The 198,729-nt window shown below is 53.6% G+C and carries 191 protein-coding genes and 2 tRNA genes; 26 read left to right on the top strand and 167 right to left on the bottom strand.

Annotated elements, in window-relative coordinates:
• Positions 1-154 precede the first annotated feature (154 nt).
• Complete coding sequence (locus B5F80_RS01240) at positions 155-532, top strand: PH domain-containing protein (RefSeq protein WP_087477000.1); 378 nt, start codon at positions 155-157, stop codon at positions 530-532.
• 57 nt (positions 533-589) lie between these two features.
• Here the strand turns inward: B5F80_RS01240 and amrS are convergent, their stop codons facing one another.
• The 18 genes from amrS to B5F80_RS01330 all read right to left on the bottom strand — a co-directional run bounded on the left by amrS (position 590) and on the right by B5F80_RS01330 (position 19,481).
• Positions 590-1,456, bottom strand: a complete 867-nt coding sequence (amrS, locus tag B5F80_RS01245; protein ID WP_087477001.1) for an AmmeMemoRadiSam system radical SAM enzyme — start codon at positions 1,454-1,456, stop codon at positions 590-592.
• Positions 1,456-2,841, bottom strand: coding sequence for an AmmeMemoRadiSam system protein A (gene amrA, locus B5F80_RS01250; protein WP_087477002.1), 1,386 nt, complete (start codon positions 2,839-2,841; stop codon positions 1,456-1,458). The genes amrS and amrA overlap by 1 nt, the downstream gene beginning before the upstream one ends.
• 173 nt (positions 2,842-3,014) lie before the next feature.
• Positions 3,015-3,284 carry a hypothetical protein gene (locus tag B5F80_RS01255; protein ID WP_087477003.1) on the bottom strand — a complete coding sequence of 90 codons (270 nt, stop codon included), beginning with the start codon at positions 3,282-3,284 and terminating at the stop codon, positions 3,015-3,017.
• Complete coding sequence (locus B5F80_RS01260) at positions 3,268-3,738, bottom strand: DUF1653 domain-containing protein (RefSeq protein ID WP_087477004.1); 471 nt, start codon at positions 3,736-3,738, stop codon at positions 3,268-3,270. Before B5F80_RS01260 ends, B5F80_RS01255 begins: the two co-directional genes overlap by 17 nt.
• Entirely contained in the window at positions 3,725-4,333 is a 609-nt protein-coding gene (locus B5F80_RS01265) for a methyltransferase domain-containing protein (RefSeq protein WP_087477005.1), read from the bottom strand. Before B5F80_RS01265 ends, B5F80_RS01260 begins: the two co-directional genes overlap by 14 nt.
• A gap of 2 nt (positions 4,334-4,335) precedes the next feature.
• Positions 4,336-4,746: a peptide deformylase gene (locus B5F80_RS01270; RefSeq protein WP_087477006.1), complete on the bottom strand. Its 411-nt coding sequence runs from the start codon at positions 4,744-4,746 to the stop codon at positions 4,336-4,338.
• A 228-nt stretch (positions 4,747-4,974) separates the two neighbouring features.
• A complete protein-coding gene (locus tag B5F80_RS01275) occupies positions 4,975-5,418 on the bottom strand; it encodes a hypothetical protein (protein ID WP_087477007.1) in 444 nt (147 codons plus the stop codon).
• Positions 5,419-5,643: 225 nt separating this feature from the next.
• A complete protein-coding gene (gene ligA, locus B5F80_RS01280) occupies positions 5,644-7,644 on the bottom strand; it encodes an NAD-dependent DNA ligase LigA (RefSeq protein WP_087477008.1) in 2,001 nt (666 codons plus the stop codon).
• A 27-nt stretch (positions 7,645-7,671) separates the two neighbouring features.
• A complete protein-coding gene (locus B5F80_RS01285; RefSeq protein WP_087477009.1) occupies positions 7,672-9,072 on the bottom strand; it encodes a threonine/serine exporter family protein in 1,401 nt (466 codons plus the stop codon).
• 21 nt (positions 9,073-9,093) lie between these two features.
• The gene (gene pcrA / locus B5F80_RS01290; RefSeq protein ID WP_087477010.1) at positions 9,094-11,295 is read right to left on the bottom strand and encodes a DNA helicase PcrA; all 2,202 of its coding nucleotides are present in this window, start codon (positions 11,293-11,295) and stop codon (positions 9,094-9,096) included.
• A gap of 75 nt (positions 11,296-11,370) precedes the next feature.
• Complete coding sequence (locus tag B5F80_RS01295) at positions 11,371-12,642, bottom strand: manganese-dependent inorganic pyrophosphatase (protein WP_087477011.1); 1,272 nt, start codon at positions 12,640-12,642, stop codon at positions 11,371-11,373.
• A 140-nt stretch (positions 12,643-12,782) separates the two neighbouring features.
• Positions 12,783-13,124: a 50S ribosomal protein L19 gene (rplS, locus tag B5F80_RS01300; protein ID WP_087477012.1), complete on the bottom strand. Its 342-nt coding sequence runs from the start codon at positions 13,122-13,124 to the stop codon at positions 12,783-12,785.
• A 145-nt stretch (positions 13,125-13,269) separates the two neighbouring features.
• Positions 13,270-14,196 (bottom strand): DMT family transporter, encoded by a 927-nt coding sequence (locus B5F80_RS01305; RefSeq protein WP_087477013.1) that lies wholly within the window; start codon positions 14,194-14,196, stop codon positions 13,270-13,272.
• Positions 14,197-14,308: 112 nt separating this feature from the next.
• Positions 14,309-14,872 carry a hypothetical protein gene (locus B5F80_RS01310; RefSeq protein ID WP_087477014.1) on the bottom strand — a complete coding sequence of 188 codons (564 nt, stop codon included), beginning with the start codon at positions 14,870-14,872 and terminating at the stop codon, positions 14,309-14,311.
• A gap of 155 nt (positions 14,873-15,027) precedes the next feature.
• Entirely contained in the window at positions 15,028-17,076 is a 2,049-nt protein-coding gene (gene glyS, locus B5F80_RS01315) for a glycine--tRNA ligase subunit beta (RefSeq protein WP_087477015.1), read from the bottom strand.
• Positions 17,077-17,955, bottom strand: a complete 879-nt coding sequence (glyQ, locus tag B5F80_RS01320) for a glycine--tRNA ligase subunit alpha (RefSeq protein ID WP_087477016.1) — start codon at positions 17,953-17,955, stop codon at positions 17,077-17,079.
• 312 nt (positions 17,956-18,267) lie between these two features.
• The gene (locus tag B5F80_RS01325; RefSeq protein ID WP_087477017.1) at positions 18,268-18,855 is read right to left on the bottom strand and encodes a hypothetical protein; all 588 of its coding nucleotides are present in this window, start codon (positions 18,853-18,855) and stop codon (positions 18,268-18,270) included.
• 197 nt (positions 18,856-19,052) lie between these two features.
• Positions 19,053-19,481, bottom strand: coding sequence for an Rrf2 family transcriptional regulator (locus B5F80_RS01330; protein ID WP_087477018.1), 429 nt, complete (start codon positions 19,479-19,481; stop codon positions 19,053-19,055).
• A gap of 310 nt (positions 19,482-19,791) precedes the next feature.
• On the opposite strand from B5F80_RS01330, the gene B5F80_RS01335 reads away from it, so the two are divergent.
• Positions 19,792-21,402, top strand: a complete 1,611-nt coding sequence (locus tag B5F80_RS01335) for a peptide chain release factor 3 (RefSeq protein ID WP_087477019.1) — start codon at positions 19,792-19,794, stop codon at positions 21,400-21,402.
• A gap of 73 nt (positions 21,403-21,475) precedes the next feature.
• Here B5F80_RS01335 and B5F80_RS01340 read toward each other — a convergent pair whose 3' ends face one another.
• The 4 genes from B5F80_RS01340 to trkA are packed head-to-tail and all read right to left on the bottom strand — an operon-like array spanning position 21,476 to position 27,237.
• Positions 21,476-22,927 carry a TrkH family potassium uptake protein gene (locus B5F80_RS01340; RefSeq protein ID WP_087477020.1) on the bottom strand — a complete coding sequence of 484 codons (1,452 nt, stop codon included), beginning with the start codon at positions 22,925-22,927 and terminating at the stop codon, positions 21,476-21,478.
• 46 nt (positions 22,928-22,973) lie between these two features.
• The gene (locus B5F80_RS01345; protein ID WP_087477021.1) at positions 22,974-24,425 is read right to left on the bottom strand and encodes a TrkH family potassium uptake protein; all 1,452 of its coding nucleotides are present in this window, start codon (positions 24,423-24,425) and stop codon (positions 22,974-22,976) included.
• A 15-nt stretch (positions 24,426-24,440) separates the two neighbouring features.
• Positions 24,441-25,889 carry a potassium transporter TrkG gene (locus B5F80_RS01350; RefSeq protein ID WP_087477022.1) on the bottom strand — a complete coding sequence of 483 codons (1,449 nt, stop codon included), beginning with the start codon at positions 25,887-25,889 and terminating at the stop codon, positions 24,441-24,443.
• A gap of 1 nt (position 25,890) precedes the next feature.
• Positions 25,891-27,237, bottom strand: coding sequence for a Trk system potassium transporter TrkA (gene trkA, locus B5F80_RS01355; RefSeq protein ID WP_087477023.1), 1,347 nt, complete (start codon positions 27,235-27,237; stop codon positions 25,891-25,893).
• A 266-nt stretch (positions 27,238-27,503) separates the two neighbouring features.
• On the opposite strand from trkA, the gene B5F80_RS01360 reads away from it, so the two are divergent.
• Positions 27,504-29,054 carry a polysaccharide biosynthesis protein gene (locus B5F80_RS01360; protein ID WP_087477024.1) on the top strand — a complete coding sequence of 517 codons (1,551 nt, stop codon included), beginning with the start codon at positions 27,504-27,506 and terminating at the stop codon, positions 29,052-29,054.
• A gap of 742 nt (positions 29,055-29,796) precedes the next feature.
• On the opposite strand, the gene B5F80_RS01370 is transcribed toward B5F80_RS01360, so the two are convergent.
• The 3 genes from B5F80_RS01370 to dnaG all read right to left on the bottom strand — a co-directional run bounded on the left by B5F80_RS01370 (position 29,797) and on the right by dnaG (position 33,020).
• Positions 29,797-29,871 (bottom strand) — tRNA-Ile (locus B5F80_RS01370).
• Positions 29,872-29,937: 66 nt separating this feature from the next.
• On the bottom strand, positions 29,938-31,086 hold the full coding sequence (rpoD, locus tag B5F80_RS01375) for an RNA polymerase sigma factor RpoD (RefSeq protein ID WP_198643488.1): 1,149 nt from the start codon (positions 31,084-31,086) through the stop codon (positions 29,938-29,940).
• Positions 31,087-31,226: 140 nt separating this feature from the next.
• Entirely contained in the window at positions 31,227-33,020 is a 1,794-nt protein-coding gene (gene dnaG, locus B5F80_RS01380) for a DNA primase (RefSeq protein ID WP_087477026.1), read from the bottom strand.
• A gap of 278 nt (positions 33,021-33,298) precedes the next feature.
• Between dnaG and B5F80_RS01385 the strand changes: the two genes are divergently transcribed.
• The 5 genes from B5F80_RS01385 to B5F80_RS01405 all read left to right on the top strand — a co-directional run bounded on the left by B5F80_RS01385 (position 33,299) and on the right by B5F80_RS01405 (position 38,185).
• Positions 33,299-34,192: an RluA family pseudouridine synthase gene (locus tag B5F80_RS01385; RefSeq protein WP_204246313.1), complete on the top strand. Its 894-nt coding sequence runs from the start codon at positions 33,299-33,301 to the stop codon at positions 34,190-34,192.
• Positions 34,193-34,220: 28 nt separating this feature from the next.
• Positions 34,221-35,186, top strand: coding sequence for a class II fructose-1,6-bisphosphate aldolase (gene fba, locus B5F80_RS01390; protein ID WP_087477027.1), 966 nt, complete (start codon positions 34,221-34,223; stop codon positions 35,184-35,186).
• Between the two features lie 85 nt (positions 35,187-35,271).
• On the top strand, positions 35,272-35,538 hold the full coding sequence (gene rpsT, locus B5F80_RS01395) for a 30S ribosomal protein S20 (protein WP_087477028.1): 267 nt from the start codon (positions 35,272-35,274) through the stop codon (positions 35,536-35,538).
• A gap of 64 nt (positions 35,539-35,602) precedes the next feature.
• Complete coding sequence (locus B5F80_RS01400) at positions 35,603-36,940, top strand: MATE family efflux transporter (RefSeq protein WP_087477029.1); 1,338 nt, start codon at positions 35,603-35,605, stop codon at positions 36,938-36,940.
• 12 nt (positions 36,941-36,952) lie between these two features.
• The gene (locus tag B5F80_RS01405) at positions 36,953-38,185 is read left to right on the top strand and encodes an aminopeptidase (protein ID WP_087477030.1); all 1,233 of its coding nucleotides are present in this window, start codon (positions 36,953-36,955) and stop codon (positions 38,183-38,185) included.
• Between the two features lie 164 nt (positions 38,186-38,349).
• On the opposite strand, the gene B5F80_RS01410 is transcribed toward B5F80_RS01405, so the two are convergent.
• From B5F80_RS01410 to topA, 13 genes are all read right to left on the bottom strand, one after another.
• Positions 38,350-39,246, bottom strand: a complete 897-nt coding sequence (locus B5F80_RS01410) for a hypothetical protein (protein WP_087477031.1) — start codon at positions 39,244-39,246, stop codon at positions 38,350-38,352.
• Positions 39,247-39,266: 20 nt separating this feature from the next.
• Positions 39,267-40,739, bottom strand: coding sequence for a hypothetical protein (locus B5F80_RS01415; protein WP_087477032.1), 1,473 nt, complete (start codon positions 40,737-40,739; stop codon positions 39,267-39,269).
• Positions 40,740-40,960: 221 nt separating this feature from the next.
• A complete protein-coding gene (locus tag B5F80_RS01420; protein ID WP_087477033.1) occupies positions 40,961-42,319 on the bottom strand; it encodes an FAD-dependent oxidoreductase in 1,359 nt (452 codons plus the stop codon).
• A 155-nt stretch (positions 42,320-42,474) separates the two neighbouring features.
• A complete protein-coding gene (locus tag B5F80_RS01425) occupies positions 42,475-43,434 on the bottom strand; it encodes a 3-hydroxyacyl-CoA dehydrogenase family protein (RefSeq protein WP_087477034.1) in 960 nt (319 codons plus the stop codon).
• 80 nt (positions 43,435-43,514) lie between these two features.
• A complete protein-coding gene (locus tag B5F80_RS01430; RefSeq protein ID WP_232818785.1) occupies positions 43,515-44,885 on the bottom strand; it encodes a TIGR00366 family protein in 1,371 nt (456 codons plus the stop codon).
• A gap of 552 nt (positions 44,886-45,437) precedes the next feature.
• On the bottom strand, positions 45,438-46,166 hold the full coding sequence (locus B5F80_RS01435) for a VTT domain-containing protein (protein ID WP_087477036.1): 729 nt from the start codon (positions 46,164-46,166) through the stop codon (positions 45,438-45,440).
• Between the two features lie 4 nt (positions 46,167-46,170).
• Positions 46,171-47,058, bottom strand: a complete 888-nt coding sequence (locus tag B5F80_RS01440; RefSeq protein WP_087477037.1) for a DMT family transporter — start codon at positions 47,056-47,058, stop codon at positions 46,171-46,173.
• A 35-nt stretch (positions 47,059-47,093) separates the two neighbouring features.
• On the bottom strand, positions 47,094-48,596 hold the full coding sequence (thrC, locus tag B5F80_RS01445) for a threonine synthase (RefSeq protein WP_087477038.1): 1,503 nt from the start codon (positions 48,594-48,596) through the stop codon (positions 47,094-47,096).
• 62 nt (positions 48,597-48,658) lie between these two features.
• Complete coding sequence (locus B5F80_RS01450; protein ID WP_158099943.1) at positions 48,659-49,882, bottom strand: class I SAM-dependent rRNA methyltransferase; 1,224 nt, start codon at positions 49,880-49,882, stop codon at positions 48,659-48,661.
• Positions 49,883-49,893: 11 nt separating this feature from the next.
• Positions 49,894-51,297: an ATP-dependent protease ATPase subunit HslU gene (hslU, locus tag B5F80_RS01455; protein ID WP_087477040.1), complete on the bottom strand. Its 1,404-nt coding sequence runs from the start codon at positions 51,295-51,297 to the stop codon at positions 49,894-49,896.
• A 22-nt stretch (positions 51,298-51,319) separates the two neighbouring features.
• Positions 51,320-51,859, bottom strand: coding sequence for an ATP-dependent protease subunit HslV (gene hslV, locus B5F80_RS01460; RefSeq protein WP_198643487.1), 540 nt, complete (start codon positions 51,857-51,859; stop codon positions 51,320-51,322).
• A gap of 4 nt (positions 51,860-51,863) precedes the next feature.
• The gene (trmFO, locus tag B5F80_RS01465) at positions 51,864-53,186 is read right to left on the bottom strand and encodes a methylenetetrahydrofolate--tRNA-(uracil(54)-C(5))-methyltransferase (FADH(2)-oxidizing) TrmFO (protein ID WP_087477042.1); all 1,323 of its coding nucleotides are present in this window, start codon (positions 53,184-53,186) and stop codon (positions 51,864-51,866) included.
• The gene (gene topA, locus B5F80_RS01470; RefSeq protein ID WP_087477043.1) at positions 53,176-55,449 is read right to left on the bottom strand and encodes a type I DNA topoisomerase; all 2,274 of its coding nucleotides are present in this window, start codon (positions 55,447-55,449) and stop codon (positions 53,176-53,178) included. The genes trmFO and topA overlap by 11 nt, the downstream gene beginning before the upstream one ends.
• Before the next feature lie 267 nt (positions 55,450-55,716).
• Between topA and B5F80_RS01475 the strand changes: the two genes are divergently transcribed.
• Positions 55,717-57,228 carry an FAD-dependent oxidoreductase gene (locus tag B5F80_RS01475; RefSeq protein ID WP_087477044.1) on the top strand — a complete coding sequence of 504 codons (1,512 nt, stop codon included), beginning with the start codon at positions 55,717-55,719 and terminating at the stop codon, positions 57,226-57,228.
• 81 nt (positions 57,229-57,309) lie between these two features.
• Here the strand turns inward: B5F80_RS01475 and fumC are convergent, their stop codons facing one another.
• The 16 genes from fumC to B5F80_RS01555 all read right to left on the bottom strand — a co-directional run bounded on the left by fumC (position 57,310) and on the right by B5F80_RS01555 (position 71,000).
• Positions 57,310-58,698 (bottom strand): class II fumarate hydratase, encoded by a 1,389-nt coding sequence (gene fumC / locus B5F80_RS01480; protein ID WP_087477045.1) that lies wholly within the window; start codon positions 58,696-58,698, stop codon positions 57,310-57,312.
• A 126-nt stretch (positions 58,699-58,824) separates the two neighbouring features.
• Positions 58,825-60,096 carry a phosphoribosylamine--glycine ligase gene (gene purD, locus B5F80_RS01485; RefSeq protein WP_087477046.1) on the bottom strand — a complete coding sequence of 424 codons (1,272 nt, stop codon included), beginning with the start codon at positions 60,094-60,096 and terminating at the stop codon, positions 58,825-58,827.
• Positions 60,096-60,701, bottom strand: coding sequence for an IMP cyclohydrolase (locus B5F80_RS01490; RefSeq protein WP_087477047.1), 606 nt, complete (start codon positions 60,699-60,701; stop codon positions 60,096-60,098). The genes purD and B5F80_RS01490 overlap by 1 nt, the downstream gene beginning before the upstream one ends.
• A gap of 12 nt (positions 60,702-60,713) precedes the next feature.
• Entirely contained in the window at positions 60,714-61,328 is a 615-nt protein-coding gene (gene purN / locus B5F80_RS01495) for a phosphoribosylglycinamide formyltransferase (RefSeq protein ID WP_087477048.1), read from the bottom strand.
• Positions 61,321-62,385, bottom strand: a complete 1,065-nt coding sequence (purM, locus tag B5F80_RS01500; RefSeq protein ID WP_087477049.1) for a phosphoribosylformylglycinamidine cyclo-ligase — start codon at positions 62,383-62,385, stop codon at positions 61,321-61,323. The genes purN and purM overlap by 8 nt, the downstream gene beginning before the upstream one ends.
• A complete protein-coding gene (gene purF, locus B5F80_RS01505; protein ID WP_087477050.1) occupies positions 62,366-63,793 on the bottom strand; it encodes an amidophosphoribosyltransferase in 1,428 nt (475 codons plus the stop codon). The genes purM and purF overlap by 20 nt, the downstream gene beginning before the upstream one ends.
• Before the next feature lie 36 nt (positions 63,794-63,829).
• The gene (purE, locus tag B5F80_RS01510) at positions 63,830-64,324 is read right to left on the bottom strand and encodes a 5-(carboxyamino)imidazole ribonucleotide mutase (protein ID WP_087477051.1); all 495 of its coding nucleotides are present in this window, start codon (positions 64,322-64,324) and stop codon (positions 63,830-63,832) included.
• Positions 64,325-64,522: 198 nt separating this feature from the next.
• A complete protein-coding gene (locus B5F80_RS01515; RefSeq protein WP_087477052.1) occupies positions 64,523-65,437 on the bottom strand; it encodes a dihydroorotate dehydrogenase in 915 nt (304 codons plus the stop codon).
• Positions 65,437-66,198: a dihydroorotate dehydrogenase electron transfer subunit gene (locus B5F80_RS01520; protein ID WP_087477053.1), complete on the bottom strand. Its 762-nt coding sequence runs from the start codon at positions 66,196-66,198 to the stop codon at positions 65,437-65,439. Before B5F80_RS01520 ends, B5F80_RS01515 begins: the two co-directional genes overlap by 1 nt.
• Before the next feature lie 148 nt (positions 66,199-66,346).
• Positions 66,347-67,891: a HAMP domain-containing sensor histidine kinase gene (locus B5F80_RS01525; RefSeq protein WP_087477054.1), complete on the bottom strand. Its 1,545-nt coding sequence runs from the start codon at positions 67,889-67,891 to the stop codon at positions 66,347-66,349.
• The gene (locus B5F80_RS01530; protein WP_087477055.1) at positions 67,888-68,553 is read right to left on the bottom strand and encodes a response regulator transcription factor; all 666 of its coding nucleotides are present in this window, start codon (positions 68,551-68,553) and stop codon (positions 67,888-67,890) included. Before B5F80_RS01530 ends, B5F80_RS01525 begins: the two co-directional genes overlap by 4 nt.
• 16 nt (positions 68,554-68,569) lie before the next feature.
• Entirely contained in the window at positions 68,570-69,049 is a 480-nt protein-coding gene (gene folK / locus B5F80_RS01535) for a 2-amino-4-hydroxy-6-hydroxymethyldihydropteridine diphosphokinase (protein WP_087477056.1), read from the bottom strand.
• Complete coding sequence (folB, locus tag B5F80_RS01540) at positions 69,042-69,404, bottom strand: dihydroneopterin aldolase (protein ID WP_087477057.1); 363 nt, start codon at positions 69,402-69,404, stop codon at positions 69,042-69,044. Before folB ends, folK begins: the two co-directional genes overlap by 8 nt.
• A complete protein-coding gene (gene folE, locus B5F80_RS01545) occupies positions 69,392-70,024 on the bottom strand; it encodes a GTP cyclohydrolase I (protein WP_087477058.1) in 633 nt (210 codons plus the stop codon). Before folE ends, folB begins: the two co-directional genes overlap by 13 nt.
• 27 nt (positions 70,025-70,051) lie before the next feature.
• Positions 70,052-70,450: a DUF3592 domain-containing protein gene (locus tag B5F80_RS01550; RefSeq protein ID WP_087477059.1), complete on the bottom strand. Its 399-nt coding sequence runs from the start codon at positions 70,448-70,450 to the stop codon at positions 70,052-70,054.
• A gap of 28 nt (positions 70,451-70,478) precedes the next feature.
• On the bottom strand, positions 70,479-71,000 hold the full coding sequence (locus B5F80_RS01555; RefSeq protein ID WP_087477060.1) for an ECF transporter S component: 522 nt from the start codon (positions 70,998-71,000) through the stop codon (positions 70,479-70,481).
• A gap of 97 nt (positions 71,001-71,097) precedes the next feature.
• Between B5F80_RS01555 and B5F80_RS01560 the strand changes: the two genes are divergently transcribed.
• On the top strand, positions 71,098-72,204 hold the full coding sequence (locus B5F80_RS01560; RefSeq protein WP_087477061.1) for an acyltransferase: 1,107 nt from the start codon (positions 71,098-71,100) through the stop codon (positions 72,202-72,204).
• A gap of 99 nt (positions 72,205-72,303) precedes the next feature.
• Here B5F80_RS01560 and B5F80_RS01565 read toward each other — a convergent pair whose 3' ends face one another.
• The 10 genes from B5F80_RS01565 to B5F80_RS01610 all read right to left on the bottom strand — a co-directional run bounded on the left by B5F80_RS01565 (position 72,304) and on the right by B5F80_RS01610 (position 88,278).
• Positions 72,304-72,690, bottom strand: a complete 387-nt coding sequence (locus B5F80_RS01565) for a hypothetical protein (protein ID WP_087477062.1) — start codon at positions 72,688-72,690, stop codon at positions 72,304-72,306.
• Positions 72,691-72,775: 85 nt separating this feature from the next.
• Positions 72,776-73,270, bottom strand: coding sequence for a preQ(1) synthase (gene queF / locus B5F80_RS01570; protein WP_087477063.1), 495 nt, complete (start codon positions 73,268-73,270; stop codon positions 72,776-72,778).
• Complete coding sequence (locus tag B5F80_RS01575) at positions 73,267-73,761, bottom strand: QueT transporter family protein (RefSeq protein WP_087477064.1); 495 nt, start codon at positions 73,759-73,761, stop codon at positions 73,267-73,269. The genes queF and B5F80_RS01575 overlap by 4 nt, the downstream gene beginning before the upstream one ends.
• A 155-nt stretch (positions 73,762-73,916) precedes the next feature.
• On the bottom strand, positions 73,917-74,477 hold the full coding sequence (gene lepB, locus B5F80_RS01580) for a signal peptidase I (RefSeq protein ID WP_087477065.1): 561 nt from the start codon (positions 74,475-74,477) through the stop codon (positions 73,917-73,919).
• Between the two features lie 129 nt (positions 74,478-74,606).
• Positions 74,607-75,719 carry an MBL fold metallo-hydrolase gene (locus B5F80_RS01585; RefSeq protein ID WP_087477066.1) on the bottom strand — a complete coding sequence of 371 codons (1,113 nt, stop codon included), beginning with the start codon at positions 75,717-75,719 and terminating at the stop codon, positions 74,607-74,609.
• Between the two features lie 320 nt (positions 75,720-76,039).
• On the bottom strand, positions 76,040-84,031 hold the full coding sequence (locus B5F80_RS01590) for a filamentous hemagglutinin N-terminal domain-containing protein (RefSeq protein ID WP_087477067.1): 7,992 nt from the start codon (positions 84,029-84,031) through the stop codon (positions 76,040-76,042).
• A 47-nt stretch (positions 84,032-84,078) separates the two neighbouring features.
• Positions 84,079-85,716 carry a ShlB/FhaC/HecB family hemolysin secretion/activation protein gene (locus B5F80_RS01595; protein WP_087477068.1) on the bottom strand — a complete coding sequence of 546 codons (1,638 nt, stop codon included), beginning with the start codon at positions 85,714-85,716 and terminating at the stop codon, positions 84,079-84,081.
• A 381-nt stretch (positions 85,717-86,097) separates the two neighbouring features.
• Positions 86,098-86,529: a C-GCAxxG-C-C family (seleno)protein gene (locus tag B5F80_RS01600; RefSeq protein WP_087477069.1), complete on the bottom strand. Its 432-nt coding sequence runs from the start codon at positions 86,527-86,529 to the stop codon at positions 86,098-86,100.
• Positions 86,530-86,581: 52 nt separating this feature from the next.
• Complete coding sequence (locus tag B5F80_RS01605) at positions 86,582-87,727, bottom strand: aldo/keto reductase (RefSeq protein ID WP_087477070.1); 1,146 nt, start codon at positions 87,725-87,727, stop codon at positions 86,582-86,584.
• A gap of 74 nt (positions 87,728-87,801) precedes the next feature.
• Positions 87,802-88,278, bottom strand: coding sequence for a GNAT family N-acetyltransferase (locus B5F80_RS01610; RefSeq protein WP_087477071.1), 477 nt, complete (start codon positions 88,276-88,278; stop codon positions 87,802-87,804).
• Between the two features lie 306 nt (positions 88,279-88,584).
• Between B5F80_RS01610 and B5F80_RS01615 the strand changes: the two genes are divergently transcribed.
• Entirely contained in the window at positions 88,585-89,073 is a 489-nt protein-coding gene (locus tag B5F80_RS01615) for a transposase (protein ID WP_087477072.1), read from the top strand.
• 107 nt (positions 89,074-89,180) lie between these two features.
• Here B5F80_RS01615 and B5F80_RS01620 read toward each other — a convergent pair whose 3' ends face one another.
• The 15 genes from B5F80_RS01620 to B5F80_RS01690 form a co-directional block, all read right to left on the bottom strand.
• Complete coding sequence (locus B5F80_RS01620; protein WP_087477073.1) at positions 89,181-89,603, bottom strand: F0F1 ATP synthase subunit epsilon; 423 nt, start codon at positions 89,601-89,603, stop codon at positions 89,181-89,183.
• 3 nt (positions 89,604-89,606) lie between these two features.
• Positions 89,607-91,025 carry a F0F1 ATP synthase subunit beta gene (gene atpD, locus B5F80_RS01625; RefSeq protein ID WP_087477074.1) on the bottom strand — a complete coding sequence of 473 codons (1,419 nt, stop codon included), beginning with the start codon at positions 91,023-91,025 and terminating at the stop codon, positions 89,607-89,609.
• A gap of 38 nt (positions 91,026-91,063) precedes the next feature.
• Positions 91,064-91,927: an ATP synthase F1 subunit gamma gene (gene atpG, locus B5F80_RS01630; protein WP_087477075.1), complete on the bottom strand. Its 864-nt coding sequence runs from the start codon at positions 91,925-91,927 to the stop codon at positions 91,064-91,066.
• 3 nt (positions 91,928-91,930) lie between these two features.
• Positions 91,931-93,466, bottom strand: coding sequence for a F0F1 ATP synthase subunit alpha (gene atpA, locus B5F80_RS01635; RefSeq protein WP_087477076.1), 1,536 nt, complete (start codon positions 93,464-93,466; stop codon positions 91,931-91,933).
• Positions 93,466-94,032 carry an ATP synthase F1 subunit delta gene (gene atpH / locus B5F80_RS01640; protein WP_087477077.1) on the bottom strand — a complete coding sequence of 189 codons (567 nt, stop codon included), beginning with the start codon at positions 94,030-94,032 and terminating at the stop codon, positions 93,466-93,468. The genes atpA and atpH overlap by 1 nt, the downstream gene beginning before the upstream one ends.
• A gap of 4 nt (positions 94,033-94,036) precedes the next feature.
• Positions 94,037-94,537: a F0F1 ATP synthase subunit B gene (atpF, locus tag B5F80_RS01645; protein ID WP_087477078.1), complete on the bottom strand. Its 501-nt coding sequence runs from the start codon at positions 94,535-94,537 to the stop codon at positions 94,037-94,039.
• Positions 94,538-94,579: 42 nt separating this feature from the next.
• Positions 94,580-94,828, bottom strand: coding sequence for a F0F1 ATP synthase subunit C (gene atpE, locus B5F80_RS01650; protein ID WP_087477079.1), 249 nt, complete (start codon positions 94,826-94,828; stop codon positions 94,580-94,582).
• 36 nt (positions 94,829-94,864) lie between these two features.
• Complete coding sequence (gene atpB / locus B5F80_RS01655; protein WP_087477080.1) at positions 94,865-95,539, bottom strand: F0F1 ATP synthase subunit A; 675 nt, start codon at positions 95,537-95,539, stop codon at positions 94,865-94,867.
• A gap of 18 nt (positions 95,540-95,557) precedes the next feature.
• Entirely contained in the window at positions 95,558-95,929 is a 372-nt protein-coding gene (locus B5F80_RS01660) for an ATP synthase subunit I (protein ID WP_087477176.1), read from the bottom strand.
• A gap of 11 nt (positions 95,930-95,940) precedes the next feature.
• The gene (locus tag B5F80_RS01665; RefSeq protein ID WP_087477081.1) at positions 95,941-96,216 is read right to left on the bottom strand and encodes an AtpZ/AtpI family protein; all 276 of its coding nucleotides are present in this window, start codon (positions 96,214-96,216) and stop codon (positions 95,941-95,943) included.
• 201 nt (positions 96,217-96,417) lie between these two features.
• On the bottom strand, positions 96,418-97,566 hold the full coding sequence (gene wecB, locus B5F80_RS01670) for a UDP-N-acetylglucosamine 2-epimerase (non-hydrolyzing) (RefSeq protein WP_087477082.1): 1,149 nt from the start codon (positions 97,564-97,566) through the stop codon (positions 96,418-96,420).
• Positions 97,567-97,601: 35 nt separating this feature from the next.
• On the bottom strand, positions 97,602-98,639 hold the full coding sequence (locus tag B5F80_RS01675) for an MraY family glycosyltransferase (RefSeq protein WP_087477083.1): 1,038 nt from the start codon (positions 98,637-98,639) through the stop codon (positions 97,602-97,604).
• 27 nt (positions 98,640-98,666) lie between these two features.
• Positions 98,667-100,025 carry a PFL family protein gene (locus tag B5F80_RS01680; protein ID WP_087477084.1) on the bottom strand — a complete coding sequence of 453 codons (1,359 nt, stop codon included), beginning with the start codon at positions 100,023-100,025 and terminating at the stop codon, positions 98,667-98,669.
• 12 nt (positions 100,026-100,037) lie between these two features.
• Positions 100,038-100,310 carry an ACT domain-containing protein gene (locus tag B5F80_RS01685; RefSeq protein ID WP_087477085.1) on the bottom strand — a complete coding sequence of 91 codons (273 nt, stop codon included), beginning with the start codon at positions 100,308-100,310 and terminating at the stop codon, positions 100,038-100,040.
• A gap of 202 nt (positions 100,311-100,512) precedes the next feature.
• Positions 100,513-102,150, bottom strand: a complete 1,638-nt coding sequence (locus B5F80_RS01690; RefSeq protein ID WP_087477086.1) for a phosphoglucomutase — start codon at positions 102,148-102,150, stop codon at positions 100,513-100,515.
• A gap of 179 nt (positions 102,151-102,329) precedes the next feature.
• On the opposite strand from B5F80_RS01690, the gene B5F80_RS01695 reads away from it, so the two are divergent.
• Entirely contained in the window at positions 102,330-103,082 is a 753-nt protein-coding gene (locus tag B5F80_RS01695) for an exodeoxyribonuclease III (protein ID WP_087477087.1), read from the top strand.
• Between the two features lie 73 nt (positions 103,083-103,155).
• Here B5F80_RS01695 and B5F80_RS01700 read toward each other — a convergent pair whose 3' ends face one another.
• The 7 genes from B5F80_RS01700 to B5F80_RS01730 form a co-directional block, all read right to left on the bottom strand.
• The gene (locus B5F80_RS01700) at positions 103,156-105,057 is read right to left on the bottom strand and encodes a glutamine synthetase (RefSeq protein ID WP_087477088.1); all 1,902 of its coding nucleotides are present in this window, start codon (positions 105,055-105,057) and stop codon (positions 103,156-103,158) included.
• 162 nt (positions 105,058-105,219) lie between these two features.
• Positions 105,220-105,666: a GatB/YqeY domain-containing protein gene (locus B5F80_RS01705; RefSeq protein ID WP_087477089.1), complete on the bottom strand. Its 447-nt coding sequence runs from the start codon at positions 105,664-105,666 to the stop codon at positions 105,220-105,222.
• A 26-nt stretch (positions 105,667-105,692) separates the two neighbouring features.
• Entirely contained in the window at positions 105,693-105,872 is a 180-nt protein-coding gene (gene rpsU / locus B5F80_RS01710) for a 30S ribosomal protein S21 (protein ID WP_087477090.1), read from the bottom strand.
• Positions 105,873-106,124: 252 nt separating this feature from the next.
• A complete protein-coding gene (gene hemW / locus B5F80_RS01715) occupies positions 106,125-107,246 on the bottom strand; it encodes a radical SAM family heme chaperone HemW (RefSeq protein WP_087477091.1) in 1,122 nt (373 codons plus the stop codon).
• Entirely contained in the window at positions 107,243-109,045 is a 1,803-nt protein-coding gene (gene lepA, locus B5F80_RS01720) for a translation elongation factor 4 (RefSeq protein WP_087477092.1), read from the bottom strand. The genes hemW and lepA overlap by 4 nt, the downstream gene beginning before the upstream one ends.
• A 28-nt stretch (positions 109,046-109,073) precedes the next feature.
• On the bottom strand, positions 109,074-110,126 hold the full coding sequence (mnmA, locus tag B5F80_RS01725) for a tRNA 2-thiouridine(34) synthase MnmA (protein WP_087477093.1): 1,053 nt from the start codon (positions 110,124-110,126) through the stop codon (positions 109,074-109,076).
• Between the two features lie 233 nt (positions 110,127-110,359).
• Positions 110,360-110,983 (bottom strand): ECF transporter S component, encoded by a 624-nt coding sequence (locus B5F80_RS01730; protein ID WP_239386279.1) that lies wholly within the window; start codon positions 110,981-110,983, stop codon positions 110,360-110,362.
• A gap of 253 nt (positions 110,984-111,236) precedes the next feature.
• Between B5F80_RS01730 and B5F80_RS01735 the strand changes: the two genes are divergently transcribed.
• Positions 111,237-111,320 (top strand) — tRNA-Leu (locus tag B5F80_RS01735).
• A 326-nt stretch (positions 111,321-111,646) separates the two neighbouring features.
• The gene (locus B5F80_RS01740; RefSeq protein ID WP_087477094.1) at positions 111,647-111,913 is read left to right on the top strand and encodes a hypothetical protein; all 267 of its coding nucleotides are present in this window, start codon (positions 111,647-111,649) and stop codon (positions 111,911-111,913) included.
• A 58-nt stretch (positions 111,914-111,971) separates the two neighbouring features.
• Here B5F80_RS01740 and B5F80_RS01745 read toward each other — a convergent pair whose 3' ends face one another.
• The gene (locus B5F80_RS01745; RefSeq protein ID WP_087477095.1) at positions 111,972-112,868 is read right to left on the bottom strand and encodes a LysR family transcriptional regulator; all 897 of its coding nucleotides are present in this window, start codon (positions 112,866-112,868) and stop codon (positions 111,972-111,974) included.
• Between the two features lie 179 nt (positions 112,869-113,047).
• On the opposite strand from B5F80_RS01745, the gene B5F80_RS01750 reads away from it, so the two are divergent.
• From B5F80_RS01750 to B5F80_RS01765, 4 genes are all read left to right on the top strand, one after another.
• Positions 113,048-113,302: a hypothetical protein gene (locus B5F80_RS01750; protein WP_087477096.1), complete on the top strand. Its 255-nt coding sequence runs from the start codon at positions 113,048-113,050 to the stop codon at positions 113,300-113,302.
• Positions 113,303-113,312: 10 nt separating this feature from the next.
• The gene (locus B5F80_RS01755; RefSeq protein WP_239386280.1) at positions 113,313-114,455 is read left to right on the top strand and encodes an alpha/beta hydrolase; all 1,143 of its coding nucleotides are present in this window, start codon (positions 113,313-113,315) and stop codon (positions 114,453-114,455) included.
• Positions 114,456-114,506: 51 nt separating this feature from the next.
• Complete coding sequence (locus tag B5F80_RS01760; RefSeq protein ID WP_204246314.1) at positions 114,507-115,325, top strand: aldo/keto reductase; 819 nt, start codon at positions 114,507-114,509, stop codon at positions 115,323-115,325.
• A 141-nt stretch (positions 115,326-115,466) separates the two neighbouring features.
• Entirely contained in the window at positions 115,467-115,751 is a 285-nt protein-coding gene (locus B5F80_RS01765; protein ID WP_087477097.1) for a DUF6506 family protein, read from the top strand.
• A 109-nt stretch (positions 115,752-115,860) separates the two neighbouring features.
• Here B5F80_RS01765 and B5F80_RS01770 read toward each other — a convergent pair whose 3' ends face one another.
• The 32 genes from B5F80_RS01770 to B5F80_RS01925 form a co-directional block, all read right to left on the bottom strand.
• Entirely contained in the window at positions 115,861-116,856 is a 996-nt protein-coding gene (locus tag B5F80_RS01770; protein WP_087477098.1) for an electron transfer flavoprotein subunit alpha/FixB family protein, read from the bottom strand.
• Positions 116,857-116,869: 13 nt separating this feature from the next.
• The gene (locus B5F80_RS01775) at positions 116,870-117,655 is read right to left on the bottom strand and encodes an electron transfer flavoprotein subunit beta/FixA family protein (protein WP_087477099.1); all 786 of its coding nucleotides are present in this window, start codon (positions 117,653-117,655) and stop codon (positions 116,870-116,872) included.
• A gap of 209 nt (positions 117,656-117,864) precedes the next feature.
• Positions 117,865-118,050 (bottom strand): FeoB-associated Cys-rich membrane protein, encoded by a 186-nt coding sequence (locus B5F80_RS01780; RefSeq protein ID WP_087477100.1) that lies wholly within the window; start codon positions 118,048-118,050, stop codon positions 117,865-117,867.
• An 89-nt stretch (positions 118,051-118,139) separates the two neighbouring features.
• A complete protein-coding gene (gene feoB / locus B5F80_RS01785; RefSeq protein WP_087477101.1) occupies positions 118,140-120,512 on the bottom strand; it encodes a ferrous iron transport protein B in 2,373 nt (790 codons plus the stop codon).
• 5 nt (positions 120,513-120,517) lie between these two features.
• The gene (locus B5F80_RS01790; RefSeq protein ID WP_087477102.1) at positions 120,518-120,760 is read right to left on the bottom strand and encodes a FeoA family protein; all 243 of its coding nucleotides are present in this window, start codon (positions 120,758-120,760) and stop codon (positions 120,518-120,520) included.
• Positions 120,761-120,789: 29 nt separating this feature from the next.
• Positions 120,790-121,086 (bottom strand): DUF2325 domain-containing protein, encoded by a 297-nt coding sequence (locus B5F80_RS01795; RefSeq protein ID WP_087477103.1) that lies wholly within the window; start codon positions 121,084-121,086, stop codon positions 120,790-120,792.
• A gap of 303 nt (positions 121,087-121,389) precedes the next feature.
• Entirely contained in the window at positions 121,390-123,102 is a 1,713-nt protein-coding gene (locus tag B5F80_RS01800; RefSeq protein WP_087477104.1) for an ABC transporter ATP-binding protein, read from the bottom strand.
• Positions 123,103-123,206: 104 nt separating this feature from the next.
• Positions 123,207-124,148 (bottom strand): ChaN family lipoprotein, encoded by a 942-nt coding sequence (locus B5F80_RS01805; protein ID WP_087477105.1) that lies wholly within the window; start codon positions 124,146-124,148, stop codon positions 123,207-123,209.
• Positions 124,149-124,172: 24 nt separating this feature from the next.
• A complete protein-coding gene (locus tag B5F80_RS01810) occupies positions 124,173-126,257 on the bottom strand; it encodes a TonB-dependent receptor (protein ID WP_087477106.1) in 2,085 nt (694 codons plus the stop codon).
• A 127-nt stretch (positions 126,258-126,384) separates the two neighbouring features.
• A complete protein-coding gene (locus B5F80_RS01815; protein ID WP_087477107.1) occupies positions 126,385-127,173 on the bottom strand; it encodes an ABC transporter ATP-binding protein in 789 nt (262 codons plus the stop codon).
• Positions 127,170-128,180: an iron ABC transporter permease gene (locus B5F80_RS01820; RefSeq protein WP_087477108.1), complete on the bottom strand. Its 1,011-nt coding sequence runs from the start codon at positions 128,178-128,180 to the stop codon at positions 127,170-127,172. The genes B5F80_RS01815 and B5F80_RS01820 overlap by 4 nt, the downstream gene beginning before the upstream one ends.
• Positions 128,180-129,118, bottom strand: a complete 939-nt coding sequence (locus B5F80_RS01825) for an ABC transporter substrate-binding protein (protein WP_239386283.1) — start codon at positions 129,116-129,118, stop codon at positions 128,180-128,182. Before B5F80_RS01825 ends, B5F80_RS01820 begins: the two co-directional genes overlap by 1 nt.
• Positions 129,119-129,297: 179 nt before the next feature.
• Positions 129,298-130,077: a ZIP family metal transporter gene (locus tag B5F80_RS01830; protein WP_087477110.1), complete on the bottom strand. Its 780-nt coding sequence runs from the start codon at positions 130,075-130,077 to the stop codon at positions 129,298-129,300.
• Positions 130,078-130,127: 50 nt separating this feature from the next.
• Positions 130,128-131,060 (bottom strand): helix-turn-helix domain-containing protein, encoded by a 933-nt coding sequence (locus B5F80_RS01835; RefSeq protein ID WP_087477111.1) that lies wholly within the window; start codon positions 131,058-131,060, stop codon positions 130,128-130,130.
• A 43-nt stretch (positions 131,061-131,103) separates the two neighbouring features.
• Entirely contained in the window at positions 131,104-131,928 is an 825-nt protein-coding gene (locus B5F80_RS01840) for a pyridoxamine 5'-phosphate oxidase family protein (protein ID WP_087477112.1), read from the bottom strand.
• A gap of 185 nt (positions 131,929-132,113) precedes the next feature.
• Positions 132,114-133,667, bottom strand: coding sequence for a heme anaerobic degradation radical SAM methyltransferase ChuW/HutW (hutW, locus tag B5F80_RS01845; RefSeq protein WP_087477113.1), 1,554 nt, complete (start codon positions 133,665-133,667; stop codon positions 132,114-132,116).
• 13 nt (positions 133,668-133,680) lie between these two features.
• Entirely contained in the window at positions 133,681-134,202 is a 522-nt protein-coding gene (locus tag B5F80_RS01850; protein ID WP_087477114.1) for a flavodoxin family protein, read from the bottom strand.
• Positions 134,203-134,308: 106 nt separating this feature from the next.
• Positions 134,309-135,082, bottom strand: coding sequence for an energy transducer TonB (locus tag B5F80_RS01855; RefSeq protein ID WP_087477115.1), 774 nt, complete (start codon positions 135,080-135,082; stop codon positions 134,309-134,311).
• Positions 135,083-135,087: 5 nt separating this feature from the next.
• The gene (locus B5F80_RS01860; protein ID WP_087477116.1) at positions 135,088-135,492 is read right to left on the bottom strand and encodes a biopolymer transporter ExbD; all 405 of its coding nucleotides are present in this window, start codon (positions 135,490-135,492) and stop codon (positions 135,088-135,090) included.
• Between the two features lie 12 nt (positions 135,493-135,504).
• Positions 135,505-136,116, bottom strand: coding sequence for a MotA/TolQ/ExbB proton channel family protein (locus B5F80_RS01865; RefSeq protein ID WP_087477117.1), 612 nt, complete (start codon positions 136,114-136,116; stop codon positions 135,505-135,507).
• Positions 136,117-136,531: 415 nt separating this feature from the next.
• Complete coding sequence (locus B5F80_RS01870; RefSeq protein ID WP_087477118.1) at positions 136,532-136,975, bottom strand: hypothetical protein; 444 nt, start codon at positions 136,973-136,975, stop codon at positions 136,532-136,534.
• Entirely contained in the window at positions 136,941-137,489 is a 549-nt protein-coding gene (locus B5F80_RS01875) for a hypothetical protein (RefSeq protein ID WP_087477119.1), read from the bottom strand. Before B5F80_RS01875 ends, B5F80_RS01870 begins: the two co-directional genes overlap by 35 nt.
• Before the next feature lie 9 nt (positions 137,490-137,498).
• A complete protein-coding gene (locus tag B5F80_RS01880) occupies positions 137,499-138,269 on the bottom strand; it encodes a hypothetical protein (protein ID WP_087477120.1) in 771 nt (256 codons plus the stop codon).
• Between the two features lie 13 nt (positions 138,270-138,282).
• Positions 138,283-138,720, bottom strand: coding sequence for a hypothetical protein (locus tag B5F80_RS01885; protein WP_087477121.1), 438 nt, complete (start codon positions 138,718-138,720; stop codon positions 138,283-138,285).
• Positions 138,717-139,259 (bottom strand): hypothetical protein, encoded by a 543-nt coding sequence (locus B5F80_RS01890; RefSeq protein ID WP_143747151.1) that lies wholly within the window; start codon positions 139,257-139,259, stop codon positions 138,717-138,719. The genes B5F80_RS01885 and B5F80_RS01890 overlap by 4 nt, the downstream gene beginning before the upstream one ends.
• Positions 139,210-139,605 (bottom strand): hypothetical protein, encoded by a 396-nt coding sequence (locus B5F80_RS01895; protein WP_095629835.1) that lies wholly within the window; start codon positions 139,603-139,605, stop codon positions 139,210-139,212. Before B5F80_RS01895 ends, B5F80_RS01890 begins: the two co-directional genes overlap by 50 nt.
• Positions 139,553-139,909: a hypothetical protein gene (locus B5F80_RS01900; protein ID WP_158099944.1), complete on the bottom strand. Its 357-nt coding sequence runs from the start codon at positions 139,907-139,909 to the stop codon at positions 139,553-139,555. The genes B5F80_RS01895 and B5F80_RS01900 overlap by 53 nt, the downstream gene beginning before the upstream one ends.
• A 94-nt stretch (positions 139,910-140,003) precedes the next feature.
• Complete coding sequence (locus B5F80_RS01905) at positions 140,004-140,474, bottom strand: prepilin peptidase (protein WP_087477125.1); 471 nt, start codon at positions 140,472-140,474, stop codon at positions 140,004-140,006.
• A 10-nt stretch (positions 140,475-140,484) separates the two neighbouring features.
• Positions 140,485-140,895 (bottom strand): prepilin-type N-terminal cleavage/methylation domain-containing protein, encoded by a 411-nt coding sequence (locus B5F80_RS01910; protein WP_087477126.1) that lies wholly within the window; start codon positions 140,893-140,895, stop codon positions 140,485-140,487.
• A 23-nt stretch (positions 140,896-140,918) separates the two neighbouring features.
• Positions 140,919-142,121 (bottom strand): type II secretion system F family protein, encoded by a 1,203-nt coding sequence (locus tag B5F80_RS01915; protein WP_087477127.1) that lies wholly within the window; start codon positions 142,119-142,121, stop codon positions 140,919-140,921.
• A complete protein-coding gene (locus tag B5F80_RS01920) occupies positions 142,118-143,083 on the bottom strand; it encodes an ATPase, T2SS/T4P/T4SS family (RefSeq protein WP_087477128.1) in 966 nt (321 codons plus the stop codon). Before B5F80_RS01920 ends, B5F80_RS01915 begins: the two co-directional genes overlap by 4 nt.
• Positions 143,074-144,240, bottom strand: coding sequence for a GspE/PulE family protein (locus tag B5F80_RS01925; RefSeq protein WP_087477129.1), 1,167 nt, complete (start codon positions 144,238-144,240; stop codon positions 143,074-143,076). The genes B5F80_RS01920 and B5F80_RS01925 overlap by 10 nt, the downstream gene beginning before the upstream one ends.
• 255 nt (positions 144,241-144,495) lie before the next feature.
• Between B5F80_RS01925 and B5F80_RS01930 the strand changes: the two genes are divergently transcribed.
• Entirely contained in the window at positions 144,496-147,147 is a 2,652-nt protein-coding gene (locus B5F80_RS01930; protein WP_087477130.1) for a 3'-5' exonuclease, read from the top strand.
• Here B5F80_RS01930 and B5F80_RS01935 read toward each other — a convergent pair.
• Entirely contained in the window at positions 147,121-147,687 is a 567-nt protein-coding gene (locus tag B5F80_RS01935; protein WP_087477131.1) for a chromate transporter, read from the bottom strand. The two genes, B5F80_RS01930 and B5F80_RS01935, sit on opposite strands and share 27 nt — an antisense overlap.
• 11 nt (positions 147,688-147,698) lie before the next feature.
• Complete coding sequence (locus B5F80_RS01940) at positions 147,699-148,283, bottom strand: chromate transporter (protein WP_232818781.1); 585 nt, start codon at positions 148,281-148,283, stop codon at positions 147,699-147,701.
• Between the two features lie 120 nt (positions 148,284-148,403).
• Between B5F80_RS01940 and B5F80_RS01945 the strand changes: the two genes are divergently transcribed.
• Positions 148,404-149,267: a LysR family transcriptional regulator gene (locus tag B5F80_RS01945; protein ID WP_087477133.1), complete on the top strand. Its 864-nt coding sequence runs from the start codon at positions 148,404-148,406 to the stop codon at positions 149,265-149,267.
• A 56-nt stretch (positions 149,268-149,323) separates the two neighbouring features.
• On the opposite strand, the gene B5F80_RS01950 is transcribed toward B5F80_RS01945, so the two are convergent.
• From B5F80_RS01950 to B5F80_RS02025, 16 genes are all read right to left on the bottom strand, one after another.
• Entirely contained in the window at positions 149,324-149,839 is a 516-nt protein-coding gene (locus B5F80_RS01950) for a methylated-DNA--[protein]-cysteine S-methyltransferase (RefSeq protein WP_087477134.1), read from the bottom strand.
• A gap of 14 nt (positions 149,840-149,853) precedes the next feature.
• Entirely contained in the window at positions 149,854-150,105 is a 252-nt protein-coding gene (locus B5F80_RS01955; protein WP_087477135.1) for a twin-arginine translocase TatA/TatE family subunit, read from the bottom strand.
• An 82-nt stretch (positions 150,106-150,187) separates the two neighbouring features.
• Entirely contained in the window at positions 150,188-150,685 is a 498-nt protein-coding gene (locus B5F80_RS01960) for a cyclophilin-like fold protein (protein WP_087477136.1), read from the bottom strand.
• Between the two features lie 32 nt (positions 150,686-150,717).
• Entirely contained in the window at positions 150,718-151,329 is a 612-nt protein-coding gene (locus tag B5F80_RS01965) for a flavodoxin (RefSeq protein ID WP_087477137.1), read from the bottom strand.
• Between the two features lie 12 nt (positions 151,330-151,341).
• Complete coding sequence (locus tag B5F80_RS01970) at positions 151,342-151,863, bottom strand: cupin domain-containing protein (RefSeq protein WP_232818780.1); 522 nt, start codon at positions 151,861-151,863, stop codon at positions 151,342-151,344.
• A gap of 26 nt (positions 151,864-151,889) precedes the next feature.
• Positions 151,890-152,294, bottom strand: coding sequence for a cupin domain-containing protein (locus B5F80_RS01975; protein WP_087477138.1), 405 nt, complete (start codon positions 152,292-152,294; stop codon positions 151,890-151,892).
• Positions 152,295-152,332: 38 nt separating this feature from the next.
• Complete coding sequence (locus B5F80_RS01980) at positions 152,333-153,358, bottom strand: DUF362 domain-containing protein (RefSeq protein ID WP_087477139.1); 1,026 nt, start codon at positions 153,356-153,358, stop codon at positions 152,333-152,335.
• A 132-nt stretch (positions 153,359-153,490) separates the two neighbouring features.
• Entirely contained in the window at positions 153,491-153,934 is a 444-nt protein-coding gene (locus B5F80_RS01985) for a carboxymuconolactone decarboxylase family protein (RefSeq protein WP_239386281.1), read from the bottom strand.
• 43 nt (positions 153,935-153,977) lie between these two features.
• Entirely contained in the window at positions 153,978-154,631 is a 654-nt protein-coding gene (locus tag B5F80_RS01990; protein ID WP_087477140.1) for an NAD(P)H-dependent oxidoreductase, read from the bottom strand.
• A gap of 14 nt (positions 154,632-154,645) precedes the next feature.
• A complete protein-coding gene (locus tag B5F80_RS01995; protein WP_087477141.1) occupies positions 154,646-155,656 on the bottom strand; it encodes an aldo/keto reductase in 1,011 nt (336 codons plus the stop codon).
• A 15-nt stretch (positions 155,657-155,671) separates the two neighbouring features.
• On the bottom strand, positions 155,672-156,172 hold the full coding sequence (locus B5F80_RS11235) for a cyclophilin-like fold protein (protein WP_204246315.1): 501 nt from the start codon (positions 156,170-156,172) through the stop codon (positions 155,672-155,674).
• A gap of 17 nt (positions 156,173-156,189) precedes the next feature.
• A complete protein-coding gene (locus tag B5F80_RS02005) occupies positions 156,190-156,549 on the bottom strand; it encodes a MerR family transcriptional regulator (RefSeq protein ID WP_087477142.1) in 360 nt (119 codons plus the stop codon).
• Positions 156,550-156,740: 191 nt separating this feature from the next.
• A complete protein-coding gene (locus B5F80_RS02010; RefSeq protein ID WP_087477143.1) occupies positions 156,741-157,376 on the bottom strand; it encodes a flavodoxin family protein in 636 nt (211 codons plus the stop codon).
• A gap of 19 nt (positions 157,377-157,395) precedes the next feature.
• A complete protein-coding gene (locus B5F80_RS02015) occupies positions 157,396-158,109 on the bottom strand; it encodes a carboxymuconolactone decarboxylase family protein (protein ID WP_087477144.1) in 714 nt (237 codons plus the stop codon).
• 24 nt (positions 158,110-158,133) lie between these two features.
• Entirely contained in the window at positions 158,134-158,826 is a 693-nt protein-coding gene (locus tag B5F80_RS02020; RefSeq protein WP_087477145.1) for a flavodoxin, read from the bottom strand.
• Positions 158,827-158,962: 136 nt separating this feature from the next.
• Positions 158,963-160,147 (bottom strand): alpha/beta hydrolase, encoded by a 1,185-nt coding sequence (locus tag B5F80_RS02025; protein WP_204246316.1) that lies wholly within the window; start codon positions 160,145-160,147, stop codon positions 158,963-158,965.
• Positions 160,148-160,314: 167 nt separating this feature from the next.
• On the opposite strand from B5F80_RS02025, the gene B5F80_RS02030 reads away from it, so the two are divergent.
• Entirely contained in the window at positions 160,315-160,743 is a 429-nt protein-coding gene (locus B5F80_RS02030; protein WP_087477146.1) for a MerR family transcriptional regulator, read from the top strand.
• A 54-nt stretch (positions 160,744-160,797) separates the two neighbouring features.
• On the opposite strand, the gene B5F80_RS02035 is transcribed toward B5F80_RS02030, so the two are convergent.
• The 3 genes from B5F80_RS02035 to B5F80_RS02040 are packed head-to-tail and all read right to left on the bottom strand — an operon-like array spanning position 160,798 to position 162,747.
• Positions 160,798-161,658, bottom strand: a complete 861-nt coding sequence (locus B5F80_RS02035; RefSeq protein WP_087477147.1) for an aldo/keto reductase — start codon at positions 161,656-161,658, stop codon at positions 160,798-160,800.
• 26 nt (positions 161,659-161,684) lie between these two features.
• Entirely contained in the window at positions 161,685-162,026 is a 342-nt protein-coding gene (locus B5F80_RS11325) for a hypothetical protein (protein WP_204246317.1), read from the bottom strand.
• Between the two features lie 7 nt (positions 162,027-162,033).
• On the bottom strand, positions 162,034-162,747 hold the full coding sequence (locus tag B5F80_RS02040) for an alpha/beta fold hydrolase (RefSeq protein ID WP_204246318.1): 714 nt from the start codon (positions 162,745-162,747) through the stop codon (positions 162,034-162,036).
• Positions 162,748-162,851: 104 nt separating this feature from the next.
• Here B5F80_RS02040 and B5F80_RS02045 point away from each other — a divergent pair.
• A protein-coding gene (locus B5F80_RS02045) for an IS3 family transposase (protein ID WP_087477148.1) occupies positions 162,852-164,272 on the top strand; the annotation gives its coding sequence in 2 pieces (ribosomal slippage) (positions 162,852-163,419 and positions 163,419-164,272; 1,422 coding nt in all).
• A gap of 138 nt (positions 164,273-164,410) precedes the next feature.
• Here B5F80_RS02045 and B5F80_RS02050 read toward each other — a convergent pair.
• A complete protein-coding gene (locus B5F80_RS02050; RefSeq protein WP_087477149.1) occupies positions 164,411-164,860 on the bottom strand; it encodes a DUF523 domain-containing protein in 450 nt (149 codons plus the stop codon).
• Positions 164,861-165,075: 215 nt separating this feature from the next.
• On the opposite strand from B5F80_RS02050, the gene B5F80_RS02055 reads away from it, so the two are divergent.
• Positions 165,076-166,734 (top strand): acetolactate synthase large subunit, encoded by a 1,659-nt coding sequence (locus B5F80_RS02055; RefSeq protein ID WP_087477150.1) that lies wholly within the window; start codon positions 165,076-165,078, stop codon positions 166,732-166,734.
• Positions 166,735-166,898: 164 nt separating this feature from the next.
• Entirely contained in the window at positions 166,899-168,410 is a 1,512-nt protein-coding gene (locus B5F80_RS02060; RefSeq protein WP_204246319.1) for a DASS family sodium-coupled anion symporter, read from the top strand.
• An 80-nt stretch (positions 168,411-168,490) separates the two neighbouring features.
• Here the strand turns inward: B5F80_RS02060 and B5F80_RS02065 are convergent, their stop codons facing one another.
• Together B5F80_RS02065 and B5F80_RS02070 are read right to left on the bottom strand one after the other, a co-directional pair.
• A complete protein-coding gene (locus B5F80_RS02065; RefSeq protein ID WP_087477151.1) occupies positions 168,491-169,528 on the bottom strand; it encodes an aminotransferase class V-fold PLP-dependent enzyme in 1,038 nt (345 codons plus the stop codon).
• A 16-nt stretch (positions 169,529-169,544) separates the two neighbouring features.
• Positions 169,545-170,222: a hypothetical protein gene (locus tag B5F80_RS02070; protein ID WP_239386282.1), complete on the bottom strand. Its 678-nt coding sequence runs from the start codon at positions 170,220-170,222 to the stop codon at positions 169,545-169,547.
• Positions 170,223-170,377: 155 nt separating this feature from the next.
• On the opposite strand from B5F80_RS02070, the gene B5F80_RS02075 reads away from it, so the two are divergent.
• The gene (locus B5F80_RS02075) at positions 170,378-170,782 is read left to right on the top strand and encodes a thioesterase family protein (RefSeq protein ID WP_087477152.1); all 405 of its coding nucleotides are present in this window, start codon (positions 170,378-170,380) and stop codon (positions 170,780-170,782) included.
• Between the two features lie 162 nt (positions 170,783-170,944).
• Here B5F80_RS02075 and B5F80_RS02080 read toward each other — a convergent pair whose 3' ends face one another.
• From B5F80_RS02080 to B5F80_RS02090, 3 genes are read right to left on the bottom strand one after another with little or no spacing between them, the layout of a single operon-like run.
• Positions 170,945-171,370: a biotin/lipoyl-containing protein gene (locus tag B5F80_RS02080; RefSeq protein WP_087477153.1), complete on the bottom strand. Its 426-nt coding sequence runs from the start codon at positions 171,368-171,370 to the stop codon at positions 170,945-170,947.
• Positions 171,371-171,402: 32 nt separating this feature from the next.
• Positions 171,403-171,909, bottom strand: coding sequence for a hypothetical protein (locus B5F80_RS11390; RefSeq protein ID WP_233127897.1), 507 nt, complete (start codon positions 171,907-171,909; stop codon positions 171,403-171,405).
• A gap of 14 nt (positions 171,910-171,923) precedes the next feature.
• Positions 171,924-173,453 carry a carboxyl transferase domain-containing protein gene (locus tag B5F80_RS02090; protein ID WP_087477154.1) on the bottom strand — a complete coding sequence of 510 codons (1,530 nt, stop codon included), beginning with the start codon at positions 173,451-173,453 and terminating at the stop codon, positions 171,924-171,926.
• A 338-nt stretch (positions 173,454-173,791) separates the two neighbouring features.
• On the opposite strand from B5F80_RS02090, the gene B5F80_RS02095 reads away from it, so the two are divergent.
• Positions 173,792-174,661: a viroplasmin family protein gene (locus tag B5F80_RS02095; RefSeq protein ID WP_087477155.1), complete on the top strand. Its 870-nt coding sequence runs from the start codon at positions 173,792-173,794 to the stop codon at positions 174,659-174,661.
• 79 nt (positions 174,662-174,740) lie between these two features.
• Here B5F80_RS02095 and raiA read toward each other — a convergent pair whose 3' ends face one another.
• The 21 genes from raiA to B5F80_RS02200 all read right to left on the bottom strand — a co-directional run bounded on the left by raiA (position 174,741) and on the right by B5F80_RS02200 (position 198,227).
• On the bottom strand, positions 174,741-175,265 hold the full coding sequence (gene raiA / locus B5F80_RS02100) for a ribosome-associated translation inhibitor RaiA (RefSeq protein WP_087477156.1): 525 nt from the start codon (positions 175,263-175,265) through the stop codon (positions 174,741-174,743).
• Positions 175,266-175,445: 180 nt separating this feature from the next.
• Positions 175,446-176,861 carry an aldehyde dehydrogenase family protein gene (locus tag B5F80_RS02105; RefSeq protein WP_087477157.1) on the bottom strand — a complete coding sequence of 472 codons (1,416 nt, stop codon included), beginning with the start codon at positions 176,859-176,861 and terminating at the stop codon, positions 175,446-175,448.
• Positions 176,862-176,995: 134 nt separating this feature from the next.
• A complete protein-coding gene (locus B5F80_RS02110; protein ID WP_087477158.1) occupies positions 176,996-177,370 on the bottom strand; it encodes a desulfoferrodoxin family protein in 375 nt (124 codons plus the stop codon).
• Between the two features lie 423 nt (positions 177,371-177,793).
• Positions 177,794-178,999 carry an MFS transporter gene (locus B5F80_RS02115; RefSeq protein WP_087477159.1) on the bottom strand — a complete coding sequence of 402 codons (1,206 nt, stop codon included), beginning with the start codon at positions 178,997-178,999 and terminating at the stop codon, positions 177,794-177,796.
• 105 nt (positions 179,000-179,104) lie between these two features.
• Entirely contained in the window at positions 179,105-180,001 is an 897-nt protein-coding gene (locus B5F80_RS02120; protein WP_087477160.1) for a LysR family transcriptional regulator, read from the bottom strand.
• Positions 180,002-180,074: 73 nt separating this feature from the next.
• On the bottom strand, positions 180,075-180,344 hold the full coding sequence (locus B5F80_RS02125) for a DUF1292 domain-containing protein (protein ID WP_087477161.1): 270 nt from the start codon (positions 180,342-180,344) through the stop codon (positions 180,075-180,077).
• Position 180,345: 1 nt separating this feature from the next.
• Positions 180,346-180,762 (bottom strand): Holliday junction resolvase RuvX, encoded by a 417-nt coding sequence (gene ruvX, locus B5F80_RS02130; RefSeq protein WP_087477162.1) that lies wholly within the window; start codon positions 180,760-180,762, stop codon positions 180,346-180,348.
• Between the two features lie 7 nt (positions 180,763-180,769).
• Positions 180,770-181,030 (bottom strand): IreB family regulatory phosphoprotein, encoded by a 261-nt coding sequence (locus B5F80_RS02135; protein ID WP_087477163.1) that lies wholly within the window; start codon positions 181,028-181,030, stop codon positions 180,770-180,772.
• Positions 181,031-181,070: 40 nt separating this feature from the next.
• The gene (alaS, locus tag B5F80_RS02140) at positions 181,071-183,671 is read right to left on the bottom strand and encodes an alanine--tRNA ligase (RefSeq protein ID WP_204246324.1); all 2,601 of its coding nucleotides are present in this window, start codon (positions 183,669-183,671) and stop codon (positions 181,071-181,073) included.
• A gap of 192 nt (positions 183,672-183,863) precedes the next feature.
• The gene (locus B5F80_RS02145) at positions 183,864-184,652 is read right to left on the bottom strand and encodes an NlpC/P60 family protein (protein ID WP_087477165.1); all 789 of its coding nucleotides are present in this window, start codon (positions 184,650-184,652) and stop codon (positions 183,864-183,866) included.
• A 61-nt stretch (positions 184,653-184,713) separates the two neighbouring features.
• The gene (locus B5F80_RS02150) at positions 184,714-185,688 is read right to left on the bottom strand and encodes a glycosyltransferase family 2 protein (RefSeq protein ID WP_204246320.1); all 975 of its coding nucleotides are present in this window, start codon (positions 185,686-185,688) and stop codon (positions 184,714-184,716) included.
• A 282-nt stretch (positions 185,689-185,970) separates the two neighbouring features.
• Positions 185,971-186,612, bottom strand: a complete 642-nt coding sequence (yihA, locus tag B5F80_RS02155; RefSeq protein ID WP_087477166.1) for a ribosome biogenesis GTP-binding protein YihA/YsxC — start codon at positions 186,610-186,612, stop codon at positions 185,971-185,973.
• Positions 186,612-188,927: an endopeptidase La gene (lon, locus tag B5F80_RS02160; RefSeq protein ID WP_087477167.1), complete on the bottom strand. Its 2,316-nt coding sequence runs from the start codon at positions 188,925-188,927 to the stop codon at positions 186,612-186,614. The genes yihA and lon overlap by 1 nt, the downstream gene beginning before the upstream one ends.
• A gap of 75 nt (positions 188,928-189,002) precedes the next feature.
• Positions 189,003-190,235 carry an ATP-dependent Clp protease ATP-binding subunit ClpX gene (gene clpX / locus B5F80_RS02165; protein WP_087477168.1) on the bottom strand — a complete coding sequence of 411 codons (1,233 nt, stop codon included), beginning with the start codon at positions 190,233-190,235 and terminating at the stop codon, positions 189,003-189,005.
• 24 nt (positions 190,236-190,259) lie between these two features.
• Entirely contained in the window at positions 190,260-190,859 is a 600-nt protein-coding gene (gene clpP, locus B5F80_RS02170; protein WP_087477169.1) for an ATP-dependent Clp endopeptidase proteolytic subunit ClpP, read from the bottom strand.
• Between the two features lie 17 nt (positions 190,860-190,876).
• Positions 190,877-192,235, bottom strand: coding sequence for a trigger factor (gene tig / locus B5F80_RS02175; RefSeq protein WP_087477170.1), 1,359 nt, complete (start codon positions 192,233-192,235; stop codon positions 190,877-190,879).
• Between the two features lie 188 nt (positions 192,236-192,423).
• Positions 192,424-194,850 carry a phenylalanine--tRNA ligase subunit beta gene (pheT, locus tag B5F80_RS02180; RefSeq protein ID WP_087477171.1) on the bottom strand — a complete coding sequence of 809 codons (2,427 nt, stop codon included), beginning with the start codon at positions 194,848-194,850 and terminating at the stop codon, positions 192,424-192,426.
• Between the two features lie 14 nt (positions 194,851-194,864).
• Entirely contained in the window at positions 194,865-195,890 is a 1,026-nt protein-coding gene (gene pheS, locus B5F80_RS02185) for a phenylalanine--tRNA ligase subunit alpha (protein WP_087477186.1), read from the bottom strand.
• Positions 195,891-196,177: 287 nt separating this feature from the next.
• Positions 196,178-197,317 carry an acyl-CoA dehydrogenase family protein gene (locus B5F80_RS02190; RefSeq protein ID WP_087477172.1) on the bottom strand — a complete coding sequence of 380 codons (1,140 nt, stop codon included), beginning with the start codon at positions 197,315-197,317 and terminating at the stop codon, positions 196,178-196,180.
• 33 nt (positions 197,318-197,350) lie between these two features.
• Complete coding sequence (locus tag B5F80_RS02195) at positions 197,351-197,800, bottom strand: PaaI family thioesterase (protein WP_162860283.1); 450 nt, start codon at positions 197,798-197,800, stop codon at positions 197,351-197,353.
• Positions 197,790-198,227: a PaaI family thioesterase gene (locus tag B5F80_RS02200; protein WP_087477173.1), complete on the bottom strand. Its 438-nt coding sequence runs from the start codon at positions 198,225-198,227 to the stop codon at positions 197,790-197,792. The genes B5F80_RS02195 and B5F80_RS02200 overlap by 11 nt, the downstream gene beginning before the upstream one ends.
• Positions 198,228-198,729: the final 502 nt, after the last annotated feature.

The raw sequence follows: 198,729 nt of genomic DNA on the forward strand, positions 1-198,729 counted from the left end.
GTGATTGCTCCTTTGTTGATGATTTCTCGCAAAACCATTTTAACATGAAGCTTCACTATGGATTTTTGTTTTTTTGATTACCTGTTCAAATTCATTTTACAATTAACCATAAGCATATACTGTTTCGTTTTGTCATGCCAAAGGAGGATGTATCATGGGATTTTTTAGTGAAATGCTGGGCAATGCGTCGGAAATAAACATTGATGAAATCCGCGAGGACTATGCCAAGTTTTTGGCGCCGGGCGAGCGCATTGAGCACGCCTACCGGCTGATTCGCGATTTGTTTATCTTTACGGATAAGCGGCTCATTCTCGTCGACGTGCAGGGATTGACCGGGAAAAAGACGGAATACCTCTCGATTCCCTATAAAAGTATTACCCATTTCAGCATCGAGACCGCCGGCCACTTCGATTTAGACGCCGAGCTGAAAATCTGGATTTCCGGCATGGGCACGGAGCCGTTGTGCAAGCGGTTCAACAAGAGCCTGAACATCTATGCGCTGCAACAACTGCTGGCGCAATACATTTTTTAATCTGATACGTGCAAAGAGGCCTGCTTGTAGCAGGCCTCTGTTTTATATGAGCGCATTTCAGCAATTTCCCGTATACACATGGGACAAATACGTTCCGGCAATATCCCTCAGGCGATATACTGTTTCTACCTTCGTCGGCCCCCGGTCGGTCAGGCGGTACTGCGGGAAAAAGCGGGTAACGTGAAGGGGGATGTCTGCGTCCAGCGACGCAATCCATTTCGCTTCGGCTTCCATTTCGTCTTCGCCGTCGTTTTCACCGGGAACGATCAGCGTCGTCAGCTCGACGTGGCAGTCCCGGGCTGCTCTGGCGATAAACGCCTTAACCGTTTCCAGATTTCCGCCCAGCTTCTGGTAATACTCGTCGGAAAATCCCTTCAAGTCGATATTCATCGCGTCTATATAGGGCAGCAGCTCTTCCAATACGGGCAGTTCGGCAAAACCATTAGTCACCATGACGTTCTTCATGCCCCGCTCATGAACCAGCCGCGCCGTGTTGCGGACAAATTCATAGCCTACGAGAGGCTCGTTGTACGTAAAGGCGATACCCATATTTCCGTGGCTTCGGTACGCCTCGGCCAAGGCCGCCAGCTGTACCGGCGTAATCTCCCGCCAGGGAACGTCGGCCTGGCCGGCCATGGAGATTTCGTGGTTTTGGCAAAACGGGCAGGCTAAATTGCAGCCGAAGGTGCCGATGGAAAGGATCATGCTGCCGGGATAAAACCGGCGCAAGGGCTTCTTCTCGATGGGATCCAGCATAAGAGACGTAATCTTGCCGTAATTGACGCTGACAATACGGTTTTGTTCTCTCTTCCGGGCCCGGCAGCGGCCGTACTGGCCTTCAGCCAACGTGCAGTGATGGGGACAGACGGGACAGTGAAGCAGGCCTTCTCCCCGCGCTCTTTGGGACAGCGTAGTGTTCGTCATCAATAGTGTCTCACCACCTCAAACCGTTCCAGCTGTACGTCCTCGTCGGCGGAGATGCCGGCTTTGCGCTTGGCAATGGCCACCTGTGCCTGTACCGTATCAACGCCCTCCAGATTGGGCAGGAGCAGCCCTCTCCGGCTGCCTTTGGTCACGATGACGCCGTACCGCCGTACGTCCAGTTCTTCTTCTGATGCGATGATTTCAGCTGGGCTAAGCACGTCGACGCTGTATTCCAGCCGCTCTAATTCATCTTCCCTTACAGCATGAAACCGCGGGTCCTTCGTCGACGCGCTGACGGCATTTTCGATGATTTCCTCAGCGATGCTGTTTCGTACCGGCCCAATCGTGCCGATACAGCCCCGCAGAGCCCCTTCTTCTTTTAGGGAAACGAATACGCCAGCCCGGTTGGCATACATTTCGTCAGGAAGTCCGTCAGGCACGCTGATTTTTTTGCCCGTCCGTATGTACGTTTCTATGGTCTGCCGTGCCAGGCGCACGTACGCGTCTTCCGCCTCTTTCCGCCGGGCAGCCTGAGCGCAGACTCGTTCTTCATACTGACGCAGGAAATCGCGCTGCGGCGCAGCCCCTTCCGTTTCATACACGCAGACGCCGTATCCCACGCCGAAAGGCCCTTCATAAGACAGTCTTTCGGCTTTGACAGCCAGGCTGTCTAATGCCCCAGACATGATGACGAAGGAGCGCTGACCGCATTCCGCCGCCTTGGCGCAAAAATCTTCGGACAAATCGAAAAGACGGCCAAAGTCGCCCCTTCCCATGATGTCCATGATTTCCGAGTCGTATACAGGCCCTTCGGCCTGAAAACCGTACGGGCCGTCGTCTTTGAGCTTATGGGATAAATCGCCGCTGGCGATGACCGCAATGCGCCGCTCTAATAGCTCCGCCGTTTTTTGAATGCACTGGCCCAGCTTATAGTGCTGGGAAAAGGGCAGGCCCGACAGGCCGATGCGCACCGTTCGGTATCCTTCGTAATACTGATTCAGAAACCAAAGGGGAATCATCGTCCCGTGATCCAGACTGCTGTCCCGTTCGCCCAGGGTACCGGCCGAAACACCGCAGCCCGCCGCCTTGCGGGACAGCATATCGACGAATTCTGTATCATACTGCACCTTGATTTCTACTTGGGGAGCCCGGAAGGCCCCGAAATTCCCCTGCGCCCCGCGGCCCGGCGAAATATGAAAATAATCGGCATACATGACCGAATGAGGCGACAAGACGACGACCATATCGGGCTTCCACGCCGCCAGCCTCTTGGCCGCTTCATGATATGCCTGTATCGTCGCCTGAATCCCCCGTTCCTGTCCTCGCCCGACCTCCGGAATAATGAGGGGCGGATGGGGAACCATGATTGCACCTAACATTGCCATACTACATCCCTCCCTGCAACATGTACTCGTCACCACGTCTTGCCGTATACAATCGACATATACAGCAGGACTTTTTTATTTTATTATAATCCACAACACGGCCAGTCTACAACTGCTGTCCGACTGCGACGCAAAAAAGAGCCTGCGTTTCCACAAGCTCTCTGTCGATTTCCTTATAAACCGTTCGTATACACATCGTTGATAACTGCCTGCGCCCGTTCCGTTTCCTTCTTCCGAATCAGACGGTCCCTGTCGCTGACAATAGCCAGCATCTCGTCGACGACCATTTCCAGACTCGGCTCGCTGACCCGATATAAATAACCAATCATCCGCATCGCCGTAAAATCCGTGTTCAGCGTATGATAGGCAATTTCCTGACAAAAGGGCTGGGGATATCCCTTGCTCAGCAGGAGCTCGTATAATTCATCAGTCTTCGTCGCCATGAGCCGCCTCCACTTTCTCAAAACGGTATTTCTGCGACGCCGCGGGATACTTGTCATGATCTACTTCGCTCATGAACATGGCGTACGGCCGGGCGCATATCTTAAAGGGCGCGTATAAGGCCTGATACACAACAAGGCGCTCGCCCGACTCCGTATGTTGGGCAAAGGCCAGCACCTTATACAAATATTCTGATGTGTCAGCTGACACCCATTCCCGCTTAAAATGGCGCACGATGTCGCCAGCGCAGATATCCCGTACGGGCACATCCTCTTTCGGCGGCTCCGGCTCTGTCGCAACCTCTATGTAGTCGCCGCGGCGCAGGGAAACGGTTTTGCCTGAAGCAGTGACAATCGTCACGCCTTCGTCCCCCGCAGCGGCAACGTCAAAGACATCGCCAAAGGCATAGCCGGCGTCATCCTCTATGTATCTCTGTATAATTTTAATCTTCCCCATAATCCATTCCTTTCAATGCAAATATAACAATCCGCTCCCGCTCGTTGTTTCCTTCCAAGTCGCGGCAATCGATTTCATCAAACACCGTCAGCCCGTCAGTAGCCAGCAAATAAGCCATATACTCATCGGAGGGGTAATAGAAAAACAGCAGTATGTCCCGCGGCGCGGCATAATACGATGCCAGAATACGGCTCATGGCCTTCTGCAGGATTTGCAGGGAAAAAGGATTGAAAAAGTAAATGCGGTCTACTTCCTCCGGCACGGCAAAGTGCTCGGCATTAGCCAGCAAGAAGGATACTCGTCTCGAAGCAGTTCCTGACGTTAGGTTCTCTATCGCCTTTTCGTAAATCCGCTCGTCGTACTCGACGCCAATAGAATGACAACGCGTCTGCCAAGACAGGAAGAAATCGACCCGTCCCTTGCCGCATCCGTAATCGAGAAGAGTATTCCCCTTGCGGATATAACCGGCATTAGCCAGCCGCTCCAGCACCGAATAGGGCGTCGGCTCATAAGGGTAGCGGTACACGTCGGCGTGGGTATCGTCCCGCCCCGTCGTCTTAATCTGCAACAGTTTATCCCATTCGCTATCGGTCATCGTCAAATCAATATCCCTTCCAAGTGGTCCAGCTCGTGCTGGCAAATCTGAGCCGGCAGGCCGCGCAGTTTCTGCCGCCGCTTCTTCCAGCTCATATCGTAAAATTCCACTTCGATATACTCATACCGCGTCGTCTTGCGGACGCCGTCCAACGACAGACACCCTTCTTCCGCCTCATAGGGTCCTTCCTTCTTCAGCACGACGGGATTAAACATGACAACATCGGCCGCGCCCATATGAACGACAATGACAGCCTTCCGCACACCGATCATATTCGCCGCCATGCCTACGCACCGATCGCAATTCGCCTGCAGCGTATCCAATAAATCCCGGCCAACAGCCATATCGGCTTTAACAGCCCGTTCAGCCTTTTGTCCTAAAAAGAATATATCTCTTACGATTGGTTTAATCATAGTCAAGTTCCTCTAATTCTTTTAATTTTTTATTATCATGGGCCGCTGATTACAAATTTTACAGCTTGCGGCTCAGCATTTCGTACCTCTGTCAAAGCTTTATAAAAGGCCAGATAAAAATCTGTAATAATCCCAATATGTTGGATCAAAAACTCACATTGAATATCATAACTGCTTTTATATAATTTATCAAATAAAATGCCCCTATTATCCGATATGTCATATAATTCAATTACCCGCAATTGGTTCAGAATAGTATCTTCGTACGTATTTTTCAGGATGACATATCAGATTTTTATATACTTCATACACATTTCTCAAGAAATCATCCATAACGGCAACTGGATAGATATTCTCTCCCCAATGTTCAAACTCACCCTGGCGGCTTGCTGTATCATATGCTTCATTTTCATTTTTCACATTGAATGTACCAAATATCCATTCAAGTAAAGCCTCAGAACAATCTTCTTCGACGCTAATTGCGCAATTTGGTTTTCTGTACCAATACTCCCACGGCCTACGGTATTGACCTTCTATGTTTTCATCAATACAAATTCCATATTGTGTGTTCCCACCGCCCATCGTTCCTTGCTTTATAAACAAGCGCGTAAATTTATCCTGTATGTTGTAAATATTTTCATTATATACATAACGTAAGAATTCATGTCCCATGAAGGCTTCACCCCTTACTGATATATATTATTTATATCATATACATTGATAAACAAGTGCTTATGCTTTATTTATAATTCAATAAACTTCTTCATATGATTAATATACCATTAGTTATATTTTAGTCAATCACGATTTACTAAACCATAAACTACTTAACATTTCACAGCGCACAAAGAAAACAGCCCCCATACTATAGGGGCTGCGTTCTTTTACTGATATATTCTATTCTCTAAACAGCCAGTCCTGGAATTCTTCTTCGGTGATGATATGGGTTCCTAATTGACGGGCTTTTTCGTATTTACTGCCGGGATCGGCGCCGATGACGACGAGGGTCGTCTTTTTCGTAACCGACGAGGTACATTTGCCGCCGCGGGATTCTACGGCTTGTTCCGCTTCCTTCCGGGTCATGGTCTGGAGCTTGCCGGTCAGGACGACGATTTCTCCGTCGAAGGATGTGTTGATGAGCTGGCGTTTTTCCGCGGTCATGTCAACGCCGTACGACGCAAGCTTGCCTACGAGGCTGCGGTTCTTTTCATCACCAAAATAAGCGACGACGCTTTCGGCAATGCGCGGGCCGATTTCATCGATAGCCGTCAAGTCGTCTGCCGACGCGGCCATGAGGGCCTCGATAGAGCCGAAGCATTCGGCCAGAATACGGCCAGCTTTGGCGCCGACGAAGCGGATGCCTAGGGCGAAGAGGATGCGGGCCAAGCCGACGGATTTGCTGGCTTCAACAGCTTTAAGCAGGTTGTCCGCCGATTTTTCACCGAAGCCTTCAAGCTCGACGAGGTCTTCTTTTTTCAGCGTGTAGATGTCGGACACGTCGTGAATCAAGTGGTTCTGCAGCAGCTGCTGCACGATGGCGTCGCCTAAGCCGTCGATGTTCATGGCGTTGCGCGACACAAAGTGGGCGATTTTCTCACCGACGACAGCCGGGCAATCGGGATTAATGCAGCGCGTCGCCGCTTCCCCCTCCTTGCGCACGACGGGACCGCCGCAGCTCGGACAGGTGCTGGGCATGACGAATTCCCGTTCGGAGCCGTCCCGTTCCGATACGACGGCCCGTACGACTTCGGGAATGATTTCGCCGGCCTTCTGGATAATGACCGTATCGCCGATGCGGATGTCCTTTTCCTTAATATAGTCTTCGTTATGCAGCGTCGCCCTCTTGACCGTCGTGCCGGCTAAATGAACGGGCTTAAGATCTGCCGCCGGCGTCAGGACGCCCGTCCGGCCGAGGGAAACGGAAATTCCCAGCACCTTGGTCTTCGCCTGTTCCGGCGGGAATTTATAGGCGATGGCCCAGCGGGGAATCTTGACGGTGTTTCCCAGCCGTTCCTGCTGGGCGAAGGAGTTGACCTTGACGACCATGCCGTCCGTCGCGTAGGGCAAGGTATCGCGCTTTTCATCCCAGCTGTGGATATAGGCGATGACTTCTTCCATAGTCCTGCATTTGCAGTATTCCGGATTGACCTGGAAGCGAAAGGCCTTTAGGTCTGCAAGCAGTTCTTCCTGGCTGCGGATTTCCACGCCGACGTTGCCGCCCAAGGCATAAGCGAAAAACGCCAGCTTGCGCTGAGCCGTAATGCGCGGATCGAGCTGGCGCAGCGAGCCGGCCGCGGCGTTGCGGGGATTGGCAAAGGGCTCCAGCTCGTCGTCGCGGCGCTGGGCGTTGAGCTGGGCAAAGGACTCGATAGGCATGTACACTTCGCCTCGGATTTCAATATGAGGCGAATCGTTGTCGATGCGCAGCGGAATCGTCCGGATGGTACGGACGTTGTTCGTAATGTCTTCGCCGACCCGTCCGTCGCCGCGGGTAACGCCGCGGACGAATTGGCCGTGCTCGTAAATGAGGTTGACTGCCAGCCCGTCGATTTTCAGCTCGACGACGTATTCCAGCTCTTCGCCGCCTAAATCATTGCGGACGCGCTGGTCAAATTCCATGAGCTCGGCGTCGTTGAACACGTCGCCTAAGCTGAGCATGGGCTGGTCGTGCGTATATTTTTCAAAGCCGCCGGAAATCTTCGATCCGACGCGCTGTGTCGGCGAATCGGGCGTCACCCATTCGGGATGGGCCTTTTCAATCGTTTCCAATTCGCGGTACATCATGTCGTACTCGTAGTCTGTTACAGTCGGTTTATCCAAGGTATAATACTGATAGCTCAGTTCATCAATTATGTGACGCAGCTCTAAGAGACGTGCTTTTTGCTTTACATCATCCATACGTGCCTCCTGTAAAAATATGCGCAGCTATTTCAAGTTGCTGGCCTGGTCTATATCCGTTTCGATTTCAAAGGCGCTGTCCTCGCCGGAACGGGCAACGGCCAGCAGATGGCAGAGACGCTGGTGCTTCGACCGCTCGATAAACTGGTGGGCGATCATGTCGGGAATCGTCGCGCCCAAGGCGATGGCCAGGATAATCATAAAGGCCTGAACGCCGCTTTGTATGGCCGTGAGCAGCCCCTGCGGGTCCAGGGAGGGAATATAAAAAATGCCGATGAGCAGGCGGTACATGAAGACGCCCGGAATCATGGGAATGACGGCCGGGACGGTTACGACGGACCTGGGGGTGCGAAGGCGGCCGGCAAGCTTGAAACCGACGATGCTGATGAGGGCTGCCCCCCAAAATGAGGCCCAGGCCATGGGAACATCAAAGCCGATTGCCAGGATATTCCGCGTGCCGACGGCCATGACGGCGCCGATGCCGGCGACGGGCAGCAGGCGCGGCGGGATATTGAAGATGACGGAAAACCCCATGGCCGCCAGTGCTGCGGCGATGGCCTGAGAACCGTAGATGCTGTCAGGCACGATGTCGTACGTCGAATAGGCCGGAATCTGGCACAGGCTGATGGCCCCGACGATACCGAAGGTCATAGCCAGGACGACGAGCATCGTGTTCATGGCCCGGGTCATGCCTGATACGATGTAGTTGTTCATGAGGTCGTCAAAGGAGTTGATGAGCGGCACGCCCGGCACGAGAAACAGCATGCAGGCAATCATGGGAAACCATGGCGTTGCCGATCCCGGCAGTACCTGCGTCCAATAGGCCGCAGCCGTCGCGATGCACGCCGACGCGGCAATGCTGATGTAGGGGTTGACGCCGAAGCGGTTGCAGCCGTGGCGCACCCAGAAGCCGATGCAGGCAGCCAGCGCCGTATAGACAAAGGCAACCCAGTCGCAGCCGAATAATTTGCAGAACCCGCCGCAGGCAATGCCCGCTGCCAGCGACGTCGCCCACTGGGGATAATGGCGGCGCGTACTTTTTTCCTTCATGGCTTCCAAGTCGGCCTTGAAGGTTCCCGTTTCATATTTCTGTTCCAAGGCTCGCCAGGACAGCTGGCTGACGTCGGCAATCGTCGTCATGTTGATGCCGTGAATGCGGCATTTCCGAAACACTGTATAGGATTTCTTCTCGCTGTCGTAATTGGCCATAATCGTCGTATAGGTCATGTGGAAGTTCAAATGCTTCCAATGCAGCCCTAAATAGGCCGCCGCCCGCAGCATATCCCTGACGATGCTCTTCGAATCGCCGCCGCTCTCCATGAGCAGCTGGCCGATATCCAGCACCATTTCCATTTTATCCTTAATCGTAGCTTGTCTGGCCGAACAAATGTCGATAGACGACATGGCCGTTTCCAAGCCCTTGGTCATAGTCTGTCTCCTCGCTTCCTGCTAAGCCTTTTCCAGCGGTGCGTACTTGACGACGACCTGCCGGACGCCTTTCGTCGGAAATTGTATCTTCATCTGCATGTTCTGCCCTTCGCCGATGACCTCCAGGACGGTGCCTATGCCCCAAATCTTATGGCGAACCTTATCTCCGGCGGCAAAGGACGTGTCGACGGCATGCTTTTTCGGCAGCGTCGTCGCCACGGGCTTGGACAGAATCGATACGCGCTGCCGCCCCGGCACGGACGCCGGCTGCTGAGGCATAGCCGTCTTGCGGCGGAATTCTTCTATGAGCTCCGCTGGGATTTCGTTTAAGAAACGGCTCGGCAAATACGCCGATATGCGGCCGTACATCGTCCGCGTCGAAGCGTTGGTCACGTACAGCTGCCGCTCGGCCCGCGTAATACCGACGTAGGCCAGGCGGCGTTCTTCTTCTATCTGAGACGAATCCATGAGGGTGCGGCTGTGTGGGAACAAGCCTTCGTCGAGGCCGACGAGGAAGACGACGGGAAATTCCAACCCTTTCGCGGCGTGCAGCGTCATAAGCGTCACCTTGGAATCGCTGCCCTCAAATTCGTCAACGTCGCTGACCAGGGCGATATTTTCCAGAAAATCCTGCAGATTCCCTTGGGGATTGGAGTCCATGTAATCCTTGGCAACGGAAAGGAACTCGCCGACATTTTCTTTGCGGCTTTCACCCTGCACGTCGTGTTCAGCGTCTTTATCAAGCATGGCCCCGTAGCCGGACTGCTTGATGGTCTCTTCGATAAGGGTCTGTACGTCCCATTCGTCGACGTGATTGAGCAGCTCGAAGATCATGACGGAAAACTCTTCCAGCGACGTTCTGGCCCGTTTCGTAATGGCCGGGATATCGTCTGTCGACGACAAGGCTTCAAAGAGGGAAATGCCGTTCTGCTCGGCGTAGTCGGCCAGATGTTCTATCGTCGTCGCGCCGATATTTCGCTTCGGCACGTTGATAACCCGCATGAGGCTCAGGCTGTCTTCGGGGTTGTACAGCAGGCGTAGGTAAGCGATGACGTCTTTAATTTCCTTGCGGTCGTAGAACTTCGTCCCGCCGACCATCGTGTAAGGAATGGCGTAGCGCATGAGCTTTTCTTCCAGCACGCGGGACTGGGAGTTGGTACGGAATAAAATCGCCATGTCGCCGTAGGGCTCATTTCCGATTTCGTGGCGGTTGTAAATGACGCCGGCGACGTAATCAGCTTCGTCATGCTCCGTCTGGGCATGGTAATGGATGATTTTATTGCCTGCCGGATTTTCCGTCCACAGCACCTTCTTCGGCCGGCTTTCGTTGTTGTCGATGACGGCGTTGGCGGCATTCAAAATGGTCTTCGTCGAGCGGTAGTTCTGTTCCAGCTTGATAGACGCCGCGTCGGGATAGTCCCGCGTAAAGTCGATGATATTGCGGATGTCCGCGCCGCGCCATGCGTAAATGCTCTGATCCGCGTCGCCGACGACGCAGATGTTTCGCCATTTCTGGGACAGCAGCTTCGTCAGCGTGTATTGGGCGTGGTTCGTATCCTGGTATTCGTCGACGAGGATATACTGAAAGCGGTTCTGGTATTTTTCCCGCACGTCTTCGTGCTCCTGCAGCAGGCGCACGGCCAGGCGCAGCAGGTCATCGAAGTCCATAGCGTTGTTTTCCTTCAGCTTCTTTTCATACAGCGTATATACCTCGGCGACTTTCTGGGCATAGAAATCGCCGGCCCGGCCGGTAAATTCATAGGCGTCCATCAGGGCGTTCTTCGCCGACGAAATCGTCCCCAGGACGGACCGGGGCGGAAACTGCTTGTCATCCAGATTGACCTGCTTCAGGCAATCCTTAATAAGGGTCATCTGGTCTGTCGTATCGTAAATCGTAAAATTTCGGGTATAGCCGAAGCGGCCGTCGATTTCAAAGCGCAGCAATTTGGCGCAGAACGAATGGAAGGTGCTGATCCACATGCTTTCAGCCCGCGGGCCGACCAGCTTTTCCACTCGTTCCCGCATTTCCTTGGCCGCCTTATTGGTGAAGGTAATCGCCAGGATGGCATAAGGCGACACGCCCTTCTCCAGCAGGTAGGCAATGCGGCAGGTCAGTACCTTCGTCTTCCCCGACCCGGCGCCGGCCGTGATGAGCAGCGGCCCTTCGGTCAGCTGCACCGCTTCGAGCTGCCGGTCGTTCAATGTATCTAAAATAGGATTCATACAAACTCCTTTGCCATAATCAGTAAAAAAGCCTCACCGGGAAGATGAGGCTTTGGTTCATATACGGGTAAAGGCTTATTTCAGAGCTGCCAAAATCTGCGGGACGATCTGCTTCTTACGGCTCATAACACCGGGCAGGTATACTTCCTTGTCGAGAACGTCCTTGGCAAAGGCCTTGCCTACGACGGCGTCCATGTTGCCGGCGAAAATGAGGTTCGTCGATTCGTCGATAATGCTCGTAATCATGAGGAACGAAGCGGCGTAGTTTTTAGCCGAACGCATTTTTTCCAACGCGTTGAGAAGGACCTGCTTCTGTTCGAGCAAATCCGTCGTGTCCATGACCTGTACCTGGGAAATCGTAAAGGTTACGCTGCCGTCGGAGAATTCCTTCATGTCGTTCTGGGCAATCTGGTCCGGCGTCAAATCGGATACGTTGGCGCCGGCTTTCAGCATGTCCATGCCGTAAGCCTGCAGGTCTACGCCGGCAATGGCGGCCAGCTTTTCAGCCGTTTCCCGATCCTGCTGGGTGCAGGTCGGCGAGCGGAACAATACGGTGTCGGAAATAACGGCCGACAGGAGCAGGCCTGCGATTTCCTTCGGAATAGCGATGTTTGCCTGTTCGTACAGGGACGTTACGATCGTAGCCGTGCAGCCGACGGGCTGGAACAAAATGAAAATCGGGCCTTCCGTCGCCAAGGTGCCGCCGATGCGGTGATGGTCTACAACGCTGATGATTTCAGCTTCGTCGATGCCGTCGATGATCTGCTTCTTTTCGTTGTGGTCGACGAGCATGACTTTTCTCTTTTCTACGGCGGCTACGCAGTCTGCGCAGACCATGCCGACGTACTTGCCGTCGTCGACGACGACGTAGCGGCCTTCAGCCGGAACGTCATGGCCGTTGTCCGACGTGCTGAATATCGTAGCGGCGTCCTGCACCAGGCGCTTTACCGTGCTCAGTTCTTCGCCCAATACAGTCTTGACGAATTCGCCGGCTAAGCTGGACTTATACAATACGCCGACAAAATTGCCGTTTTCCGCAACAGGCGCTACGTCGCTGTCGTGATCGGCAAACCATTTCGCCGCGTCCTTCAGGCTGGCGCTGTACGGCAGAGCTTCGACGTCCTTGCGGACCGCTTCGCCGACCTTTACGTAAAAATCTTTGACCAGGGGCTGCGCTTCTACGTGGAAGTAATCCAGGGCGTAAGCCGTTTCTTTATTGATGTCACCGGCGCGGACAGCGACTGCGTCGACGCCTTTTAATTGCTGTAATTTTGCAAATGCAATGGAAGAACAAATCGAATCCGTATCCGGATTTTTATGTCCTGTAACAAAAATCTGTTTTGCCACAATACATCACCTCATTCATAATTATGACTTTCATTAGATTGGCACTCAATATATTATATCATATGCCGGACGCGGTATCTAGTAAAAAAACAAGGACTGGAATATATCCAATCCTTGTTTTATGTGTTCTTGCTTGGGAATTACCGACGTTCGCGAATACGGGCAGCTTTGCCTGTCAGACCGCGGAGGTAGTTCAGTTTTGCACGGCGAACGATACCGCGGCGAACGACTTCGATTTTAGCCAGACGCGGGGAATGTACCAGGAAAGTACGTTCTACGCCTACGCCATAGGAAATGCGGCGAACGGTGAAGGTTTCGCGGACACCGCCGTTCTGACGGCCGATGACGACGCCTTCAAAAATCTGGATACGTTCGCGGTTACCTTCGACAACCTTTACATGAACCTTGACGGTGTCGCCAGGGCGGAATGCAGGAATGTCGCTGCGAAGCTGTTCTTGTTCAAGTACGCTGATAATATTCATCTTTTTTTCCTCCTATAAGACATTCGTGTTCCCCGTTGCCGCCCAACACACGACAATCGTAAAACGAACAGAGGACTGCCTAAATTAACGAAAATAATTATAGCATGTTACACAGGGCATTTCAAGAAAGGCCTTCGCTTTTCTGTTATTCTGATTTCGCATGTACATGTTCTATTTTATCATGGGCCGCCCGGCCTAATTTCCCCTCCGACAAGGCCAGCCCCAGCAAGGTCAATGCCGTGCCGGCGACGGTCATCGTCGTAACCGGTTCCCGGAGGACGACAGCCGACGTGGCCACCGTGACGACGGGCAGCAAATAAATGTAGACGCTGGTCTTCACAGCCCCCAGGATCGCCACGGCGCTGCTCCAGGTAACGAAGCACAAGGCCGACGCCCCCAGCCCCAAGAACAGGAGGTTGAAGATGACGATCCCGTCGGCAAAGCGGGCCGGCGCCCATTGAAAGTCAAAGAGATATAAGGCCGGAATCATCCACAATATGCCGTAGAAAAAGGTCCGCCGCGTCGTCAAGAGGACGGGATAGTCAAAACGGCTGATCTTCTTAATTAAAATGGAATAGCAGGCCCATACGACGGCGGCCAGCACGGCCAGCATGTCGCCCAGCGGGTTGAGCTCCATCGCCGAGCCGTTGAAGCTGATCAGGCAGATACCGGCGATGGCCAGAAAAAATCCAATGAAAAACTGCGGCGTCAGGGGCTTCTCCGATTTGATGAATACAGCCGCCAGCATGGCCGTAAAAAAGGGCGATACGGAACAAATGACGCCGACGTTCGACGCCATCGTATAGGTCAGGGCGATGTTTTCCAATAAATAATACAAACAGATTCCCGTAAATCCCGCGGCGGCAAAGGTCGCCTCTTCCCGCCATCCCGACATGTGAAACCACCGGGGACAGCAGCACCACAGCACGGTATAGGCCATGACAAAGCGGAAGAATAAAATTTCTACAGGCTGAAAATCAGCCAGCAGGACCTTCGTCGATATAAAGGTAGTCCCCCAAATAAATACGGTCAGCAGCGCCGCTATATGGCCTTTTGTCGCAGAATGTGCCACGTCCAGTCTCCTCTCTTCTTCCCTTGCAAGCGCGCAAAAAAGTGCAGGCGCACAAAAAAGGGCACGCCCTCTTCTGTTTCAGGCATGCCCGTTTACGCGCTTCCGCGCCCTGTTACATCTTTACGCCGTTCGGCACAAAGCTGCGCGTCATGTGGGAAATGATCTTGTCGTATTTATCTTTCTTTTCTGTCGGATATACGACGGAAAAGGCCGTGTAGGTCTGATTCTTTTCGTTTAAGAACAATTCATGATAATACGATTTCGCGCCGTCCGTCCAGGCGATGGCATAGCTGTTTTTTGTGCGCACGTTCATGGTCAGCTCAGGCGAGCCGTTGACGCCGATATCCATGTTGCATAATTCGTCGATGGAGAAATTCAGGGCATTTTTCGCCGCGTAAGTCATAAACAAGGCGTCGTCCTTCGGATCCTGGAAATAGCAGCCGTCGCCGCCTTCGTTCATATCGGCCTGGGTAGCCGATTTCGGGATATCGACGACGTAGCCGTACATGCTGTTGTAATATTGATAGTAGTCGCCGTCTTTGGCTTTATATACTAATACTTCCGCATAGCTGTCTCTATTTGAGCTCTTAATCGTCATGGTGTCGGCGGCAAACGACGTCGAACCGGCCACGCATGCGATACCCGCCAGTACTAAGGTGATTTTTTTCATATTCATAAGCAGTCACTCCTTTACGCCAAGCTTATTTTCATAAGGCAATAGCAGATGCGGGAATAGACCGCACCTGCTATGTATTATATCACATATAAATTTTAAAACACAAGGAAGGACGCTCGTCCATGCCTAATTGTAAAGAAGCTGTGACAATAGCCTTACGACAGCTTCTTGATGTCGCCGATGGGGCTGATGAGGCTGTACGTCAAGGTCAGCAGGTGGATGCGGTTTTCCTTTACGGCCGCATTTTCATGCATGACGAGGACGTTGTCGAGGAAATCGTTGATAGCGCCGATGCCTTCGGACAGGATATCAGCCGCAGCGGCGTAATCGTAAACGGCGTACGCCTGGGCCAATCCCGATTCCATAGCCTGGCAGGCGGCGTACAGCGCCTTTTCTTCGTCCGTTTCAAACAAGGAAGCGTCGACAGTCGTGTCTTCCGCATCCTTGATCATGTTGCCTACGCGGGTAAAGGCCTGGAGCAGTTCCGTCTTGCCCATGAGGTCGGCGTCGATGAGGGCCTGGGCGCGGCGGGCGGCCTTGGCAGCGTTGAGCGTATCGTCGCTGAGGACACAGTCGATGATATGGTAATCCACACCCTTGTCCTGGAAGATGTTTTTCAGGCGCAGGACGAAGTAATCGTTGAGCTGGCCCATGACTTCCATCTGTTTGTCCTTATCCACCTGGAGAAGGTCGAGGACGAAGGCGAATACTTCATGGCAGTTCAGGTTCCAGCCGGCATCCATGAGGATGTTCAGGACGCCGATAGTCTGACGGCGCAGCGCGAAGGGGTCCTGGGAGCCCGTCGGGATGAAGCCCCGGCTGAACATGCCCGTAATGGTGTCGAATTTATCAGCCAGGCCGAGGACCTTGCCCATATCAGTCTGCGGCAGTTCGTCGCCGGCAAAGCGCGGCTGATACTGTTCCGTAAGGGCTTCGGCGACGTCTTCTCCTTCGCCGTCGATCATGGCGTATTCCTTGCCCATGACGCCCTGCAATTCCGTAAATTCCATGACCATCTGCGTAGCCAGGTCGGCCTTAGCCAGCAGGGACGCCCGCTTCAAGGCTTCGTCGGACAAGCCGAGATCTAATTTCTGATTGAGGAACACCGTGATCTGTTCCAGGCGCAGGGCCTTATCGTACAGCGTGCCGAGGCCGTCCTGGAAGACGATTTTCTTCAATTTTTCTACGTAATCGACGAGCTTATGCTTCTTGTCTTCTTCAAAGAAGAACTTGGCGTCGTCAAGGCGGGCCCGGAGTACCCGTTCGTTGCCGTGCTGCACCGTTTCCAGATGGTAGTCGTCGCCGTTGCGAACCGTCAGGAACAGGTTCATGAGCTTGCCATCCTTGTCGCGCATGGGGAAATACCGCTGGTGGTCCTTCATCGGCGTGATGATCGCCGCTTCGGGCAGCTTCAGGTAGTCTTCGTCAAATTCGCCGCACAAGGCCGTCGGGTATTCGACGAGGAAAATGACTTCTTCCAGCAGGTCGTCGTCCATGATGATCGTGCCGCCTTTTTCATCGGCCAGCTTCTGCAGCCCTGCTAAGATCAGTTCTTTTCGTTCTTCCGGGTCGACGATGATGAAATGTTCCTTCGCCGTGCGTTCATAGGCGGCCATAGAAGGAATTTCGAAATCGCCTGTGCCGAGGAAGCGGTGGCCGCGGCTTATCCGGCCGGATTTGACGCCGGCTAATTCAAAGGGAACGACGTCGTCGCCGAAGAGGGCCACAATCCAGCGGATCGGGCGGACAAAATGGAAATCCAGAGAGCCCCAGTGCATGCTCTTGGGGAAGCCCAATCCCGTAATAATGCCGGTCAAAATATCAGGCAAGAGGCCCGCCGTTTCCGCGCCGATGCTGGTGACGTTGGCGTAGACGTAGCCGTCTTCTACGACCAGGTCTTCTACGGCGATTTTCTGGCCCCGGGCAAAGCCCATGGCAGCCTTCGTCGGATTGCCGTCGCCGTCGTAAGCGATTTTGACGGACGGCCCTTTATTCTTCGACGAAATATCGGCCTGCTTTTCCGCGACGCTCTTGACGAGGAGGGCTACGCGGCGCGGCGTTCCGACGGCGCGGATAGCTTCATAGGCGATGTTCGCTTTATTCAATTTATCAGCAGCCAGCTGCTGTACCTGCGAGAGGACGCTCGGCATATAATGAGCCGGGATTTCTTCGGTGCCGATTTCAAGTAATACGTCTTTGCTCATTTAGTTTTCCTCCTTTTTCAACATGGGGAAGCCCAGTTTTTCCCGCTGTTCCAAATAGGCCTTGGCGCAGGCCCGGGCCATGTTGCGGACCCGGCCGATGAAGGCGGCCCGTTCGCTGACGCTGATAGCGCCGCGGGCGTCGAGCAGGTTAAACGTATGGGAACATTTCAGCACGTAGTCGTAAGCCGGAATGACGAAGCCGGCTTTAATGACCCGCATAGCTTCTTTTTCATACTGGTCAAAGAGGTGGAACAGCAAATCGGAGTCGCTCAATTCAAAGGAATACGTCGACTGTTCCACTTCGTTCTGATGGAAAATATCGCCGTACGTCACGTCGTCGTTCCATTTCAAGTCGTAGACGTTTTCTACGCCCTGAATGTACATGGCCAGACGTTCCATGCCGTATGTAATTTCCGACGAAACGGGAGCGACGTCGATGCCGCCTACCTGCTGGAAGTACGTAAACTGCGTGATTTCCATGCCGTCGAGCCAGACTTCCCAGCCGAGGCCCCAGGCGCCTAAGGTCGGCGATTCCCAGTTGTCTTCGACAAAGCGGATATCGTGTTCCTTCGGGTTGATGCCCAAGGTTTCCAGGCTCTTTAAATACAGCTCCTGAATGTTATCCGGCGAAGGCTTGCAGATGACCTGGAACTGATGATGCTGGTACAAGCGGTTCGGGTTGTCGCCGTAGCGGCCGTCGGCAGGACGGCGGGACGGTTCTACGTAGGCGACGTGCCACGGTTCGGGACCGAGCGTCCGCAGAAACGTAGCCGGATTCATGGTGCCTGCCCCTTTTTCTACATCATAGGGTTCGTAAATGATGCAGCCTTGGGAGGACCAAAATTCTTTCAAAGCAGAAATCATATCCTGAAAATTCATTCGTTTTCCCTCCTAATAATACAAAAAGTCCCTGTAACATCGTGAAATGTTACAGGGACGAGTATCCATTACCCGCGGTTCCACCCTGGTTGGTCGAAAGACCCGCTTCATTTGCCGGCCATACGCATCACCTAGCGGTGACTTCCTGCCGCGGCCTTCGGAGCGCCTTCAGCACCAAACGATAAGCTCACACCGTCCTTATCTCGCTGGCATCGTGCTTACTTCCTCTCCTGCATCGCCGTACTTCATGCCAATTATCATAGCATAAAAGTACAAAAAGGGCAAGCAGAAATCCATGCCTGGCAGTCCCACTTACCGGCGGCGGTCCTCCTTGTCATCATCAATGGGCTTTACGTCGATGGTCATGCCCTTATGGCGGAATCGTTCTTCCCGCATGGCCGCTTCATAGCCGCGGCGGTAGGCGTCGTCATCGGAGGTATTCTTTTTGCCTCTAAACTTGCGCCACAAGTGAGAAATAAGGGATACGATAACCAGCAGCAGGATGATATTGAACATAACGCCGAGGATGTCGGCCATAAAGCCCATATTCCCCCAGCCGAACAAGCTGCTCAGCATACTGCCTAAAAACATGCCGCCGGCCAGCAAGCCGATATTGCGCATGGCACTGCCCCAGCCGGACGATTGATTCGTCCGATTCTGCGCGTTCGCCCGGGCATTATCCTGGGTGTTTTGGCGGGCCTGCTGATTCGTCTGATTATTCGTCGTCGTTCTATTCGTCGTATTGTTGCGCACAGTACCCTTTGATCCCGACGGAAGGGCCTTAGGAGCCGACATGCGCACGCCGCCGCGCGCAGCAAAGGCAGGCGTCGAAACGACAGGCGCGGCCGCAGCAATAACCAGTCCGGCCAAACATACGACAGCAATTTTCTTAAAATTCATAGTACACTCTCCATTTCGATATCTAGGTATTACAATTATATTCTATATCTATATATTATATTACACTAAAAACGTAAAAAAGAGCAAGGCAAAAACCTGCTCCCCTATGTAAAATCCATATACAGCAGGCCCCAAAACACCGTATTTGGATTGTATTAATCAAATTAAACCGGGAAAATAAACCGACAATTGCCGGTTTATTTCAATTTTTGATTTTGACACGTTCCGCTGACAAGGTCATACAAATTGACGCCGGAAAAATACGCTGTCAGCTGTTCCTGAAGCTGTCCAAAAGACGTATGAAGGCCGCAGTCGCCGCCGTTGCGTTCACGGTACGGACACACAAACCCCTCGTCCAGGCAGTTGCTGAGCATATTTTCCCTGTCCATGACCTGAATCAAATCCATCAACGTAATATCATGCAGATTCTTTACCAGCCGGCAGCCGCCCTGGGCTCCGCGGATAATTTCGATGTATCCGGCCCGTTCCATTTTCTTGGAAATTTTATATGCAAACTGCCGCGGTATGAGCTGTTCATCGCTGATTTCCCGGATGTTTTTCAGCCGCAGGTTAATTAAAGAACGTAAAATTCTTACAGCATAATCAGTTTCTCTTGTAATGATCACGTTGAATCCCCTTTTACTTTGATGTAATTCTTGTCTTACGGTTTACCTGTTTTAGTACAGCGCAGATTCGCCTTCTTCCCTTACAATCCACTCCAATAGTACTTTATATAGTTACTATTATACTAAATTCTTCATTATTTTTCATCATTTTTTTACAAAATAATTGCCCTTTTAGCGCCTGTTTCATATGCCTCCCCCTCCCGTATCAGCCGGCGGCCGCAAACGAAAGCCGCCTCTTGCACCGCCGGTAAAAAACTTATATAATTATTACCAGTTGTATGTTAGGTTTATTGTATAAATGAGGTGGAATATGTCTTTAGTTGATGAAGTAAATAATCGCCGTACCTTTGCCATCATCTCCCATCCTGACGCTGGCAAGACGACGCTTACGGAAAAACTTTTACTGTACGGAGGCGCAATTCATTTAGCCGGGTCGGTCAAAGCAAGAAAAACGGCTAAACACGCCGTGTCCGACTGGATGGAAATCGAAAAGCAGCGCGGCATTTCCGTTACCAGCTCGGTTCTGCAGTTTGATTACGAAGGTCATCATATCAACATACTCGACACGCCGGGCCATCAGGACTTCAGCGAAGACACGTACCGCACCCTTATGGCAGCCGACAGCGCCGTCATGCTCATCGACGTGGCAAAGGGCGTCGAAGCGCAGACGAAAAAGCTGTTCCGCGTCTGTAAGGACAGAGGCATCCCTATTTTTACCTTTGTCAATAAAATCGACCATTTCGGACGAAATCCCTTCGACCTGATGGACGAAATCGAAAACATCCTCGGCATCCACGCCTACCCCATGAACTGGCCTATCGGCATCAACGGCAACTACGAAGGCATTTACGATCGGGAATCGGCCTCCATCGAGCTGTTTGAAAAGGACACGTCTCACGGTCAGCGCAAACTGGCTTCGACGAAAGGGTCCGCCGACGACCCCATTTTCAAGGACCTGCTCGACGAAGAAATTCACCAGTCCCTGATAGACGACATCGAGCTCCTCGACGCGGCCGGCGACAGCTTCGACATGGAAAAAGTAAAAAATGGCCAGCTGACGCCTATGTTCTTCGGCTCAGCTATGACCAACTTCGGCGTCAAGCCCTTCCTGGAAAAATTTCTGGAAATGGCACCCAAGCCTCAGCCTCGAAAATGTCTGGAAGGCGTAGTGGATCCCGAGTCGGATCAGTTCACATCCTTTGTCTTCAAAATTCAAGCCAACATGAATCCCCAGCATCATGACCGGGTCGTATTCATGCGCATCTGCTCCGGCAAGTTCGAAAAAGGCATGTCCGTCACCCATCGCCAGTCAGGCAAGACGCTGCGTTTAATGCAGCCTCAGCAGTTCCTGGCGACGGAGCGAACGATCATCGACGACGCCTACCCCGGCGACATCATCGGCGTATTCGACAACGGCACCATGGGCGTCGGCGACACCCTCTATGCCGGAAAGAAAAAGGTCACCTTCAAGGATTTCCCGACCTTCCCGCCGGAACTGTTCGCCCGCATCCGGGCCAAGGACTCGATGAAACGCAAGCAGTTTCTCAAGGGCATGACCCAGCTGGCCCAGGAAGGGGCCGTCCAAATTTATGAAAACCTCGGCTCTATGGAAAGCTACATCGTCGGTGCCGTCGGGAAACTGCAGTTTGAAGTACTGGAATACCGCCTTAAGCACGAATACGGCGTAGACTTGGAAATGAACATGCTTCCCTTCACGGTCGCCCGCTGGCTCCAGCTGAACGGCCACGAATACAGGGAACTGAAAAACGTCGACAGCGCCATGCTGGTCAAGGACCACAAGCAGCGATTGGTACTGCTCATCGCCAACGAATGGCAGACCAACTGGATTTGCGAGCGCAATCCGGACATTACGTTCTGCACGACGCCGGATGAGCTGGCCCTCGATGACGACGAAGAATAATAAATAATATCTGCATAATAAAAACACCTTCTCATGCTGACCACAGCACCGAGAAGGTGTTTGTTTTTATATGTTACCACATGCCCTTGGATTTCCAGAAGCTGCGCCGGCACATGACCAGCAAGGTCAGGATTTCCAGCCGGCCCAGCAGCATGGACAAGCACAGAATGCTTTTTGCAAAATCAGACAAATTCGCATACGTACACGTCGCGCCGGTAATCCCAAAGGCCGGGCCGATGCAGCCCATGGTGCTGACGCTGATGCCGACGGCATCGAAAATGTTCACGCCGTCCCACGTAAGCAGCAGCGCCCATAATACGATAAAGGCCATGTACAAAAAGAAAAACTGGCTCACGCGGACGACTGTATCGTCGCCGACGTAATGGCCGTTGATTTCTACGCGGCGCACCATGTTGGGATGAACCTTTTGAAAGGCCGTAATCCACAGGGCCTTGACCAAGATGACGACGCGGGATACCTTGAGGCCCGCCGCCGTCGAACCGGCACAGCCGCCGCAGATCATGAGAAAGAGCAGCAGCAGCTTGGAAAAGGCCGGCCACGTGTCATAATCTGCCGATACGAAGCCCGTCGTCGCAATGGATGCAACCTGGAACGAGGCGTATCGGAAGGCCGTCGTCCACTCGCCGCCGAAGGCATAGGCCAAATTCAGCATGATGAGGAGCGTCACAACGCCTAATATGAGCAAATAGGCCTTAAATTCCGTGTTCCGCCGCAAGACGCCGGGCCCCTTTTGATACACCTGATAGTACAAGCCGAAGTTTCCGCCGGCCAGTATCATGAAAAAGGTAATCCACCCTTCTACAACAAAATCGTCGAAATGGGCCACGCTGGCATTAAAGGTTGAAAACCCGCCGGCCGAAATAGTCGACAAGGCGTGGTTCAGGGCATTGATAAAATCCATGCCGCACAGGAGGAAAATAACCAGGGCGATGAGGGTAAAGCCGGAATACATGCGGAATAAGACATTCGTCATATCGTGAAGGCGGGGCAGCACGCGCTCCCGCGTCGGCCCGGCCACCTCGGCGTTGTACATGGACATAGTCGACTGTCCCGCTTCAGGCAGCAGGGCGATAAAGATGACGACGATGCCCAGCCCGCCGAGCCAATGGGTCATGCTGCGCCAAAAGAGGATGCTGTTCGGCAGCACCTCCAGGTCTTCAATGACCGTCGCCCCCGTGCCGGTAAACCCGGAAATACTTTCAAAGAGCCCGTCGAGGATTCCCAAGTACCCGCCCAATACATAGGGCAGCATGCCCAGGCCCGTCGCCAGCAGCCAGCCCAGGCCGGTAATGGCAATGCCTTCGCGTATCGTCAGGGCCTTCGTCCGGACGTGTCCCCGGCGCTGGCACAGAAAGGACACGGCCACGGCCGCGCCAATCGTCAGGATAAAGGGCACGGCGCTCTCTTCGCCGCACCAGAAAGCGATGCCCAGCGGGATGAGCATAGTCAGTCCCTGGATAAATGAAATTTTTCCTAAAAACCGGCATACGACATGTAAATCCATAGGCATCCTTTCGTTGAAATTCTCTGCTGGCCGCACGGCGGCAAACCTACCAGACGCGGCGCTTCCAAAACGACGGCATCAACAGGGCCAGGACGGGAAAAATTTCCAGCCTTCCCATGAGCATGGACAGGCACACGACGGCCTTGCTGAACGAGGGCATATCCGCATAGGTGCACGTCGCCCCAAACAGGCCGAAGCTCGGCCCGCAGCTGCCCATCGTCGTGATAGCTACGCCCAGGGCGTCAAAAATGGGAATGCCGTCGAAGACCAGCAGCACGGTCCACAATATGTCCAGCATGACATATACGAAGAAAAACCGGGCTACGCCGTACAGTACGTCTTCGGAAAAGTCCTCCCCGTTGGAGCGGACATGCAGGACGAGGTGCGGGTGCATCTTCTGCCGTATGCGCAGGACGATCGTCTTGGCCAGCAGCATGAGGCGCGTCACCTTCAGCCCGCCGGCCGTCGAGCCGGCGCAGCCGCCGACAAAGATGAGAAAGACCAGGATAAACTGGGAAAAGGCCGGCCATTTGTCGAAATCGCTGGAAATGAACCCCGTCGACGACGACAAGGACGCAGCCTGGAAAAAGGACTGGCGGAACGCTTCGCTCCACGCCCAGCCCTGCGCAGAGGCCAAATTGGCCGCCATCAGCACCGTCGCCGCGGCGACGAGGCCGACATAGGTGCGAAATTCCGTATCGTGCAGGATGACCTTGGGTCCCCGCTTCCATGCCGCCACGTACATGCCGAAGTTGGCGCTGGAAATCATCATGAAAAAGGCCAGCACCCCTTCGATCAGCGGGCTGTCGAAATAGGCCACGCTGGTGTTATACGGGGAAAAACCGCCCGTCGCAATCGTCGAGCAGGCATGGTTCAGCGCTATGAGGAACGACATGCCGCAGGCCATGCAGGCCAGCGCAGCCGCCGTCGTAAATACGACGTACACGCAGAACAGGGCCTTGGCCATTTCCTTTACGCGCGGTACGTTCCGGTCCGACGTCGGCCCCGTGCTTTCGGCGTTGAACATATGAACCGTCCCCCGCCCCAACTGAGGAAATAAGGCGATAAAGATGACGATGATGCCGAGGCCGCCGAACCAATGGGTCAGGGACCGCCACAGCAAAATGCCCTGCGGCATGATTTCCAAATCGGGAATGACCGTCGCCCCCGTGCCGGACAAGCCGGAAATGCACTCGAATACGCCGTCCAGCACAGACAAATAGCCGCCGGTAGCATAGGGCACCATGCCCAAAAACATGACCATAATCCATCCTAAGGCCGTAATCGCAATGCCCTCGCGGTTCGTAACCTCACCGGCAGGCGCCGTTCCGTACGCCGTCAGGCCCTTGCCCAAGGCCAGGCACACGCTGATGGCGGCGGCAAAGGCGAATACGCTGCTTTCACTATACCACAGGGACACGGCCAGGGGAAGGACCATGCCGCAGCCGTAGGCCCAGGACAGCCGGCCTAATACATACCATACTATTTTCAAATCCATTTGACACGACGCCTCCTACCAACGGCGCTTAAAGGCCTGGGCTGCCGTCTGCAGCACGATGAGAAAGGAAAAGATTTCCAATCGTCCCAGAATCATCAAAAAGGCGCAGTATGCCTTCAGCCAGGCTGGTTCCGCGGAAAATTCGACGACGCCGAACAAGTGGGCCGTCGCGCCGGCGCTAGTCAGGCAGCCCGCCGCGACCCCCATGGACTGCAGGGGCGTCATGCCGGACAACGAGATGATAATCGTCGATACGAAAAATACAGCCATAAATAAGAAAAAATAGCTGAGAACCCGGCTGATGATCTTCATATCGACAGGAACGCCGCTGACCTTTAAGCTGATGACCATGCGCGGATGCAGGAGATGGCGCATTTCCTGAGCCGCTATCTTGAACAGCACGATAAACCGCATGACCCGCAGGCCGCCCGTCGCCGAGCCGATACAGCCGCCGACGAAGACGATGAGCAATAAGATAAATTTATCAAAATCAGGCCAGGCCGAAACGTCGGCCGTAATAAAACCGCTCGTACTATAAAAGGAAAGGACGTGGAAAAATCCCAGTCGCAGGCTGTCTGCCCCGTCGTACACGCCCATCTTCCACAAGTGAAAGGACACGAGAAAGGCCGTCCCCAGCAATACACCTAAAAATACGCGGAGTTCCGTATCCTGAAAGGCCGACTTGAGATCCCGCCGCTCAAAGCTTTTCCAATACAGCAGGAAATTGCCGCAGGCCAACAGCATGGAAAAAGCGCAGGCCCATTCCAGGGCCGGATTGCCGCCGGACATGAAAGAAAATGGCGCGTCGCCGCTCGTCGATATGCTGCGAAAAGCGCTTGTGCAGGCGTCGAACAAAGACAGACCGGCCAGTAAATAAGCCAGGATAGACAGGACCGTAATGGCCGCGTATATCTTCCCTACCTGGCGGGCCGCAATATCCATGCGCCCCAGCATGGGGCTGAAGCTGATGCTCTGATGAACGGACAAGGTCAGGCCGAAGCAGCCGCTGACCTGAGGAATAATCGTCACCATCAGCAGGATGAAGTTCAAGCCGCCCAGCCATTCCATCAGGCCGTGCCACAAGACCAGCGAACGGGGCACATCGCCGGCCGGCCCGACGGCGCAGGACAGGCCGACAGTCGTATAGGCCGAAATGCTTTCAAAAAACGCGTCGGCGACAGGTAAAGCACCGGAAAATAGATACGGCAGCATGCCGACGCCTCCCAGCATGACCCATACGAGAACCATGTACCAGGCGCCGCCGGCAACGCCCAGCTGCTTGCTGTGCCGGCGGCCGAATCCCATCATCAGCCCGCCCAAGACCAGCGTGACTGCCATGGAAGGGCCGAAATACAAATACGCCGGCTCTCCCCAGGAAAAGGCGCACAGCAGGGGAATCAAAAAGGCCAGGCCGTTCAGGATTGCCATCCTTCCCAGGAGGAAGAAAAACAAATACATGTGCATCTCAATCCCTGCCTTTGAAATATTTCATGACTTCCTTGGAATGCGTCGTCTGGATAAATAAGATAACCCGATCGCCGGCCATCAGCGCCGACTGGCCGTTTGGAATAAAGGCGTCTTCGCCGCGCACGTAAGCGCATACCAGGCATTCCCTGGGCAGCCGGACGTCCATCAGGCGCTTGCCCGCTACGGGCGCGCCGTCCTGCACGATGACTTCAACGGCTTCGGCCTTGGCCCCTTCGAGCAGCGATACGGACACGACGCCGCCGCGGCGGACGAAAGCCAATACTTCGCTGGCCGACAAGAGGCGCGTAGACAATACGATGTCGACGCCGACCTTTTCCATCAGATCCGTATATTCAGCCCGCGACACGCGGACGATGGTCTTCTTCGCGCCGAAATGCTTGGCAATCAGAGCTAGCATGAGGTTCAGCCGGTCGTCGTCGGTAATGCACACGACGACGTCTGCTTCAGCGATGCCTTCCTGCTCCAGCAGGTTCAGGTCCGTGCCGTCGCCGCAGATAGCGATGCCGTTGTCCATTTTTTCCGCCGCCAGCAGGCACCGTTCCCTGTTTTTGTCGAAAATTTTAACCTGCACGCCCTGCTTGTCCAGCATGGGGGCCAGAAAGCGCCCCGTCCGGCCGGCGCCGATGATGATGGCCCGCTCTACCCGCTTCGTGTCGCTCTGGACGAAATTGACGCTGAATTTCTCAATCGCCTTGGGATCGCCGATAAAGTAGGCGTTGTCATGAGGCAGGAGCTGGTCGTCGCCGTGGGGGATGATCATGCGGTGGTCCCGGAAAATCATGCCGACCAGTATGGACGGCGGAATTTCCAAATCCTTAAAGGGAATATTGACTAAAGGCGAATGGCGGCGCACCTTCGTTTCAAACAGGCGCACCTTGCCGTTGGCGAAATCTTCTACGTTCAGCGCCGCCGGCGTCATGATGATGCGGTTGATTTCCTGGGCCGTAATCAGCTCCGGGTTCAGCATCAAATCGATATCGAAATTTTCTTTTAAGTAATCCTTTGCTTCCGATAAAAACTGCATGTCCCGAATGCGGGCCGCTGTATAGGTAATGCCGTGCTTCTTGGCCAGAATGCAGGCCACCATATTGACCTCGTCGATAGCTGTCGCCGCGACGAGGACGTCCGAGCCTTGTATATCGGGATTGTTCATCGTAATCGGGCTGGCGCCGTTGGCATGGACGGTCAGGACGTCTAAGGTATTTTTGACGACTTCCAGCCGCTCCTCATCGTGGTCTACGACGACGACGTCGAACTGCTCGTTTGACAACAGCTCGGCAATACTGTATCCCAGCTTGCCGGCGCCAACAACTACTATGCGCATATGCTCACCTCTGTGCTATACGTAGATATCGTGAAATAATCGCGCCGCTTTGATTATAGCAGCACATTAGGCAGTGTATGGTATACTATTACTGTACCCACTGTCTACGCTACTATATCATAAAAGAAGTGCCGTGGCTAGGAGAGAACAGATAATCGCCGGAAAATTTACATGGATAGGCCCGTATCTCTAGCAACGGCAAGTTAAATATGATAAAATTAATTGTTTGTTATAGCATGTAAAAATTATGAAACAAGAGGAGTATCATGGCTAATAAGTTCGTATCGGGGACCTTGATTCTGACGCTTTCCGGCTTTGTCGTCAAAGCCATCGGCAGCATCAACTGGATTATCTTATCCCGTATTCTCGGCGGCGAAGGCATCGGCATTTACCAAATGGCCTTCCCTATTTATCTGCTGGCACTGGACGTATCCAGCGCCGGCCTCCCTATCGCCATTTCCATCATTACGGCGGAAAAGGTAGCGAAGCAGGACTATCTCGGGGCGCAGCGCATCTTCCGCGTATCCTTGTCCATGCTGTGCACGACGGCGTTATTTCTCAGCATTCTCATGTTCTTCGGTGCGGAATTCCTCATCGACGAACAGATCATCCGTGAAAGCCGGGCCTATTATTCGCTCATCGCCTTAGCGCCGGCCATCTTCTTCACGACGGTCATCGCCGGCTACCGCGGGTATTTGCAGGGCTGGCAGCAAATGACACCGACGGCCCTATCTCAAATCGTAGAGCAGCTGGTCCGCGTCGTCGTCATGCTCGGCTTTGCGGCCCTGCTCCTGCCTTACGGCCTCGACTACGCCGCAGGCGGCGCCAGCTTGGGCGCGGGCGCAGGCGGTCTGGCAGCCTGGCTCGTCTTAATTTATTACTATTATAAGCTGAAGCGCTCCCTGCCCTCAGACGGCCCCGTATATCCGAAGGAAGACATCAGGCATATTTTAAAGCGCCTCGTCGTCCTGGCCGTGCCCATTTCCTTATCGAGCATCATGCTTCCCGTCGTGTCGAACCTGGATTTGCTCATCGTCCCCCGCCGTCTGGAAGTCGCCGGATACGCTACGGCCCAGGCAACGGAATTGTTCGGCTATCTGACAGGCATGTCCGTGCCGCTCATCAACTTGGCGACGATCTTGACGGCGGCCATGGCCATGAGTCTCGTGCCGGCCATCAGCCACAGCTTTACGCTGAAAAATTTCGACGAAATATACGAACGCACGGCCAGCGCTATGCGTATCTCCTTCCTCGTGACGATTCCCTTCAGCGTCATGCTCTACGTCATGGCCGAGCCCGTCGTCACCTTTATTTACAATGCGCCGGCTGCGACAGACGCGACGAGAGCCGTTGCCATCGCCATTTGCTTTCTCGGCCTGCATCAAATCACGACGGCTATCCTCCAGGGCTTAAAGAAGCCTAAAATCCCGGTCATCAACATGGCCGTAGCCTGCGTGGCCAAGGTGGCCTGCAACTGGTTCTTAGTCGCTATTCCGGCCTTCGGCATCACCGGCGCATCCTATGCGACTGTAGCCGACATCGGCGTCGCTGCCGCCCTGAACCTGTTTTTCATCTACCGCCATACGGGCTATATCATTCACGCCAATATCATCGTAAAGAACGTCGTTTCTGCCGCCATTATGGGCGTCATCATGTATTTCGTCTACGATTTCCTCTATCTGCACATCGGCCTGTTCCTCAGCCTCTTCCTGACCTGCCTGTTAGGCTCGGCAATCTACATTGGCCTCATGGCCCTGACCGGCGGCGTAACCAGAGAAGACGCCGCAAAGATGCCCTTTATCGGCCGGTTCTTTTAAACAGTATATCTCATCAATCAAACCCATCAGTAGATGATACGTCCCCTCTTTACTGGACACCCCAGTAAGGAGGGGACTTTTTATGCGTTATCCCTATAAATTTAAGAGAACCTGTGTAAACTTATATTGAAAAGGAGGCTGGCCCCCGCACCGAAGAACTAAACACCCGGCAAATTTATAAAACGATCCGGGAATAGTTCCGCATGGAAAAAGCACGATATCTCGAATTGATTTGCTTGGGATTCTAATGGCGCCGCCCTGAATGCGGCCGGTGTTCTGCACAACCCCTGCCTGAATTTGGACCGTCTTTCCCTGCAGTACGCCGCTGTTTTCCACAGCTTCCTTCGTATCCATTCCGAGATTCTTGGCGCATCCTCTGAAACAAGGTCGGCATTTTCAGCAATATTGTCCATAAGAAATCCTAACTGCAATCCAGCATTCACTTTGCTGCCGACAGTTTTAGAAAGTACACTCACTTGGCTGTTGTAGAAATACTCTTCTCAACCGTGATTTGTGTCAATTTTTCACTAGCCTTAGCAGCTGCCAAGGCAGCTACTTTTTTAACATTTCCCATATACCACTGAAAAGTTCTCGCCTGATCCGTGCGGATAATGATTCGGTAACTTTAACTATACATTTCTATCATATACGCAAAACACGGAGGCAGCAAGTTTTCTGCACTTGCTGCCTCCGTGTTTTATATTCAGATGCCGAACCTTCTATCCTGCATCTATGATTCAGTTGGTGGGCCCACCTGGATTTGAACCAGGGACCAACCGGTTATGAGCCGGGGGCTCTACCGCTGAGCTATAGGCCCTAAAGGTAAGGTAAAACCCTTACCAAATAATTATACGATAAGAAAATAGACTCGTCAAGTTAAGGATTAAAGAAAATCTTTAATCTTTTCCCGCTTGCCCCAATTGCGCAGCTTGCTGAGAGCCTTGCCTTCAATCTGGCGGATTCGTTCGCGCGTGACGTTGAAATGCTGGCCTACTTCTTCCAGCGTTCTGGGGCGGCCGTCCTTCAAGCCGAAGCGCAGGTACAGTACCTTGCGTTCTCTGTCTGTTAGGCAGGAGAACACGTCTTCAATCTGCTCTTTCAGCAAAATAAAGGACGCAGCGTCGTCCGGGGCAATCGCTTCGGAGTCTTCGATAAAGTCTCCCAAATGGGAGTCTTCTTCTTCGCCAATAGGCGTTTCCAGCGATACCGGTTCCTGGGCAATCTTCATGATTTCCCGAACGCGTTCTACGGGAATATCCATCTTTTCGGCAATTTCTTCCGGCAGGGGCTCTCTGCCTTTATCCTGCAGGAGCTGACGGGAAATGCGGATGAGCTTATTAATCGTTTCGACCATGTGGACGGGAATACGTATCGTCCGGGCTTGATCGGCAATAGCCCGGGTAATGGCCTGGCGAATCCACCATGTTGCATAGGTACTGAATTTATAGCCCTTGCTGTAATCGAATTTGTCGACGGCTTTCAAGAGGCCCAGATTGCCTTCCTGAATGAGATCGAGGAACAGCATGCCTCGTCCTACGTACCGCTTGGCAATGCTGACGACGAGGCGCAGGTTCGCATCGGTCAGTTTTTTCTTGGCCATAGCTCCGGCCTTTAATTCTTCTTCCGTCGCATCGGGCGAATTGCCTCGCTCGATAGCCTGGGCCAACGCGATTTCTTCCGTCGCCGACAGGAGGGGTACCCGGCCGATTTCCTTCAGATACATGCGGACAGGGTCGTCGATATTAATGCCCTCGGGAACGCTTAAATCGACGTTGTGCAGATCGGGAACGGGTTCGCCGTCGTCGTCGACGTTGAGGTCGTCGTTGTCGTTCAGGGAATCGTCTTCGCCGATGATGTCGATGCCCTTATCAGCAAACAGCTCGTACATCTTGTCGATTTGTTCCGGCGACAGGTCGTCCTCTTCCATGACGTTCATGATTTCCGTATACGTGAGACAGCCTTTTTTCTGGCCCGTTTGGAGAAGCTGCTTAATGTGCTGCAGGACGATTTCACGGCGTTCTTGTTCGCTCATCTGCTTTGCCGGTTCTTTTTTCTTACTTGTTTTGCGTTTCGGCGCTTTCTTCGCTGTACTTTTCTTCGCGCCGGCTTTCTTTTCTATTGTATTTTCAACTGCATCTGTCGTTTTTACCATGACGTACAAGCTCCTTTCTCCTAAGACCACTTCTTGATTTCTTCGTTTATTCGCTTGCATGCTGCTAATTCTTCTATAACCCGCTGGTCGTTATTGCGGCTGTACGCAGTCGCTTTTTGGCTGTGCTCGATATACTGCTTCTGCAGCTCGGCTAAGCGGAACCGCCTGACATAATCCATCAGCACGGCTTCGTCCATAGGGACGTCCTGCAAAATCATAATCCGCGCTACTTCTTCCGCCTCTTCCGGCGTCAGGCGCTGCTGAATATCCGCTTTGGCATAGGCCCCCTGCGAGGCGTAGACGTCTAAAATAGTTTGATATATGCGGCGCCGGCGTTCATCCATAAAAAAGGCGATATCGATTTTCTGCCGGATGCGTTCGCATGCCGACGGTTTTTCCAACAAGAAGCGCAGAATATTTTCTTCCGCCACAGCCATGGAGCCTTGTCCACGGGCCGCCGCGTTTTCATGAAACACTGTCGGCGATATGACGACTTGCTGCTGGCCTAATTCCGGATGCTTAGCCACGTATTTATTAAATTCGCTGCGGACAGCTGTTTCATCAATTTGTATTTGTCTGGCCATTTTCTTTAAAAAGCCGTCTAACACGACCCGGTTGTCTACGGTCGCCACGACGGGAAGAACCATGGCCGTAATGGAAGATTTTCCTTCCAGCGTCGTGCCGTCGTATTGGCGCAGCGCCGTCTGGAGCATGTAGTCCAAGGCATTGGGAGCGTTGGCTACGGCTTCTTTAAATTTTTCCGGCCCGGCTGAATTAATATATTCGTCGGGATCCTTTCCCTGGGGCAGCGACACGACGCGTATCCGCATGCCCATGCCGCGGACGATTTCCATCGCCCGCAGCGTCGCCTGCCGGCCGGCGCCGTCCATGTCGTAGGACAGTACCAGCTCGTCGGCCTGCCGCTGCAGCAAACGGGCCTGCTCCGGCGTAAACGACGTGCCCAGAGAGGCTACGACGTTGCGTATGCCCTTGTCGTGAGCTGCTACGACGTCCATGTAGCCTTCGACGAGGACCGCCTTTCCCTCTTCATAAATGGCTTTGTGAGCCAGATCCATGGCAAATAATAAGCGGCGTTTATTAAATATAGGCGTTTCGGGAGAATTCAGGTATTTCGGCCGGCTGTCGTCCAGCACGCGGCCGCCGAATCCGACAATGCGGCTGCGGCCGTCCCGTATGGGAAAGATAACCCGATTGCGGAAGGCATCGTAAAAACGGCCGTTCTTTTCCTTCGCCAGTCCCAACAGCACCAAATCCTTTCCCGACACGCCTTTTTTCATAAAGGCGTCGGTCAGCTTGTTCCAGCTGTCCGGCGCGAAACCGAGCTTAAATTCCCGGATCGTCCCGTCGGATACGCGGCGCTTGTGAAAGTAGGCCAGTCCCGGTTCTCCGTAATGAGTTTTCGTCAGACAATTATGAAAAAAATTCCCGGCCATTTCATTGATTTGATACAAGCGGCCTGCCAGCCGTTCCCGTTCGATTTCCTCAGCCGACTTCTGGATTTCCGGCAGGGGGATATGAGCCCGCTCGGCCAGCATCGTCACGGCATCGGAAAAGGAAACGTGCTCCTGCATCATAATGAATTTAAATACGTCGCCCGAGGCATGACAGCCGAAACAATAAAAAAAACCTTTGTCAGCGGCGACGCTGAAAGACGCTGTTTTTTCACTGTGAAAAGGACAGCAGGCCCAGAAATTCCGTCCCTGGCGCTTCAGGGACACATACCCTGATATGACGCCGACGATGTCGTTGGCTTGCCGCACCTGTTCAATGAATTCACTGGAAAATCTCCTCACGCCAATCACCTGTACCTTTAATTATTCCGACGATAATATATTCTCTATGGCCCGGCCAAAATCCTTCTTTTATTTCCAAACCGCGAAAAAAACAGGAGACCTGCAAAAAATCCGCAACGCTCCTATCATAATACATTCCCTGCCCATCGGTCAACGTTCTTTTCCATTTAATTTTATTTGCAAATTGACGGGGGGAACCTAGAAATATATAGATTTATTTTTTACCATTTTGTATAATATAGATGAATAATCTTAGATTTGCATTAAAGGATGGTATAATGATTCATTTTACAGTAGGCCCGCTATCCAGGCCCACGAGCCTTCTCGGAGCGCTGCGCCATTTCGGCGTATCGTCGACGCTGCGCCGCCGCATCAAACGCAACGGCGTCTGCACTGTCAACGGCCAGATTGCTTCGACAACGCAGTTTGTCTATGAGGGCGACGTAGTCCGCGTCGACCTGCCTCAGGTCAATTCGTTTTCGCCCGAGCCCATCCCTTTGTCTATCGCCTACGAGGACGACTACCTCCTCGTCGTCGACAAGCCCGCAGGCCTGCTCATGCATCCGACGGCAGCCGTGCGGCAGGGTACGCTGGCCAACGCCGTGGCGTACTACTACGAGCAAAGCCGTCAGCACTGCTCGTATCACCCGATGCATCGCCTGGACAAGAATACGTCGGGTTTGTGCATGATTGCCAAGGAGCCGCAGGTACAGTCCCAATTCGATAAAAAAGAAACGGCCTATAAACGGCTGTACATGGCGTTGACGGAAGGCCGCTTTCCCAGCCCCTTCGCCACTGTCCGCAGCCCTATCGGCCGTTGCCCGGACAGCATCATTACCCGTCAGGTCATGGCCGGAGGAAAACCGGCCCATACGGATTTCACCTGCCTGGCCGCCGGCGACGCCTACAGCCTGGTCAGCGTCTGCCTGCACACGGGCCGGACCCACCAGATTCGCGTACACAGCGCCTACCTCGGGTATCCCTTGGTCGGCGACGACTTGTACGGCGGTTCACGGGCCCTCATGACGCGGCAGGCGCTGCACGCCTACGCCATGCAGTTCGTCCATCCCATGACGGGACAGCTTATTTCGGTCAATTCCCCCCTCCCTGCTGATATGGCGCGCCTTGTCAGCCAGGCCGGCTGGAATTACATATACGCAAGGCTTCATTAATTTCATTTATTTTTAGGAGGTATGCCAAATGCCATTAGTCGGAACCACAGAAATGTTTAAGAAAGCCTATGAAGGACACTACGCCATCGGAGCGTTCAACATCAACAACATGGAAATCGTTCAGGGCGTTACGGAAGCAGCTGCCGAACTGAAATCCCCTATTATTCTTCAGGCTTCGGCCGGCGCCAGAAAATATGCTAAACCGGCATATTTGAAACACCTCGTAGAAGCGGCTCTGGAAACGAACGACCTGCCCATCGCCCTTCACCTCGACCACGGCGCAGACTTTGAAACGTGCAAGGACTGCATCGACGGCGGCTTTACGTCGGTCATGATTGACGGCTCCAAGCATTCGTTTGAAGACAACATCGCCTTGACGAAAAAAGTCGTCGAATACGCTCACGCCCACGGCGTCGTCGTAGAAGGCGAATTAGGCCAGCTCGCCGGCATTGAAGACGACGTAAAAGTCGCCGCTCATGAAGCTTCGTATACCCGTCCGGAAGAAGTAGAAGAATTCGTAACCCGCACCGGCGTCGATTCCCTGGCTATCGCTATCGGCACCAGCCACGGCGCGTATAAATTCAAACCGGAACAGTGCACGCGCAACGAACAGGGCGTCCTAGTTCCGCCGACGCTGCGCTTCGACATCCTCGAAGAAGTTTCCAAACGCCTGCCCGGCTTCCCCATCGTACTGCACGGCGCTTCGTCCGTCGTTCCGGAATACGTTAAGATCATCAACTCCAACGGCGGCAACTTGGCCGACGCCATCGGCATTCCCGAAGACCAGCTCCGCAAAGCCGCTTCCATGGCAGTCTGCAAGATCAACATCGACTCCGACCTCCGCCTGGGCCTGACCGCCGGTATCCGCCAGCACATGGCGCAGCATCCCGATCATTTCGACCCGCGCCAGTACCTCACGGACGGCCGTCAGTTCGTTCATGACATCGTAGCGCATAAGATCAAATGCGTTCTCGGATCGGAAGGCAAAATCTAACTAAATTACAAAAATATATTGATTTTTAGCGCTCTATATGATAGAATACTTTCTAGTGTTCTTGTAATTTAGGGAGGTGAATCAATTGCCGCAAATTAAATCCAACATCAAATCCATGGAAAAGGACGCAGCTCGTCACGCAGCTAACTCCAGAGTAAAATCTTCCGTTCATACGGCTATCCGCCGCACGACTGAAGCAATTGCCGCTGGTGATGCCGACGCTGTAAAGAAAGCCTTTGATAAAGCAAGCAGTGTAATCGATAGCGCCGCTCAGAAAGGCGTTCTCCATAAAAACAACGCAGCTCGCAAAAAGTCCCGCCTGGCTGCTAAAGTCAACGCAATGGGAAAATAATGTAAATGCTGACAAGGCCCGCCGAATACGACGGGCCTTGTTTTTCTATTCTCAAGGAGGCCCTATGCAGTTCCCCCAGTTTTCACAGTTTAGACATTTTCTTATTTTATTTTTCCCCCTCCTATTCACGCAAGTAGCGCAAATAGGCACAAGCGTATTCAGCAGCATCTTCAGCGGCCAGGCCGGCACAGTCGATTTGGCCGGCGTCGCCGTCGCCGTCAACATCTGGGTGCCCATCTTCGCCGGCGTCTGCGGCCTCTTTTTCGGCGTGTCGCCGATTATTTCCCAGCTGCGGGGAGCCCGCAAGGACAGCCGCATTCCCATGTATATCGCCCAGAGCTTGTATATCGCCGTCTTCTTTACCGTCGTCGCCATCGCTCTGGGCAGCCTCGTCCTGCCGCCCTTTCTCGACTTTATGGGACTGGAACCGGCTGTCCGCTACATTGCCGGCGAGTACCTGTTTGCTCTGGCCTTGGGCATTCTGCCTATGTTTCTCATGGCGACGATGCGCTACGTCGTCGACGCCCACGGCATGACTCACATTTCTATGGCCATCATCGTATTTCATATGGTCGTCACGGTACTCCTGTTCCGCCTCCTCATCTTCGGCGGACTGGGCATCGCTCCCATGGGCGGCATCGGCACGGGCTACGCCCTGACCATCGCCTCGTGGATCGCCTTCTTCATCTTTGCCGCCGTATTCCAATGGAAGGAGCCCTTTCGCTCCTATGCCATCTGGACGAAGCCCCGCCCCGTCAGCTGGGCCCACTGCTATCACCAGCTGCAGCTGGGCATCCCCATCTTCATCGCCGTTTTCTGCGAAACGAGCCTGTTCAGCATCGTCGGCCTTCTCATGGCCGAGTTTGGGACGTTGTATCTGGCGGCCAATCAGGCGGCTATCAGCTACGCCACGCTGACCTATACGATCCCCTGGAGCGTCAGCCTGACGGCGACTATCGTCATCGGCTACGAAGTAGGCGCTAAGAATTTCGTCGGCGCCCGCCAATACGCCCTCCTCTGCCAGATGACGGCCTTTGCCGTGGCAACGGTGACCATTACGGCGACGTACCTTTTTCTGGACCCGATCAGCAGCCTGTTTACCCACGATGCGGAGACCTTCGCGGCCATCCGCAATTTTCTCGTATACGCCATGGCCTTCGTCTTTCTCGACGCGGCCGGCACGCCTGTCCAGGGAATTTTGCGCGGCTACAAGGATGTCAAGGTCATTACGTACATCGCCTTCGTCACCTACTGGCTCATCAGTATTCCCCTGGGCTACGCCTGCGCCCATTTGACGCCGTACGGGCCGTACGGATACTGGCTGTGCTTCGTCATCAGCCTGATCATCAATTCCAGCGCCCTGAATTACCGCTTATGGCGTCACACAGCATTTCAACATTAAGGAGTGATTCTCATGCCAACAAATGAACAACTGGCCGTCTATGCCAATATCCTGCTGACCAAGGGCCTGAATCTGCAAAAGGGCCAAATCCTGGTCGTCAACGCCCCTGTCGAATCGAGCGCCTTCGTGACGATTTTAACCAAGGAAGCCTATACCTGCGGCGCGTCGCAGGTCGTATGCAACTGGCGCTGCGATGACACGACCCGTCTGCGCTATGAATACGAATCGCAGGAACAATTTGAAACGTTCCCCGACTGGCGGCGCGAATTCAGCTTATCCTATTACCGCCAAAACGCCGCTTTTTTGAGCCTCATTTCGGCCAATCCCTACCTCATGAGCGTCATCGACACGAAGAAGATCTTTGCCTGGCAGAAAGCGCAGAATGAAGCCTTAAAAGAATATATCGACGGCATGATGGCCTCCAAGACGACGTGGCTCGTCGCCGCCGTTCCCAGCAAGGTCTGGGCATCCATTTTATATCCCCAATTGGAAGACGATGCAGCTTATAACGCCTTGTGGAACCAGATTCTCCAGTCGTCCCGCGCCGACGGAGCCGATCCCCTGGCGGACTGGGACGCTCATCTCGCCAACCTGGCAGCCCGCCGTCAGTGGATGACGGAGCAGCATTTCTCTGCGCTGCGCTATACGAACTCCCTCGGCACAGACCTGACGATCCGCCTTCCGGAGAAGCATATCTGGCAGGGCGGCGCAGAAACATCTGCCAGCGGCATCTCCTTCAACGCCAATATCCCGACGGAAGAAATCTACACGGCTCCCTGCGCCGACGGCGTAGACGGCGTCGTATACAGCACAAAGCCCTTGGTTTATAACGGCAACGTCATCGACAAGTTCCGCCTCGTATTTAAAGACGGCAAGGTCGTCGAAGCCCATGCCGAAACAGGCGACGACGTCCTGCAGAAGCTCGTCGCCATCGACGAAGGAGCGGGCCGCCTCGGCGAAGTCGCCCTCATTCCCTACCATTCGCCCATTTCCCTATCGAATATCCTCTTTTATGAAACCTTATTCGATGAAAACGCGTCGTGCCACTTAGCGCTCGGCGCGTCCTATCCGACCTGCCTGGCCGGCGGAGCGGAAATGACGAAGGAAGAAACGGCGCAGGCCGGACTGAATGATTCCATGATTCACGTCGATTTCATGGTCGGCTCGCCGGATCTGTCCATTACAGGCATCAAAGCCGACGGCAGCGAAGTACCCGTCTTTCTGCACGGCGACTGGGCAGAATAACGGCTCACGCCACCCTTGTATCAGCACAAATCCCCTCGTTACCTATCTCGGTACCGAGGGGATTTTTCATATTCCAATACAAAAAAATGCTCTCTTGCAGCGGGCAATCGCACCGTCCACGCAAGGGGGCATAAAAGAGCATATCGGAAGTTTTCGGTATGTTCTTAGCCTCTGTAGGAAAGATTATTCGATTCCACTTCGTCAGGAGCCGTCCTGACATGGCCTTCTACAAACGTCCCGTCCTCTTTGATATACGGCCGGACAGTCACCGTAGGCTCGTCGGCATAGGGATTTATGTAAGAGGAATGGTTGATGTGAGTCCCGTGCACGGCATCATAAGATATTCCGGCGCCGGGATATACGGTAATGCCGCTGTGGACAGCATCAGGAGTTACCCCATCGGGATATATATGAGGCCGTACAACGATGCCATCGTGAACGATATCAGGAGAAGCCGCAGTTCCTGGATATACAGCAGGACGGACTGCGACGCCGCCGTGGACGATGTCTGGAGCCGGCGGGGCATCGGGATATACGTCGGGACTTACGACTACGTCGCCGTGAACGACGGGGATTTTTAAGAAAGGCAAGACAAAGGCAATGACCAACAGCGGTACCAAGCCCATAATGCCGAAGGCCTGCGTCGTCGTATAGCCCATCCGATACAGCTGTTTCAATATGACATGCAGCACGAGGACTGCTGCAGCAGCTAGGGCATACGTCGTATAGCCGAGAAGGCCTATATGGGACGCGCCAAAGGCTGCGAGAACGCCGTACACATAGGCCCCGGCCAAAATAGCGTACATATTTCGGATGATAAACCGTATGCGCATTATAAAAAATACGACGGCCAGTATAAAGGCCACAGGAGCCAAAAAGGGAAAGAGGACGCACAGCCCGCCGATTATCACGGCCAGGACGACGATCATCTTCAGTACCTGAAAGGACGTGACCAAAAAGAATACCAAAGCGGCGCCTGCCGCAAACAGCGGCGACGTACCGGCCAGGACGAGGGCGATAAAATACAGCACTAAAAAGCCTGCGTGCATCGTCTTGTTCATAGTCGTTCCTCCTGACGGAATTACGCGTCTTCGTACAAATCAATCGTCCGCTCTACAAATCCCTTATACTGCTCGTACTTCTGCCGGATGTCCGTATACGCATAATGATGGTACATAGGCATCTGCTTCACTTGCCTGAAAAAGGTATGGAAGCATTCAACCAATTTTTTATTCGCTACGACGTAAAACGGGCATACCGATTCGCGAATATACTGAGGATTTTTCTTAAAAAAAGCGGCCGTATAATTGGAATAAAAGGATAAATTCGTCACCTGATATTCCGACATTTCCATGGAGGCCTGAATGACGCCTACGGTAATTTTCGGATTTTTTTCCATAATATCCAGCGCATGCTGCAGGTGCATCTTGCGATACGGAGCCTTCATCTTGAATTCCTTATCGGTAAAAAACATATATCCCGTTTCGATATAACGGATAATCGACGTCATCGGCAGCATAAATTCCACTTCGCCTGAGGCCATCATTTCATCCCACATGATCTGCAGCTGTCCGATCTGCCTCGTCACCTGCTTCGACGCCTTGATTTCCGTCAAAAATTCAGAAACGGCCTGCGGCGGCAGCAGGAAATCGACGCCGTTTGTCAGGAAAAAGAAATATTTGTCAGACGAATAAAAGGCCGTCCGAAACCCGATATCCTCGATTCCCAAGGTTTTCACCGGGGCCAGCGCTGCCTGCTGGTTGGCAAAGCCGACGTAAAATCGGTTATAAATATCCTGCACCAGGGCCGCGTCGGAAATATAGGTACAAATGCCGATACTGCGCTCTCCCTGCAGGGAATATTGAATAACGAACTCATTTTCCATGATGATCGTATTGCCCTGCTTTAAGACGTCGGAATGATACAGCTTAAACTCGTAATTCAGGTATTTTCCCAGAATAATGTACAGCTGCTCCGTATATTTCGTATCGCGGGACAATTTTTCCAAATCGATGCCGACGTGAATCGTAATGTGCGGCGCCGTCTCATTGGGAAATTCCAGAAATTTCCAGAAATCAATGTCCAGCAGCGTGCAGAAATCGCCTAAAATCAGCAGGTTGCTTCCCTCTTTGGCGTTCTGCACCTTTTCCTTAAATACTGTATTCATAAATAGAAAGACATCGTGATTCCCCGTAATGACCTTCGCCGGCACGGCAGCTTCCTGCCGGTGGCGGCCGTGATGCTTCATGGAAAACCGATAGGAGGCGCTTAACTGCTGCAATATTTCAAACTCCGCCGTTTCTCGCGTCACAGGGACAGCAAACAATGTACTCAGTTCGTCAATCTGCCCGTTGGTTATGACTGATTCGGCGAAGCACTTAGCCAGTTTTTCATTGATCTGCTCGATATATTTCGTCGCCGGCAATTTTACGCCGTTCACCCACTTGCTGATATAGGACACGTCGTATCCCGTTATGTTCGCCAAGACTAAATTCTTCGTTTCCGTTATCGTAATCAGTTTTTTCAATATCACTGCATATTCTTCAGATACCAAGCAAATACCCCCTCGTTATGGCATATTGCTATGCTACCATGTTTTTCATGGCATGACAAGAATGAAAGGCATGTCATGAGGAATAGTTATGCAATATTACTGAAAATAAAAATTGCCCGATATACGCAGCAAATTACAGCGTATATCGGGCAATTTTATCGTTCCATATTTATTTATTATGAAGAATCTTTATAAGAAATGAATTTTTTTCATACGGATTCTTACTGACACTTAGCCATCAGGTGTTTGGCCTTTATATACTGGTCGATGCCGACAGCCACTTTCTTCCCTTCGCGCATAGCCAATACGACGGTTGCCGGTTTATGGACGATGTCGCCGGCGGCGAATACACCGGTCTGGCTGGTCATGCCGTACGGTTCGTCCTTCGTGAAGATGTAACCGTCACCGTTCATGTCGACGCTGAACTGGCGCATGCAGTCCAATTCCGGCCGGTTGCCGATAGCGGCGATGATTTTATTAGCCGGCACGACGCCGAATTCTCCTGTCGGCACCATCGTGGCGTCTTCCAAAATCTGCTGTTTTTCGTACTGCAGGCCTTCTACATGGTCCTGACCTACGACGGCCTTCGGAGCCGAGTAGAATTTAAAGGCGACGCCGTCAGCCTTCGCAGCTTCATATTCCGAGGGCAGGCACTTCATGTTCTTTTCTGCGCGGCGGTATACGATAGTGACGTTGGCTTTCAGGCGCAGGGCCGTGCGGGCCGCGTCGATAGCCACGTTGCCGGCGCCTACGACGATGACGTCGTCTCCGGGCTGAATCGGCAAGTCTTCCTGCTTCGCCTGGCCGAGCTGTACCTGCTGAACCTGGGTCAGGAAATGCTGCGCGTCGACGACGCCGTCGACCGTATCGTTTTCAACGCCCAAATTCCAGCCTACAGGCGCGCCGGTAGCGATGAAGACGGCTTCATATCCTTCGGCAAACAAGTCGCTGATTTGTTTGTCCGCGCCGATTTTCGTATTGAATTGGAAGACGGCGCCCAGCTGCTGCAGGTATTCCATTTCCCGGTATACGTGCTTTTTATGCAAACGGAACGAAGGAATGCCGAACATGAGCATACCGCCCGGCTCGGAAGCGCTTTCAAAAATCGTTACGTCGTACTGCCGGCTAAGCAGCTCGTGGGCGGCAGCCAATCCGGCAGGGCCGCTGCCGATTACGGCGACCTTAGCAACGGCGTCGCCCTTTTTAGGAACGGGCAGCAATTCGCCTTCGAAGCATTTATCGGCTACAAAGCGTTCCAGCTTGCCGATTTCAACGTGTTTTCCCTTTTTGCCCAATACGCAGGCCCCTTCACACTGCTTTTCCCACGGGCAGACGCGGCCGCAGATGCCGGGCAGACAGCTGTTGTGCGCGATGTGTTCGGCAGCTTCGCCGATGTTGCCCTGAGCCAGCGCATGAATAAACTGGGGAATTTCATTGTTGATAGGACAACCCTTACGGCACTGCGGAACGGCGCAGTTCAGGCAGCGGCGCGCTTCTTCGACGGCTTCTTTCAAGCTGGCGAAATCGGCGCTTTCCAACGGTTCCTGTTCAAATCCCAAGACGTCTTTATACTCTACCATAGTTTCTCATCCTTTGCTTTTTAATAGTATACACCACGTATAGTATACAACATTTTGACAAAAAAAGTCATCCCGAAACAGCAGGACCTAGTTCCCCTGTTTCGGGATGACAGCTGCATCATCGCGTCAGCACATCCAACAGCTCAGATTGAACCTTAGAATTTCTGACCAGATGCGTCTTTTTTCAGCCATTCGATGAGGACTTCTTCTCTCGTCCGTTTGATTCTGTCAATATCTTCCGGAGTCCAGTTGTACAAGCCCGTGCCGGTCTTAGCGCCCAAGTTTCCTTCGTCGACGCATTTCTTCATAACATCGGAAGCTTCCTTGTCGTCAGCCAGGTCGGCATTCAAGTAAGCGGAGATGTTGTAGAAGATATCGAGACCGCCGAAGTCAGCCGTTTCGATCGGGCCCGTTACGCCTAAGCGGCGGCCGATGCTGTATTTGCAGATGGCGTCGACAGCTTCTGCCGTAGCGATGCCTTCTTTTACGCAGTGCAGGGCTTCACGAAGCAGAGCAAACTGGAGGCGGTTGCCGACGAAGCCCGGAGCTTCTTTCAGCAGCGCAACCGGTTTTTTGCCGATTTTTTCCATGAGCTTCCATGTAATGTCGACAGTTTCCTGGTTCGTCTTAGCGCCCGGAACGATTTCAACCAACGGAATCAGATGAGGAGGATTCCAGAAGTGAGCGACGACGAAGCGTTCGGGATGATCCAAAGCGGAGGCAACTTCTGTCGGGGACAAGCCGGAAGAGTCCGTAGCAAAGATAACGTCGGGACCTAAGTAGGATTCCATTTCTTTGTAAACGGCTTTTTTGATATCCAGGTCTTCTGCGACCGATTCGATAACGAAATCAGCGTTGGCAGCAGCGTCTTTCAGCGTCGTGACGCCGTGAATGCGGCTGAGGAGGCCTTTTTCTTCTTCTTCCGTCAAGAGGTCGTTCGCTTTCATAACGTCCAATGTGAAGTGGATATTTTTCATAGCCCGTTCGATACTGGCATCTTTACGACCGAACATGTTGACTTCGTAACCGCTCTTTGCAAAAGCAATCGCCGTGCCGAAACCCATCGTTCCGCAACCGAGGTTGCAAATCGTCTTAATGTCTTCGAATTTTTTCATGTGTTTTTACCTTCCTTCTCTTGTGTATTTTTAATTTTTACTAACTCTTACTAAACTACACTCTGCTCTCTACTATAATCTTAGACTGCAAACGGAATGAATGTCAAGCCGAAGATCATGATAAGAGCCAAAACGATGAAGGCTACGAAGCTGTAACCAACGAAATCCTTGAATTCCAAGCCGCAGACTGCCATGAACGGTACGGCAAAGAACGGCTGAACCAGAGCAGTCAAGTCGCCGCCGAACATGTAGGCGATAACGGTCTGCGCGTCGGGAACGCCCAATGCCTTGCCAGCAGGAATAAGGAACGGAGCTTCGATAACCCACTTGCTGCCGCCGGACGGAATGAAGTAGCTGATGATACTGCTCAGGATAGCAGCGATAGCCGGGAAGGTCGTCGTCGTGCTGAAGGAAATAACCCAAGCGGCGATCGTATCGACGAGGCCCGTAAATTTCATGATACCGAAAATACCAGCATAGAACGGGAACTGGAGGATAACGCCCCAGGCTGCCGGCGTGGAAGCCTTAACAGCTTTCAGCATAGCTGCCGGAGAACCGTACAGCCAGATGATCAAGGTCAGGAACAGGAAGTTCAAGACGTTGATGTCCAAGGATTGACCGAGGATAAAGAAATGATAGAACAGGTACGCCAGGAACATGAGGCCGATGATGTAGGAGCACCACGGTTTGTACGTAACCCATTCGCTCGGCGTCTTGATTTCCACTTTCGTATCTGCAGCAGGCGGATCGATTTGAGCCAGAGCCGGATTCCACTGAGAAATGGATACCATTTTTTCCTTGTTCTTAGGCTGAAGTACGAAGCCGAAGAGGACGAGGATAGCGATGATGGAAGCTGCTGTCAAAATCAGGTTGTACGGATGGAAGATAGTCATGGAAATAGGAATAACGCCCATTTCTTTGACCATGAAGTGGTCAGCCGTAGCGACGAGCAGCGGAGCCGAACCGGAAAGACCCATGTGCCAGATGAAGAACGGCGTCCAGCCGGCGCCGCACAGATAGCGGTAGTCGATGGCAATGCCTTTGCGTTCAGCCTGGACAGCCAGGTTCTTACAAATCAGGGCGGCGAATACTAAGCCGAAGCCCCAGTTCAAATAGTAGCCAATCGTGGAAAGGATGACGCAGTATACATATACGCCAGTAGGAGAATTAGGTTTGCTGCAGGCCGAGGAAATGAGGCGCGTGCAGATAGGCGTCGTTGCCAATGCATAGCCCGTAATAACGATTAAGGACATCTGCATGGAGAATGCCAGCAAGGTCCAGAAACCTTTGCCCCAGGCGATAACCGTTTCGAAGGGGCTGGCCGGCGTGAAGATAAGTGCTAAAATAAATGCGACAATAGTAAGAATTAAAGCGATAACATACGAATCAGGTACCCATTTTTGGGCAAAGTCGGTAAAATAATCAGTAAATTGCTTCTTTTGAGTAGACATACTCATTTCTCCTTTCTTTGTTTTATTGTGACACCTTTCACCTAATACGGCGGTCTTCCGCCTTTCCTTCAGAAGACTGCCTTTTCTCCTAATATGCTACACTGTTATTATACCCTGTTTTATATTGAATAACAGTTAGAATTAATAGACTATATTGACCAAATAAACGAAAAATTGAATTCACTTAATTCATATTTAAATTTTAACGAATCACATTGAATACTCTTAAATATTTGTCAATTATTTTCTCGTTATATCATAAAACTGATATATTTTCCCTCCTATCTGCCGAAACAGCGCTGTGTACTGCGCCTTACTGCAAAAAAAATATCTCTATATATAGTGCCCTGCATGCTTCTTGACTACGGAGATGGCATGCTGTGGAAAGGCAAGAAATCTTTTGACTATACAGGAATATTTCGTTTTGTAAATTATTTTTGTACTGCATATTATTTTATGCGACAAATATGCAATGCGACAGGCATACGGTTTGTTCCTAACGTAACAAACCGCCCCCTGCTGACAGACAGGAAGCGGTTCACTGAGAATGGACTATTTCTTCTCCATATTTTTCTTTAATTGTTCTAGTACTTTCTTAGCCTTTTGACGGCGGTTCCAATACCACAGGCCGCCGTATACGATGACGACGATAACAATCAGGACCGTCAGCCGGCCGGCGTTGTCTTCCAACATCACAACGTCGTGCCCGACGACGACTTCTACGGCGACGGAAGGCAGCTTGCCGATCAGCGTGCCCAGTATATAATCGCGGTAGCTGATGCTGCTCAGCGCCCCCAGAGCCGTAATCAGCCCGTTCGGCGAGTACGGCAGGGCCCTGGCGACGGCCATGGATTTCAGCGTGCTGTATTCATCCAGCTTGCTGAGCATGCGGCTCTTTTCAATGAGCTCCTTCGCTTTATGGCGAAACAGCGTCCGCATGAAAAAGAAGCTGATGACGACGCCGATCGTCTCGGCCAGCCAGGAAACGACCGTCCCGGCGGCGATGCCGAATAAGACGCCGTTAGCCGCTGAAATGAAGATAGACGGCAGGAACCCGACGATATTGATGACGATGTCGATGATCATGCTGACGACGACGGCCCATACGCCGAAGGAGCGCAGGTACTCAATCGTCCCGTCTAAATTGCCGCTGACGGACAATTCCCATACGGTGCGGTAAAAGTCGGGTATCAGCAGGTGGATGCCGCCTAATACGCCGACCAGCAGGGCGAAGAATATGATTTTTATATGTGTTTCCGACAAGGTAGCAGCGTGTTTCATGGCCTTATCCTTTACGTTCCCGTACGGTCACAATCGTACGGCTTCTAATCCGGTCGTGCTTTAATTTCGTCAAATACATGGAGCCGCCGACAATACAGAGGCCGCCGGCTATCGTCATAGCCGTCAGCATTTCGTCGAAGAAGACGAAGCCCCACAAGGCGTTGAACACGACGGCGATATACGCGACGAAGCTGACGACGACAGGATTGCCGTAGGCGTAGGCGTCGGTCATCCAAATCTGAGCGACGACGGTGATAATGCCTAACGCAATATACAACAGCCATTCCTTGCCGTTCGGCATCTGAAAGTCAAAGCCCATGAGAATCGCGCCGGCCACGGCCGCGCAAAACAGAAAATAAAAGACGATTTCGTACTGATGATGCCGCCCCGACCCGGTCAGCTTGCTGATCGTCGTATAGGCCATAGCGGCAAACAAAGCCTGGGCCAGCACGAACAGGGAATACACATTAAACGACGAGAAATTCCACGGCCGTACGACCAGGCAGGCGCCGACGACGATGACGACCAAAGGCAGTCCCGCCCCCTTCGGCATGACTTCCTTTAAGAATATAGCCGCAAATATCATGACGAAAAACGCCGACAGCTGGGATAAAATCGATACGTCGGCCAAGGGCATGCCCCGCAGGGCATAGAAAATGCAGATCATGCCGGCGCCGCCGACGACGCCGCGAAACCACAGCGTCGGACGGTCGTACTTGGAAAAATGGATATGCTGGGCCTTCATGAGCGCCAAAATGAGCAAGGCGCTCAGAAAGCCGCGGAAAAACGATATTTCTCCCGTACTCATCGTATAGGACAATTCCTTGACGATGACGTTTTGAAGACTGAATGCCAAGGAAGACAATATCATGTAAATGACGCCTTTACTCATACAACTTCTCTTACCTCTTCCCCATGAAACAAGGCTCACGCCCGGCTGTGAATCGCGTCGACGAAGGCGAGGACGGCTTGTTTCATATCTTCTTTCTCAATGGAGCTGCCGAAGCGGACGGGCTTATTCCGCAGTTCTGCCAGCGGCTTAGGCAGGGCCATGCCCGTTACGGCGGCGATTTCAAGAAGCTCGTCGAAGGCATCGTCGTGCTTAGGCAAGGCCAGCGCCTGGCAGATGACCGGCGGGAACTTATAGGGATGTGCCGTCGCCATGACGACGGTATGGCGGCCTTCGCACAGCCCCTGTCTGCGGCGGTTCATGTATACGCCGTAGGCTACGGCCGTATGGGGGTCCAAAAGATATCCGTAATCGTTGTACACGTGGTTGATGACGGCTTCCGTTTCGCCGTCGTCGATCCAGCCGCCTTCAAATTCCCGGCGGAGCTGGGCCAATTCTTCTGCCGATACGGCCATTTTTCCCGTTTCAGACAAGTCCTTTTCCCACTGCGCAACCTTTTCCGCATCCTGCCCGGCGACATAAAACAGGAACCGTTCAAAGTTACTGGACAGGAGAATATCCATGGACGGGCTGTCTGTCGTAAAGAACTGGCGGTTCATATCGTACACGCCCGTTTCAAAGAAATCGGCCAGGACCTTATTCTTATTGGAAGCGCAAATCAGCTTGCCGATGGGAACGCCCATCTTCTTGGCAAAATATCCGGCCAGGATATTGCCGAAGTTGCCTGTCGGCACGACGACGTCAAAGATTTCCCCTTCGGAAATCGCGCCGTTGTCGACGAGGGATACGTACGTCGAGACGTAATAGGCGACCTGCGGGAAGAGGCGGCCAATGTTGATAGAATTGGCGCTGGAAAACAGCACGCCCTTTTCGTCAGCATAGGCGTTGACGCCGGGGTCGACGAAAACCCGCTTCAAAAAGCTCTGGGCGTCGTCGAAGTTACCGTAAATCGCCGACACGTTGACGTTATTCCCTTCCTGCTTCTGCATCTGCTGCTTCTGCATAGGGCTGACGCCTTCGCTGGGATAGAAGACCATGATATTCGTGCCTGCCACGTCCTTGAAGCCTTCCAGAGCCGCTTTCCCCGTATCGCCGCTCGTCGCCGTCAGAATCAGTATATCCCGGTCTTCCTTTTCCTGGGCCTTCGCCGCCGTCAGCAAGTACGGGAACAAGGACAGTGCCAGGTCTTTGAAGGCCAGCGTGCGGCCGTGGAACAGCTCGGAAATGCTGACGTCCGTATCGATGGAATGAAGGGGCACGATGCGTTCGTCCCGGAAGGTGTGTTCATTATAGGCCGAGGCGATCATGGCGTCGCGTTCTTCGTCCGTAAAATTCGTAAAGAAATATGACAAGACGACAGAGGCGATTTCCTGATACGATTTTCCCGCTAAGTCCTTGTACTGCAGCACCTGTTCCGGAAAGGTTTCCGGAACGTACAGGCCGCCGTCCGGCGCAAGGCCGTGAAGCAGGGCGTAGGACGGAGCTACGCAGGTATTGGAGCGTGTACTTCTGAATTTCATGTATATCTTCCCCCTTTTATCTAAGCAAAGCTGGTATCAGGCCAGTATATCATGAAGCAGGCTTATACGACCTGGAACAAATAAAATTTAAGATAATCCGTCTCCGGCACGTTCCACAAAATCGGATGATCCGGCGACTGCTGGCGGCCTTCAATCTGCCGCAGATGGACGCCGGCGTCCTTCGCCGCGTCGCGGAGCATGCGGCGGAACAAGTCGTCGCGCATGAAATGGGAGCACGAACACGTGGCGAGATACCCGCCCCGCGGCAGGAGCTTCATGGCTTTCAGGTTGATTTCCTTATATCCCCGTATGGCGTTGTGCACCGTATGGCCCGACTTCGTAAAGGCCGGCGGGTCGAGGATGATGAAATCGTAATCGCGGCATTTCTGCTCGGCCATTTCCGTAAGCAAGTCGAATACGTTAGCCTGTTTAGCTGTCACAATCTGTTCCAGCCCGTTGCGGCGGATGTTTTCATTGGTCATGGCGACGGCTTCTTCCGATACGTCGACAGCCGTAACGGATGCGGCCCCGCCCTTCGCGGCGTTGAGAGCAAAAGCCCCCGTATGGGTAAAGCAGTCTAATACATGGCGGCCGGCGGCGATTTTAGCCACGGCCAGGCGATTGTATTTCTGGTCGAGGAAAAATCCCGTCTTCTGGCCGTTTTCCACGTCTACGTCATACAAGACGCCGTTCTCATTGATCGTCGTCACGGGACTGCCCGGCTGCGGCAGAAAATCGGCTTCATACCAGCCCTTATACTGGGCCATGCCGTCGAGCTCCCGCACCTTGACGTCGTTGCGCTCATAAATGCCGCGGACGGAAACGCCCATAGCAGCCAGCTCGTCGACGAGGGCCTTGAAGATCACCGGCTTGACCTGATCCATGCCGTAGCATAAAGTCTGCGCCACCAATATGTCGTTATACCGGTCGACGGTCAGGCCCGGCATTTGGTCGGCGTCGCCGAAAATCAGGCGACAGCAGGAAAAATCAGTCGGCCCCATGACGGTATAGCGGTACTGGAGGGCGTATTTGACGCGTCGCTGCCAAAAGGCGTCGTCGAAGCGGTCGTTGGCGTTGTCCGATACGATGCGGATGCGGATTTTCGATATGTCGTTGGCAAAGCCCGTTCCCAAATACCGGTCCTTCTGGCTGTAGACATCGACGATATCGCCCGTCGCATACACGCCGTCTACGCGGGTGACTTCCTCGCCGTAGACCCAGGGATGGCCGCTGCGGGCAGCCATTTCCCCTTTTCGGGTTATATATAGTTTAGCGTACGGTCTCACTAGAATCTCCTTTATAAAATATAATGGCTCAGGTCGACGTTCTGGACGACGTCGTTCAGCTTGCCGGCAACGAAATCGCTGTTGACGACGATGTGGTGCTCGTCCACATCCGGCGCTTCAAAGGCGACGTCCTCCAGGATTTTTTCCAGCATCGTATGGAGGCGGCGGGCGCCGATATTTTCCGTTTCCAAGTTGACGCGGTGGGCGTATTCGGCAATGGCGTCGATGCCGTCGTCAGTGAATTCCAGCTCTACGCCGTCTGTCGACAACAGGGACGTATACTGCTTGACGAGGGATTGGTTCGGCTCGGTCAGAATCTTACGGAAATCGTCGACCGTCAGGGACTGAAGCTCTACGCGGATAGGAAAGCGGCCCTGCAGTTCCGGGATGAGGTCGCTGGGCTTCGATACGTGAAAAGCTCCGGCGGCGATAAACAAGATGTGGTCCGTCTTTACCGGGCCATACTTCGTATTGACCGTCGCCCCTTCGACGATAGGCAGGATATCGCGCTGTACCCCTTCACGGGATACGTCCGGTCCGCCGCCGCGGTTCTTTTCGGCAATCTTATCGAATTCGTCGATAAAGACGATGCCGGCCTGTTCCGTCGCTTCGATGGCCTTGTCGACGATGACGTCCATGTCGAGACATTTTTCCAGCTCTTCATCCTTGAAGATTTCCCGGGCTTTCGCTACGGTCATCTTCTTTTTCTTCTTCTTTTTCGGCATGATGCTGCCCAGCATTTCCTGGAAGTTGCTGGTCAGCTCTTCCGTCGAATTGCCCGTCAAGATGCCCTGTATTGCCCGTTCCTGTTCGCGGACCTCTACTTCGATTTCCCGGTCGTCCATCTTATGGGCGCAAATGTCTTCGTACATCTTCTGCCGGCGGTCCGACTTCGGTTCTTCGAGCTGCTTCGGCTGGTCTGCTTCTTCCGTTTCCTCTTCGCTGGAGAAGAAGATATCCATCGGATTGGCTACCTTTTCCTTAATAGCCGTCTTCTTCGGCCAGAAAACCTGCAGGATGCGCTTATTGGCTTCTTCTTCGGCCTTGGCTTCATAGCGCAGGCATTCCTGCTCCTGGACCATGCGGATGGCATTGGCTACGAGGTCGCGGATGATCTGTTCGACGTCGCGGCCTACGTATCCGACTTCCGTATATTTCGTCGCTTCGACCTTGATGAAAGGAGCGCCGACAAGCCGGGCCAGGCGGCGGGCAATTTCCGTCTTGCCGACGCCTGTCGGGCCGATGAGCAGGATATTTTTCGGAATAATTTCATCCTGCATTTCTTCGTTCAGCCGCTTGCGGCGCCAGCGGTTGCGCAGGGCGATAGCTACGGATTTCTTCGCTTCTTTCTGGCCTACGATGTATTTATCTAGTTCTGCGACAATTTGCTTCGGTGTCAATTCGATTTCGTTCATGTCATTCCCTCTTCTTTAGTTGTTATATTTCTTCTACGATGACGTTGTGGTTAGTATACACGCAGATATCGGCGGCGATGTGCAGCGATTTTTCTGCAATATCGCGGGCCGACAGGTCTGTGTTCTGCATCAGGGCCCGGGCTGACGCCAAGGCGTAGTTGCCGCCGGAGCCGATAGCCGAAATGCCGTCGTCGGGCTCGATGACTTCGCCGTTGCCGGAAATCAGGAGAATGCGCTGGCTGTCGGCTACGAGGAGCAGCGCTTCCAGCTTGTGCAGTATTTTATCGGAACGCCAGTCCTTGGCCAGTTCTACGGCGCTGCGGACGAGATTTCCGTTGTATTCGTTCAGTTTTTCTTCAAAATGGTCAAACAAGGTAAAGGCGTCGGCGACAGATCCGGCAAAGCCGCTGATGATCTTGCCGTGGTACAGGCGGCGTACCTTCTGGGCCGTGCCCTTCATAATGACGGCATTGCCCATCGTCACCTGGCCGTCGCCGGCAATGGCCGTCTTGCCGTTGCGCTGCACGGCGACGATAGTCGTCGCGTGAAATTCTGTAGACATCATATCAGACATTCTCTATCTTCTCCTTCATCACTTCAATTTCTTCCAAAGCCCGCTGCGCCAGCATAGCGTTCTTTTCCTTCTTTTTCATGCGCTTCTTGATGCCCAGCGGTTCCATAAGGCCGAAGTTGATATTCATGGGCTGGAAATTATCGTTCGGGCCGCTGGAAATATACTGGCTCAGGCCGCCGATAGCCGTGCGGCGCGAAAAGGTCAGGCAGTCCTTCCCTTCCAGCAGGCGGGCGGCGTTGATGCCGGCCAGCAGGCCCATGGCCGCCGATTCCAAATACCCTTCGACGCCTGTCAGCTGACCGGCGAAAAAGATGTTCTGATTGCGGCGGTACTGCAGCGTCGGTTCCAGAAGCTCCGGTGAATTGATATACGAGTTGCGGTGCATGACGCCGTAGCGGACGAATTCCGCCTGTTCCAATCCGGGAATCATGGAAAAGACCCGCTTCTGCTCGCCGAATTTGAGATGCGTCTGGAAGCCGACGATATTGTACAGCGTCGCGCTGCCGTTGTCCTGCCGCAGCTGAACGACGGCGTAGGGCATTTCACCCGTATCGGGCAGCTCCAGGCCGACGGGCTTCATGGGGCCGTAACGCATCGTGTCGACGCCGCGGGAAGCCATGATTTCAATGGGCATGCAGCCTTCGAAGACGTTGTCGTTCTTTTCGAATTCGTGCAGTTCGGCGCATTCGGCCGTCGTCAGGGCCTGCCAGAAGGCTTCGTATTCTTCCTTCGTAAAGGGGCAGTTCAAATAATCGGCCCCGCCCTTGCCGTACCGCGCCGCCCGATAGACCTTGCTCATATCCAGCGAGTCGACGGTGACGATGGGAGCCGCGGCGTCGTGAAAATGGAAGTAATCGGCGCCGGTCATAGCCCGTATCGTTTCGGCCATGGCGTCACTGGTCAGCGGCCCCGTGGCGACGATGCAGATCTGGTCGTCCGGCAGCTCCGTAATTTCTTCATTTCGTATCGTAACGAGAGGATGGTTCCGCAGCCGGTCCGTTACGAACTGGCTGAACGGCACGCGGTCTACGGCTAAGGCTCCGCCGGCAGGCACGCGGTGCGTATCAGCCGATTCCATGATGATGGAGCCGAGACGGCGCATTTCCTCCTTCAGCAGCCCGACGGCGTTTTCTATGTTGGCGGCGCGCAGCGAATTGCTGCACACCAATTCTGCAAATAATTCCGTATGATGAGCCGGCGACGATTTGACGGGCCGCATCTCTGCGAGCTCGACGGGAATGCCCCGCTTCACCAGCTGCCATGCCGCTTCGGAGCCGGCAAGTCCCGCCCCGATGACAAGTACGCTATTCTTCATTGATGGCTTCACCCTTCTTATGATTTTCACACTCTGCGTTGCTGCAGAAGATTTTATCCGGTCCTTTTTTATAATGCTTGACGACCATGATGCTGCCGCAGACAGGACATTTTTTATCGATAGGCTGGTTCCACAGGACAAAATCGCAGTTAGGGTATTCGCTGCAGCCGTAGAACACGCGGCCCCGTTTCGATTTGCGCTTGATCAGGCTTCCTTGGCCGCACTTGGGACAGGTAATGCCCAAATCCTCGACGATAGCCTTCGTATTGCGGCATTCGGGGAAATTAGAACAGGCCAGGAACTTGCCGAAGCGGCCGAATTTATATACCATCGGCGCGCCGCAAAGCTCGCAGACCTGACCGGAATCCTGACCGGCTACGGCTACCTTTTCCATCTGCTGCTCCGCCACATCCATTTCCGGCTTAAACACGTCGTAAAATTCCTGCAGGACGTGCGTATACGTGTCCTTTCCCTGTTCGATATCGTCCAGCTCTTCTTCCATATGAGCCGTAAAGCCGACATTGATGATGCGCTCGAAATACTTTTTCAGCAAGTCGACGATAATGACGCCCAATTCCGTCGGGATAAACTGCTTATCCTTCTTTTCCACATAGTTGCGGTTTTGAATCGTATCCATAATCGGCGCGTACGTACTCGGCCGGCCGATGCCCTTTTCTTCCAGCGTCTTGATGAGGCTGGCTTCGGTATAGCGGGCCGGCGGCTGCGTGAAGTGCTGCACAGGTTCTACAGTCTGATTATGAACGACGGAACCTTCCTCGATGTGCGGCAGCTCCGAGAGGGTCTTATCTTTTTTCGCGTCTTCGTACAGCTCCGTAAAGCCTTTAAACAAAACTTTATATCCGGCAGCCCGCAGCTCATATATGCCGCTGGCGATGCTGATAGCCATGTGCTCCGTTTCCACGGCTTCCATCTGGCTGGCCAGGAAACGGTTCCAAATGAGAGTGTACAGCCGCAGCTGGTCCCGCGTCAGGAACGGCGAGACGACGTGCGGCGTCAGCTCCAGCGACGTCGGGCGAATTGCTTCGTGGGCATCCTGGCTGGACTGCTTCGTCTTGTATACGCGGGCCTTTTCCGGCACGTATTCCTTCCCGTACGTCGACATGATGAAATCCCGGGCCGCCTGGACCATGTCGTCGTTGATGCGCGTCGAGTCCGTACGCATGTACGTAATCAAGCCCACGTGGCCCTGTTCGCCGATATCCAGGCCTTCATACAGCTGCTGGGCCAGCATCATCGTCTTCTTCGCGCCGAAATTCAGCTTGCTGACACATTCCTGCTGCATCGTCGACGTCGTAAAGGGCGGCTGGGGCTGGCGCTTGCGCTTCCGCTTCTCTACCTTGACAATTCGGTCCGGTTCATGACCTTCTTCGCCGCGCTGTTCCCACTGCAAATCGGCGGCAATCTTCTGGGCCATGTCCCCATCGCTGATCTTGGCCTTTTCACCGTCGATTTTCACCAGCTCTGTCGTAAGGACCAGACCCTGCCCAGTCTTGTACGTTCCGCCGACAGTCCAGTATTCTTCCGGCACAAAGGCCTTGATTTCTTCTTCGCGCTCGCAAATGAGACGAACGGCCACAGACTGCACACGGCCGGCGCTCAGCCCCTTGCAGACCTTTTTCCACAGCAGGGGGCTCAGCTTATACCCTACGATGCGGTCCAGGACGCGGCGGGCCTGCTGGGCGTCGACCTTCTTCAAATCGATGGGCTTCGGGTCTTCCATGCCGGCCAACACGGCCTTCTTCGTAATTTCGTGGAACATGACGCGGCAGGCGTCCTTCGGGTCGATTTCCAGCAAATGAGCTAAGTGCCAGGAAATCGCTTCGCCTTCGCGGTCCGGGTCAGTCGCCAGATATACTTTTTTAGAACGGATGAACTCGTCCTGCAGCTCTTCAATGAGCTTGCGCTTATCCCACATATTCGTATACGACGGCGTAAACCCGTCTTCGATATTGACGCCGAACTGATTGCGCGGCAAATCGCGGAGATGGCCGCGGCTGGCCATTACCTTATACGAGCTGCCTAAAAAGCGTTCAATCGTCTTGGCCTTGGCCGGCGATTCCACGATAACCAGATTTTTGGCGTTTTTCGGCAAGGGGTCCATTTTTTTCAGCGGCTTCTTTTCCGGCAGATTTACGGTCCCATTAATAACCATCTTTTCGCCGTCGTCTTTCTTCTTGCGGCCCCGCTTCTTTTTCTTCGTATCGTCAATAATAATCGTTCGTTTAATCGGAAATTCCAGCATATATCTCCATCCTAACTTCCCTGCCGGCATTTAAGCCGGATTTTCTGTACAAGCTAACACTTAGCAACAAATCTATTTTAAAATAATACACTATTCCGACGGGCCTTTCAAGGTTTGACCTTAGGATATACCTATTCTGCAGGACAATACGTATTCCCATAAAGGGCTGGCAGCGACAAAATTTAAAGGGCGGATCCCTTGCGGACTTTTTAAAATTACCGTATACTAAAAGCATACAAAATTCGTATACAAAAGGAGACGATACGTATGAACCACTATGATGTCATCGTCATTGGCACCGGCGCTGCCAATATTATTACCGACGCGGCCCAGCGGCAGGGCCTGCGCATCGCCGTCGTCGAACGGGACCGCTTCGGCGGCACCTGTCTGAACCGCGGCTGCATCCCTACGAAAATCATGGTCACGGCGGCCAACGTCGTCCGGGAAATGGAGGAAGCGCGCCGCATCGGCGTCTATGCCGACAACGTGCGCATGGACTGGGACGTCATCACCCGCCGCCTGTGGCATAAAATCAACGAAAACAGCGCGATCAAGGACTATTACGCCGCCTTCCCGAACGTCGACGTCTACGAAGGCACGGCGTCCTTTACGGGCCAAAAGAGCCTGCATATCGCCATGAACGACGGTACGGCCCAGGACATCAGCGGCGACAAGATTTTCATCGGCGTCGGCGCCCGTACCAATATCCCCGACCTTCCCGGCCTGGAAGAAACGGGCTACCTGACATCGGAAACGCTGTTCGGCAGCAAATATCCGAAACGGCCCTACGACAGCCTGCTCATCATCGGCGGCGGCCCTATCGGCTGCGAATTCGCCCACGTGTTCAACGCCGCCGGCACCAAGGTCACCATCGTCCAGCGCAACGTCCGCCTGCTGCCTAAGGAAGACGAAGATATTTCCGCCTTTATTTTGAAGCAGCTCACCAACCACGGTATTTCCGTCCGCCTCAATCAGACGACCCTTTCCGCCTCGGTCAAGGACGGCAAAAAATGCCTGACCGTACAGGATAAAGCGACGGGAGAGACGACGGAATTGTACGCCGACGAAATCCTCGTCGCGCCGGGCATCCGCCCCATGACGGACCTCCTTCATTTGGAACATACAGACGTACGCACCGACAGCCGCGGCTTCATCATGACCAATGAATTCCTCGAAACCAGCGCCGAAGGCATCTGGGCCATCGGCGACGTAAACGGCCAGGCGCCGTTCCGACACAAGGCCAATCACGAAGCGGAAATCTTATCGCACAATCTCTTCTCCGACGTACTGCCCGAACAGTGGCGCTGGGTTCATTACGACATCGTCCCTGCCGTCACCTTCACCTATCCCGAAGCAGCCCACGTCGGCCTCAGCGAAGCCGACGCCCGCAAGAAAGGCTATGACGTCGAAATCGCTGTAAATCATTATTCCGCTTCGGCCAAAGGATACGCCATGGGGCTGGAACCGGGCGACGATGACGACGGATTCGTCAAGCTGGTGATCGACAAGAAAACGAAGTATATCCTGGGAGCTCATATTATCGGCCATGAAGCGTCTATCCTGATTCAGCCCTTCGTCAATCAGCTGACCTGCGGCTTCCATACCATCGCGCCGCTTCACGAGGACATTGCCTCGCCGACGGCCCAAGCGCTGCGAGCCCTGCCGTTGACCAGAAATCTGGCCCCGAATCCCGTCTACACCCTCAGCGAAACGATGACGCCTCATCCAGCCTTGTCGGAAGTTACCATGTGGACGCGGTATTATTACGAAAAGAAATGACGATACCTGTATCATTTCCCATTCAGCATATAGAAAAAGCAGAGGCATGGCGCTTCTGCTTTTTCTATATATACAATATATTTATGCCTTTACTCCTGCTAACTTCGCCGGATCCATGGCGGCGTCGAACTGCTCGCCTGTAACCCAGCCGCTGGCAACGGCCGATTCACGCAGCGTCAGCCCTTCCTTCGCCGCAGTCTTGGCGATCGTGCAGGCCTTGTCATAGCCTACGAGGGGTACGAGGCCCGTAACGAGGATCAGAGACTGATGCAGGTTGTAGTCGATTTTTTTGAGATTCGGCTGAATGCCGACGACGCAATGCTTGCAGAACGAATCCATGACGTCGCTCAGAATACGGATAGACTGCACCATGTTGTAGGCGATTACCGGCATGAACACGTTGAGCTCAAAGTTGCCCTGGCTGGCAGCAATGCCGACGGTCGCGTCGTTGCCCATGACCTGTACGGCTACCATGGTCATAGCTTCGCACTGCGTCGGGTTTACCTTCGACGGCATGATAGAGCTGCCCGGTTCATTTTCCGGAATGGTGATTTCGCCGATGCCGCAGCGGGGGCCAGACGCCAGCCAGCGCACGTCGTTGGCGATTTTCATCAAATCGCAGGCCAGTGCCTTCAGCATGCCGTGAACGACGACGAGCTCGTCCTTACTGGTCAGGGCGTGAAATTTATTCGGCGCCGTATGGAACGTTTCACCCGTCAGCTTGCTGAGTGTTTCGGCAAACCTTACGTCGTATCCTGCCGGGCAGTTGATGCCCGTGCCGACAGCCGTGCCGCCCATGGCCAGATCGCGAAGGAAATCAATGCCCCGTTCCAGCATTTCCTTATTGCGTTCGATCATGCGGGCCCAGCCGCTGAACTCCTGTCCCAAGGTAAGGGGCGTAGCGTCCTGCAGGTGGGTGCGGCCAATCTTAACGATGCCGGCGTACTCTTCCGCCTTGGCGTGGAGCGCATGGTACAGCGTGTCCATGGCCGGGAACAGCTGACGCTTGATGAGCAGGAGCGACGCTACGTGGAGCGACGTAGGGAATATATCGTTGGAGCTCTGCGAATGGTTGACGTGGTCGTTCGGATGAACGTTGACGTTTTCTCCCTGTTCCTGCAACAGCTGCATGGCCCGGTGCGCGATGACTTCGTTCATGTTCATGTTGAACTGCGTGCCGCTGCCGGTCATCCATACGGCCAAGGGGAAATTGCCGTCCAATTTGCCGGCCAAGACGTCGTCGCAGGCAGAGGCAATGGCGTCGGCCCTGTCGCCGTCTACGGCACCCAGCTCCTTATTGACTAAGGCGGCCGTTTTCTTTAAATAGGCAAATACCGTCACCAATTCAGCTGGAATCTTTTCCGTGCCGATTTGGAAATTTTCAAAGCTCCGCTGCGTCTGGGCCCCCCACAATTTATCGGCAGGCACCTTCACTTCTCCCATCGAGTCTCTCTCTATGCGATATTCCATGTTCGTATCCTCCTGTCTATCCCGTAAAAACGGGCATGATACATATCATATGTTTTTATGAAAAAGGCTCCCCGCAGGGAGCCTTGCTTCGTCTTACGCTCTGTCTCAACAGACTGCAGACGTTTCTTACTGTAAATGCTTCAAGCCCTTCGCGCCGATGTCGCTGCGGACCTGCTGGCCGTCGAAGTGGATAGCCGCGACGTGACGGTACGCTTCGTCAATAGATTCCTTCAGCGTCGGGGCTACAGCCGTCACGCCGAGGACGCGGCCGCCGTTCGTCACGTACTGGCCGTCCTTCTTAGCCGTGCCGGAATGGAATACCATAGCCGTATCGTCGAGGGCGTCCAAGCCGGAAATGACGTCGCCTTTATGGGAAGACGCCGGATATCCAGCCGAGGCCATGATAACGCAGCACGCCGAAGCGTCTTTCCAGGCTACCATATCCTTCGTCAGCGTCCCCTGCGTGCAGGCGTACATGATTTCCGCCAAATCGCCGTCAAGGAGAGGCAGTACAGCCTGCGTTTCAGGATCGCCGAAACGGCAGTTGAATTCGACGACCTTCGGGCCGTCGGCCGTAATCATGAGGCCGGCGTATAAGCAGCCCTGATATACGATGCCTTCCTGAGCCAATCCGTCTACGACGGGGCGGAGGATTTTTTCTTCTACTTCCTTCACCAGTTCAGGCGTCATGACCGGAGCCGGAGCGTATGCGCCCATGCCGCCCGTGTTCGGGCCTTCGTCGTTGTCGAAGATGCGCTTGTGGTCCTGAGCCGAAATCATGGGAACGATAGTCTTGCCGTCGACAAAAGCCAGCAGGCTCGCTTCTTCGCCGACCATGCATTCTTCGACGACGATGCGGCCGCCTGACGCGCCGAAGATGTGGTCTTCCATCATAGCGTTAACCGCTTCTACGGCTTCTTCTTCCGTCTGGGCGACGACGACGCCCTTGCCGGCAGCTAAGCCGTCGGCCTTGACAACGATGGGAGCGCCCTGTTCATGAATATATTTCTTTGCCGCTTCCCCATCGGTAAAGGTTGCGTACGCCGCCGTCGGAACATGGTATTTTTTCATGATGTCCTTAGCAAAGGCCTTAGAGCCTTCCATCTGCGCGGCAGCCTTGTTCGGGCCGAATACGGCCAGCCCCTTAGCCTGACAAATATCTGCCAAGCCTTCCGTCAGGGGAACTTCCGGACCGACGACGAGCATGTCGATTCCTTCGCCGCAGCAGTATACGGCGATTTTTTCCAAATCCGATACGGGGATGTCGATGCATTCGGCAATTTCCGCCATAGCGGCGCTACCGGGGATAGCGTATAATTTTTCAACGGTTTTGCTCTGCGCCAGCTTCCAGGCCAGGGCGTGTTCGCGGCCGCCGCTGCCGATCACTGCTACTTTCATTATTTCGCAGCTCCTTTCGCAACCTGGCCGGCCAGGTATTCGGCAATGGCCGTGTCGTATACGGCCGTATGATGGAACGCTTCCTGCGCCAGTTCCAAACGGTATTCGTCGCTGAATTCGCCGTCTTTGCGGAGGATGTCGATGATTTCGCCGTATTTAGCCGGATTCGTAACGATAGCTACGTACTTATTGTTCTTAGCCGACGCCCGGACCATGCAGGGGCCGCCGATATCGATGTTTTCAATGGCTTCGGCCAGCGTGACGTCCGGTTTGGCAATAGTCTGCTGGAAGGGGTACAAGTTGACGACAACCAGATCGATCGGCGTAATGTCGTGGTCTTTCATGGCCTGGACATGTTCCGGATTGTCGCGGACGGCCAAGATAGCGCCGTGGATTTTCGGATTCAGCGTCTTGACGCGGCCGTCCATCATTTCCGGGAAGCCCGTAACGTCCTGTACGGCCATGACCGGTACGCCGGCTTCTTTCAGAGCCCGCATCGTGCCGCCTGTAGAAATGATTTCAACGCCCATATCGGCCAGAGCCTTGCCTAATTCGACGACGCCCGTTTTATCGGATACGCTGATGAGCGCGCGTTTAACCTTCATGATAATTCCTCCTTATGCTTGCGTGCCTTTGACGACGCCGCCTTCAATGCGGAGCTTGTCGTCGCAGAACAGAGAAACGGCTTTGATAAATGTAGGATGTTCCTTCGTCAAGATACGGGCCGCCAGCGTATCTTCCGTGTCGTCGTCCATAACGGGGACAGACGACTGCAGAATAATCGGGCCGGCGTCCATATCGGGAACAACGAAGTGAACGGTGCAGCCGGCAATTTTTACGCCCGCTTCCAAAGCCTGGCGCTGGGCGTGCAGGCCGCGGAAGGACGGCAGCAGTGCCGGATGGATATTTATGATTTTATGTTCGTAGCGGGAAATGAAATCGCCGCTGAGAAGCCGCATAAACCCGGCCAGGCAGATGACGTCGGCCTGATACGGCGCAATCTGGTCGAGAATAAATTGTTCAAATTCCGCCTTGGAGCCAAACTGCTTGCGGTCTGCCAGGATAACCGGCACACCCCATTCCCTGGCCCGGTCCATGACAGGCGCGCCGGGAATATCGCAGACCAGCGCCTTGACTTCGGCATTAATGGCGCCGGCTTCCACGGCGTCATGCAGGGCGACGGCATTGGAGCCGCGGCCCGAAGCAAAGATGACCATGCGCTTCTTAGTCATTGAACGCGCCTCCCTGCAGCGTGACCGGCACATCCGAATCGACGACCTTGCCGATGACATAGGCCTTTTCGTCCCGTTCAGCCAGGTTAGCCATGACGGCGTCGGCGTCTTTTGCGTCGACGATCATGATCATGCCGATGCCCATGTTGAAGGTACGGTACATTTCGCGCTTGTCTACGTTGCCCCATTTCTGGAGAAGGCCGAAAATCGGCAGCTGCGACCACGACGTCACGTCGATTTCCACGCCTACGCCCTTTGGCAGCACGCGGGGAATATTTTCATAGAAGCCGCCGCCTGTAATGTGCACCATGCCCTTAACGTCGAAATTACGGATAATGGGCAGGCACGGTCTTGGATAGAGGCGCGTCGGCGTGAGCAGGCATTCGCCGATGGTCATGCCCAATTCGTCGACGTATTGGTCGAGCTTCATGTTCATCCGTTCAAAGACGATCTTGCGGACCAGCGAAAAGCCGTTGGAATGGACGCCTGTCGACGGAAGGCCGATGAGGACGTCGCCGGCCTTGATCGTTTCGCCTGTAATGACTTTTTCACGGTCGACGATGCCGACGCCGAAGCCGGCCAAGTCGTAATCGTCCTTCGCATAGAAGCCAGCCATTTCAGCCGTTTCGCCGCCGAGGAGGGCGCAGCCCGATTCCTTGCAGGCATTGGCGACGCCTTTTACGATCGTCGCTACCTGTACGGGATCCAGCTTGCCTACGGCGATGTAGTCCAGGAAGAACAGCGGCTCCGCCCCTTGGACGAGAATATCGTTAATGGACATGGCTACACAGTCCTGGCCGACCGTATCATGCTTGTCCATCATGATAGCCAGGCGCAGCTTCGTGCCTACGCCGTCGGTACCGCTTACTAGAATTGGATTTTTTATCTCGCTGTTCATGAGAGAAAAGAGGCCGCCGAAGCCGCCGAGATCGCCGAGGACTTCCGGGCGGTACGTCGCTTTGACCGAATCCTTCATGAGTTCTACTGCTTTGTTGCCGGCATCGATATCTACGCCGGCGTCTGCATAGGTTAATCCTTTATTTGTGTTCGAGAGCATATTTTTCTCCTTCCTCATTCGCCGTGGGAATGGCCGTCGGGTAGTCGTTGTTGAAGCAGGCTAGACACATATCTTCCCGCGGAATATTCGAAATAGCACGGCTCAGGCCTTCGATGGAAATGAAATGCAGCTTGTCTACGCCGATGTATTTCTGTATCTGTTCTACGTTGAGAGTCGACGCGATGAGTTCCTTGCGGACCGACGTGTCGATGCCGTAGAAGCAGGGATATTTAATCGGCGGCGCCGATACGCACATGTAGACTTCCTTCGCTCCGGCTTCGCGCAGGAGCTTGCAGATAATGCCGCTCGTCGTGCCGCGGACGATGGAATCGTCGACCATGACGATGCGCTTGCCCTTTACGACGGATTTGACGACGTTCAGCTTCATGCGCACAGCCAGTTCGCGCTGCTTCTGATTCGGTTTGATGAAGGTACGGCCCATGTAGCGGTTTTTGATGAGGCCGTGGCGGAACGGAATGCCCGAAGCCTGGGAATAGCCGATAGCCGCCGTGTTGCCGCTGTCCGGAACGGAAATGACCAGATCAGCGTCGTACTGCGTTTCATTCCACATTTCCTTGCCCATATTCAGACGGGCCTGGTATACGTCCTGTCCGTCAATAGTGCTGTCCGGACGGGCAAAATAAATATATTCAAAGGAACAGATTTGTTTGCGGTCTACTGTTGCAAAGATTCTCGATTTTACGCCTTGTTCCGTAATTTCTACGAATTCGCCGGGCTGTACGTCGCGGACAAAGGTCGCACCGATAGCGTCGAGAGCGCACGTTTCCGACGCCAATACCCAGCCGCCGCCGTCGGTCCGGCCGATGCACAGCGGACGGAAGCCGTAGGGATCGCGGGCGCCGTACAATTTATCCTTGGTCATCAGCACGAGGGAATAGGCTCCGCCGAGACGGTTCATGCTTTCCATGATGCGTTCTTCCATCGTTTCCTTCTGGCTGCGGCTGATCAGGTTGACGATGATTTCGCTGTCCATGGTCGTCTGGAAGATGGCGCCGTTTTTATCCAGCTCTTCCCTCAGGGCGCGCGTATTAGTCAGGTTTCCGTTGTGAGCCAGCGCCAGCTGTCCCATAGGCGTATACACGGCCAACGGCTGGATATTGCGGGGATTATTGGAGCCTGTCGTCGAATAGCGGACGTGGCCGATGCCGATGGGGCCGCCTTCTTCGTCGGGAACGCCTTTTTCAAATACTGAGCTGATAAGGCCCATGCCGCGGTAGGTGTGAATATCTACGCCGTCGGTCAAGGCCATGCCGCCGCTTTCCTGTCCGCGGTGCTGCAGGGCGAACAGCCCCCAGTAAATGTAGCGGGGAATATCCAGAGTTTTGTCAAAAATACCTAATACGCCGCATTCTTCATGCTGCTTATCCCAAATCGGATCGTAAAACATGAAAACCTCCTGTTTGCTAAATGCTGAAAATTTGGATTACATCGCCTGTACGGCTTCTTGAATCTTTTTGTTCTTTTCCATGACCTGGTTCGCCATGTCTTCGCGGTAGGCTTTGTATTTTGCAGCCAACGCCGGATTGCTGACCGCGCCGATCTGCAGAGCCAGCAGGGCCGCGTTTTTCGCGCCGTTTACGGCCATCGTCGCTACAGGCATGCCCGACGGCATCTGCACGATAGCCAGCAGGGCGTCCATGCCCTTCAGGCTGCCGCTTTCCAAAGGCACGCCGATAACCGGCAGCGTCGTAAAGCTGGCGACGACGCCAGGCAGATGAGCCGCCATGCCGGCGCCGGCGATGATGACGCTGATGCCCCGTTCTTCCGCGCCGGAGGCAAAGTCCCGCACGGCAGCCGGCGTCCGGTGCGCCGAAGCCAATAAAACTTCGTACTCTACGCCAAATTCTTTCAACACATCAACCGCTTTTTTCATGATCGGAAAATCTGAATCGCTTCCCATAATAATGCCGACCTTCAAAAAAATCCCTCCTTAGAATAAGTAAAACCCAAAAGTGAGGCAATCACCTTTGGGTTTATTCACTTAGACGCACTGCTGCATTGCCCGTTTACAAACCGCTTCACTATCAGTCCATAAAGCAATGTCCATAGCGCATCTCCTTATTGAATCATAACTTATCAAAATACACCTAGATTTTACCAAAAACGCCTATACGTGTCAATCGTTTATCTTGCCGATAATCTCGCTGATATGGGAAATTCCCATCTTTTCGCAGTACGCGTCCATACCTTTGGCAATTTCTTCTACGGCGCAGGGATTGACGAAGTTATATGCCCCTACGGCGACGGCGCTGGCGCCGGCCAGCATAAACTCGACGGCGTCCTGCCACGACGCGATGCCGCCTAAGCCCAGGACGGGAATCTTCACGGCGTTGGCAACCTGCCATACCATGCGCAGGGCCACGGGCTTTACGGCCGGACCGGATAAGCCGCCCGTAATATTTCCTAACAGAGGCTTCTGCGTATAGATGTCGATAGCCATACCTGTCAGCGTATTAATGAGCGATACGGCGTCGGCTCCGGCGTCTTCCACGGCTTTGGCCATGACGGTAATATCCGTAACGTTCGGCGACAGCTTCATGATGACCGGCTTGCTCGTGTGATCCTTGACGCTGCGGGCTACCGACGCGGCGGCCTTCGGGTCGGTGCCGAAGACGATGCCTCCCTCTTTGACGTTCGGACAGGAAATGTTGACTTCCAGGGCCGCGACGCCGTCTACGTCGAGCTTTGCAGCCAATTCGCCGTATTCTTCCGCCGTACCGGCCGAGATATTGACGATGAGCGGCGTACTGTGACGGCTTACTTCCGGCAGGATATCCCGCTTAAAAGCGTCTACGCCGGGATTTTCCAGGCCGATGCAGTTCAGCATGCCTGCCGGCGTTTCGGCGACGCGCACGCCCGGATTGCCCGGCCGCGGCAAAGGCGTAATGCCCTTGGATATAATAGCGCCGATGTTGTCAATGTCGAGGAAGTCGGCGTATTCCAGGCCGAAGCCGAAGGTTCCCGAAGCCCCCATGACCGGCGTTTTCATAGAAATGCCGGCAAAGTTCACAGCTATGCGTTCCTTGTTCATCAGAAAACCTCCTTCGCCGGGAATACAGGGCCGTCGGCGCAGACCTTATAGCGCTTGCCGCTCAGCTTGCTTTCAAAGGTACAGCCGAGACATACGCCGATGCCGCAGGCCATCCGTTTTTCCATGGAAACCTCGCAGGCAACGCCGGCCGCGTCGGACGCTTCGGCAATGGTCTGCATCATGACCGTCGGGCCGCACACCGACACGCGGTCGATTGGATTTTCAGCAAAAATCGCCGGCAAAGCGTGGACGGCAAATCCCTTGATGCCCAGCGAGCCGTCGTCGGTCGTCACGTAAATCTTTTCCGCATAGGGTTCAAAAAACTTCGTCCAGAACGTTTCCGCCGCCGTCTTACCGGCTACGAGCACGACGGGCTTATCCAGCTTCTTGGCCAGGAAAATAAGCGGAGCCAAACCGACGCCGCCGCCGACGAGGAGCGCTTTGCCCGGCGCCGTCGTGAACACGCCTTCGCCCAAAGGGCCTTCGGCGCTGATGACCTCGCCGGCTTTCATGGCCGCCATTTCCTGCGTCCCCGTGCCTACGAGGCGGTAAATGATCGTAACGGCTCCCGTCTCCGCATCGGCGTCGACGATGCCGAAGGGACGGCGCAGGAACGTCTGTCCTCCCTGCTTCTGCATATTGACGAACTGGCCGGGCTTTGCTTCGGCAGCAATCTTCGGCGCATGAAATACCATTTTCCAAACGTCGGAAATAATCGCTTCATTCTGCAAAATTTCCGCGTTTTCCAAAAACTTTTTCACTTGTCCCCATCCTTCCACTATCAGAGTTATTAGTATTGTATCATAGAACGGCATCCAGATAAATACACGACAGGCCGCCTTTTCCGCCTCCGCGGCAATATATACGACAACCCGGCCGCAAAGACGCAGCCGGGCTCGTTGCAGTTTTTTATCCTTTTTGAATGGTAAACCAGAAGGTCACGCCGTCCGCTTCGTTGCGCACGCCGTACTGCTGGCCGTGAAGCTTGACCAGGGCGGCGACGATGCCCAGCCCCAGGCCGTGACCGCCGAAGGTCCGCCGGACGTTGCGGCTTCGCGCCGTATCGACCTTGTAAAAGGGCTCCCAAATGCGGGGCTGGTACTCTTCGGGAATTTGAATCCCCTGGTTATACACGCTTACGACGTAATTCGTTTCCTGCTCTTTACAGCCGACGGCAATCCTGCCGCCGTCAGGCGTGTAATCGATGGCGTTGCTCAGGAAATTGCTGAGAACGATGTCGATTTGCTCCGGATCGCCGTACACCGTCATCTCATCGGGCACGTGCCATTCCATATGGATGCCCTTCTTGTGAATGGCGTTGGCGAAGCGCTCCTTCGCCTCGTCCGTCAGGGCGGCGAAATCAAAGGCCGTCTTCTCTAATTTGAAAGATCCCGTTTCCAGCCGCGACAGGTTCAGAAGGCTCTTGACGAGGTTGTCCATCTTAACCGTCTCGCTTTGGATGACATGACAGTACTTCTGCCGCGTCGCCTCGTCAATGTGCAGGCTGTCCAGCCCTTCGGCATAGCCCTGAATGATCGCCAGAGGCGTCTTCAATTCATGAGATACGGCGAAGATAAAGGACTGGCGCATGTGTTCGACTTCCTTGGCCTTGTCGAGCTGCTTCTGCAGCTCTTCGTTCGACTGCTTCAGTGCCGTCAGGGCTTCGTTCAGCTGATCCGACAGGATATTGAGACTCGTGCCCAGCTCGCCGATTTCATCAGTCCGCTTCCCCTGCCATTTCTTGGTAAAATCCAGATGTGTCATAGCCGCCGACAAGCTCTTGAGCTCCAATAGGGGCCGGGTCATCTTGTTGGTCAGGAGCACCGTGCCGACGGCGGCAATGATAAGCCAGATGATGCCGCAGGTGACGATGAACTTCTGGACGAGGTAAATGCTCTCCTGCATAGGCGCCAGCGGGCAGATCATCAGCAGGTACGCGCCGTCGTCCATACGGGTCACGAGATCGAAATAACGGAAATTATTATCGCGCTCATAAAAACGAACCTTGCCGATCGTCGCCGCGTCGGGCTCCCGGCCGTGCAGTAAATCCGTCAGCTCCCGTATATGCTGCGGCATCTGAGTGTTGGCGTCGTGCTTTTGCGCTTCTGTTTCCTTGCCGACGACGACTACGACGTCGTTTTCATCCATCTTCGGCGGGCTGACCCAGACGCGGCGGCTCGGCCGCGACGAATATACGAGCTGGCTGTCGTCGACGATGAGCACGTCTACGCCGATATTTTGACTGACCATATCGATGGCTTCTTCTCCATTCCGGCCCTGCTCGGCGTAAATGCGGCCGATTTCGCGGCTTGCCTCCATCATGGCGTCTTTTTTGCTTTCGTAAAAATAATGGTTAAACCCGAAACCGATCGCTCCGATAAGGGTCAGGATAAAAAACAGGGTAAAACTGAGGACGTACATGCCCGACTGTACCCGCAGGGACAGGCGCGTCATTTGGCATCATAGCGGTATCCGTAGCCGCGGACGGTTTGAATGTATTTGCCCTTATCGCCCAGCTTAATGCGCAGGCGGTTGATGTGCGTGTCGACAGTGCGCAAATCGCCGTAATAATCGTAATTCCACACCTTGTTGAGAATCTGACGGCGGCTCAGCGCCTTGCCGGCGTTGCTGACCAGATAGGTCAGCAGCTTGTATTCCGTCGGGCTCAAATCGATGTTCTTGCCGTCGAGGACGACCTGGCGCGCGTCCTGGTCAATAGACACGCCGTCCTCAATCTTCTGCACTTCCTGCTCCTTCTGAACGCGGCGCAGGAGGGCCTTAATCTTTGCCACCAGGATTTTCGGGCTGAAGGGCTTAGTAATATATTCGTCGACGCCCAAATCGTAGGCGAAGAGCTGGTCGATTTCCTCGCCCTTGGCCGTGAGCATCATGATGGGCACGGCCGATTCGCGGCGGATTTCGCGGCATACAGTCCAGCCGTCGTAGCCCGGCATCATGACGTCGAGAAGGACCAAGTCGGGATGCTCCTTCTGATACAGCTCCAGCGCTTCCTTGCCGTCGGCCGCTTCGATGAGCTCGTAGCCCTCGGGCTGGAGAAAATCTACGACGAGCTGGCGCATGAGCTGCTCGTCGTCGGCAATCAATATTTTTTCCACTACGCTCTCCCCCTTTTTATATGTATGGCTTGACCTGCCCGGCGTCAGGCAGGCCGTCTATCCACTGGTCAATGGACTTTCCTTCCAGCATCAAATCCGGAGCAATATCCCGCAGCGGCACGAGGACAAAGGCCCGTTCCAGCATATAGGGATGGGGCAGCTTCAGCGTCTCCGTACAGCTCCTCTCGTCCGGGCTGTACACGAGATCGATGTCGATGACCCGGGCTCCCCATTTTTCATGGCGCACCCGGCCCAGCTCTTTCTCGATGGATAAGCAAATATCCAGCAGATCTTGCCCGCTCATGTCTGTATCGACGGCCGCCGCACCGTTGAGAAAGGGCGGCTGATCCGTTTTCCCCCATGGCGGCGTTTCATACCATGGCGACACCGCCGCAACATCTACGCCCTCCGTCCGGCGCAAGCAGTCGATGGCCTTGCGCAGGCTCTGCTCCCTGTCGCCCAGATTGGCGCCGACACTGATATAAAATCTAGCCATGGCGTCTCCTTTCCACCGTCACCGCCACGTCGTCAAAGGGGCCACCAATAGGGGCCTGCGGCTTGTGTACGGCAACGCACACGGCGTCGACGGGAAAGCCGGCCAGCACCTCGTCGGCAATGACCGCAGCCAGCCGCTCAATGAGTCGGTACGTCCGGCCTTCTACGATAGACTGTACGAGCTGATACACCTTGCTGTAGTCAATCGTATCGTTCAACTCATCGCTGGCCCCGGCCTTTGACAAATCGGCGTGCAACACGACGTCGACGTGAAAAGGCTGTCCCGTCCGCTGTTCTTCCGGCAGACAGCCGTGATAGCCGTAAAAATGCATTCCCTTTATGGTTATGGTGTCCATGATTCTTCCTCTTTCATCAGTATAGTACCGGCTCCGGCATCGCCCATGAGAAGCTTCCAGGCCTGGTCGTATTCCTTCGTACCGGCTTGAAGGCAGCCGCTGGTCGCCGCCGTGACGATGTCGGCGTCGGCAGCCATGCCCTCGCGCATCGTCAGGCACAGATGGGTCGCCTTGACGACGACGAGCACGCCTTTCGGCTGGAGCCCCCGGCACAGCGATTGGCATAAATCCTCGGTCAGCCGTTCCTGCAGCTGCGGGCGGCGGGCCAGGACGCCGACGGCACGGGCAAAATGGCCGAAGCCGGCAATGCGCCCATCCTGGGGATAATACGCAATATGGGCCGTCCCGAAGAACGGCAGGAGATGGTGCTCGCACATGGACTGGAAGCGGATGTTGCGGACGGCTACCAAGCCGTTCGTCTGCGATATAATCGGAGCGGCCCACTCGTCGTCCGGATTTTCCTTCAGGCCGGAAAAAAACTGGCCGAAGGCCTCGGCGACGCGGTACGGCGTCTTTTCCATGCCCAAGGCCGTCAAATCCAGTCCCAAGGCTTCCAAAAATTGTTTCATAGCCTGCACGGCTTCAGGATTGACCGGATAGGATGATGTCGTTGTCGTCATAATCTCCTCCTTTTCCGTCCTCATCTATTACAAAAGATAGTAGTAGGCGAAAATAAAAATCAGCCCCCCGACAATCACGAAAAACGGGCTGGCATACTGCTGCCGCAGGCTCTGCTTGTGATACAAATAAATTTCTTCCGGATTATCCGGGTTGTAGCGCAAATCCACTTCGTCGCCGGCGACGATATCCCATTCGGGCGAGCCGAAGCCATACCGGGCCCGATAGGTCTGTTCGCCGTCGCTGAACTCGACGACGGGGAAATACCGGTCGCCGCTCTTCGATTTCTGCTGCTCAAAGCCCAGCAGCGTCCCCGTAGCGGCGGCCTTGCAGCGGCCGACAAGGCGGCGGAGCTTCCAGCCGTGATAGGTCCCGACGATGATAAACACTATGCCGATGAGAGCCGGCAGGTAATAAAATATGCTCATGAATGCGTTCCTCCTAAAACGACAGGTATCAGCGCGGCCCCTCCAGACGGGGCAGGCGCTTGGCAATGACATAGGCTAACACGCCGCCGGCTGCGGCCGTCACGATTTGAGGCCAGCTCATGACCAGCAGTATCATGTGCCGTACGGCAGCGGGAAATTCCACATAGCTGAACAAGACATAAAAAGAGCCGTACACGACGGCGGCCTTGCACAGCGCCGCGCCAGCTAAACCGGCCGCGCGAAACCGCCGCAGCCCATCGACGGCGAAGACAAAGGCGCAGTTTCCGGCCGCGACGGGAAATATGAAGGGCAAAAAGGGCAGCATCCCTTCCAGCCAGGCAAAGACAGGCGTCACACAGGCCACGACCAGGCCGGATTTCCGCCCGACGCTCCACACTGCCAGCACCAGGCAAGCGTTGACCAGAGAGCCGATGACAAACATGCTGACCTGCGGAGGGATAGGAATAAACAGGCGCAGCCCCTGCAAGATCAGCGTCGCCGCCAGCAGCAGGCCCGTCCGGGTGATGCGTTTCGTCATAGATTGATTCATACTGATACCTGCTTAATGCGTCAAAATTTGATATAATAAATACGTCTTTTTATTATACCATACTACACACATCTTATTGTATCTTTCGAGGTGCCTAATGTCAAAGCGATTTATTCATTCCATCAATTATATGCGCGGCCTGTGCATGCTCGGCGTCATCGGCATTCACGTCGGCTCCGTAGCCATTGCCAATCCGACGCCTAATCTGTGGCTCGTCGCCGTATTGGAAATCCTGTCGCGGTTTTCCGTACCGGCCTTCTTCTTCCTGTCGGCCTTCGGCATGTTCTGCAGCCAGCCCCTGAACCAGCCCTTTTCCTACAAAGACTACCTGCGCCGCCGCCTGCGGACAGTCTTTGTCCCTTATATCGCCTGGTCCCTGTTTTATATGGTGTACGTATCCGTTCTCAGTCACAATTTCAACCTGTTTCAGCCGCTGACCTTCGTGAAGACCCTGTGGTACGGCCTGGCTATGTATCATATCTATTTTCTCGTCATCCTGCTGTGGTTTTACCTTCTCATGCCGCTTTGGCGCGGCCTGCTCCGCCAGATGGAAAAGGCGCCTCTCGCTTCGTTTACGCTGCTGTTTGCGGCCAACGTCATCTTCAATTTTTATTCCAGCTATATCTGGACGGCGCCGACGGACTCGCCGTTCCTGCACGACGCCTTCGTATACCGGCTGAACTACGTCGTCTTCCATTACCTGTTCATCTTCATGTTCGGCGCCTTTATGGCCGAACATTTCCAACAGGCCGTCGACTGGATCAGCCGCCGCGGCGTCTTCATCAACGTCCTTCAGCTGGCCGCTACGGCAGGCATGCTGGCCGCCTACTACGGCGTCATGGATTACCTCCATTACGACGTCCTGTCCGCCGTCTTTACGGTCCATCAGCTCAGCCCTGTCGGCATGGTCTATACGGTCACGACGATCGTCTTCTTCCTGTACTGGCTCGAATGCCATTCCGTTCCACCAGTCATGCACCGCCTCTTATCCATGCTGGGAAACTACTCCTATCCCATTTACCTGGTCCATCCCGTCTTCCTCAGCGCCTGCACCGGCCTGGCAGCCCATTTCCACCTGTACCTGCGGGCCGTCCACATCCTCGCCATCTATCTCATCGTAGCCGGCCTGGCCGCGGCCTACTCCGCCGTCGTCATGAACCTTCCCCTGCCCCGCTGGCTGTCGGTGTGCCTGAAAGGCAAATAAACCTGTCCTAAACACAGCAAAAAACAAAACTCCCCGCCGCGAATGCGCCTGCATTCCGTGACGGGGAGTTTTTATGCGTATGTAAGAAGGAGAGCCGAATTATTTCCGGCGTTCCTGACGTACCTTTTCCAATACGTCGTTGGCCATACGGGCCCGCGCTTTGATGACGCTGTTGCCGTCTTTGATATCTTCGGGATAGAAGCTGCTCTTGTATTTGCTCTTCTTCGTCTTGGTAACCATTTCCTTGAGCTGGATCGTCTGGTCGTCTACGTTGTAGACGTACGTGCAGTAGTCCGTCGTATCGCCGGCGACTTCGATCGTTTCAAAGGTCAATACTTCACGGCCCATGTCGTAGGAAATCTTTGCCGAATCCATATCGATCGTCGTGTATTTATTGTATTGCCACATATTATCTTTCGCTGCGAATGCCGTCGCTGAAATTGCCAAGGTCATAGCCAGAGCCAGTACGATTTTTTTTGTTTTCACCTGTATGCACCATCCTTTACTGCAGTTACTAATAAAATAATTATACCATGAACGGCGAAAAAAAAGAAGACGCGGCCTGGCAGCTTTAGCGATTATCTACCTTTTCCGGATACAAATCATGCTGAGACAGGCGCTGCCAGGCTACCTGCTCCCACGGCGTGCCTTTGCGGCCGTAATTGCAGTACGGATCGATGCTGATGCCGCCGCGGGGCAGAAACTTGCCCCACACCTCGATGTATTTCGGGTTCATGAGGGCGATCAAGTCGTCCATGATGATATTGACGCAGTCTTCATGGAAATCGCCGTGGTTGCGGAAGCTGAACAGGTACAGCTTCAGCGACTTGCTTTCGACCATCTTTTGGTCCGGCACATAGGAAATATAAATTGTCGCGTAGTCAGGCTGGCCTGTCTTGGGGCACAGGCTGGTAAATTCCGGGCAATTGAATTTGACAAAATAATCCCGGCCGGGATGCTTGTTGTCAAAGGTTTCCAGCAGTCCCGGGTCATAATCCTGATGATACGTCGTATGCTGACTCCCCAATGAAGCCAGCTGGCTTAATTCTTCACTTGTTCTGTTCATATATGCTCCTTATTAACATGATATGCCTTGGTCAAGGCGTGGATGAGAAATACGCCGCAGAGAGCCGGCAGAAATTGTCCTGCCGACAACGACGCGACGAGCATGCCGTAGGGAAGGCCAAATAAGTAGGACAGCCACAGGCTGACGCCCAGCGACGGAACCCACCAGATCGGCAGAGCCGCAAGCCAGACATTCCAGTCCCGCAGGCGGACCTGCACGATGAGCCACGTCGTCAGCCAGCCGACCAAACAGCCGCCGGCCATATCCAGCAGTCCCAGGCCGCCAAACAAGAAATTAGCGGCAAAGTTTGCAATCCCCATAGGCACGACCAGGAAGGGGTACACGAAAGCCAATGCATACAAGGCTGTGGCGATTCGGATTTGATAGGGACCAAAGGAAACGCCCTGCGTCACATACAGCAGGACGACATACAAGGCAATGACCATACTAGAAATAGTCATGCGTTTCGTATTTGCTAGGAAATTATACATCAGCGCCGCCTCCCTTCATTTCATTACAATTAAAAAACGGGCTTGTCCAAAGGCAAACCCGTCGGCATACATACATAAAAATTCATGTCATGTACAGCTTCCTAGTTTTGTTTACCGACAGGATGGATTGCGAACTGTCTTGTGAAATTATGGTACTACCAAATTACCTTGCCCAATACGTGATCCACAGGAACGGGGCCGATAAAGCGGCTGTCGCTGCTGTGGTTGCGGTTGTCCCCCATGCAGAATACATAGCCTTCGGGAATCTTGATTTCGTCCTTGCGGCTGTAATTCATGGGCTCGTTGATATACGGCTCGTCCAAGGGCTCGCCGTTGCGCCATACCTTGCCGTCGCGGAAGGCCAGCGTATCGCCGGGCCGGCCGATGACCCGCTTGACCCAGACGTTTTTTGTCTGCAAGTCATGATTGAAAAAGGCCAGGTAATTGTTCATAGGCTCCGTCACATCGTCTTTCCAGGTCCGCTCGTACAGCACGCGGCTGTCGATGATGACGATATCGCCGTAATCCGGCACATCGCCCATGACGTGCCCCAGCTTGGACACAATGAGGTATTCGCCGTTATGAAGCGTCGGCACCATCGATTCGCCGGACACGCGTGTCGGCTGGAAAAAGAAAATGTGAATGACCATCGCGATGGCCAACGCTATGATAATGGAATATACCCACTCATATACTTCATGCAAAATTGTATTCACAGCAAACCCTCCTTATGCACTGCATTTATTGTAACAAAGGGAGGCAGCAAAAGCAAGATGAGACGGCATACATTTCCACGCCGGGCCGACCAGGGATGATTCCTTTTCATCTTCAACGCCGCGCACCGCTCACGCCATCTGCTCCCACCACGCCGAAAAGGTCTGCCTGTCGTCGCCGATGCGGACGGCTTCGCCGATTTTGGGCGTGAGAAGCCGGTACGGTTTTCCTATGCTGGCAGCCGACAGGCGCTGGTACGGCTCAGCCCAAGGATGACGGCTCAGGGCGAATTTGCCGTTGTGCATTGACAGAACAGCCTTCGCGCCGACATCGACGGCTGCCTGGGCCGCTTCCTCCGGCATGAGATGGATGCGGGCCCAGCGTTCGTTGTACTGTCCGTTTTCCATGACGGCCAGATCAAAGGGCCCCAAGGTTTCGCCGATACGACGGAAATGGCTTCCATAGCCGCCATCGCCGCTGACATAGACGCGCCGACCCGGCGTGACGAAGGCAAAGCCGGCCCACTGTGTCTGATTGCGCTTGAGCAGACGGCCGGAAAAGTGCTGGCTCGGCAGGACGTGCACCGCGAGAGCATCGGCCAGGGGAACAGCCGTATACCAGTCTTCCTCGTGGACGCGGGCCATGTCGAATCCCCACTGCTCAAAATACTCGCCGACGCCCAAGGGACAGACGATGTGTTTCGCCTTGTCCTTCAACGCCATGATGCTGGGATAATCGAGATGATCCCAATGGTCGTGGGAAAGAACCAGCACGTCTACAGGAGGAATGTCGGCAGCTGCATAGATATTGCTGCCGTCGAAGGCCCGGTTGATGAAAAAAGCCGGCGAAGCATAGCTGCTGAACACCGGGTCGACGAGAATGCGATAGCCGCCGAGGTGCAGGTACAGCGACGAGTGGCCCATCCAGACGACACAGTCCTCGTCGAGAGGCAGGGAATACAGGTCCGTTTTCTGGGAAATCATCCGTCCTTTCGGCTTTAATCCTTCGGAGCTGCCGAAGAGAAACTCGGCCATGGCCTTGGCTTCTCCCCCTTTGACAGTCTGGTCGATAGGCTCCAAATTCTGAAACTGCCCGTCGTAATAATGAGGCGAGGCCAAGATGCGCTCCCGCCGCATCCCCGTCGGCAGGCGGCCGAATTCCGGCCGGTTTACATAATACGTACCGCCGAGGGCCAGGCCGGCTGCGCCGATTCCCATAGCTTTCAAAAACTGTCGTCTGTTCATCGTCTATACTCCATTTCTGCGTTTTTATTTCATTATACTCGTTAGAGTGAAGTTTAAGTCAAGCTGTTTCACTTTTCACTGCACATACAATTTTGACGAAACAACACAAGGAACGCTTCTCGAAATTCATAACCTATGTTGCCGACAGCATCATACCGGAAATTGCCGTCGTACACTACAATCCGGCAGCATACTAAAATAAAAACAACACACGCTGACGCCGCAAGGGACTCATTCTCTGCAACGTCAGCGTGTTCTCTGAAGTTTCTGAAAAAACAGACGCCTGCATTGCAGGCGTCCAGTTGTATTGCCATATACCATTAGAGTTCCATGCCGCCGTCGACGAAGCGGATTTCCGCTTTTCGTTCGCGGAAGTCCTCCTTTCGGCCGAAGGGCGCGTCGTAGATATCGGGCACGATGCGGTCGGTGACGGTAAGATCGCCCGGTTCCAGGCGGATGTCGTAGTTGCCGACGAAGAGGCCGGCCAAGTCCGATCCTTGGCCGTAGAAGGCGCCGCCGTATTGGAAGCCGATGACGCCGGCGTACCACCCCGGCCGATATTCCTTAGAGGTATCGCTGGCAGACAAGCCGAAGACGACAGGGCCGAAGACGTCGCCGTTGACAAAGGGTGATACGCTGCCGGTATACAGTGCCGGCATACCGACAGGAATGGTCAGGTCATCGGCGCGGATCGTGAGAGCTGCCGGCGCGACGTGCGATTTGCCTATCGCCGTTACGGTCAGGGACGACGCATCCTTCAGTTTGTAATTGCCTAGAACCGAAGCGTCGAAGGTGACGCTCCAATCGTAGCTGCCGGTGTCGTTCGTCTGCCGCAGGCTGCCGATACCATCTGCCGCGCCGTCGGCGACGGCAAGACGGTCCCGAATACGCCGCATATCGTCGTCAAAGCCCTGCACGTCCAAGGTTCTCCCCTTGCCGTTCGTCGCCGTAAGGTGAAGGAAATCCTGGTAGTCCGGCACGATGCGGCCGCCGGCTCCGCCTCCATGCATCTGACTGTTTCCGTATATACGGTAAATATCATCGAGGGCCACGTCCAGCGTCGCCTTGTCTACAGAAATCTTGCCGCTGTCCGACGCCCAGGCGACATCATAGCCTAAGTTATTGGGAGCAAAGGATTCGCCATGGCCGCGGCTGATTTGAGCCGAAGCCAGCCATTCCGTGTAGTCCCTGGCATCGACCTGTCCCTTCGTATTGTACAGCAGGCTGCCGTTTCCATTGGCGGCAGTGGAAGCCGTCGTATGGTCGTAAGCCGCAAAGGGCGCATCCATGCCGTCGGGGCCGGTAAGGAAGCCCTTGGCGATAAGATCCTGAATGTCCAAATCCTGCTCCCGGCCAGTATAGGTCAGGCCAAGGTATTCGTCAATAGATATGGCCTTGCCGTCCATGACAGCCTTGTCCTTCATGGTCAAGGTCGTCAGGAATACCTTCAGGAGGGGCGTGCTGATGCCGTCGTAGATCCGCCAGGTATAGGCAAAATCATAGCCGCCATAGGAGGATTTCTTCGTCTGCTGGAACGAAGGATCCGACAGGTCGTAGCCATTTCCGGCGGCCGTTCCCGCTCCGACGAGCGTCCCTGTGCCGTAGACATTAGCCAAGGTACCCGTATTGTCGCCGGCCACAGCACCGACTGCTCCATCTCCCCTTGCCTCGCCTGCGCTGTAAGCGTTCGACACGGTGCCGCTATTCGCCCCGACGATACCGCCGACATTCGTCTTACCTTGTACCGCTTCATTTGTACCGTCAGCCGTCATAATATGGCTGAATACCTGATTGATCTTGCCCGTGCCGCTGTTGCTGCCGGCAATGCCGCCGACATTGACGCTTCCTGCCGCATCGACAGCGCCGGTATTGTAGGCTGCCGTTATGACGCCGCGGTTCATCCCGACGAGGCCGCCGATATTTTCTCCGGCAGCGCCCGTATGGATTTCGCCTGCGTCAACGAGTTTATCCCCATCGGCATCCGTCCACGTGCCGACACTGACGACGCCGTTGTTGTAGACCTGATACTTGTAATAGCCGCCTTTGTCGTCGCGGCCGCCGGAAATCGACCCCTGGTTGTCGCCAATAAGTCCGCCGACAGTATGCTGGCCTGCGACCTGGGCCCCAGCGGTATTCACTGCCTGGGAGCGGGAAACCGTACCAGTATGGGTGCCGATAAGGCCGCCCACCGCACCCGTCGTCCCTACGACGGTGCCGCTATTGATCAAGCTGGAATCCGTCATAGCGCCGCCGTTTTGGCCGAAGAGGCCGCCGGCTCCGCCCTTCGTCGCCTTCACTTCGCCCGTATTGGACGCCGTAAGGCCGTTGAAGTCCGCCTGATTTTCCCCGGCTACGCCGCCGACGAAATCACTGCCTATGACGTTGCTGACATTGCCGACCTCTCCGGCCAGTGCGCCCTCATTCAAGCCGACAATTCCGCCGACGTACGTCGCGCCGTCAGCGTACACCTCGGCCTCAGTCATGGCGTTGGTAATGGTCGCGCCACGTTGATTGATTCCGGCCACGCCGCCGAAGTACCGGGCGTCGCCGCTTCCCGGCTTGACGTGCAGTTCGACGGTATTTTTGATATTTTCCAGCGTGCCGTCGATGCGGGTATTTTCGATGACGCCGCCGTCTTCGTTGCTTCCGGCTACGCCGCCGACATATTCGCGGCCGGTGATCTTGCCGCGGTTGACCAGCAGCGGCCCGTCGGCGCTGTGCTCGTCGCCGGTTGCGGAAATCACGCCGGTGTTGCTGCCGGCGATGCCGCCGACATAGCTGTCGCCCGTAATGGCCGCCGAGCTGTCGTTGACAATGCGTTCCATCTTGGCTTCGGCCTCATTTTTCCCTACTAAGCCGCCGATGTACTGATTTCCTATGATTTCGCCGTTGTTGCGGCCATTTTTTACGATGCCGCTGTTGTCGCCGATGAGGCCGCCTACGAATTGACTGTCTGCCGTTCCCGTAATATGGGCGGCGTTGACGACATTGGATACGATCTGCCCGCCTTGATTGACACCGACAATACCTCCGACAGCGTCCTTGCCGCTGACGACGCTTTCGTTGTAAGCGTTATACATCGTCCCGTCGTTGATGCCGACAGCGCCGCCGACGTGGCTGCTGCCGGAATCGCCGCCGTTGGTCACGCCCAGGGAATCAATGCGGTACACGCCGCCCTGATTATAGCCGACGACGCCACCCAATCCGCCGTTCGCCGCCGTACCGTCTGTGGCGACAGCGCTGTTGCTGTAGCTGAAATCGACGACGCCATCAGCTTCATTCGTACCGGCAATACCACCGGCGACAGCCCTGCCGCCCTTGGCGATGACGCTGCCGACAGACTCTACGTCATAAATCCCCCGCTTGAGGCCGACCGTTCCGGCGGCTTCATTAAAATCAGCCTCGCCATTCGTATTGATGCCGGCGACGCCTCCGGCGCTGCCCTGGGAGCTGACAGTATTGCCGAACGTACGGACCTGCGCAATCGTACCTTTATTTACGCCAGCTACAGCCCCGGCTGTCTGGCTGCCGTCAAAGGTACTGCTGTAAATATGGACGTTTTTCACCGTGCCGGATTGGCCGACTTGGGAGAATACGCCGGCGTGTTCCAACGACTGCCTGTTGCCGTCATCTCCCTTCGCCGCGTCCAGACCGATGACGGCATGGCCCCGGCCGTCGAAGATGCCCATGTAGCCGTCGCTGTCCGTTCCGATTGCCGTATAGCCCTTCAGGTTGCTGGCATTGATATCCCCTTTCAGGGCGTAGTTGTAGTTGAGCGCATCCGTATCGCTTTCATTGCCGCTGCGGCCATTTTCATAATAGTCCTGAATGCCTTGCAGCTGCTCCGCATTGCGTACCCAAAGGTACATAAACGAATTGGTATGAACTCCTTCTTGCGAGGCAATCGATTGTCCGTTTACTAAAGCGTTCATGCGATTAAATGTATCTTTTAACTCCAATTGGTTGCCAAATTTCTTGAAGGTATAGCCGCCAGCCCCTCCATTGGCCGTTTCGTCCCATAAATCGACGGCAAATTTCGCGTCGCCTGACGCGGCGTTCAGGGCGATAGCCGGCCCATTGATATCGCTGAAATGCTTCATAAACTGGCTAAGGCCTGTGACCGAATCCGGAACCATTCCCTGCCGGGCCTGTACTTGGCCAATATGGGTAATGTCGAGGACGACTTCGCCATTAGGCCCTGTACTTTTCAGCAGCAGGTCGCCGCCGAGAGCTAGGTCGCTGTCGACGAATACGTCGCCCCGGCCCGTTACGGTCAGGCTGCCCTGCGTCGTAATCAGGCCATCCTGCTTATTGCCGAAATAGAGATGAGCATGGCCCTGACCGATAGATACAGGCTGCCCATTGACGGATTTCGTACCAGCTGTAATCGTAATATCACCGTTTTCTGCCGCCTGTTGATCCGTCGTGTAGGAAAACCAATTCCCTATGGCATTCATATCCTGCCCCGGATCGGATACAGCACCTTCTCCTGCGGCCTTCCACTGGGCATTGCTTTCTGCCGCGATGCCGGGAATCGCAACGGTCTCGCCACCCGTTGCCGAGGTCAGCGTACCGTATATGTCCGCATCACCGGCTGTAATGGCAATATCGCCTTTGCCGCCATTGCCCGTCGCCGTCACGTCGCCATATACCGTAACGGTTCCGTCAGCATGTAGAGAAACAGATGAGCCGTACAAGGCCGCGCCAGTACCCAGCCCCAAGCCGGCCCCGTCCTTGGCATTCAGCGTCAGCGCACCGTCGCTGTACAGCAAGCCGCCGTAACATGCCGCATCAGCCGCCGTATCAACGCCATTTAAGGTCAGGCCGCCGCCGTATACGGCCAGCCGTCCTTCTCCAGACAGACCTAACTCACTCCAGTTAAACGTTACGTCCTGCTTAGCCCTGACGATGGTCAGCAGGGGATCGTAGGCTGTACCGTATTGTGCCTCGTCTATTCCGTGTATCCCATCGGGATGAGCCGCCGTATCGCCGAAATACTCCGCCGACTTCGGCATAAAGGCATTTAGAATCGGCGTGGTCTGACCCTCGTAGATGCGCCAGTCTGTCGAAAAGTTTAAGTTTTTATAGAAATCCTTCGATTGCCGATCTGTATACGCAATTCTGGTACCCTGCTTATCATTCAGATCGGTAAATACGGATGTATCCTGCGGCGCAATGTAATATCCATTAGTTACAGTTGCCTTATCCTTATCATTAGCAGTTCCTATGCCATACAAACTTCCTAATCCTATTGTAGTGGAATTGCCATCAGCGTCAGCAGCATATAAATTTCCTGTCGTATATACATTGGTCAACGTGGCGGGACCGCGACCGATAATACCGCCAACAGAATTATTGCCTATCGTACGATTCTTTCCCTGATAACTGCGAATCGTGCCCAAATTATATGCACTCTCTATGACTCTTTCAATAGAGGGGCTGCGAGAACCCGCTCCAGCTATGCCGCCAACCGAGCTGGTACCGCTAAGATTGCCGGTAGAATCATTGTTCACTACAGTTACATTACCCGTATTAAAGGAATTCCGAATTTTCCCACCAAAAAAAAATCCAGTAATGCCGCCGACTACGTTATATCCGTTATATATATCGCCAGCATTATACGATGTATCTACTATGCCGTTTAGGCGGCCAACAACGCCGCCGACGTGGCGGGCATAATAGGTATAGGTCTTATCGCCGATTTCTCCTTTGTTATATACATTATACAACAGAGCCTTGGCTGCACTACCGCTCTCCGTCGTATCGCCAACAATACCGCCTATATTAGCAGCAGGCAAATTATCATCAGGGCTAGCTGTTCTTGTCATATTGACGGTGCCTAAGTTATAAGAATCAGCAACTTCACCGTTAAACATCATGCCGACAACGCCGCCGATGTTTATAAAGCCGCGGATATTCCCACTGTTATAGCTTTCGCTGACAGCTGCCGCTGCCGTATCGCTCTTTATGTCATCCAGTTGTTTGGTACTGTCCCGATTCAGTTTGCCGATAATGCCGCCGGTATTGCCGGCTTTACTGGCCTTACTGACAGCCTCCTTCGAAGCAATCGGCAGCGAATGAACCGAGCCGCTATTGGCACTTTGGGTCACATATACATTGCCGCCGTTCAAATACCCGGCTATGCCTCCCATATTGCCGATAATAGTTGTTTCTGTACCCTCCGAGGTATTATCGCGCACCAATTCAGTGACAAACCCAGCTGCATTGCGCGCCCCCGTCGCCATGATATCGCCGCCGTCATTCAATCCAGACGCAATGGTATACGTCCCGCTGGCTGAACTGCTGCCGAAGTACCCAGCAACGCCGCCGACGTTATGAGCGCCGCGGACGGCATTTTCCCGGTTTCTCACAGCGGTAATATCCGTATTCACCGCTTTGCCAACAATGCCGCCGACATTTCCGGCAGTGAAGAAATCCTGACCCTCTTGGATATGACTGCTGATATTTCCATCATTCAGGACCTGACGAAGCCGGCTGTCCTGCGGTATCCCATCGCCGTCATAGGTACTGCTGGTTCCGGCGATGCCGCCGACATTTGCAGCCTGCACTGCTACTGTTTTTCCCTTAGATGGGGAATTATAGGAATGATATGTATAGTCTTCTGTCGCATAGCCTTCTGCATGTACATCGCCATGGTTTTCTGCATGCTGTACCGTCGTACCTTCCATATTCCCCACGATGCCGCCGACATTATAGGCCCCGGTCACGTCCAGTCCGTTGTAGACACGGCCATCTGCGGCATGGTCATTGCCGATCTCAGAAAAGACAGCATGGCCGACTAAGCCGCCGACGTTGTACCCTTCGCCGGATACGTCGCCGATATTATAGCTCGTCCCTTTGATATCGCCGTGGTACAAATAGCCGATCAAGCCGCCGGCATTGCTGACGTTACTGCCGCTGCCGTCTGGGCTGCCCTTGCTGATGATAGTCCCCATGTTGACGAGATGGTCAAACGCCGCGTCGGTCTTGACGTCTGCCGAGCGGTTTGCTTCACCGGCATTCTTCACGGTGCCGCCGCTGTAGCCGACGATGCCGCCGACGTCGCTATGGCCCGTAACGGCTGCGCTGTTCGTTCCATAGCGGATATGCGTGTTGCCTACGGCTGCACCGGCGACGCTGCCGACGAAATGACGGCCCGTAATGCTGCCGCCGACTAAGGTAACGCGGCTGATATCGGCGTCATGGGATACGCCGAACAAGCCGACGTTATCCGTATCGCCCCGGTTGATCGTCAAGCCGAAAATGTTGTAATCCAGGCCGTCGAAGGCGCCGTAGAAGCCGTATTTGGCCGCGCCGTCTGCAGTGCTGACGGATACCTTTCCATCTGCGCCGACGCCGACAGGCTTAAAGCCCTCGCGTACCGTATCGCCGTCATCGTCGTGCCAGGCCGCCGTCCCCGTAGCGTCAATGCTGTTGCGCAGGGCATATCTTCCGCCGAGATTGGTGTCCATCGCCTGAAGCTGCCTGGCGTCTTCCACCCACATGTAGCCGCTGACACCTTGTACTTCGCCGTTTACCTGGACATTTGCAAAGGTCTTGTCCTTGCCTGCATAGGTGTGATTTGCCTCATCGTAGGCGTCGTAGCCTAAAAGCACGCGGCTGGCGTCGCTGGCCCTGACGACGAAACCTTCGTTCTTTTTATTGTCTTCGCTGCGCACCCGTTCCGTATCGATGACGATGCGCCCGTTGCTTTCAAAGGAGACGCTGCCGGCGTTGATGTTGCCGAGGCTCATGAGCCCGGCGTCGGTACAGCAGTCCTGGGCGGCGTTCATGAACTCTTCCATATTCGTATCGGCCTGTATACGGCTCAGCATCTCATCTGTCAGACTGGCAGCCGACACATGCAGGCCGTCGGCATTGATCTGGGCGCTCGGGCCGATTTGCACGCCAGACGGATTGACGACGTAGATATTGCCGCCGGCAGCGTTGATCGTACCGTAAATCTGCGACGCCTCTATACTGCCCTTGACGTAGTTCAGCGTATTGAAATTCGCCGCGTCGGCTGAGAAGTTGACGACGGCGTTGGCCCCGATGTTGAAGCTGTCCCAGGTAATGACGCCGGTTTTCCCATTCTGACGGATATTCATGACCGGATTCGTCGCCGTGCCGGCATTCTGATTTAATCCCGTATGGCCGCCCAAGACAGACGCCCCGCCGGCAGGCAGCTCGTTATTAGGCACGACAGCCGCCGCTCCATAGGCTTCGGGCACCGCGTACAGCGCCGTCGCGCCGGCCAACAGGCACAGGACTATGCGGCGCTTTAAGTAATAATATTTCGTATAAGTATTCATATGGTACTTCCTCCACCATACAGCGTATCTGAAACAAAAAAAATAAACTAAAACATCTTGTAGACCTGGAACCACCAGCGGTCGTCGTGGTCTGTCGGCTCCGACCAGTCGCGGCGGCCGTCGATCTTACGAGCCCAATCGAGCTGTACGTACCAGTCATTGGGCTTGCTGTAGCGCAGGCCCAGGCCCCAGCCGGACAGATGCTCGCTGTATCCCGCCGCCTTGTTATTGCCGTAGCCTTCATCGATAAAGGCCGCCGCTTCCAGACCTTCGACGCCTGTCTGCCGGCGGATTTCCACGCTGCCCAGCCAGCCGGCGTCGCCGTAGCCGTCGTTGTTTCCGTAGGCCCGGACGCCGTTCATGCCGCCGAGGTAAAACTGCTCGCTGCCATCCAGCGCCCGGTTTGCCAACTGCCCCTGAAAGCGGACGCGATAATTCCACAGGCCGTCATACCATATTTTCAGCAGGCTTCCCGTCAATTTATGGTACGCACCGTCATAGTATGCGCTGCCGTCCGTATCCATGTCGCCGTACCAATAGATCAGGTCGTATTGGGTAAACTCGTTCGGATAGTATTGGCTGCCGCTGAGCCCGGCATGCCAGACGTCGGCCCGCTTGCCGACCTTGAGCTCCGGCCAGGACGCAGCCCGGAAGCGGTAGCTGTCTTCCATATCCCGGCGGTCGTAGCCGTACATAGCCGTCAAGCGGTTCATGCGGTCCCGGTACAAGGGCGTCATGCCATAGAGGCTGATGCCCCGCGATCTTCCCAGGGAAGTATACAGGCTGTTCGTATGAAGCTCGTATTCGCTCTGGCTGAACGCCGCGCCGAGACGCGTGCCGCCGCGGCCTGCCGGCGTTTCGTAGCGGACACTGTAATTCTTGACGTCGTGACTGGACATCATGCCGCTCAAGGTCACCTTGTCGCCGTCACCGCCGGGATTGTTGATTTCCGTATGAAAGCCGTAGCGGTACCGGCCGGAGTAATAGCCGCCGCCATTGTCGGTAAAGACGTAGTTATTCCACACGGGCCGCCGCTCGACCTCCACGTCGACAGACGTCGTTCCCTCTTCCCTGCCGGGACGGAGGACGGCGCGGGCTGTCACGCCGGGCAGGTCGTTGAGATTATTCATCGCCAGCTCCAATTCCCTGTCGGTCATGACTTCCCCCTGTTTCAGCCTGTACAGATACCCCTGCAGGACCGAGTCGGCCACGTCTGACGTGTTCTGCGTAATGCGCACTTCATCATACGCTGCGACGTAAACCTTGATTTCCAGCTGCCCGCCGGCGATTTCCTGCGGCGGTACGACAGCCTGGGCTACGGTGTAGCCGCTGCTCTTAGCATACTTCGTAATGGCATCGGTCAGCTCTTTCAGCTCCGATACCTTGACGCTGCGGCCGCTGTAAGCGTTCACTATCTCTTTCAGCCTTCCTTGTTCGTCGGGAAGAGGAAATCCCGTCAAAGTAATCTGGCGGACAAAAAAAGCCGGTTCCCTATCCGTCCCCGTATTGCCGGGCAAATAGGCCTCAGACGTCGCCTCGTCGACTATGACATCCTGCCGGCCCGTCCGATTGTACGGATGAACCGTCACGGCTTCTTTATCAAACGTCGGTATAGGCGACTGGGCCAACGCCGGACAAGCCAAAGCCAGGCTAAACATCATCGTTGCATACATGATTTTTGTCATAAAGCATCCCTTTCTATGAGCTGAACCCACCGCTGCGCATATACTCGCAGCGGCTATTAAATAAAACAATTTATATATATATAAGTATATATTATTCTAGATTTTTATTATCTAATATTGGTGCAAAAAAAATAATACTTTCATCATTCCCCAGCGACAAACCACTGTATTACTTATAATTATATATTATTCTATCATTGTATATTATTATTTTTTACTATTTTTATATACATTTTATCATATATTATTTTCCCCTGTTTGCCAATAGCTTTTCTATGTAAATAATGAAAATGATCTATAGCCTTTGTCTCCTGCACAACAAAAAAAGAGCAAAACCCAACAGGATTTCGCTCCTTTATGCAGCAATACAGATCATGCCGTTTATTTTTTCAGCAGGCCTTTTTCTTCGATGAAGTCCGACACCATATCGGCAGCCGTCGCCGTGATGTTAATGCACTGCTTGCGGTATTCCGGCGTGCCGAAGCTCAAGCGGTTCAGGGCCCGGCAGCAGGTCGTGCCGAAATGAGCCTTGAAACGGTCGTGGAATTCGTGGGTATATTGATATACTTCCGGCAATTCCTTTTCCGACGGGTCGAGACGGCCAACCAGGGCGCTGATAATCAGACAGGAGCCGCTCAATGCGCCGCAGACGCAGCCCGAACGGCCGATGCCGCCGCCCAAGCCGCAGGCCATGCGGATGGCTACGTCGGGAAGATTCAGATTCATGCTGTCGTTGCAGGCCTTGACGACCGATTCGACGCAGTTATTTCCTTCTAAATGATATTGTTCGGCAAGCTTGTATACACTTTCCAATTCATAACCCCTCCTATGATATAATCAAGATTCATTATACCATGAAGAGACATTACTTGCCAAACATGGCCGCCGCGTCGGCCATATTCCGCCGTATGTCGACGGAAAAGGGGCAGCGCGTTTCGCAGGCGCCGCACTGAATGCATTCCGATGCCGTATGAGGCAATACGGCGTAGTGTTCCCGCACCGTTTCAGGAATATCGCCCTGAGCCTTGCACAGGTTGAGGAATTTCGTCACCGCCGCCACGTCTATTCCCTGCGGACAGGGCGCGCAGTGGCTGCAGTACATGCAATGGCCCTTCCAGCTGATATTCGGAAAGGACGCCAGCGCCGCAGCGTAGTCCTTTTCTTCGTCAGAGGCGTCTTCATAGGCCAGGTTCTGTTTCATTTCCTCTACAGTCCGCGCGCCGTTCATAATAGACGCTACGGCCGGCCGGTCCAAGGCATAGCTCATGCATTGGAAAGGCGTCAAAGCCTTCCCTGCCGGCGAAATATCGCCGTTCAGCAGGTCGCCGCCGCCGAAGGCCTTCATGACCGTAATGCCTACGCCCAGCCGCTGGCACGTTTCATACAGCCGCTGCCGCTGGGGGTCCATGTTGAGCAGGGGCTTTGCGTAGCTTTCAGGAGCCCACAGGAGCTCAAGGTTTTCGTTGCCGGGCTGCAAATCGTAACAGGGATTGACGCTGAACATGAGCACGTCGACGAGGCCGCTTTCGACAGCCGACAACGCCGCCTCAGGGTTGTGGCTCGACATGCCGATGCTGCCGATGACGCCGCCTTTCTTCAGCTCCAAGGCATATTTCATGATGTCGCCGTCTTGTATTTGCTGCCAGTCCGACAAAGAATCGACGTAGTGAACCATGCCGATTTCCAGATGATCGGTCCGCAGCCGTTTCAGCTGGTCTTCAAAGCCGGCCTTCACGTCTTCGATATCGCGGGTGCGCTTATACTGCCCGTCCTTCCAAATGGTGCACAAATGAGCCTGCAAGACGAATGTATCCCGCCGTCCCTGCAGCGCCTTGCCCAAGGCATCGCGAAAATCCGGATGGGGCGCGTACAAATCGATGCAGTTTGCCCCATGGGCTTCCATGACGTCGATAAACGCTTCCGTCCATTCGGGGTGCTCTACCATGCCTTCGCAGCCAAAGCCGATTTCGCCGACGGAAAGGCCTGTCCGTCCCAATACTCTGTATTTCATACTATACCTCCTGACATATCACGTTCTCTGCTGTAAGCATAGCACATGGAGGGCGCTTCAAGTCAAGCCGTTTCTTACAGGTCCTTCTGCATGAAAATAGCCGGAATGGGATTATCATAGTACGGCGGGATTTCGTAAAATCCGTACTGTCGGTAGAGGCCGATGGCCACCGTCATAAAGGGCAGCGTGTCCAGCCGCATCTGCCTGTAACCGATCTGCTTCGCCTCGCCGATGCACTGCTCCATAAGCAGCCGGCTCAGGCCTTGTCCCCGACAAGCCGGCTGAATATACAGCCGTTTCAGCTCGCAGCATGTCTCATCGAGACGGTGAATGGCCGCGCAGCCTACGAGACGCCCGTCGTCGCCGCAGAGGCCGTACAGCCGCCCGTCAGGCAAGCCGTATTTTTCCTCTGCATGATCCAGCTCATCGCCGTAGCCCTGCGCCGCCAGACAAGCCTTTACCGTCTCATCCGTCTCGACCAGCATGGCCGTATATTCCTGAAACAGCTGCCGTATATCGTCCAATTTGTCATAGGCCAACACAATCTGCATAATCCTGCCTCCCTTGCATGAATACTGTCTATATATGTATTATAACAAAATCTGTAATTTCTAATCTCCTTATTTTTTGCAGTCCTATGCTGCTGCCAAGTGCATAAGCAATGTGTTCACAAAGTTTATAAATAGAAAGCTGCTAATAACGTTTCTTCATTTTATTCAAGCTGGCCGAATTTCAATATACATTATCATTATATCATTTTTTAATTAAAATTTAATGTACATTCTTCGTTTTTTTAATTTTAGTTTTATTTTCATCCTATATAATGACATATAACATCTGTTGGAGGTGACCGACTTATGAATACTAACAAAACAAACTCTCCCTGGCCGGCCCATCGCGTCCAATTCATCACACTCTGCACGCACGAAAAGCAGACTACTCTCGGAAGGATTTATAAGGATAAAAACGGATTCGTCTGGCAGCCGACGGTATGGGGAATGGCCGCGGAGGAAGGGCTGCGGAAGCTGAAGCTTTCATCTCAGCTCGTTCTGATTCAGGATTACGTCATCATGCCCAATCACGTGCATCTGCTCGTCTTGTACAGGCGATGCAACGACCGCGTCGTCAAATGGTTCATATCGCACTGCAAACACACTATGGCCCAACACATGCTGAAAGCACAGCATGCAAACGAACCGATCTGGGAAACATCCTATTCAAGTCACTATGTGCAGCGAGAACACACGCAGCTTGCACTGAGCCAAAACATACGGGAACATAAAACCCGCTGGCATTACGACAGCCTGAACACGTTTTTGCCGCGCCCCTATTCTCCAAAAGTTTGACACAAGCCACATGATTTTCAAAACATAAAGTCTTTCATGCTGCAAAAAAAAGAGAAGCAAGAAATGAGAAATCTCATGTTCTGCTTCTCTTTTATATGCAGCATTTTTTAATGTCCGCCGTATTTTTTTGCCGTGTCCAAGCGGCACAAAGCGCGCTTGAGCGCCATTTCCGCCCGATGTACGTCTATGTCCTTCCGCTGGCTGTGAAGCAATGCTTCCGCCCGCTGCTGGGCTGCTTCTGCCCGCTCGACGTCAATGTCTTCAGGCTTTTCCGCCGCCGGCGTAATGACGGTAATCGCATTATTGCTCACTTCCAAAAATCCGGAAGCTACGCTCAGGCAATGGCGCTGGCCGCCTACATCGTACATAAGCGGGCAGATATCTAAAGACGCGATGAGCGGCGCGTGATTGGGCATAATGCCCAAATCGCCGTCTAAGGCCCGCACGAGGACGAATTCCACATCTTCGTTTAATACGGCAGCATCGGGAGTAATTACTTCCAAACGGATAGTCTTTCCTTTTTCTGCCATAGCCTATTCTCCTTTCAGAGTCTTGGCCTTTTCATATGCTTCTTCGATATCGCCTACCATGTAGAACGCCTGTTCCGGCATGTCATCGCATCGGCCCGACAGAATTTCCTTAAAGCCGGCAATCGTATCTTTCAGCGGTACATAACGGCCCGGCTGACCAGTAAACTGTTCGGCGACGGAGAAAGGCTGGCTCAGGAAACGCTGGATCTTACGAGCCCGGGCAACGGTGAGCTTGTCTTCTTCCGACAATTCATCGATACCGAGGATAGCGATGATATCCTGCAGGTCGTTGTACTTCTGCAAAATAGCCTGAACGGCGCGGGCCGTCTGATAATGGTCTTCGCCGAGGATATGGGGATCGAGAATACGAGACGTCGAATCCAGGGGATCGACGGCCGGATAAATGCCCAATTCGGCAATCTGACGGGACAATACGGTCGTCGCATCCAAATGGGCAAAGGTCGCAGCCGGAGCCGGGTCCGTCAAATCGTCGGCAGGGACATATACGGCCTGTACAGACGTGATGGAGCCGTTCTTCGTCGACGTGATGCGTTCCTGCAGCGCGCCTACGTCCGTCCCCAACGTCGGCTGATACCCAACAGCCGAAGGAATTCGGCCCAGCAGTGCCGATACTTCCGAACCGGCCTGAATGAAACGGAAAATATTGTCGATGAACAGGAGCACGTCCTGATGTTCTTTATCGCGGAAATATTCAGCCATCGTAAGGCCCGTCAGGCCGACGCGCATACGGGCTCCAGGCGGTTCGTTCATCTGGCCGTATACGAGAGCGGTCTTGCTGATAACGCCCGATTCCTTCATTTCGTTCCACAAGTCGTTGCCTTCGCGGGTCCGTTCGCCTACGCCGGTAAATACGGAGTAGCCGCCGTGTTCCGTAGCAACGTTGTGAATCAATTCCATGATGAGAACGGTCTTGCCTACACCGGCGCCGCCGAACAAGCCAATCTTGCCGCCTTTGGCATACGGTGCGATGAGGTCGACGACCTTAATGCCCGTTTCGAGAATTTCCGTGCCTGTAGACTGGTCTTCAAATTTCGGAGCCGGCCGATGAATAGGCCAATAGTCTTCAGCTTCTACTACTTCGTCTACCTTGTCGACAGTCTGGCCGAGAACGTTGAAAATACGTCCCAGCACGCCCTTGCCGACGGGAACCTTAATAGGGCCGCCTGTATTTTCCGCAGCCATGCCGCGGACGAGACCGTCTGTAGAACTCATAGCAACGCAGCGGACGACGTCGTCGCCTAAGTGCTGCATAACTTCTGCTACCAAGTCGACAGCCTGTTCGCCTTCCCCGCCGGTGACGTGAAGGGCAGTGTAAATGGCGGGCAAATCTGCTTCGGAAGCAAACCGCACGTCAATAACCGGGCCGATGACCTGGATTACTTTCCCAATGTTATTGCTCATGAAGAGGCTCTCCTCTCTTTCTTAGTTTTACTCACGCCCTACTGCAGGGCATTAGCACCGCTGACAATTTCTGTCAGTTCGTTCGTAATGCCGGCCTGACGGACTTTGTTATAATGGACAGTCAATCTGTCGATCAGCTCGCCTGCATTATCCGTTGCCGACGTCATAGCCGTCATACGGGCCCCGAGCTCGCTGGCCGCCGACTGGAGCAGGCTGTTGTACACAAGCATGTCCAGATACTGGGGCAAAAGCGATTCCAAGACCTGATGGGCATCCGGCGCAAAGAGATACTCTTCTTTCGGACCGGTTTTTTCAGAGCCGTCCTGCTGCGAAATAGGCAGCATTTTGACGGTTTGTACTTCTTGCGATAAGGCTGACTTAAACTTCGTATAAATGATATATACTTCGTCAACTTCGCCAGCCAAAAATTGTTCTGTAGCAACATGGGCAATCTGCTGGGCATCGGTGAACTGCGGCTTATCGGAAAAGCCCGTCCACTTCTGGTCCGGCACGATATGCAAATGCTTTAAATATTCAGCAGGCTTACGGCCTGTCACGAGCAGCATCGAAGCGCTGCGGGGCTTATCTTTCAGCACGGCAACCATGGCCTTGTTGATATTAGAATTAAACGCGCCTGCCAGGCCTTTGTCAGCCCCGACGATAATATAGCACGTCTTCTTCACTTCGTCATGAGGCGTAAACAAGGCGACTTTTTCGCCTGTAGACGCCGCTGCCAAGCGCTGCAGCATGCCTTCGATTTTTTCCGTATACGGCGCTGTGGCCAACGCCCTTTCCTGTGCACGGCGCAGTCGTACAGACGATACCATTTTCATGGCTTTCGTAATCTGCTGAGTATTCGTAACGGATTTGATCCGCCGGTTTATTTCGCGTGCACTCGGCATAGATTATTCCTCCTCTTTAATCAGCTCATGGGTGGCGCTATACTGCTTCGTATATTCGCCGATGGCCTTCTGGAGGGTTGCTTCTGCGTCCTGGCCGAGTTCCTTCGTCGTCTTGATGCTTTCGCCGACTTCCGGATAATTGGTATGCATGAACGTGATGAAGCCGTCGGCAAACTGCTGTACTTCCGATACCTGAATCGGCATGAGGTAGTTTTTAACGGCCAAATAAATCTGCATAACCTGGTCTTCGACCGGCATAGGATGATACTGCGGCTGAATTAAGAGCTGCATCGTCCGTTCGCCTTTATCGATCTGGGCCTTTGTGCTCTTATCGAGGTCAGAGCCAAACTGGGCGAAGGCCGCCAATTCGCGGTACTGCGCCAAATCCAAGCGAAGGGTACCGGCAATTTTCTTCATAGCCTTAATCTGGGCGGAGCCGCCTACGCGGGATACGGACAAGCCGACGTTGATAGCCGGACGGATACCGGAGTTAAAGGCTTCCGTTTCGAGGAATATCTGACCGTCCGTAATGGAAATAACGTTTGTCGGGATGTACGCCGACAAGTCGCCGGCCAGCGTTTCAATGATCGGCAAGGCTGTAATGGAGCCGCCACCCAAATCATCAGAAAGCTTTGCTGCCCGTTCCAGCAGACGGGAATGTAAGTAGAATACGTCGCCGGGATAGGCTTCACGTCCAGGCGGACGGCGGAGCAGCAAGCTCATGGCACGGTATGCCTGGGCGTGTTTGGACAAGTCGTCATATACGCAGAGGACGTCCTTGCCCTGGTACATGAAGTATTCGCCGATAGATACGCCTGAATACGGAGCCAGATACTGGAGCGGCGCGCCGTCAGATGCCGTAGCGGCGACGACGATAGTATACGCCATCGCGCCGTTTTCTTCCAAAGTACGGACGACGCGGGCAACCGTCGAGGCTTTTTGTCCAATAGCGACGTAAACGCAAATAACGCCGCTGTCTTTCTGATTCAAAATCGTGTCGATAGCGATAGCCGTCTTGCCCGTACCGCGGTCGCCGATGATCAATTCACGCTGGCCCCGTCCGATAGGAACCATGGAATCGATAGATTTAAGCCCCGTCTGAAGAGGTACCTTTACAGGCTGACGGTCGGCAATACCTGACGCCTGCACTTCGACAAGACGGGATTCTGTCGTCTTGATTTCCCCTTTGCCGTCGATAGGCGCACCCAAGGGGTTTACGACGCGACCAATCATAGCTTCGCCTACGGGAACGCGCATGACGCGGCCTGTGCGGCGTACCGTGTCGCCTTCTTTAATCAGGGAGTCGTCGCCGAGCAGTACGGCGCCGACGTTGTCTTCTTCCAAGTTCAGGGCCATGCCGTATACGCCGCGAGGCAGTTCCAGCAATTCCCCGGACATGGCTTTATCCAAACCGTAAACGTGGGCGATGCCGTCCCCGACTTCCAGAACGGTGCCGATATCATCGACGTTCATCTCCACATTATAATTTTCAATTTGCTGTTTAATTATAGCCGTAATTTCTTCTGGCTTCATCTTCATTATTCGTCCGTCACCCCATTCGTTACGCCAGCCTGCAGAAGAGACTGCTGCATATCACGCAGCTGCCGCGCAAGGCTGCCGTCTATTAATCTGTCGCCAATCTGGATGACCATGCCGCCGATGATAGACGGATCGATGTAATACAGCGGCTCGATCTTCTTGCCTGTCATCTTTTCCAATCCGGCAACCAGTTTTTCTTCTTCCGCCGCCGTCAGCGCCTTGACGACGCGCACCTTCGCGACTTCGATGTTCTGCGCCGCCCGCGCCAGGTCGATAAACCCGTCGATAGCGGGAACAATAGCCGCTTCGCGCCGCCTGTCGATCATGACGTAGAGAAACTGCAGTACCAGCGGCTCTACGTCGCCGGCAAATATTTTCTGCAGCGTATCCTTCTTTACGCCGGGCTGTATGAGCGGATGGCAGATAAACTTCTGCAAATCAGGATTTTCCTGCATGGCATCGCGGACAGCTTTCAACTCTGTTCCAAATATATCAAGTTTGCCCTGTTCTTTTGCAATATCGAACATAGCCTGGCTGTATTTGCTGTATACGACTTCCGGTATCATAGCGTCAGTTCCCCTTTACGCGGTTTTCCTGAAGCTGATCGATGCAGTTTGCAACCAGTTTTGCATTCATATCCGGGTCCAGATTCTTTTTAAGCAGCTTTTCTGCCACAGCCATAGACAGCGTTACTACTTCGTTGCGCATTTCCCGGATAGCAACTTCCCGTTCGTTTGCAATTTCCGCTTGGGCAATCTGTTTTTCCCGGGCAATCTGTTCGCGTATTGCGCTGAGCTGGGCCTGCGCCTCTTTATCAGCCTGCTTTACGGCTTTATCGATAATAGCCTGGGCTTCGGCGCGGGCGCTGCGGAGCTGCGCTTCGTATTCGGCCTGCAGCTGCGCCGCCGCTTCTCTGGCCTGGGCCGCGGCGTCGAGATCCGATTCGATCTTGTTGCGGCGTTCTTCCAAAACCTTCAGCAGCGGTTTATACGCAAATTTTGCCAAAATAGCCACTAAGATAAAGAAGTTGATAATTTGGAACAACAACGTTCCTTCGGTTAAACTAACCAACGTAACACCCTCCTTTCATGATGGAATCCAGTTCCTCCACCATTAAATAAAGGGATTGGCAAATACGAGCACGATGGCGATAACGGCTGCGATAATAGGCATGGATTCGATCAAGCCGACGGAAATGAGGAAGTTGGTCAGCAGCTTGCCGCCCATTTCAGGCTGACGTGCTACGCCTTCCAGCATTTTAGAAGCAGCGTGGCCGTCGCCGACTGCAGCGCCGAGAGCTGCCAAACCGATACCAATTGCTGCGCCAAGAGCCGATAACCCTAATATCAATGCATTTTCCATAATCAATGACCTCCTAAATACGATATACAATGTAGTTTAATGCCCGCCCTGGAAGGAAGGAGCTAAGTACGATGTCGTCAATATAGTAAAAATAAACGCTTGAATTAAGCCGATGAACAAGCTGAAGATCAGCCAGACAATCGGCACGCCTGCCGGAACGAGGAAGTACAGTACTTCCAACAGGATTTCCCCGGCCAGAATGTTGCCGAAAAGACGGAAAGCCAACGTCAGCGGCTTTGTAAATTCTTCCAGCACATTGATGATGACAAAGGGAGCAAATGGCTGGAAGAAGTGCTTAAAGTGCTTCTTCACACCCTGGTTTTTCAATGCGATAACATGAACCATCGCAGAAGATACCAGCGCCAAGGCTACGGTCGTATTCAAATCGTTCGTAGGCGACGCCAGAAGATGGTTTGTCGGCAAGAGCCCCAATTCGTTGGAAAACAAGATGAACAGAAACATGGTCAGTAAGATAGATACAACCTGACTGTACTTGGGGCCAAGGGTTTCCTTAAACTGGGCGAGAAGCGCCGTGACAACCATTTCCATGGCGTTCTGCATCCCTGACGGGACGAGAGACCGCTTTCGCGTGGCTGCCAAGGAAACGATGATGACTAAGATACCGACGATCCACGTCATGATAATCGTATCCATATTGACGTTCATCCCAAGGATCTGGACGACCCAATGATGCCCCGTATGTAATTCCATACGTTTTACCTCCTTTCTTTACCGCTGGCGTACATGCCGGATCAGCATGTCGGCAAAAATCGTCACCCGATAGGTAAACAATCCGGCTACAGCAGCCCCAAAATGAATAGACGGGAACTGCGCCACGACGATTAATACCAGCGCGATCATGACAAGACGCAGGACGGCGCCGCCCCGTATCAAGGCGACAGCCCGCGCCGGCGGTAATTGTACGGCTCGCGCAGAGCGGCTGGTCAGCATCAAAAAATAGGCGATGTTGATTCCGTTGCCGATACACCAGCCCGTAATGTACTGCGTTTCCCCGCTTACGGCAAGGACGGCAGCGACAAAACATGTAAATCCGATGAGCTTGCACAACGTCGCTTTTACATACCTTACAAATTCTTCCACCAGCACCACCCTTATTTGTCTTTTTCCATATGAGACGGCTTGTCTTCATTCAAGCGCACGGCTTTCTTATACAAGGACAAAAAACCAGACGCGGCGCCTATGAGGGAACACACAATCATGCCCCACGGCGCCGTTCCGGCATGTGAGTCAATAAAACGTCCTAACGCTACGCCCGCGCAGATGCAGACAAACAAGGTCAGACCTAAGGAACCGGCAATTGCAACGATATTCCAGAGCTTCATCTGATTTGCATTGTCATCATGAGATTCAGTACGCCTCCGCTTCATGCTGCAGACACCTCTGTTTCCGTTGATGGCATAGTAGCGGTTGCGAATATCGACGTTGCGTTACCCGCAATCGCTATTGAATTATTTTAGCATGGAAAAAATTTAAAAGCAACATTTTAAATTTGTCAATATTTTCTATTAACAAAAGAAATATATGCATATCTTTTTAGGCATGAACCGGCGTCTCTTTATACATTATTGTTATAGAGAAAATTCTTCCAGCACCGTTTCTTCTCCGCCGAAGTCGCGCAGGATGGCCTGAACGATGCGCTGCGAAGCCTTCCCGTCGCCATAGGGATTGACGGCGTTGCTCATCGTATCGTAAGCGTGCCGATCCGTCAGCAGGCGCTTCGTTTCGCGATACACCACGTCTTTTTCCGTTCCGATAAGGCGTACTGTACCAGCTGCCACGGCTTCAGGCCGTTCCGTCGTATCGCGCAGCACCAGCACCGGCTTGCCCAAAGACGGGGCTTCCTCCTGAATACCGCCTGAATCGGTCAACACAAGGCTGCATTTATTCATAAGGTTGGCGAAGGGCTCGTATTCCATCGGATCGATGAGATGAATACGGTCTGCGCCGGATAATTCTTCTTCTACGACTTTTCGCACCAGCGGGTTGCGGTGCACCGGGAACACGACTTCCGTATCGGGAATTTCCTCTACGATGCTCCGCAGGGCCTTATAGATATGGCGCATCGGCTCGCCCAGGTTTTCCCGGCGGTGCGTCGTCATCAGGATGACCCGGTGGCGCAGGAAATCGATATGATTGAGCATTTCGTCTTCAAAGGTATAGGCCGGGTCGACGGTCTTCATCAAGGCGTCGATTACCGTGTTGCCCGTGACATAGATATTTTTTTCCGCTACGGCTTCTTTCAGCAGGTTGGCTTTCGCTGTCGCCGTCGGCGCAAAATGAATGGCTGCGATGGAGCCGGTCAGCTTGCGGTTCATTTCTTCCGGGAAGGGCGAATATATATTGCCCGTGCGCAGGCCCGCTTCCACGTGGCCTACGGGAATCTGCTGATAATACGCCGCCAAGGCTCCGGCGAAGGTCGTCGTCGTGTCGCCGTGAACGAGGACGATATCCGGCTTTTCCTGTTCCAACACGGATTTCAGCCCCATGAGGGATTTCGTCGTAATGTCGTATAACGTCTGTCCCTGCGACATAATATCTAAATCATAATCAGGCTCGATGCGGAATAACTCCAGCACCTGATCCAGCATCTGCCGGTGCTGGGCTGTAACGGCCACGACTGTCTGGATTTTATCGGCATGCTTTTTCAGTTCCAGTACGACCGGAGCCATCTTGATCGCTTCCGGACGCGTGCCGAATACAGTCATTACCTTAATCATAGAAATACCTCCTTAGACGAAACAATTCTACCCGCCTATTCTTTGCGGGTAGAATTGGCCGTTGTTTTTTGCAATATGCCAAGGCGTTTCGCCGTATAAATAATCACAGCAAGGACGACCACTACCGTCGCAATGCCCGTCTGATAGCTTACGTTAGCGACAAACAGGGCTACGATCCCCAGAACGATGCTGACGAAATACATGATCAATACAGCTTGCTTCTGCGACATGCCTAAAGCCAGCAGGCGATGGTGCAGATGTCCTTTATCAGGCTGAAAAATGGGCACGCCGCTCATCTTGCGGCGGATAATGGCGAATAACGTATCCAAAATGGGCAGGCCCAGAGCGATGAGCGGCACTACCAACGCGATCGTCGCCGCCGTCTTAACCAGCCCCAGCACAGCTGCGACGGCCATCGTATAGCCCAGCAGCATACTTCCCGTATCGCCCATGAAAATCTTGGCGGGGTTAAAATTGTACTGCAAAAAGCCGAGAGCCGCTCCGGCCATTGCGACGATGATCATAGCCGGCAGGTATTGGTTCATCGTATAGGCCAGCAAAAACATCGATACCGACGCGATAAACGACACGCCGGCCGCCAATCCGTCCAGGCCGTCGATCAGATTTACCGTATTCGTAAACCCGATAATCCAGAAAATCGTCACCGGAATAGCGACGAGCTCCGGCAGCACGATGAGCGTGCCGAAGGGATTTGTCAGCCATTCGATCTGAATTCCAAAGGCGATGGGAATACATGCCGCAACGATCTGTCCGACTAATTTTACTTTAGCCGGAATATTGCAGATATCGTCCCAAATGCCCAAGGCGACGATAGCCGTGCATCCCAGGAGAAGGCCCAGCAGCTCGTGGCGCACGGGTACGCAAAAGAGTACGGCCGCCATGAAGCCGACGTAGATAGCCAGCCCGCCCAGCCGCGGTATGGCGTGAGTATGGACCTTTCTCGCATTAGGTTTGTCAACGGCGCCGACTTTAATTGCCAACTTTTTAACGCCTGGCGTCAATACATATGCAACTATGAGGGCAATCAAAAACGGCACAAAATATTCAAGCACAACACACGCCTACTTTCCGTAACATCATTAGTTTGTCAGACTGCGCATCGGTGCAGGGATGCGTCCGCCGCGGGCGATAAATGCGTCCGACTTGTATTTATTTACGTTGATAATCGGGCAGTAGCCAAGAAGGCCGCCGAATTCAACCGTATCGCCGACGTCTTTGCCCGGAACGGGAATGACGCGGACGGCTGTCGTCTTGTTGTTAATCATGCCGATAGCCGCTTCATCGGCAATAATAGCGGAAATCGTCGCCGCCGACGTATCGCCGGGAATGGCGATCATGTCGAGGCCGACGGAGCACACGCAGGTCATAGCTTCCAGTTTTTCCAAGGTCAGGCTGCCTCTGCCGACGGCTTCCAGCATCCCCTTGTCTTCGCTGACAGGAATAAACGCGCCCGACAAGCCGCCGACGCGGGACGAAGCCATGAGGCCGCCCTTTTTCACTGCGTCGTTCAGCAAAGCCAGAGCCGCCGTCGTACCGCAGGCGCCGCAGCTTTCAAGACCCATTTCTTCCAAAATGTCGGCTACGCTGTCGCCGACAGCCGGCGTAGGAGCTAAGGACAGGTCGATGATGCCGAAGGGAACGTTGAGCCGCTTCGACGCTTCCATGGCGACGAGCTGCCCTACGCGGGTAATCTTGAAGGCCGTCTTCTTGATCGTTTCGGCAACGACATCGAAAGGTTCGCCCTTGACATTTTCCAATGCCCGTTTGACGACGCCCGGTCCGCTGACGCCGACGCTGACGCAGCAGTCGCCGTTCGTCACGCCGTGGAAGGCGCCGGCCATGAAGGGGTTGTCTTCAACGGCGTTGGAAAATACAACCAATTTCGCGCAGCCTAAGGCATCCTTATCCTTCGTCCGTTCGGCCAAATCCTTGAATACCCGGCCCATTTCAGCGATGGCATCCATGTTGAGGCCGGCTTTCGTCGAGCCGACGGCAACGGAGCTGCATACCAAATCGGTGCAGGCCAGGCTTTCGGCGATGGAGTCGATGAGACGGCGGTCGCCGTCCGTAAAGCCCCGTTCCACCAGCGCGGAAAAACCGCCGATGAAGTCGATACCGATTTCCTTCGCCGCCTTGTCGAGCGTTCTGGCGATTTCAACGTAATTCGTCAAATCGCTGGCTCCGGCTACCAGGCTGATAGGCGTAACGGCTACGCGCTTGTTAATGATCGGCACGCCGTATTCGCGGGCAATGTCTTCGCCCGTCTTGACGAGGTTCTCGCCGTACGACGTGATTTTATCGTAAATATTGCGGCATAATACCTTGCCGTCGCTGGAACAGCAGTCAAGAAGACTAATCCCCATCGTAATCGTACGGACGTCCAGATTATTCTTCTGTATCATTTGATTCGTTTCTAATACGTCATGGATTGTCAGCATACCCGGTTCTCCTTATCCTACTTGATGCATCGCATCGAAAATGGCCTGGTTCTGCGCCCGGATTTCTACGCCCAGGGCGTCGCCCTTTTCCCGCAGGATAGCCTGAAGGCCTTCCAAATCGACGGTCGACTGCTCCATGTCTACGATCATCGCCATATTGAAAATACCGTCCAAAATGACCTGATTTATCGTCATAATATTAATCTGGTGTTCTGCCATGACCTGGCTTACTGTAGCGATAATGCCAGTCCGGTCTACTCCGACTACGGTGATAACAACTTTCATGGGGATTCCACTCCTTTATTGCATATCTTTAATTTCTTTCTAATCTACCATGCCCTTTATTATACCATAAGTCAATCGCAAAATTCTACTGCTACGCCACATAATAGCGCCGTTTCGCCGCGCCGCTTACGGAAATTCCCCGGAAAAGAAAGGACACGCTTTCGCCCGTCCTTTCTTCTTTCCGTTAAGGTATAGTATTGTCTTATTTAGCCAAAGCCTTGGAAATCAGCGCCTTGCCTTCTTCCAGCAGCGCCGCCGCCTGTTCCTGGGATACGAAGCTTTCTGCATACAGCTTGTACAGATCTTCCGTACCGGACGGGCGCGCCGCTACCCAGCCGTCGTCGGTCGCGATCTTGACGCCGCCGATAGCGAAGTCGCCGTATGGGGACTTGGACAGCACCGCCTTGATTTCACTGCCGCACAGGGTCTTTTCCGTAACGTCGCTTTCCGTCAGGGAGCTGATCTGATCCTTTTCTTCCAGCGTCGCCGGCGCATCGCTGCGCATCGTGTACGGACGGCCCAGCTTTTCGCACAAATCATTGTAGTAGTCGATAGGCGATTTGCCCGTAACGGCCTTGATTTCCGCAGCTAAGAGGCACATGATCATGCCGTCTTTATCCGTCGTCCAGACGCTGCCGTCTTTCGCGACAAAGGAGCCGCCGGCGCTTTCTTCGCCGGAAAAGGCGATTTTACCTTCCGTGTACAAGGAGCCGAAATATTTAAAGCCGACGGGCACTTCGTAGCAGGGAATACCGAGCATAGCCGCCGAGCGGGCCAGCATATCCGTCGTGACAACGGTCTTGGCGATACCCCGTCCGGCAAAGTTGCGGTGAGTCATCAGATAGTGGGACGCCACCGTCAGGTAAGCGTTGGCCGAAATCATGCCCTGCGCGCCGGAAACGATGCCGAAACGGTCGTAGTCCGGGTCGTTGGCCAAAATCAGGTCGTATTTGTCCTTGCTCTGCGTAACAGCCGACATGACGTATGCCGACGAGCAGTCCATGCGGACCTTGCCGTCATGGTCGTAATTCATAAAGGTAAACTGCGGATCGTACGTATCATTGACGAAGTCGATGGGAATATGATACTGTTCCGAAATCTTGTGCCAGTAATTCATGCCCGAGCCGCCCAGGGCGTTGACCATAATGCGCAGGTTCGCGCCGCGGATAGCGTCCATATCGATAATGGATTCAAGTTCTGCCACATACAGGCCCTTGTAGTCGTACGGCACGACCCACTGGCTGTTCTTCGCGTCTTCATAGGACATGCTCTTGACTTCGGCGTTGTGGCCGGCCAGCAGGCGGTTTGCTTCCGCTTCAATCGCCTTGGTAATATCCGACTCTGCCGGGCCGCCGGTAATCGGGTTGTACTTGATACCGCCGTGTTCGGGAGGATTATGGGACGGCGTAATGATCAAGCCGTCGGCCAGCTTTTCGCTGCGGCAGTCATTGTAGCGGAGAATGGCCCGCGATACGGACGGCGTCGGCACAAAGTCATTTTCGCTGTCTACATAAGCCGTAACGCCGTTAGCCGCCAATACGCCCAAGACCGTTTCATAGGCCAGCTTGGACAAATAGTGGGTATCTTCACCGACGAACAAGGGGCCTTCTGCGCCGAACTGCTTGCGGAAGTTGCAGACAGCCTGGGCAATAGCCGCGACGTGGTCGGCCGTAAAGCTGCCGTTTCCAGCCTGTCCGCGATGGCCCGACGTGCCAAAGCGCACCTGCTGATGCGGATCGCTTACGTCAGGATGAGTATTGGCATAGGCCGCCGCAATAGCCTGCAAATCAATATAATCCTCTTTTCTTACTTTCGTTCCTGCTAATTCATGTACTGCCATTTCTGATCACCTGATTCGATTTTGACAAGCATACTGCTTTTCTATACAATAAGAATGCAATATAAAGGCAAACTTACATTTACTGCTTGCAGCATGCTGCAAAAGTAATATTTTATGTTTATTATACCAAATTTTCTTGAATTACGACAGTAAGTTATCCAAAGAAAGGATGAAGACCCATGAAATGCATTTCCTGGAATGTAAACGGCCTGCGCGCCGTAATGAAAAAAGGATTTATGGATGTTTTTTCCGCTCTGGACGCCGATATTTTCTGCCTGCAGGAAACAAAGCTCCAGGAAGGTCAAATTGATCTGGACTTGCCCGGCTACGAGCAGTATTGGAACTACGCCGACCGGAAGGGCTACAGCGGCACGGCCATCTTTACGAAACGCAAGCCCCTGTCCTGCTCGTACGGCATGGGCATCGACGAACACGACCATGAAGGCCGCCTGATTACGCTGGAATTCGATGACATATACTTCGTCACCTGCTACACCCCCAACAGTCAGTCGGAACTAGCCCGTCTCGACTACCGCATGACCTGGGAAGACGATTTTCGCCGCTATCTCGTCGAGCTCAACAAAACCAAGCCTGTCGTGCTGTGCGGCGACCTGAACGTGGCCCACGAAGAAATCGACTTAAAAAATCCCAAGACCAACCGCAAAAACGCCGGCTTTTCCGACGAAGAACGGCAGAAGATGACAGAACTGCTGGCCGCCGGATTTACAGACACGTGGCGCTATTTCTATCCTGACAAAGAAGGCGTGTACTCCTGGTGGAGCTATCGCTTCAAAGCCCGTCAGAACAACGCCGGATGGCGCATTGACTATTTCATCACGTCCAAAGATTTGGACAGCCGGTTAGAACAAGCCGAAATCTACACCGACATCACAGGCAGCGACCACTGCCCAGTCGGATTAGTGCTGAAGTAAATCGTATACCTGCCTTTATAGAAATACCCCTGCCGGTGCGGCAGGGGTATTTGCATGCATATTTTTCTATTTATTAAAATGCGTTGTGAGAGTATTCATAATACAAATCGGTCAGTTCATCCATCTTGTCATTCATGACGACCATGAGGTCCGAAGCGGCGTCGTAGTCGTTAGCGGCCAAGGCCTTTTTAATCTTGGAGAAGATGGACAAGCTCTTATCCGTATCGCGGCCTAATTCCGTGCGGAGGGCGTTGATCTTCGTCCACCGTTCGGCTTCCAGCGGATTGGTATCGGCTTCCATGTGCAGCGGTTTTGCCGAAATGACCTTGGACAAGTTGTCGGGGATAATACGGAACTGCAGTTCCAAGGCCCAGCGATTCAGGGCGCCCAATTTAAACGATTCCATGATGCGCTTTTCAAAAGCCGGGCAGGCCAAGGTATCCAATTTTTCCGGATGGAGTTCGAGGGCTTTGAAGTTTTCCCATACGGTGCGTGGAGCTTTACCGAACATGGCGTCCCGTTCCGCTGCCGTGAATTCTTCAAATACGTCGACTTCAGAGCGATATGCCCGGTCGGTTTCCAGATAATCGGCGGCTTCGCCCGGTTTCTTGGACAGTTCAGCCAACAATTCGGCCGGCGTCTTGCCGCTGGAAAGGGCGTACTTGATGCCGTCGAGAGCGCTGAGGTAGCCCATGGCGATGGCGATATACGTGTTGGTAAAGGGGTTGGGAGCGCGCAGCTCGAAGCGTGTAGCCTTCGGGCTTTCGGTGTTGCGAATCAAGCCGATCAGGACGGAACGGTTACGGGTAGGAACGTCCGGCGTTTCGCCGCCCAGGGACGTTACGATGCAGACCGGTGCTTCAAAGCCCGGTTTCAAGCGGTTCAGCGAGTCCGTCGTCGCCGAAACGAAGGGATTCATGACTTCATAGTGCTTCAGTATGCCCATGATAGCGCCGTAGCCGAGGGACGACATAAATTCTTCATTCATATCGTCGGGGTTGAACAGGTTGACGAACTTGCCGCTCTTTAAGATAGCGCCCAATCCAAAGTGGGTGTGTTCGCCGGAGCCGGCAACACCCTGAATCGGTTTGGCCTGGAAGGTAACTTCAAGGCCGTTTTCGCGGAATACTTCGCGGACGATGATGCGGGCCTGGATTTCGTTGTCCGCCGTCTGTACGGGATCGTTGGTAAATGCCCAGTCGACTTCGATCTGTTCCAATACGAAAATCAATTTGCCCGAATCGTCAATCTGAGCTTTAATGCCGCCGACTTCCTTATGGCCCATTTCAGGATTGAGCCCGTATTTTTCAAGGCGTTCGACAGTCTGTTCCAAGGCCGTGCGGACGACGCCGTGCGTACGCTGCCAGTACTGTTCCTGCAATTTCTGAGAAGCCGAAAGGAGGCGCGTTTCTACGTCCTGGCTCGGCGTCTTGACCCAGAATTCCAATTCCGTCGCTGTCGTGAATACGATTTTTTCGATGTCGTCAGGATTTACAGACAAGCCTTTAATCCCGTATTTTTTAATCAGCGCTAATATCTGTTCGCCAACATAATCCGTCGTATTGCGGAGAATCGAACGGGAATCGATGTAGCCCGTCGCATGGCACAAAAAGCTCGGAATACGCAGCGTGCCTACAGGACGGCCCGTAGCCGGGTCGATATTACCGTCGTTGTAGTCTACGAACCAGTTGACGCCAGGATCTGCTTTCATATCGACGCGAGCGTCCGACAATGTAGCAATCCCGGGAAGTACGACAGAAGAACCATCAGTCTGCACAGCCGTACCGTTGAAGAATTTTTCATAATCGTCGAAAAATACGGAAATAGGAATCTTTTCATCCGTATCGTTGCCAGCCAGATCGACACCGACGAGAGATACGAATTTAATTTCCGGGTGCTGTTCCAATAACGCCAGCACGCCTTCCTTGCCATACTGTCCTGCCGGAATTACGTATACCAAATCATCTTTTACCATAGGTACATCCTCCTTTTAATACAAAAAGACTCCGCCCCTGCTATCTTTTCAGATATAGGTTCGAAGTCTTCTTTGACTTTGCATACATGATTTTGTTGTCGTAAATCATGTTAAAATAATACAATCAATTAGTTTATTTGTCAATATATTTTATGATAAAAACTAATTATGTTGTAAAATTTCTTTGACAATAGCTGAAACAACTTTTCCGTCGGCCTTGCCCTTTACATGCGGCATAACCGCCTTCATGACGTCGCCCATCTTCATGCCGTCGTTTCCGGCGACGATGTCCGTCACGATCTTCCGGATTTCATCTTCCGAAAGCTGCTTGGGCATATACTTTTCCAGGACAGCCATTTCTGCCTTTACCTGTTCTACCAGATCGGCGCGGCCGGCCTTTTCAAAATCTGCCAACGATTCTTTGCGCTGTTTCATTTCTTTCGCAATGACTGCTCCGACGCCGGCGTCGTCTAATTCGCATTTGCCGTCGATTTCCGTATTGCGGATAGCCGAGCGGACCATGCGGATCACCGATAACGCCGTCTTTCCTGCTTCTTTCGCTTTCATTGCGTCTTTCATGTCCTGAAGCAGTTGTTCCTTTAGAGACATGGTATCACCCTTCTTACTGTTGACGATTATGCTCTGTATTTCCGTTTACGTGCTGCTTCGGATTTTTTCTTTCTCCGTACACTCGGTTTTTCATAGTGTTCGCGTTTCCGTACTTCGGAGAGAACACCTGCCTTTTGGCAAGAACGCTTGAAGCGGCGAAGTGCGCTGTCCAACGTTTCGTTTTTACCTACTTTGATTTCTGCCATCTATTATCCCTCCCTCCAAATTATGTTAGGGAGTGCTTTTATTGCACACAATGAAATTATACTCAAAATGAGTCATTTTGTCAAATGGGACTGACTGACCGCCCTTGCATCGTTACACAGGCCGCAAAGCCAGCAGTCATGAGCTGTTTCGCCGTATTGTTATCCCCTTTCGGCAGGAGCATCGTACGATGGAGACAACATAAATCTGTCAAATAGGCTCTATATTGCAGTAAAAATATCGTAATATCCCGCCTACTCGCGAATAAATTGACTGAATACGTAATTCCCATAATCCCGGCCCAAGGCAGTCATGCGGCAGCCGGCTGGCGTTACCTCCAACAGTTTCTGTGACAGAAGACGATGTAGCACGTCGGTAAACTCGTCTTCTACAGAACAGCCGAAGCGCTGCCGAAAATCGGCGTAGTCAATGCCTTTGCGCATGCGCAGGGCTAAAAAACAATAATCCTCGACGGCTCGGTTTCGGTCAATGACAACGCGTTCCGCCGCCGCGTCTTCCCTGCCGGCCTTGCGGATATACAGGGGAATATTCGCAATATTAGCCCAGCGTTCGTCATGATAAAAAGAATGAGCCGACGGCCCGAAGCCGATGTACGGTTCGTACTGCCAATACTTGCAGTTGTGCCGGGACAAACAGCCGTCCTTGGCATAGCTGGAAATTTCATAGTGCGAAAAGCCCAACCGGTGCATAGCCCGATGAACGGCCTGCCCCATTTGTTCTATCTCCTCGTCGTTCGGAAGAAGGCAGCGGCCTTTGCGCAAATCATCCCACAAGGGCGTATGCTCTTCTACGATAAGGCTGTATATGGACGCGTGGCATACGGGCAAGGACGCCAGCACTTCCATATCGGCGCAGACCATCTCTTCCGTCTGCCCCGGCAGGCCGTACATGAGGTCGATGGAAATATTTCTGACGCCGCCGTCCCAAACGGCCTGCACAGCTCGTTTTCCCTCGTCTGTCGTGTGAACCCGTCCGAGAAAGCGCAGCATGCCGTCGTCGAAGGACTGAATGCCGAGGCTCATGCGGTTGACGCCAAGAGCCGCCAGCTCGCGGACGTACTGGCGGCTCACGCTGTCCGGATTCGCCTCCACTGTAATTTCTGCATCGGCGGCAATGTCAAAACGCGCCTCGAGGCATTTCATGATGGAGCCGATTTGGCCGGCCCGCAGCAGCGACGGCGTACCGCCTCCGAAATAAACAGTATCAGCCTGCTCCCCGCGGGTAAACAGGCTGATTTCGCGGCATACGGCGTCGACGTAGGCATTGATATACGATTCGACGCCGCTGTACGACGGAAAGTCGCAGTACCGGCATTTTTTGACGCAAAACGGGACGTGCACGTACAGGCCGATCATTTGTCGTCTACCTGCAGGACGGCCATGAAGGCTTCCTGAGGAATTTCGACGGTGCCGAACTGCTTCATGCGCTTCTTCCCTTCTTTCTGCTTTTCCAGCAGCTTGCGCTTACGCGTAATATCGCCGCCGTAGCACTTGGCCAATACGTCCTTGCGCAGGGCCGCGACGTTTTCCCGGGCAATAATCTTGTTGCCCAGCGCGGCCTGGATGGGGATCTGGAACAGCTGGCGCGGAATGAGGCTGCGCAGCTTTTCGACGAGAGCCCGGCCGCGGCGGGCGGCAAATTCGCGATGCACGATGACGCTCAGGGCGTCGACGACTTCGCCGTTGATGAGGATATCCATCTTCACCATAGGCGAGGACTGATACCCGTTGAGCTCGTAATCAAGAGACGCATACCCTCGCGTCGCCGATTTCAAAACATCGAAATAGTCGTACAATATTTCACACAACGGAAGATTATATACAAGGGAAACTCTCGTTTCATCGAGATAGTCCATCGTCTCATACTGGCCGCGGCGATTTTGGGAAATTTCCATGACCGTGCCGACCATTTCCTTCGGAATGATAATCGTCGTCTTGACGAAGGGTTCTTCGATATGATCGATTTTCGTCATATCCGGCATGAGAGCCGGGTTGTCTACCTCAACCATCGTGCCGTCCGTGCAGTACACGTGGTAAATAACAGACGGAGCCGTCGTAATCAGCGTCAGGCCGTATTCCCGCTCCAATCGTTCGCGGACGACGTCCATGTGTAGCAGGCCCAGAAAGCCGCAGCGGAAACCAAAGCCCAAGGCCGTCGACGTCTCCGGTTCAAATAACAGGGCCGCATCGTTGAGGTGAAGCTTTTCCAGGGCGTCGCGCAGGTTATCGTAATCGTTCGTTTCAACGGGATATAAGCCGCAGTATACCATCGGCACGGCTTTGCGGTAGCCCGGCAGGGCTTCCGACGCCGGATTATCGGCCAGCGTCACCGTATCGCCGACGCGGCAGTCGCGAACGTTCTTCATGCTGGCAGCTAAATAGCCTACGCTGCCGCATTCCAGCGACGGCACGGGATACATCTGCGGCAGGAAAACGCCCGTTTCGATGACTTCGAACTCCTTGCCTGAAGCCATCATGCGGATGCGGTCGCCAGGCTTGACGCTGCCTTCCATGATGCGGATGTTGGCAATAGCCCCTTTGTACGGGTCGAAATGGGAGTCGAAAATAAGAGCCCGCAACGGTTTGTCGGGAGCGTCAGCCGGCTCGGGAACGTGCTTTACGATCGCTTCGAGCACGTCGTCTATGCCGACGCCGGTCTTCGCGCTGACCAGTATAGCTTCCGACGCGTCCAGCCCGATGAGGTCTTCAATTTCCTTACGCACCCGGTCGGGATCGGCGCTGGGCAAGTCAATTTTATTGATGATAGGAATGATTTCCAAATCATGTTCCAAGGCCAAGTACACGTTTGCCAATGTCTGCGCTTCTACGCCCTGCGTTGCGTCGACGATGAGCAGCGCCCCCTCGCAGGCCGCCAGGCTGCGGGATACTTCGTAGTTGAAGTCGACATGGCCCGGCGTGTCGATCAAGTTCAGCGTGTACTGATGACCGTCTTTCGCATCGTACATGAGACGCGCCGACTGGGCTTTGATGGTAATGCCTCGTTCACGTTCCAAATCCATCGTATCGAGCAGCTGATCTTCCATTTCACGCTGCGAAACGGTTCCTGTCCGTTCCAGCAGCCGGTCGGCCAGCGTCGATTTCCCATGGTCTATATGGGCAATAATTGAAAAATTGCGAATATATTTTGTCGCCACGTTATCTCTCCTCTTTCAGTATTTCAATTTACATAATGATGCCGCCGCCTAAAACGCGGTCGCCCGTCTCGGCGTCGTACAGGACCAGTGCCTGTCCCGCCGTGACCGCCCGCTGGGGCTGGTCGAAAGTAACGCAGATATGGCCGTGTTCTTCCGGTTGGACCGTGCAGGGCGATTCCTTGGCGGCATAGCGTATTTTTCCCAAAGCACGGAAGCGCCCTTCAGGCTCTCCTTCTACCCACGATACGCCTTCAGCCCGTACCTCTGCAGAAAATAAATCGTCGTTCGAACCGACGACGACCTGGTTACGAGCCACATCCAGTGCCGTAACGTAATACGGCCCGCCGGGACCGCCCAAATTCAAGCCGCGGCGCTGGCCAATTGTATACGCCGGAATGCCTTCGTGCCGGCCGATGACTTGGCCGTCTGCATCGACAAAATTTCCGGCCTTAAACATGCCGGCCCGTTCCCGGCGCAGAAATCCCTTATAGTCATTGTCGGGAATAAAGCAAATATCTTGGCTCTCCGGTTTATTAAACACGGGCAACCCCCATTCCTGCGCCATTGCCCGCGTATCGCTTTTTTCAAAATCAGCCATAGGGAACAAGACGTGGGGAAGCAAATCCTGCGTCAGCTGATACAGCACGTACGATTGATCCTTGCGCCGGTCTGAACCGCGAAGCAGCGTATACACGCCCCGTTCCGTATCGTAGGCCGTGCGGGCATAATGCCCCGTCGCCAGCAGGTCGGCGCCTCGACGGCGCGCTTCGTCCCACAGCCGGCCAAATTTAACGCACCGATTGCAGGCGACGCAGGGATTGGGCGTCTTTCCCCGGCCGTAAGCGTCAATAAAATATTCTACGACATCGCGCCGGAAGGTGTCGCTAAAGTCCAGCGTGTCATGGGGAATTCCCAATATATCGGCTACCGCCTTGGCATCGGCGGCGCTTTTTTCCGCCGCTTCGCCGTCCCACAGGCGCATCGTAATGCCGATGACATCATATCCCTTTCGTTTCAGCAGCGCCGCTGTAACGGAACTGTCCACGCCGCCGCTCATGGCAACGGCAACTCGTTTCTGCATGGTATATTCCCCCCTTTTTGCACGACGCGGCTCTGCCGCATCTGCCGTCTCTGCAAGACAATACAGCGGCCGGCGCCCGTTTGCTCCAGGAGCCGCCGCTTATGTACCACATAGTAGTCAAAGCTTCCTGTATTGAAGCCTATTATTAATAATATCATAATATATTGGCAGTGGCTAGTAACAGCCGCATAAAAAAGGGCCGCATCACAGTGCAGCCCTTTGAAAATCACATCTTATCTGTTTTTTATAACCTTTTTCAGCACGATGACCACCGGCACGGTAATAACGGCCGACACCACGGCTTCGGGAATCCCGTTGAACAGGCAGACGCCTACGATGATGTTGACGACGTTATCCAGGGGAATATTGCGGAGCTCGGCAAAGTCCTTTGCATAAATCAAGTAAATACCGCCCATAACGCCGACCGTATTGATGACCGATCCGATAAAGCCGGCAACAGCCAGACTGAACGATTCCTTGTGAATCGCCTTCCATACGGCTTTATACACATAATAGGTCCCCAAGCCGATCAGTACGCGGGGAACGACGGAAATCAGCGGATTTAAAAAGGCGAAGGACAATACGACAGGCGTCGTAATCGCCTGGAAAATACTGAAGCAGCCGAAGATAAAGCCAACCATAACGCCGACGCGCGGCCCGGCTACCAGAGCGCCGATAATAACAGGCACATGCAGGATCGTCGCTTTCATCAGCGGCAGGGGAATGAATCCATACCCCGTCAGGCCTAACAACATCGTAATTCCCGACAGCATGCCGACGATAGTCAGCTCCCGCGTCGTCAGCAAGGCCCGTTTACGGACGCCGCCCGGCGCTTTGACACCCATTTCTTTTTGCATACATAGTTCCTCCGTTCTCGCTCTTCAAAACAAAGATACAAGTCGCACATCGTATCACAGCGCTGCTTTCAGGCCCTCTTCCAGTCTCGCTCTTCAGATGCCAACTGGATCATGACACATACAGGCCTGCAGCAACCATGCGTAGTATATCATACTTGCTGACCCTTGCCAATAGATTTTGCAAAATTTGTGAAAATTACCACAAGCTTGAAAAGAAGGCTGAAATATGGTAAACTATTGCCTGTCATATTGAGCGAGTGTGGCGGAATGGCAGACGCACCAGACTTAGGATCTGGCGTCGTACGACGTAAGGGTTCAAGTCCCTTCACTCGCACCAACTCAGGCAGAATCAGCAGTTGCTGGTTCTGCCGTTTTTCGTTGTCCCCATAACATTTGGTGTCTTTGCCCCCATTTTGACCCCATCACCAGAACATCAGCAATTCTCATATTCTCCCGCACCGGTGCTGCCGTCGTTGCAATCCTAAAAATAGCTTTTTTCCATATACTAATACACCCACATCGTATCTCGTTATTCTCAAAATTCATATCAATTTTATTCTCAATTACTATAGACATTTTGAGAGAGTAGGTATATACTATAGGAACATCCCATACTGCGCAGCGACATAGTACTGAAATGGTTTTTCTTAGGAGGAATGCCTTATGAAATTCGCTAAATTTATATTGCCTTACGTATTAATTTCGCCGGTATCCGTAGCCGTATTCTTCATTGCCCTCTTTGTGTCCTGCATCGCCATTGAATTCGTCATGAACGGCATGCTGCATGCATTGGGAATCTTTTCCCTCGTATCGCAGGCTTTCCGCAATATTTTCGTATCCGCAGCCGGTTCCGGCATTTCCCTGATTGCTGCCGCGTTGTTCATGAATAAGGCAGTTCATGAAATGAGGCAGCTTCAATTTATACATTAGAATATACAGCATTTGACACTCTGCATACACTGCAGAGTATTTTTTTGCCGTTTTACAATCACTCTCTGCCAAAAGCCTCGTTCATCCGCTCTAAAAACAACTCCGCTGCCGGCGAGAACACCTGATACTTTTTCCAGATGACGTTCATGCCCGACTCCAATAACGGCATCAGCGGGCGAAAACAAAGGGGACTGTCTTCCGACGTATGGGCCAGCTTATCGAGGGTCACGGCATAGCCTATGCCGGCTTCCACCATAATGGCCGCGTTGTACACGAGATTAAACGTCGTCACGACATGGAGTCTGTCAAAATCGTCGCCGAACCAGTCGGCAAACTCATTTTCCGTCCGGCGCTGTGTCATGACCTGCCGCGAGCAGATGAGAGGCACGTCGAGAAGGTCCTCTTTCCGAATGCTCTCTTTGGCTGCCATGGGGCTATCCTTTCGCATGATAACGCCCCAGCGGTCCTTGCTGGGCAAATTGATGTAATCGTACTTGGAAATATCGGCGGGCTGAATCAGGATGCCGAAGTCGAGAAGCCCCTTGTCCAGCCGTTCGGTTACGTCTTCGGCGTTGCCGCTGTACAAATGGTAATGAATATCCGGATATTCCTCCTGCAGCTCCCGGATGATTTCAGCAATCTGCCGGATAGCCTGCGTCTCGCCGCCGCCGATGTAAATATCGCCGCTTACGGCGTTTTCCCTGGCCAAAAACTCCGCTTCCGTCTTGTCGACCATGGAAATGATTTCTTCAGCCCGCTTGCGCAGCCGCATCCCTTCCGGCGTAAGGACGACGCGATGGCTTTTTCGCACCAAGAGCTGACAGCCTAATTCTTCTTCCAAGTCCTTAATCTGCCGCGACAATGTCGGCTGCGTCAGGTGAAGAAAATTCGCCGCCCCCGTAATGTTCCCCTCGCGGGCTACGGCTAAAAAATACCGAAGCACTCTCAGTTCCATACTCTCTCCCCCTCTATCACTGCTGCCGTCGTATTCTTTATATATCTTTAAGTTCTTCTTTTGATTTTCATTATGGCCTCCTATGAAATGCCTGTCAAGTATATCATGAGATAAAATCAAAGCATTAGCTATATATCTGCATCGGCGTTACAATAAAGACAGCAAGGAGGTGACCTCGAATGACCGCAGCCGCAGAAACCGATATATTCAAGATACAAAGGAATCTGTCCGACGCCGGATTCGCCCCTTCCCTGATTCAGAAATTTCTCAGCCTATCTCAGCAAAAAAAGCGAAAGGAACAGTATCTGCTGCTGGCTCGCCATCGGGCGGAGCTGCTCGAGGAATTACATCATACGCAGTATAAAATCGACTGCCTTGACTACATGGTCTACGTCATGAAAAAAGAGGACAAGCCGATTGATGGACATGTATGAGGAGGTACATATGAAACGAACGACTTTAGCTAAGAAACTTCGGATAGCCCTGGCCGTCATGGCGTTCGCCGGCTGCGCGACGAGTTTCGCCGCCGACAGCACAGCAGATGCGGCCGCGGCGCCGGCTGCAAAGACGCAAAATGAAATGAAAAGACAACTTACAAGGGAGGCAACCTATATGGAAGAACAATTGACATTAACACAAGAATGGGATAAAACATTCCCCAAAAGCGATAAGGTCAACCACCGCAAAGTCACATTCCACAACCGCTACGGCATTACCCTCGCCGCCGACCTGTACGAACCGAAGCGCTATGAAGGCAAGTTAGCGGCCATCGCCGTCTGCGGGCCCTTCGGCGCCGTCAAGGAACAGGCTGCGGGCCTGTACGCCCAGGCCATGGCCGAACGAGGATTCCTGACCATCGCCTTCGACCCGTCCTTTACCGGCGAAAGCGGCGGCCAGCCGAGATACGTCGCCTCGCCGGACATCAACACAGAAGACTTCCAGGCTGCCGTCGATTTTCTCTCCGTTCAGGATAACGTCGACCCGGAAAAAATCGGCATCATCGGCATTTGCGGCTGGGGCGGCATGGCCCTGAACGCCGCGGCTATCGATACGCGCATCAAAGCAACCGTCGCCTCGACGATGTACGATATGACCCGCGTGACGGCCAACGGCTATTTCGACGCTGAAAACAGCGAAGAAGCGCGCTACGCAAAACGCAAAGCCTTGAACGCCCAGCGCACGGAAGATTACAAAAAAGGCTCCTATGCCTTAGCCGGCGGACTTCCCGACGAACTTCCACCCGACGCCCCCTTCTTCGTAAAAGATTACTACGATTATTACAAGACGAGCCGCGGCTATCATCCCCGTTCGCTCAATTCCAACGGCGGCTGGAACGTCACGTCGTCCCTGTCGTTCCTGAACATGCCCATCCTGCAGTATGCCGATGAAATCCGCAATGCCGTCCTGATTATCCATGGCGAAAAAGCCCATTCGTGCTACTTCAGCCGCGACGCCTATGCCAAATTAAAGGGGGATAATAAAGAACTCCTGATCATCCCCGGCGCAGTTCATACCGATTTATATGATAAAACCGACGTGATTCCCTTTGATAAAATGACGGAATTTTTCCGAGCCAATTTATCCTAATTATCTCGTTTCACCACTGCATCTGTACAGACGTCAAGGGAGGTATTACCGATGCATACGACTGCCATTCCCTCTATAATCCTGAATAACGGCGTATCCATGCCCATATTAGGCCTGGGTATCTACGCCCTCCACGGCGCGGACTGCGAGCGCGCCGTCTGCGAAGCCGTCGACCTGGGCTACCGCCTGTTCGACACGGCCCAAATGTACGGCAACGAAAGAGAGCTGGGCAATGCCCTGAAAATCTGCGGCGTGCCGCGGGAAGAAGTATTTATCACGACGAAGCTCTACTCGCCCACAACGACATATAAAAAAGCCAAAGCGGCTATTTCGGAATCCCTCAAAGCGCTGCAAACCGATTATATCGACCTGCTGCTGATCCACGAGCCTTACAGCTCGTCCCTCGAGATGTATGAAGCCATGAAAGAAGCCTATGAAGACGGTAAAATCAGAGCTTTAGGCCTTTCCAATTTCAGCGCCGCCCGCTATTTAAACTTCATTCAGTCCTGCGGCGTCATTCCGGCTGTCAATCAAGTAGAAGCCCACGCCTTTTATCAGCAAAAGCATTTGCAGGCCGTCCTTGAACAACACGGCACGCGCATGGAAGCATGGAGCCCCTTTGCGGCCGGAAAGAACCATTTCTTTACCAATCCTATATTACAGTCCGTCGGCAAAAAGTACGGCAAGACGGCGGCTCAAGTCGGCCTGCGCCTCCTCGTCCAGCGCGGCGTCGTCGCCATTCCCAAGTCAGGCCATGCCGGCCGGCTGAAACAAAACCTCGACATTTTCGATTTTTCCTTATCCGACGAGGACTTGCAGCAAATTCAGTCCCTAGAAGGCGAACGCAGCTTATTCGGCTGGTACGATTAGACGCAATGTCATCATAAAACTTATCATGCACAACTAAACGGCAAAGAACGAGCACGATTCTCTTCTTTGTCGTTTTTCTTGACAACCTGCGCCGCCGCAGGCCATACTAAATGCATATTCATTAATTTACAGGAGGCTGCCATGACATTTGCATACTTAGTAATGGGCCCGTTCGACAGCCGGACGGACCGCGCCGCCATACACGACGGCATGATACAGGTAATCGGCGTCGCCGACGTGCAGGACGCGATTGCCGTCGCCAAAGAATTGCAGGAACAAGGAATCAGCTGCATCGAGCTGTGCGGAGCCTTCGGGCCAGAGAATGCCAAGAAAATCATCGACGCGACGGGAAATACAATTCCCATCGGCTTTGCAACGCACCTTCCCGAACAGGAAGCCTTGTATCAAGCTACCTTCTCCGCATAATAGGAACGATAAAAAATGGACTGCCAGCGCATGACGGGCAGTCCATTTTTTATCGTCTCATATGAAGTTCTGTATCATCGGCCTATACCGGCGAATCGTCAGGCAGCTATCAGGCCTTCATCTTTTTGATTTCTTCTTCCAGTACGGGCATGACTTCAAAGAGGTCGCCGACGATGCCGTAATGAGCAAACTGGAAAATAGGAGCGTCGGGATCGGTGTTGACGGCAATGATGATGTCCGAATCCTGAACGCCTAATTTATGCTGAATCGCGCCGGATACGCCGAGAGCAATGTAAATCTTCGGCGCAATCTTCTTGCCTGTAATACCGATCTGAATATCGTGCAAGGCCCAGCCGTTGTCGACGAGGGGCTTCGATACGCCGAATCCGGCTCCGATCGCTTCAGCGAAGGCTTTTACCTTGTTCATGCCTTCTTCATCGCCTACGCCACGGCCTGCGCCGACGACAATTTCTGCTTCTTCCAGGCTCAGTTCCGCAACGTCGGCTGGCAGCGCTTCGAAAGCCGTGACCTTCTGTACGGCCTTCAAGCCGCCCAAATCAACGGTTTCCGTAATGATTTCACCGCTGCGGCTGTCGTCGAATCCATTGCCGCGGAAAATCTTGTCGCTGATCGTAGCCAGCTGGGGACGGGTCGTCGTCAAAATCTTGACGAACAGCTTGCCCGTATAGGCCGGACGAATCCAGGTCAGCGTATCGTCGTCGCCTTCATAGCGGACGTCGATGCAGTCGGCGACGAGGCCCAAATTCATTGCGGCAGATAAGCGGCCGCCCAAATCGCGGCCGTTATTGGACGCGCCGATGAGGATAACGCTCGGTTCGTATTTTTTAGCGACTTCTTCTACGGCCTTCGTGTATAATACCGAATCAAAGGCCGCCAATTCGGGATTGTTGACGACTACGACGGCGTCGGCGCCATAGGAAATCACATCCTGCGCGGCCTTTTCATCGCCTACGACGAGGCCGACTAATGTATTGTTGCGAGCATCGGCCAATTCACGGCCTTTGCCTAATAATTCAGCGCTGAGGGGGCTTACCTTTCCATCTGCGACTTCGACGTAAACCCAGACATTTTGTTTCAATTCCATGATACGGCCCTCCTTATAACAATTTCTTTTCCGCTAATGTGCCGACGAGATTCTTGGCGGCTTCTGCAGCTGTAGCGCCGCTGATCATCGTGCCGACGGGATGAGGCTCGGGAGCGAACAGTTCCGTAACCTGCGTAGCCGAGCCGGCTTTGCCTGCTTCCTGAGCATCCAGGCCCAAATCTTCCAGGCGAAGGACGTCGAATACGGCTTTCTTCGCCATCATCGTGCCTCTGACCTTAGGCTGGCGCGGCGTGTTCATCGTTTCCATGACCGAGCAGACCGCCGGCAAGGTAACTTCTACCGATTCGATGCCGCCGTTGACTTTGCGCGTGCCTTTGACGACGCCGCCGTCGACAGCGATCGATTCGGCATAGGACAAGAGGGACATGCCCAGATGCTGGGCCACAGCCGGAGGAATCTGGCCCGTATCGCCATCGGTCGAGCGCTTGCCTGTAATGACCAAGTCAGCGCCGCCGATTTTTTCAATCGCTTTCGCCAAAATTTTTCCTGTTGCCAATGTATCTGAGCCTGCCATCCGTTCATCCGAAACGAGGACGCCTTTATCTGCGCCGATAGCGATGCCCTGACGCATGACTTCGCCGGCCAGGGCCGTCCCCATCGTCACGAGGGTAACGGTGCCGCCGACGGCTTCTTTAACGGCTACGGCCGCTTCGATAGCGTTCATATCCACGGGGTTGAGCATGGACGGAGCGCCGACGCGGACGAGATTATGATCCTTTGCGTCGATTTGGATATCTGAAACGGCAGGTACTTGTTTTACCAAAACTACGATATTCATATTCGAACCTCCTTCGTGTTGCTGAATACTGGTCTGTTTCTTTTTATATTATGCCATAGTTTTAAAAAATAATCAACTAATAATAGATATTATTTATTAGTTTTACAAAAAATATACCTAGCAGGAAATTTTCAAATCCTCCTATACAAAAACTGCCTGCACAGCCATAAGGAAAAAGGCCTCGGAGAGTATCTCCAAAGCCTTTTTTCTTATTTTTCCGCTGGCTTTTGCTTCTCCGAACTTTTTTTCTCCGCCGCGCAGCACGACGGGCAGCCTCCAGAGCATCCGCCGCTGCAGCATCCTTTCGTTCCCTTAAACAAACCGACAACATGGCGAAGGATGTATGCCGCGGCAGCCAGTACAACGACGGCGATGATAATATTGGAAAGGGTCATGATACCCGCTCCCTTCTGCAAATAATAGATGTGCAAATAGTGGCCGACGCCAGGCGCCAACCACCATTTGCATATAGTATAGAATATATTTATGCGCCTAAGCCAAGCAGTAAGGACCCATGATACGTAACGAATGCCAATACATAGGCGAGAACGACGCACATACCGTTTAAGAGGAACAGCATCTTCCAGGAGTTTGTTTCGCGCTTGATGACCGCCATGGCCGCGACGCAGGGCATGTACAGCAGGGTAAATACCATCAGGGCCAAGCCCACAGCCGGGTTAAAGCTCGGGTCTTCCTGCAAATACGTTACGAGGTTTTCCTGGTCTTCTTCGTCAGCCTGTACGCTGTAAATCGTAGCCAGCGTAGAAACCATGACTTCTTTCGCAGCTGAGCAGGCCACGATGCCTACGCCGATTTTCCAGTCGAAGCCGAGAGGCGCGATGACCGGTTCAATAAAATGACCAATGGTAGCAGCATAGCTTTGAGAAATTTTTTCCGACGCTTCTTGTTCGTCGAGAAGGGCGATATTGTCGTCGGCGGCAACCTTCAAATCATACAGAGGCAAGGCCTGAGCATATACGGCCGGATTCTGTTCCTGTAAGGCGGCAAAGCCGGCAGGATATGCAGGTTCTTCTGCCGCAACCGTTTCTTCAGATGCAGCTTCTTCGCCTTCCGCTTCTTCCGGAGCTTCCGCCGCCGCAATCATCGATTCATACATGCCGTTTAATTCCGCATTATCTTCCAGAGAAGCGATGCCGTAGCCCTGAAGGACGGCAGCCTGCTGTACTTCCATCTGTTCTTCTACGTTTGCCCGGGCCGCTTCAAAATCCTGAGAGTATTCGACGTCCATGGGATAAGCTGTTAAGAACCAAACGATGATGGACGCGCCGAGAATAAAGGTACCGGCTTTTTTCAGGTACAATACGCTCCGTTCCCACATATGCATGAGCACGTCTTTTACCGTCGGAATATGATAGGGCGGCAATTCCATGACGAAAGGTTCTTTTTCGCCTTTAAAAAGAGTATGACGGAGTACGACGGCAACTAAAATCGCAACGATAATCCCTAACAGGTAAATGCCAAATAAGACGGTACCGCCGTTTCCGGAGGCTCCAAAAAAGGCCGCGATGAGCAAAGTATAGACAGGTAAGCGAGCGCCGCAGCTCATGAAGGGCGCAGCGAAGATCGTAACGAGGCGATCCTTTTCATTGTCCAGCGTACGAGCGGCCATAATGCCCGGAACGGTGCAGCCAAAGCCGAGGATCATCGGGATAAAGGACTTGCCGTGCAGCCCCATGGCGCGCATGACGCGGTCGATGAGGAAGGCGGCGCGGGCCATATACCCCGTGTCTTCCAGCAAACTGATAAAGAAATACAAGATAACGATAAGGGGCACGAAGCTCATAACCGAACCGACACCGCCGACGACGCCGTCGACGACAAGGGAGCGAATCTGTTCGTCGGCAATGACGCCGCTAAGCCAGTCGCCAAGCATGCCGAACAGCGTATCCAACCATTCCTGCGGATAGGCGCCGATATCGATAACGGCCGTAAACATAGCCCACATCAAAGCTAAGAAAATAGGAATACCTAAAATGCGGTGCGTCAGGACGCGGTCGATTTTATCGGACAACGTATCGCCTGTCCCGACAGCGATGACGGAATGATTGAAGGCCTGTACGGCAAACTGGTGGCGGCACTGGGCAAAATAGAAATCCAAATCGATTTTATCCTTCAAATCATTGCGCATCTTCGACGCTAAGTTGAGGATATTCTGCATCCCGTCCATACTTCTAATCTTAGCCACGACGTCCGAATCGTTTTCCAGCAGTTTGACGGCCAGCCAGCGGATAGGATAATCAATGATGCCGGTTTTATTAATAGCATCCGTCAATTCCTGGACATACGGTTCTACGTCTGCGCCGTAATCCACTTTAGCATTAACAAGATTTTGCGTCTTATTCTCATCGGCAATAACCACTAAAAGGTCTTTCGTACCTATATTTTTGCTGCCGATAAGGGGAACGACGACGGCGCCGAGCTCTTCGCCCAATTTCTTTAAATCAATTTTGACGCCCATGCGTTCGGCAATATCCATCATGTTCAGGGCCACGACGACAGGACGGCCTAATTCAACGAGCTGAGCAGCCAGGTACAGGTTGCGTTCCAAATTGGACGCGTCCAATACGTTTACGATAATATCAGGTTTTTCATTGATGATGACGTTTCTGGCTACGACTTCGTCAAGAGAGCGAGCCGTCAGGCTGTATGTGCCCGGCAAATCGACAAACAATAATTCTTTGCCGCCGAAAGAACAATGGCCTTCCTTCTTTTCGACTGTAACGCCGGGGTAATTCCCTACGTGCTGCTTCGCGCCTGTGATGTTGTTAAAAATTGTCGTCTTCCCGCAGTTAGGATTCCCAGCGAGGGCGATTTTTATCTTTTCCGCTTGTTCCATACCTACTAATTTCCCCCTTCTACAGCTACGCTGACCATAGCTGCTTCATTCATGCGCAGCGCCAAGGCGCATCCCTTCACTTTGACCTCGATGGGATCACCCAGCGGGGCTTTCTTCACTACGGTAATGCGGGTACCTTTGACGACGCCCATGTCCACCAGCCGGTGCTGGATATTGCCGCGGCCCTGCAGGGCTTCGACAACACCCGAATCGCCGACATGCAAATCTGCCAATGTGACAATGTTCATGTTGCTGCCTCCCTTTCCCGACGAAACGCCTAGCCGCATCGGCCGCGCTCTGTCCGGGATTCTAATATAATTTTAAGCGAGTTAGCGCTGCTCGTATGGGACCGAACGACTTCTACGTTCTTCCGCTGCGCTTCCTTGAGGGCGCAGCGCACCATACTATGGCTAACGGTGCTCGTAAACAATACAACCAGGTCCGGCGAGCCGATTTTCGATTTGAAATCGCTCGGAACCTGTGTAAAAACCTTAGCTTTATAAGAATACTTTTTACAAATATTTTTATATTGACACACCATACAATCGTTTCCACCAACTATGACGACACTCATTTACCTCGCTCCTTTCGCGCGCCGTAAATAATACTCACACATCCCTTCTGTTTTTGATAACAAACTTCATTACCATGCTTGTAGTATACAAAAATACATATCATCTGTCAATACTTTATACCGATTTTCACTATCATATCTTACGAAATAAAATATAGAAAAAGAGCAATGCCTCTTATTATTTTCTGTACAATGCCGCTGCGGCTCTTTATCAGGTAAATACAGTTTCCCCTTTGTTCGTTATATTTCACACAAATAAAAAAAGCCGGCTGCAATGGAACGAGTTTCCTTTGCAGCTAGCTTTTATTTGTCAAACTGCGACATGTACAGCTCATAGTACAGCCCCTTGCGTTCCATGAGCTCGCCGTGGGTTCCCTGCTCGCAAATACCTTCCTTTGTCAAGACGACGATGCTGTCGGCATGGCGGATCGTCGCCAGCCGATGCGCAATGACCAACGTCGTCCGGTTATGAGACAAATCCTGCAACGCCTGCTGGATTCTCCGCTCTGTTTCGTTGTCCAGTGCCGATGTCGCTTCGTCCAAAATAAGGACAGGCGGATTTTTAAGGAAAACGCGGGCAATAGCCAGGCGCTGTTTTTGCCCTCCTGACAGCTTGACGCCCCGTTCGCCGATGGCGCTGTCGTATCCGTCGGGCAACTTCATGATGAATTCATGGGCGTCAGCCAGCTTTGCCGCTTCGATGATCTCCTGCTCCGTCGCATCGGGCCGGCCATAGGCAATATTTTCACGAATCGAATCAGAAAAGAGAAATACGTCCTGCTGCACAATGCCGATGCTCCGCCGCAGTGACGCCAGCGTATACTGCCGGATATCCCTTCCGTCCAGAGTAATACATCCCGACTGAATGTCGTAAAACCGCAGGAGCAGGCTGGCTACGCTGGATTTTCCCGCGCCGGTAGGCCCGACGATGGCGACCGTCTTGCCGCGGGGAATATCCAAGGAAAACCGCCGCAGCACCAGGTCCTTCCCATTATAGGAAAAGCTGACATCTTCAAAAGCCACACGGCCTTCTATCACGCCGGCTTCGACGGCGTCCGTCTTATCGGCAACGTCCGGCTCGATAGCCATGAGTTCTTCATATCGCCGATATCCGGCTAAGCCTCGCTGATACCGTTCTGTCAGCATGGTGAGCTGCATAATCGGCCTGATGAATACCATGAGGTACATGAGAAAGGCCACGAGATCGCCGAGACTCATGACGCCGAGCATAATGAAAAAGCTGCCGGCGGCGATGATGACCAGGTTGGTCAGATTGGAAAAAAAGATGACGCTGCTCGTAAGATAGGCTTCAAACATAAACGTCCGCTGCTGGGCCCGCCGCAGCTTGTCGCTGGCGGCGACAAACTTTTTCAGCTCTACAGCTTCATTACAGAACGATTGGACGAGGCGGATGGCGTTCAGGCTTTCCATAGCCTGAGAGCTGACGAGCCCCATTTTTTCTCTGGCAGTGCGAAAGGTTTCCTTCATGCGGCGATTGAGAATCATTGTTCCCGCCGTTTTCAGCAAAATGAGAAATAAAACAAAAATAGCCAGCTGCCAATTGATATAAAACAGAAAAAAAGCGCTGCCGCACATCGTAATCAGGCAGACCATAATGAGATTCGGCATCTGAAACACCAAGTCTCCTATTTCTGAAATGTCGCTGATAATGCGGGACAAGAGCTGCCCAGTCTTGGCATTGTCAAAAAACGAAAAGCTCATTGACTCGATATGGGAAAACAGGCGGCACCGCAGGTCGTTTTCGATGTGCGTGCCCATACTGCGGCCAAAGTACGACACGCAGAAGGACGAGCACAGACAGACAACGTAAAGAATAAACAAAACAGCTGCCGTATGCACTAATCGCAGCATGTCGCCGGCAGGCAGGATATCCTCCAGGATATAACGGACAATCATGGGAAAGGAAATTTCCAGCCCTGCCGTCAGAACCGAGCCGGCAATGACGAAGAATAAGATGGTATGATACGGCGCATAACACGCCCATAATCGCTTCATGCATCCTCCTCCATAAAAAACAAGGCTTGCCCAAGGAGCCGCTCCATGGCGGACAGCCCCTTTCGGCAAGCCCCTGTTAAAATCTATACGGTGAAACTTGTAATTTATGCCCCGTGAGCCGTTTCCAATGCTAAGTATTCGCCGCCGTCGGCATGATCACTGGCAGCGTCTGCTGCCGACTCAGCTGCCGGGTCGTAATGTACGGCGTTGATGACGGCAATTTTTAAGTCAGGCCGCAGGCCGTGCAGCTTTTCTACGGCTCCCAAATGGCCTTCGCTGTGGAAATTACCGACGACATGATACACGACAGCGTCGCCATGAGTATCCAGATAGTCCGCTATGCTTTCGGCCATGGCGTCGTCCTTGAGGCACTGGGCCATGAACATAGGCTGTACCATCGCTTCGGTCACCTTCATACCGCCGGGCATATCGTTCATGGCAGCCATCGTCGCGGCGAACTTAGCCCGATAGGCTTCCGAGCCAGCCTTATGCACCTTAGGAAGATACAGCCGATCGGCTTCGGCAATGCCGTTTAAACTGCCAACCTTAGCATAAGCCGCAGCCATGCGCCGGGGAATATTGCCGGTCAGGACGGGAAGGCCCTGAGACTTGGCAAAATCTACCAGAGGCTTATACGCCGTCCTGTACTGCGGCCAAGGCCGCGATTGAGATAAGAACAGCTCCTCGCTCAGCGTTCCGGCTAAATAATCGTCCATCGTGGTCTGTACGTCCCGTTCAAACATTTCCATGGATAAAACCAGCTTATCGCCGTGCAGGTCATGCAAGCCTTTCAGCACGTCCAGCTCGGCGTCATGTATAGGCTGGCTGTCGTGAAATTCACCGAAAAAGATAACTTGATACTCTTTTAAGCCGTCCAGCATCTCTGCTGTCGATACGGCTTTCTGTGCCGCTCCGTCTATCCACAGGACGGCCGGCGCCTTCTCCGCCGCAGGAGCCGGAGCAGTCGCCCCGGCCATTCCCGCAGCAGAGAAAACGGTCATAGCCGTCAAGAGGGAGAGGAGTCGTAGTGTACGTGATATGTTCATGAGAAATTCCTGCTTTGCTGGAAATTAGAACGTCCATTCTGCGCCGGCTACCCAGATTCGGCCATCAAGGAATACATCATAATTCTTTTTATCAAAAATATTATCTACACCGGCAAAAATGCGGTTTCCTTTTCCGAATTTTTTATTGACGACAAAATTAACAGTATTATAAGTAGCATCATGAGGAATAGAGTTTGCATCGTCTCCATATCCCATGCTTTCTGTCCAACGATATTTATTAACCCATTGACTCCATAACATAACTGTATATCCATAGGGTTTCAAATCATCATAAGAAAGCTGCAATGTCGTAATATTTTTTGCACGATTTGATAATCTTTCCCCTGTAGAATCGTCAGTAGCATCCAACCAATTACTTGTTGCTTTTACTGTAAAGTATTTATTAAAGTTATGGCCTAATTCTAATTCGATCCCATTAATTTGTGCTCTATCTACATTCACATTTTGATACCACCATTCTCCACCATCGGGATCATTCAATCCCGGAATAGGTGTGCTGGTTATCAAATTTTTAACATCATTTTGGAAGTAAGTAATTTTTCCCCAGTTTTTATCATTATCAAATTCATAACTGATATCCCACGATTCCGTTTCTTCAGGTTGCAAATCAGGATTGCCAATCGTATTAACGATACCGCCTCCCATAGAACGATGCATATTCATATACATTTCACTGACTGTCGGAGCTTTAAAGCCCTTACCCCAACTAACTTTAAACCGATTATGGTCATTGATAAAGTATGTAGCGCCAATTTTAGGCGTTGTTTCACCGCCAAAAGTACTATCATGGTCAAAGCGCAAGGAAGGTATTACTAACAATTTATCGCCAATCATCCATTCATCTTGGATATAAGCGGCGTATGTTTGAATATCCTTTTCCGAATAGTATTTGGTGTTAGTATATCCATTGCCCGTCTGGCTAACCTGGTGGACGTTATCGCCACCGTCCCCCATTCTTGTGCCTTCTACATCTGTCGATCGATATTCAGCACCAAAGGTTAATGTATGGTCATCATTGATAGCAATGCTGTCCTTTCCTTCAACGCCCCATAATGAATATTCTGAATGATCCCAATCATATTTAGGATACAGGCCTCCTAAAATAGTCTCCATCGGTCCTGGAAAGGTATCACGATAATTATATTGGCGATTATCTTTTTTTAAATAGCTATAAAAAGACCTAATCATCCAATCGTGTTTTTCATTATTACCCGTCCAAGCCAAACTGTAATCATATCGTTTATAATTATACCATTCCTTAGAATCTTTCTTTGTTTGAAATGCCCCACTAGACGTCCAAGAATCAGCATAATCAGCCTGAGAACGTTCATTATAGTATCCTGCACTAAAATTCAAATTTTGATTATTTCCCAAATCATAGTTTCCATCAAAATGAACATCGAATACAGGCCCATAATAGTTACTTCCTTCAGAATCAGGCCTTACATTTTTTCTCCATTTTGAAAAGCGCATATCTAAGGTACCATTAAATTTATCATGTTGACCAAAATCAATATGATAATAATTATTTACAGATTCAGTTCCTGTCGACACACCTGCCATAATAGAGGGTTCAGATTTGGCTGATTTTTTGGTAATAATATTAATTACGCCACCAAGAGCATCTGAGCCATACTGAGCAGATGAAGGCCCACGGACTATTTCGATGCGTTCAATGTCAGACAGGCTGAGACGATTCAAGGCGTATACGTTCTGAGTTTGCGCAGTATCTTCGCCAGCCTGACGAATACCGTTTATCAAAATCAGAGTATGATTCGTGTCCATCCCACGAATCATGACATTGTGCCCAGCCATGCCAGCTGTACCAACATCGACATTACTCGCTAACCGAAGTGCTTGATATACATCCGTTGCGCCAATCTTTTCAATGTCTTCCGAAGTAATAATTTCAACAGCCTGCGGAACAACTTTAACTTCTTCTTCCGTACGAGTCGCCGTAACGATGACGTCTTTTGTCCGCACGACGTCGCCGTCAGCAGGCGCGGCCATGACCGGCAGGCTGCCGCCTACGGCGCACAATACAGCTAAGGTCAGCATACGTTTTTTAGATGATGAAAATGAATCCATGAAATAAAACCTCCCCTTCATCTTTGAACATGGTGTCTGTCTGGAATATTTTCCTGATGACAGAGTACGTTATTATGAAATGAATAAAAGATATGTATAATAAACGCCAAAGCGTTATTAACCGAATTTATACGGCAGCATACGGGAAGCAGGCCAGATACGCGCCGTTTTCCTCCTGTACCGTCGTGACGACGGCGCGGATACCGTAAAGAGGCTCCAGTATATCCTGTCGGAACACATCGGCTACAGGGCCGTCAGCCACGATATTTCCTTTCTTTACGGCGACGAGGCGATGGCTGTAACGAGCTGCGTGGTTTAAATCATGCATGACCATGATGACGATAATGTGCATGGTCTGATACAAATGCACGACGAGTTCCATCAGAGCCAGCTGATGGCGGATATCCAGATATGTCGTCGGTTCGTCGAGAAGCAGGATCTGCGGCTCCTTGGCCAAGGCCATGGACAGCCAAGCCCGCTGCCGTTCACCGCCGGACAGGGCCGACAAGCGGCTATGCTGGAGCGGCTCCATTTCCGTCGCTTTCAAGGCGCTGTTAATAGCCGCAATATCTAAGTCATTTAGTTTTGAAAATAACCCCTGATAGGGCAGGCGGCCGTAGGTCACCAGATCCCGCACAGTCATATCGCCCGGTGCGCTGGCCGACTGAGGCAGCATGGAAATCGTCCGGGCAATCTTATCCATCGATACGTCTTTGAGATCCTGCCCGTCCAGATATACGGCGCCGCCCGTCGGCACGAGAAGCCGCGCCAGTGATTTCAGAAGCGTCGATTTACCTGAGCCGTTCGGGCCGATAATCGACACGATTTCCGGTTTGTCAAAGGCTATGGTTAGGTCTTCCGCTATAACTCGTTCACCGTACTGCAGGCGTAAATGGTTTGTCGCAATCGTACTCATGACTGACCCATCCTCCGTTTCAGCAAGTATAAGAAGAACGGCGCGCCGATGAAGGACATGAAAATGCCCACAGGCACTTCTACAGGACTGAACAGCGTCCGGGCCGCTACGTCGGCTACGACGACCAATACGGCGCCGAACAATGCCGAGCACGGCAGAAGGGCTTCAAAGTCCGAGCCGACGATAAGGCGCATGACATGAGGCACGATGAGACCGACAAAGCCAAGCAGACCGGCTACACTGACTGCCGATGCGGCCAGCAGAGCCGCCAAAGCAACGAGGACAGCACGAGTACGCTCCGTATTAACACCTAACGTTTTAGCTACGTCATCGCCCAGCTGGAGAGCATTGAGTCTTCGGTAGTAGCATAGCGTCCCGACGATGCCCAGCAGGCTGTACGGCAGAATCATGCGGACGTACGACCAGTTGCTTCCGGCAAAACCGCCGGCCATCCACGATACGGTTCCCTGAATCTTATCGGAGAAAAATACCGACAGGGCCGTCATGCCGCCGCCAAAAAACGCCGCCACGGCTACGCCGGCTAAGACGAGACGCAGCGGATTGACGCCCCGCTCGTAGGCAAGAAAAAAGACGACAGCCGCGGCAAATATAGCACCGATAAAGGCTGCAAAGGGTACGAAACTCGTAAAGGTCGGCGCAATAAGCATGAGGGCCATGGCCGCCAGACCGGCGCCGGCCGAAATGCCGATAATACCCGGGTCAGCCAGCGGGTTGCGCAGAATTCCCTGCAGGATACATCCCGACAAGGCCAGGTTAGCGCCGGCTAAGGCCGCACAGATTGCCCGCGGCATGCGCAGCGTATAAATAATGCGGTAGTTATCTGTCTGTCCCGGCGCGACGACGGCCTGATATATATCCGACAAAGAGATATGTACCGCGCCGGCGGCAATGCCTAATGCCAGAGACAGCATCAGCAGTATCAGTCCGGCGCAGAGCGTCGTCATGCGGACGACGCCGCGGTTATCTTGTTCTACGGCACGCTCCATCAGATACCTCCCTGCCCGTACAGGCAATCTGCCATATATTCCATAGCCTCGCCGATGTTGCTGCCCGGATTGACAGTAAACAGCTCCATAGGCAGATCATAAATGCGGCCGTTTTTAACTGCCGACGTCTGACTCCACGCTTCATTCGTCTGCATTTGTTCCTTGAAGCGAGCCAGATTTTCCGGCGTATTGCCCATGGAAATGATGAAGACGACTTCCGGGTCCTGCTTGACGACGTATTCCAAACTGAGAGGAATAAACTGGCCCGTCAGGGATGTATCCAGTTCGGCAATATTTACACCGTGAAGGCGCTGCAGCAAATCGCCGGAAAATGTCTCGCTGCTGGCCATGCTGTTGCTGTCCGGGTTGCTGAACAAAATCAGTGTCCGCGGGCCCGTCTTGCCTTCAGTCATAGCGACAGCATCACGACACTGCTTGACAATTCTGTCCGTTTCTTCCTGGGCTTTTGCCGTATTGCCGGTCAATTCGCCAAAGAACTTCATCGTCTTCAGCGTGTCCTCGTAATTGTCCAGCGAGTTGATATACAGCGGAATATGATTCTGCTTCATCGTTTCCCGCAGCTGATTATGGAACGGCACGTTGACGCCGATGACCAAATCGGGTTTTAAGGACAATATTTTTTCGATATTCGGCGAATGAATAATGCCTATTTCCGGCACGTCAGCGACGGCTTTTGCCAGTTCCGGCGACAGCGACTGCGACGTCGGCCTGCCGACAACCTGCGACGCTCCGCCGGCTGCAACGTACATATCCATGTTGGACGCATTTAAAAAGACAACACGCTGCGGATGCTCCGGGATCTCCATTGTCTCACCCGTACTGTCCGTCACCTGCCGCATGGCTGCCGTCGATGTCGACGTACCGCCCTGCATCATCATGTATACGATGCCGCCGAACAAGCATAGGACAAATGCCATCACAACGTATAAAACTGCTTTGCGCAATCAAATCCCTCCCTAATACATACAATATGATATAGGCTGCATTTTATTAAAGAAATGATAATCACTATCTGTTATTGTAGCAGAGTTATCTCATGTTTTCCACTCCAAATAGACATAAAAATAATCCATTTCGTTATTTTAATAAATAATGATTATCCCAATGCTACGTCAAGAGTCATCATAATCGTAAACCCTAAGGAAAAGGAAAGAGCGCCGACATTAGAATGCTCACCGGCAGACATTTCCGGAATCAGCTCTTCCACGACGACGTACAGCATTGCGCCGGCAGCCAGGCTCAGCAGATACGGCAGCAGCGGCACGACAAGACTGGTCAGCCATATCGTTGCGACGGCGCCGACGGGTTCTACGACCCCTGACAGCATCCCGCCGGCAAAGGCCCGGTGAGATGACAGGCCGGCTGCGCGCAGAGGCATGGAAATAATGGCTCCTTCCGGAAAATTCTGGATCGCGATCCCCAGCGATAAGGCAATAGCACCAGCCAGGCTTATTCCTTCCTGCCCCGACAAAAACGCAGCATACACGACGCCTACAGCCATGCCTTCCGGAATGTTGTGCAGCGTAACAGCCAATACGAGCATAGTCGTCTTTTTCAAATGTGCCCGTATCCCTTCCGGCTCGTCGCTGTTCAGGTGCAGATGGGGCACACAGCGGTCGAGAAGAAGCAGCATAGCAACACCGATCCAGAACCCGGCAACTGCCGGTATAAAAGCCCATTTTCCCCATGAAGCAGCCTGCTCCATAGCAGGAATAAGCAGACTCCATACAGATGCAGCAGTCATAACACCAGCAGAAAATCCCATCAGCGCCCGCTGCAATTCTTGGTGCAATTGTCCTTTCACAACATACGCACAGGCAGCGCCTAACGTCGTTCCTAAAAAAGGAATGAGAATCCCAATCGTAATATCAATCATAGCGTCCTCCTTAATCTATTAGGCCGGAACACCGCAGCACTGCCCCCGCTCTATTTTCGCTGTGATTTCCTGTAATCCCGCGGAAGCATGCCGGTCATTTTCTGAAACAGCATGGAAAATTTGCTGCTGTTGGCATACCCTACACGGTTGGCTATCTGCAGAACGCTTTCTTCTGTCTCGGCGAGCATGCGCATCGCTTCGCTGACGCGCAGCTCCTGCAGGTGTTGGCCGATAGAGCTTCCATATACGCTTTTAAAACACCGCTTCAGCGTCGTCGGCGCAATGTGATGCTCTTCAGCCAATTCTTCCAGACGTTTCTTCGTCTTCAGGTTTTCCAGCAATTCCAGATGAATGGCCTTGACGATATCCGCCTGCCGTTTTGTCACGTAAACATACTTGTTCCGCTCAGGCTGAATCGTTCCAAGAAACAGAAATATTTCCAATATTTTGAGCTGGCAGTACCGGCGGCGAATGCCTTCCGGCACCTGATACAATTCTTCAAACAGATGCTGCATGTTCTTATTTTCTTTCATGATAAGGCCGAAATCCGATTCCCGGCAAAAACGGCTGCATAAGGCCGTCAAATCGCCGTCGTCCTCCAACAGCCGGGAAACGACAGGCTGCGCCTTGGATACAGAGCATAAAATAGACAGGCCATGATAATGAGACGAAGGAAAGAAAATAGAATGACAATATTCCTGATGATGCCGCCAGCCAATAGACATATCGCCTGGCCCCATATAGAGAAATTCGCCGTTCTGAAAATTACACTCTATACGGCCTTCCTCACAATGATTGACAGCGAACAAGCCCTGCGTTACGGGATGGCTCCGGCAGGAAAAGGATTCAATATGCGCGTCTATATAGACGAGATCGATGCCCGGATATACGGGATACGACGTCAGACGCGCCGTACCCGTATTATTTTGTATTTCAAACACAACCCTCTCTTCAGAAGATTCGATCATCCGCATAGTATCCATTATTATACTGCACCCTTTCTTGAATAACCAGCTCTAATTTAAACTAAAATCGATATACCTGACGCACAGCTTTTCCCTCTCTGGCAAATTGCCCCCAAAGAAAGACAGCTTCAGACGGAGAAATCTCAATGACATGGAGAACGACGGGCATTTTACGCAGCCGTTCTTCAGCAATACCCTTGGCCGCCGCGGCCACAGCATAGCCTTCGTCCTGTGGTTCGAGAATCTGTGCCGTGCCGCTCAGCTGCAGTCCTGCCAAATGGGAAAAATCGGAAAATGGCTCGCATACGGAAAAACTGACATGCGGATCACGATATATATTCGCAAATTTTCGTCCGCCTTCGCTGAACAGGTATATTTTTTTATGCCAATATACGTACTCGATCGGCGTCGTCCGAATATTCCGTCCCCATCCGGTAGCTAAAACGCCCGTAGTATGACTCGTCAGGAACGTTTCTAATGCCTGCCATGCCGTACTGTCGCTGTCCGGTACAGCAGCCGGAGGCGGCTGTATTGTCTCAGCAGCACGTATGACCCCTTCTGTAACGTCACTCGCCGGAATAAACGCAGACAAGGCGATAGGCCGTTTCAGCAGCATTTCAGCCTGACGGCGCAGCCGCTGTACCGACAATTCATTATCACCAATGACAATGAGTCCCCATATTGTATCTGGTTCCGCATGCTGTACAACCTCTGCCAAGGGCTGTACCGCCTGTTTTTCCGTCAAAACCAACAAAATCCGCTTATATTGGCGCAGCGATACGTCTTCCCGGCATTCCGCATACCGGCTCATGCTGAGTATACTGCCGATCATGACGGCAATGCGCCGTGCCGCAGCGTTTTCGTAATATAGGCAAAGAGTATTCATGATTGCTTCCCCCTTCTGGATTGTCACGCAGCCAATTTTCCATATCTCCTACTCTTTATTATGAATTTTATGATATAGATTGTCAATATCACACTTGCGTATATGTTATATTTTTCACGCGATTAGATACGGCAAAGACTGCAACAGATCTTCGTTGCAGTCTTTACACAGAGGAGTGCAGCTATCTATGAGTGATTTTTCATTTGCTTCATAATGGCTTGAATCTCATCCTGACTCATATGGCGCATGGCTTCAGCCATTTTTTTCATAGCTTCCACGCTGGGCGTGCCGCTCATAGCTTTCATCCGCTTCATGGCCTCTACCATAGACGCAGTTTTCTTCGAATCTTGCGCAGCTACGCGTTCCATCACCATGGCATTTTTCCCAGTCATGAGGTACTGGATGCATTCCAGCGTCGTCTGCGTGATGTTGACCTGCCAGAACTGACCAGCATCCGTCAGCGTATACATGACGCCGTTATATGTTACAAGACCGCGTGTTTCCCACAGCTTATACAGCCATTCCAGATCTTTCAGCTTGTCGTCAAAGGCGTATATTTTATTTAAATCCATATAGCACATTTCCAGCTGGTTCTGCACCGCATCGACAATCGGCTGCAGCGGCGACTGCTTCATGAGAGCCATAAAGGGCTTTTTGCCTGCTTCGACAAACATTTCATACGGTGCAATGGACCGGTGAAGCATCGTTGAATAGCCGTCTACGCTGCCTCCGGCGCCGCTGCCGAAGGGGAACATGGACGAACCGGAGCGGGCCAGTGTATTGTACAGGCTCCGCTCGCGGTTGCTGCAGCTCCAATGGCAGACATTCAGGCGGCGATACGCCCGCTGTTCCAGATAGGCCTTGGCAAAGGCAAACATGCCGGCCTGGTAATCCGTCGTCGCTGCCGGCGGCAGCGCGCCGCGGGCAATGGCCTTATTCAAATCGCTGCCGTCAAAAACGTTGAGCTGATACAAATCAGCGCCGTCTACGCCGGACTGAATCAGCAGATCCAAATCTTCCTTCCAGACCTGCATGTCCTGACCGGGCAGACCGTAAATGAGGTCGACGACGACAGCACACTGGTTGTAATCGAGAAGGCTCCGCAGATTTTTCAATACCGTTTCTTCATCGTCCAGTCGTCCGACAGAACGGCGGATATCCGTATGAAAGGACTGAACGCCCAAAGACATGCGGTTTACACCATTTGCCAGCCAAACGTCCATCTTTTCCGGTACTAGATCATGAACACGCCCTTCCAAAGTCAGCTCGTAATCATTGGCCAAGGGCAGGCAGCGGCAAATCGCCTGCAGCAGCCGTCCGGCATTTTTCGGAGACAAGGATGTCGGCGTACCGCCGCCGATAAATACAGCATGAATAAGGCTGTCCTTTAAGCGCGGTAAGTCGGCAGAGGCTTCCAGTTCCTGAATCAGGCAGTCCACATAATGATCTTCTACGTCCTGATTCGTCCCATTTTGAAAAAATCCGCAGTACAGGCATTTAGTCTTGCAGAACGGAATATGTATATACGCCGTCTGGATGTCCTTTTTAGCCGGTGCAGACGCCATGATGCGCTGCCAAACCTGCTGTGATTCATCAGGCGGGACAACCGTGCCGTGCAGGCCGGCATGAACGACGCGTTTGCGCGGAAACGCGTCCGTCAGCGGGCTGTCCGTTTCCGCACCGAATTGGAAAATGCGCTGCTCTGGCGGCAGGCTGTGAAATAATTCTTCTAAACTCATATGAGTGTCTCCCTTATTCCGCAGCAAGCTTCTTCATGACATCTGCCGCAAAAGCTTTGGCATTTTCCAAATCAGCAGCATCGGGATGCTTGGCTGCTTCGGCATGAAGGGCGTCCCGTTCCGGCGATTTGCCGTGGGGATGGCCAGCTGGGAACTGCTTGTACATCATTTCAATAAGCTTGGGGTCTACTGCGCCCTGGCAGATAAACGTACCGGCGACATGGACGCCTTTCGGCAGAAAGGCCGCGCCGTTATCCAGGCTCTTCGCCGCATGTTCCGACTTCGGATCGGCTCCTAACGTTGCAAATATAGCGACATGCTTATTCTTCAGTTTTTTCAGCATGTCCTGCGAATCCTTATCTGCCGTACCGCGGTCCACCCAAAATCCGAGGAACACGCAGTCGCAGCGGTCAATATCAGCCGGCGCCTCTTTAACGGAAAGGCAAGGCGTCCCTGCCGGCAGGGCTTCGGCAATTGCTTCGGCCACCTTTTTCGTATTTCCTGTACGCGTCGAGTACAAAACGATCGTTTTCATACATACACTCTCCTTTTATGGCATAATTTTTTATAATGGATACGAATCTCATGTCTTCGGCTCTGTGTCTCCTGACTGAAAAAAACGATCCGACAAACCGGGGGAATTAATTCAAATTAAAGGTAACAGGCACGTTTACCGTTACATCCTGCCCGCTGGCATTCGGATACGGGCAGGCGGCATATACAGCGTTGAGAGCAGCCTTATCCAAAATACTCTGTCCCGATGAGCCGGATACATAGGCATTGACGCAGTTTCCGCTGCTGTCCAGCGTAACCGTAATGGTAACGGAACCAGTCAAACCGCGGCGGACAGCCATAGGCGGATAGGATTTATTGGCGTTGACAGCAGACCAGAATCCATCGGAATCAAACGGCGATGAACCGGTCCCTTCTGCGCCGCTGTAACCGCTGCCCTGACCGTCGCCGGCGCCTTCTCCATAGCCCTGGCCATCGCCCGTCCCGTCTCCGACGCCTGAGCCAGTACCCGTACCGCTGCCAGCTCCCACACTGCTGCCGACACCACCTCCGCCAGCAGCAGACGAACTGGCGGCAGCCGGAGCGGGCTGACTGCTGGGAGCCGGTTCCGGCACGGCATCTGACAACTGCGGATGAGGCATAACAGCCGATTGGCTGGCATCTATTTGCGCCACACGCTCGGCTACGGCTGTTTCAGACAGCTTTTCCGGAAACAGTTCGCCGCCGCCGGCATGCCCGCTTCCAGCACTAGACAGTTCGCTGGTGTCTAAATCTATGACATACATCTGCTGTTGTTCCTGCTGCATCACAGCTCCGGCAAGAAACATGGCCGCCGCGCCTACGACAAGCAGGTGGACTACTGCCGAGCCGGCATAAGCTCGTATCCATGAAATTTCCCGCATAGGCGTCATCCCTTCTGTTCTGCAGCGATGGCCAGACGCTTAACACCAGCAGATTTCAACATATCCATGACAGCGACTACCTGACCATGAGCCGTACGGCGGTCGGCTTGCAGAATCACAGCGGCGTTGGCATTTTCTGCCATGTGTCGCTTCATCCGTTCCGATGCTTCGTCAAAGCTGACAGGACGATTATCCATCGTAATATGCCCTTCCGCATCAACCGTCAGGATAATGGGCATCTGCACAGGCGCCGACGCGCTCTGAGCCTGAGGGAGCTGGACGGACAAGGCCTTCTGCGCTACGGTCTGCAGGCTGTTCATCATAAAAAACACAAGCAGGAAAAAGATAATATCAATCATCGGAATGATCATAAAAGCCGGTTTCTTTTTCATCCTGACATTCGTAAACATCAGCCTTACCTCCTACCTTGCATTTCTGGCGTTCACTACAGTAAGGCACAGCTTTTCCGTATCCGTCACAATGGTGTCCAGCTGATGGTCGAAGTAGGTATATACGCAGAAAGCGATAATCGCGACGCACAGCCCCGACGCCGTCGCAATAAGAGCTTCACCGACACCGCCGGTAATCGCCGTGGCACCAGCGCCGCTGTCTAAAACGCTGAACGTGCTGATCATGCCCGTTACTGTGCCGAGAAGCCCGAGAAGCGGCGCAATCGTGACGATAGCGCTGAGGTAATCGAGGTAGCGGCGAAAGGCGATGGATTCAATCGTCATCTGTTCATTGAAAGCATCTTTCATGGCTTTTTCATCATCCTTATGCCGGAGGCCGCTGGCAATAATGCGGCTGATAGCCGTAGGGAATTTCCGGCAGAAACTTTCCGCCGTATCCCATTGCTGATCACGAATAGCATGATCAACACCAGTAAAAAACTTTTTCGAATCCCGACGATTGGCCCGGTAATAGTAAAACCGTTCAATCGCAATGGCTACCGTAAAAATAGATAAGGCCAGCAGCGGATACATAACCAGTCCGCCGCTGTGAAATAAATGCAGAAAATACGCGAATCCTTCCATTTGCTACACTCCTTAATGATTATAGTTACTAACTTATATAAATGCGATGATGCCTTGATACACTTTGCCGCTTACAAATCTTATATGCATAACGCGGCGGCAGAAACGAAAATAACCCATAACCCCAGAGTGCACGCTACGCTTTCCCATGTACCTTTTTCAGCACTTTTCATATTTTTTTGCGCCACTGTTATCCATCTCCTTTACTGATCATTTTTAAGATATTGATTATTGTATTCATATAATAAAATGCACGTATATGATACCAAGGATATGAAAAAAAATCTACTCCAATCAGACATAAAAATAGCCCGATTAGACCAAACGACAATAATAATTATTAAAAAATACTCCTCATCCAGACAAATATCAAATATATTAGTCTGCGTGAGGAGTATGTCTCTAAAATATATATTTAAATTTTTATGACAGCCAATACGGCGTCGCCGCATCGTTCCATACGTTCTAAAGAAACGGAGAATAAGGGGCCTTCTCGTTCCATTTGATTGAAAAAATGAATGTAGCTCCCGTAAGCCCCGCTTAATTCTACATGATATCGGCTTTTTTCCTGCGGTGATGCATAAAACGAAAGTACTTGTAAGCCGCACGCATCGGCCTGGCGCTGTACGATGTCCAGTACGTCTTCATCGGCCCCCTGCCATTTCCTGATAATGTCTTCCCGGTCTTTCCACTCCGCCGCTGTCACTTCATAGGAACAAATGCGGCCATTGACTGCCTTCCACGCTTGCCATTGCCGGTACCAGTAGGCGCAATGGACGAAGGACAGCAAAAGCAGTACCAGAAGGATATACCAAAGGAATTGTTTATGCCTTTTGTCGTGAAGTATCCTGCTCATCATTCGCCCATTCCACCTCCAGCAGAAACGCCGTTTCCGCCGTCTGTCCTGCCTGCTTCATGCGGCTGGCCGAAACCGAACGTACAGAAGGCTGGCGACGCAGGGCGTCCTGCCATTTTCTCTCGGTGCCGACTTCATTTGCCATACCAGATATTGACAACACATGGCGGCGCATTTCGATTTTTTCTACAAATGCGCCTTCCGGCTTGGTATCGGCAAGGCACACGAGAATTTCCGGCCAATGAAGCCGATTTCGTTGGTCTTCGTCGTGCCGCTCTTTCAACTCGTGCAGCTTTCGTTCCCACTCATTTTGCTGCACAATACGTTTCTGAATAGGAAAAGCCTGATCCGTAAACCGTTCTTGTTCCCAAATCGTCCGCATCTGAAAGATCGCACCGGCTGCGCCGACGGCCAGAGTCACGACGACCAGCAGCGCAGCAAGCTTTTTACTCAACCGCAGCGCCAACAAGGACCATGACGAAGGGCGCTGTTCCTGAGGGATTAAATTGAATTCCATACGCTGCTCCTAATACGCTGCCAGTACGGCAGCCGGATATACTAATTCCCACCGATCCATATCTCGCTTCACAGACTCCGACACCGGCGGAATAGACCACATTCCTTTCTCTTCGTCGTACCACACCCCATGATGCATCTGTTCCTGCGCTTCTTGCCAAATCCGGCCTTCTTCCGGCAGCGCCGAAGTGCAGGCATAGGATAAGGGAACTCCCGACTTCAGCTGAACCACATGAATCAGCGCCGGTTCGCACAGATATAAAATGCCAGTCCCGGACGGACAGAGGCGTCCTGCCGCCGCCGGAAGAACGTCAATTCTCCTGACGCAGCAATTCCCGGACCGCAGCGTCTGAATCATATCTGTTACCATATCGTAAGGATAGGCGGCGCTCATCCAGCCGTACAGGCCTCCCTCAGGCGGTTCTGCAGTTCGGGCTAAATCAAAGGCGTACGCCGTGCTGCCGTCGCCAATCGCCTCATCCCATACGACCATGCTTCGCGCCTCTTCCTTCCGTTTCGTCGCCAGCTTCAGCTCTTTCCACAGTAAAGACGGGCCGCTGAGCAGAAGATACGTCGTATAATCCTGCAATCCATATACAGCAATAATATCTCTCAGGCACTTCTTTATTTTCTCAGGCCATGCGAGCCAGTCGCCAGGACAATCATAAAGGCAGAGCTGCCGGCTCCGGACGCCGCCGTACCAGCTCGTTTCCGTTTTCAAAACATATATGTGCCGCTGCGACAGCCATATGTAGGCCCGATATCCTTGGACTATACTCATTCATTTGCCCTCCTTAATACACAATTTGCCGGACAGCGAAAGAGGCGCTGCCGTCGTCGCCTTTCTGCACCCGGAACTGCAGAGCGCAGGTTCGCTTCAAAAGGGTATGATCCGACACGGCCGACGCGCGCAGCACGCCGTTGAACGGCAGAGAATATGGCGATGCAACGCACTGGATTTCTATGCGCTGTCCTCCTTCGGCAATCCCCCATACATCGTTAAAAGCCCACGTCCGCCGTTCCGGCACATCCTGCCACCGCCGGCTGCGCAAGTCGCGCCAGCTCACCAGCAGGGCGCTTTCCGAAGCATAGGATAACTGAACGGCTTCTTCGTATTGACGGGCAGACCGGACGTATTGGGCAGATAAATGCGCAGCCGACGCAGCCAGCAGCAGCGCCGCCGTTCCCAGCGCCAAGATGCAGAACGTCATATACCCGTTTTTTCGTCTCATGCCGCATCCTCCCATTGGCAAGGCAGCGGCGTAACGGTCAGCACGCAGGGCCAGGATTGTCCCGTATAGGCGTCGTACAGCTCAATATAAACGTGTATTTTTTCTCCATCGGCGGAAAAATAGGGCCTGTCACCCTGAGAACGCACGCTGATGCGGTCTTCCCGCAGCCCGGCGTTTACCGAACCCGTCAGAGGCTGTTCGCTGCCGTTGCTCAGCAAACGATATACCCGTCCGTTTTTGACAGAAAATCCTGTCAGCCCGTTTTGTTCTTCGCGGCACCGTACCGTCTTAGGCGATACCTCGATATTCCGGGCAAAACGCAGTACGCCGAATATCGTTTCTTCCATCACCATGCCCTGTCGGGATAGTTCTTCCCAGCTTTCGCCGTAGCGGCAGTTTGCCGCCGTCTGCACCAGCATCGGCAGAAGCGCCGTCATGACGATAGCTGCGACGGCCAGTGCCGCGACGAGTTCGGTCAGCACGAACCCATTAGCTTTCTTCCGATTCCGCCAGGCGGATAAAAACGTGAACGCCTCCATCAGGGTCCTGCACCTCCACTCTGTATCGAATATACAGGCCGTCTACATTCTCAGCCTGGCTGCGCAGCGTATACGTGCCGCGCGGCCCCGTCACCTCTTTCTGCAAAGAAAAATTCCTGTCTTCTCCGCGCAGTTCTTCCATCTCCGACCGCCCTGCAGCAGCAGCTCCGATAATATGGCGGGCCTGCCGGTAAGCCGAAACGGCCTGGGCCGTCAGCATCAACGCCGGCGTAAAGAGGAGAATTCCGATAACAGACGCCGTCACGGCATCGGCCAGCAGAAATCCGTTTTTCTTATTCGATGCGGATACGGCCGGTCTGAGCGGCCACGATGATTTTCTTTTCATAAGGCTGTGCGCCGGAACTGGCGACAGTAAGCTCCATATCGCTCTGCGGTCTTCCTTTGCCATCAAACGTAAAGTCCTTTCGTCCGTTTTTTCCGGTAGGAATCGTAATCCCCTTCGGATATATCCTCGTTTTATGGACAGTATACCGCTGCATGATGACATATTTGTCTTTTCGCAGCGACAACGTCCATCCGTCCATATCGGCCGTCCCGTTCGTCAGGGAATGCTGGCGCATGCGCTGCAAGTCGACGGCGATTTCCCGCGTCATGACGTCTACAGCATAACGGTGGGAATCCCAGGTCATCTTAGGCATCGCCAATGTAAAAAATAACCCCAGCAATCCGAGCAGTACAAGGTATTCCGTCAACAGATAGCCGTTTTCGCGCCGCCGGCATGCATTAGCCAGCCATCCAGGCCATAAGTTCTTCTCCTGCCGCAAAGGCTATCCACCATCCTATCCACAAAAACGGGCCGAAGGGAATGCAGTTCTTTCGGGCATAGAGCCGCCACGCAGCCGCCCCAATCAAAGCGGACAGGAACGCGGCCGTCGTCATAATATAGGCCGTCGAGCCGCTGCAGCCCAGGCACAGGGCCGCCGCCAGCTTGACGTCGCCGCTGCCGATGCCCTGCGGATACAGAAAGTACAGCAGGGCAAAGGACAAGGCAAACCCGATGCTGACTGCACTGCAGGGAGCTACGAGGCCGCCTGCTACGGCGGCCCCGTTTGCCAACGCCGCAACGCATACAATCCCATCGGGAATCCAATACCAGGATATATCCGTATAGATGACGACAATCGTGCATAAGGCCATGACCGCCAGCCATATTCCGTATCCCCAGCTCAAAGCGGCAGCCATATCGCCGGTCATATCTCAGTCATCAGCCGCTCTCCGCAGCTGTCGTCCGATGGCTGGCCGCCGAATCATAGGTCACGCCGTCAAATACGCCGGATACGACGCCTTCGCTGTTAATGCTGTACTCCGTTCCGTCCGGCAATGTCGGCTTAGACTGGAGATAGGCTTTGCCGGAGCTTCCTTTCTTTACCAGGTCATCGACGGAGTCGGGATACGCGCCGGTTTCGACTTCATACAGCGCCGCCGCGTTGCTGATCGTGTGCAAGTCGGCTTCAATCTTGGCAATTTTCGCCGTTTTCCCGGCTGACGTAAACTTCGGCACGGCTACGGTAGCTAAAATCAAAATGATGCTGACAACCACCAGCATTTCCAGCAGAGAAAACCCGTTTTTTCTCCGTCGGGACGGAGATAACCATAAACGAATGCGAATGAACATATACACAACTCTCCTTTCATTTCTTACGGTACCATGCCTGCCGCCATATCCAGCAGCGGCAACATACATGAGATGACAAGTGTTCCTATAACAGCGCCGACGCCAAGGAGCATCAAAGGCCCTGCCAAACGCTGTACGACGGACAGACGCGACTGGATGCGCCACTGGTAATACTCGGAAACAACCTGCAGGGCATCTTCATACCGCCCCGTCGTTTCCCCGACTAAAAGCATCGTCTCGATATACGGCGTGCCGAATTGGCCTAAGCGCACGGCCTGGCTGAAGGAGCTGCCGTTTTCCAACCGCCGCGCCGCCTGATTTACGGCCCGACGAAACCAATCGACGGGCACGACGGCAGCTCCATCGTCCAAGGCGTCCAGCAAGGGAATGCCGCAGCGTATCTGCACGGCCAGTATTTGGCTGAACCGCTGCCAGCAAAAAATCACGCACAGACGCCGCAATGCCGAAAGGGAAAACAGCTTGTCTTCTGCATATCGCCGCACACCGGGACGGCGCAGCAAAAGGAGCAGCGACGCAATACCCGCAACAGCTCCTGCGGCCAGCGCAGCGCCGTAAAACTGCAGTATATGCGCCCCGGCCAGCATATACGCCGTCATCGCCGGCAGCGGCATCTGCATCTGGTTAAACATAGCTTCAAACACTGGCAGGATAAACGCGACGATGCCGACTGTCATAGCCGTCGTACAAACCAAGAGAAACAGCGGATATGATAAGGCGTCCATCAGAAAACGGCGCTGCTTATCTGCCTGCTCGTAATATTGGCCCAGAAGATACAGCATCTGCTCCAAATTGCCGGCCCGCTCGCCGGCGCTGACGATGCGGCAGACCAGCGAAGGAAATAACCCGGTCTGCCCTAAGGCTTCCGACACGGCCATTCCTTTTTCCATATAGTCGACGGCCAGCTTCATAGCCTGACGCTGCTTTTTGCTCGTCACGTCGTGCAACAAAAGCCGGCAGGCCTGCACAAAGGGGATGCCAGCCCGGGTCATCGCGCCCAGCTGGTAAAACAAGAGGGACAAGGTCTTATAGGAAAAAGGACGGAGGCGGAATACCAAAGCCAAAAGGGGCGTCGTTTCTTCCATCGCCATGATTTGCCAGGAACGACGCCGAGCCATGGCGCGAACCGATTCCGAGCTGGGAGCTGTCAGCCTGTACGTCATTTTTCGTCCGTGCATGTCGATGCATGTCACAACAAATCGTTTCATATCAGATTCCGCCTATGCCGCTGCAGCGCTTGTTCCATCGTCCGCATCCCCAGGGCCGCGCCGGTCTGCATAACTGTCGCCAGCTGATGCTCCCTGCCGCTGCGGATGAGTTGAGCGACGGCCGGCGTATGCAGCAAGATCTCCCTGGCAATATAAGCGCCGTCAGCTCCATCGCGCCGGCGCTGAGCCAAGATTCCCTGCAGTACCATAGCCAGGCGGCAGCGCATCTCTTCCTGTTCCGCGCCGGCATAGGCTCCGGCCATGCGGCTGACGGCCTGCGCTGCCGAGCGGGTATGAAGGGTAGCGAAGACGAGATGCCCCGTTTCCGCCGCCGTCAATGCCGCATCCATGGTCTCCCTGTCGCGCATTTCACCGACAAGCAGTATATCCGGGTCCTGGCGCAGCGCTTCCCGTACCCCTTCGGCAAAGGACTGGAAGTGAATCCCATATTCCCGCTGGCTGATAAGGGCCAGCTCCCCCGGCACGACATATTCAATGGGATCTTCCAGCGTAATGATGTGGCAGCGGCGGTTGGCATTCGCCCAGCACAGTATTCGCCATAAGGCTGTCGTCTTGCCGCTCCCCGTCGGCCCGCATACCAGCACGAGGCCGTCGTCCAGTCCGCTCAGCCGCCGCAGCAATAGTTCGTCACCGTCAGGCGGCAGCGTATCGAGGGGATACAGTATCCGCACGACGACGTGAACGCCGGCTTGCTCGCGGCTGCCATGAAGGCGGCAGCGGACGCGCCCGTCCCAGGAAAATGCCGTCGACACATAGGGCCGTCCGTCAAAGGGCTGGCCTAAGGCCTGCAGCCACGCGGAAATATCTTCACCTCCTACACGATGATTTCCCCAGGGAAATAGCTCTGCCCCCAGGCGCAGCAAAGGCAGCCGGCCTTCCTGCAAGTGAATGTCCGATGCTTGCGATTGGACGGCGGCGGCGAGTACAGCAGCTATGTCCATACTTCGTCTCCTACATTGTACACGCGGCCGATTTCCTCCGCGTCGGTCCAGCCCTCGGCTAAGGCCCGCTGCACCAGGGATTTCGTAAATATGGCACCATCCAGGGCCGCAGCCCCTGCGATATCAGAAGCGCTTCCGTTTTTTCGGATACGGGCTTTGACGTGTTCTCCTATAGGCAGCACCTCGCACAAGCAGAACCGGCCGTCATACCCGCTGTGAAAGCAGTGTCCGCATCCTTGATGCACAAAGGCCGACGGGCTGCCGGGCTGTTCCTGCCTGCGGCATCGGCTGCACAAGCGGCGGGCCAGGCGCTGTGACGTAATGCCGATGAGGGCGTCGGCAACTAAATACGGTGCGATGCCCATGTCGATTAATCGTATCGGTGCCTCCGCCGCGCTGGCCGCATGGAGGGTGCTGAATACGAGGTGCCCCGTCAAGGCCGCACGGATGGCGATGCGGGCCGTCTCGACGTCGCGGATTTCGCCGATGACCAGGATATCCGGGTCCTGACGCAGCAGAGCCCGCAGACCGTTGTGAAATTCCAATCCGCTTTTTACATGGATCTGGCTTTGGCAGACGCCTTCCAATTTATACTCCACTGGATCTTCCAGCGTAGCGATGCTCACTTCCGGCCGGTGCAGCTCCTGCAAGGCGGCGTATAAGGTCGTCGTCTTGCCGCTGCCCGTCGCACCGCTGTACAAAAACAGCCCGCTGCTCCGCTTCGTCAGCTGCCGCAGCAACGCCGCCACATCGTCGCCAAGGCCCAGGCAGTCCAGATTCAGCGTTACCTGGCCGGCGTCCAGCAATCGGATGACCGTCTTTTCGCCGCGAATCGTCGGCATCGTACTGACGCGCATGTCGATGGGACGGCGTCCATCGGGCCAGACGAATCGCCCGTCCTGCGGCAGGCGCTTATTGGCAATATCCAGGCTGGCCAAAATCTTGATGCGCGCCGTCACCGCGTCGAGTCGTTCCGCCGGCAACTCTCCTACGGACATCAGCACGCCGTCGCGGCGCAGGCGGATACGAACGGCCCGATCCATCGGCTCGACGTGAATGTCGCTGGCGCCGGAATCGGCGGCGTAAGCCAGCAGTTCCGATACGATTTCATGGGCCGTGCCGCGAAAGGCCGGCCGGGACGGCCTCGTATATTCCATGATGCTCCTCCTTTCTCGTCGGGGTTACACAGTCATCATACCACGTCCCGGAGCGGCCTCTGAAAAATTTAATCTTCCTTTAATGTGCAAACTGCCGATTTTAATGCTTCTCTCAGAATCGCTTCATGTACGGCTCATAATAGACGCCGGCTGACTGGTATTGACGGAAATTGACGGAGCAGCCAAATTTTTAAAGCCTCTCTTTTTATGGTATGATTAGCATAGTATTTCCACAGAACGAAAGGAGTCCCGCCTATGGATGAGGCTATCCTGCATGGCTTAAACGCCGAACAGCGCGCCGTCGTCGCCGATTTGGATCATCATATATTGTTAAACGCGCCGGCCGGCACGGGAAAAACCAACGTGCTGGCTCGCCGCGTCGCCGCTATCGTCGAGTCGGGACGAGCCGAAGGAGCTCAGATTCTCTGCCTGACCTTTACGAACCGGGCCTGCAAAGAATTGAAACATCGAATTTTTTCTACGGCACACGAAAAAGGCCTCGACGTCGTCGTCAAGACCATTCACGGTTTCTGCTACTCTCTCATCAAGGAAGAAAGCAAGGCCAGCTCCGACGTATGCAGCGATTTTCTCGTCTACGACGACGAGGACTGCAAAAACATCGTCGCCAGCCTGCCCCTTTCTCTCGATGTATCTGCCCGGGGAAGGATGCAGAATATACAAAATTTCATAGAAGCGTCCAAAAAATACTGCGCCCTCCATGACTGCCAAAGCGGCGACGTACTGGCCGACTTTGCCGCCGGCGTTGCGGCTGTCTGCCGGGACGACGGCTGTCTCCGCTCGTTCTGCACGAATTATACGGACAGCGTCGACGCCGAGCTGGAACAGTGGCTGGCAATAAACGGCGTCGGCCTCATGGAGCAGTACGCCGCGGCGTTGTCGGCCAACCATGCCCTGGACTTTGAAGATCTCATCGTCCGGGCCTCTCTCCTGCTGCGGCAGGACGACGTATGCCGGCGCTGGCAAAACCGCTTCGCCTACATCGCCATCGACGAAATGCAGGATACGAGCGACATCGAATACGACCTCATTTCCCGCCTGTTTCCGGGGCGTATCATCCTCCTCTGCGGCGATTATTTCCAGACCATTTACGAATGGCGCGGCTCTCACCCCGACGCCATCCTGCGCCGCTTCACTGCGGATTACCATCCCGTCCGCATTACCTTTACGATAAATTACCGGGCTACGGAAACGCTGCTCCAGGCGTCGTCAGACTGTCTGGCCAACCTGTTCGGCCCGTCTGTCGCCTCTTTTTATCCCGCGCCCGGCACAGCTGCCGGCCATGAACAGGGCGAACCCATCGTCGCCGTGGAAACGGCCCATTTCATGGAAGAAGCGCGCTGGATATTCCGTCAAATCGCCGCATTGCCGCCGCAGGAACGGACTAGAGCCTGCATCATGACCCGGACGAATCGCTGCAATAAGGTCATCTGGAACGGCGTCCGCTCGCACAATGAGGGACTGCCGCCGGAACAGCGCCTGCCCTTTACGATGATCGACCAGTTTCAGTTGTTTAAACGGCAGGAATGCAAGGACGTCACGGCCTTTCTGCGCCTGACGATGAACAAGCACGACGCCCTGAGCCTGAAGCGCATCCTCCTGCGCTTTGCCGAACGCGTCGGCCGCCGCACCATCGACACCATCGAGAGCCCGTCGTACCGCCGCCTGGGTCTGGGGCTGTGCGACTTCATCGACGGCGACGCCCTAGCCTTCGGCGATCCCTTCGGCCTGCTGCTGACGGCGTTGGAAAAAGGCAATGTCGTCGTCTTCGACGTAGAGAGCACCGGCACGGACACGACGCGGGACGACATCATTCAGATTGCCGCGATCCGCCTGAACGAGCGCTGCGAAATCGCCGGGAAATTCAACGCCTACGTCCGGCCCAGCCGCAGCGTCGGCGATTCGTACTATATCCACCATATCAGCGACGAACTGCTCCGCCGCGAAGGCCGCGACCCCAAGGAAGCCCTCGCCGACTTTCTCCGGTTTGCCGACGGCGCCGTCATCGTCGGTCACAACGTGTCCTACGACCTGCGCATCCTGCGCAGCGAGCTGCGACGCCTGTCCATGGACAGCCCCGACGACATCGCCTATTACGATACGCTGGATATATTCCGCCGCTTTTATCCCAACCTGCCCAATCACAAGCTCAGCTATTTGAGCAACCGTTTCACGCCGGACACCCAGTCGAGCCACGACGCCTTCGACGACATCGTCGCCACGGCGGCCATCCTGCGCTACGCCCTGGACGAGCACATCCGTCCCTATACGGCCCAGCGCCGGTCCTGCATGGCCATTTATGCCTCGTTGTTTAAACCGGTAAGCGAAAAACTCCACGAACTGCGGCAGCTGTCGTACACGCAGCGCCCCTGCGAGCTCATCGCCGCCGTCATGCTCCGCTGCGGCGTAAAAGACTACTATGAAGGGCGGCAGAGCCGCACAGAACAAGAAGAACACATCGACCGCATGGAAAATATCCGCAAGCTGTACAGCCTGGCTAAGGAAACGGACACCCCCGGCCAGGACCCGCGCGACGCCCTGACGGAATTTCTCCAGCTCACGGCCCTGTCCAACAGCGAATTAGACAGCCTGCTGGAAAAAAAGCCCCAAATCCCGATTATTACAGTACATCAGGCTAAGGGGCTGGAGTTCGATTATGTATTTTTAGCGTGCCTTCAGGACGGCGTCTTTCCCTTGTCCCGCACTGCCGATGACAGCCGCGAGCTCGACGAGGAAAAGCGGCTGTTTTACGTCGCCATGACGCGAGCCAGGAAACGGCTGTTCCTAAGCTGGCACCGCCGCGAAGGAAAGCACGTCTACGGGCCAAGCCGGTTTATCGCCGCCATTCCCGGCCAGTATCTGTTACAGGAGGCCGGCCAGGCCAAATAAGAGGCCCAGGACGCCGGAACCGAGAAGCACTTTGATGACGCCGAATTTCCGGCGGATGGCCGCCAAGGCCAGCAGCAGGATAACCAACGCGCTGACTTTAAAGTCGGCAAAATCATGGGGAATCGCTTCGGCGTTCCACAAGGCCAGCAGAATAAAGCTCAGGCTGGCCGCGCAGATGAGGGCTACGACAGCCGGACGCAGGCCGTTCAGGATGCCGCGGACCGGGCCGATGTCACCGTATTTTAAGAAAATGCGGGCAAAGGCGATGCCGATGAAAAAGGACGGCGTGACAAAGCCGACGGACGCGCAGATAGCGCCGCCTAACCCGGCAATGCGCGTGCCGGCGAAGGTCGCTGCATTGAGGCCGATAGCGCCGGGCATCATCTGGGACAAGGTGAAAATATCGACGAATTCGCTCATGGTCATCCAATGATACGTATCGACGACGCAGTGCTGAATGAGGGGCATAGACGCGTAGCCGCCGCCGACGCAGAACAGGCCGACCTTGCAGAATTCAATAAACAGTATAGCGTATATCATATGGCATCCTCCTAATTGTACTTGGCGGCGCGCATGCACATAAACCCGATGATGCCGTCGATTACGATCAATTCCATAATATTGATATCAAAAACGATGCTGCCGACAAAAGTTCCGACGATAATCAGCATGGGCAGAACTAATTTCTTTTTTACCTGCTTAACTAACAAGTCAATCGCTACGTTGACGATGAGCGCCGTCGCGCCGCACTGCATGCCCCGCAGGATCATGCGGACGATTTCGCTCTGGACAAAGTAGTCGTAGCAGTACGAAACGATGGACAAAGTAATGAGCGGCGGCAATATCGTCGCCACCAGGGCCACGAGGGTCCCCAGGACGCCGGCCATGCGGTAGCCTAAGATGATGGCGCAGTTGGCCGCGATGACGCCCGGCATGGACTGCGCTACGGCCACCATATCTAAGGCGTCCTTGTCGTTAATCCAATGGTATTCATCTACATATTTCGCTTTTAATAAGGGAATGATAATAAATCCGCCGCCGACGGTAAAGGCGCTGACGAGAAAGGTCGCCTTAAACAGCGTCCAATAAAAATGGGCGTCTCTCGGCTTATCCATAATACTGGGTCTAGGTTCCATAGGAAAACTCCTTCCGTGTGATATCTTTTCATCGTCGATTATACCACGAAGCAATATATATTAAAAATATTGGTTTTATTGCCCATACATATGAAAATCATATATAAAGAGGTGCCTTATATGGACATTCGCCAACTACTTTACTTTATTACCGTCGCCGAAGAAGGCCAAATCACGGCGGCGGCTAAAAAACTGCACATGGCCCAGCCGCCCTTGAGCCAGCAGATGAAGCATCTGGAAGACGAGCTGGGCGTCGCCCTGTTCAAGCGCGGCTCCCGGCAGACGGAGCTAACCGACGCCGGAAAACTCCTGTTTCGCCGGGCCCAGCAGATCATCAACCTGTCCGATTCGACGCTGCGGGAAATCAAGGACTTCAAGGAAGGCGTCTACGGCACCTTGTCTATCGGCATGGTATCGTCGTCAGGCAGCGTCATCCTCCGCCCCTTTATGCAGCAATTTCACCGCCAGTACTGCGGCGTGCGCTTCGAGGTATACGACGGCAATACCTTCAAGATCATCGACCTCCTGACGAAGGGCCTCATCGAAATCGGCATCGTCCGCACGCCCTTCAATTACGAGCCCTTTCACTACAAATTCCTCAGCGAAGAGCCCATGGTCCTGGCCTTGACCGACGAGCTGGACTGGTGTCCCCGCCGCGATACGGTCTCCCTGAGGGAATTGGCCGACAAGCCCCTCATCATTTACCGACGCTTCGACCAGCTCGTCCAGGATACGTGCGCCGCCCAAAACATGACGCCGACGATCTTCTGCCGCAGCGACGACGCCCGCACGAGCCTCCTGTGGGCCAACGCCGGATTGGGCATGGCCATCCTTCCCCAATCGGCCTTCACGCTGGCGACGCACTCGCGTCTGCACGTAAAAATCATCGACGAGCCGCGGCTCTATACGCGCCTGACGGCCATTTGGATGAAAAACCGGTATTTCTCGTCCCTGGCGGAAAAATTTATCGAAGCCTTCTCCTAACCACGACGAAAAAGCAGCCTGTCCCTTTGGCAAGCTGCTTTTTCGCATATATGCAGTTATCGGTGAAGCTGCTCCATGTCGGCCCCTTCGTGCGCTAAGAGCTGTATTTTCTTATCGATGCCGCCGGCATAGCCTGTGAGGCGGCCCTTCGCGCCGACGACGCGGTGGCACGGAATGATGATGGAAATAGGATTATGTCCGACAGCTGTTCCTACGGCCCGGGCGGACGAGGGTATCCCGCGCAGCGCTGCCGCTTCCTCGGCTATCTGGCCGTACGTCTTCGTCTGCCCATAGGGAATGTGACACAGGAGCTGCCACACGCAGCGCTGAAAGGCCGTCCCCTGAGGTGCTAAGGGCAAGGCCAGGATGGACGGCCGGCGGCCGGCAAAATATTCGTCAAGCCAGCCCTTCGCCTTAGCCAAGGTCGGCGTTTCTCCATCGGACACATCGTCCTCGTCCAAGGACGCCAGATAATATTTCTGCCCTTTGATCCACAGTCCGGCCAGGCAGCCGTCTTTTTCCGCTAAGGTTAATTCGCCTACAGGCGACAGATACGTCGTCTTCCAATACATCGTCGTGCTCCCGTCTAGTTTGCTTCGTTCTTTCGGTCTGTCGTTTCCGCCTTGACGGCCCCTTCGGCCGCTTGCTTTGCTTCCGACGCTTCGGCTTTCACCGCGTCGGCCCCGTCTTTGACGGCGTCGCTCGTCTTATTGACTTCTTCCTTGAATTCGCGCAGGCTCGTCCCCATCGCTTTTCCCAGGCCGGCGACTTTTTTCCCGCCGAACAAGATCAAGACAATCAATAAGATAACTATCAATTCCTGTGCGCCTAAATGCATGGTGTGTCCCTCTTTCTTTATAAAAACGTCGCCTTTATTGTATCACGGCCTGCAAAAATAAAAAAGCGCCGCCGCAAAAACTTTACAAATCTTCCGCCGCCATGGCGAAGGCTTCAAAGGCGCCGTCCATGCGCGACAGCAGCTCGATGCCGGACGTGACGTGTCCCAAGAGAACGCGGCCGTCCGACGCGTCCATATCGCGGCAGCAGATATATACCTCTTTGGCCTGGACGTCCAGGACGACGTCGCCGATGACCGGCGCTTCTACTCCGCCGCGAGTTCCTTGGAAAACGCCGTCAGGCACGCCGGCTACGACAATCCGCTCGGGCTTCCGCTCCAGCTGGATGGACAAGGGCTGCCGTTCGGCAAATTCCATCGCCGCTTCTTTGTCGAGCAAGCCGACACGGGCCCGGCCTCCTTCGAAGGCCACGTCTATCTGACGGGCATAGGCCGGCTGGACCGGCGCAATGACGACGACTTGCTCTTCCGTCGCATCGGCCCTGCCCGGCCCAAAGGCACAGAAGGCGGAAACGAGGACAGCCGCTCCGATGATTCCGGTCAATAAAGCTATTCCTTTCATCGTTTCCCCTCCATTTCTATGCGCTCATCTGCTTATTGCACGGCGTGAATATCCTTAAGCCATTTCGACACGGCTGCCGGGTCGGACGAATCGCTGCCCCGCACGAGCTGCGCCCCTGCCGCCGATTTCTGCGCGTCGGCCATACTGCCGCTGATAGGCGTGCCGCCAGTCGTGCAGAAGGGAACAACAGTCTTGCCCTGTAAATTGTAGCTTTCCAGGAAGGTGTACACGAACATCGGCGCCTTGCCCCACCAAATCGGGTAGCCGACGAACACGACGTCGTACTGATCCATGTTGTCTACCGTATTGGCAACGGCCGGACGGGCGTTTTTATTCATTTCCTTCTTGGCAATATCGACGCATTCGCGGTAATCGCCGGGATATGGCGTCTGCGGCTGGATAAAGAAGATATCGGCGCCCGTTTCCCGCTGAATCTGTTCGGCAACGGCTTTCGTATTGCCGCTCCACGAATAGTAGGCTACGAGGACCTTCTTGCCCTGCAGGCCGCCGTCTATCGTATCAGCAATAGCTCCCGCCTTCGCCTGGGGAGCCGCCGCGCTGGCCGAGCCGCTTTCCGACGCGCCGCAGCCGACGAGCATCAGGGCCGCAAAGGCCGTTACTATCATCATAACTAATTTTTTCATCCTATCTCACTCCTATTTCAGCTGACGATACTGGGCGTCGTCTACAGCTTCAAGCCATTCATTGGACGCGCCTTCAGCCGGCACAGCGATGGCAATGTGGGCAAACCAGCTGTCCGGAGCTGCGCCGTGCCAGTGCTTCACTTCCGGCGGAATGTTGACAACATCGCCGGGATGAAGTTCCTGAGCTGGCTTGCCCCATTCCTGATAATAGCCCCGGCCCGACGTGCACAAGAGGATCTGGCCGCCCTTATGGTGGATGTGCCAGTTGTTGCGGCAGCCCGGCTCAAAGGTGACGTTGGAAATAGACAGGCCCTCTGTCGTCAGGGGATTTAAATAGCTCTGGCCGATGAAATACTGGGCGTAGGCGTCGTTGGATTTGCCGAGGCCGAACATACCTGCGCCGGCTTCGGCTTCGGACATGGCGGCGCGTTGAACCGGCTGAACCGTATCGGCAGCCATGCTCTGTGAAGGGCTCGCAGCCGCAAAGGACAGAGCCGCCAGCGTCGTCATGAGAAAAGGCATTATCTTTTTCATCAGTCATTCTCCTTTAGCAAAAAGTATTATTTTAACTTATTGTATGCTTCGGCATCGACAGGTTCGCACCATTCGTTGGACGCCCCTTCTGCCGGTACTTCGATGGCCACGTGGGCAAACCAGCTGTCGGGAGCCGCACCGTGCCAGTGCTTCACTTCCGGCGGAATGTTGACGACGTCGCCGGGATGAAGTTCCTGCGGTTCCTTGCCCCATTCCTGATAGTAACCGCGGCCTGACGTGCACAAGAGAATCTGACCGCCCTTGTGGTGAATGTGCCAGTTGTTGCGGCAGCCCGGCTCAAAGGTGACGTTGGCCGTAACCAAACGATCCTTTGTCAGCAAATTCAAATAGCTCTGGCCGACAAAATACTGGGCATAGGCGTCGTTCGTCTGGCCTAAGCCGAACAGCCCTGCTTTTTCTTTTTCATCCATCGTATATCCTTCTTTCTCTGCAAACGAAATTTGCATAGTTAGTCAATAGAAATCAGCTCGTATTGGTCGTTGCCCATCTTGAGGTCGCGCATGGCCTGCAGCTGATGGAGGCCGCGACGCGATTCGATGCGTTCCACCAAGTCATGATTCTGGCTCGACGGCAGGCCGTATACCAAGTCGACGCTGGCCTGGTCGACGGCAAGAATATCCGTCGAGGCTACGATGCCAATATCGGGGATGGTCGGCTCCGCCGCGCTGGTGCCGGCGCAGTCGCAGTCGACGGACATGCGGCGCATGACGTTGATAAACACGATGTGCTTGCCGAAATAATCGACAGTCGCCTTCGCCGAATCGGCCATGAGCTCCATGAGATGCTCCTTCGCCGGCCAGGCACCCCAGTCTTCCGGCGGCGTACCCGTCACGCCGTGAACCTGCCGCTTGCCAACCTGTCCCGACGCGCAGCCGATGGCGATATTCTTCATGGAGCCGCCGAAGCCGCCCATGGCGTGGCCCTTGAAGTGGGTCAGGACGACCATGGAGTCGTAGTTTACGATGTGGCCGCCCATGGCGACTTCTTTCAAATGCTTGCCGCCGCGGACGGGCAGATTGACGTCGCCGAATTCGTCCATAATATCGACGGGACAGAAAGTCCAGCCGTTGACTTTCAGCGTTTCCCGATGGCCTTCCGTCGTGTAGCGGTCGCCGGCATACAGCGTGTTCGTTTCGACGATCGTGCTGTCGGGAATATGAGCCATGAATTCCTTTACCATATCCCGCGGCAGGATGTTCGGGCCGTGCTTTTCGCCGGTGTGGAGCTTGACGGCTATCTTGCCGTAAATGCCTTCGTTGATCTTATCGTACAGCTGAATCAGATGGGCCGCGTCGATGTGCTTCGTAAAGTACACCTTGGCCCGCGAGCCCGCCGTCGCTTTACCCGTCACGTCGGCCGCCCCGACAACGGGAGCCTGGGCCAGCAAGTCCGTCAGGCCTACGCCCGACAATGCCACGCCGGCAGCCGTTACGCCGGCCAATTTAAAGAAATCTCGTCTCGACAAATCTTTCATTTAAAGTCACTCCTTTTTGTAGTCGTCATATATAAATGTATATTATCTATATACTTTAATTATGTTTCATTATAAATGTTAGAGTTAACTTTATGTCAAGATATTTCTCCGTAAAATTTGCCGTCCTGAGGCTTATTCGGCGTATACTTCCTTTGCCATGTTGAAGGCCGCCCAGGCTTTCGGCCAGCCGACGTAGAAGCCCAGCTGCGTAATGATTTCCGCCATTTCTTCCTTCGTCACGCCGTTTTTCTTAGCCGTCGCCAAGTGGTATTTCAGCGAGCTGTCGATGACGCCCGAGCCGATGAGCGAGCACACCGTCACGATGCTGCGGTCGCGGAGGGACAATTTGTCATTGCGCGACCAGACTTCGCCGAATAAAATGTCGTCGTTGTAGCGGGCAAATTCAGGGGCAAATTCGCCGAGCTGATCCCGTCCTGCCGTCTGTACAATTTTTACTGCTTTCTTTTCCGTTTGATTTTCTGTCATTGCAATCGCTCCCATCGGTACTAATGTCGTCGTAATCATAGCTGCCGCAACGATAGCGGCAACTTTTTTCTGCATCTTCAAAAAGTTCATTTCAAGACCTCCCTATCAGGTACAGAATAATACATGTACAAGCTTATAAGCTGGCCCCCAGGCGGTAGGCCTGGTCGGGGAACTGGGACTGCTCGATGAGCGCCCTGTAGCCGCAGCCGACGGCCAATACCTGCCCGACGTCGGTCCATTCCATGTAGCGCACGAGCGTTTCATAATGATGGACGAGGGCCTCCATCGTCCAGTCGGCGCTGTTCCAAGCCGTAGCCATGAGGATGGATTTCTTGCCGTGAAGCCGTCCCGTCCGCGAATAGAAGCGGTCGACGACGGTCTTGAGCTGAGCCGACATGCCGTAATAGTACAGCGGCGTGACCAGCACGATCAAATCCATTTCCAGCATCTTCGGCATGAGCTTCTGCGAAATAGCGTCGTTAAAGATACAGTCGCCGTCCATGCCGCAGTGGTCGCAGCCCCGACAGGGATGCGTATCTTCAAAGGCCGCATCAAAGCGGAATACATTGTGCCCTGCCGACTGGGCTCCTTCGATAAACCGGTCGGCTAATACATCCGACGTTCCCTCTCTATGAGGGCTTCCCGTCACTACGACGATATTCATATGCTTACCTCCTCCAACGATACCGGATGCGCTTTCGGCCCGGGTCAATATATTGCCGCAGCCGCTGAGAAATAAGGTCAGCGCGCCGGCTCCAGTCCATTTCAAAAATTCCCGCCGGTCCATGCCAAACGCCTCCCTTACGTCCCGACGTTGGCCGCCAGTACCGACGGCGACGGCTTGCCTTCGTCGAGGGCGCCGACGACTTTATGGGGCAGGTAAAATTGTTCCAGCCGCGCCATGTCGCCTGCCGTCAGCGTCACGTCAAATGCCCCGGCCGCGTCGTCTAAGTAGCACATCTTCGTCGCACCGATAATAGGGGACGCCACGCCTTTGGCAAACTGCCAGGCCAATGCGATCTGGGTCATTGTCGCGCCGTGTTCCGCCGCGATGTCCTGCACCTGTTTGACGATGCGCGAATCCATGACCTGCGTACTGTCGTACTTTTCTACGGCCACCTTGTCGGTCTGGCTGCGCAGGGTATCGGCCTTCCACTCAGGCCGCGCCAGCCGTCCTGCCGTCAAGGGACTGTACGGCGTCAGGGATACGTTCATCTGGCTGCAGATGGGAATGAGTTCCCGTTCATCTTCGCGGTACAGCAGGCTGTAGTGATTCTGCATGGACGAGAAAGGCGTCCAGCCGTTTCGCTCCGCCGCCAGCTGTATGTTGTAAAACTGGTAGCCGTACATGGCCGACGCGCCTAAGGCCCGCACCTTACCGGCCTTGACCAGGCTGTCCAGAGCTTCCATCGTCTCTTCTATAGGCGTGCCGTAATCGAAGCGGTGAATAATGTACAAGTCGAGATACTCCGTGCCGAGACGGCGCAGGGTGCCGTCGATTTCCCGTTGTATGGCCTCCTTGGATAAATGGCCGTCGTTAAAATAGACCTTCGACGCCAGGACGACCTTGTCCCGGGCCGCGTTGTTCCTGATAGCCCGGCCCAGATATTCTTCGCTCGTGCCGGCAGAATAGCAGTTTGCCGTATCGAAAAAGTTGATGCCCAAATCCAGGGCATGCCTGATAATGGCTTCGCTGTCCTGCAGATTCAAGGTCCAGGCGTGCATCTGGCTGGCCCTGTCACCGAAGCTCATGCAACCGAGGCACAGCTTGGAAATCGTAATATCCGTATTGCCTAATTTCGTATACTCCATATGATATCCCCCTCCCTATGGATGTACCTGCTCGATATGGAGCGTGCCGCTCAGCTTCTCAATCTGGCCGGCATCTTCTTCTACATATCCTAATTCGTACAGCTCGCCGCCGTTCAGAGGCGCGTAGAACAATACGACGTCGTCCCACGGCGCGTAATAGGCTACCATGCCCACCTTCGGCTTAGCCATAGGCGTATCGGCCGTATTGAGCTTTTTCGGCGGATAGAAAATCTTTTCATTCGTGCTGTAGTTTTCCACCGCAATATCCAGAGGCAGCTGAGCGCACAAATCCTTCGCCGCCGGGCTGCCGTTCAAATGCAGGGTCAAGGTCGTCCCCTGGCTGTCCGTCACGCGGACAAGCTGCTCCGCCGCCGGCATTTGCTGTGCCGCAGCCTTTGCCTGTTCTGCCGGACGATTGGAAGAGACCCTACTCTCCGCCGCCGAGCCGCAGGCCGTCAGGGACAGGACGGTCAGGGCAACGGCCCCAGCCATTAGATACTGCTTGACCAGTCTCATACTCTCATTCCTCCTCGTCATAAAACTTTTTCCTTATGCTGACGGATTTGATAGCGCAGATAATCGAGCCAGTCCAATTTTTTCTGATGGAAATGGATTTCGTCGACGGCCTGCTGGCGCAGCTTGTCCAGCATCTTCAGCCTCGCTTCCCGCGTGTCGCCGCCGGACAAGAGAAGGCCCATGTACGCCTCTACCTCTTCGTTCGTAAACCCTACGTCGTGAAGGGTCATGATCAGGCTCAGCCGCTCTACATCCGTATCGTCGTACTGCCATTGGCCCATGACGCATTTTACAGAGCTGCACAAGCCGAGCTTCTCGTATTCCTCCAGTACGCTCTTGGGAATGCAGTACCGTTCGCATACTTCGTCAATGGTCATCGGATCCCTCCTCTCGTCGTTCCTTTCTATGGTTCCAGTATACGTCCCGCCGGAACCATCGTCCAATACTTGTATTCTTTGTTAAGAAATACGATTCAGGCATGGTTTAACCAGCAGAGACCCTTAGGAAAAAAGAAAGGGGGCGCGGTGTCTCGGCCGCATAGCCGGAGCGCCGCGCCCGTTTCGAGGCGTTACCGTATGAAGTTGGTGTATATCTGTTCTTCCCGCTTAGGCAGGGACACGCCGTTCTGCAGGGCCGTTTCCTTGCATTTCAAGAAGAAGGCCATGTTTCGAGCCAGGGTGCGCATGGTCTGCAGGCCTTCGGCGTCTTGCCGCACATCGTCAGGGCAGTGGCCGTGAACCATATTCCAGTACTGCGAGGAAATAATCGGCATCTGCATGAGGCCGAAGTATTTATTCAGCTGGTCGTACGTCGCCGTCGTGCCGGCGCGGCGGGCTGAGACGACGGCGGCCGCAGGCTTCAGGTAAAAGGGCATATCTTCCCGGCGCTGCCCGGCGTAGAAGGCCCGGTCCATAAAGGACGTAATGGCTCCGCCGGCGGCGGCCCAGTGGACAGGCGAGCCGAAGACAAACCCGTCGCAGTCTCCGGCCAGCTTCAAAAATTCGTTGACCTTGTCGTCGTCGAATACGCAGCGGTGCAGGTCGTCGCATCGGCAGCAGCCGATACAGCCGCGGACGGCCTGATTGCCGATCCAGAAATGTACCGCTTCTACGCCTTCCTCGCGCAATGTCTTCGCGACTTCGTCCAAGGCCGTATAGGTGCAGCCCTTTTCGTGCGGGCTGCCGTTGACTAAGATGACTTTCATATTCCGTCTCTCCTATCGCTTATTCGCCTAATACTCTTTTTGCTACCATCATGGCGTTATCGCCTGCCGCCTTGCCGACACGCTGTCCCAGCAGCTTCGCCATGGCTTTCAGCTGATCGCCCGTCACGCCGTTATGCATAGCTACGTTCATATGAGACGCCAGCTGGGCGTTGACGTTGCCGATGCCTGCCAGCATAGATACGGTAGCCAGTTCCCGTTCGTTCCACATCAGAACCGTCCGTTCAAAAATATCTCCGAAAAGATGCTCCTTCAGAAAATCGCTGATCGTCGGGCAAAATTCATACACGTTCCCCTTGACCGGGTGGCCGACAAGCTTCGTCTGGTTCGCATCGCCGATGGCGTGACGATCCCGGTTTGGATCGACTGGATCGGCGTCAGGCCCCATCGTATCGGTAATGCCGTGAGCCTTTCGTTCTTCCAGCACCGTCATGAGCGTATTCAGTCCGTTCAGGCTGCGGGGAAATCCGGCGTAGGCATAGAGCTGTACCAGCAGTTCCTTTTCTTCGTTGACCGTCAGGCCATTGTTTAATCCGTCAGCCAAAGCAGTCTTCAAGCTTTCCAAATCGCCTTGAGCAGCGAAGGCCGATATGACGACGATCGACTCCTGCCGAGGCGACAGCACCTTATCCTCCGCCGGAGCTGCCGCGAAAGCCGCGCCGCCGACAGTCATCAGGACGAACAGGGACATTAAGAAAAGCAATCGTTGTTTCATACTCCTCCGCTCCCTTCTGCACAATTATTTATATCCCAAATTTCCTAACCAGGCGTAAATAGGCGACGTCGACGCAATATCCGTGCGGTATACAGCAAAGGCGCTGCTGCCGAATTGCGCGCCCGGCTCGGCTGCCTGCAGGCGTTCCACCGTTCCCGTCAGCCCGCTGCCGCCGTGCGTCGCAAAGACGTATACCTGCTTGCCGGACAAATCATAATTGTCCAGGAAGGTGTACACCGGCATAGGTGCGTCGTACCACCAAATAGGATAGCCCAGGAAAATCGTGTCGTACCGGCTCAAATCGCCGATAGTATCCTTAATGGCCGGATGAACACCTTGCTCCCGTTCGCTCTTCGCCTGGTCGGTCAGGGCGTCATGATCCGTCGGATAATCGACTTGCCGTTCGATGCGGAATATATCGGCGCCCGTCTTATCCTGAATCACCTGGGCCACGTACTGCGTCGAACCCTGTACGTCGTACTTCTGCGCCGTTTCCGGCTCGGAGAAATACACGACGGCAACGCGGCTTTGACCGTTGGACTTCGCTTCCGGCACGGCGGCTCCCTTGATGGACGCCGAGGCGTCGGCGTCGACGGCAATCCCTCTCGACTGCGGAGCCGAAGCCGTTTCACCTTCCTTCTGCGGCGTTGCGCAGGCCGTGACGGTAATCGCCGTTAAGGCGGATACGATAAGCGCTGCTAATTTTTTTCTATTCATAAGACATATCCTCCCTTATTGCTGCTGTTCGCCGTGATGCCGGCCTTACTGCACAAGGCGGCCGCCTCACGACGCATGTATTCATAATATCGCGCCGTTCGTCGCAATGTCAACACGCCGCGTTCTGCCTGTCTCCTTACTGCAGATAGGCGTTAAAGAACTTCGTCAGCTTCTGAGAAATAATATCGACGTATTCCGGTACCCAGTAGGTCTGGATATGCGTCGCTCCCGGCACGAGGAACAACTCTTTATCCTTCGTCCCCGTCGCCTTGGAAAACGCGTCCTGCGTCATGTACAGCGAGTCGGCCTTTTCCCCGGCAATCATGAGCAAGGGCTGATGAATCAAATCCATGTTGTGCGATGCGTCGAAGGCCGTCAAATCCATCAAACTGCTGACCGTATAGGTAAAGGTCGAATTGGGATGGGCGTAATTGACGCCGTAGTAATAATAGCCTTCGCGGTACAAATCAAAGGGCAGCTTGTCGGCCTGTTCCGGCGTAAGGACTTTTTCCGTCCGCGGCGTATAGTCGATTTGTCCCGTCGTCACTTCTTTCTGACGGGCCGCCGCAGCTTGGGCGATGGTCTTCTGCGCTACGGCCGGGTCAGGGGTCGTCGCGCCGTAGCCGTCCTTACGGACGATGCCGCTGTTGAACATGCTCAGCGTCGCCACGGCCTTGACGCGCGGGTCTGTCTGGACGGCCTTCAGCGTATAGCCGCCGCCTCCGCAAATGCCCAGCGCGCCGATGCGGCTTTCATCTACGCCGGGATAGAGGGAGATGATGTCGACCATGCCGTGAATATCTTCGACGCGGTACTGGGGCTTATCGGTATGGCGGGGATATCCGCCGCTGGCTCCCTGGTAGGACGCGTCGGCGGCAATCGTGATATATCCCTGTTCAGCCAGCAGCTGGGCGTACAGGCCGGCGACCTGTTCCTTCGTGCCGCCGTTCGGATGGGCGACGACGACAGCTGCATAAGACTTATTAGGGTCGTAGTTCGCCGGCGTATAGACGTTGGCGGCAATCTGAATGCCGTTCAGGTCGTATGTAATAGGATGAATATTGACCTGGCCCGGCACATTTTCCTTAATAGCCCCGTCGTAGACAAGGCCGTACGGATTGCCCTTGTATTTGCCGACATCTTCTACCGGCACATTGGCAAAGGTCTTCGCCTGGCCGCTTTGCTCGTTAAATACAGGTAAATGACGCGTGCCGATAGGCGGTACGGCGTTCGCCGCCGCGGCATAAGCCGGCGTAAAGCCGACGCCCATCGCGGCCGTTCCCAGTAAAGCGCACAGCAATGCTTTTTTATACGTTTTCATAATACATGCCTCCTAATACTTTAGATTTTCTATGGTTATAAGTCTCGCAGCGAAAGAAATGTACGTTGCCAATATCTCTCGCCGTTGATATAATCAGTTTAAAACTTCAAGTCAACTTGATGTCAATAGGAAATGCAATGATGTTACGATAAACGAGGTGACATTTCATGGAATACACCATCGGCGAATTAGCGCAGAAAATGAATATTTCCACGCCGACGCTCCGCTATTACGAAGACCAGGGCTTGCTGCGCCATATCAAGCGCCTGCCCAACGGCCGCCGCGTCTACACGCAGAAAGACGTCGTCATGCTCAACACCATCGAATGCCTGAAAAAGGCCGGCATGAGCCTCCAGGACATCAGCCAGTACATCGACTGGTGCGAAGAAGGCTTCCCGTCCGTCAAAAAACGCTACGAACTATTCGTCCGCAAGCAGGAAGAAATAGAGCAGCAAATCGCCGACTTGCAGAAAATCCTGGCAACGCTGCGGTGGAAACGCAATTTCTACCAAAAAGCCCTGGAGTCAGGCGAGCTTACCATCTGCGCCGCCGACAGAGAAAAAATAGCCGAGGCCATCATCGACGGCGCCCTTTAATAGGCCACAGCAGCCCCTGCCTTGCAGCAGGGCTTTTTTTCTGCCGTCCCGCCCCTACTTCCGCAGCTTCCGGGCCTTTACCATGTCATAAAACCATTCAACCATCTTCGGGTCGTAGTGAGAGAAAAACAGACTTTCCTTCTCATCCAGTCCTTCGAGCTCCTTCATTTCGCCGTCCGATAAGGAAAAATCGAAAATATCGAGATTTTGGGTCATGCGATCCTTATGGACCGACTTGGGAATGACGACGATATCCTTCTGCAGGAGGAAGCGCAGCGCCGCCTGGGCTGCCGTCTTGTGGTGAGCCGCGCCGATGCGCTGCAGCACAGGATGAGTAAAGAAATCCTTGCGGCCTTCGGCAAAGGGGCCCCAGGATTCGTGAACGACGCCGTACTTGTCCATAATAGCGTGCAGCTCCGCCTGCTGATGGAATACGTGCGTTTCTACCTGATTCACTGCCGGCATGACTTCCACATTGTGGCACAAGTCGATGAGGCGGTCGGCAAAGAAATTAGATACGCCGATAGCCCGCAGCTTGCCGGCCTTATACGCCTCTTCCATGGCCCGGTACGTTCCGTAATAGTCGCCGAAGGGCTGATGAATCAGCATGAGATCGATATAATCAGTCTGGAGACGGCGCAGGGAATCGTCGATCGACGCCTTCGCCTTTTCGTATCCGGCATTGGCAATCCAGATTTTCGTCGTCAAAAAGATGTCGCCGCGCACGACGCCGGACTGCCGTAGCCCTTGCCCTACTTCGTATTCATTGTCATAGGACTGCGCCGTGTCGATGAGGCGGTACCCTGCATGCAGGGCGTCTTCGACGCAACGCACGCATTCGTCCGGCGAAACCTGATAGACGCCGTATCCGACGGCAGGCATTTCTACGCCGTTATTTAAGGTAATATAGTTCATACTCTCTCTCTCCTTATTAATCCATATTAATCAAAATGTTTTTCTTTCATCCACCGTTCCATGACATCGGCGACGTCCCGGTTATTTAAATCCGACATGAGAAAATGCGTGTTGCCGTATATCCCTATATCGGGCAAATAGATAAGCGTCGCGTCGCCGCCGCAGCGGTTCACCGCGTCGACCCAGGCCTTAGCAAGGTTCAGGCGCACCCGCCAGTTGTCCAATCCCCAGACAGGCGTCTGCTCCGCCGGGATATTGCTACCGTACAGCACCAGCACGGGAATGCGGGTCAGCTTCATGAAGTCGTCCATCGGAACGCCTACGCCAGCCGCCGGGAAGGGGCTCGTCGTCTCCTCTACAGGCGGCACCTGCCCTTCAGGAAAAAAAAAACGTCCCCGGCTCGAGGGCGATAATGCCTTTGACATGGCTGCTCTTTATGGCCGTACGCCAGCCCGGCCCGCCTCCTTGAGAATGGGTGATAAACACGCCGTCGCCGGCTTTGTCAAACACAGCCTTCATAGCGTCGCTGATAACGGCTTCGTCATAGGCTCCCATATCGGGCGTCATTTGCCGGAAAAACTGATCCCGCCACACCGCGTCATCCCTGACCTGGACATTGTCAAATTTCTGCGGCCACTGGCCAATACGGAAATTGTTGTACCACAGCTGGTCGTCAGGCACAGCGCCGATAGCCTGCGGCTCCGTCGACCGGACGGCTCTGCCGCGCCGCGGCTGGTCTGCAATATAGGTCTTATAGCCTTTTTCTAAAAAAATATTTTGAAATCCGTCGCGCCCGTCAGGCGTCGTTTCCCAAGTCTTGCCGGACTGACCGTACCCGTGCAGGAAAACCAGCGCCGTATTGTGGGCCTGAGCCGGTATCTGATAAAACACGTAGGCGTGGTCGCCGTGCAGCGTCTGTCCAGCCTGATTCAGCGGATTGGTATTGCCGCCATAGGCTCCCGGAGCTGTGACGACCGTTCCGCCGGCCATAAAGCTGCCCTGGTCTGCGATCGTCACCGGCTTCATGGCAGAAGCAGGACTTGCCGCCAGCGACGCCATGACGGCGGCTGCAATCCATATTGATTTCATCGGTATCAACCTCCCCTCCTGATATCTATAGTATAAAAAAACCGGGACTGAACTGACCCCCAAATGTTAGACCAAAAATCTAACGATTGGAGGTCAGTTTTTTTATGGCGAAACACAGTTATGAATTTAAGAAGCAACTGGTATCAGAATACCTGGACAATCAGGGAAGATATGCTTCCATTTCACAAAAACATGGCATGTCGAGCAGCAGCCAGTTAAAAACGTGGGTGGCTGCCTACCAAAAATTTGGGGATACCGGTTTAAAACGATCTCGATCCCGGAAAGAATACTCTTTCGAAGAAAAGCTTTCTGTGGTAGAGTCTTACTTAACAAGCGAACTCTCGTATCAGGAACTGGCTCTTCAAATGGGAATCAACAATCCGTCGCTACTTGTCAGATGGGTAAATGACTTTAAAATAGCTGGGCCGGATGCGTTAAGACCGCACAGGAAAGGCAGGAAGAAGACATTGAATACATCGCAAGCAAAAGAAACAGAAGCACAAGTTCAGCATACGGAGGTGGATACCCGTGCGGAGCACGTCAAGGAATTAGAGGATGAACTTCTCAAACTCCGTATAGAGAATGCAGTTTTAAAAGAACTGAGGAGACTGCGGTTAGAGGACGAAGCAAAGCGGAGAGGGTTGCAAACGTCATCTTCAGTCTCCGAGGACAATTCAAACTAAAAGATCTTCTCTCCTACACCCATTTGCCGAAAGCCACCTACATGTACTGGCAGAAACGCATGGGCCGCGAACATCCGGACAAAGAAATAGAAGATACCATACAGGAACTCTGCAAACAGCATACCACCTATGGCTATCGGCGAATCACGGGTGAGCTTACCAATCAGGGATGGCGCGTGAACAAGAAGAAAGTACAGCGTATCATGCAAAAGCTGAGCCTTCAGGTCACTTGTTTTACGCGCAAGAGCCGCAGATACAGCTCTTACAAAGGGAAGGTGGGAACCATCGCTCCCAATAGAATACGCCGTCGCTTTCACACGACGGTTCCCCATCAGAAAATCACAACAGATACGACAGAATTTAAATACTATGAATTGGATGCCCAGGGGCATCTGACGCAGCATAAGCTGTATCTGGATCCCTTTCTGGATCTGTTCAATGGAGAAATCCTCAGCTATAGAATAGGGAACCGTCCTTCTGCTGAAAATATATTAGCAGCACAGGCAGAAGCCATCGACATCACCGCGGATTGCCCGTATCGCAGAACCTTCCATTCCGATCAGGGTTGGGCGTACCAAATGAAGGCATACGTCCGCAAGCTCAAGCAAGAACGGATTTTTCAAAGCATGTCCCGGAAAGGTACCTGTCTGGATAATGCTTTGATGGAAAACTTCTTCGGCCTACTGAAGCAGGAAATGTACTATGGCGTCGTGTACTATAGTTACGAAGAATTGAAATCAGCCATCGAACAGTATATCAAATACTATAACGAACAAAGAATCAAAGAAAAACTAGGCTGGAAGAGTCCTGTCAAATACAGGCTGTCCTTGTCCGCGGCATAAAAAAGTAACGAGATAGCAAAAACTACCTCGTTACTAAAGTCTAACTTTTTGGGGTCACATCAATATTTTTTTTGCCGAGAGAGCAAATCATGGTATTTCATGAACAGGCAAAGGGGATTTTGTTTCTTTACAATCCACTTATGTTAACGCTTGGCTCAAAAATTTTTCGATCTGGCTTTCGCCGACGACAGTAATACCGTAGTTCTTCAGCAGCTCTGCTGTCACGCCGTCGCCTGCCGTCAACGTCCGCGTAAACGTGCCGTCGTAAATCCGGCCGCTGCCGCAGGACGGGCTTTTTTCTTTCAGCACGGCGACGGTGCAGCCGAAGGTCTTCGCCAAATTTAAAGCCATAGCCGCGCCGCGGCGATACTGCTCCGTCACGTCCCGGCCGCTTTTCGTCCGCACTGCGCCGCCCTGCCGTTCCGCCGGGTCGCGAGGCGTAGCCAGTCCGCCGCCCTGCTCGGGACAAAAGGGGATAAGGTGAATATCGGCTTCCTTCAGCAACGCTTCGACGGCGGAATATCCTTTGCTCTGCCCGTCGTAGCGGCAGGCAAGGCCCAGCAGGCAGGCGCTTATCAATACGTTCATAATTGCACGCTCCTATTCTTAAAAATGCATTTTCATATACTAAAATAATTTTTCCCTTTCGATAACAGAAAAACCGCATATCTACAGCATATACGGCCCATTGCCGCCATGAAAAAATATTAAATTTCCATTAAATTATACGGGATAAAATTGCAAAAGTACAGCGGTCATACTATAATACGGGCAAGATACGCAGCGACGAAAGGAGATTTCCTATGACAAGAACGAAAAAACAGCGCAATACGGCCGATTTACTGGTCGAATGCCTGGAAGAAGAGGGAGTCCATTACATATTTGGCATTCCCGGCGAAGAAAACCTGTCTATCATGAATGCCTTGGAACGTTCGAAAATCGAATTTATCACCGTCCGCCACGAGCAGGGCGCGGCCTTTATGGCCGACGTCTACGGCCGCCTAACCGGCAAGGCCGGCGTCTGCATGGCAACCCTCGGCCCCGGCGCGACGAATCTCATTACGGGAGTGGCCGACGCCGACTGCGACGGTGCGCCCCTCGTCGCCATTTCCGGCCAGGTCGGCACGGATAAGATGCATATTACGGCTCATCAGTATTTAGATTTGCGCTCCATGTTCGAGCCCATTACCCGCCGGGCCTACACCGTCGTCCGTCCCGATACGATGGCGGAAATCACCCGCCTGGCCTTCAAATACGCCGAACGGGAAAAGCCGGGAGCGACCTTCATCGACTTGCCCGTAAACATCAGCCACATGCCCGTCGCCGATACGGAGCGGCCCATGCAGCGCAAGGCTATCCTGCCGGAAACGGCCCTGCAGTCGCAGATCGAAGCGGCGGCGGCCATGATTTCCTACGCCAAAAATCCGGTCATCCTGGCCGGCAGCAGCGCCATCCGCAACCACGCCTCGGAAATGCTGACGAAATTTGCCGAAACGCTGAAAATCCCGGTCATCAATACGATGATGGCCAAGGGCGTCATTCCCTTTGACAACCCCTATTCTTTGTGGACCGTAGGCATTCCCATGGAAGATTACCAGACCAAGGTACTGGAACGGGCCAGCCTGGTCATCGCCATCGGCTACGACATCATCGAATACGCCCCGGCCAAGTGGCACCTGAGCCAAGCCGACATCATCCATATCGACACCATGCCGGCCGATATCAATAAGAATTACGAACCAGCCGTAGAAGTCGTCGGCGATATTACGGACTCCCTGAGCCGCATCCTGGAAAAGGCCGCTCGCCTGCAGAAACCGACGTACGCCCTGGATATACGCCGCCGCATGGTGGAAGAACACGAAAGCTACGCCTCCGATCAGTCTTTCCCGGTCAAGCCGCAGAAGGCCCTCATCGACTGCCGCCGGGTCATGGGCGAAGACGACATCATCATTTCCGACGTCGGCGCCAACAAGGTCTGGATCGCCCGCCACTACAACTGCTATAAGCCCAATACGTGCATTATTTCCAACGGCTTCGCCACCATGGGCATCGCCGTCCCCGGCGCTATCGCCGCCAAGCTCGTCCATCCCAACAAGAAGGTCCTGGCGATTACCGGCGACGCCGGCTTCATGATGAACTGCCAGGAGTTTGAAACGGCTTACCGTCTGGGCACGAATTTCGTCACCCTCATCTTCAACGACTGCAGCTACGGCCTCATCAAGTGGAAGCAGGACATGCAGTTCGGCCATCACGCCTACGTCGATTTCACCAATCCGGACTTCGTGAAATTCGCCGAAAGCGTCGGAGCCATCGGCTACCGCATCGAAAAGACGGAAGACCTGCTGCCTACACTGGAAGAGGCCTTCGCCCAAGACCGGCCGGTCATCATCGACTGCCCCGTCGACTACGGCGAAAACATGAAGCTGACGGAACACTTAAAAGAGCTTATGCCAAATTTATAAGAGAAGTATACGAAAAAGGACTGAAATTTTTCAGTTCTTTTTCTGTATTATGACGTATATTTCTACAATACTTTAAAGTACAGTGCTATAATATAGGTTGCTTATATCTGCGCGTCCTTCTTCCGCGCAGGCAAGTTGATTTTATGTGAAAGAGGTGCCCTATATTGAGCCATACATCTGCATTTGATCGGAGAAGGCGGACCATCGGTCTGTTCGGCGCGCCTATCTGCGCCCTTCTCGTCTTTTTAACGCCCATGCCCGACTTATCCCTGGCAGCCCATAAGCTGCTGGCCTTGATGACGCTCGTCGCCTTATGGTGGATTACAGAGCCGCTGCCCCTGCCGGTCACGGCGCTCCTCGGCCCGACGCTGGCCGTCGTCATCGGCATTGTACCGGCCTCAACGGCCTTCAGCGCCTTTGCCAACCCGCTCATCTTCCTGTTTATGGGCGGCTTCATGCTGGCGACGGCCATGATGCATCACCATCTGGACAAGCGCTTCGCCTTTTGGCTCCTGTCGCGCCGCTGGGTCGGCTCGAATCCCAAGAAGATCCTCCTGGCCATGGGGCTGGCGACGGCCCTGTGCTCCGGCTGGGTCAGCAACACGGCGACGACGGCTATGATGTTCCCTATTGCCCTGGGGTTGTTAGGAGCTATTAAGGAAATGTTCGCTGCCCAAGGCAAAATGTTAGACTTGCACACGTCAAAATACGCTACGGGCATCATGCTCATGACGGCCTATGCCGCATCCATCGGCGGGTCGCTCACGCCGATCGGCGCGCCGCCCAACTTGATTATCGTCGGCTTTCTGAGCGAAATGAGCCACATTTATGTCTCCTTCTTCGACTGGATGGTCTGGGGGGCCGTCAGCACGATCCTGTACTTCATCATCGCCTACGTCGTCCTCGCCCGCATGTATCCGCTGGAGGTTTCGGAAATCGCCGGCGCCGACGAATTCATCGCCGCCCGCCGCCAGGAGCTGGGAAAATGGACGCGGGCCCAGAAAAATACGCTGATCGCCTTTATCGTCGCCATCGTCCTCTGGGTGACGCCGGGCATCATGAGCATCGTCCTCGAACCGGGCAGCCCGATGATTAAGCTGTACAACCGCCTGTTCCCCGAAGCTGTCGCCGCCCTCATCGGCGCGCTGGCCTTATTCCTCCTGCCGGTCAACTTCAAGGAACGGCAGTTTACCTTGTCGTGGAAGGAAGCGGCTAAGGGCATCGAATGGGGTACCCTCCTCCTCTTCGGCGGCGGCCTGTCGATGGGTACGATGATGTACGCCACAGGCTTGTCGACATGGTTCGGCACGCTCATCATCGACGCCCTCGGCGGCAATCCGTCGGAGGTAGCCCTCATCGCCGTATTCGCCGTCATGTCCCTCCTCATGTCGGAGCTCACGTCCCACACGGCAGCTACCAACATGGTCGGCCCCTTGGGCATTACGGCTGCCATGGCGGCCGGCTTCAATCCTGTTCCCGTCGCCGTAGCCATCGCCCTGGCCTCGTCGCTGGGCTTCATGCTTCCCGTCTCGACGCCGCCGAACGCCATCGTGTACGCCAGCGGCTACATCCCCATTACCAAAATGATCAAGACGGGCGTATACATCGACATCATCGGCATCGCCTGCGTCACCATCCCCTTGGCAATATACGTCGTCAAATGGGTTATTTCCTAACTCTATATACAAAGACAGCCCTGAAAACGGAATCGCGCCGTTTCAGGGCTGTTCTTTTCTGTATCGTTGAGTTATACCGCTTATTTCAGCGTCTTCATAAAGGCCAGCAGGGCGTCGACGTCTTTTTCCTTCGTCGCCCAGGACGTGCAGATGCGGATGGCAATGCGGCCGTCGGGTAAATCGGCGAAGTGGTCTACCGAATAGGATTGGCTGATTGTCTTCAGCTGTTCTTCCGTCACGATCGGCAGCTGCTGGTTCGTCTGATGCTCGTACAAGAAGGAATAGCCCGCTTCTTTCAGGCCCTTGTACACCTTGACGGCCAGGTCGGCGGCGTGACGGGCGCTCTTCATGTATAAGTCATCCGTAAACAGCGCTTCGTACTGTACGCCTAAGAGCCAGCCCTTGGCCAGGAGACCGCCGCGCTGCTTGATGTGGTAGGGAAATTCCTTGGACAGGTCTTCGTCCATGATGACGACGGCTTCTCCGAATAAAGCGCCCTGCTTGGTACCGCCTACGGTAAAGACGTCGCAGATCTGCGGCAGATCGGCCAGGGTCATGTCGCTGTCCGGCGCGGCCAGGGCGTAGCCGAGGCGGGCTCCGTCGACGAATAATTTCATGCCGTATTCCTTGCAGACGTCGTGAATGGCGGCGATTTCAGCGCGGCTGTACATGGTGCCGACCTCCGTCGTCTGGGAAATATAGACCATGCCGGGCTGTACAAAGAACAGGGCGTGCGTTTCCTTCCAGTAGGCCTGGCAGACGTCGCGTACCTGCTGAGCTGTCAGCTTTCCGTCCGCCGTTTCGACCGACAGGATTTTATGGCCCGTCGCTTCGATAGCGCCCGTTTCATGGTTGAAAATATGGGACGTCTGCGGCGCAATGACGCCCTGATAGTTTTTCAGGCAGGAAGCGATGACCGTAAGGTTGGCCTGGGTGCCGCCGACGAGGAAATATACGCCGGCCTCCGGAGCCTGGCAAGCCTGGCGAATCAAGTCGCGGGCATGGTCGGAATGAGGATCGAACCCATATCCCGGATTCTGCTCCAAATTAGCCTTGGCAATGGCTTCCAGCACCGGCAAGGGCGCTCCCTCCAAATAATCGCATTCAAATCGTACCATCTGTATTCCTCCTCATTTATTTTTTAGGCATTTTTTCAGCGTTTTTCAGCATATCTGTCATGGCGGAAAGCAAGCTGTCTTCCTGATCGGCTTCATTAGCGAACAGGATGGCGATTTCTACGGAGCTGCCGTGCTGCCAGGCCAGGCAATGGATCGTTTCGGCAAAATTCGTCTCGTTGATGATAAGCTTGCGCTGGAGCGTGCATTCATAAAACACATGGCCTTTGAACTTTTTGGAGCTCATGGGCTGCACGACCTTGAAGTCTTCGGGCAGGCACTGCTTCATCAACGCCGCCGTGCGCTCCATGAGCACGTCCATATTGGGCTTGACGCCGGCGCTGTGCAGTATGCCGGCCTTTTCGCGCTGCCGGTCAATGGCCGCTTCGACTTCCCAAATATTGGCGCTGTAGCGGAGCATATATCCGTACTGGAACGAAGCGCCGTCCCGCTTTACCAGCTGATACGTCTGCGGCTCTATCGTATATATCCGTTCCAGCATAGCCGCCGCGTCGTTATCATAGCTTTCCGCCGTGAGCAGCGGCTGGTACCCTTCTTCCATATACAGGCCGTCGGGCACGGTGATGATCCCCCAGTTCGGGAAGGGCGTCTCCGTCCCCTTGTCTTTAGCCAGCAGCGGCATCGTCAGGGACAGTACGGCCGCCGCGGCGAGTATTCCTGCTTTTACATTCACCATTGTCACATCCTCATTTGGATACATTTCCGTATTGTTGATACTCCCAATACCGTTATTCTATAATATTTAAAGTACTGTGTCAAAAAATAGTGGCACAGCCTCGGCAAGTGTGGTATAGTGGTACTGTAATTTAATCGCAATTAGGAGGAACTATCATGGACTTTACAATCAAACCGAATTCGCAAGGTGAAATTTCCGAAGTCGTCGTACTGGACAATACAGCCATCAAAATGGGCAGCGGCAAATCGCCCGTATACGCTACGCCGGCCCTCGTCGCCCTGATGGAAAACGCGGCCATCCTGGCCTGCGAAAGCCAGCTTCCCGAAGGCTACAACACCGTCGGCATCGCCATCAATGTCAAGCACCTGGCAGCTACGCCTATCGGCCTGACCGTAACGGCGAAAGCAACCCTCGTCGAACAAGACAGAAAGAAGCTGTCCTTCAAAATCGAAGCCTTCGACGACGCCGGCAAAGTCGGCGAAGCGACGCACGACCGCTTCATCATCGAATCGGCTCCCTTCCTGGCTAAAGCCGAAGCGAAAAAAGATTTGAAAAAATAATTGCAGGCATGTTAAAACCCGCCGATTCAGCCGAACCGGCGGGTTCTTTGCGTCTGTCAGACCTTGGGCAGCTCGCTTCTCTTCTAAATGCAGGCGCGACAAAAGGGCCAAATTCAGCGCGGAATTTGACCCTCCCCGTTGCCAATATGCTGTATCCTCGTCTTACGGTACGATAACGGCCAAGGCGTCGCCGGTCTTGACGTTGTCGCCTACGTTGACCCGCAGGCTGTGGAGCTTGCCTTCGGCCGTAGCCGTAATGTCGTTCTGCATCTTCATGGCTTCCAGTACGAGCAGGACATCGCCCCGTTTGACAGCCTGGCCGGCTTCGGATTTCAACGCCGAAATCTTGCCGGGCATGGGAGCTTTAATGACGACGGCGCCGTCGGGAATCGGTTCCATAGCAGCCGGAGACGGTGCCGCTGCCGCCGGCGCAGGCGCAGCGGCCGGAGCTGCCGGTGCGGCAGGCTGCGGAGCCGGAGCAGGAGCGGCCGGAGTCGGAGCGGCTGCCGGCGCAGGCGCAGCGCCGCCGATTTCTTCTACTTCTACTTCATATGCTTGTCCATTTACCGTTATTTTAAACTTTTTCATTCTATATCCTCCTGGCGAAAAATATATATCTATTACCGCATACCGGCCAGGCGGCCGGCCATAATCCAGTGTGCATTCTGCCGTTTTTTCGCTTTGATCGAGCGGATAGCCGCCGGCGAATAGCCGTAAGCTGCGACGGCCGCCATGATCACGGCGACGACTTCCGGCGAAATGTCGGAAACGTCGGCCTGCGGCGCCGTCGGTTCCGCCGGAACGGTCGCCATAGGACGGGCGGCGACGACGGCGGGCTGCCGCTGCCCTACGGGCACGACAGACTGGTGCGCCGCTACGGCATGGGTCGGAACGGGTTCTTCCTTCGGCGCGTCTTCTTCCTGCACAGGCTGCGGCGCGGCTGTTTGCGATGCTGGTGCAGGCGCAGTTTGCTGCCCCTGCTTAGCCAACAGGCGCTGCAAATCATCCTTCACCTCTGCCAGCTCGGCAATCTTCCGTTCCATCTCCTGCATGCGGCTTGCGGAATGACGCCACTGCAGCACGCACAGGATAGCCAAGACGATCAGGGCCAATAGTTGCAAATCCATAGCCATCCCTCCCCTTATAACGGCATATTGCCGTGCTTCTTAGACGGGCGTTCTTCCCGCTTGCTGTACAGCATAGCCAAGGCGTCGATGATGCGGGGACGCGTTTCCTTCGGCTCGATGATGCAGTCTACATAGCCGTGTTCCGCCGCTTTGTACGGCGTGGAAAATTCCGTAATATATTCTTGTTTCTTCTTTTCTTTTTCCGGATCGCGCTTAAAGATGATATTAGCCGCGCCATCCGGACCCATGACGGCGATTTCAGCCGTCGGCCAGGCAAATACCATGTCTGCACCGAGCTGGCGGCAGCACATGGCGATATACGCGCCGCCGTAGGCCTTGCGCGTAACAACGGTTACCTTCGGCACCGTCGCTTCGCAGTACGCGTAGAGCATCTTCGCACCGTGGCGGATGATGCCGCCGAATTCCTGCGTCGTTCCCGGCAGGAAGCCCGGCACGTCGACGAAGGTGACGAGAGGGATGTTGAAGCTGTCGCAGAAGCGGATGAAGCGGGCCGCCTTATCGGACGCGTTGATGTCCAGGCAGCCGGCCAGGAATTTCGGCTGGTTGGCAATGATGCCGACAGTCTGGCCGTCGAAGCGGGCGAAGCAGGTAATGATATTTAAGGCGTAATTTTCCAATACCTGATAGATTTCGCCGTTGTCGACGCAGGATTTAATGACGTCGAGCATGTCGTAAGGCATGTTGCTGCTGTCGGGGATGACCGAATTCAGGCTTTCGTCCTGACGCTGCGGATCGTCGTTCGTTTCGGCGATAGGCGCTTCCTCCATGTTATTGCTCGGCAGGAAGTCGAGGAGATATTTGATTTTAGCAATGCAGTCGTCTTCGTTTTCGCAGGCAAAGTGAGCTACGCCGGACACGGAATTGTGCGTCATAGCGCCGCCTAATTCTTCAGACGAAACTTCTTCGGCCGTAACCGATTTGATAACTGCCGGGCCTGTAATAAACATATTCGACGTATTTTTAACCATGAAAATGAAATCCGTCAAAGCCGGGCTGTATACGGCGCCGCCGGCACAGGGCCCCATGATGACCGAGATCTGGGGAATGACGCCCGAAGCCGACGTATTGTTCATAAAAATGCGGCCGAAGCCGGACAAGGCGTCTACGCCTTCCTGGATGCGCGCGCCGCCCGAGTCGTTGATGCCGATAATCGGAGCGCCCATCTTCAGGGCCATTTCCTGAACCTGGCAGATTTTATGAGCATGCATCTCGCCGAGAGAACCGCCTTCGACGGTGAAATCTTCGGCATAGGCGAAGACGAGACGGCCGTTTACGGTGCCGTATCCCGTCACGACGCCGTCACCGGGAATGTCTTTTTCCTGCATGTTAAAATTCGTGCAGCGATGGCGGATAAACTGGCTGATTTCCGTAAAGCTGCCTTCGTCGAAGAGCTTGTTCAGCCGTTCCCGCGCCGTCATCTTTCCTTGTGCGTGCTGTTTATCAATGCGTTTTTGACCGCCGCCCATTTCAATGGTTTTCAGTTTTTCATGAAATTGAGCGATTTTTTCTTGAACTGTAGCCATAATGCACCTCCATTGCAACATGTCGCATAGTTTTATATTTTACCATAGAAACTCGCATTTTAACAGTATAGTACTTATATATTATAATACATTTTCACTCTATATAAAAGGCCGCCTTTTCTCTATGCGCCGGCCTTTTTCGTATGCTGGAATTTTATTTTAATATATACGAAATATACGTCGCGAATCCATTATAAAATAAAGAAAGGGCCCATTATTTTTAATATTTCCCAGAGCAATACCAAACAATCTCGTCGGCATGAATAATAACATTTGCTACTTTTCCGCTTTTCCAGTACAATAAGAACAGTTTTTCAAAATGAAAAGAGGAGGAAGCCATGGATTACGATACGAGGGACAAAAAACGATATATACGCGCGTCCCGCTGGGTCAAGCCGGACCCGGACGTTCAGAATCCGACGCGGTACTACGCCGTCAGCAGAGGCCGGCGCATCGGTATCTTTACGGATTTCGCCAAATACGAAAGGGCTACGCAAGGCTTTAAGGGCGCCCGCTCCAAAAGCTTCAAATACTATAAGCAGGCCCGGCGCTGGCTCTATCGGGAACTGTTCGCCAAGCCCGGCGAGTATCCCCTCGAAAGGCGGCAGAAAAAAGAGCTGGCCCGCCGCAGGTCTTTATCCTCTCAAGTCAAGGACTTCATCCGTACCCTCGACGCCAGCCGCATCTACGCCGTCGACGTCGAAATGACCGACCTTTCCTCCGACGGCGAAATTCTGCAGGTTTCCATCATCAACGGCCGGAACGCCGTCATATACAACCAATATTTCAAGCCGGAACACCAAACGGAATGGGACGATACGGTACCCATTCACCACATCACGCCGGAACGCGTACAGGACGCCCCTTCCTTCAGCAGCTACGCCCCGCTGTTCAGCAAGCTGTTTGCCCAGGCCCAGCTTATCGTAGGCTACAATACGATGCAGGACGTGCGCATGCTGCAGCAGGCCGGCGTCGCATTTCCGCCGGCCCTGCCAATACTCGACGCCGGCGAAGCCTATTCCTTCATCCATTCGGAGCATCAGCCCGTGCGCTCCTACGCCAAGCTGAAGGACTGCGCCGCCCACTACGGCTACGGAGAAACCCAGTGGCACGACAGCCTGGCCGACGCGGCGGCGACGCTCTACTGCTTCCAGGCCATGCTGGACGACGAAAACGCCCTGTTCCAGCTGTTCCACGCCAATCCCTAAGGCAGACAAAACGCCCGCTCTTGCTTCTGAAAAGGCAAAAGCGGGCGTATCGTATAGCTGTATCAGTCAAGCATGGCTCTTAGAGTTCCGGTTCAATCAAGCCGTATTTGCCGTGTTTCCGTTTGTATACGACGCTGATCGTATCGGTCTTGGAGTTTAGGAATACGAAGAAGTCGTGGCCTACGAGGTTCATCTGCAAAATAGCTTCTTCGACGTCCATCGGGCGGGCGGCAAATTTCTTCGTTCTGGCGATTTCAAAGGTTTCTTCCGGTTCCGCCGGCCCTTCTACCAAGGCGGCGTTGAAGGACGAGCCCTTCATGCGGCGAGCCAATTTCGTTTTATATTTATGGATTTGGCGAACCATCTTGTCGTATACCAAATCGATAGCGGCATACATATCGTCGTTCGCTTCGACGCCGCGGAGGACGACGCCGTCTACTTTCAAGGTAATTTCTGCAATCTTACGGTCTTTTTCAACGGAAAGCATTGCTTGTACGTTTACTTCGTTGTCGAAATATTTCGTCACTTTCTTTTCGCGTTTCAATACATAGTCTTTCAGAGCTTGCGTAATTTCTAAGTTCTTGCCTCTAACAGTTGTTGCCATAAAAATCCCTTCCTTTCCGTCGGGAAGTCCATCAGATACGATATGGCTTTCCTACCTCATGGTTGCTTCCCTTATATATATAATATTCCACAGGGATATAGGAAATCCTTCTTGTGATTTTAATTATTTTGCAGAAAACCTAAGGCCCGCAAGGGACAGAAGCGCTTCAGCCTTTCCGGCTCACGACCCGCAGTCAAATAAAGCCTGAGGCTCGGTGAATTCAAGCATGCCGTCCATCCCGCCTTCGCGGCCAATGCCGCTGTGCTTAAAGCCGCCGAAGGGCGCTGTCACATCGCGCGGCCCGTCGTTGATATAGACGTTGCCCGACCGGATGCGCCGCGCCGTCGCGACAGCCTGCTCTTTCGGCCCCCAGACGGCGGCGTTCAGGCCGTACGGCGTGTCGTTGGCAATGGCTGCGGCCTCTTCTTCCGTGTCATACGTAAGGACACAGAGGACGGGGCCGAAGATTTCTTCGCGGGCAATGGTCATGTCGTTCGTCACATCGGTAAAAATCGTCGGATAGACATAATATCCCTTCTCCGGAGCCGGCGGCAATCCGCCTGCCAGCAGGGCCGCACCTTCGTCGATTCCCTTCTGGATATAGGAGCATACCGTCTGGAATTGATGCTCTGACGCGACGGGGCCTACCTTTACGGCCGGGTCGGTTGGATCGCCGACGACGTATTCCGGAAGCAGCTGCAGCAGCAGCCGTTCGACAGTCTCTTTATCGTCTTTCGGGACGACGAGGCGCGACAAGGCCGTGCAGGTCTGCCCCGAATTGAGAAAGATGGAATCGAGGCACATGCGCGCCGCCCCTTCGTAGTCTGCGCCTTTCAAAATAACGCAGGGCGACTTGCCGCCCAACTCCATGCTGATGCGCTTCATCGTCGCCAACGCCCTGCGGGCTACGCCGACGCCGGCTTCCGTCGAGCCCGTAAAGGATATCATGTTAATCAGGGGATGGTCGCACATGGCGTTTCCGATTTGACTGCCCCGGCCGGTTACGAGGTTGAACACACCTTGGGGAAATCCGGCCTTATGGAAGGCCTCCGTCAGATAATAGGCGGCTAAGGGCGTATGCTGGCTCGGCTTCAGCACGACCGTATTGCCTACGAGAATCGCCGGGACGACCTTCTGGATAATCTGCCCCAAGGGATAATTCCACGGCGTAATGCAGCCGACGACGCCGACGGGCTCCCGGTATACCGTCGACTGGGGCAGGGTTTCCACCAAGGGAAGGCCAGCCGCCAAGTCGATATACGACTGGGTGCGCACGTACTGGTATCGGACGTGGCTGGCCGCGGCAAAGGACACGGGAGCTCCCAATTCCTTGACAATGCAGTCTGTCAGCTGCGGCTCCATCTCTTTAAAATACGTCAGCATCTTCTTCATGTACTCCATCCGTTCCGATAGAGGCGTCGCCGCCCAGGCCGGAAGGGCCGCTGCCGCAGCCTTCGCCGCTTTGTCTACGTCGGCGTCGTTTCCTTCAGGCACGCAGGCAAATCTCTCTTTATTCGCCGGATTTTCTACGTCAATATAAGCTCCCGACGCGCTGGGCGTCCAAGCTCCATCTATGTACAGCATTTTAAAATTCATAGGGCTCACCTCGATTTTCTCTCCTATGTATACCAAAACTGCCGCACGAAGAACAGGATTTCCTTCATGCGGCAGCACCTTATTTCGTTCATCGGCAGAAACCAGTATTCCTGCCTATACAGGATATCAGCAAATTATACTTCCGTTTTCCATAACCCGTGGAGGTTGCAGTATGCGTATACGACGCCGGAATTTCCTTCAAATTCGGCCTTCGGCGCTTCGCCGGGATTCAGATAACGGATATCAACGGATTTGTCCGATACCAGGGCAATCCATTCGATGTAGTGCTTTTCTTCCATCGGATGCGTTACCGAGCCGACTTCGACCAATAAGCGGCCACCCTCTTTCCGTACAGCCGGCACGTGTTTTTCCTTCGCGGCGTCTACAGAATCGGCAACTAAGCGAACCAATTTCTGACCGTCTACGACGACTTCCTGTTCAGCCTGAACGCCTACGACTGCTAAAATAGAATTATCTTTTTCATTGCGGTAAAATTCTACATGTTTCATGGTGAAATCTCCTTCATCTATGCGTAAAATAATTTTAAAATTTCTTTCTATCTAATAATTATTATCTCTTGCTATGGTCTTATTGTATACCATTTCAGTGGAAAAGTCAATAATAAATAACGATTATTTTTTATTATTTTCTAATGAATACAGCATGTTATGGTAAAATAATTACGGAGAAACTTTACTGTATAAAAGCGAAAAATATATAAAGCAACGCCAATATCAGTACCGGCACGCTTCCCTAAAAAAACTCATTTCAATCTGATAAGAATAGAACACGGGATATTTTCATTTCTATTAGGGCTTAGTCACGTTAATTAGAACAGTAGGACACGTCGTATGTCCACTCTTTTTGAAAAAAATAAGGCAACGGCAGATATATGACACCTGTCGTTACCCTAACATTTACTATAAAACCAATTATTTCTGCGCCGTTGCCGGAACAACGCGGACGGCTTTCACGCTTCGACGTCCGTACAGGCCATAGTATAAGAAAAAGCAGACGATGGCGATGACGCCGGCTACGGCGTATAATTGGGGAAACGTAAGCATGCGGTGCAGCATCCCCAAGACGTACGGCCCTACGCCAAGGCCCAGATCCAAGGCGACGAAATACGTCGACAAGGCCACGCTGACGCGGTGAGGCGGCGTCAATTTAATGCATACGGCTTGTCCGTTCGACATAAACGTCCCGTACCCCAGCCCGACGAAAACACCGGCCAGGAGAAGTTGCCATGCCGTACCTGTCGCATACAGCAGGAACAATCCGGCCGCTAGGCAGAGATAGCAAGGATAGAGGACGTAATTTTCTCCCTTCCGGTCGAAGATAATGCCCGTCAGCGGCCTCGTCACCGTAATGACGACGGCGTACACGACGAAGAAGAACGTGCCGGCCTGTACGAGGTGAATTTCTCTGGCATAGGAAGCCAAAAACGTCAGTACGCTGGAATAGGCGAAGCCCATGAGGAAGCCGATAAAGGAAATCGTCATGACGCGGCGTTCCACGTAATTATCAACAGATATGGCTTTCATATACGCCCGTTCTTCCTCGCTCAGTTCGATTTCGTCTACGTGGAGGAAGACGCAGCCGACGGCGCAGGCAATGACTAAGACCGTGCAGAGGCCAATGATAAAGCGGAAGTCCGTAACCAGCATGAGGAACATGCCCAAAAACGGCCCGATAGCCGCGGCCAGGCTGGTGCTCAAGCCGTAATAATTGATGCCTTCGCCCCGTTTATCTGCCGGGATACAGGCGGAAATAATCGTGTTGGTAGCCGTCGAGACAATACCGTAAGCCAAGCCGTTCAGCAGGCGGATGATATACATGACGGTCAAATTCGGAATATAAAAGTATAATAATGTCGTAATCAGGTAAAATAAAATTCCTCCATACAAGGTGCGGCGGCGCGTATACAACTCGATGGCCTTGCCGAACTGCAGGCGCGCCAGCAGCGTGCCGACGATAAAGATGCCCGACGCCAGCCCGGCTTCGCTAAGCGACGCATTCAGCTGATCTTTCGCCACCACGGCGATAATGACCATGAGCAAATAATAAATCAAATACACGACGAAATTAATTCCCGTATCCAACAGGAAATCTTTATTCCATAGCGATTTCTGTTCCATACGTCTACATACAACTCCTTTACTTGAATTCAAGGAGAATTGTACTCCTTCCCGTATGGTTTGTATAACAGAAAAAAACGATGTTTGTCATAAAAAACGGCGATGTCACGACGGTACGTGATAGGTCCTCTTCATATAGTCGACAAAGACCTGAATGGCCTCGTACCTGGGATTGCTCCGCTTGTACAGCAAGTAGCAAGGCAAAACGATCGGCGGATCTACGTCGTACCAGCCGCCAACGACGCCCAGGGCTTTTAAAAAACGTTCCGGCAGCAGCGCGCCGATGCGGTTAGCCTGGCAATAATTCATCATTGCATAGGGCGTAGAAAACCAAGCCTGCGTTTGCAGCGGCAAGGACGTATGAGCCGATAAAAAGTGATTTAAATATTCGTTCATGACGTACTGCGGCGAATATTGGGCCAGAGGCTGCGAAGCGATGAAATCGGCCGTCGCAACCCCTCCGGAAACGACGATATGAGGCGCGTAGTACACGAGGGTTTCCTTACAGAAGCAGACTTGCTCATAGCCGTCGATATCCATAGAAGGCAGGCGAAATAAGGATATAATGTCGAGCTCGTCGTTTCGGAGCTTCTGCAGCAATTCCTGCGCTTCCAAATTATATACCTGAAAGGAGGCCCCGCTGTAGTGCTGCTGAAAATAGGCTAAATGGCGGTTCATATGAATATCGCCCAGCGACAGCATGATGCCGATGGAAAGAGGCTGGGCTCTGCCGTCCATAGAACGCACTTCGTCTAAGCAACCCTCTAATTCGTCCAATATGGGCTCCAGCCGCTGAAATAATAGTTCGCCGGCTTTCGTCAAATGGCTGCCGCGGTTCGACCGGGCGATCAGACGGACGCCGACGACGTCTTCCAGCTTTTTAATCTGCGCGCTGAACGCCGACTGCGTAATGTTGGCAGCGTTGGCCGCAGATGTAAAATTGCCGTATTTTCCATATATAATAAAATTTTTTAATTGCTGCATACTTGGTAATTCAGCCATAACGTCTCCTGTCGTACGTACAGAAAGAGGCATGCCGCGGCATGCCTCTTTCTATGCTACTATATACCTGTTCTTATTCTTCGTCTTCAGCAGCCAATTCTTCAAAAGCCTTGCTGGCCGCTTCAAATTCTTCTTCCGTCGGTTCTACGTAAACGGGTTCGCCGTCTTCTTCGTCGACGCGGGCGATGATAGCTTCCGCTTCGTCTTCGTTTTCGCAGATTTCAAGGAGCAGCGAAAAGATTTTGCCGTCGATTTCGACTGCGTCTACTTCCTGAAAATCTTTTTCTTCACCATCGGGACTGGTAATCGTAATGACCATTACTTCTTCCATTTCTTCTGTCATGTTATCCTCCTTGAGCGTCTAAATAATTTTGTAATATGAGAACAGCCGCCATTTTATCGACGAACTGTTTTCTCTTTTCCCGCCGTACATTGCCTTCCATCAGCACGTGTTCGGCCATGACGGTCGTTAGGCGTTCATCCCAATAGACAAAGTCCATATCTGGCATGACCTTTTTGAGTTCATCTACAAAGTGTTCGATCTTATCAATATTTTCGCTGTAGTCGCCGTTCATATGACGGGGACGGCCTACGACGATGCGGTGCACTTCCTTTTCGGCAACCAGCTCTTTCAACCGCTGGAAGTCCTTCTTCTTGGAAACGCGCCGTATCGTCTCGACGCCCTGCGCCGTAATGAGCAAGGCGTCGCTGCAGGCTACGCCGATGGTCTTAGAGCCGACGTCTAATCCTAAAATCCGCATGTTCCTCCTATAAGCCGCGATGCTTTACGTACGAACGGACCAGTTCTTCAATGAGTTCGTCCCGTTCGATGCGCCGGATGTTGCTGCGGGCGTTATTGTGACTCGTAATATACGTCGGGTCGCCGGACAGCAAATATCCTACGATTTGGTTTACGGGGTTATATCCTTTTTCTTCCAATGCGTGATACACATCTTCTAAAATCATAGAAGCGACAGTCTGTTCTTCGTTTCTATTCCTGACGATCATCGTTTCGTCGCTGATTGCCATAGAATCACATCCTTTACGACATTGCGTATGTAAATACTTTTTATCCAATCAATTCGCTGACGGCAGCTTTACCAGCCTTCAGGGCTTCAGCCAATTTTTCCGGAGCCTTGCCGCCGGCCTGAGCCATATCAGGACGACCGCCGCCGTTGCCGCCGGCTGCCTGAGCCGCCGCCTTAATGATCTTGCCGGCATGGAGGCCCTTCTTCGTATCGGCTTTAGCGACCTTGCACACGAAGTTGACCTTGCCGTCATGAACGGCTCCGAGAAGGACGACGCCGCTGCCGACTTTGTCCATAATCGTGTCGGCCAGCTCGCGCAGGCTGTCCATAGAATCGGCCTGGGCTTCTGCCGCTACGACAGATACGCCGTTGACATCTTCCTTAGCGGCCAGCATATCGTCCATATCGGACATAGCCGCTTCCTTCTTGAGCTGCTGCAGTTCTTTTTCCGCCGCCTTCAGCTGCGCCAAAACCTGGCTCAGTTTATCGGGGATTGCGTCGGCCTTGGCTTTCAACATGTCGGCGACGAGACGCAGTTCCGCCGCGTCGTGCTGCGCTTTCTGCAGAGCCGCTGCGCCGGTAACGGCTTCGATGCGCCGTACGCCCGTGCCCGTGCCGGATTCCGATAAGATGCGGAAGGTACCGATGACGGCCGTCGACGGCACGTGGGAGCCGCCGCACAGTTCGCAGCTGAAATCGTCGACCGATACGACGCGGACGACGTCGCCGTATTTTTCGCCGAAGAGAGCCATAGCGCCCTTTTCCTTGGCCTTGGCAATGGGCATTTCTTCTATATCGACGCGTACGTTTGCCAAAATTTCTTCGTTGACCAGGTCTTCGACTTCGGCCAGTTCGTCTGCCGTAACAGGCGAGAAATGGGTAAAATCGAAGCGCAGGCGGTCCGGCGTAACGAGAGAGCCGGCCTGGTTGACATGGTTGCCCAGTACCTTGCGCAGCGCGGCCTGCAGAAGATGCGTTGCCGTGTGGTTGCGGGCCATAGCCAGGTTGCGGTCCTTATCTACCTTGACGTCGACCATATCGCCGATGCACAGGGCCCCTTCCTGAACAGTCGCCACGAGGTATACCAGGCCGTTCGGCAAGGCTCTGGCATCCGTTACGACGGCCTTGCCTTCTTTTCCTTCCAGCATGCCCGTATCGCCGAGCTGGCCGCCTCCTTCGGGATGGAAGGGATTGTTGTCGATGATGACCGTCACTTCTTCGCCGTCGCAGGCTCTCGCCACTTCTACGCCTTCCTTGCCCAGCATGACGACAGTCGCTTCAATGGCCGTCGGGTCGTTGACCAGCTTGCTCTGATCCAGTCTCGTCGTATCGGGCGTAGCCACTTTCGCCGACACGTCTTCGCGGGCGGCGCGGGCCCGTTCCTGCTGTTCCTTCATGGCGGCGTCGAAGCCGGCATGGTCGATGGTAATGCCGTTTTCACTGGCAATTTCTTCAGTCAGCTCGACAGGGAATCCGTACGTGTCGTACAGCTTGAATACGTCCTTGCCGTCCAGTTCCTTCGCCGGGCCGGCAGCGGCCATGAGCTGGTCGAGGAGTTCCGTCCCCTGGGCCAGCGTAGCGCTGAACTGCGTTTCTTCCGTATCGATAACTTTTTTGATTAATTCTTCATGTTCTTTCAGTTCGGGGTATTCTTCGCCGAGGATGCCGATCACCGTGTCGACGAGGCCGCTGAGGAACAATTCTTTAATTCCCAGCAGGCGGCCGAAGCGGACGGCGCGGCGCAGGATACGGCGCAGGACGTAGCCGCGGCCTTCGTTGGACGGCAGGATACCGTCGCTGATCATGACCGTAATCGCCCGGATGTGGTCGGCAATGACCTTCATGGCCACTTTCTGATGGGGATCGTTGTAATCGCCATGGCAGAGGGCGATGACGTCTTCGATAATCGGGAAAATCAAATCCGTTTCAAAGTTCGATTCCTTCTGCTGGATAACCGAAGCCAACCGTTCCAGGCCGGCGCCTGTATCGATGTTTTTCTTAGCCAGAGGCACGTATTCGCCGTCTTTGGTGCGGTCAAACTGGGTAAATACGAGGTTCCAGATTTCCAAGTAGCGGTCGCAGTCGCAGCCTACGGTGCAGGTCGGCTGGCCGCAGCCCCGTTCCGGTCCCAGGTCGTAGAAAATTTCGCTGTCCGGGCCGCAGGGGCCTTCGCCGATTTCCCAGAAATTGTCTTCAAATTTGAAGATGCGGTCGTCCGACAGGCCGATCATGTTGTGCCAGTAATCATAAGCTTCGTCGTCGTTCGGATAAATCGTAACGTACAGCTTGTCCTTATCCAGTTCGAGGACTTCCGTCAGGAATTCCCACGCCCAGGCGATGGCTTCTTTTTTGAAGTAGTTGCCGAAGGAGAAGTTCCCCAGCATTTCAAAAAACGTATGGTGACGGGCCGTGCGGCCGACGTTGTCGATATCGCCGGTGCGGATGCACTTCTGGCTCGTCGTGACACGATAGGACGGCGGTACGAGCTTGCCCGTAAAGTACGGCTTCAGCGGAGCCATGCCGGCGCCGATGAGCAGCAGGCTCGGGTCGTCCTGGGGAATCAAGGGAAAACTATGCAGAATCAAATGCTCCTTGCTTTTGAAAAAGTCCAAATAGGCTTTGCGGATTTCATTACCCGTCATGTATTTCATCAACAACACTCTCCTGTATTCTTCATATGGAAAAATTATACGCTTATTTGCCCTCATTGGGCAACCTTTTCCCTTATATTTTTCACTTATTTTTACAAATTTTTCATTATAAGGAATGGCTAGCAGAAGCTGCCCTTGGGACACCGCCGAAGGAAGGGCCTCTTGCTAGCCATGGTATTCTATTTATCTGACCCGTTTGGCGCCGATATAGCGTTCGGACCAGTAACCGCTTTTCAGGCTGTCTACGCGGATGCCGCCGCTGCTCGTCGCGCTGATGAAATTGCCGTCGCCGACGTAAATGCCCGTATGGGACACGCCCGGCTCATAAGTCGTAAAGAAAACCAAATCGCCCGGTATGAGCTCGTTTTTCCGCACGCGGAACCCCATGCGGTACTGCTCGTCGGCCATGCGCGGCAATTCGATGCCGTTGTGGGAAAAGACGTATTTCGTAAAGCCGGAGCAGTCGAAGCCCTTAGGCGTATTGCCGCCGAACACATAGGGCACGCCGATGTACTGGTATGCCGAATCGACGAGCTGATGGCCGATGTGGTCGGAGCCCTTGAGGCTTTTCAGCTTCGTATACTTCAGCTTGGACGTCTTGTCGGCCTTTTTAGCCTTCGTCTTTTTGGCGGGTTTCTGCTTGCTCTTCGCCGGCTTCTGCACGGCTTTGGAGCCGCTGTCCTTCGGCATGAGCGTCCGCTTGCCCGTCAGAAGATAGTATGTCCAGCCGCCGACCTTGCCGCTAACCTGTATTTTTTGATCCTTCTGGAATTTAGACACGGCTTTTGCCATATCCTTGGAAAATACGCCGTCGGCCTCAACGTCGTAGCCCCGCTTGATCAGCTGCTGCTGAAGGAGTAGCACATCGCCGCCCTTATCGCCTACGGCGTAATAATCGGCAGCGCTGACAGGAAGAGCCATGGCAGCCAGCACGGCGGCCCATATCCATATCCGTTTTATTTCGTTTCGCATACAAGCTCCTTTCCGTCTCCGAAACGCCCCGGCCGTTCCGTCCCCCGTGAGGATTCGGCTGCTATCGGTTGCGTTCCTCCAGTTCGCCGCGTCCGCCCAGTTCGGCTCGCAGCCAATAGAGGGGACGCTGCTTTACTTCTTCAAAAATCCGGCCTATGTATTCGCCTACAATACCGATAAATATGAGCTGCAGGGCACCTAAAATGCAGATGACGACGATGACCGTCGTCCATCCCGGCGCCGCTGAGCCTGTAGCGTTGGAATACAGGGCATGCAGTATGATGAGAATACTTAAAAACGCACTGACCACGCCGGCGTAGAAAGAAATGCGCAGCGGTATTTTCGAATACGCCATAATGCCGTCTAAGGCCAAATGCAGCATTTTGCGCACGGAAAACTTAGCTTTTCCGGCAAACCGCGGCGGCGCTACGAAGTCGATGGTCTTCTGCCTGTAGCCAATATCGCCGATAATGCCCCGAATAAAGCGGTCGTGCTCACGGAACAGCTTAAACGTTTCCAGCACGCGTCTGTCAAGAAGGCGGAAATCAGCGCCGCCCGGCGCAATATGAACGGGAGACAGCGCATTCAGCAGCCGGTAGTAGCATTTGGATGTCTGCCGCTTCAAAATCCCTGCGCCTTTCGTATCCTTGCGGATCGTCTGTACTACGTCATACCCTTCGCGCCAGTATTGAACCAGCTTGGGAATCATTTCCGGCGGATGCTGCAGGTCGCCGTCCATCGTGATGACGGCATCGCCCCGGGCATGGTCCATGCCGCACGTAATAGCCAGCTGATGACCAAAATTACGGGCCAGCAAAAGCGCCCGCACGTGCTCGTCCTGCTGCGTCAGCCGGCTGAGCAGCAGCGGCGTCGCATCCCTGGATCCGTCGTCGACAAATATAATTTCATATTCCATGTCCAGATTCTGAACTGCCTTTGTCGCTTCTGTATAAAACTTCTCAATGTTTAATTGTTCATTGTATACAGGAACGACAATGGACAGGAGCTTCCGGGCTTTCCCCTCAAAAAGGCTCATCGTTAACTATACCATCCTTACCAACGTACTGCCAAAACTTACAAAGTATAGAACCGGTAATCTGCCGTTTACGAATTACCGGTTGCGATATGCTGCATACGTTTTTTAATTTTTCATCTGATGAACAGCTGCTTTATCTAATTTATTATAGCAAAAACGCCCCCGTTTTTCCAGTAAATTACTGTAAAACTCGATATAACAGGCGGCTTTGCTGCCGCTTCGGCCTTATAAAAAACATCCGGCGCCGCAATAGGACGCCGGATGTACGCAATGCCTGCGGCATCACGGAAGGCTGCTCGCTTCGTCCAGGCTCATGAGGATGCGTTCTAACAACGCTGCGCTGCCTTCCTTCTTCAAGGAAGAGTGAACAACGGCGTCATGGCCCGTCGGAAAGATCTGGTTGAGCATTATCATATTTTTTCTTTTTTCACTGGCCTTCAGCTTATCGGCCTTCGTCCCGACAATTTGCAGGGGAACGCCATGTTCCGACAGCCATTGATAGGCCTGCCGGTCGATATCCAGTCCGGGATGGCGCAGGTCGACGAGCAGGCACAGCATGACCAGGTGAGGCGACTGGGTGACGTATTCGCCGATAAAGTCGCTCCACATCTGCCGCTTTTGGCCGCCAGTCCTGGCAAAGCCGTATCCCGGCAGGTCGACGAGGAAAAAGGGCGTGCGGCGAACCGCTTCGCCGTCTTTTTCCCGCAGCTCGGCGCTGAAGTAGTTGATAGTCTGCGTTTTTCCCGGTTCGCCGCTGACCCGGGCCAGGCCGCGATAATTGCACAGGGAGTTGATGAGGCTCGACTTCCCTACGTTGGAGCGGCCTAAAAAGGCGATTTCCGGCAAGCCGCTGTCGGGATACTGATCCTTTCGGACAGCCGACGCCGTATATTTCGGATTGATTATTTGCAAGCTCTTTGCCATTATGAGTTCACCAATGCCTGTTCTAATACTTCATCCATATGATGCACAAATACAAAGGTCACATCGTCTTTTACCGACTGGGGCACGTCGTCCATGTCGCGCTTATTCTCTTCCGGCAGCAGGATCTTTTTGATGCCGGCCCGGTGGGCCGCAATGACCTTTTCCTTGATTCCCCCGACGGGAAGGACCGTTCCCCGCAGGGTGATTTCTCCGGTCATGGCCACGTCGTGCCGCACAGCCTTGCCCGTCAGGGCCGAAGCTAGGGCCGTAGCCATCGTAATGCCTGCCGACGGTCCGTCCTTCGGAATGGCTCCTTCAGGCAAGTGGATGTGCAAATCCAAATGAGAATAGAAATCCTCCGGCAGCCCCAGCTCGCCGGCGCGGCGGCGGATGTAGGTCATGCCGGCTTCAGCCGATTCCTTCATGACGTCGCCAAGCTGTCCCGTCAGTAGCAGGCTGCCCTTGCCCTTGACGGCGACGGCTTCCGTTTCCAGTACTTCGCCGCCGACCTGCGTCCAGGCCAGCCCTGTGACGATGCCGACTTCGTCGGCCTTGTTGACCTTCGTCGGCAGATATTTAACCGGGCCGAGAATCGTCTGGAGATTTTTCATCGATACGGTAAGCGGCGTTTCTTCTTCCAGCAAAATCGACTTGCCTACCTTGCGGCATACGGCGCCGATGGTCTTTTCCAGAGTGCGGACGCCCGATTCGCGCGTATACCCCTGGATAATCGTCTTCAAGACGGCCTCGGAGAAGCGGGCCTGGCTGGCCTTGAGGCCGTTTTCCTTGAGCTGCTTCGGCACGAGGTACTGTTTGGCGATCTGTACCTTTTCTTCTTCCGTATAGCTCGTAAATTCGATAATTTCCATGCGGTCCAGGAGCGGCCGGGGAATATCGCTGACGACGTTGGCCGTCGTAATCCAGAAGACCTTGGACAAATCGAAGGGAATATCGAGGTAATGGTCGGCGAAGGAATTGTTCTGTTCCGGGTCCAATACTTCGAGAAGGGCCGCCGACGGGTCGCCGCGCATGTCCGACGTCATCTTGTCGATTTCGTCAAGAAGGAATACGGGGTTCTTGACGCCGGCTTGCTTGAGGCCCGAAATGATGCGGCCAGGCATCGCGCCGATGTAAGTGCGGCGGTGGCCTCGGATTTCCGCTTCATCCCGCACGCCGCCTAAGGAAATGCGGACGTACTTGCGGTTCATGGCCCGGGCAATCGAACGGGCGATGCTCGTCTTGCCGGTGCCCGGAGGGCCGACAAAGCAGAGGATAGGCCCTTTCAAACTGTGCGTCAGCTGGCGGACAGCCAAATATTCGATGATGCGGTCCTTGACCTGCTTCAAGCCGTAGTGGTCTTCATCCAAAACACTCTGAGCTTCTTTCAAATCGAGGCGGTCTTTCGTTTCTTTTTTCCAGGGAAGTTCCAACGCCAAGTCCAGATAGGTGCGGATAATCGCCGACTCCGCCATCATAGGCGGCATAGAATCGAGGCGGTCCACTTCTTTGAGCAGAGGCTCTTCGATCTTTTTCGGCAGCTTCATCTTATGAATCTTTTCCCGCAGCTCCTGCGTTTCCGTATCCTTATCGACCTTGTCGCCTAATTCGCGGTGAATGGCCTTGATCTTTTCCCGCAGGTAGTATTCCTTCTGCTGCTGGTCCATCTTGCTCCGCACTTCCATGTTGAGAGACGATTCCAGATTGGCAATTTCTACTTCCGTGTCGAGGAGAATCATGACGCGGCGCAGACGGGCCTTGACTTCGGCCATTTCCAAGATCTGCTGGCGCACGACGAGGCGCAGCGGCAGCTGGGACACGATAAAGTCGGCCACGGCGCCGGGTTCTTCAATAGCCTTGGCCTTTTCCCGGATTTCTTCACCGTTGCGGACGTTTTCCAGCCAGTCGGAAAACTGCTTCAATACGACGCGGCGCAGCGCTTCTTCTTCTATAGAATCGTCTTCAATTTCGTCGACCTTGACGGCAGCTACTTCCAGATAATTCTTCTTTTCGGAAAAGCCTTGGAGCTGCACGCGGTCAATCCCATCGACGAGGATGCGCACCAGCCCGCCGGGAAGGCGGAGAAGCTGCTGAATCCGGACTAAGGTACCGCACTGGTACACGTCGTCAAAGCCCGGGTCGTCTACTTCTTCATCTACTTGAGCCGAAACGACGAGCAGCCGGTCATGTTCCATGGCGTAATCGACAGCGGCCAGGGATTTTTCCCGGCCAATGTCGATGTGGCTGAGCAGTTTCGGATATACGACAATGCCCCGCAAGGGAACGAAGGGCATCGCTAAAATCGAATTTTCATCCATGATGTATCACCTTCTTTAGTCTAAAAATAAAACTCATTTCCGACTGAGAGAAATGAGTTTTATTTCCATATTATATCATTTTACCTGTTTTAATACAAGGTCAGGCTCTGTTCCTTTTGTGACGCAATCTTCCGTTACGACGCATTTTTCCACGTCGTGACGGCTCGGCACGTCGAACATGACATCCAGCATGATCCGCTCAATGATGGAACGAAGGCCGCGGGCGCCGGTGTTGCGGCGCAGGGCTTCCTTAGCAATAGCCTGCAGGGCTTCGGGAGTAAATTCCAGCTCCACGTCGTCCATATCCAGCATCTTCTGATACTGCTTCACCAAGGCGTTCTTCGGTTCCGTCAAAATATGAACCATTGCCTCTTCGTCGAGAGGATTCAGCGTAACCAGTACGGGAAGACGGCCGATCAATTCGGGAATGAGGCCGAACTTCTGCAAGTCCGTCGGAATGATTTCCTTCAGGAGCGATTCCATGGAATGCTCTTCCTTCGAATGGATATCGGCGCCAAAGCCCATATTTTTATCCGTCGTCCGGTTCAAAATGGTCTTGTCGATGCCGTCGAAAGCGCCGCCGCAGATGAACAGGATATTGGTCGTGTCAATCTGCAGCATTTCCTGATGGGGATGCTTGCGCCCGCCCTGAGGCGGCACGCCGGCCACGGTCCCTTCGAGGATTTTCAGCAGCGCCTGCTGTACGCCTTCGCCCGATACGTCGCGCGTAATGGACGGGTTTTCCGATTTGCGGGCAATCTTGTCGATTTCGTCGATATAGATAATGCCCCGTTCGGCCTTGGCGATGTCGTAGTCCGCCGCCTGAATCAGCTTGAGCAGGCAGTTTTCTACGTCTTCGCCGACATATCCCGCTTCGGTCAGGCTCGTCGCGTCGGCAATGGCAAAGGGCACGTCCAGCAGCCGGGCCAGGGTCTGGGCCAGCAGCGTCTTGCCGCAGCCCGTCGGCCCTACCATGATGATATTGGATTTTTGTAATTCTACGTCTTCTACTACACTGTTTGTCTGCAGTCGTTTGTAATGATTATATACGGCGACAGCCAACGTCTTTTTAGCCGCTTCCTGACCGATGACGTATTCGTCCAGCGTCTCCTTGATTTGGCGCGGCGTCGGCAGATCTTTCAGTTGGAAGTCAGAAGATACTTCTTGCTTTTCTTCTTCCAAGATGTGCTGGGCAACGGCGATGCATTCGTCGCAGATATACACGCCGGGACCGGCGATCAGCTTCTGCACCTCGTTTTGCGAGCGGCCGCAGAAACTACATCTCGGTTCGTTATTTCTATCGTTCACAGCGTCTTCCTCCTGTATGGCCCGTTATTTCGCTTCTTCGTGAGGGCGGACGAGAATTTCGTCGACGAGGCCGTAGGCTTTGGCGTCTTCGGCCGTCATGAAATTATCCCGTTCCGTATCCTTCTGAATGACGTCTATGGGCTGTCCCGTGTGCTTGGACAACAGGCCGTTCAATTCCTTGCGCATGCGCAGGATTTCGCGGGCGTGGATTTCGATTTCTGTAGCCTGTCCCTGAACGCCGCCTAAGGGCTGATGAATCATGACCTGCGAATGGGGCAGGGCAAAGCGCTTGCCCTTCGCGCCGGCAGACAGCAGGACCGACGCCATGCTCGCCGCCGAGCCGACGCAGATAGTCGACACGTCGGGCTTGATGTACTGCATCGTATCATAGATAGCCATGCCGGCCGTAACTACGCCGCCGGGGCTGTTGATGTACAGGTGGATATCCTTATCCGGGTTATCGGCTTCCAGGAACAAAAGCTGGGCGATAATGATGTTAGCCGTCGTATCGTCAATGGGACCGCCTAAAAATACGATGCGGTCTTTGAGCAAACGGGAGTAAATATCGTAGCTCCGTTCGCCCTGCGCCGTCTGTTCGACGACAATGGGGACATACATACTCATAAAAACACCTCCGGAAATTACGCTTCCGGTTTGTCTTCAGCCGTTACCTGTTCTACGGCAGGTTCTTCAGCTTTTGCTTCTTCGTTCGTATCGACAGCATTCTTCAAGATAAAGCTTGCGGCCTTTTTGCGGCCGACAGACTGGACAAGCATCGGAACGCGATGTTCTTTCATGATAATTTTGTAAACTTCTTTCGGATCGGCGCCGAAGTTCTGAGCCATCGTGATGATTTCGGCCTGGAGGTCGATATCCTTTACTTCGATGCTTTCAGCTTTGGCGATAGCTTCCAATACGAGATCCATCTTGACGTTTTCTTTAGCCGGTTCGGCATACTGTTCTTTCAGTTTGTCCATATCCTGGCCCATGTATTTGAGGTAATCATCAAGGTTCATGCGCTGCGTTTCCAATTTCATGGACAGTTCTTCGATCATCTGGTCGATCTTGTCGTCGATCATGACCTGAGGAATGTCTACTTCCGCAGCGTTTACGGCGGTCTTCAATACTTCGGAATTGAATTTTTCCAAAGCCTGGAAGGAAGCTCTCGATTCGAGGCGTTTGCGGATGTCGGCCTTCAATTCGTCGACCGTATCGAATTTGCCCGTTTCTTTGGCAAATTCGTCATCAATAGCCGGCAGCTCGCTGCGTTTTACGTCGTTTACCTTAACGGCGAAAACGGCTTCCTTGCCAGCCAGGGATTTTTCAAAGTAATCTTCGGGGAACGTGACGGTTACGTCTTTTTCGTCGCCTGCCTTGCAGCCGATGAGCTGATCTTCAAAGCCGGGGATGAAGCTGCCCGAGCCGATCTGCAGCGGATAAGCCTTGCCTTCGCCGCCTTCAAAAGCTACGCCGTCGACGGTGCCCTTGAAATCGATAACGGCAAAGTCGTCTTTTGCGATTTCCGTTCCTTCCGGAGCTACGACGAGCTTGGAGTGCTGCTTCTGCAGGTTAGCCAATTCTTTCGCTACGTCTTCGTCGCTTACGGCAACGACGTCTTTAGCGACTTTGATGCCCTTGTATTCGCCGAGCTTGACTTCCGGCTTTTTCGTAATCGTAGCTTCGAATACGACGTCCTTGCCCTTTTCATCGCAGATGACGTTGATTTCAGGGTCCGTTACGGGAACGATGTCTTTTTCTTTCAATGCGTCGCTGTACGCTTTATTGGCAATGGCTTCGAAGATTTCCTGTTTCACAGCGTCTTTGCCCAAGAAGCTTTCCAGCACCATGCGCGGTGCTTTGCCTCTGCGGAAACCGGGGATATTTACGCGGTTTGCCAAGTTTTTGCAAGCTGCTGCAGCCGCTTTCGAAGCGTCTTTTGCAGGCACTTCAATGTGCAGGGTTACTTTGTGCTGGTCTACTTCGTTAACTGTTACGTTCATTCTAACTATGTCCTCCTCATGGGCCAAAAAGCCCTAATTTATCTCTAAATTACCATATTACGCTCTACATCATACCACAAGTTTACTTTTTTTACAATATAAAAGTAGGAGACAGGCTGGGCGGGTCTTTGACTTTCAAAGTTCTGCCTCCCTGCCGTCTCCTACTGTCCGCTATGCCGCTGTGCGTCTTACCGCAGTTCGCAGCCGAGCGTTTCTTTCAATTCTGCAATGATCGCGTCGATAGGTCCCTGAATATCGCTGTCCGTCAGCGTCCCCGTTTCCGAACGGAATACGAGGGAATATGCCAGGCTCTTGAATCCCTTCGGTACCTGCTTGCCCGTGTACATATCAAAGAGGTGCACCGCTTCGAGGTACGGGCCGCCGTCCTTCTGGATGACGCCGATGATGTCGGCGTTGGACGTGCCGATCGGGGCCAGGAAGGCCAAATCGCGGCTCGACGCCGGGAACTTGGCGACCTTGTGGTAATCCGGAATCAAGTTGATGAGCGGCAGGATATCGGTCAAATTCATTTCAAAGACGTATACCGGTCCGGCTACGTCGTAGTTGTCGATGACCTTCGGATGGAGCTCGCCGAACTGGCAAAGCACCTTGCCGTCCTTGACGAATTTCGCCGCCTTGCCCGGATGGAGGGGCGCGAAATCAGATACTTCCAAGTCAGCCTGAATACCCAGGCTGGAAAGAATCGTTTCCACGATGCCCTTTATGTCGTAGAAATCGTACTGTTCCGCTTTGTTCGGCCATTCGCCGGTCTGGCGCTTGCCGTACAGGAGGCCTGCAGCGTACATTTCCTGTACGGGCAGCTCCGTAATGGGCAGCGATTTCGGCTTATAGACCGGAGCGATTTCATAAATGCCGACTGATTCGTTCTTTACGGCCTGATTGCGTACGAGGACGTCCATGAGGGACGGCAGCAAGGTCGTGCGCATCCACGGGAATTCTTCCGTAATCGGGTTGAGAATCGGAACGGCTTTGTATACGTCGTCCCCTTCGGGGAAGAGCATTTTTTTCAGCGAGTCGGGATGAACGAAGCTGAATGTAACCGTTTCGTTCAAGCTGCAGCCGTTGAGGACGGCAGAGACTTTTTCGCTTACCTGATGGTGATAGCCTTCTTCCCCTTTGCTGATGTTGGACCAGGGACGCGTCGAAGGAATGTTTTCATAACCGAAAATACGGGCGACTTCTTCGGCGATATCCGGCATTTCCGTGCAGTCGCGGCGATAAGACGGAACGACAGCCGTCAGCGTTTCGCCGTCTTTTTCGATAACGAACTGGAGCGTTTCCAAGATGTGAATCATCTGTTCCTCCGGAATCTCCGTGCCGAGGAAGGCGTTGACCTGGGCAGCCGTAAAGGAAATGCGGACTGTCTGCTGCGGCCGGGGATACACATCGACGACGCCCTGGGCTACGTCGCAGGCGCCCATCTGCTGCAGGAGCTGGGCACAGCGGTCGAGGGATGCAATGCAGCCTTCGGCGTCGAGGCCCCGTTCAAAACGGGCCGACGCTTCAGAGCGCAGGCCGAGGGACCGGCCGGTGTGACGGATACTCGACCCTTTGAAGGAAGCGCATTCGAGGATAACCGTCTTCGTATCGGCTGTGACTTCCGAGTCATAGCCGCCCATGATGCCGGCGATGCAGCACGGCTTCGCCGGGTCAGCAATGACCAGCATGTTGCCGCTGAGCTTGCGGTCGACGCCGTCAAGGGTCTTCATATCTTCGCCTTCCTTGGCCCGCCGTGCGATGAGGTGATGGTCGACAACGTGGTCGTAGTCATATGCATGCAGGGGTATGCCCAGCTCGATCATGACGTAGTTCGTCACATCGACGACGTTGTTGATCGGACGAACGCCGGACTTGCGCAGGCGCTGCTGCATCCATAAGGGCGATTTGCCGACTTTGACGTTGACCAGCAGACGGGCAGCATAGCGGCTGCACAGTTCTTCGTCTTCGATGGAAACCTTGACTTTGCCGCTGATGGATTCTTCGCATTCATCGACGACGATATCCGGATATTTGGCTTTCTGATTGCTCAGTACGGCAAATTCGCGGCTTAAGCCGACCATGGAGAAGCAGTCAGCGCGGTTCGGCGTCAATTCGTATTCGTATACGACGTCCTGCAGGGCCAGGTATTCTACGGCGTCGACGCCTACAGGCGTGTCGTCCGGCAAAATCCAGATGCCGTTCCGTTCTTCCGGCAGGAGCACGCTGTCGTCAAATCCCAGTTCGTGAGCCGAGCAGAGCATGCCGTTCGATTCTACGCCGCGCAGCTTGGAGCGCTTGATCTTGACGCCGCCGGGAAGATGAGCGCCGTGGACGGCGACTGGAACAACCTGGCCTTCCCGCACGTTGGGAGCGCCTGTGACGATTTGCAGCGTTTCACTGCCTACGTTGATTTGGCAGACGACTAATTTATCGGCGTCGGGGTGCTTGTCAATTTTCAAAATCTTGCCGGTGACGACCTTTTTGATTTCCGTCCCCCAGTGTTCTACCTGTTCGACAGGAATCCCCGAAATGGTGAGCGTATCGGCAAAGGCCTGAGGGTCCTGCGTCATATCTACATGTACATAATCCTGCATCCATAACAAAGAGCTTTTCATCGTTTTCGTACCTCCTAGAACTGGTTCAAGAACCGCATGTCGTTTTCATAGAACAGGCGCAAGTCGTCGATTCCGTATTTCAGCATGGCAATGCGTTCGACGCCCATGCCGAAGGCGAAGGCGCTGACCTGATTGGGGTCATAGCCGTTCATGCGGAGCACTTCAAAGTTGGTCATGCCGCAGCCGAGGATTTCCAGCCAGCCCGTGTGCGAGCAGACGCGGCAGCCCTTGCCGCCGCACATGACGCAGGAAATGTCGACTTCGGCGCTCGGTTCCGTAAAGGGGAAATAGCTGGCGCGGAAGCGTACCTTCGTCTGCGGGCCAAAGATGTCGCGCAGGAAGTCTTCCAGCATGCCTTTTAAGTCGGAGAAGCGGATGCCCTTGTCGACGATCATGCCTTCCATCTGATGGAATACAGGCGAATGAGTCGCGTCGTAGTCGCAGCGGTATACCTTGCCCGGCGCGATGATTTTAAACGGTTCGTTCGGTTTGTGAGCCTGCAGCGTCCGCGCTTCCAGCGGCGACGTATGAGTCCGGAGCAGGATGTTCTGCGTTACGTACATAGAATCCTGCATATCCCGGGCCGGATGGTCTTCCGGCAAGTTCAGGCTTTGGAAATTATAGTAATCCGATTCGATGTCCGGACCTTCTACGATGGAAAAGCCCATGTTCAGGAAGGACTGTTCCATAAGACGGCGCGTCAAATGAAGGGGATGTTCGTGACCCATGACGGGTTTTCTGCCCGGCAGGGTAATATCTATCTTTTCCGACTGGATTTTCATTTCCAGGGATTTTTCCTTGAGTTCTTCCATACGAGCTTTCAAATGGTCTTCGATGATGCCCCGGGCCGTATTGACAAGCTGGCCGACCTGAGGCCGTTCTTCCTTGGAAAGATTTTTTAAATCCTTCATAATAGACGTCAGCTCGCCCTTTTTGCCCAAGTATTTGACGCGTATGTTCTGCACGTCCTGCAGAGCTTCGCTCTTGGCTATTTGTTCGTCTACTGCCGCTTTGATAGCTTCAATCTTATCGCTGATCATCGTCATTGATATATTCCTCCTCTAATACAAATAAAAAAAACTTCCGCCCCATGCAGGGGCGAAAGTTTTAATTCCGCGGTACCACCCTAATTGTGTCTCTCGCATTCTGTAACGGGAATACCCGTCCTGCCTACTCTGTTCAGCAGGAAGCTCGAAAGTGAACGCCCTGAATCCTCCGGGTGAAAGCTCTCAATCTACGGCTCTCACTTCCTGTAACCGGCTGCAAATCCAGTCTCTCTTTCTCATCGCCATAATACCCTATGCGGGGCTGTAACGTATATATTGTATCAATATAACGTCTTATTTGCAATAACCAAACGCTGAATTTGGTTCGTGCCTTCGTAAATCTGCATGATCTTAGCGTCGCGCATGTATTTTTCGACAGGATATTCCTTGATATATCCGTAGCCGCCCATAACCTGTACGGCGTCGGTCGTAACGCGCATCGCCACGTCGGAAGCGTTGCATTTGGCAATGGCCGCTTCGCGGCTGAATTCCATACCCTGATCCTTCATCCAGCAGGCGCGGTGTACCAGCAGGCGGGCGCCTTCGATCTGCATGGCCATGTCGGCAATCATGCTCTGTACCATCTGGAACGAAGCGATGGGCTTGTCAAACTGCACGCGGACCTTAGCGTATTCGCAGCAGGCGCGGAAGGCAGCTTCAGCAATGCCGACGGAAACGGCGCCGACGAAGGGACGAGCCGCATCGAGGGTGTTCATGGCAATGCGGAAGCCCTGGCCTTCGCGGCCGAGACGGTCTTCCACGGGGACGAAGCAGTCCTGGAAAATGAGTTCCGTCGTATTGGAAGCGCGGATACCCATCTTATTTTCTTCCTTGCCGATGGTAAAGCCCGGCGTACCCTTGCGGACGATGAATGCCGTCAGGCCGCGGACGCCGCCGGTCTTGCGCGTATTGGCGAATACGACGAAGACTTCGGCCAAGGCGCCGTTCGTAATGAAGCATTTCGTGCCGTTCAGGATATAGCCCTTTCCGTCTTCGGTCTTGACGGCGCGGGTCGATACGGAACCGGCGTCGGAGCCTGTGCCAGGTTCGGTCAAGGCAAAGGCCGCCAAATTATCCTGGTTGATGATATCGAAATACCGTTTTTTCTGGTCGTCGTTGCCGGCGATGATAACCGGGTAGGAGGCCAAGGCGTTGGCGGCGACCGTCGTAGCTACGCCGGCGCATCCCTTGCCTAATTCTTCATAAATGCCGGCAATCGTAACGGCGTCTAAGCCGGCGCCGCCGAATTCTTCCGGAATCGCTACGCCCAATAGCCCCTGGGCGGCTAATTTTTCCAACAGGCCTTCGTGCAGTTTTCCCGTTTCATCCATTTCAGAAGCATAGGGAACGATTTCCTTTTCTACTAAATCGCGGACGACTCTGATAAGTTCCTTTTGTTCGTCGTTATAAGCAAAATCCATTGTACTGACCAACCTTCCTTGTTTTTACGTTAGTTAAAGCATGCCAATGATATAAAAAGAAGACCGTCCCTTGACGACGACTGCACCCTGTTCGTTAAAACATTCGCATTCGACGACGATCGTCTTGCCGCCGTGATGAACGACCTGGCCGACGCCGTTCAGGCTTTCGCCGGAATTGACGCGGCGGATATAATTCATATTAATCTCCAGCGTCGTAACCTTGTAGCCCAGCGTACGGCTCGCCATACCCATCAGGGTATCGCAGAACGCAGCCAAAACGCCGCCCGAGGCGATGCCCCGGTAATTGCATAGATTCGGCGTAATTTCAAATTTAAGACGCACCCAACCTTCGGCGAAATCTTCGATCTTGCAGGGAAGATTTTTAAAATAGTGCTTCGGGTCCCGCATATCTGAATAAATGCGGCTAAGCCGTCTCTGCAGCTCTGCGTTCACATCTACATCTATGGGTTTATCAGCGGTCATGTCCCTCTCCACCTCCAAACGCATAGGGTCCGGTTACAAAAAACGTGCCCTTTCCATGAGCCAAGTACCGGTCATTGTTGTCATACAGGTCGCACAAGGAAACCATCGTCGTATGTCCGTTGTGAATGACCCGCGTCTCAGCGCGGATGACCGTATTGGAAAAAGCAGGGCGAAGAAAGTTCATGGACAAATCCAACGTAAGCACGGCTTTTCCATACACGGCGCAAGCCGTTTCCATTGCGGAAGCCGACATGGAATACAGGACGCCGCCGTACAAGGTGCCGTTGGGATTATCCCATTTCGTCCCTTTGTTTTGAAACTCTAACACCGTCAGTTGTTTATCTGCTGCAATGACGTGGAAATCCATAAACTGATCGAAAGGATTTCTCTGCAATTCGTCATCTAAGGCCTGTACATCAGCCTCCATCGACGCCATCCGCTCCTTTACTTCGTTGGATAAATATATAAATACCTTTACATTTTACTATATCGGCGCAAATACGTCAAACAAAATGACGCAACTTCCTTGGGATAGCAAAAAAAGCTGTGCGCAATGCACAGCTTTGCAACATGCCTGACCTGGTCTTTACCCCCACACTCGCCTGCTGGAAGGTTCGCTCATAGATGTGTATCCCCCACTACTACTTCTCTCGCCGTTTCGCGGCAGGTCTTACTTCTAGGCCGCACTATGATCAGAGCTGCTTTGAGCTCCTTACGTGGATCGCTTCGCCTGCGACTGGCATCGACTTTCAACCACAGCGCATGTTATTTCATATTATACGGAAGGGAGCCGTTCCTTGTCAATGGATACGCCAAGATGCGACAGTGTCAAGTTGTTGTGGGTATATATTTGACAGAAACATCTTGGCATGTAAATCCGGCCTTTTAGTATCTAATGTATATGGTGATATCCACTGTTTTGGATATCT

Source organism: Megasphaera sp. An286 (assembly GCF_002163455.1).
Lineage (GTDB): Bacteria > Bacillota > Negativicutes > Veillonellales > Megasphaeraceae > Megasphaera > Megasphaera stantonii.

Bases quoted from the DNA above. Each gene is read 5' to 3' on its own strand.
- B5F80_RS01955 (WP_087477135.1), bottom strand. From the start codon at position 150,105: ATGCATTTAGGCGCACAGGAATTGATAGTTATCTTATTGATTGTCTTG.
- B5F80_RS01820 (WP_087477108.1), bottom strand. From the start codon at position 128,180: ATGGAGCGTGCCGTAGAACAAGATAACCGCGGCGTCGTCCGCATGACG.
- B5F80_RS01275 (WP_087477007.1), bottom strand. From the start codon at position 5,418: ATGGGACATGAATTCTTACGTTATGTATATAATGAAAATATTTACAAC.
- atpB (WP_087477080.1), bottom strand. From the start codon at position 95,539: ATGGAATTACATACGGGGCATCATTGGGTCGTCCAGATCCTTGGGATG.
- B5F80_RS01900 (WP_158099944.1), bottom strand. From the start codon at position 139,909: ATGACCTGGGATTCCCACCGTTATGCTGTAGACGTCATGACGCGGGAA.
- B5F80_RS01350 (WP_087477022.1), bottom strand. From the start codon at position 25,889: ATGCACATGTATTTGTTTTTCTTCCTCCTGGGAAGGATGGCAATCCTG.
- B5F80_RS01400 (WP_087477029.1), top strand. From the start codon at position 35,603: ATGCAGTTCCCCCAGTTTTCACAGTTTAGACATTTTCTTATTTTATTT.
- B5F80_RS01270 (WP_087477006.1), bottom strand. From the start codon at position 4,746: ATGATTAAACCAATCGTAAGAGATATATTCTTTTTAGGACAAAAGGCT.
- amrA (WP_087477002.1), bottom strand. From the start codon at position 2,841: ATGGCAATGTTAGGTGCAATCATGGTTCCCCATCCGCCCCTCATTATT.
- pcrA (WP_087477010.1), bottom strand. From the start codon at position 11,295: ATGAATCCTATTTTAGATACATTGAACGACCGGCAGCTCGAAGCGGTG.
- B5F80_RS01410 (WP_087477031.1), bottom strand. From the start codon at position 39,246: ATGAACAAGACGATGCACGCAGGCTTTTTAGTGCTGTATTTTATCGCC.
- B5F80_RS01240 (WP_087477000.1), top strand. From the start codon at position 155: ATGGGATTTTTTAGTGAAATGCTGGGCAATGCGTCGGAAATAAACATT.
- B5F80_RS01870 (WP_087477118.1), bottom strand. From the start codon at position 136,975: ATGATGAGCAGGATACTTCACGACAAAAGGCATAAACAATTCCTTTGG.
- B5F80_RS02025 (WP_204246316.1), bottom strand. From the start codon at position 160,147: ATGAAAACGTATAAAAAAGCATTGCTGTGCGCTTTACTGGGAACGGCC.
- B5F80_RS01790 (WP_087477102.1), bottom strand. From the start codon at position 120,760: ATGAACATTGTCACATTGGCAGATTTGCATGTCGGCGATTCGGGTGTT.
- B5F80_RS01865 (WP_087477117.1), bottom strand. From the start codon at position 136,116: ATGGAAGGATTCGCGTATTTTCTGCATTTATTTCACAGCGGCGGACTG.
- B5F80_RS02010 (WP_087477143.1), bottom strand. From the start codon at position 157,376: ATGAAAGTCATCTTAGTCAACGGCAGCCCGCACGAAAAGGGCTGCACC.
- B5F80_RS01285 (WP_087477009.1), bottom strand. From the start codon at position 9,072: ATGACCAAGGGCTTGGAAACGGCCATGTCGTCTATCGACATTTGTTCG.
- B5F80_RS01830 (WP_087477110.1), bottom strand. From the start codon at position 130,077: ATGATTGATATTACGATTGGGATTCTCATTCCTTTTTTAGGAACGACG.
- purN (WP_087477048.1), bottom strand. From the start codon at position 61,328: ATGACTAAGAAGCGCATGGTCATCTTTGCTTCGGGCCGCGGCTCCAAT.
- B5F80_RS01805 (WP_087477105.1), bottom strand. From the start codon at position 124,148: ATGAACATATCACGTACACTACGACTCCTCTCCCTCTTGACGGCTATG.
- B5F80_RS01340 (WP_087477020.1), bottom strand. From the start codon at position 22,927: ATGGATTTACATGTCGTATGCCGGTTTTTAGGAAAAATTTCATTTATC.
- B5F80_RS02070 (WP_239386282.1), bottom strand. From the start codon at position 170,222: ATGGTGAATGTAAAAGCAGGAATACTCGCCGCGGCGGCCGTACTGTCC.
- B5F80_RS01985 (WP_239386281.1), bottom strand. From the start codon at position 153,934: ATGAACTTTTTGAAGATGCAGAAAAAAGTTGCCGCTATCGTTGCGGCA.
- B5F80_RS01905 (WP_087477125.1), bottom strand. From the start codon at position 140,474: ATGACCGGCGATATGGCTGCCGCTTTGAGCTGGGGATACGGAATATGG.
- rplS (WP_087477012.1), bottom strand. From the start codon at position 13,124: ATGAATATTATCAGCGTACTTGAACAAGAACAGCTTCGCAGCGACATT.
- hemW (WP_087477091.1), bottom strand. From the start codon at position 107,246: ATGATCGGCCTGTACGTGCACGTCCCGTTTTGCGTCAAAAAATGCCGG.
- B5F80_RS01775 (WP_087477099.1), bottom strand. From the start codon at position 117,655: ATGAATATCGTAGTTTTGGTAAAACAAGTACCTGCCGTTTCAGATATC.
- trkA (WP_087477023.1), bottom strand. From the start codon at position 27,237: ATGCGCATAGTAGTTGTTGGCGCCGGCAAGCTGGGATACAGTATTGCC.
- B5F80_RS01440 (WP_087477037.1), bottom strand. From the start codon at position 47,058: ATGAGTAAAGGCGTCATTTACATGATATTGTCTTCCTTGGCATTCAGT.
- B5F80_RS01910 (WP_087477126.1), bottom strand. From the start codon at position 140,895: ATGTTCATTCGCATTCGTTTATGGTTATCTCCGTCCCGACGGAGAAAA.
- B5F80_RS01525 (WP_087477054.1), bottom strand. From the start codon at position 67,891: ATGACGCGCCTGTCCCTGCGGGTACAGTCGGGCATGTACGTCCTCAGT.
- B5F80_RS01885 (WP_087477121.1), bottom strand. From the start codon at position 138,720: ATGAGACGAAAAAACGGGTATATGACGTTCTGCATCTTGGCGCTGGGA.
- B5F80_RS02080 (WP_087477153.1), bottom strand. From the start codon at position 171,370: ATGAAAAAGTTTAAAATAACGGTAAATGGACAAGCATATGAAGTAGAA.
- B5F80_RS01770 (WP_087477098.1), bottom strand. From the start codon at position 116,856: ATGGAATTGAAACAAAATGTCTGGGTTTACGTCGAAGTCGCAGATGGA.
- B5F80_RS01615 (WP_087477072.1), top strand. From the start codon at position 88,585: ATGAATACTAACAAAACAAACTCTCCCTGGCCGGCCCATCGCGTCCAA.
- B5F80_RS01980 (WP_087477139.1), bottom strand. From the start codon at position 153,358: ATGAAAGATTTGTCGAGACGAGATTTCTTTAAATTGGCCGGCGTAACG.
- atpG (WP_087477075.1), bottom strand. From the start codon at position 91,927: ATGCCGAGTGCACGCGAAATAAACCGGCGGATCAAATCCGTTACGAAT.
- B5F80_RS01425 (WP_087477034.1), bottom strand. From the start codon at position 43,434: ATGAAAAAATTCGAAGACATTAAGACGATTTGCAACCTCGGTTGCGGA.
- B5F80_RS01405 (WP_087477030.1), top strand. From the start codon at position 36,953: ATGCCAACAAATGAACAACTGGCCGTCTATGCCAATATCCTGCTGACC.
- B5F80_RS01990 (WP_087477140.1), bottom strand. From the start codon at position 154,631: ATGGACCGGCGGGAATTTTTGAAATGGACTGGAGCCGGCGCGCTGACC.
- lon (WP_087477167.1), bottom strand. From the start codon at position 188,927: ATGGATGAAAATTCGATTTTAGCGATGCCCTTCGTTCCCTTGCGGGGC.
- B5F80_RS01935 (WP_087477131.1), bottom strand. From the start codon at position 147,687: ATGATATACGCTATACTGTTTATTGAATTCTGCAAGGTCGGCCTGTTC.
- B5F80_RS02095 (WP_087477155.1), top strand. From the start codon at position 173,792: ATGGATTACGATACGAGGGACAAAAAACGATATATACGCGCGTCCCGC.
- ligA (WP_087477008.1), bottom strand. From the start codon at position 7,644: ATGGATGATGTAAAGCAAAAAGCACGTCTCTTAGAGCTGCGTCACATA.
- folB (WP_087477057.1), bottom strand. From the start codon at position 69,404: ATGGACACCATAACCATAAAGGGAATGCATTTTTACGGCTATCACGGC.
- B5F80_RS01325 (WP_087477017.1), bottom strand. From the start codon at position 18,855: ATGAATTTTAAGAAAATTGCTGTCGTATGTTTGGCCGGACTGGTTATT.
- B5F80_RS02195 (WP_162860283.1), bottom strand. From the start codon at position 197,800: ATGACCGCTGATAAACCCATAGATGTAGATGTGAACGCAGAGCTGCAG.
- B5F80_RS01605 (WP_087477070.1), bottom strand. From the start codon at position 87,727: ATGAAATACAGAGTATTGGGACGGACAGGCCTTTCCGTCGGCGAAATC.
- B5F80_RS01915 (WP_087477127.1), bottom strand. From the start codon at position 142,121: ATGAAACGATTTGTTGTGACATGCATCGACATGCACGGACGAAAAATG.
- hslU (WP_087477040.1), bottom strand. From the start codon at position 51,297: ATGAACGAAATCGAATTGACACCGAAGCAAATTGTCGCAGAACTAGAT.
- B5F80_RS01620 (WP_087477073.1), bottom strand. From the start codon at position 89,603: ATGGCAGAAAAAGGAAAGACTATCCGTTTGGAAGTAATTACTCCCGAT.
- B5F80_RS01590 (WP_087477067.1), bottom strand. From the start codon at position 84,031: ATGAATACTTATACGAAATATTATTACTTAAAGCGCCGCATAGTCCTG.
- alaS (WP_204246324.1), bottom strand. From the start codon at position 183,671: ATGACGGGTAATGAAATCCGCAAAGCCTATTTGGACTTTTTCAAAAGC.
- B5F80_RS01960 (WP_087477136.1), bottom strand. From the start codon at position 150,685: ATGAAAGGAATAGCTTTATTGACCGGAATCATCGGAGCGGCTGTCCTC.
- B5F80_RS01945 (WP_087477133.1), top strand. From the start codon at position 148,404: ATGGACATTCGCCAACTACTTTACTTTATTACCGTCGCCGAAGAAGGC.
- B5F80_RS01880 (WP_087477120.1), bottom strand. From the start codon at position 138,269: ATGAGTATAGTCCAAGGATATCGGGCCTACATATGGCTGTCGCAGCGG.
- B5F80_RS01760 (WP_204246314.1), top strand. From the start codon at position 114,507: ATGCATACGACTGCCATTCCCTCTATAATCCTGAATAACGGCGTATCC.
- glyS (WP_087477015.1), bottom strand. From the start codon at position 17,076: ATGAGCAAAGACGTATTACTTGAAATCGGCACCGAAGAAATCCCGGCT.
- ruvX (WP_087477162.1), bottom strand. From the start codon at position 180,762: ATGCGGATTTTAGGATTAGACGTCGGCTCTAAGACCATCGGCGTAGCC.
- hslV (WP_198643487.1), bottom strand. From the start codon at position 51,859: ATGTCTACAGAATTTCACGCGACGACTATCGTCGCCGTGCAGCGCAAC.
- B5F80_RS01740 (WP_087477094.1), top strand. From the start codon at position 111,647: ATGAAATTCGCTAAATTTATATTGCCTTACGTATTAATTTCGCCGGTA.
- B5F80_RS02145 (WP_087477165.1), bottom strand. From the start codon at position 184,652: ATGCGAAACGAAATAAAACGGATATGGATATGGGCCGCCGTGCTGGCT.
- B5F80_RS02200 (WP_087477173.1), bottom strand. From the start codon at position 198,227: ATGGAGGCTGATGTACAGGCCTTAGATGACGAATTGCAGAGAAATCCT.
- B5F80_RS02075 (WP_087477152.1), top strand. From the start codon at position 170,378: ATGGACTTTACAATCAAACCGAATTCGCAAGGTGAAATTTCCGAAGTC.
- queF (WP_087477063.1), bottom strand. From the start codon at position 73,270: ATGAACAGAACAAGTGAAGAATTAAGCCAGCTGGCTTCATTGGGGAGT.
- B5F80_RS01850 (WP_087477114.1), bottom strand. From the start codon at position 134,202: ATGAAAACGATCGTTTTGTACTCGACGCGTACAGGAAATACGAAAAAG.
- B5F80_RS01780 (WP_087477100.1), bottom strand. From the start codon at position 118,050: ATGACCCTTTCCAATATTATCATCGCCGTCGTTGTACTGGCTGCCGCG.
- B5F80_RS01665 (WP_087477081.1), bottom strand. From the start codon at position 96,216: ATGAAGCGGAGGCGTACTGAATCTCATGATGACAATGCAAATCAGATG.
- B5F80_RS01385 (WP_204246313.1), top strand. From the start codon at position 33,299: ATGATTCATTTTACAGTAGGCCCGCTATCCAGGCCCACGAGCCTTCTC.
- B5F80_RS02050 (WP_087477149.1), bottom strand. From the start codon at position 164,860: ATGAACGTATTGATAAGCGCCTGCCTGCTGGGCCTTGCCTGCCGCTAC.
- thrC (WP_087477038.1), bottom strand. From the start codon at position 48,596: ATGAAATTCAGAAGTACACGCTCCAATACCTGCGTAGCTCCGTCCTAC.
- B5F80_RS02065 (WP_087477151.1), bottom strand. From the start codon at position 169,528: ATGGTACGATTTGAATGCGATTATTTGGAGGGAGCGCCCTTGCCGGTG.
- atpD (WP_087477074.1), bottom strand. From the start codon at position 91,025: ATGAGCAATAACATTGGGAAAGTAATCCAGGTCATCGGCCCGGTTATT.
- purM (WP_087477049.1), bottom strand. From the start codon at position 62,385: ATGCTCTCGAACACAAATAAAGGATTAACCTATGCAGACGCCGGCGTA.
- B5F80_RS01750 (WP_087477096.1), top strand. From the start codon at position 113,048: ATGACCGCAGCCGCAGAAACCGATATATTCAAGATACAAAGGAATCTG.
- B5F80_RS01265 (WP_087477005.1), bottom strand. From the start codon at position 4,333: ATGACCGATAGCGAATGGGATAAACTGTTGCAGATTAAGACGACGGGG.
- B5F80_RS02030 (WP_087477146.1), top strand. From the start codon at position 160,315: ATGGAATACACCATCGGCGAATTAGCGCAGAAAATGAATATTTCCACG.
- B5F80_RS01555 (WP_087477060.1), bottom strand. From the start codon at position 71,000: ATGAATCAATCTATGACGAAACGCATCACCCGGACGGGCCTGCTGCTG.
- B5F80_RS01575 (WP_087477064.1), bottom strand. From the start codon at position 73,761: ATGTATAATTTCCTAGCAAATACGAAACGCATGACTATTTCTAGTATG.
- B5F80_RS02125 (WP_087477161.1), bottom strand. From the start codon at position 180,344: ATGACAGAAGAAATGGAAGAAGTAATGGTCATTACGATTACCAGTCCC.
- B5F80_RS01835 (WP_087477111.1), bottom strand. From the start codon at position 131,060: ATGGATACTATGCGGATGATCGAATCTTCTGAAGAGAGGGTTGTGTTT.
- B5F80_RS02120 (WP_087477160.1), bottom strand. From the start codon at position 180,001: ATGGCTGAATTACCAAGTATGCAGCAATTAAAAAATTTTATTATATAT.
- B5F80_RS01925 (WP_087477129.1), bottom strand. From the start codon at position 144,240: ATGGAATATACGAGGCCGTCCCGGCCGGCCTTTCGCGGCACGGCCCAT.
- B5F80_RS01840 (WP_087477112.1), bottom strand. From the start codon at position 131,928: ATGAATACTCTTTGCCTATATTACGAAAACGCTGCGGCACGGCGCATT.
- topA (WP_087477043.1), bottom strand. From the start codon at position 55,449: ATGCTGGAATTTCCGATTAAACGAACGATTATTATTGACGATACGAAG.
- B5F80_RS01475 (WP_087477044.1), top strand. From the start codon at position 55,717: ATGAACCACTATGATGTCATCGTCATTGGCACCGGCGCTGCCAATATT.
- B5F80_RS01855 (WP_087477115.1), bottom strand. From the start codon at position 135,082: ATGCGGGAAATTTCATGGATACGAGCTTATGCCGGCTCGGCAGTAGTC.
- B5F80_RS01765 (WP_087477097.1), top strand. From the start codon at position 115,467: ATGACATTTGCATACTTAGTAATGGGCCCGTTCGACAGCCGGACGGAC.
- B5F80_RS01825 (WP_239386283.1), bottom strand. From the start codon at position 129,118: ATGGCATTTGTCCTATGCTTGTTCGGCGGCATCGTATACATGATGATG.
- B5F80_RS01690 (WP_087477086.1), bottom strand. From the start codon at position 102,150: ATGGCAGTACATGAATTAGCAGGAACGAAAGTAAGAAAAGAGGATTAT.
- B5F80_RS01595 (WP_087477068.1), bottom strand. From the start codon at position 85,716: ATGACAAAAATCATGTATGCAACGATGATGTTTAGCCTGGCTTTGGCT.
- B5F80_RS11235 (WP_204246315.1), bottom strand. From the start codon at position 156,172: ATGAGACTGGTCAAGCAGTATCTAATGGCTGGGGCCGTTGCCCTGACC.
- B5F80_RS02135 (WP_087477163.1), bottom strand. From the start codon at position 181,030: ATGGCAATCAGCGACGAAACGATGATCGTCAGGAATAGAAACGAAGAA.
- B5F80_RS02115 (WP_087477159.1), bottom strand. From the start codon at position 178,999: ATGGAACAGAAATCGCTATGGAATAAAGATTTCCTGTTGGATACGGGA.
- B5F80_RS01700 (WP_087477088.1), bottom strand. From the start codon at position 105,057: ATGGTAAAAGATGATTTGGTATACGTAATTCCGGCAGGACAGTATGGC.
- B5F80_RS02110 (WP_087477158.1), bottom strand. From the start codon at position 177,370: ATGAAACATGTAGAATTTTACCGCAATGAAAAAGATAATTCTATTTTA.
- yihA (WP_087477166.1), bottom strand. From the start codon at position 186,612: ATGGCAAAGAGCTTGCAAATAATCAATCCGAAATATACGGCGTCGGCT.
- B5F80_RS01995 (WP_087477141.1), bottom strand. From the start codon at position 155,656: ATGGAGTATACGAAATTAGGCAATACGGATATTACGATTTCCAAGCTG.
- B5F80_RS01430 (WP_232818785.1), bottom strand. From the start codon at position 44,885: ATGTCTACTCAAAAGAAGCAATTTACTGATTATTTTACCGACTTTGCC.
- purF (WP_087477050.1), bottom strand. From the start codon at position 63,793: ATGTTTTACGATCCGATTTGGGATAAGCAGCATGAAGAATGCGGCGTA.
- B5F80_RS01920 (WP_087477128.1), bottom strand. From the start codon at position 143,083: ATGGACATAGCTGCTGTACTCGCCGCCGCCGTCCAATCGCAAGCATCG.
- pheS (WP_087477186.1), bottom strand. From the start codon at position 195,890: ATGATCAGCGATAAGATTGAAGCTATCAAAGCGGCAGTAGACGAACAA.
- B5F80_RS02035 (WP_087477147.1), bottom strand. From the start codon at position 161,658: ATGAACTATATTACCTTAAATAACGGCGTAGAAATGCCTGCCGTCGGA.
- feoB (WP_087477101.1), bottom strand. From the start codon at position 120,512: ATGGAACAAGCGGAAAAGATAAAAATCGCCCTCGCTGGGAATCCTAAC.
- raiA (WP_087477156.1), bottom strand. From the start codon at position 175,265: ATGGCAACAACTGTTAGAGGCAAGAACTTAGAAATTACGCAAGCTCTG.
- B5F80_RS01585 (WP_087477066.1), bottom strand. From the start codon at position 75,719: ATGAACAGACGACAGTTTTTGAAAGCTATGGGAATCGGCGCAGCCGGC.
- B5F80_RS01695 (WP_087477087.1), top strand. From the start codon at position 102,330: ATGAAATGCATTTCCTGGAATGTAAACGGCCTGCGCGCCGTAATGAAA.
- B5F80_RS02090 (WP_087477154.1), bottom strand. From the start codon at position 173,453: ATGGCTACAGTTCAAGAAAAAATCGCTCAATTTCATGAAAAACTGAAA.
- B5F80_RS01255 (WP_087477003.1), bottom strand. From the start codon at position 3,284: ATGGCGACGAAGACTGATGAATTATACGAGCTCCTGCTGAGCAAGGGA.
- tig (WP_087477170.1), bottom strand. From the start codon at position 192,235: ATGAACGTAACAGTTAACGAAGTAGACCAGCACAAAGTAACCCTGCAC.
- glyQ (WP_087477016.1), bottom strand. From the start codon at position 17,955: ATGAATTTTCAGGATATGATTTCTGCTTTGAAAGAATTTTGGTCCTCC.
- B5F80_RS01755 (WP_239386280.1), top strand. From the start codon at position 113,313: ATGAAACGAACGACTTTAGCTAAGAAACTTCGGATAGCCCTGGCCGTC.
- wecB (WP_087477082.1), bottom strand. From the start codon at position 97,566: ATGATTAAGGTAATGACTGTATTCGGCACGCGTCCGGAAGCGATCAAG.
- clpP (WP_087477169.1), bottom strand. From the start codon at position 190,859: ATGAGTATGTATGTCCCCATTGTCGTCGAACAGACGGCGCAGGGCGAA.
- folE (WP_087477058.1), bottom strand. From the start codon at position 70,024: ATGACGACAACGACATCATCCTATCCGGTCAATCCTGAAGCCGTGCAG.
- B5F80_RS01875 (WP_087477119.1), bottom strand. From the start codon at position 137,489: ATGGAATTCAATTTAATCCCTCAGGAACAGCGCCCTTCGTCATGGTCC.
- B5F80_RS02020 (WP_087477145.1), bottom strand. From the start codon at position 158,826: ATGAATAGAAAAAAATTAGCAGCGCTTATCGTATCCGCCTTAACGGCG.
- hutW (WP_087477113.1), bottom strand. From the start codon at position 133,667: ATGAGTTTAGAAGAATTATTTCACAGCCTGCCGCCAGAGCAGCGCATT.
- B5F80_RS01490 (WP_087477047.1), bottom strand. From the start codon at position 60,701: ATGAAGGTTAAACGCGCGCTCATCAGCGTATCCGATAAAACGGGCGTC.
- B5F80_RS01810 (WP_087477106.1), bottom strand. From the start codon at position 126,257: ATGGATTCATTTTCATCATCTAAAAAACGTATGCTGACCTTAGCTGTA.
- B5F80_RS01345 (WP_087477021.1), bottom strand. From the start codon at position 24,425: ATGGATTTGAAAATAGTATGGTATGTATTAGGCCGGCTGTCCTGGGCC.
- B5F80_RS01970 (WP_232818780.1), bottom strand. From the start codon at position 151,863: ATGAAAAAGATAATGCCTTTTCTCATGACGACGCTGGCGGCTCTGTCC.
- B5F80_RS01610 (WP_087477071.1), bottom strand. From the start codon at position 88,278: ATGCAGATTGTGTTGGCCTATGACAAATTGGACGATATACGGCAGCTG.
- B5F80_RS01685 (WP_087477085.1), bottom strand. From the start codon at position 100,310: ATGAAAGTTGTTATCACCGTAGTCGGAGTAGACCGGACTGGCATTATC.
- fba (WP_087477027.1), top strand. From the start codon at position 34,221: ATGCCATTAGTCGGAACCACAGAAATGTTTAAGAAAGCCTATGAAGGA.
- B5F80_RS01965 (WP_087477137.1), bottom strand. From the start codon at position 151,329: ATGAAAAAATTAGTTATGATGATAGTAACGGCCTTTGCGGCCCTGATG.
- B5F80_RS01335 (WP_087477019.1), top strand. From the start codon at position 19,792: ATGTCTTTAGTTGATGAAGTAAATAATCGCCGTACCTTTGCCATCATC.
- B5F80_RS02105 (WP_087477157.1), bottom strand. From the start codon at position 176,861: ATGAATTTTAAAATGCTGTACATAGATGGAGCTTGGACGCCCAGCGCG.
- B5F80_RS01515 (WP_087477052.1), bottom strand. From the start codon at position 65,437: ATGAACAAGGAACGCATAGCTGTGAACTTTGCCGGCATTTCTATGAAA.
- B5F80_RS01310 (WP_087477014.1), bottom strand. From the start codon at position 14,872: ATGAATATGAAAAAAATCACCTTAGTACTGGCGGGTATCGCATGCGTG.
- B5F80_RS01890 (WP_143747151.1), bottom strand. From the start codon at position 139,259: ATGGAGGCGTTCACGTTTTTATCCGCCTGGCGGAATCGGAAGAAAGCT.
- B5F80_RS01435 (WP_087477036.1), bottom strand. From the start codon at position 46,166: ATGAAACACGCTGCTACCTTGTCGGAAACACATATAAAAATCATATTC.
- B5F80_RS02190 (WP_087477172.1), bottom strand. From the start codon at position 197,317: ATGGATTTTGCTTATAACGACGAACAAAAGGAACTTATCAGAGTCGTC.
- B5F80_RS01550 (WP_087477059.1), bottom strand. From the start codon at position 70,450: ATGAGCATATTTTATTACCTGCCGGCTCTCATCGGCATAGTGTTTATC.
- trmFO (WP_087477042.1), bottom strand. From the start codon at position 53,186: ATGAAGAATAGCGTACTTGTCATCGGGGCGGGACTTGCCGGCTCCGAA.
- B5F80_RS01420 (WP_087477033.1), bottom strand. From the start codon at position 42,319: ATGGTAGAGTATAAAGACGTCTTGGGATTTGAACAGGAACCGTTGGAA.
- B5F80_RS01815 (WP_087477107.1), bottom strand. From the start codon at position 127,173: ATGAGTACGATTGCGACAAACCATTTACGCCTGCAGTACGGTGAACGA.
- B5F80_RS02005 (WP_087477142.1), bottom strand. From the start codon at position 156,549: ATGACCATTGACGAAGTATGCGAACGGTACTGCATTCCCAAGAGCGTA.
- pheT (WP_087477171.1), bottom strand. From the start codon at position 194,850: ATGAAAAGCTCTTTGTTATGGATGCAGGATTATGTACATGTAGATATG.
- B5F80_RS01930 (WP_087477130.1), top strand. From the start codon at position 144,496: ATGGATGAGGCTATCCTGCATGGCTTAAACGCCGAACAGCGCGCCGTC.
- B5F80_RS01975 (WP_087477138.1), bottom strand. From the start codon at position 152,294: ATGGATGAAAAAGAAAAAGCAGGGCTGTTCGGCTTAGGCCAGACGAAC.
- B5F80_RS02040 (WP_204246318.1), bottom strand. From the start codon at position 162,747: ATGAAATCAATATGGATTGCAGCCGCCGTCATGGCGTCGCTGGCGGCA.
- rpoD (WP_198643488.1), bottom strand. From the start codon at position 31,086: ATGAGCGAACAAGAACGCCGTGAAATCGTCCTGCAGCACATTAAGCAG.
- B5F80_RS02150 (WP_204246320.1), bottom strand. From the start codon at position 185,688: ATGAGCCTTTTTGAGGGGAAAGCCCGGAAGCTCCTGTCCATTGTCGTT.
- atpH (WP_087477077.1), bottom strand. From the start codon at position 94,032: ATGATACCGGAAGTCGTATACAGCAAATACAGCCAGGCTATGTTCGAT.
- folK (WP_087477056.1), bottom strand. From the start codon at position 69,049: ATGGCTAGATTTTATATCAGTGTCGGCGCCAATCTGGGCGACAGGGAG.
- B5F80_RS01360 (WP_087477024.1), top strand. From the start codon at position 27,504: ATGGCTAATAAGTTCGTATCGGGGACCTTGATTCTGACGCTTTCCGGC.
- B5F80_RS01730 (WP_239386279.1), bottom strand. From the start codon at position 110,983: ATGCAAAAAGAAATGGGTGTCAAAGCGCCGGGCGGCGTCCGTAAACGG.
- atpA (WP_087477076.1), bottom strand. From the start codon at position 93,466: ATGAAGATGAAGCCAGAAGAAATTACGGCTATAATTAAACAGCAAATT.
- B5F80_RS01800 (WP_087477104.1), bottom strand. From the start codon at position 123,102: ATGAAGCGATTATGGGCGTGTTATGCGCCGTATCATACCATCTTATTC.
- B5F80_RS01860 (WP_087477116.1), bottom strand. From the start codon at position 135,492: ATGTTTACGAATGTCAGGATGAAAAAGAAACCGGCTTTTATGATCATT.
- B5F80_RS01895 (WP_095629835.1), bottom strand. From the start codon at position 139,605: ATGAAAAGAAAATCATCGTGGCCGCTCAGACCGGCCGTATCCGCATCG.
- fumC (WP_087477045.1), bottom strand. From the start codon at position 58,698: ATGGAATATCGCATAGAGAGAGACTCGATGGGAGAAGTGAAGGTGCCT.
- rpsU (WP_087477090.1), bottom strand. From the start codon at position 105,872: ATGGCAGAAATCAAAGTAGGTAAAAACGAAACGTTGGACAGCGCACTT.
- B5F80_RS01745 (WP_087477095.1), bottom strand. From the start codon at position 112,868: ATGGAACTGAGAGTGCTTCGGTATTTTTTAGCCGTAGCCCGCGAGGGG.
- B5F80_RS01940 (WP_232818781.1), bottom strand. From the start codon at position 148,283: ATGGAACCTAGACCCAGTATTATGGATAAGCCGAGAGACGCCCATTTT.
- purD (WP_087477046.1), bottom strand. From the start codon at position 60,096: ATGAAAGTAGCAGTGATCGGCAGCGGCGGCCGCGAACACGCCCTGGCC.
- B5F80_RS01795 (WP_087477103.1), bottom strand. From the start codon at position 121,086: ATGAGTGTCGTCATAGTTGGTGGAAACGATTGTATGGTGTGTCAATAT.
- B5F80_RS01950 (WP_087477134.1), bottom strand. From the start codon at position 149,839: ATGTATTGGAAGACGACGTATCTGTCGCCTGTAGGCGAATTAACCTTA.
- B5F80_RS01260 (WP_087477004.1), bottom strand. From the start codon at position 3,738: ATGGGGAAGATTAAAATTATACAGAGATACATAGAGGATGACGCCGGC.
- B5F80_RS01680 (WP_087477084.1), bottom strand. From the start codon at position 100,025: ATGCTGACAATCCATGACGTATTAGAAACGAATCAAATGATACAGAAG.
- B5F80_RS02015 (WP_087477144.1), bottom strand. From the start codon at position 158,109: ATGAAACAACGATTGCTTTTCTTAATGTCCCTGTTCGTCCTGATGACT.
- B5F80_RS02055 (WP_087477150.1), top strand. From the start codon at position 165,076: ATGACAAGAACGAAAAAACAGCGCAATACGGCCGATTTACTGGTCGAA.
- B5F80_RS11390 (WP_233127897.1), bottom strand. From the start codon at position 171,909: ATGGATTTGCAACTATTGGCCCTGATCGTCTTGGCTATCCTGTGCGTG.
- B5F80_RS01705 (WP_087477089.1), bottom strand. From the start codon at position 105,666: ATGTCTCTAAAGGAACAACTGCTTCAGGACATGAAAGACGCAATGAAA.
- mnmA (WP_087477093.1), bottom strand. From the start codon at position 110,126: ATGCAGAAACGAGTTGCCGTTGCCATGAGCGGCGGCGTGGACAGTTCC.
- B5F80_RS01560 (WP_087477061.1), top strand. From the start codon at position 71,098: ATGTCAAAGCGATTTATTCATTCCATCAATTATATGCGCGGCCTGTGC.
- amrS (WP_087477001.1), bottom strand. From the start codon at position 1,456: ATGACGAACACTACGCTGTCCCAAAGAGCGCGGGGAGAAGGCCTGCTT.
- atpE (WP_087477079.1), bottom strand. From the start codon at position 94,828: ATGGAAAATGCATTGATATTAGGGTTATCGGCTCTTGGCGCAGCAATT.